Source organism: Aquimarina hainanensis (assembly GCF_042684685.1).
Taxonomy (GTDB): Bacteria; Bacteroidota; Bacteroidia; order Flavobacteriales; family Flavobacteriaceae; genus Aquimarina; species Aquimarina hainanensis.
On the sequence record NZ_JBHULX010000002.1, the window covers coordinates 1 to 230,686 of the forward strand.

Below are 230,686 nucleotides of genomic sequence, written 5' to 3' on the forward strand. Positions count from 1 at the left end.
GAATGCATTAGACTGTGATGAGGATGGAGTTACCAACGGACAAGAGATTACAGATGGTACTGACCCAACTGATGGATGTAGTTTAGTAGCAGCGAATCAGGATGTGACACCAAGTGCAGCCTGGAATGCATTAGACTGTGATGAGGATGGAGTTACCAACGGACAAGAGATTACAGATGGTACAGATCCGATAGACCCAGATACAGATGGTGATGGAGTAACAGATGGAGATGAAAAAACAGATGGAACCGATGGTCTGGATAATTGTGATTATAATGGAGCTAGTGTAACATTAGTGCCTGATGCGAATTGGGAGACATTGGATTGTGATGGAGATGGAGAAAATAATGGTGAGGAAGTGACGAACGGAACGGATCCTCAGGATGCATGTAGTGTTTCAAATCAGGTTATACCAGATATGTCTTCTTCAACTTACGATGTTTGGGCAATGTCAGATTGTGATGGAGATGGAGTTATCAATGGAGTAGAAGTAGATCCTGATGGAGATGGTGTAGCAGGACCAGAAAATACAAATCCATTTGATGGATGTGATTATAATGCCGATGATCAGGATATAAGTATTGTTAGTGATGAATGGAATGCTTTGGATTGTGATGAGGATGGAGTTACAAATGAAGATGAAGTGACTAATGGTACTGATGCAGTTAAAAAAGATACTGATGGAGATGGAGTCACTGATGGAGATGAAGTAAAAGACGGTACAGATGGTCTTAGTCCTTGTGACTATAATGGATCAAGTATAACATTACCTCAAACAGTAGATGTTAGTTCTTTAGGATGTGAAGGAGATGTTACAATTCATACAGGGATTAGCCCTAATGGAGATGGAGTGAATGATGAATTGCGAATAGAAGGATTGGAGAAATATCCCAATAATACATTACGTATTTATAACAGATGGGGAGTGATGGTATTTGAGGCCAGTGGATATGAACAATCCGGGACTGCATATTTTACAGGAACTTCGAATGGTAGAGTAACCATTCAGGGGAGTAAGAAACTACCGGTAGGAACTTACTATTATGTTTTGAACTATGTGGATTCTGACGGAGTGAATCAGTCTAAAACAGGCTACTTATATATAAACAGATAATATACTTAAAAAATGTACTCAACAGGTATTTCTAATTGACGAAATGCCTGTTGACTAAATCCCCATATACATTATGAAAAAAACAATTGTAACCAGAGTAAGTGCATGTATTGCATTCTTTGTTTTGACAAGTTTATATGCTCAGCAAGATGCTCAATACACCCAGTATATGTATAATACAATCAGTGTTAACCCGGCTTATGCTGGTAGTCGAGGTGTCTTTAGTATTAATGGACTTCATCGAAGCCAGTGGGTTGGTTTGGACGGAGCTCCCAGAACCCAAACCATATCCTTTAATACCCCTTTAGGAGATACGGATAGAGTTGGGTTAGGAGTTTCTATTGTTAACGATGAAATTGGTCCTACCAGAGAGACGTATTTTGATATTGATTTTTCATATACAATTCCTACTTCTGACATAGGTCGTTTAAGTTTTGGGTTAAAAGCAGGAGGACATTTGCTCGATGTAGATTTTCAACGATTGAGTAAGTTTGATGTCAATGATGCACTTTTTGAAAATAACATTGATAACAAGTTCAGTCCCAATGTAGGGATAGGGTTATATTACTATACTGATCGCTTTTATATGGGCTTAAGTGCTCCAAATCTCTTAGAAACAAAACATTTTGATGAAAGTGCTACTGTAAATAACAATAATTCAGAGGCTTTTATTGCTGAAGAGCGAATCAATTACTATCTTATTACCGGTCATACATTTGATATCAATGAATATATAAAGTTTAAACCTGCTTTATTAACTAAATTGGTTTTTGGAGCTCCTTTACAGGTAGATGTTTCAGCTAGTTTTTTATTATATGAAAAATTAACGTTAGGAGTAGGTTATAGATGGGATGCAGCCCTGAGTGGTATGGTAGGACTACAGGTTTCAGATGCGATGATGGTTGGTTTTGGATATGATAGAGAAACTACGGAATTAGGTAAAGCAGTATTCAATGATGGAAGTTATGAAGTTTTAGTGCGATTTGAACTATTTAAAAAATATGATAGAGTATTAACCCCTCGATTCTTTTAACATAAATAACAATAGTTATGGTAAAAAAAATAAGAATAAGTATCATTTTAATGGCAGTACTGTCCAGTGTGGTTTTCTCTCAAGAGAAACAATTAACAAAGGCGGATAATGATTTTGAGAGATTTGCTTTTGTTGATGCTCGCAAGGTGTATCTAAAAGTAGCAGAAAAAGGATTTAGTTCTGCGAGTTTGTATAAAAAGATAGGAGATTCCTATTATTTCAACGGAGAGTTGGATGAATCGGTTTCCTGGTATGAACGTCTGATCAGCGAGTATGGAGATGATATGGAGCCAGAGTATTTATTTCGGTATGCACAGGGGTTAAAAAGTAAACGCAGATATGAAGAAGCAGATAGAATCATGGAAGCATTTTATACCAGTGCAGGGAATGATCTTCGAGCATCTTCCTTTATGAGTACTCGAAATTATCTGGATTTTATAGACATGCAGTCAGGAAAATTCCAACTATTGAAATTAAGTGTTAACTCACCTCATTCGGACTACGCTCCTAGCTTTAACCACCAGGGGCAACTAATTTTTGCTTCTTCCAGAGAAGGTCAGAATATGACAAAGACCTTACACGAATGGAATGAAATGCCTTTTTTGGATTTGTATTCTTCTGATGTAATAGAAGGAAATGGGGACTTAAGTGCTCCCAAAAAACTAAAAGGGAAGATCAATACAAAGTTTCATGAATCTTCTACGACCTTTAGTAAAGATGGAAAGACAGTGTATTTTACAAGAAATAATTATAGCCATAGAAAGGTAGGAACAGATTCAAAAGGGACAATTTTATTAAAACTATACAAAGCTACCTTAGATGGTAATAAATGGAAAGATGTAGAAGAATTACCATTTAATAGTGAAGAATATTCAGTAGCGCATCCATCGTTAAGTGCAGATGGGAAACAATTGTATTTTGCCAGTGATATGCCTGGTAGTTATGGGTTATCCGATATTTATGTAGTAGACATTTTAGAAGATGGAGGGTATGGAACCCCTCGTAATCTGGGAGATCATATCAATACAGAAGGTCGAGAGACGTTTCCTTATATCAGTGATTCAGGAGTGTTGTATTTCTCTAGTGATGGTCATACCGGTTTAGGAGGATTGGATGTATATATCTCTATTCAGGATCATTTTAATTTTTCAGTTCCATATAATGTTGGACGTCCGATTAATGGTCCTAGAGATGATTTTTCCTTTGTACTGAATGAAGCCACAAAAATGGGGTATTTTGCGAGTAATCGAGATGGAGGTATTGGGAATGATGATATTTATAGTTTCCGTCAAAAGGAAGATTTAATAGCGAGTTGTAAACAAATGGTGTCAGGTAATGTGACAGATGAGCAAACATCTGCCACTATGGGAGAAGCTTTGGTTGTTTTGTTAAAAGACAATGGAGAAGAAATCACCCGAACCTTAACAGATGATGAAGGGAAATATTCCTTTGAGATAGATTGTAATACATCATACCTGATTCGTGCCTCACAGGTTGGTTATAGTCCATCCGAAGAGCTTCTTACAACCAATGCTAGTCTGGCAGAACAATACGAGGTTTCTTTTGTGCTTAAACAGGGTATTTTAGAGGAGAAAGAAGTTGAAGAAGGGGACGACTTAGCAAAATTACTTTCATTAGAAGAGATTTATTTTGATTTGGATAAGTCAAAGATCCGACCAGATGCCGAAGTGGAATTACAAAAGATTATTGTAGCGATGAAAGAGTATCCTCAATTACGTATAGATGTTCGTTCTCATACGGATAGTAGAGGAGATGATAGCTATAATCTACGTTTAAGTGATCGTCGAGCAAAGAGTACGATCAAATATATTATAGAGAAAGGAGAGATTGACCCGGGTAGAGTGACAGGAAAAGGATATGGAGAAACGGAATTGGTTAATAAATGTGAAGACGGAGTTCCATGTGCTACCAAAGAACATCAGGAAAACAGAAGAAGTGAATTTATTATTGTGAAATAATTACATATCCCGATAATTATAATTAAGTGATAAAGCCAATGCTTATTTTTTATAAGTACTGGCTTTTTTTTGTAAGTGATTTATTTTCAGAGTAACATAGAAAAGAAGAAAAAGGCATCACATGTTTTCTGCAAAATATAGCAGGAATACCCGTAAATCTTTTTTTTAATGATTCTATATTATAGGGATGGGTATTTTATAAAATTCAAAAAATGAAATAGTTATTTTTTTGAAAAATGTAAAAAACAAAGGCGAAAAGCTTATAGCTCACTAAAATGCTTTAAAATTTGTATTTTTGCAAGACTTTTTAATATATAAAAATATAAAGTATGGCATTTGATATTGATATGATTAAAAAGGTTTATAGTCAAGTAGCAGAACGTGTTACAGCAGCACGTGAGATTACAGGTAAACCTTTGACCTTAGCAGAGAAAATTTTATATAGCCACCTATGGGATGGAAAAGCAGATAAGGCTTTTTCAAGAGGAAAAGATTATGTGGACTTTGCTCCGGATCGTATCGCATGTCAGGATGCAACAGCACAGATGGCTTTGCTACAGTTCATGCAGGCAGGTAAAGTCAAAGTTGCAGTACCTACTACGGTACACTGTGACCACTTAATTCAGGCAAAAGTTGGAGCAGATAAAGATTTGCAAACCGCTTTAAATACAAGTAACGAAGTATTCAATTTCTTAGAATCAGTTTCTAATAAATACGGAATTGGATTCTGGAAACCAGGAGCCGGAATTATTCATCAGGTAGTTTTGGAAAACTATGCTTTCCCAGGAGGAATGATGATTGGAACAGACTCTCATACAGTTAATGCAGGAGGGTTAGGAATGGTTGCAATTGGAGTTGGAGGAGCAGATGCAGTGGATGTAATGGCTGGGATGCCATGGGAGTTAAAATTCCCTAAATTGATAGGAGTAAAGCTAACAGGAAAGCTTTCGGGGTGGACGGCTCCAAAAGATGTAATACTAAAAGTAGCTGGAATTCTTACAGTAAAAGGAGGAACCGGAGCGATAATAGAATACTTTGGTCCCGGAGCAGAAGCAATGTCCTGTACAGGAAAAGGAACGATCTGTAATATGGGAGCGGAAGTAGGAGCTACTACCTCTACTTTTGGATATGATGAATCAATGGAACGTTATTTACGTTCTACAGATCGAAGTGATATAGCAGATGCAGCTAATGAAGTAAAAGAACATTTAACTGGAGATCCAGAAGTATATGCAAACCCTGAACAGTATTTTGATCAAGTTATCGAGATTAATTTGTCAGAGTTGTTACCACACCTTAACGGACCTTTTACTCCTGATTTAGCAACCCCAGTAGGAGAAATGAATAAAAAGGCGACAGAAAATGATTGGCCTTTGAAAGTAGAATGGGGATTAATCGGTTCTTGTACCAACTCTTCTTATGAAGATTTATCAAGAGCGGCTTCGATAGCACAGCAAGCTATTGATAAAGGATTAAAAACAAAAGCAGAATTTGGGATTAATCCAGGATCAGAACAAGTACGATATACGGCAGAAAGAGACGGTTTATTAGATATTTTTGAAAAACTGGATGCAAAAATATTTACCAATGCATGCGGACCATGTATCGGACAATGGGCAAGAGAAGGAGCAGATAAGGCAGAGAAAAACTCAATTATACATTCTTTTAACCGTAACTTCGCGAAGCGTGCCGATGGAAATCCAAATACACATGCCTTTGTGGCATCTCCGGAGATGGTAGCAGCTGTAGCAATTTCAGGAAGGTTGGATTTTAACCCCTTAACAGATAAGTTGGTGAATGAGAATGGAGAAGAAGTTATGTTGGATGAACCAACAGGATGGGAGTTACCTCCAAGAGGATTTGATGTAGAAGATGCGGGATATTTAGCTCCTGAAGAAGATGGGTCGCATGTTAATGTAGTAGTAAATCCTGATTCAGAGCGATTAGAATTATTAACGCCATTTGCTGCCTGGGATGGAAAAAATATCACAGGAGCTAAATTGTTGATCAAAGCATTTGGAAAATGTACAACTGACCATATCTCAATGGCAGGACCTTGGTTGAGATACCGAGGACATCTGGATAATATTTCTAATAACTGTCTGATAGGTGCAGTAAATGCCTATAATAAGAAAACAAATTCTGTAAAGAGTCAGATTACTGGAGACTATGATGCTGTTCCGGCTACACAGCGAGCATACAAAGCAGCAGGGGTCCCAACAATAGTTGTAGGAGATCACAACTATGGAGAAGGATCTTCCCGAGAACATGCTGCAATGGAACCTCGTCACCTTGGAGTAAGAGCTGTAATTGTAAAATCATTTGCTCGTATTCACGAAACAAACCTGAAAAAACAAGGAATGTTAGGATTGACATTTGCTAATGAAAATGACTATGATTTAATTCAGGAAGATGATACCTTTAACTTCTTGGATCTGGATCAATTTGCTCCAGATAGACAATTAGCATTAGAAATAGTACATGCAGACGGAACAAAAGATACGATCCAATTGAATCATACATACAATGATTCACAAATAGAATGGTTTAAAGAAGGATCAGCACTTAATCTTATTAAAAAGCAAAATTCTTAATAGCATATAAACTCATTTTACGAGTTATTATCAATATTAAAAACTCCTCAGGAAAAGCCTGAGGAGTTTTCTTTTTTTACAAAAATTATAAATATGTAACTTTGCTTATATGGTGCATCAAAACATAAAAGTAGCAGTTGATGGCGTTGTTTTTGGGTATAAAGACAATATATTAAGCGTACTATTAATAAAAAGAGATATTCCACCCTTTCAGGAATATTGGGCATTACCCGGAGGATTGGTAAAAGAAGAAGAAAGCCTGGAAGCAGCAGTAGAGCGAGAATTAAAAGAAGAAACAAATGTAACTATTGATTACCTGGAACAATTGTACTCTTTTGGAGAGGTAGGACGTGACCCCAGAAACAGGGTCATTAGTATTACGTACTTTGGTCTGGTGAAACCAGAGCATTATACGATCAAAGCCGATACAGATGCGAATGATGTGCAATGGTTTGATATTCAGGAACTCCCGGCTCTTGCTTTTGATCATACAACTATTATTGAAGCTGCCAAAGAACGATTAAAAAACAAGTTGACGTACGAACCTATAGGATTTGATTTGCTAGCAACTAAATTTTTATTCTCGGATTTAGAAAAATTATATACCACTATTCTGGAAAAGAAAATAGACAGGCGAAATTTTAGAAAGAAAATTCTTGGTTTTGGAATTTTAGAAGAATTAGATGAAAAAGTTTCGGAAGGACGGGGGCGACCAGCTAACCTATTTAAATTTAATAAGAAACAATATTTTATGCTAAAAGAAAAAGGCTTCTTGTTTGATATAAAATAAGTACTGTTCTGAATGAAGTAAACTATCTTATAAAAGATTGGATAGGGAATAAATCAAGTGTTGAATCTATATTTTTTAATGGTAAAGAGAAATGAACTGCCTTGCGGAGCACTATAATGAGCGGATCATTATCTTATTTATAATATATTTTTGGGGCATACCTGTGAGATCTAAAAAAAGTTTTAATCCATTAGTATCTTCTGTGGAATAATTAAATAATGTATTTTTTACGCAAAATATTTTGTGATATCGTTTTTCTGAAGTATTTTTGCGTTAAAATAACGCAATTATGAATTATCTACATCTAGATCCTCTTTTTACACCTTTCGGACCATCTATTCATTTTGAAGCATTTGTTTTTAGTGGAGGAGAGCCACATATTAAAATTCAGGAGATACCCCTGGGGGAAGAAATTTGTATTACTCATAGAATACGATCATTCAATGATTTAGGCTTATTATTGATTGCAACTGATGCATTAAAGAGGATGGGAGTAGCCACCATAGATGTATTTATACCGTATTTTCCGGCAGCGAGACAAGACAGAGTTATGGTTGTAGGTGAGGCATTAAGTGTCAAAGTGTATACAGATATCATAAATGCGCAGGGATATCGTCAGGTAAAGGTATTTGATCCGCATTCAGAGGTAGTCCCAGCGTTACTAAATAATGTAACGGTGCTTCATAACTATGATTTTGTAAAAGAATCTTTAGAGCAAATAAAAGAGGAGGTCGTGTTGATTTCTCCTGATGGGGGAGCCTTAAAGAAAATTTATAAAGTTTCAGAATTTTTAGGAGGAATTCCGGTAGTAGAGTGTTCTAAGAAAAGAGATGTGAAAACCGGGCAGCTGTCCGGATTCAAAGTATACGAAGATACTTTAGAAGGAAAACATTGTGTTATAGTAGATGATATCTGTGATGGAGGAGGAACATTTTTAGGGCTGGCAACAGCATTGAGGGCAAAACAGGCAGCAAAATTAAGTTTAATTGTAAGTCACGGGATATTTAGTAAGGGTACAACAGCTTTGGAGGATTGTTTTGATACTGTTTTTACAACAAACTCATTTGCAGATGTAGAAGGAGAAAACATTACTCAGATAAAATTATAACAAGATGAATGCAGATCGTATTTGGGGAGGGATTTTTGGAGTAGCTGTTGGAGATGCTCTAGGGGTTCCGGTGGAATTTAAAACAAGAGAAAGTCTAAAAGAAAACCCTGTTTCAGAAATGAAGGGCTATATGTCATGGAATCAACCTCCAGGAACCTGGTCTGATGATAGCTCATTATTATTTTGCACAATAGCTGCTTTACTAGAAGAATATAACCTCGAAAGAATAGGAAACTACTTTGTGCGATGGTATAGAGAAGGCTTTTGGGGAGCACATCATGAGGTATTCGATATAGGAGGAAGTACAAAGCATGCTATTCAAAGAATTATGAAGGGAGAATCTGCAAAGTTTTCGGGGAATTTATTTGCAGAGGATAATGGGAATGGATCCCTCATGAGAATTTTACCATTGGTGTATTTTTTAGCTCCTGAAAAAGATATGACTAGGAGGTATCAAATCGTAAAAGAGGTCTCGTCAATTACACATGCTCATTTTAGATCAGTGTTTGCCTGTTTTATATATGTAGAATATGGATTGTTATTGTTGAAAGGCATAAATAAAAAAACAGCTTATCAAAAAGTAAAAGAAAGAGTATTGGATTTTGCCAAAAAAATGGAATTTAACCCTGAGGAAATAGCACTGTTTTCTAGGGTACTAGTACAGGATATAGAGAGTCAAAAAGAAGAAGCTATACATAGTTCTGGATATGTATTACATTCGTTGGAGGCTTCTTTATGGTGCTTTCTACAGGAAGATACCTATAAAAAAACCGTATTGAAAGCAGTTAATTTAGGAGGAGATACAGACACTACTGCTGCTATTGCTGGAGGGGTGGCAGGACTTTATTATGGGTATGATAATATACCTCAAATATGGAAAAACCAAATAGCAAGATATAAGGATATAGAAAAATTGATCGCAAGCTTTTGTAATCGGCTGATAGTAATATGATCAACTGTTTTATGTCAAAAAAAGAAGGAGGAGAATGAAAAACAATGATAAAAGAATAGGGAAGTTTTTAAGCTTGATTTTAAGGCATCAACCTGAAAAAATAGGAATACAACTCGATAAAAATGGCTGGGTAGAAGTCTCTAGTTTATTGGAGAAAATAAAGGTGTATTACCCTCAATTGGATCAGGAGTTATTAGAGCATTTGGTAAAGACAAATGATAAACAGCGCTACGCCTTTAATGATGATAAAACCAAAATCCGGGCCAATCAAGGACATTCCGTTTCAGTAGCATTAGCTTATGAAGCCGAAAAACCCCCAGAAGTGTTATACCATGGAACAATTGCTGCTTTTATGAAATCTATTTGCAAAGAAGGGTTGCTAAAAATGAATAGACATCATGTGCATCTGAGTCAGGATATAGAAACAGCTACAAAAGTTGGAGCCAGAAGAGGAAAACCTGTTATACTGTTTATCCAGTCAGGAAAAATGTACCGGGAAGGAATTTCTTTTTTTAAATCAAAAAATGGAGTTTGGTTAACAGAGTCAGTACCTTCACGGTATATAAATGTTACTGAATAATGAGAACATTAGTCATAGGAGATATTCATGGAGGGTTTAAAGCGCTATTACAATTGCTTAAAAGAGCAAAAGTAACAACAGAAGACAGACTTATTTTCTTAGGAGATTATGTGGATGGATGGAGTGAATCCGCAACTCTTATTGATTTTCTAATACAACTAGATAAAAAACAAACCTGTGTTTTTATCAAAGGAAACCACGATGTATGGTGGGGAGAATGGTTGGAGTATCAAAAAACAGATAATAAAATCTGGTATCAAAACGGAGGAAGAGAGACAATTACTTCATATAGAGGGGCATCTTATGACCTGGCTGCTCACTACACGTTTTATAAAAAACTAAAAAATTACCACATCGATGATCAGAATCGATTATTTATTCATGCAGGTTTCTCCTCTATGCATGGTCCCCAAAAAGAAGTGTATGAGTCCAATTATAGCTGGGATAGAACATTATGGGAAATGGCATTGACAATGGATACCAATATTGAGAAAACAGCTAGTGTATACCCCCAACGTCTGAAGTTGTTTTCTGAAATATATATAGGACATACTCCTACAATCAAATATAACCGTGATACTCCAATGAGGGGAGTGAATGTATGGAATATAGATACCGGAGCTGCTTTTACAGGAAAGTTAACAGCATTGGATATAGAAACTAAAGAGTATTGGCAAAGTGATGCATTGCCTTCGTTATACCCAATGGAGAGCGGCAGGAACTAAATAAGTCTTTGTGAAACAATCAATTGCAATAATGTTGCAATAATTGATGTGTTTACAAGTAGTTGCCCGTCAGTAAAATGATAGTGTTAAAGTTTTTGTTTTATCTAATTATTAACAAAATCAAATCGAGGTTTCTTCTTCTTTTTTCTACATTTGACCTCCACAATTGACAGCCAAAATCATTGAAAACAAATTTCCGAAAACATATTGCTTTCTTTTTTTTACTCCTGTTTATAGGAGGGCAATCCTTTCATATATTCCATGAATATTTTTGTGATCATGGAGTAGAAGAAACATTGGGAATTACGGTACAGAAAATAGAGGCTGAACAAATAAACAAGGCAGTCTCTTTTCAAGAGTATTGCGACTGTTCCTTATTTCATCAATACCAGTTGTTCGATACGATACAGCTTTCTGCTGCTGAATTAGCGCATATTGAAAACATACATGTTTCCAGAAAAATCAATTCGAACAGAAGGGAGTTTATCGCGAATTATACTTTAAAGGAAAGAACACTCAGAGGACCACCTAAGTCTATTATTTCATAATAAGCTATAAGTAGTTATAATGTGTATGGGATACATATACATTATATAGAATAGAATTGGATCTATTTCTATAGAAATGGAATCCATACGATCCATACCAGGTATTCAAAATCAATTACTATAAACTTCATTTATACATGAAGAAATTCTATATCGCAGGAATTGCGATGCTGTTACTATGCATATCTATGCATGGTCAGCAAGTATACACTATTGAAGGAAAAATCCTTAATAAGGAAACGAAGAAACCTATTGCAGATGTAACTGTAAAGCTTCATAATCAGTACCATGTATCTGATATCCATGGAAACTTTCGGTTTAAGGAAATAATAGAGGGGCAATACATTTTGGAATGCTCCCACGTGGGATACAAAACAGAAAAACAATCAATAGATATTTCAAAAAATACAGTATTGAAAATCGAGATGGAAACCATTTCAGAAATACTGGATAATGTGTTGATTACCGGTAAGACCGAGAAACGGAAAAGAAAAGAAATCCCAATGGTATCTACAGTTGTTGATGAAGAGTTTCTAAAATCCAATAGAGAAAATAGTTTGATGAAAACGTTAGAAAAAATTCCGGGAGTAAGTACCATTAGTATCGGAACAGGAATGTCGAAACCTGTTATTAGGGGACTGGGATTCAATAGAGTTGTGGTGGTACAGAACGGAATAAAACACGAAGCCCAGCAGTGGGGGAGTGATCATGGGTTAGAAATCGATCAATACGGAATTAATGCAGTAGAGGTTATTAAAGGACCTGCATCTTTATTGTATGGGTCGGATGCAATAGCAGGAGTGGTCAACATTTTGCCTCCTCCAATATTGAAAAAAAATGAACTACAGGGAGAAATAAGCCTATTGGCACAAACGAACACCAATTTGTTAGGAGGATCAATAGGACTTCAGAAACGATACGATCATTGGTATTATGGAGGTAGGTTCACCTATAGAGATTATGGAGATTATAAGGTGCCAACTGATAGAATATACTATGAGAATTACATTTTCGAGCTTCAGGATCAATATTTGAGAAATACTGCAGGAGTAGAAAAAAATGCCAGTTTTATAACAGGGTATGTTTCTGATCGTCTGACGTCTTCTCTGATGATTAGTAATGTAAATGCAAAGAATGGTTTTTTTGCAAACGCACATGGATTGGAAGTTAGGGCTTCTTCCATTGATTATGATCAAAGTAACAGAGATATTGATTTGCCATATCACAGTGTAAATCATTTAAAAATAACAAATAATACACTTTTTCATGGAGAACATATCGATATAGAAATAGAAGCAGGCTTTCAGCATAATGACAGAGAAGAGCATTCAGAACCGGTGCCTCATGGTTATATGCCAAAACCTCCAGCTACATTGGAAAGAAAGTTTATGAAAAATACCTATTCACTAAACGGGAGAGGGTATACGAAACACATTGATGTGCATAAGATCCATATCGGAACGAATCTGGAATACCAAAATAATAATATAGGAGGATGGGGGTTTCTGATCCCTGAATATGATCGTTTTTCTATAGGAGCATACGCGTATGATCAATATCAAATTCATAATAACCTGCATTTGCAGGCAGGTATAAGATATGACTATGGAACTCTAAAAACCAAAGAATATTTTGATTGGTATCAATCGCCAATAACAGATGAAACCGGAGTACAAACACAGGTTAATCTGCAAAGAGCTTTCAAAAAGAATAAGACGTTTGGAAATTTTAGTGGCTCTTTGGGGCTTAGTTATTTGCATAAAAAAATGACCTATAAAATTAATATAGGGAAAAGTTTTAGGATGCCATTAGCCAATGAATTAGCCTCAGATGGGGTTAATTATCACATGTATCGATATGAGAAAGGGAACATTGATTTATCAGCAGAAGAAGCCTATCAGTTAGATGTCAGTATTGAACGGGAACATAATAACTGTCAGCTGACGATAAGTCCTTTTGTCAACTATTTTAACAATTATATCTATTTAAACCCTACTTCCGAGTATTATGAAACCTTACAGATATACGAATATACACAGAGTGAGGTTTTTAGAATGGGAGGAGAAGTCTCAGTATCCGTAGAGCCATTACCTAATATCACTTTAGATATCTCTGGAGCATATGTGTTTTCCAGACAAATGAGCGGAGCAAAAAAAGATTTTACCCTACCATTTTCTCCCCCTTTATCAGGAATGTTAACTGCTTCCTACCAATTTAAAGATACGCGTTTGGTTAAGAAATCAGTATTGCAAACAGCGTTTAAAATTGCAGCATCACAAGATGAAATTGTTCCTCCCGAAGAAAAAACAGCTGGATATCAGCGTGTAGATCTTTCATGGAGCTCGTCTTTTCAGTTTTTTAGAAAATACGATCCCATATCCATTTCTCTAAAAATCAATAATGTGTTCAATACCAGGTATTTTGATCATACCAGTTTTTATAGGTTAATTGATGTTCCAGAGCCTGGAAGAAACGTATCAGTTTCAATTAACCTACCTATAAATAATACCAATAAATAACCTTTTATCAATTATATTTTAAATCTAGTAAACAATGAAAAGAAGTATTAAATTTTTATCAGTTCTGATTCTCAGTATTGTGTTTTGCACCTCTTGTAGTAATGACGATGATGGAGGAAATACATTTGACGAGAATCAAAATGCAGAGCGTTTTTCCGGTATAGAGATAGGAAATGCCGCTTATAAAGTACCTAGATCCAATGTTGATGTCCATATGGAATTCGATTATGAAGGAGCTAAAAAAGTAGATAAGATCTATTTGGATATCACTCCGGTTTCTACCCCAAACATGCAGGAAGGTGAAGTAGCCTGGGAAGTGAAAGACCACTTGATTCCTTTGAGTAGTGACTATCAGGGAAAATTAAATCCTCATATTCATTACCATGTATATTTTGATCCAGACAATAAGTATGAGCCAAAAATAAAAGTAGCACAAGGAACTTATAAGTTAAAAATCACAGTTATAGAAGAAGATAAGTCTAAAAGTGTAATCACCAAAGAGTTTGAGATTGTTCAGAAGTTTTTCGGTACAAAAGTAGCTGAACAGTCTATTTTAGCTGCGGGGAGTGTGTCACTACCTACAGAGTTTACATATGATTCTGGAGCAAATACTGTTGATGAAATAGCGTATGAATTATGGTTTGAAGAGTGGAGAGAAGGGCAAAATGTAGCACCAGGAAAATGGGATAAGATAAATGTAGTATTACCAGCGGATTTATACAAAGGCAAAGTAAGCCCGAAAGTAGTATATGAATTACCGATGAATGTAGAGTTTCCTGAAAATGGCTATTGGTTGAATATTTATGTTAAAGAGAGTAGCGAGAAAGAAAGAGTAAAACTTTCTGTTCCTTTTAAAATTGAAGCAAAATAACCACCCGAGTAATGAAGCATGTTCCGGACTTTAGTTGCCCCCTATTCCGGAATGTGTTTCTTTTTTTAAAGAAAAAAAGATGAAGAGAAGAATTGTTTCCCCTGTTTTTATAGTATTATTTTTTACTTTTTTACTGTCCTGTTCCAGTGATGATGAACAACGGGATGAAGAAAAACCAACCATTACATTACAATATGATAATGGGTTTCCTCAATCATGTACAGAACTAAAAAGAGGACAACGCTATACGATTAGAGTAAAGGTATCGGATAACAAAGAATTAGCTTCCTATGGGATTGATATTCATCATAATTTTGACCATCATACGCATGATGATCAGGGAGCACAATGTACACTGGGTCCTATAAAAAAACCTGTAAAACCAATGATTTATATGAAGAATAACACATTGGAAACAGGTAAGAAATCGTATGAAATTGTTCATGAAGTGCAGCTAGGGGAAGATATTGATGTAGGAGACTATCACTGTCAGATTTCAGTTACGGATATTACCGGATGGCAAGCGAGAACTTCGGTAGATATTAAAATAGTAAAGTAATAAGTGACTATTGTGTAATCGTTTTAAGAGTAGTACCATAGATAATAGTATCATTGGTTAGTAGCCCATTGGTGCGAAGGATAGTATATAACTCGCGAAAGGGAATATTTCTTTTTTGTCGGGTTATTTTGGCGATGTTATTGGTATAATGATTATAAGATATAGATAACTGTTGAGGGACTTTGTCTTTGTAGCTGAGAATAAAAGTATTGGTTTCTACTCCTGTTTTTTTGTTAAACGTTACCTTTTGTAAAAAAGGAGCCTGCCTTCTGTATTCTTTAAGAATGATAGAGTCGTTTTCAGAAGTACGGATCAAAGATGTTTTTTGTAAAGGAGCTGCCAGGTCAAAGAGTCCTTTCTGTGTTCTATTGTGGTATAAGGAATGAATTGTGGGGTGTTCTGCTGTATCCTTTATATGATCTTTATATATTTTCATAGATAAAAAGCCCGTAGATAAAATGAGTAAAAGGATACAATTGAACAGGTAGATTCCTTTTATTTTTTTTCTTTTGGTAATAAGCAGATAGCTGATACTTATTATGGCGATGGATTGGACAATATACGTAATCATACCGTTAGCTTTTAATACCCCATTTAGGGGTGTTTAGCATAGATGATTTGTTGAGGTAATGATTGCTATACGTACCAGTAGGGTAGATGTCATAATCGTAATTAGGGAATAAAAACACCAAATCCTGGGGAGAGAGCCCCATTCCTTTATACATGATAATCCAGGTAGCTCCTCCTACAATAGAAGAAACAGTACCAGCAGTAGCTATTACTGGATTTTTGGTTCGTACTCCCCATGCAGCAGCTACAGTACTTATAACGGTAGCAGCATCGGATACGGAAGCAACGGGTTGTAATAACTTTTTGTCAAAGGCTTCTGCGACAGATAATGCTTCGCCTTGATAACCAGTTGCTACAAAACTTGTTACTGCAGCTACATATTCTCTGTAATCCTCAGGGGTATTGCCTAAAGAAATACGTTGAGGTTTATTCGAACGCTTAAGTACTTTTTTTTCAATGAGTATAAGCTCTTCTTTTTCGAATACTTCCCAATCAGTAAGAGGAAATTTGATAGGAGTTCGTTTTACCTCATAAATGTGCTCAATAATTTCTGTAACTTCTTTTGTGGTCGTAGTTTTTCCATTATAAAGAACTCCTGTAGCAATAGTGGTTTCTTCTTTCCGGTAAATCACTTTGTGTTTTTGATCCTGTTTGTAGACAAAATATCGACTGTTATTCTGATGATGTAGAATTAATTGCTGGGTGCCTACCCGGGAAACAGCTCCATAAGAGGTTTTATCATACGAAAAAGTAATAAAAATCGAACGATTTCCCGTACTGGATATAAATTTTCTTTCCGGAGCAGATACAATTGGAGAAGGACAGGAAATCTGTGTGTCAGGATTTGATTTCAGGATAATAGTTGTTGCCATGATACTTAGTTTTCTAACGGATTAACTGCTTTTAGTTTTATTTTCATTGTATTGCTGTCAATAACAATGTTTTCTAATGTTTTTTGGGTTAATACACTTCCGTTGTATTCAAATGCCCCGGTAAGATCTCCCAATTCTATGTCTACAGTCTCTCCGATCATGTTCTTTGATTCGGCAATGAGAAAAACAGTCTCTCCAAGTGTGGGAGCAGATATTTTATTCCCGTTTTCATCTACATAATAAGAAGTAATAAACTCAGGAGAAGTATCAATAGCTTCTCGTGTAGTTATAGAAGTGTTATCAGTAGGATAGGTTTTTCTCCAGTATTCCGAATATTCGGTAGCTCCGTCAATGACTCCTCCAGAAGTAATTTCCAGATCAATAGTAATGGGATATGAATCTTTTTCTTTGTATTGTTCTTTATATCCCACACAATGCGCATCAATAAATTCAATGGTTCTGGTTTTTTTGCCAATAATGGCAGAGCTTATTTTTAGTTGTAATTGTTTGGTAAGTGAAGGAGTAATCATCCAGTCGAGAATCTCACTGTCTTGCGGGTATTCAACCTTTACATACAACCCTTTCAATTGTGGCTTGGTTGAAGGCTTACCACTATGATCAATTTCTTGTTTAAATGCTAATCGATACTCTATGACATTTAATTGCTTATCATCGTAATATAGTTTAGTAATAACGCTCATGTACACTAGGGTTTTAAGAGATGGTTAAAGGTAATTATTTGATAACGAAGTGTATATGTGGTTTAACCGCCTTTTTTTAAAGTCATAATGATAGTTTTATATAATTTATTGTTTTTTTAAACCTTGTTTTCTTTTTTACAACAAATTATGTATATAATTGTATATAAATATATGTTTTTTTCTCTTAAAAAGAGACGAGTGTATATACTTCAGAGATTAATAGCTAAATTATTTGTGTAATTTATGTAGGTATATTATATTTGCGTATAAATAACGCAAAACAAATAATTTTATGAACCCACTACTACTGACAGACGGTTATAAATTAGGACACAAAGATCAATATCCGGAAAAGACAACGTTAGTTTATTCCAACTGGACTCCAAGAAAAAGCAGGATAGAAGGAGTGGATACTGTTGTGTTTTTTGGGTTGCAATATTTCATCAAAGAATATTTACTAAAGCAATTTGATACGTACTTTTTTAATCAGGACAAAGGAAAAGTAGTCGGTGAGTATAAAAAGTACATTGATCATTATTTGGGAATTGATGCAGATGTATCTCACATAGCTTCATTACATGATTTAGGATATTTACCAATAGAAATAAAAGCGGTACCTGAAGGAACAGAAGTGCCGATTAGAGTTCCGATGTTTACACTTGTTAATACCGATCCTTCTTTTTTTTGGTTGACAAACTATTTGGAAACATTATTGTCTGGAATTATTTGGCAACCATGTACGTCCGCAACCATTGCAAAACAATACAGAAAAATATTGATAAAATATGCTCAGGAAACCGATAAGGATCAGATAGGGTTTGTAGATTGGCAGGGGCATGACTTTTCTATGAGAGGAATGTCCGGTTCAGAATCTGCAATCATAAGCGGTATGGGACACGCTTTGTCTTTTAGCGGTAGTGATACAGTACCGGTTGCGAAAGCTTTTGAGACCTATTATAATGCTGATGTGACTAAGGAATTAGTGATCGGTAGTGTGAATGCAACAGAACATAGTGTTATGTGTGCGGGGAGTAAAGATGATGAAATAGGAACTTTTCAAAGGCTACTAAAGACCTACCCAACAGGGATTTTATCAGTTGTTTCTGATACTTGGGATTTATGGAAGGTATTGACAGAGTACTTACCAGTCTTAAAAGAGCAAATTCTCAATAGAGAGGGGAAATTGGTAATTCGACCGGATTCAGGAGATCCTGTAGATATTATTTGTGGATGTGAGCATGATAATCCTGTTATAGCAAAAGGAGTTATAGAATTATTATGGGATGAATTCGGGGGGAGTATAAATGAACAGGGATATAAAGTTTTACATCCTAAAGTAGGCGCTATATACGGAGATAGTATCACTATAGAAAGAGCGACTCAAATATGCAAACGCCTTAAGCGAAAAGGATTTGCTTCAACGAATGTGGTATTAGGAATTGGAAGCTTTACATATCAATATAACACTCGTGATACGTTTGGTTTTGCAATGAAAGCCACTTATGTAGAGATTGATGGAGCAGGAAGAGAAATTTTTAAAGACCCGGTTACAGATGATGGAACTAAAAAATCAGCAAAGGGATTGATTCATCTATATGAAGAAAACGGAAGAATAAAATTAAAAGATCAGTGTAGTAAAGAAGAAGAAGGAAAAGGGATGCTGGAAACGGTGTTCAAAAATGGGAAGTTAACGCGTGAGTATTCATTAGAAGAAATAAGAGAAAGAGTTCAGTAATATAAGTGACTTTGCATAGAAAAAGGTATCTATATTCATATGGGTGCCTTTTTGTTTTTTAGCATGCAATAAAGAGAAAGTGTGTGGTTTTATTGTTATAGGGGTTAAAATTGTTAAGTATTCAAAAAATTATTGTTAAAAATGTTAAAATAATTAAATTTTAAGTGGTTTAATATACATTGTTATGAGGAATTTAACGTTTAGGGAATGTGTTAGCAAACAATTTATAAGGGATTTGTGTAAGATCATGATGCAATTCTCGACAATACAATAAAAATTAACCCCAAAAAAGATCATTATGAGTACTATTTGGTTTTTTGAAAGCACCAATCTTTTTAAAATATTTTGTCCTCATAAGTATAAAAACTTCAGGGAAAATCACAAGATAGATGCCTATCGGAAGAATGATTATATCTATTTTGAAGAAGATTCGGCAAGCAAAGTGTATCTTATTGAAGATGGCAAAGTGAAAATAGGCTATTATTCAGAAGATGGAGAAGAAGTGATAAAATGTATTTTGACGCGAGGAGAAGTATTTGGAGAAAAAGCAATTCTGGGAGAGAATAGAAGAACAGAGTTTGCACAATCCGTAGATAATACGACAGCTATATGTGCGATAAGTGTCAATACGATGCATGAACTAATGAGAAATAATAAGACCTTTAGTCTGAAGGTCTATAAATTTATTGGTATGCGTTTTAAAAGATTAGAAAGAAGGTTAGAGTTACTTCTTTTTAAAGATACAAAAACGAGACTTCTAGAGTTTTTTAATGAGTTAAAAGAAGACTATGGTCATTGCTGTCCTGATACAGGAGATATGGTCATAGAACACCCCTATACACAAAAAGATATTGCCAGTTTAATCGGAACTTCCAGACCTACACTTAACATTATTATGAATGAGTTAAAAGAATCACAGGTAATAGACTTTAATAGAAAAGAAATTAGGCTAAAAAATGTAGCATAGTGTTAGTTAGCTAACATTTGGTGAAGAGTAAGCTTCCTACTTTTACATTGTAATTTAAAAATAAAAAAGCAATGATAAAAAAAGTAATGATTGGAGCGATTGCTCTGGGAGTTATGCTTTCATCATGTAATAATGATGATGATAATTCCGGAACAGATTCAAATGTAGCAAATCTAAATATAGATCTTAAGGGATTAGAGGATTTGGGAGACGGATACCTGTATGAGGGGTGGATAATAGTGGATGGAGCACCTGTATCGACGGGAACATTTTCGGTAGATGGAGAAGGGGCATTGTCTCAAAAAGCTTTTGAAGTAACTAAAACATCCTTGGAGACAGCTACTGCGTTTGTATTGACGATAGAGCCTGATCCAGATTCAGATCCTGCACCAGCAGATACCAAATTATTACTGGCAGAATTCGGATCAGGGAATACTGCTTCAGTATCACTTGCACCTGTAGCAGAAGGAGATTTTGCTACTTCTTCCGGAGACTTTTTCCTTCGTTCTCCAACAGATGAAGCTTCGGGAACTGCCAATAATATGAACGATCAGTACGGAGTTTGGTTTGGACAACCGGCAATGCCTCCATTAGCAACTCTAAATTTACCTACCCTAAATGCAGGATGGAAATATGAGGGATGGGTAGTTACAGAAAATGGTCCCTTATCTACAGGAACTTTTACGGCGGTTAATGAAGCAGACGATAATGCAGGAAGCCCAGAAGGATTTAGTGGAACAGAATCTTTTGGTCCTCCAATCCCTGGAGAAGATTTCTTTAGAAATGCACCAGAAGGAGTCACTTTTCCTCTGGATGTAAGAGGAAAGACGGTTGTTATATCAGTAGAGCCGTTCCCAGACAATTCACCAGCACCTTTTCTCCTAAAACCTTTAGTAGGAACAGCAGGAACAGAAACTGCACCTACACATTATCCATTTGGTCTTAATGCAGCTTCTTTTCCTTCAGGAACTGTATCGAGATAATTTTCTTTATTTTTTGTTAGTATAAAGCGTAATCTTTGATTGCGCTTTATTAATTTGCAGTAGATTTGTCTGATTGCTATTTGGGAAAATCAAAGAGCTTATAAACAACAGCATATGAAAATAGATAAAAACAAAATTACCAATATAATTTTTGTAATAATTTTAGTATTGTTTTTTATTCCTTCTACCAGAGGAATGATTCAGATTGTTTTGACCAGAATTTTTTCTTTTAGTCCTTCAGTTGTTCAGGTAGATGAGCGAAAAAAAATTAATAGCTACGATTGGAAATTGCATGGAGTTAATACAGAATCAATCAATATGCAAACTGCAGAAGGAAAGGTTATTGTACTAAACTATTGGGCAACATGGTGCCCTCCCTGTATTGCAGAAATGCCTTCATTACAGAAACTGTATACTGATTATGGAGATAAAGTAGTGTTTTTGTTTGTGACCACAGATGATGATCCGGAGTTGCATAAGTTTATGAATGATAAGCATTATAATTACCCAATTTATAGATCGCTTTCCCAAACTCCTCACCCTTTTAATGGAGAAAAATTTCCGACGACCTATGTAGTTGATAAAAAGGGAAATATTGTTATAGATAAAGTAGGAGCAGCAGATTGGAATAGTAGTACCGTGAGAAAAGTCCTAGATGAGTTACTAGCAGAATAAATAACTTTTTTTAGTAAATCCCATACTTTTATACGTAGACATCCATGACGCAGACAGTTTGTTTACACACTAAAATATTTCTAATACAAGGCCTTAAATGTATAGATATGAGATTAATTTTTATGGGTAAGCATTAATTTATAGATGGTTATCTTCTTTTTTTGGTTGTTTATTCTACAAAATAAATGTTAATATTTTTAATGTTTCTAATAAATTTGTGTTAACGTTTGTTGTTTTGTCGGGTTTTGTGTGTAGATCGTCGAAAGATCCTTTTTTTGTTTCTGCTTTTTGATTTACATTCGCTATAAATTCATTTAAATCAGATAATTATTGAAACAATTTTACGCTCACTAAATAACAAATCAACCCATTTTTGTAAAATGTTCGATTCTTTTCTGTAGGATTGAAGCAAAATAGCTTCATGATGTAAATGGATAGTCACAGTTTTTTTTATTTATTAATTTAATACCCCACTAATTATGAAAAAAACTCTTTATTTCATCATGTTAAGTATAGGAATACTTTCATGTTCAAAAGACAATATTGAGGAGAGTAACAATGCACTTAGGAATGAAGATCAAAAGGACAAGAAAGAAGTATCGCTTGTTTTTAATGATAACGATCCCAAAGCCAAGTTTATTCTAAAGGTAGCCCCGGATTATATCGAATTTAGCAAAGATGCCGATATTGACTTTGAGAAGTTAGAATATATGGTTGCAGGGCAGATAGACAAGGCTCCCGAAGGATTTTTGAGAAAAATCAAAAGTGTACGTCAAACAAATTCCAAAACGATTGTCGAAACAGTATCAGCTGAGTTAAATGACTTAACTCCGAATACAGATTACAAAACAGTTTATAATTACAATAATTTTAAAAAAGATTATGTAACTAAAACAAGTAATGGAGATGTAGTTACCTACTCGTTGGTATCTGATGGAACTAAGAAAAATATTTCTTTAGGATCATTTAACATTAACCTCAATCGTGTGATTTATGATGCAGATGGAAATCATTCAACAACACATGATCAGATTAAAGCTAATGGATCTGTAAAAATTCAGCCTTCGCTGGATTTAAAATTAAGAGTGTTTTTTGGATCTCTGCAAGAGTTTAAAAGTGTTGTAACCTTTAAAAAAACCACAAACTTGGATCTGACCTGGAATGTAAGTCATAGCTTATTTAGTCATTCCATACCAGTTGCAAAAATTAATTTACCACCCACTACTTTTTGGGCAGGATGGATTCCCGTAGTTGTAACGCATACATTAGATGTTACAATAGATGCAAATGGAAGTGTTAGTGCTTCTATAACAGGGGGATTGCAAGGAACTATCACTGTCAAAAAAGGAATGCATTATCAAAACAATAACTGGAAATTTATTCACGATGTGAATTCATCAGGAATACGATTCAAGCCTGTTACAGCAAGCGCGAGATTTGATGCATCTTTAATACTATCGGCAGGATTCGAGTCATCTTTTTACGGATCACTGGGAGTTGGTATTAAAGGAGGAGCAGGGCTCTATGCAGAAGGAAGTGTCAGTGCTAATACTGACGGAGAAGCGTCTATTCGTTGGTTTGGAGGAATTAAAGCAAATATAGGCTTGTATGCAAAAGCAGGATTATTTGGGATTCCCGGACTCACCTTTAGGTACGACCATCCAATCTATGATTATAAGTATCCACTAACTGAAGGTACAATTCCACTAGGTAAGCAGTAGTAAATATGCGTGTTTATAGGAATTAACCCAATGTTATAGTCAATTACTTTTCGGTTTTCTCAGTGACGTTTATGTTAGGTATAAAGTATAAACTCTAGTTTATTCGATCAATACCTATACTAGTAACACTGTGACTATCCACGTAGTTTTCTCTTTTCACAAATCAGGAAATACATCATTTTATACAGAGGACTCCGGAGGGTAATTGGTCTATAACTTCAAAAAAAAGTTATATGATACAAAAACAAAAAATTAGCAGAAAAAGACTTTCTTCCCTATATACGATAAGTACCCTATTCATTATTATCTTTCTTTTATCAAGCTTTCATAAGGAAGACAGGGATGAAGTTAACGGAAGAAAACTGTTGCCAGGTATTGATAAAGTAGAAAAAAGGACGAATGCACATTGCGAACTAACCGTAGAAATAAATGGAGATAAGGGATTGTGTGAAGATGATACAGTCGTACTTACTGCTGCCGTTTCCGGAATGTCAAAATGTGACAGTTGTAGTGAATATAAAGTGATTAATACAAGTCCTTGCATAGGAAAGCGGGAGCCACTAGTGTTAGATATTAGTAAGACCAGAAACTTCTTTTTCTTTTCTATTACAGAGCGTAAAGTAATGAGGAACGAAAACCTGAAATTAATTGATCATGGAGATGGAACAGCTATACTAACAGGTTATGTAAGGAATTCAAAGCGCTATAAGGTAGAAGTAAAATTCACGCAGAAGAAAAAGTATTCATATAAAGAACCTTATAAGAATGCTTGTGGAGGCACCTTGCATACTAAGGACTGGATATATTTTTGGGATTTTACTGGCTATATTAAAGAAGTTGGAGGTGGATTTTATATGAACATTTCCAAAAAAGGAGGTCCTGCACAAATAGGGAAAGGAGCGAATACGAATGAACGAGTGCATAATAAATTAGGAAGCTCTTTTTGGATAAAAGGATCCAATGGCTGGTCTGGTGATTTTCATTTAAATCTGGATTGTGTAAAACAGCTCAACACTAACCTATCATATAGGTGGTCTACCGGAGAACGTACGGAGTCGATACGTGTTCATGAACCGGGAACTTATACCGTAACTGTATCAGATTGCAACAATTGTAAGGCATCAGATACTGTAGCAATAATGCATCAAGATACTGCGATAGATGCAGGTCAGGATCAGACAATATGTCTGGGAGATGAGGCAGTATTAACAGTAGAAGGAGAAGGAGATATCTTATGGTCTAATGGAGAAACAACCCGGACGATTATAGTTCAACCTTTCGAAACTACAACATATTCGGTAGTCTTGACTAATAACGGTTGCAAGGTGGAAGATGAAGTCGTTGTTACTATTGGGGATTGCGGAATTGCTAAAATGAAGGTGTATCCTACAAAAATTAACAGAAATCAATCCCTGATTATAGATGCTTTGATGAATGGATATGGAAAGATAACTACATCCTTATATGATTTGTCAGGAAGAAAAATCCATACGTTTAAGGAGCAGCCTTATCAGAAGGGAAATAATAAACTTACCGTCTATATGCATACAGTACCAGTAGTTCTTCCGGGAATTTATATACTAAAATTAGAAGGAGACAACTGGATAAGAACAAGACGAGTTATTATCGGCTTGTAAAACAATAATTGCCTTGTTTGTTGGAATTTTTTTCCACGTTCTTTAATAAAACCTTTGAAGAAATATTTCTTCAAAGGTTTTTCTCTGTGTGACTCCCAACCACATACCCAGAGATATTTTTTATACCTGATAGACTAAAAAAAAATCTGTATAGGGAGTTCAATATTTGTTTAGGTGATGTCTACAAGATCGGTTTTGTTCGTATAAACATATTAATAGTAATCAGGAATATAAGGTAAGATCCCTTTGTGAAGAGATCTTACCTTTTCGATTGATTACTGTTTGACAATCATTTTTCTAGTCAATATGCTCTCAGATGTAATTAATCGAATAAAATACATGTTTTTTGTAAGTTTTGAAGCATCATAAGCAATACGATATGTTCCTTCTGCCAGATTCTTATGCAATACGGTTGCTATTTTTGTACCAGAGAAATCTACAATTTCCAGTGTAACCATTTCTTGCTTAGCTAGCGAAAATTGAATATCTGTATATGTGCTAACAGGATTTGGATAGTTTTGATAAAGTTTCGTGTGTTGTTTAGCAGAAACATTGGTTTTCTCCTGATTGAATTCAGTTGTAATAGCATTTTTACTTGCATGAGATGTGAATTCGATATTATCGATCCAGGCAGCGTCTTCTCCGCTAGAGACAGAATAGTCCTTTTTATATACCCAGCTTATCGTATGGCTTCCTTTAGGGATAGAGAAAGAAATACGTTGCCAGTCAAAAATACCACTCCATTTTTTTTCTTCTTTTCCATCAACCATAAATATCAGATAGTCATAATCTTTTTCAGAAGATATTTTAATGTCAAAATGCATATCCGTATTGGTAGCAAAATCTTTTGATATGGAAATACTGGTTTCTTGATTATCAGTGATTGTATTTGATTTAGAGCTATAGCCAAATGGAGAATGCGTATCTACAAGTTCCCAGGTTCCGTGCTTAAAAGAAAATGCAGCCTGACTGTAGTCTTTTGTTTCAAAATCAATAACAGAAGTATCTGTACCCGGAGTACCAGGCTTTATATAACGGATAACGTCAATCCATGCACGATCGGCCCCTTTCTTTACAGAATCATCTTTTACATATGACCACATAATGGTATGGGTACCTTCGGGAATAAGGTAACTTACAGTATTCCACTGAACTTCTCCACTCCATTTAGAAATTTCTTTACCATCGATATAAAATTTTAGGTAATCGTATTTCTCTTCAGAAGACACTTTGAAGTCAAAACTTAAAACGGTTTCTTGCGCAAATGTCTCGGTCATGCTTAACGAAGTACTGGTTTTATCTCCAATTTCGGGAGATGAAGCATGAAAGCGGGCATTGTCTGTTGTAATGATCCACTTTTTATTTCCTCCAAATGAAAAATTAGCCTGGGAGAAATCTCCAGTGGTAAAATCGATGTTTACCTGTTCTACAGATGTCCCTTTTTTTAGTACTTGAAGGTAAAATGTCTGCGTAGTAGCAGTAGCGGCATCTTTAACTTTTAATACTACTTTATGAACGCCTGTTGCAGTTTCAGGAGGAGTCCCTTCGAGTATGTATTGAGCATTGTGTTGCTCGATTTGTAACCAGGAAGGTCCTTCTGTTATTTCTATAGAAACAGCATCATCATTTTCGTCAAACGTTTGAATAGGATATTGGTATATCTCTGTTGTTTTGAGAATTGTCGATGGAGAAGAAGTGATAACAGGAGGGATGTTTGCAGGCTTTAAATTGATAATCGCAGCATTGCTTTTTACCCAATTGTGATCTCCGTTATGAGTAATCAGCTTGTTGAGGTAAAAATATCCGTTGGTTCTTCCTCCCCAACCCCAGTTGATATGAAAATAATCTCCCTGTTCAGTAATCTGATATCCATCCAGAACGAACAGATGTCCGGCAGGTTTAGTCAGTGTACTTCTTCCAGAGTATAAGACAGGTCTTCTTTCTTCCAGTTCTTTTTTCATTAAATCACTCCATGCTTGCTGAGAGTAGTTGTACTTGTTTACAAGTCTCGCAGCTGTATCGTATTTAAAATACGTTTTTAAAGCACCAGGCACATCATGAGTGTATGCTCCCGAAGATTTTGCCCCGTAGTTCATGTTTACAGCGACCCCGCAGTGAAATAACAACTTTGCATTTTCCTGATCAGGACGACTTTTAGACATGTGCTGCCAATTATATGTGGTTGCTCCAAAATTGGCAGAAATAGCTCCGTATTTAGAGTGATTGTACGTTTCGGATCCACGACCTGTTTTAGGAAATTCCCAATATCGGATAACCTGTGCCATAGCTGTAGCCACACAACCTACAAGAGCATGACCGTCTCTACCTTCCCCATCTTCAGGGCATTGTTTGTTCCAACCTGCTCCCTGACTGTATAAGATATCATCCATGAATGGAAGAACTTCATTGGTTTTTCGTCTGGATACTGGGTTTTTTAATAATTCCCAACCCTTATCCTTGTTATTGGATTTAGAAGTTTTGGAATACTCGATACTTTGGTAAACATACTTTTTGTAGTTATCCAGCCATTGAGTGATAGCAGGGTTTTCTACAGAAATGTCCAGTATACTTTGGTTGGAATACCCCAAAATAGGTTTGGCTGTATCATCAGCTGATATAATAATAAACCCTCCATTGGTGTAGGTGATAATGTAATATACCAAGGTGTTTTTATACTGAACCTCCTGAATGGTTTGTACTTCTTTTTTTACTGCAGATTTGCTGTTAGGGGTTTGAGAACCAATCCACTGATTGGCAATTTTAATCGCCGTGTTTCTGTCTATGGAGTTCGCATGGACATCAAAATAAAGAAGCAATAATAAACTAAATGTAATAGATAAAATTCTTTTCATTTAAGTTGGTTTTAATGTTAGAATGAATGGTTATTAACACGAAATTAAGAAAGTGATTTTTGGATTTTAAGATTTTTTGATACCAGTTTTGACACAATATATAGTCGAAAATTCAAGGAGATGAATCATTTTGATTTTGTAGGAAAGGCACTATTAAAAAAGTTAATACAACAGTGACCTTTTTGGAAAAAAAAAGGACGAATTGAAAAGTTTTTTTGAGAAAAATGAAGCTTTTTTTCTTAAAAAAATAAGAGATTTGATAGAAGAAATAGAGAGGATGTAATTTTTAATACTTCAGATTTGTATTACTTTAACAATTGTAATGTAGCGGATGTCTGTTTTTTTGCCTTATTTCCTTTCTCAAAAAAACAATCTATGATTTTTCGAATCATACTGGTATATATATGGATAGGGGGTGTCGGGATATCACTATGGTCTCAGGATACAAATTCAGTGCAGCTGGAAAATTTGTCTAAAAAGGCGGAAACACTGAAGAAAAAAAAGGATCTGGTTAATTATAGGTTTGTTTTAAAACAAATCGCCATATTAGCAGAAAAGGAAAAAAAGGATACTGTATTATTAGAAGCTTATAAGAATACTGGAAAGTCTTTTGAGAAAAATAAAGATTCGGTATTGCACTATGATAAGGAAGGAAAACGCATTGCAGATCAACTAGGGAATAAAAAATACAGTACAGAATTCACCTATTTAATTGCACAAACAGAAGTAGAAAGAGGAAATTATAAAGTTGCCTATGAGTTATTCCTGAAAGCCGAACAAGAAGCTTCAGAAAAACAATACTCTTTCCTGCCGAATTTGCAAACTGCTTTTGCAGAGTTGCATTACAGAATGGAGGAATATGAAATGTCATTTGAGAAATTAAAAAAGGCAGGAATACTTTTTAAAAAATTACAAAACGATCTGGGAGAATCCTCCATTTATAATAATTTGGGAATACTGTATAAATCGCGAAAAATTTTTGATTCGTCTTTATATTACCATCAGAAGTCCATTGCAATAAGTTTAAAGAATAAAGATACCGTTGGTATTGCATATTCCTATAATAATATGGGAGTAACCTATATGAATATGGAAAAAGATACCCTGGCGATGACTTATTTTGAAAAAGCACTTCACATAAAACCAGATAACCCCACTCATAGTTTGATTTCTAACTACGGTACAGTGATGATAAAACTCAAAAAATATGAGGTAGCAGAACGTTTTTTAAAAGAGGTACTGAATACTACCTATGAGTTACAGTTAAAAGTGACTGTGTTGGGAGAGCTTCAGAAAATACAGAAAAAAAGAGGAGCCTATAAAAAAGCATTGTATTATGCTAATATGGAGAGTGTGTTAAAAGATCAATTGATGGATGATAAGAAGTTCCTGGAAATATCAAAACTGAAAGCCTCTTATGAATTAAAACACAAAAATGCCGAAATAGCTCATTTAAAAGAGAAAAACAAATACCAGGAATTAGCCAACAGGCAAAATAGAATATTGATTGTCGTGCTGGTTATCGGGATTTTTTTAGTAATTATCTCGGGTTTTTTATATACTCGTAGTATAAAATTCAGAGACTTATCCCGGCAGTTATCTTTACAGCAACGGTTGTTGCGCTCTCAGATGAATCCTCATTTTTTATTTAACAGTATGGCAGCAATTCAAACATTCATACTTAGAAATGAAAATAAAAAAGCAGCTAGCTATCTGGCTAAGTTTTCTAAGTTAATGCGGGTTATTTTAGAAAACTCGAGAGAAGATCAGGTGAATTTCAAAACAGAATTATATGCATTAGAAGCATATTTGAGTCTGCAAAAGCTACGGTTTCAGAATCGGCTACAATATGAAATTATAGTAGATGATGAATTGGAAGAAGAAGAGTATGTGATTCCTCCGATGTTGTTTCAGCCATTTGTAGAAAATGCGATAGAACATGGTTTTTCAGGTGACAAAGAAGGATTGCTTACCATAACATTTTCTTTACGAGAAAAAACAATTTTATGTACCGTTCGGGATAATGGAATCGGATATTCCAAAACGAAAAAAAACAAAGGAAGAAAATCATTATCAATGGCAATTACCAGAGAACGATTAGAGATTTTTTCCAAAAAGATTAAAAAACCGTTGCATTTGGTTGTGGAAGATAGGGGGACAGAAGAAGCAGCTAAAGGTACGATTGTTAAACTTGATATTCCCATTATAACAATATGAATGTAATACTAATTGATGATGAAACTTCTATTCGGGAAGGATTAAAAATTCTCTTATCTGAAGAAGATATGACCATTATTGGAGAAGCTGCAAGTATAAAAGAAGGTATTTCTTTGATTGATGAAAGAAAACCGGAGCTGGTATTTCTGGATATACAATTAGAAGACGGCAATAGCTTTTCTCTGTTGGAACAATTGACTTTTAGAGATTTTAAGCTGGTTTTTATTACAGCCTATAATCAATATGCAATAAAAGCGTTTAAATATAATGCATTGGATTATTTGTTAAAACCGATAGACCCCGAAGAACTGCATGAAACCCTCCTTAGAATAAAAAAACAGGAAGAAAAAAATGCCATGGAAGCTCAACTAAAACGCGTGCAGGAGAACAAACAATTACAAAATCTAACCATAAATACCACACAGCGAATGCATATCCTGCCTATAGAGGAGATTATGTATGGACAGGCAGATCAGGGATACTCCACTTTTTTTATGAAAAATGGAAAAAAAGTGGTCGCTACCAAACCATTAAAAGAGTATGCAGCACTATTGCCAGAAGAAGTGTTTATTCGGGTTCATCAGTCGTATTTAGTAAATCAGCGCTATATAAAAAGTTATGATAGAGAAGGGATTCTTTATTTGTCTAATGAAGAGAAAATTCCGGTATCTGTAAGAAAACGCGTAGCGGTAAAAAAACGCCTGAGTCAGCGATAAACGACTTCTATGTAAGTCTATTGGGGATTCATATACATAAAGGCATTTGATTTTTGGGTAAATCCCGAAACATTTATATTAAGAGTACCGGGGATCATACATTTAGTGTTCTGGTATCGAGGAAAACATTCCATTTCATAAAGGAGGTAACGAATAGTAACTGGGATACTTCGAATAGCAACTCATCATACCTTTCGCAGAAAAACATATGTACCTTAGTTTAGCAGGTAAGTAACAGGATGAATCAATACTATGGATGGAGTCTTCCGGAATACTGCACCGCATTTATTAGAAACATTTTAAGGAAATCATAGAAATTAAAAAGCGTAATTATGAAAAAAAAGTTGCTGATTTCAGCACTAATGGTTGTGAGTGTATTTGTTTTTTCTTGTAAAAAGGGAACAGGTCAAGATCAAAAAGCAGAAGTGATCGCAGAAGAGAGTCAGCCAGTCGCATGGTTAAATGGAACTTATGTAAACCAGCAAGAGGATGCATTGCTTAAAGAGATCGTATTATGTGACGAAGGAAAAGCTTCTGTAAGTTCAGTAAGCAGAACATATACGATAGCTATCGAAAAAGGAAAAACAAAAATAACCGTATCGTCTAATGGAAATTTTGCGTTTTATGTATCCGAAGATAAGACAACACTCACTCCAGCCGACGCTTTCACCAAAGAATGGGGAACCAATGCCGTTTTCCTTTTGGATAAAGAAAAAGAACAAAGCTGTAAGTAAGAAATTACAAAAGGGTGCTATACTTTTAGTGTTGACCAATATGTAAGGTATAGTGCCTTTTTTTAAACCCCAATACATGATTGATAAATACTTTTTTAAAAGATTAACTGAAAAAGGAAAAATAGCCTATTTTATTATCCAGATTATACTCGTAGCCATCTTTTTATATGTCCTTTTCGGACAATTGGGATATCGTCTTGGGAGCTATAATTCGGAAGCAAGAACAGAAACATATATGGTGTTAATCCCCGGAGTGATTATTATCTCTTTACTATCAGGAGGAATAAGCCTGTTCTTTTGGAAAAAAACAGAAGAAATAGAATAATTATGTTCTTATAAGGAGGCTATCATTATATAATACGGTTGCTTATTATCATTAGAGAGAGCTCCCCAACTCATTCCTCTGATGATTAGCTATTAAAACATCTCTTATGTAAAGTGTATTATTGAAAAAGACGAATTCACGACAGTCGATATGCCTCCTGTTCAGCGTATTCATTTCCTAAAAAAAAACAGACCTTTCTCTCGGGAAATATATTTAATTGGGCTACAAAGTGACTACAGATATTTTTAGAATAATTGATCAGGGAATCGTTCAGGAGCTGGCAGTACATAGTACTTGTTTGGAGCTTTGCATTCCTACTGGTGATTATGAAAAGAACGCACAATTACTAATTGATATACAAGCAGTCTTTAAGCATGACCATAACCATCTTGAGGTAAGGGAAGATAAGCGAACCCCTGTGAGAATTCATACGGGAAGCCTGGATATCCCCTTAAAAGATATTCCCAAAAGAGATATTAAATCATTGGAAAATATCGAGGTTGATTATGAAGAAAAGAGAGGAGGGGATAAATCAGAAAGACAGGCTGTCTCTCCCGGAGCATTATATATTTATTTTCACGAACTATTTATTGAGACACATATCCGTTTTGTGTATGTAAAGAAAGGGGTTTTTCTTGTGCATATGCATGGAGAAACAGAGTTTGGGAAAGTATTCGAAATTACACAAAACATTCCGCTACAAGTGACAATCAGTTCTTTTGACATAAAAAAGAAAAGTAAAAAAGAGATGCTGTTGCTATTTAAAACCTATTTTGATACAGGAGACTTTGAATTACAATGGAAAGAAGAAAATAACGATGTGTATCTGAATGCCATAGTACCGTAATTTTTTTCTGTCTTTTCAGTAAAATATATTTTTAAATAGTCAAAAGCCACCAACTGTTTGTTATTTTTGAGTTTCGACAAAATAGTTAGGAGGTTATTATGAATCACGAAATACAAAGGGAAACAGCGATATGGACTAAAGAGTTACATGAAGAACTCCCTTTACTGTCGAAAAAATTGCACCCTCTTTCTGAGGAGAATGGGATAGAAACCATAGAATTATTAACAGAATTATTGCGTTTTTTAAAATTGGTATCACTTGTTCGGCATCCGATTACTCCATCGTATTTGGTCGATATGGCATGGCATGAATTTATTCTGTTTACCAAAAAGTATACAGCTTTTTGCGAAGAGAAGCTAGGTAGGTACATTCACCATACCCCGGATGACGATACGAAAAAAAATAGCAATAGATTTCAGCAAACGATCCGTTATTATATTCTGTATTTTGGAGAACCTTCAGCGGATATTTGGGGAAAAGAAGCAAATAAAGAATGGATGCTTTCTAATTGTGGAAGCTGCAGTACTAATTAAAACCGATCGCGTTAGATGTATTTTGAAGGAACGATAAAAATAGACCCGTTACAACTCACTAAAATAGAAAAAGTAAAACCTACAAAAGCATTTCGGAAAATGCTCTATTTTATGACCTTAGGACAGGTCTCTGATAAACAGGAAAGGGAAACTTTTACAGCCATTTCTATATTACAGCAATTAAACAGAGCCCTGATAAAAGAAGAGGTCACGAATATCATTCGCCTATCGCATGATGATATTGATTTTTATTTAGATGAAGAAGGGAAGAAAAATGACTTAAAAGAAGCATTCGATACCTATGATATTCGAATTGATGAATCCATGGCCATGTTTTTTTCTACTTTGTCGATGGTACTGGAACATGAAGACAAGGAGTATAAATATTTAATAGAAGCTGATATATGCAGGATTCATCAGGTAGGAGCATATCCTATAACAATAAAAGTAACTGGATTGCTAAAAGAATTTAATGCAGTTGGTAAAAAAGAAGAAGCGGTCGGTAAGCTCGTAGAAGGGGTATTTTCTTCTCAGCAGAAATACAACGAATACAAAGTGTCGAAACAGGCTATATTTGAGCAGTTTTTAGAACGCCTTTCTCTGAGCATTAAAAAAAATATCAGGATAGAAGATACGATTATTGATATTAAATCAAAAATTGTAATTCCGCAAGAAAAGATAACTTCCAAAACAGCTATACCGCATAGAACTGATAATGGATATAGAGGGATGTATACCGGATATTATGGATTTTCAGACTATATGTTCTATAGTTATTTGTGGTCATCTATGTGTCATTCTCACGGGGTCACCCTGCACGATACTCATTACGAAACTGAAAAAGGAGAGTATTTGGGGTATAAAGAAGAGCTAGAAGGAACTTCGTCATATTTAGATGATACAATCAATTCTGAAGAAAGAGAAGATATTTTTGATGAGCCGGTAACGGCAGAAGGAGAAGAAAGTAGTAGCTGGTTTGATTTTGATTCCTGGGGCGATAATGATGATACTTCATTCTCTTCATGCAGCTCATGCAGTTCGTGTTCATCATGTTCCTCCTGTGCTTCTTGTGGAGGAGATTAAAAAAATAAACATCTTTTTTCAATAAGAAAGAAGTGCTGTCTTATTAAGGTAGATAAAAGGGGAATTTGCAGGGAATCAAAATAATTTATTTCTTGTGGTATAAGTTTGAGAATCATTAGTCACAAAGAATTACTTACACCATGGGGAGAAATAAGAAAACAGATCCGAACCTCTTAATTGCAATAGGAGTATTAATCGCCAGCTTTGCAGCTTTGTTTGTCTATATGAGGCAGGTGGCTATCATGAGTGAACAAACAGAGATATTGCTACAGCAAACCAAGGCAAATGCCTGACCATATGTCTTGATTAATACAGGGAGAAGTTTTCATGATGATAATGAGATTAGTGAGTATAGATATGAGGTTTCGAATAAAGGAACGGGTCCAGCAATTATAGAAGGGGTAAAAATCACGTATAAAGGGGAAATAGCAAGGAACTGGAAGGAATTATACACAGCTTTAGAAGTTCCTGATACGATTCGAAAAGGGCATACCAACGAAATGATTTCTAACCGTGTGATATCTTCCGGGGGAAGTATTTTATTAATAGACTTTTCTAATAATAAAAAAGTTATGAAGTGGGTGTTTGAAAAAGCAAAAGATATCCATATAACGATCTGCTATAAATCAGTATTTGGAGAATTTTGGGAAATAAAAAGAGAAGGGTTTTACACCAATCTGGAAGCGACTAAGCGAACATCTGTAGTAGAAAATACTATCAGAGAAGAAGAAAGGTTTATTGAATAATAAAAACAGATAATGGAATTATTAGAAACAAAGAGATTTCAATTACGGGTTATTGAGGATACAGATATAGCTAATATACATCGAGGGTTATCACACCCAGAAGTAATAAAGTATTACGGGGTTCGCTTTTTGACCTTAGAAGCAACCAAAGAACAAATGCAATGGTATGCTGATCTGCTAGAGAATAATACCGGAATATGGTGGGGTATATACACTAAAGATACTCGAGAATTTGTAGGGGCAGGAGGATTTAACGATGCAGATAGTACTCATAAAAAAGCAGAAATAGGCTTTTGGCTTTTACCAGACTATTGGGGGCAGGGAATAATGAAAGAAGTAATGCCTGCTATTTTTTCATACGGATTTGATGTGATGGGACTCAATAGAATAGAAGGGTTTGTAGATCACGAAAATGAAAAATGCAAGAAAGCACTACAGAAGATCAATTTTCAATATGAAGGGACAATGAGAGAGTCAGAAGTAGAAAATGGTCGTTTTATAGATGTGGATATTTTTGCCAGGCTTCGGAAGGATGCAGAGAGCTGAAAGCTTCAAAAAATAAGTAACAAAATTTTAGTTCATAATGATCTAAGGTGTTTTTAAAAAAACAGTTTTGCTATGGAGAATACCTGCTTTTGAGATTAACGATTACTTTGGAAAGTGATATAGTGAAAAGGAAATAGTAGGGGAAATCCTTTCATTACTCCGTTATTTTTATCGATGATTGTGTGTTTTTGTCGGATGAACAGTAAAAAATACGCGTTTTTACCATAACCAACTTATTATCAATATGTAGTACCTTAGTATTCGGATAAAGGGGTTTGTCCATTTTCTTGAAAACAACTTGAATGTTTTTTTTGAACTAAATGATTTCATGTCAAAATAGGTTGCTATAAACAGCAACCTATTTTTTTTAGAGTGTTATCTGGGAGGAAAATTGTTAAAATACAGACAGCTCTCATGTATTGAGAGCCATCAGCGTAAAAATTAAATTATCAATAGGTAATTAGTAAAATACGTATATTCGCATTATGAGTAATTTTAATACCTGGTGGATGAAAATTCACCCCCTTGTGCGAAGAATCATTCGAGTGGCAATTATAACCATGATTCTATTTTTTATATTTCGTTTTTTTGGTCTTATTAATTAGATAGAATTGTAATCTCTTTTTGAATTTCAGTTTCCATAAAATCCAACGTATCATTTCTTAGCTTCCATTCATTATATAATACATTCCCTTTTTTTTCTGGAGTTATAATGGCATTTTTTCGTTCCAGTTTTTTTAGAACCCAATTCACAATAGAAAATCGGGAAGTGTTTTTTTCAGGAGTAATCACATTACATTTTATGTTCTTTCGATGATTGAGTATTCTGGATTGTGTCTCCGGAGATAGAATAGCAGCATTGTACAGACATAAAAAATCATCCATGGATACAATATGCTCGAAATGCAATGACTGAGAAGGGTCAATATGATTTCCTGTGTATAGATTTAAATACTGAGTATTTATTTCTTTTTCCAGCGATTTTTTTACTTCATAAAAATCACGCTCGTAGATATCTGATATATAGGTTTTCATAAGAGGTCTTTTAATTATATATGACAAAGCTATGGGGAATCCTTTCGATAGATAACGTAAATAAAGTGAAGTATCTTTTTTGATTGCTGAGGTGTCTTTTTGTGTCAGCGAAGTACTTTTGTTAAGTTCTTGTTAAACAAAATAGTACTCATATGATAAGGGTAATCACATAAAATAATAATAAGAGTGATGTACTATCAGAGGGTACTACTATCTTTTGTAAAAGAAGATCAGGAGGAAAGTGTTGTGAAATTCTTAACTATTTTCACTGTTGATATTTAGTATATTGGCAAAATTTTTACCGATATTTTAATAAAAAGTAAGACAATCTGGATAGAAACCTGCTTTTTTTTAAAGGTAAAGTATAGTTATATAAGTCATCAATCGTTTAAAAAACAAAACAAAAGTGAAAAAATTATTAGCTTTTTTGACACTGTTGGTTATCAGTGTTGGACAATCGAAGGTGTTGGCACAAGAAACACCTCAATGGATGCGATATCCGGTTATCTCTCCGGATGGAAAAAAGATTGCATTTAGTTATAAAGGAGATATTTATGTGGTCAATAGTGCTGGAGGAAGAGCAGTACAGCTGACAACTAATATGGCACATGATTATAGACCTGTTTGGTCACATGATGCTCAAAAAATTGCATTTTCATCAGATAGACATGGGAATTTTGACGTGTATATTATGGACGCAGAAGGAGGGAATGTTCAGCGGTTAACACATCATTCAGCCAATGATTATGTCAGTGATTTTTCTGTCGATAATAAAAAAGTATATTACACTTCCACTCGGTTAGATACTCCTGTTTCTATTATGTTTCCTTCTCGTACACTATCAGAAATATATAGTGTCAGTGTTCAGGGAGGAAGAGAACAGCAATTTCTGGCAGTTCCTTCAGAACATATGAAGTGGAATGCCACTGGAGATCAGTTTTTATTCGAGAATATAAAAGGATATGAAGATCAATGGAGAAAACATCATACTTCTTCCATTACCAGAGATATTGTATTATATGATACCAATCAAAAAGCGTATAAAAAAATAGCAAATTGGGAAGGAGAAGAGCGCAATCCTGTATGGAATGGACAAACAGGAATATATTTCCTTAGTGAAAAAGGAGGTTCCTTTAATATTTGGAAAAAAGATATCAACTCGAATACCTATGGTACACAAATTACAGAACATACAACACACCCGGTACGATTCTTATCAGCTTCAAAATCTGGGGTATTATGTTATGGGTATGATGGAGAGATCTATACCTATCAGAACGGGAGTTCTAAAAAAGTAAATATTACGATTAAGTCAGATCAGCCTAACAATCTTTATGAGTTTATTAATGCTGGAAGAATTACCGATTTTGATGTTTCCCCTAATGGAAAAGAGGTGGCTTTTATCGCCAGAGGAGAAGTATTTGTAACATCAATAACCTATAAGACGACTAAGCAAATAACAAAAACCTCAGGAATGGAACGACGTGTTCAGTTTAGTCCTGATGGAAAATCGTTGGTATACGATAGCGAAAGAGATGGAAGTTGGAATATCTATAAAGCTACCATTGGCAGAAAAGAAGATACTTATTTTTACAATAGTCTGTTAATCAATGAAGAAGTCTTGGTAGCGACAGATCAGGAAACCTTTCAGCCATTATTTTCTCCCGACGGAAAAGAGGTCGCTTTTTTAGAAAATAGAACGACTCTGAAGGTAGTGAATTTGGCTTCAAAAGAAATAAGAACAGTACTGGATGGAACCTATAATTATTCGTATGTGGATGGAGATCAGTATTTTACTTGGTCTCCGGATAGTAAGTGGTTATTGGTTGAGTTTTTCGAATTCGAACGCTGGAATTCAGATATAGGTTTAGTAAAAGCTTCCGGAACCGAAAAACCAATTAATCTTACTAAGAGTGGGTACTCCAATACAAGAGCTAAATTTGCTATGGATGGAGCATTGGTATATTGGGAAACCGATAAACAAGGATTCCGATCTCATGGTAGTTGGGGGTCTCACGGAGATGTATATGGGATTTTTCTAACACAAAAAGCATATGATACTTTTTTGCAAAGCAAAGAAGAAACTGAATTAGAAAAAGAAGAAGATACCTCAGAAAAAGAAGAGGGTAAAGACAAAAAAGAAAATAAAAAGAAGAAAAAAGATAAAGAAGATAAAGAAGAAAAGGTACGTCCAATAGTAGTAGAAAAAGAAGGGCTCCATGATCGTAAACTTAGATTGACAATCCACTCTTCCTTTTTAGGAGATTATTTGCTAAATGAGAAAGCGGATCAACTTGTGTATCTATCTAATTTTGAAAAAGGTTTTGATCTTTGGACTACTAAATTTAAAGAAAAAGAAACAAAACTGTTAGCCAAGTTAAATGGATCAGGATCAAAGCTTCAATTTGATAAAAAACAAGAACATGTGTTTTTGATTAATAAGGGAAGTTTACAAAAAATAGCAGTAAAAGATGGAAGTAAGAAAAGCATAGGAGCAGATGCTACTATGTCTTTATCAAAAGCTAAAGAACGCGCCTATATGTTTGAACATGCCTGGAGGCAACTACGAGAGAAATTTTATGTTCAGGATTTACATGGAGTTGACTGGGATATGTATAAAAAGGAATACGAGAAATACCTGCCTTCAATTAATAATGGATACGATTTTGCAGAAATGTTAAGTGAATTACTGGGAGAGATCAATGCATCTCATACTGGTGCAGGATACAGAAGACGTGCCAAAAAAGCAGATAAAACAGCTTCATTAGGATGTTTTTATGATGAAACCTATACAGGAAACGGAGTTAAAATAGCCGAAATAATAACAGGAAGCCCATTACAACAAAAAGAAAGTAAGATAACTGCAGGGACCATTATAGAAAAAATAAATGGAGAGACTATTACTGCAAATACAAATTTCTATGCACTATTGAATAGAAAAGAAGGAAAAAGAACATTGCTTGCATGTTATAACCCCACCTCTAAAGAACGTTGGTCAGAAGTAGTAAAGCCAGTTAGTTTATACAAAGAAAGTCAGTTGGCATACAAGCGTTGGGTGAAGAGTAGAGCAGCTGCCGTAGAAAAATTATCCGGAGGAAGATTAGGATATGTGCACGTAAAAGGAATGAACTCTGCCAGCTTTAGAGAAGTATTTGAAAAAGCCTTAGGTGAGTTCCATACCAAAGAAGGATTGATTGTAGATACCCGATTTAACGGAGGAGGTTGGTTGCATGATGATTTGGTAACATTTTTAGGAGGAAAAGTATATATGACTTTCGAGCCTAGAGGACAGAAAAATATGGGAGGAGAACCAATTTGGAAATGGACAAAACCTTCCTGTGTTTTAATGAGTGAATCTAATTATTCTGATGCTCATATGTTCCCATATACCTATAAAGCATTAGGGGTTGGAAAATTAATTGGAATGCCGGTTCCTGGAACAGGAACAGCTGTATGGTGGGACACCATGGTGGACGGACAGACTACTTTTGGAATACCACAAGTAGGGATGCGAGGAATAATTGATAACAAGTTATTGGAGAATAATCAGTTAATGCCAGATATACAAGTGGACAATGTGTATGAAAAGGCTTTAAGTGGTGAAGATCAACAATTAGAAGCAGCGGTTAAAGAACTGCTTAAATAAAAATGATATTTATAATATAAGAGAAAAAGACCATTTACGATCAGGTAAATGGTCTTTTTTTATGATATTACTCCTACAGTATATAAATAAAAATACTGAGGGGGTTGGTTTATGTATAGTAGGGATATACCCGGATAATTTCTTTGTTGTTTCGGTTAGGAGTTTTGCAACCAAACCGGCTCAATGTTAATGATCTTCTTTACTGCTTTCGTCTTTTGTGTTTTCTTCTTTACTGTGTTCTTCCAGCATTTGCTTGTGATCCTTCATCATTTTTGTATGATCGTCTTCTAATTTTTTATGATCTGCTTTTAAGGTTTCATGCTCTGCTTTCATTTTTGCATGCTCAGTTTTTATTTCTTCCTCAGTTGACGAACGATCTTTATGTTTACTTTCTAAGGTTTTGTGATTTGAAATCAAAGCATCATGTTTTTCAATGATTGCTTGATGTTTTTTCAGGACTGAGTTGTGATCGTTTTCCATTAGCACATGTAATGAGTCATTTTCGCTCATCACTTTGTTGTGCTCTCCAACCATTTTCATATGCTCTTGTTCCATTTTTTTGTGAGCTTCTTTCATACTCGTATGCTCAGTTTCAAAAGTCGTATGTTCTTTTGCTAATTCCTTATGAAAATCATTATCCTTTTTGGTATCCTTACAAGCGACAAATGCCAGTAGTACCAGCATGCTAAAAATAGTTGATGTTAGTTTTCTCATGATGTTATCTTTTAGTATTTAAACTTTTCTAAGGTACAATTTTTTGTATCATTTTTGAATAACATTCAGCGAATAAATGAATATGTAGATTCTCTTACGTTAGTGGTTTTAGAACTTGTTTTTTTGATGTATTCCTTGAAGATGGTTAATAGATAATACACAGACGGTAACATCTTTTATAAAAAAATCATTTAGTTTTAAGAACTCATATAGAAAGGGCGCCTGTTGTGTGACGCCCTTTGTATATTAATTTCTGCTTAGTGCTGATTTAATTTCAGTGACCGTTTTTCCTCCAACAGCAATATTATCATCTTTTACCTCCTTTATAGAGACAAAAAACAATTCTTTTGGAATTCCGGTAACATTTACAGCTACTTCTGTTAGTTTTTCAATGAGTTCTTGCTTTGTTTTTTTATCAAGAGACCCTGTTTCAAATGATATATACGGCATATTATTTATGATTTAACATGAATTATTAGATAGAGTGCTCTGAACTTTTTTTTAAAAAAAATAATTGATCACTCCGTCATTAAAAGTAAATGTAATCTGAAAAGAATTGTCTTAATTAGTTGTAAAAGATCGTTAAGTTTTTCTAAACCGAATACATGTGTAAGGTGCTTATTGTTAAAGTTTTATGATTTTATTTTTCTAAAAAAATAATAGAGATAAAAACCACTTTTTTATCCGGATAGTTTTTAAAATAGTGTTATAATTTTCCGGAAACTTCCTCGTTCATAGTATCAATTTGTATGCTCTTCTAAAGCATATACACAATTTTTAATTACAAACAGATCTTAGCGATATAATAGGGAAGTCATTTCTCTTGTATAGAATAAGGTTTATCTTAACAAATATCTCAATGAATAATAAAGAAAAAGCAAAGGCTTATCATACAGCCGTTAGTGCATACGATGTATCGACAATAGAAAAAATGGTTGAAGAAAATTACATTCAACATAATCCAAAAGTTCCATCAGGAAGGGCAGCATTTGTCTCCATGATTCCTACATTAAAAATGCATGGTAGCAAAATAGAAAACATTCGGATGATGGAAGATAATGATCATATTATCATGCATCATAAGTGGGTCAATGCGGCTCCATTTGGTTTTGAAGCGTCAGTGGCTTTTCATATTATAAGGTTTGATAGCCAGGGTTTTATTGCAGAACACTGGAATGTGATGACAGGAATTGCACCCTTGAATGCTTCTAAAAGATCCTTATTTGACGGGGAGACAACAATTACGGATATAGAGAACACAGAAAGTAATAAGGCAATCATTGCAAAACTGATCAATCAGATGATACACGATGATGTTGAAGAGATTACCACTACTGTGATTCCTCGATATTTTCAGGAAGAATTCCACCAGCATAATGCAATGATATCTGATGGAATTCAAGGGCTAACGGATGCCATTCAACAAGGAGTATATGTCCCTCGTTATAAAAAACAGCAAGCTGTTTTCGGAGAGGGAAATTTTGTCCTTTCTATTAGTGAGGGAATACTTTCACAAAAAAATACAGCATTGTACGATCTATTTAGATTGGATAATGCAAAGATTGTAGAACATTGGAGTATCTATCAGGAAATCCCAACGACTGATTTGGCGAATACGAATACGATGTTTAATTTTCAACATAGGTTTCAACCAAGTTTTTGAGTAAGGATTCCGCTTCCCTGATAGGGGCAACAGCCTCGATATAAGCGTCTGGTCTTACAATAACAATCTGATTTTTATAGTAATCCTCTTTAGTCCAGTATTCGTGCTGTGTTTCATTAGGGCGAACCTGCAATATGGTTACGAAATCAGGAACCGTTATAGCGGGTACATAATCACCAAAACACAACAAGGTGAATTTTGTATACTCCAGAAGGGAGTATAATCGCATACTTTTCTTCTCTTTGTGTATTGTAAGGTCATACACTCTTGTACCGGCACATCCGGATTCACTATAACGGATTCCCATCCCGGTAATATTTCCTGCCCTTTTTTCTACAATTTTTACATAATCCTTGGCATGTGTTCCGTCATCGGAATATTTAGTAGACCGGACAAGTTCCCCGGAACTTTCGATAACACTTAGTGCGACAGGCTTTCTTTCATTTTCATAGGTACGCAGCAGGTTTTGGTTTGTTCCGTGGTTTTTTATCATGTTTAATTTCCAGATCAGATTAAAAGCATCTGCTAAACCGGTATTAAGCCCTTGTCCTCCATTTACGGAATGGATATGACAAGCGTCTCCGGCAAGAATAACACGATCTTGAAAAAGAAAATGTTCTGCAACTGATTCTTTTACCGAAAATTGAGAAAACCATACAAGTTTTTTAATCTTAACATAGTGTGGAGCCATAGCAAGATTGATTCTTTTCAGCGCATCCTCCATATCGAAATCTTTGCGATCCATTCTAATATAAAACCGGTCAATTTCCCCTTCTCTGGGAATCCAGGCAACATCTGATGTTTCAGACTGGAAGACGATTATCTCTGGTACTTTTGGGAAATCAGTTTCGAATACGGCATCAATTACAGCCCATATAATTTGGGGGCGTGTAATTTCAAAAGGAATCTTAAAGTGATTTCTGACAAAAGAACGAGAACCATCTGCTCCGATAAGGTATGTTGATTTAATAATATCACCATTGGTAAGTGTACTGGTACATCCATGAGCTGTAAGTTGGATGTCTTCTATAGTTGTTTTTCTTATTACAGCGGCATCAATTGCAGTAAGCTTTTTATCTAAGAGCTGTTCTACAAACGCTTGCCCAAGCATTAGAAAATGTTTGTGAAAGCACCCCTGGAGTTCATTCCACCAGGAAGACTGTCGGGATATAAACTTTCCTTTTTCCCAAACGGAACTTGTATTACATGGAAGCCCCAAAGGATAGAGATCCTGGAATAAATTAGCTACTTCGAGTAGTTGTAATGTTCTGGCATTAAGGGCGTCAGCTCTTCCTACTTCCAAAGGTCCTTCCGATTTATCAATAATAATAGTTTTTAGCCCTGAAATTTCTGCCAGATAAGCACATAATAAACCTACTGGACCAGCGCCTATAATAAAGATATCTGTTTCTCTTGTCTTCATTTCGTATAGATTAAATGCGGATTATCTAATGGAGTTTTTCCTAATAACTGCACACGTCTGATATGTCTGGGAGCTCCTTTAAGGAAGGGTTCTCTACCGTGTAACAATGTGTGATTATCAGAAAATACAATATCTCCTGTCTGCCATTGATGCGTATAAAGGTTCTCTGGTGCGTAGAGTGTTTTATTGAGGTCCTGAATGAAATCGTCTATTTCTTGGCTGGGAATTCCCTCTATGGCAAAACCAGGATGATTGATAAACGACGCATCTGTTGTATTCGGAGGTTCGCAATACCGGATTACAGAAAAATCCCTTTCAGGGTGTTTTGTCAGGATAGGGGCAATGGTTTTACTGTCATAAAATTCCATTTTTCGAGAGTAAATACAGGTAATTTTATTCCAGTATTCCAGGGTTTCTTTTTTAGTTTTTTCCAGAACTTGTTTTGTGTTGACAAATGTAGTTCCCCCACCATTATTGCTTCCGGGGGCACTTACACAATGGAACACCTGAGTTTCGGGAACCTGTTCTCGATACATTCCATCCCAGTGAAGAGGAATATAGCTATTATCAAAAATATGATCTTTAGGGTTATCATGTTCGATGAGTTCTAATACTTTGCCAAAAGGCCATACACTGATTTCTCCAAATGTTTCGCAGTAATTAGAAAAATCAGTTGCCGTATCAAAGCTATGAAAACCTCTCAAAGCGAGGAGGTGTTCATCAGATAATGCTTTTTTTAGCTCGTTAATATCGATATTTCTAATGTCCTCTTTCCCAGGGACTGGTTCTATTAAGAGACCGAACGGACGTAATTTTGTGATGTTAAAATTCATGATGCATTTTTTTATGTTGAGGTATTATAGCTCGTAAGTGAGCTGTTGGTTTTGGGAGATTAGTTTGTAGTGACTAGGACGCCCTTTTTCATCCTTAATTAATTGGGCATTTAATTCTTTGACCTCCCGATGTTTCATTAAAATAAAATTATTCCCTGTGTTTACCGCTACTCCATGCCAGGGAGTCATCCATGTTTCTATTCCGAGAAGTTGAATTCCGATTTTTCTGGAACCACAGCTCTGAGGGTGGATGGATAGGCGAATTGCCTCCGGGAATTTTTCTGCGATTAAATCTGTCCAGGCATTACTTCTTATAATTGCTAAGTACGCTTTTGATTTACACTCTTTTTGAATTGCACTTTTTGATTTTGTCTGCCCAGGAAAAAGTGAGTCTTCTACAAGAAAACGTGTTAAACCACAATACAGTCGATTTGCTTCCCTCTCTTCAGGAGTACTAGATCCGGTTACATCCCCTCCTCTTTTTACTTTTTCTTTTAGGCGTTCCAGATCTTGACCATATTTTCCTATAAGCTCTGAGCGAGCTTGTTCGAAATTGCAATCGTGGTATACATCATCAAGATTAAAAGTAGAAAGAGATGTAAGATTTGATTCTTTAATGATGCGATCGATTTCGATTTGATAACTTGTAATGTGCTTCTCAGCAATCCCTACAACATCACTAAAGACTCTACCATCAGAGCAAATAATAACTTCAGCACCAGGAGTATATATACTTTGAATGCGTTTACAGAGGTTGTTTAGGAATGTTAGTGCTTGCTTTTCTGCCATATCAGGAAGATGACCTAAGACTTTTGCCGGGTTGGGGGATTTGCCAGGAAATGCAGGAAGAACGAATCTGATCTTTTTTTCTTGCATGATGGCAGCAATAACTTTTTCAATATGAGGTTTATGGCAGTCTGAACACGTAGCAGAGTCACATTTTTTTTCGGTATCGATCATTCGTCGAAATTGCATAACTTCTGTTAGTATATTCGTAGCAATATCAGCTATTTGTTGATCAGAACTAGGTTTCCCTAATTCATTGGTTAAGATTTTCATAATAATTCTTAGGTTTTAAGGTGAATTTTCTAAATATAGATGAGACCAAGCTAGGGAAACACTTGTATGAAAAACCTTTACTTACGAGGATTAACGCAAGTTTAAAACCTATTAACACAGACTTGCAAGGAAGGATATTAGGAATTTTTATTAAAGTTACCTATTACTTTATAGTACAGTGATTGCTGAAGAAAAAAACAAAAATAATATATAAATATCTTATTAACAGATGATTATATGTGTGATTGTAAGATATCAGAAATGTAATTTGAAAAGTCTTAAAATGGGATAAATTGACATTTTATTATTAATGATAGAGGCTTGTTAAAATCTCCTAATTTTTATTCTGAGATTAAAAATTAACAAAATATATTAAATCAGTGTTAATGTGTTTTTGTTGTTTTTTTAGCCTTTGTGTAATGATGAGTTTTAAATATATTGCAATGTATTGTGTTGATATTGAGATTTTTGTTTTTGTGTTGTTTATGTTTGATATTTTATTTTTAAAATTTTTAAAAACGCATATTATCATTTTATTAGTGTTAAATAATAAGGGTGTTTTATGAAATTTTTAGCCTCTAATAAGAAGGCAAAACAAGTTTGCACAAGAAAAACATTTTTTTCTTATAGAAATTCACAGAGGGAATTTTTGTATGTTTTTTTATCAGGGGTAAAATAATTCTGTTATACTTATGCAAAATTTATTTTGATCAACTACTTTTAATTACTTTTCATCCGCTCCCTAAGGTTCGTAATTTTAGAGAGTGTTCTTTTTAATAAATTGAGTAAAGCTTCCTGGTTTTCTTCTGATGCAGGGCTACTATTGGTTGTAATTGTATTATTAATAGTAAGGGTAGGTTGTACAGGGTTGTTAAATACATTTTTTAAAGCTTCGGATTTTTGTAATATTTTATGAGCATAGTAGAGTAATAATTGCTGGTTGTTAGACCATTCAGGTAGTGGGATGAGCTCTACACTTCTTATAAAAGACAAATCAGCTTCTGCTACAATTTCGATCCACTCGGAATACCCGAATCTGGATAATTTTACTTTGGTATTAGAAGCATCTGTCGGCGCTTCGAACAGCGATTTATAGGTTCCGCTGAAGTCAACAGCTTCTTGTAATAAAACTTCCGGGGAGGGGACAAAATCCGTAACGGTAACAGTGGTATCTGTAAGATCGAGCAATTCAATGTATTTAAAAGTTCCGGTACTATCAATATACCCAAATTCTATGGCAGCTCCATTAGCGACACTAATGGTTCCTGTGGTTTCTATACTGGTAAATTTAGTTCCGAATCTCAGGGCATTACTTCGTATAGTGATGGTTTGATTTCCTTCATCCACGGCAAAAGCAGCAGGTGCATTTTGGTCAATAACCAGGTTCCAGTCTGCTGATAATACCAGGCGATCTCCATTAGTCGTAAAGAAGAAGTTTTCTATACCTAATGTTGTAATGTTATCAACCTTAAAACTTTTAGCACGATCATATAACTGATCCAGGGTATTGATTTCAGTATATCCATCGACAACAGTCTTGCTGATTTCTGAAATTGCAGTATCATCAAAAACTTTGGTAGATAAACTAGTTCCGTCAACTCCTTTTAATACAGCATCTGCTATGATTTGATATAAGTAATTATACGCCCATAAGTGGATGTCGAATACGTCGCTATCATCATTGTTTTTGCCACGATAATCCCAGGCATAGGTACCGCTATTTAACCCATTAGCTCCTCCTGTGTTAGCAACATTTGCAGCCAGTAATATTTGTTGTTGAGGGATTGTGCCATTGATATCTGTTTGAGTGATGTATTCATTATCCTGAGTATTATCTACAGTATGTCCTTCCCGATTATATGTTTCTCTCCCTCCATTGTTTGTATCCCGGATATACATAGTTACTCCGGCAACAGGGGCATTTGCCAAATCAGTGACAGTCAGGTCTAATTCCTGGTATACGAGTGCAACTCCATATCCGGCCCCATTTCCATCATTTTTATGATTTCCGGCAATGAGCTGAGAACCTGTTTTGGAATTAATAAGGATAGGGCGACACCCTTGCCAGAATTTTATGTCTTGTGTATTTCCTCGATCTCCTCCGGAGTATCCTCTAAAAGTTACATCGTAATTAGGAGTATTACCTGAAAAAGCAATGGCTCCTCCTGTAGTTTCCGGGCGGTAATTATTCATTTGTTGCGGACGTCTCAAAAAAGTAATATCTCCTCTTCCGTTTCCAATAAACGTAAGACCATTGACAAAGAAATTATCCGAGTTTTGTCGTACCTGTACCACATCAGATGTCGCATCTCTACGTACTAATAATACACCATTAGTGATCTGAACGGTAGAAGACGGTTCGGCAAACCAGGGCAGTTGTCCAACATCAATTGTAGCCCCTCTCCAATTCCAGGTAGCCCCATTACGGATAGCAATAGCAGCATTGTTCGCATTACAGCATCCTGCATCTGTAGAAGAAATAAAGATCCCTAATCCCAGTCGTTGTCTGGTAATTCCATTGACAACCACATCTTCTCCCAGGTTATAAGTGGCTCCGTTTTGTATATCTATGATGGGATTTCCCGGGTTATTGAATAACAATTGTTCCTGTTCGGGGTTATGTGTTAAAGTCCCTTGAATAACCAGTCGTAAATTCCCCAGGTTATAAGTAATAAACTGATTAGCTCCTGTACCATTAGAGATAACTGTAACTCCTGCAATACCTGTCAACCCGGATAAGTTAGTATCTACTCCGGTTTGTGTAATTACATTTCCTGCCAGTGTAAAATTAGCATACATAGTTTGTAGCAGAAAACAGTAGTAACAAATGAGAATTGTAGTTTTTCTAATCATAGGCTTTAATTATATGTTAGCCCTTGTACCTGTGCAAGTGTACTGGGTTGCGCTCCCGTACCAGTGGCACTTTCTTCTACATTAACATCTGTCTTGTCATATCGGATTACAAGATAATTACTCCCATCTTCAACCATGGATACATAACAGTAATCCTCATCTTCAAAAATCAATTCATCAGTCATATTTTTGAAACTGGTCGTAATAGTATATACATTATTGGTATTACTGATTGACAGGAAAGGATCAGAAGTAGTAATGTCTTCAATAGGAGTTAGTGTACGCCAGACAGTAGCATTCCTGAAAAATATAGTCTGGGTGGTCGTATTGTATAGTAAGGAGCCTTCATTCGGTGCCGTAATTGCATTCATCTCCGTCAGTGAGGCTGTTGGAAGTCCTAATAAGGAGCCAGCATCTATCTGTGCAATACATAGATATGATTGCAGTATAATAAGTAACAGGGGTATTTTTTTCATCAATAGTAATATAGATTTAGGGGAGTCTAATATACAATATATTAGCCTTTTATCAAAGAATATAGGCATGTTGTCACTGCTGGAAACAATTGTTAATGTATCTGAATACGAGTTCATTAGTGGTAGTGGAAGTACTATGATAAAAAAAGAGAAATGATACGTAATGCCAAATAGAAAGGAAAGTTGATTAATTACCTTTTAGTAAGATAAGCTACTTTTTTTTAAAAGATGAGTTGTTTTTAATACCAGTTGTTGTAATTCGGTATAAAAAGCTTTTTTTTTCTGTGTTTTAAAGGGGTTTGAGAAGAATTTTAGGGTGTAAGGTGTTAATTTTGTGTGATTTACTGTTTATGGTTAAAAAACAACGTTTAATGTAAAAGATCGTGTGTTTGGTTAAATTATGTTAACAACTAAGGTATAAATCTTATTAAATTAACAAAGATTTAACAAAATAACACAAACTTATGAAGAGAATTAATTTTTTAACAAGCATTGCAGTGATCTCAATGCTGTTAGTTTTTACGTCATGTGAAAAAGAATCGTTTGAAAATGAGAATGTAGCACTTTCAGAAGAAGTTTCAAAAGAGCTATTAAACAAGCTGATAGAGCTGAACTTTAATCCTAATGGAGTAGAGAAAATGAAAATTACAGAGGAAGATGGTACTTCTAAAATAGTGTATCTAATAGAAGGAGATATTATGATGACAGAAGAAGAAATCATGCGTATGAACATTTATGGAGGTGTTCAGGATAAGCAGTATCGCACTTGGAATTTAATAAACAGATCCAGTATAACAGTTGTGGGAGACTCCAGATTATTGAGTCAAACAGCCAGAAGAGCATTGGGGTATGCTGTCGATAACTATAACAGATTGAATCTGAGTTTTCGTATCAACCTTCGCTTTGATACACGAAGAGGAAATGGAGATATTTTTGTGACGATTAATGATAACCTGGGAAGTGGATCCAGAGGACAGGCAGGGTTTCCTAGTTTTGGACGACCTTATAACTTAGTATGGATTAATCAATTTGCAAATCACAGGCAGAGTGATCAGCAATTAGAACATTTATTAGCCCACGAAATAGGTCATTGTGTAGGTTTGAGACATACAGATTGGAATACCAGAAAATCATGTGGAGAGAATAGTAACGAAGGAACATTCGGAGTAGGAGTTGTTCATATTCCAGGAACACCTTATGCAGGAAGAGATAATGCTTCTATTATGAATGCATGTTACCCGAATGGAACTGATGGAGAGTGGAGTTATTATGATAGAGTAGCACTAAACTATTTATATTAATTAAAGAATAAGTAAACCTAACCATTTATTTATGCTAGTAAGATTGTAATACACCTATTTTAAATTTGTGGGGAAACTGATTTTCGAGAAGGAATTAAGTGATTATCAGATTGAGAATATCCCTCTTGGAGGATAATTAATTAATGATACGGTTTCCGGTAAAGTAAAATTTTATCAACTGACAGTATTACAATTTAATAACGGTACAAACCAGTTTGGAGATTTTATATCTTCTGACTGGTTTGTTTTTTTTATATGGATAAAATTAAATCTTCATTGTGTATTATAGTATTTTTATCCTATTTTGATGCGCACCATGGTCGAAAGAATTAACAATAAGGATATAATTCCGACAATGGTGGTGAATATTCCTGTTTTCCTGGATTTAACCCAGCCTGCTAATGATATAATTGTTAATAAGGATACCAACCCGATTATTAGACTAAGAACCCCGGTGATTCTGGGAATTACAAAATCATCCATAGCGACTTGATTTATGTACCCTCCGGGAGTGGTGATCATTGAGATCTGTGTCATAGCAAATACCGAAACAAGAAAACTTCCCGAGGCAATGGTTGCCAACCGTACAAGGAGATTTATCATTTTCCCTTTTTTATCAGAGACTAATAATCCCGCTACGATTGTCATAGAAAAACCACTGAGCAAGGAGCTGATTAATAGTGTCTGATTCGCTAATGTATTCCAGTATGCTAATGTTGTTTCCATAATAGTCCCTTGTATTTAGGGGGGTATATTGTACAATTGTTCCCGTATGTAGAGTTGATATTGTAACCCAAATATAGAGAAGTATTCCACATTATTTTCAGCAGATAAAGAAGAAAATAATATATCGGTTATAATTTTAATAAAAAAACGAAAGCACCAACATTAGGTTGATGCTTTACTGTGATCAAAAATACAGTATTGTTATTTCCAGGAAACAATATCACTTAGCTTTCTTCTTGATTTTGGACGGGCAGGTGCTTCTTTTCTATAACCAAATGCAACCATATAGGATAGACCATATTGGGTAGTATCTATATTGAATTTTTCCCGTAGTAGAGCTTCAGCTTTTTCCTGATGGAACCCTTCGATAGGACAGCTGTCAATACCAGATAATGCCGCAGCAGTCATCATATTTCCCAGAGCGATATAACTCTGTTTTGATGCCCAGTCGAATAGTTTCTTATCTGTGTCCAGATCAAAATCACGTTCCTGAAATTCCTTGTAGAATGTAGAATACATTTTAATGACATCCTCTGGTAGCTGTTTTACTTCTTTCATCATATGGGTAATATAGTCAGCGTCCCATTTTGTCAGAGGAGCTTTCATGCTCAACCCTAATACAAAATGACTGGCAGTATCTAGTTTTAGAGGTGCTCCCCAGGCAACAGGTTTCAGTAATTCTCGTAACTCAGGATCTTGAACGACAACAAAATGCCAGGGCTCAAAACCAAAAGAACTAGGGGATAAATTTGCTGTTTGAAGGATGAAATTGATATCAGTGTCTGACAATTTTCTGCTTGGGTCAAACTCTTTGGTTGCATGTCGGAATTGAAAAGCATTGATAATGTCTTTTTGTGCAATATTGGTGTATCCATAAGATTTAATTTTATACTATAAATTATATAGTTGCAAAACTAAGTATAGTAATCTATCTTTGCAATAACGGTCAAAAAGGATAGTTTATATATGCATACATTTAGAGGAAAAGAATACCCTTGTTGTACCAGTCTGACGATGGGAATTATCGGAGGAAAATGGAAAACAGTTATTTTGTATTATTTGATAGACGGAAGTTTACGATATAATGAACTGAGAAAAAAAATGCCATCAGTAACTGAACGTACTTTAAGTTTACAGTTAAAAACGCTGGAAGAAGATGGTATTATCAAAAGAGAGGTATTTACCTCAAAACCCCCGTTAAAAGTAGTATATTCTCTGACAGCATTAGGAAAAACACTGATTCCGTTGGTACAGTCTATAGCAGATTGGGGAAATTTTGCCGTAAAAGAATTTGCAGATCAATAATTGTGATTCTTTTTCGTATTAGTGTAGAAAATAACAACTTCATTACGCATCATTACAGATTTTTATGGATACGAAGAACGCTTATGTTTTTTGATATCTCGTTGAGGTAGTTACTCTTAATCGTCATTAAGCGAGGAGTTAATTTGTTTAGAAATTACGATCTGTTTCCTGTCATTTTTTTAGAAGAAATAAATTTAAAAAATTATCCCCTTCTATAAAAAGGGTAGAGCTTTATAGAAGGGGAGTGAAATTAAAAACCTTTTGAGATGTTTATTTTAGCTCATCATGATTATTAGAGCAACTACCACAAAAAAGAGGATCACTGCAAGCCCCTCCACATGGAGCATGTGGATTTTGATTTGTATAAGAGACTCTGGCTGGTCGACCTGTCCAGGCTCTGTAGTTATTTTCAGTAAATGCACTAGGATCTGTATTCCCAAAACCAACAGTATTATATTCTTCTCTAGGAATGTTTTCATTACCCAAAAAATAGTTGGTTCTATTGGCCGCATTAATTCTTCTGTTGACCTCATGAGAGATATACCCTTGCGCATCTCTTCTATCCGCGATATGAAGCGCATGAATAAGTTCATGAAATAAAGTAACATCGGTAGGTGATACACGCTGAGATGCTTCCCCTTCACGATTACGATCTATATTAATATAACGATTATCATTAATGTTCCAGTTTACAGTTATAGTATTCCCTTCTGCACGTGTTTGTGTAATTCCAGAGGTTAATACATTGATTTCTATTTGTCGGGGAGAATCAATTACATCTCTCAGAAATAGGGAACCTTCTGTTTCATCATTTCCAGTTGCCCAAACCGGGATCCCTCCTACAAAAAAAGCGAAAGCATTTGCAAGAACACTGGCAGTATGATCTCGATATTCCCACTCATCACTTTGATAAAGGGTTCCATCAGTATCTATTTTTACCCGGTATAAAGTACCTCTGTCTCTGGAGGTTTGTGCTAAGTTAATTTTCTTAATTACTTGTTTTACAACCTTCTTTTGCCTATCACTTAGAGAGGTCCAGTTTTTTATTTTTAAAGAGCTTGGACCTGTATAGTTCTGAGCTGGTTTTGTAGGCTCATCATTTTTCAATTGAGAGACGATTTGGTTTGTTTCAAGTGTTTGAGTAGATTCTTCTATAGCTACAGAATCATGGTCACAAGCAGTAAAAACTGTACCTGTTAAAATGAGAAGTAATAAAATTTTTTGTTTCATAATGAAGTGTGAATTTTGATTAATTTATGAACACCAAAAATATTTGTAATTAAAAGATCTAACTGTTGTGCTTTTACTAATTTTTGTTTTGAATGAGTTAACTATATGAGCTATCTAGCTGTCTTGTTTTTTTGAAAAATAAAGATGTATTACAAAATCGTTAGCGTTGATTATGTGGTGTATAACAGGGGTGATACCGTCTTTTAAAAGGAGAAAAGATCAGTTTGTAACTGTTAAAGAAATCTTTTTATACGTTCTTATGAGCAATGGTTGTATCAATATTATATACAGTTAGCATCTGTTGTTGCATCATCTTCTGAGGGGTATATTTTAGGATGAAATTGCGCAGGATTTCCAGAGGTCTGTTTGTGATTGCCATTCTGGATGTGTTCCAGGATTGTTTGACTAATCTTTCTACTTTAGGTTTTCTAAAGGTGTAAAATGTATCAAAAGCATCTTCTGTTTTTGGGATACCATGGATAAAATTAGAAAGGTAGAAAGCATCTTCAATGGCCTGAGCACCTCCTTGTCCCAAATCAGGAGTCATACTATGTGCAGCGTCTCCGATAAGGCAGATGTTTTGATAATGCCATCGTTCCAGTAAGTTCAGATCGAATAGGTCATTTCTCATTATTTTTTCTAAAGGCGTATTGTCGATTAGAGTGTTGACAATCGGATGGAATTCCGAAAATAACGTTGTCAATGTATTTTTCAGGGTATGAAGATTGTCTTTTTGTTGCATTTTACTGCGTCTGACGGCAAACCAATATACTTTTCCATTTTCTAGTTTAGACATCCCGAATTGTAGCTTTTTTCCCCATAAGGTACATCCAACGTTGGTAAGTGATGTATCCAGGTCATAATTAGCGATCCCTCTCCAACAGGTCTGTCCGGTATATCTCAAAGTACTGCCTGGGAATAGCTGTTTCCTGAGGGTAGAATTGATCCCGTCAGCCCCGATAAGGGAGCGAGTTTTTACAGTGGATTTATCTGTAAATGTTATGGTTATGTAGTCTCTGTACGATTCGTATTTTTTGAGGGTTTTATTTAGTACGATGTTTTCTTTGGTTGCATAGTCATAGAGGATTTTTTGTAGTTTTCCTCTGTGAATTGCCATGGTGGTATATCCGTATTTTTGTAAGGCAAACTGTTGATTACTATCTGAGATAGGGCGGAGATTATGGTTTGTTACTCGAATACTGTCGAATGCATTTCCGGAAGATTGTACCGCCTGTAGTAATTTGGGATCAATCCATTCGAGTACTTGCAAGGCATTTGGTGATAACCAAATGCCCGCTCCAACTTCTTTTAAAACTGCAGCTCTTTCATAAAGTACATAAGGGATGTTTAATTTTTCAAAACAAATAGCTGTTACGATTCCTCCTATTCCCCCTCCAATAATTGTTATAGAATTCATTGTTATTGAGTAAAGTATATTAATAAAGGTTATAAACTTCTTTTAGGAATCATCATATAGAGTGCATGTGGTAACATTATAAAGGTCATGCCAGAGTTAGGAATCATATAGATACCTACTAATATCAGTGCTAGATATGAAAACCGAACAGCTTTAGGGATTTTACCGGAGTTTTTTTCGATATGATAAACGGCAATTCCCAATGGAATCAGCAGAAGACCGAAGTAGAAAAACCAAAATGCGGCAAAGTTTTCATAATTCATTTGTCCGTTGTTAGCAGGAAACTCATCTAGTCCCTCACTGATTTTAAAAAAAAAGTGATCTGCAAATGTTGCAAATTGTTTCCCGAAAGCGGAAGGGGATAGCCCGAATAATGTATGTCCGATTCCTGTAAGGATGATGATCGTACCATTTAATGATTTCATAGGTTTGATTTTATAAGGTACTTCAAAATTAGGTCATTTAGGAGGACCTGTTTTTGATCTATGTCAAATGGCTTTAGACCCTCGGATCCTGCTCAGGGTTTCCTGGGTAATTCCCAAAAAAGATGCAATATCTCCCAAGGGAGCAGATAATTCGATTTTGGGATATTGTTCGATCAGACTGCGGTATCGCTGATATCCGGTTTTGAATTGAAGGGAGACAATCCGATGCCTGAACTGTACGATAACCCGAGATAACACTATCCGGAACAAATGCTCAAAGTCATGGTGCTTTTTGCAGAGCATTTCTACTTTGCTCTTATCGGTCTCCAGAAGGACACAATCTTCCATTGCCTGGATAATATGCAGGCTTGGTTCATCCGTAAAATAACTGGTGCTCGAGGTGATAAATTCATTTTCAAAGGCAAACCAGTCAATTATTTTTCGATCCTTATAATAGTAATAGGCTTTTAAGGACCCTTTGACCAGATAAAACAACTTATGTCGTTGTTGCCCTTCTTCTATAATAGTGGTTCCCTTTTTATAGGAAACCAGTTTGCTGTTGTTCTCCCAGTCAATATATGTTTTATGATCAAGAGAAGAGTACATATCGGTTATGCTAGCTTGTATAAAGTCCAATTTTTTTGTTTTAAAGAAAAATAATGGTTTCGTATAATAAGAGGGGAGAGGATGCGGTTTTATATGGATGCATTATGATCAGGGGGTGTTTAACTGTGCTATTTTGACTAACATTTTTGCTGCGTTTTTGTTTTCTGGATTTAAATCTAAGGATTTTTGATAGTTTCGTCTTGCCAGATCGTATTGTTTATTCATAAAATATGCTTCTCCATAACTGTCAAACGCATTGGCAGATTCAGGATAATCTTTTGTGTAAAGTTCAAAAATAGAAAGTGCCTTATCGATATCCTTATGGTAGAGGAAGTGATACCCTGTTTGATTCAATGCCCGTTCAAAACTGATTTCCGGATGCTCACTTTTCATTTGTTGATATTCTTGTACAGTCTGATGAAAAGGATTTAAGATAAACCGAAGGCGAATTTCTTCATTAAACCATCTGTCTTTTCTTAGTAAACGAGGGTCTGCTACTCCCGAAATATAATTGATGGCATTGCTTATAACTGGTCGTTGTTTAAAACCGTTAGATAACACAATAATGGTTAGGTCATGGTTAATAAACTTCATAAAGGCACTGACACCCCCTCCGGCAAAGCCATAATACCGTTTGTCTTCAGGACCGAATATTCCCCAGCTATAACCAAAAAGAGCATTTGGATCTTGATAATCAAATGGCTGCATCATTTGTTTTTTGGTTGCCGTTTTAAGGAGCTGATCGTTATCGAGTTTTGTATTCCAGCGGATTAGATTTTCCAAATTTATATTGAGACCATTTCCTGCCAGTGAACGTTCCCCGGCTGCAAATGAACTTATTTCGTAAGTACCGTGTTTTTGATTGAATTCATATTTAGGAACTCTGTTTGGAATCGCTAATAAGCTGTTAGAGGCATAGACAAGGTGTGTATTTTGGTGATTAAACTGATGTTCGAGAACAAACTCTTCCAGTTTCTGCTGACTTATTTTTTCGATGATCTGTTTCAAAAACCAAAAATTAGTCTGGTTATATGAAAAACGAGCTCCTGTTTCGAAGAGAAGCGGTTTTTGAGTGATTTCTGTATGTATTTGCTCATCTGATAGTAATGGTTGATTTTTGATGTCTTTGTATTCAGGGAGACCCGAAGAGTGTGATAAAAGGTGTTTTACTTTTATTTTTTTCCAGGGATCCGGGAGTTTTTCTATAAATAAGCCGATGGAGTCCTCAAGTGACAGTTGATTTCTTTCTATTAACTGGAATACTGCGACTGAAGTAATTAACTTAGAGGTCGAATAGATCCGGAATAAGGTACTGTCCGTTACAGGAACTTTATGAGCCAGATTAGCCAGACCGTAATTTTTCTGGTGTAGCATTTGTCCATTCTGGATAACGGCTATAGCCATTCCGGGAATTTCATCTGCCTGCATTAGGCGTTTGATATAGGTATCTATTTCCTGATGATAAGAAGGAGTTTCTTCGTTAGAGGAGCTTTTTGGAGCGCAGGAAAAGCTTAGAAGTATACCTAGTAAACTTCCTGTGAATAGGAGTGTTCTTAGTTGCATGATGTTTTCTTTTTTTGATTGATGATGAATTGTTAGCCAATAGGTCATAAAAAACACTGTTTTGTTACATAATGTGTATTCATTATCAGAGAGGTACCTGTTATTAGTGGTTTTTTCGAAATAAGGACTGATTTTCTATACAGTATCAATACACTTGTTCTGAAATTGAATTTTTTTTTCTAAGAAATGTCTTGTGGGCTTGCCACGAGGTAGTTTACTATTGAATGCAGAGTGATTAGATAAGAGAGTACCGTTGTTTTTAGTAGTTAAGGAGAATGTGATTCGATTTTAAATTTTAGTGATTTTAATAAACGAGTTTCAAAATCCGTAATAATACTTCCAGCCCAAAAGTTGGCATATCCATTCATTTTTGAGCTCAGCGTATATTGACAAGCGAGTTTTAACTCGGTGGTGGTAGGCGATTGTTTGGAAAGGGTGTAAGAGATGTTTTCAAAGGTAAAGGACTCGCTTTTTAATAAAAGATTATCGGTAGGAAGATCTCTTAATTCAGATTCATTGATATGGATTTTAAATTCCAGGTAGTTTAGAGTATCTACTGTAGCAAGTGTCTCATAGAGTTTTAATCGATTGGAAAAATACCCTATCCTGTAGGTTGTTCCATTGATGATTTCGAGTTTGGACTTTACAGGTCTGGGAACCCCGATATAATTAAAAAAACCTTTTTGATATTCACTGTCTTTAATTTCGGGAACTTCTATCAGATAAGACCAAACAGTTTGACGATCAGCTTCGATGAGTATTTTAGATGTTATAGTATAGGTTGTCAGGGAATTAGGGATAAAAGATTCCAGGGGACTAAGCAGAAAGGGCAATGCGACAATAGCGTATAGTTTTTTAGAATATCTTTTTTTGATAAGAGGAGCCAGTGCAGTACCGACAATTCCGGCAGTTATTAAAAAAGGAAGAGCGATGATTAGAATACAAAGCCAGTCTTCAAAACCGCTGGATAATGTAAAGATGAAAAAAAGTAACACACTCAAAAATGGAAAAACGAATTGTTTCCATTTTGATGTTAGAATTTCTTTTTTAGCAAATAGCATCGGAATGATGGAAATAACGAGGGGAAGTACCCAAAGAAAAGAAAGAGAATAGCTATTGTAGTAGTCATGAATAGCCGTATTGTGATTTCCTGAGCCTGAGATTCCTCTGACGAGCAAACCGTATAAGCCCCCCAGGATGATTCCGATGTATTGTTTGTATTTCACTTGTTTTTTCTGATAAATGCTAAGGGGTTTTGTTGCACAAAATCAGCCATGATTTTTGCCGTAGCCGAAAGATAGTGAATTGCAATAAATTCCGTTAAGGAGTTCAACTGCAATGAGCTATACACGATGTGATATACGTTCGGCTTTCGTTCTTATTCCACTTGTTTTTTACTAGTAATCCGCTGGAATCGATTTAGTTTATGGTTGGCTGTTTTATTTGGATATAAGAAAACCCCTTGTCGTTTTTTCCTAGCACACTAACCTTTATACGATCTGTATCTATTCTTTTGTATTGAATTTTTTTGGGAAAATCGTGATTGATATTTTCAAAGGATAGGTATTCATTGTTGTCAGGATTTAAAATAAACTCAATCGTTTTTCCGTCATTTTGATTGAGGACTGTCGCTCCATATACTAAGTGATCCCCAACATTTTTAATCGTTAATGTTTCAGAGATGATTTTTTTATGTTTCACAAGTTTATATGAATACCCAACAAGTCCGCCTTTTGGGTGCTTTTCCCAAAATTCGTACTGTTCTTTCCCTTCCTTTTTCCACGTTCCGACGAAAAAGTCCAATTTAGATGTTTTATTTTCGTTACAGGATGCCAAAAGGAATAGCAGACAAATGGCAGATAGTATTTTTATGTTTGATGATTTGTAAATTCCAATTTTCATAAGTGTTTTAATTATTGTTGCAAGTTACCTTTATTACTATGTTTTAAACTTGTTTTATGCCTAGAAATATATCGTATTTTTAGTTGGTACACAGAGGGTAGTGTATACGTTGTAGCTAGACAAGTATACCTGAATCTATCGATTTTTCTGCGCATTTTTATTCCCCAGTAAGACGGATAAAAAAATGAGTGCAGTACAGAGGAGAAATACCTTTTGATCTGGTACTAAACTATTCTGGTTTTGTATAAACTGTTGTAAGACCATTTAGTTTTTTAGAATAATCCCTTCCATTATTTCGGGATTATTTTTTTTGAATTCTTCAATTTCGTCATGCAATATTTTTTTTAATTCACGGCCTTTAATTATGATTTGATCTTCTAAGGAATAGTTTATTTTGTATGTCATAGTGTCAAATGAAGTGAGTGCTAAAAGTATTCCGTCGAAAGGGATGTCATCCGGCATAACCATTTCAGTTTCTAAGATTTTTTTCTGACTAGTGTATATTGGAAAAAAGGGGGTTCCGTTAGTATCTTTAAACATGTGTAAATGATGATGATAATCATTATTGCTTTTTCCTATAGAGCGCATCATATATATTTTTGAACCAAAAATATTCTTTATCTCATCTTCATTAACTTTTTTAAGGTTACTGCTTCCGCAATTAGATAAAAAGAGTACTGACACTATGAGGATAATATATTTTTTCATAATTATTAAGTTCAAGAAACGGGACGTTTCACTGTTTATTAAATGTCTGATTGGTTATATATCTTATTAGTTGTAGTTATTTCTTATTCATCTTCGTATTCCTCATACTCATTGTATACCTCCAGCCAGAATTCATTATTCAAGTCAAATTTCTCTTTGATTTTATCTTGGACATTTTTATCACTCAGTTCTATTTTTTTCAGGATTTCGAGTTGGTTGCCAAATTCTGAAATGGTTTTAGATACTTTTATCGGATGCCAACTTCCTGCTCCATGCCAGGCAAAATAAACTGGGAAATTTTCGTTTTTTTCGTTCATATCAATGAAAAAAGGATCATTTGAATATCCGGAACATATCACATACCAGCTTTCGCGAAAATCTCCCGCATTTTCTCCGGTTATTTTTTCTCCCGTATTTCCGTGAATTTTATACCCTATCTGAAAGTCATTTAAAGTATCTGGCTCAGGGTAGAAATGTGGTAAGCAAAAATTCTCCAGCGTAATTTTCTTTGCGATAAACTCTTTTATTTCATCAGGTATTTCCATTTTTCACGATTTCGTTCTTAGTTGTGGTCAGTTTCTTATTTCATCCATCCTTCTACGATGTAATTCCTTTCAGTTATTTTATAATCCTTTTCCCATTTGAAGATTTAAACTAAAATTCAATTCTAGCTCCATATTTATCACCCCAAGAACCTTCATAAACTGTAAATTCTCCAGGATATAATTTGGAATCAAGATTTTCTACTTTAACTCGTGACCTAACTTTCATTCTTTTTGCTAAAAAAGATGATCTTTAGAAGTCATTTCAAAAGTTTTTATATAAAAGTACCCTATTTCAGTTGGTCTGTAATTTGTGAAATAGCTATAAATACCGGGTTGAAATGATGAAGCCACAACCAAATTAAATTCTCCAAATTCTTTTTCAGTTGGTTGTGTTTCTATAGACTCATAAATTTCAATTTCTTAAGGAATTACTCTATTCATTCTATAATCATTTGGTGGTGAAAAGGTAAAAATAATTGATGCAAAAACAAATAGAAATCCTGAAATCAATATCTGAGGAATCAAGAAGTACCATTTCTTGATAAATATTTGAATGATTGCAGAAATTATATTACTTACAATATTGACAAAAAACAGTATTAAAGAAATACCAATTATTGAATCACTTTTTAAAACTTCTCCAAGTAGAAATATGATAAATGGAATCAAATATGACACAACTGGAATCCACCAAACTTCAAAATATTCAAATATGATAGTTTTGACTTTCTCTAAAATCATTTTGATTCTATAATCTTTTTTAAAAATTGGCTATAACATTTTTGTATAAGATTAGTTAAGTTGTTTAAGCAATTAATTTAGCAGAACCACACAAATAGAAAATCCTTTTGGGTTTTCTATTTGTGTGGATTAGTAATTAATTTTATTTGGTATTGGTAACCGTTATTTTTGTCGTATTATATTTAATAATTTCAATCCATTAGATCAAAATCTTGTAAAATAAGGATATTCCCAAACTGGCAAGATATGAGGACTAACGAAAGACTTAAAAACTCTTTCTCTTGAATTTGAGCTAAAATAAAATGGATTAGAATTTATGAATACATTTTGAAGATAATCTTGGTATGAACTGAATGAAGAATAGTTTTCAGCGATTGCCTGAACTGGCGTAAAATCAACGTTATTAAATACTTCATGAATATCTCCTTCAAACAAACCTGATGGTATTTTAGGTATTACAATTTTATCAACGGTACCGTCAAAAATAAACTCTAACATAATACTTGGGTTGTCAATAGAAATATGGACACCAGCTTTTGTTTCGTTTTCTATCCGAATTCTACCAACTTCATAGTTAGGGATTCCTTGAAAGTTTAATTGATTTCCTGCTAATGAAAAATCTATAGATAAATTAGGAACATTTATTGATTGAGGAGGCAAGCCAAGCCCTTCCATATAGTAATTATTGGCTTTTAAAGAATAAAAATAATCGCTAAAGATATCTGGGAAATTGTATTTGTACTCTAGAGAAGTTACATAGCGCATATCGGATTCATAGAGGTCATGGCCACTGAAAACATTCATTAATTCGGTGTTTTCAAAACCATAGATACGTAAAAATTGACTATTAACGGGGGAATTAAAATGGATTGAATTGGTAATTACATTATTGTTACTAAAATCAGAAGGTTGTAATGCAGAAACATTTTCTAGATGATCAATAAAAGCCCATTTATAATCATTTGCTACTGATTGGTAATTATACGCTTTAATTAGTGTTTTTGAAGATCCTAAATTATTCGTATAAGAGGTTGTTATCGTACCACTTAAAGTATCATTGATATTGACCATTGAATATCCTTGTCCTGAAGCTCTTATATTTCCTGATAAATTAAGATTGCTTGTACTTAATTCTATGAATGCATGAGAATTTGTTAGCGGTCTAGGTTCTAAAGTAATCTCGTTTCCAATTCTATTTTTTGATAAATTATTGTAACAAAATACATTATAAATACTATTGTCAAATACTTCAAAAAAAGTTAACATGTATTCTGTGTCAGGGGTAATAGTAGTATTACAAAATTCTAAAGTTTCTGGTTGATTATTATATACTTTACTGTCAATGTAGTTTCCTTCAGCATCAGAGAGCATAATAAGCAGTTTTTCTTCGGAAGCTCTAGTAAACTTGTTGGGCAAATTAATTTTAATAAGAGGCTTTCCTATTAAGATATTAATTGAATCAGATGACAGATTTCCAACCTCGTCTTCCATTAAAAATTTTAGTTTAGTTTGCCCTTCTGGATATAAATCTGAATCTATTTCAAATGTATGGTTAGAATTTTCTTGAACTTCAGAAACAAGTATGTCATTAACTAAAAACTGTACATTTTTGACATTTGTGACGGCATCTTCGATTGTAGGATTTAGTGTTATTTTATTACAAATAACCTGATCAGGGATAATTCCCATATTAGAAATGACTGGACCATTATTATCAATTCTAAATTTTACTGATTTATTTACTGAATTTTGATTTGGTTGGAAAACTTCTACATTAAATAGGTGTTCTCCATCAGAGTATTGCGACCCATTAAGATTGTATTCATATGGGGGTAGATATATGATTTTTTCTATATCACTATCTATCGAAATAATAATTGAATCTATTGTAGTCTCATTTGCAATTGTAATTGAAATGTTTTTCTGATGTAAAACATCAAGAGTATCAAAATTTAAAACAATGTTTGAAGACGCTAAAACAGGCTCATTAATTGGAGTGTCTTTACTACATGATACTACCAGAATTAATGCTAACAATAATTCAATAAAAGGATTTTTTCTCATTTCATCTTTTTTAATGATTGCTATAGGTTACTATATGTGGCATAGTAAAATAAAATGTTACCCTACTTTTTGATTTTTTTGCATAGTGATTGCAGACTTTAACTTTAGCAAGAATTACGCCTTATCAAAATATAAGAACTATTCGATTAATCAATTAGCGGTTATGATTGCAAATATGGAGTTATAACTAGTTAGATTATTTGATTTTAGGTAGTAAGAATTTTTCTAATCCAAGTTTTAAGATTAATTCACTTTTAGTTGATTTTAAAATTTTGAGCTCCTGTGGTCCGCCTTCTATACCAGAAATCGTTATCAAGTTAGAGTTTGAGTCAAAATTCTAAGTTCCGTTTATTTTTCATCCATCATAGAAGTATCGAATTTTTCGTCCGATTTAAAGTTAAGTTTTCATTTTCCAATTACTTCAGCCTATCAGGTGTGCTAAACCAGCTTTACCAACCTCTCTGTTAAGTATTTTTATAAAAACCCAGTTAGCAAACAATTACGTTGGGTTTTTGATCATTTAGGTTAATAGCTATACATATGAATGTTAATAATATTACTTTTCTATTTGTTTATTTAATTACTTATAACAGAGCCTGTTTATACCGTACCGTTGTATAGACGATATGGATGTTATGTATATTGTTAGCCACCGTTTTTTATTTTTTCTAAAAATTCGGCATTGTAACGAAACATATTTTAGTTCGTCTTCCGTAAAAACTAAATTATGAATTATCCATTAATTAGACCTAAATTCTACTTCTCTTTATTCAAGGATATTGTTAGTTTTATAAAAACTCCTCATAATAAACCCGATCTTAAAAAATCGTCTAAGCAAAAAGTCTATGAAACCATTGGTCTTTTTATCCTGAAATTGGTATTTCTAATTCCTGTTATTTTGTTTTTTGCTTTTGTTTATGATCCTAAAAACATACAAAGTGTTAATATGGCTGATCGGTTTTCTCCACTTGCTCTTTTATTGGTTGGAGGATTCATCTTACCACTTATTGAAGAAATCGCTTTCAGGCTTTCTTTAATTTTTAAACCCCTTTATCTCTCTTTGTCATCCAGCGCATTGTTGTATTATTTTCTTACCAAAGCTATTTTTCATACCAAAATAAGTATGGTGGACGAAAGTTTTGCTTTGAGAATTTCTTTGGCTCTTTCCTTTGGGGGACTTCTTTTTTTTATTCTTAATATTAAAAAGGTAAACGAATATGTAGCTGATTTTTGGACTGCTAAGTTTCGAATCATTTATTATTGTTCTTGCCTTATCTTCGCCTGGGTACACCTGTCTAAGTATGAGCTTATTTGGGTGAATATCCTTTTGCTTCCTATCATTACTTTACCTCAATTATGCAGCGCCATTATTTATGGGTATACCAGAGTATCATTTGGTTTAAGATATCCATTACTCTTACATATTACTATGAATACCATTGCGATAACCCTGTCTTTTTTATCTGCTTCAGATTTAATTTGATCTTTAGTTAGGGGAGCCTTATATTATTTTCTGAATAAACAGAACTGATTGATTTTTAAAGATAAAATATTTGTGGTTTTATTCAGGGGGGGCTTACTATCAAAAAAGATAGTTGTGCAACGATTACTGTTGTTGTTTATCGTTTTTTTATTTCATATTCAAATTTCAGAACTCTCAAGTTCCATAAAGTTAAAGTTTGTATAGCAGTAATTCTATTATTTGCACTACTTACTACTAGCTTGTCTTTAAATGATTTAATGAACTTAGTCCATAGTTGTCCTTTTGAGTCTTTTAGTAAAAAGTAAAATCCGCTATCTCCAATTTTTTGTCCCCCTGAATCCAAAATGAGTTCCCCGTTTTTTCCAATTTTAGGCGTTAAAATAACGGTTGCATTTCCATGTGGCAAAGGGAAAATTGCTTTGATACATGTCTTTCCTGATGGAATAATACAGGTTTCATAAACCCCTGAATAAACTACTTGACCTGACGATTTAAATGCCCGAAACCAAATTGTTCTTTTAACTTCATTTGTTTTAGAATCGAGCAGTTGAATTATTTCACTTGTCAATCCTGAAGCATCCTCTATGTTTTGAATCGGAACATTTAGTTGTTCTATTCTTTTACTGAAAATTAACCTTACTAAAAAACCAAAAACCTTGAAGAAAGGATTCCATTTTGATTTTAAATGAAGATCATAATTAGAGGTGTTTTCATAGAAGTCAATTACATCTCGAGATAAGGCGTTTATTTCATTTGAAGATAGATTTAATTGGTCGATTGATTCAATTAACCCCTTGTTTGTTTTTTGGTTATCAATAACCAAATGTTCTTTTCTCGCTAATTGCTTGATGAATTTCTGACCAATACCATTTGTGTCTCCGAATGGTCCCAAAAGCCACTCATTATTTGTTTTATCAATTTTCTTCCCAAAAAGGATTACCCACTGCTGAGTACCCCAATCTTGTATGCTTTGTTTTTTTCGTGCTATTCCCATTTTTATTTCAATCCTTAAATGTTGGGAATAAAGCCTGATTGCCCTTTCCACTCACCAAACTCGGCTAACGGTTTAAATCTTAATGTAGTGAACTCAAAATGAAAATCCTTTCTTTCTCTTTCTTTCATTGCTGCGGAATGTCTTTTTGGTTTTTCAACCGTACTATGACCATGAACCATATCGGTCATTTCTTTTTCAGATTTCCATATTGAAAAGGTCGATACTGTATTCGGAAACTTTACTGATGCCAATGAAAGGGTAGTTCCAGGGTGGTCTCTTACCAGTTTTTCTACAGGTCTTCCCCAATTGATAAATCTAGGTACAGCAAAAGGTTTCATTCTTGCAATTGTTACAGCAACTACAGGAGAGGTTGGACTTTCTAGCCTGTCTTTATAGTTGGGGATTTTGAATCCGCTGAATTTCCCCCATCTTCTGATAAAAGACAAACGCACATGCCAACCTTTAGCTAAAACTCTTCCAAAACTGTCTTGCTCTAAATAGTTTTCAAGTTTAATTTCATTTTCCCATTGCATAAAAACAGCTATCTGCCTTATTAAAACCCTAGAAGAAGAAAAGATTGGAGACCCTAATGTCATTGCAGTCATGTATTCAGAGTGAATCAGTCCCTTCGTCTTTTGGGAAATTGGATTCGAGAATATTCTTTTTACTGCAACAAAAAGGGGGAGTTCTACTAAATGATAAGAAAACATGCTCACTGCTATATTGATTGAATTTATAGTTCTATACGGTTCTTCTAATTAACGCCCTTGTATATGAAACGTAGCGTTTAGAAAAACATTAATTTTCCGAATTATAAATTACCCTAAATTTATAAAATTCATTTTGGCTAAGTAATCAATTCGCTATTTTTTATATACATCGTGGCTGTTGCACGACTCCAAATATATTTAGAGTCATCCTTATATTATTTTCTTAATAAATATAACTGATTGATTTTTATAGATAAAGTATTTGTGGTTTTATTCAGGGTTTTTGCTTACTATCAAAAAAAATAGTTGTGCAACAGTTACTATTGTTGTAGCCAGTTTTTTATGTATGTTGAATTATAAAGCACATAATTTTGCTGTCAGGTTCAAAGAAAATATACAAGTCTCCATCTCCCCAAAAATTCATATTTTCAAAATATTGCTTATACCATTCATCTTCTGGCTTTACGTTTGTTCGCTTTGTCTTTATATTATCAACCCCATTATAGGTTAATTGACAAAGTAGTTTCATTGTTTTATTTGATTTTGGACAGGCAGGAATGTCAGGGTTTTGAATCCAGCTTGGAACTCCTGTATGTCCAATGCCAACAAAGTCAGTTTCTTTTTCCGTTTTTAAATACACTTTTTCATAAACTATTTCCGAATCTGATTTTAAATCGTCATATGAATTGTCCGTTTGCTTTAATTCCTCAATGTCCAATACTTTAGGATTCAATGGGTCAGAGTAGTCTATAAATAACTTGTCAAAATTCAAGTAGACTGGTGCAGCAATGTGCAAATCAAATGGAAGCCAATTGAAAGCTTCATCTGTTTTTGAAAATTTCCCTAAGTATTGAAATGGTGCTGTAAACTCAAATGTAGGAATGTTGAATTCTTCTGGGGTTTCTCCACCTAAGTAGCTTTCAGATGATGATACTTGATTGAGGCTATAAATCTGATTAGGGACTAATTTCTGGAATTCAAAACCTATTTCGTTTTCGTTTAGTTTTCTTTCGGTTTTGTGTCCTTCATCACTATTGTAGGCTTTTATCAATTCCCCATCCTTAAAAACGAGTTCAATTGAACTCCAAATAGTACTAGCAGTTTCTTTATCTACAACTTGTGTTTCGAGAAATTTTTGACATTGTTCATCTCCATTGAATTCAGCTTCCCAACCAGCCAGATAAATATGTTCTTCTTTTTGTCCAAAACAAGAGGTAAATAATCCCAAAAAAGTCAATAGTATAATTCTGGTTAGTATTTTCATTTCTCAAATTGGCTACACACGTTTTGTGTATGAGTAGTAGCGTTTAAAAAGCCATAAACTTTCAAGTTTGCGCAGAGCCAAAACGTTGTATTTTGTTTTTATCTTCTCTATTTTAGAAGCCAAATTAAAAATTTGGCAGACTTTATAAATATACACAAACCTTTCGGTTAAGCACTTATTATCTGTGTTTTATACATCGTGTTGTGCGACGTATTTATATTTTCTGGTTCAATTTCTTAAAACAATATTGATAATCAAATATTTTATCCAAATCGCAAATCAGTTCTTTGGCTTGTTTTTTCTCAATAACAGGAACAAAACAACTCATAATTCCGAAATCTTTTGTTTTAAAAAATAATTCCAAATATAATTCCGTTTCAGTTGGTTTGAATATTTGGTCAGAACTTAAATCAGAATATTCATTTTCGATTTCCACATACAATTTGTCCAATAAATTATGGTTTTTTAATATTCTGATAATTTCTTCGTTTTTCTTTTCGTACGTTGCAATATCAATACAAGAATTCAACTCGGGATTCTCGATAATTACGTCTTTGGTAATTCTAATATAAAAGTCAGAATTTGGCAAAATCAGAGTTGTATTTAAAGATTTCGACGAGTTTTCTAATTCTGTCAGAATTTCTTTATAATCCAACGTCTTTTGAGAAAAGGATTGGTTAAAATACAGAAATAATATTGTGTAAATTAAAATTCTCATTCAGTTCTGATATGTTGCACAACGATAAATATAACTAACGTCGCTAATCCCAATATTAGCAATGTTTTGATATATAATGTTATAAATTCTTTATTTTTCAGATTCTAGTTTTTCAAGCCTTGACTGTAACTCGAGAAGTTTTTTGTTCAGTAATTTGATTTCCTGATTTTCTTTTTCAAGATTTTGAATTTTCTTTTCTTGTTTGATTGTGTAAAGAGTTAATTCTTCAATTTTTTGAAGTAATTTAGAGTTCATTTCTCCAAGTAAAATCCCATTTTCTTGTACTTCTTTGGCACTTGGGATATCTATTAAATATCCCTTTTCTTTTATATGATTTTCTACTTCGTTAAGAGTGGGGAGTTCATAACCCTGCTTAAAAACATAATCTGGCCAACTGGTTTGTAAAGCTACTTTGACCTCCTCTGCAACTGCTTTGCCCGCTATTGAAAGTTTATAACCTTTGGTGTCTATAGTTCCTATTGCTAAATTCCCTTCTTTAGAAATTCTCATTTTTTCTTGTCCGTTAGAGAAAAATCGTATTGGATTTATCCCGGATACACCTAGAATCATACCTGAATCAGTTCCTCCATAGTACTGAACAAAACCATTGTTAAGTTCACCTTCTCGGTTGAATGTGATCTTTGACCAGTCAGAGCTTAAAGAAGTTAAACACAAATCCCCCTCTTTTGCGATTCTCATTTTTTCTTGTCCGTTAGAGAAAAATCGTATTGGATTTACACCAGATACACCTATAATTATTCCTGAATCAGTTCCCCCATAGTATTGTAGAAAACCATTATTAGGTTCGCTATTTCTTTTAAAAATTAATTTTGACCATTCTGTATCCAAATTTGAGGTAAGTGTTAATTCTCCTGAAATATCTTGTTGTGCTTTAATGCTAAAATTAATTCCTACTAACAGAATTATTAATATGATCTTCTTCATTTCTTCTTGTTTGTTTTTTTGTTTTTTGGATATTGTTACCTTAATTTTCAAAAAGATTGTTTATAACGTTTATTATAAGTGGTGTAGCAAGGCAAAATGTTACCTCTGCGTTGAATTTTTCTGCGCATTGGTTACTAACTTTTTTTATTGCGAGTGTTGTGCCATTACAAACTGACGAGGTCATCCAATTAATCATATAGCTATGATGATCACATATACATCGTGGATGTTGCACGACTCCAAAATATTTAGAGTCATCCTTATATTATTTTCTTAATAAATATAACTGATTGATTTTTATAGATAAAGTATTTGTGGTTTTATTCAGGGTTTTTGCTTACTATCAAAAAAAAGTTGTGCAACAGTTACTTTTGCTAGGCAATGTTTAGTATTCGATTTTTCTTTTCACGTACTGATCAACATAACCATAATAATAAAATGTTTTTTCTATCCAATCTCCGTATTCATTGTATTTGTACTTGTATTCTTGTTGATTTTTACCATCTTTATTATTACTTATTATATTATCAAAGGTATCGTAAGTAGTAAATTCTTTACTAATAACAGTTTTGTTTGGTTCTGAAAATAATATATATTCAATTTTATTTTTTCGTTCATCATATTTATAGGTAGCTGACCTGATAAGATTATTATTTGAATCGAGTTCTTTCGTTCTAATTAAGTTATCAAACTCATCATATTTATATAGTGCTTTTGGATATCCTCCATATCTTTCGCTAATATAATCATGCTCTAAAACCTTTCTACCTTTCTCGTCATATTCGTAAGCAAAAGCTTTTTCCCATACTGAATTCTTTATAAATTCACTTAATATGAGATTACCATTTTTATCATAAGTATTTCTTTCGTTACTTATAGTATCTTTATTTCTGATTTGAATTTGACCGGTTACTAGTGATTTGTTTTTATTATTCCTTTCATAAATCTTTTGATCAGTTAGTCCTCCCTCACTATCATAAATTTCTTCTCTTAATAAATTTTGATCACCATCATATAAATATTTGACAACAATTTTTGACGAATAAGTTTTCTTGATTATGTTCCCATACATATCATATTGTCTCTCTTCAGATTTTTCAAATTTAAGATCTTCTATACGTTCAATTTTTGCATTTAATCCTGGTTTGGAATAATACTCATAAAATTCTTTTTTTATTCTTTTTTCAGAAATTTTATTTTTCTCTTGACTTTGACAAGATGAAAAAAGTAAAAAAAAACTGATAACTATTAAAAGATGTTTCATTCTTTGCTTTGTTGTTATATTGCTTAACGGTTAGTATAAACGATCGATTTAATGTCGTTTATACATTGTTGTGCGCAGTTTTTACCTTAATGGTATGATTATCTATTGTTTGAAAGATGATTTTATTGCTACGTTCCTGAAATACTACTCCACTTTCAATTAAGCGTCTTCTTAAAATGTTTAAATCTCCTGAAAAATTAATGATCTGTAATCCATTTTCAAGAGTTGAATTTAATAAAAAATTGTTGTCATGCTCACTATTCCAATATTGAATTTCAATAAACAAATGACTTTGTTGATACATCCACTCTCTGTTTTCGATAACATCAATGTCCGTATTTGGTGCTTGTAGGTTTTTATTGCCTAAAAAATATAAGGTGAATCCATCACCACGATTTACGTACATACGGACAAATAATTTTAGGTCTAAAATGTCCTCATAAAACTTGATGATTTTCACGGGATCTTTTGTTCTAATAGTTAGTAAACCAAGTGCAATTTGCTCATCGGTATTTAGAATTTCATTTTGTTTGAACGTTTTTTGGATGAATTCTATTTGGTGGTGCTCTGTGTCGGTAGTATGAGATAGATACCCAATATTCCCAAATTGAAAAGGAGCTCCAACTGGATGGTTTAGTTTGAGTAATTCTGTGTAAATTTTTTGTATATCATCAACAAATAGGCTGAATTTCCAATAATTATCAATACCGTCCTGATCATAGGGCTTAATTGTACTTGATCTGTCAAATTCTAGTTGAATTTTATGATTATTGTTTTTCAATACCAGGTTATAAAAAAACAGAATCATCAATAGTCAGTTCCTCTTCTAATTTGAATCCTAAAGCAATTGTGAAAAAGGGATTCGTTTTTTCAGGATCGAATATTTTTAACGTAAAGCTTTCTAAAATCATATATTGAGGTTTTAAATGTAAGGAATATAAAATAGAAGAATTCCAGACATCGTCCGGAATTCTTCTGTTATAATTTCATCACTGCTTGGCAGACATATGTTTCAGAATGTAACCAAATAATTCGTCTTTTTCCTGTATCATATTTTCAATAATTGTAAGGTGATCTCTGTTCTGAATAACGTACAAGTGACACTTTTGCTTTTCTTCCAGTAATTTGTCTTGATATTCTTTTGTTTGCCTAAAAAATTCAGCCGTATCAAATTCTGGTAAAATTAAATGGATAGGACACAATGCAGTTTTCGTATTATCCAGTAATTGAGGACTGACAGTCTTTGCCGATTCAAGTGACATCTTAATTTCATCATTAACATAACTGTCAAGTAGAAAACGAATATCAAATAATCCAGCAAGAGAAAAAATAGACTTTATTTTATTGCTTGCTTCGTCAGGCAAATTGTATTTACTCCAATCTGTTTTGTGCAACATAGTTACCAAATGTCCCCCTGCTGAATGACCAACAAGGTATACTGCCTGTGAATTTTTGTCGTAAGCTTCTTGTAGTATGGTTGCCACTGCTGCTTCCATTTGGCGTACAATAGATTCCATTGGTTTATCATTACTCCAATCTTGAGCCATACGATATCCTGGCATATATACAGCCATACCTTTTTTATTAAATGGCTCTGCCAAAAAAGAAAATTGCTCCTTTGAAAACCATTGCCACCAACCACCATGTATGTACACAACAATCGGTGCATTTTCTGAGACGTTCTCCGGGCGAAAAACATCCATTTCTCCTAAATATTCATCATTACCAAAAGGTATCGTCTGGAGATGATTCCCCATTTTTTTCCTGTACGCATTACTGTTTTTTGTTGTAATATCAATATGGTTAGGAAGCAAATCATCTGTTGGCAGCCGTCTCGTCCAAAGGGTTGGGTTGTATTGATGATCTGTCTGTTCTCTTGAAAAAAAGTTCCATAATTCTTTCATGACTCTTCTTATTTTAATCGTTTTTTTATAGTTAGGATTCGTATTTTCTAATATTGTTTTAGTACTTCAAATTCATCATACGTTAATAACCATGTGCCATCTACTTTCTCCCATTTTTCTTGATAAATTTTACCTTCTCCAATATTCATGCTCCATTGGGATGATAGAAAGACGCTGTTATCAGTTTTAATAGTAAATATTGGGTTGTGGTAGGTCAAGTTTGTAGCACCATCAGTGATTAACTTCCCCCAAAACGCCTCAATATTTCCTTTTCCGTTTTCAGTTGCAAATGGCACCGCGTTCATTGTGGCGTTATCAGAATACCCATTTCCGCAAACTTCCTTTTTTCCTGAATTAAAGCCCATTGTCCAGCTAATAGATGCCTTGATAACCTCTTCCAGGATAATATGGCTCGCTACAGGGTTCGTCGTATTTTCTTGAGGAGTTTCAAACTGATCTAACACTTCAGAGTTATCATAGGTCAATAACCATTTTCCCTCTATTTTTTTCCATTTTTCTTGATAGATGATTCCATGACCTACATTCATGCTGAAATTTGCAGATAAAAAAGCTGTAGTTTCATTGACAACCTCTATGCTAACGTTGGTATAAACTAAATTTGTGGCGCCAGATTGAATAAAAGGTGTCCAAAATTCAGAAATTTCCTCAGTTCCTATTTTCACCCCATGAGGTATTACATTCATTATAGCACTTGAGTCATAATCCTTTACATAGGCAGCAGCATTTCCTTTATTAAATGTTTCAATCCAATCTTCACTTGCTTTTAAAACTTCAAGAGCGATTTCATGATGTTTTGTTGGTGAATGCTCTTGATAAGATTGTGGTATAATTTCTTTTGTTTCTTCTTGTCCAAAAGAAGGTGTAAAAAATAGCCCTGTAAGAAGGGCAGTTGTAATCATTTTTATTCGTTTCATTTTTTATCCTTTAAATTTTCTTCAAAGGAACGGCGAATAAAATGTTGATACCTGTGACTTTTGTTACAAGCTTATTTTTTTCCTGATATTACGATCTGTTTTTGCCCAAGAGAGATCAAGTCGTTTTTTTCTAATGTCTTTAATAGGCGGGAGATAACTTCTCTTGTTGTACCTAATTCATGAGCCAGTTGTTGATGTGATTTTTTTACAATAGAATTGTCAGCCTTCGAAATCAGGTAGTTAAATAAGCGGTCTTTAAGAGGTTGAAATGCGAGTGTGGAATATTGATGGATAAGGTAGTTATAACTTTCCCTGAATGTTTTTGTGGTAAATGCATTCCATGATTTGTACTTAAAATTCCAATCTTTAACAAATCGAACAGGAATATTGAGAATAGTTGAATCTTCTTTGACTATTGCGTTTACCGTACTTTTACAATCTTCAAAACATGCTGATAATGAAAGGGTACAGGTTTCCATGTCATTTAAGTAGTAAATGAGAATTTCACGATCTTCATTGGCTTGATATACTCTTACTTTTCCCTGTAAGACAATCTTTAATACTTTAATGTATTCATTGTTTTTAATAAGAAGGTCCCCCTTTTTATGGGTGGTAATATTAGAACAGTGATGAAGTTCATTTATAAGTTCTTGATTGGTAATTTGAAGTTTCTTTATAAAATTGTTTAACATTTGAGCTTGTTTCAAATTGCACACAACGGTTTGGCTAAACTGCGTTTTAATGCAGTTTAGGTTTTGTTGGCAGTAGTTTATATTCGAGGAGCAGTAAAAGATTTCCATTCTCCATTTATCCTAAGCATCTCTCCGAATGAATATTTATGAATCCTACCATTAATTTTTAATTTAAAATAGAAATGAGTTGTCTCTATAGCGCCATTTCCTTTTGGTGAAATTATTCTTGAATACCCTCTGAAATCTTTTAAAAAGCCAGAATATTCTATGTTTATATCATCAGCCACTGTTAACAACTCTATTTCACTTTTAGGTTCAATTTTAGCTAAAAGCCTTAAAAAATATGAAGAATATGATTCTTTACTTTTTTCTAACATAATGTGTATTTCATCATTATTCTTTTTCTGAAAAGCCTCAGGAATACCTCTATAATAAAGTTTGTTACTTTCAAAATGTTGAACAGTGTTTATATCAGGACATAGTCTGTAAGCAAATTTTTTTAGAGAAATACTGTCTTTGGTTTTCAGGTAATTAGTTAAGTCGTTTAAAATTTTAATCAGTTCGTCTTTATGGTATTTTATTGTTTTTTTTGAAGGAGTTTTTAGTGTTTTAAAATTCCCTAAAGCTTTTTTTGGAAAAATTTTGGAGACTATTTCATCTATTTTTGGATTAAATATTTCTTTACCATTACAGTCCCAATGATTAATATAGTCGGCTGGATGTTCCTTTCGTTTTAACTTAATAATTTCATTTCCTTTTATTAATTCAATTGAGAGGTCATATGGAGTAGAAAAAACTTTTTGTTTATAATAGTTAACCTTTGATTCTTGTTTAGCTAAATCAAATAAGTCATTGAAACTACCAAAATCAATTTTACTTAGTAGTTTTATTCTTTTTTTATCACTTTTAGATATTAAAACTGTATCCGGTGTAGCTTTATGATTAGCGCTGTATTCAATAATTTCATTAGAGATTAAAGCTTTATCATTATTAATGAAAGATAATTCATATCTCAATGAATTGTCAATTATAGTGTCGGTTGCTTTTACACCTTTAATTATATCTGTTTCTCGAAATGATGAAGTAAAATTTATTGTTTGTCCTTGACAATAGTATAAGCCAAGTATTATAAATAATAATGTGTATTTCATTTTTTTTCTAATTATTGCCAACGTGTTTGTGTATGAAACGCCGCACATGTAAAAAGACACTAACTTTTCAGGTTAACACAGAGCCGGATTTTTATATTTTGTTTTTAATTTTTCAATTCTAAAAGCCAAATTTAAAAATTTGGCGGTCTTAGTAAATGAAACAGAATCTTTCGATTTAGTATTTATTAGCTATGTTTTATACACGTTGTTAGCGTGCGTTTTTTATTTCTATTCTTCTTTATAGCTTTTTTGGATAACCTAATATATTCGCAAAATCTTTATAAGTTTCGACAAAATCATTATTTATCATTGTTGAAAAACAACTACTTATCCAAATTATTTCTGAGTTAGAAAATATTAAATCAAATTTAGGCATACCTAAATAAATCTCAATTTCCTTTTCCCATCCAAAATCACCTCCACGAATAACAGCTTTTTTTGTTTCATAATTTCCAATAAAAAAGAATTGCTCTCCATGTTCATTTTCATAGTATCCTATGTATTTATTCTTTTTATCAATTTTAGGTATTTTTCCTGAACTATCAATATGATTGTTTTCTATGGTAAAAACATCATCTCTCATTTTTTCCATATATTCATCATAGTGCTTACTAACCAAATTAACAAGCATATTGATATCAATAATTGTTAAGTTTTTATTTTTGAAATATTCTTTAATTTTATCTTTTGCATTAACAGTAATAGTGCTATTTGTTAAAAGCCAAACTGTATCTAACGTAACTTGTTTTTGACCATTAAAAATAGTTTTAGGTAAACGAAAGGATTCGCCTATTTGACGTTCGATTTCGTCAACATTCGATTGTTGTATTTTTTTACTTTTAACAACAACGCCTACATAAGTTTCCTTAAGTAAAATTTCATCTTCCAGAATTAAAATAAAATCTGCTCCATATTCTCTATTTCCATGTGTATACTCAACGTGCTTAATTTTGGGGATTTTTCCAAGAAAATTTCTTAAAAACGGATGAAAGTCATTTACTTCATGTGTATAAGATTCTATTTTTTTCTTTATTTTTTCAAATACCATTTTTAATTTATTGTATAGAATATTTTAATGCTCGCTAACGGACTTGTGTATGAAACGTAGCGTGCAAAAAGATACTAACATTTCGGGTTAACACAGAGCCGAATTTTTATATTTTGTTTTTAATTTATCATTTTTTAAAAGCCAAATTAAAAATTTGGCGGACTTTCTAAATATACACAAACCTTTCGGTTTAGCCTTTATTAGCTATGTTTTATACACCGTGTTACCTGCTGGCTTTTCTTCACTATTTTTAGATTCTAATAATATCAAATCAGGTCTACCATAATGTGAATACATTAAAAACTCACTTTCAGTATCTTCAATAGTTATATTTAATTCATCTGATAACTTTATTCCTTCATTCATTAAATTGAGAAAAATTTCTTTTCTCTTTCCAAATTGATGTGTCTGTAACAAAAAATAACTAAGTCTTTCTTTTTCTTCATCAGTCATTTCTCGGTTCAACTTTATGTTTGTTTTTAAGTAAGCTTCGTGTAGTATTGAGCTTCTAATTATTTGAGATATAAAACTTAGCCAATTTGAATGAACTTGACGACTGAATTCTACATTTAACAAGTTTAATAGTCTCAAATAGTATACTGTTCCGCGTTGTATTGAAATCGGTAAGAAAGTACCTGTAACAGTTAATGCACCAGCTTGGAAGAAAGCATCTTGGATTTTGTGAATATATCCATAATTAGGATTAGTATTACAACAAGATAAAAATACAATTGGAGCAAAAATTTTATACTTTATAATATCGTCACCGTATAGTCGCTCACCATTGATAACCAAATAGCTTGTTTTTTTCTCTTCGTCAATATTTCCGTGGCAATCGAAAACTAGTATTTCAGGTTTGTATTTTTCTACTGCACTTGCAATTTCTGAAATAGTCCTACAATATTCATACTTAAAATTTAATCTTCGACTACTTTCTTTAACGGTTTCATAGGAAGCCCTAAATTCGTGGTCGTCATTTTTATCTGCATCAGCACTTAATATTACTAACGTGTTTTTTAATGTCTCTTCATTAACTGAATATTGAATTCTGTTGTTTGCAGAATAATTATTTAAGGTTCCTTGATAGTTTGATTCGTGTATTCTACAAACGTCGTGAGTAAATGAAATAGGTACTGAATCTAAGCATAGTAATTCGATAGGTAAGTCCGAAATTACAAGAATTTGTCCGTCTCGATTTGCTATATATTCTTTAGTTTCTTTTGCAATAGTTAATTCAGATAGCTTAGTTCCAAATTTAATGATTGATTGAAGTTTGTTTTTTCTCGATTTTGAGGTTGAAAAGAAGTTATTTTTAGGATTAAAGAAGCTAAGTTCTTTATAAATAGATTTTCCAATAATTGGAAATCTCATTGTTGGTGAAAAATTAAACGATGCTTGCAAAAAGGCAATTCCATCTAACAATTTTAATTTTGGGTTTAAGATTGTTCTTAATGCTATTTCAGCAAGAATTTTTTCTTCATCGCTATTAGCTTCAAAGTAATTTAAATAATCTGTTGATTGTTCTATATGTAATACCTTTGAGTAAATTTTTTCTTTTTTAGTCTTAGCATTGTCTTTAGTTAAACCGTAAATTGTTGGATTGTAGAAAGGAAAGCTTAGTACTAAAATAGGTAGTCTATGTGACGAATTTCTCTCTTTTATAAATTTTAAATGACGATTATCAATTTCAATTACAGAATCTAATAGAATTTTATTTCTAATATTCGTTTTTGGAGTATCAACTGATTTAGGGTATTTTAATTTCCAAAATTCATTATTAATTTGTGTCGAAGTAAAATAATTCGCAATAGTTGGATTGAAATTATATATTTTTCTGTCATTCTCTTCTTTATTTACCTTAAATTTAAATCCTTTTGAGCCTTCAGTTATTTGTGAAAGAACAGATTTTATTTTTTTAAAATTACTTCCGTAAGTTTCTATTAAGTCAATAGCATTGTCGAAATAATGACTTTTATTAAAAAATTCCGGTTGCTTGTCTGATTTTCCGCAAAATGTATAATTCCAGACTTTTTGCCCCGAATTTAAAATTGATTTTTTTACAACTTTTAAGTCCGCTTCTAAATCTATAAAATATACGACAGGTCTATTCTCTAAATTTAAAAGTTTGGTGTACGCATTAATAGGATTAATTGGCAATTTTAGTTGCTCATCTGTAAAAGTCAACAAATTTAATGCGGGATTTATGTCTTTAATAATAATTGACGTTTCAAAAAATAAATTTTGATTATGAAGTTGCATTAAATCACGAGGGAAATGTGATAATGAGTTAAAAAGATTGTTAGATGCATTTTGTGTAAAGTCAATTATTCCTTGAACTCCAAAGTCTTTCTGTATAAATATATATTGAATTGATGATGATGAAGTTGCTCGTATTTTCATTTTTTAGCTTGCTGGTAACGTTTTTGTGTATGAGTAGTAGTGGATTTCTACTCACTAACTTTTCGGTTTTGCTCTGACCCTTGTTTTATGTTTATATTTTCGTTTTTCACTTAAACCGCTATTACTTATACAACGTGTTACCTGTAGTTATTTTCTATTAAACGTTTTAAAATCAAATGTTTTTCCCCACCCGTCTTCTTCTGAAAATGGATGTTCAGTTGATATCTTTTCAAAATCGAATTCAAAATCCAAATTAGTAATTTTAAGGATTTCAATGAGATACTTTAATGTACTTTTACTATTTCCTTTACTCATTGCTCCATACATTTCTGCACGGCCTATACTTTCGCATAGTTCAACAACTTCTTTGATAGTCTTATTCTCTGAAACTTTATAAAAAGCTATTAGTTCGTCATAAAAGGATGCACTTAGTATTTCAAGTGATACACCATTATACCAATCTTTGTCTCTGGAACTGTTATATTCTTTGCAAAAGGTGTTAAACTTCTGTAAATCGGTAATGATTTCACTACTTGTAGCATTGTATGGTAAATATGCTTTCATTTCTTCTTCCCAAATATCTAACTTCTCTGCTCTAGTAAATTCGCCTAACTTCCTAATCAAAGTTCTAGAAAAGTCTGTATGATGTATATTTCGTTCTCTCAGTAGTAGTTTTATACAAGATAATCCAATAGCAAATCTTCCTCTTACAGATATATTTTTTAAGTGTTTTTCCAATTTCTTCTAATTACAGGTAACAATTGGATATGTGTACCGGTACACATATTTCCATTATATGTATCTCAAATCTAGTGGATTTCTAATTGATTTAAAATTATTTAGGGCAACTTGCGTAAATTTCGGTTGTTTTGGTGCTGCTATGCCCTAATAAAGTTTGTATCTATCTAATATCTGTTCGGTCTTCTAAAAGATGAGTGGCAAAAGAATGCTTTAACATTTGTGGGAGTGTTTTTCGTAAGATACCAGACGTAGCACTAGCCCTCCTAACAATTTTTGCCACCCGGGGCTCCTGCAAATTAATTAGGTAGCAAGATGATATGAAGCGCTGGATTGTGATGGTTTTAGGAGCTTTTTTTCTCCAATTGTACTCCCTGAAAACAAGCGTAAAATGCTCCAGAAAACAATGGCTTATAAAGTGTTTTTGACTTAAAAAGGAAGAAAAAAACGGTATTTTAGTAAGTTATTTCTTATTTTTTTGTTTGAAAAAAGAGACGTACAGCAATGAATCAAGTGTTGTACAACAATTTGACGTTTATTCTTAGAGAAAAACGGCTTTTTTGAGTAAAAAAAGCCCCAACATCTAAGTTTTTAATGTTGAGGTCAAGTGGATGTATCCTGTTTTTTTATAGGTTGGGATGATCCCTTTTTAGGGAATCAGGACCATAGAATTCCTGATTGCTCATAAAAGGTATATGCATGCTTTGATATGCAATGTGCCCTTCCAGGATCGGGCTACCACAATATTGAGACAGGGTTTCTATTGATATATGGTTATACATGATTACTACATTTTATAAAGGATATTACAAGAAGCATTCCGAAGTATATATGTTAAGTGTTAGTTATTTGTAAAACAGTGAATTGTATTGGTGTTGTTTGATGTCATCCCCTAATATAAAAGTCATTTCTATATCATTATCAGAAACGATTCGCTGTCGGGGTGTATGTTGTGTAGCCGGAACTGCCAAAATCTGGTAAGAACTGATTAAAGAGGGGAATCCGGATGTGGTTGAAATGTCTGATAGTCCGTGAGTGTTCTTTGGGATTAGATTACTTTAAACAAACTGCCTTCTCTGTGGTATCCTAAGGTTGTATAATAAGAGTCGGCATCCGACATCACGAAAACTTCCTGATCCGGGAAGGCAGTTCGTATGCTTTCCAGAAGTTTTTTTCCTATTGCGTTCCCTCGATATCTTTTAGTGACTAATAAATCCACTACCCAGACATAGAAACCAGTGTCGTCTAGCGCCCGTATATATCCGCAGAGTTGATTGTGAGTATAGGCTACATAGGTAATCGAATGTTCCAGTGCAAGCCGGTATTTAGGAAGGAGGTAAGTTTTCCATTCCTCTCCTTCGGATTTAATAAGAGTTCGCAAGGCATCGTAATCTCTGGAAGATGTATATTTTCTTAGTACTATATCCATGTGTGGGTTCGGTAGTTTTAAAATGACAACTTAGGTCGGCTATGGGTACTGATTCAGATATTTATGACAAAATCAGGTGTTTTTTATTTCCCTTGAAATATAGTTAAAAATAGAAAGGTTTCCTATGAGAATAAGAGATGGACGGTTCTTATGCAGACGCATGTACAGATGTTTTTAGCGATACTTAGTTATATAGTGAAACCGAAAACGATTACAATGTTTTTTGGGGGGCAGGAGTTTAGTACACGATCAGGTATAAAAACCATAACGCCGGCAGTTTGGTAGAACCGCCAGCGCTATGGATAAGTGAAATAAATCTAAAAAAAAGCTTACTTAAAAGGTAAAAACCCCTGGATGGCGTCTGTTCCCGTATAAGATAATCCTTTGGTAACGGTATTGGTCGCTGCATCGTAGATGTATATATTGTTTCCTTCTGTTTCGGTATTTCCCACAATCGCTACTTTTCCGTTGCCTATAGAGCGAACGGTTCTTCTAGGGTATTTGGATAGCGGAAGGTTTAATTTGGTCGTTTCTTTAGTGATTAAATCAATCGCATGGTATTCGATCACATAACTACCCTGGTAGTCTTTGTATTCTGTAATTAGATCACTTCTGAATACCTGAACAACGGCTTTGTTGTTTCCGGCATATGCCATTCCTGCTGTATGATTGCCCCCGAATTTTTCGCTTAGGTTAAAAAAATAGGTATCGTCAAAATCAGAAGCTCCTGCTTTAATCCTTACAATTCCTGATGGGATGGATTCGTTTGCTCCCCAGTAATCGGTATTGGTAGAGGTGAGGTATAAATCTCCGTTTTCTACAATAGCATGAGAAGATACTACACTAAACCCTACACCTGCGGCCTTGTCAGTAGTAATGACTTTTTCATAAGCCATTGTTTCTGCATTGTATATGGCGATAGAGGCTTGATTAAATGCCCCCCAATTAGCATCTGCATGATAGAACGGAACGTAGATTTTATTGTCCTTAAGGATATACAGGGAAGGAGCAGATTTATCCCCCTCATTAATGGGAAGCGTGATGGTACCTGCAGTTTCTTCTGTCATATCTGTAGTGTTGATTATCTGGTAATTAAATACGCCTCCATCGGCAGCCCGGGCTCCCGTAGAAACTAATAAACGATTGTCGGACAAAAATTCAGAAACAGGTCCCCCGCTGATTCCTGTATTAGGAACGGATCCGAGAGGAGTTAATATCCCATCTTCATTAACCTCGTACTTGGTTAGTTTTGTTTCAGAGTTTAGATAGATATATCCGTCCTTACCATTAATTACTACATTATAGGGTAAATTGGGGATCTCCTGTGCATCCAGAATATTGGCATTTCCTGTTTCTACATCATCAATGATATGAAATGGATACAAATCGGTAGCCGGCAGGGCTAATGCAAGTAGGAACTTATAGTCTTTTTTGGGGTCTTCTTCTACGGTGTTTGGCGTATCATCATCACTGCTGCATGAAAAAAGCGATAGTACGATTATAAATAGGACACCTAAACTGATTACTTTAGTATTCATTGTTTTTATTTATGGTTTTTAAAAAATTAATTATCCAGAAAGAACCGGTACTTTAGATAAAAGGCACTTCCTGGTTTTGATTGTCTAAAATTGTCATATGCCGAAGCGTCAAAAATATTTTGCACTTCGATGTTTACATTGTGTTTTCCGTTTGTTGAAGAGAATGTAATTCCTGCATTGTTTAGGAATTGGGTTGGGATTTCATTTTTATCCGTCAGGGTAGCTGCTTTCTTATAGGCGACATAGAACTTATCGACAAAATTTACTCCGTAATAAACCGAAGTATTCACCTTGCGTATCAGGTTTGGCAATTGATAGCTGATGTCTGCATTGGCAAAAAGAGAAGGAGTATTCGGTAGTTGCTGTTTTTCGAATACGCGTTCTTCTATGGATCCGGAGGGAAAATCCTGATTGTTGAGTACCTGCTGCCAGGTCAGATTCCCGCTGAATCTCAGTTTTTTGTACTGGTATATAAGATCCCATTCGACTCCCCGTATTAAAACATCTTCTTCATTTTGATAGGAGTTGACCAAGCCCGAGAACTGAAAACGGATAAAGTTTTTTACATCTCTGCGGAATAGATGTACCTCGTTTTTCAGGAATCCGTTATCGGTAGGGTAGGTATACCCGATTCCCAGATTTATATTTTTACTGATTTCGGGTTGCAAACCGGGAACTGCCAGAATGCTTAATCCATCTCCGAATATTTCTTTTGGTTGCGGGATTCTGTATCCTTTTTCATAAGAACCTTTTAGCAATAAGTCGGGGGTGATAAAATACCGGGTCGAAAATGAGTATCCCAGTCTGTCCTGTATCGTCGAAACATCCTCTATTCCAATAGAGGAATCGGTAAAAGTGATGGCTTGTTTTGCCAGGGTTTTGAAATAATAGTGTTTAAGAGCAAGGACGCTTTCTAATTTTTGATCAAAAAAGGTTGTGGTATAGGCGAAACCGCTAACTGCCTTTTTGATGGTATTTGGAGATTTGAAAGGTTGATTTTCTTCGGTATTAATTCTGTTTTCCCCCTCCCGGCTTATTTCAGAATAGATATGATTCAGACCGATAGTATGCCCTTCACTGATGTTGTAATTCGCATGAACACGGTACTGGAACTGCGACTGATTAAACTTAAACAGGGTTTTGGGCTGTAAAAACTCCCCGCGACCATCTTGTATTTCGTTTACTTTAAAACTTCCGTCCCAGCTATACCGGTTGGATGAGGTGTCAATACTGGTGCGCTTGATCGTGTTGTATAAAGCAAAAATATCTAAGCTCAACCGCTCGTCGAATATCCTGGATTTGGTATAGCGAAGACGTACCGTTTGGTTGTGTTCTTCTTCTGTAGCTTCTCCGATAGGTCTGTTATTCAATCCCTGAATTTCCCGGTCAATTCCGGCAGCGGCAAAATCAACGATAAGTGCATCTGCCCATTGTGTATTGGTAAAACCAAGCCCGATATTTCCCAGTACAGAGCGGTATTGATCGTGAAATCGCTCGACATCTCCGGTTACCTCTGTATCGATTTCTCTCTCGATACCGTTTTGAATTACGGTTTCCTTGACAAAGTAATTTACATCCCGCATAAGGTAATTGTTATCGCTGTAATTGTAGATACCGCTTACTTTGACCGTGAAACCGCTTTTCTCAGCCCGATATTGACTATTGAGATTGAAGCGATGTGTGTTAAATGAACCAACACTATGCGAGACGTCAAAAAAAGAAGCTTTCTTTTTATTGGTTATAATATTAATAGCACCCCCAAGGGCATCCGCCCCAAGTGATACAGGAACAACTCCTTTGTATACATCGATGCGTTCTATAAGATTGACAGAGATATTATTAAGACTGTATGCTTCTCCTAATTCATCAATGGGAATGTCATCGACAAATACCCTGATCTGCTTATCCGTCAGTCCGTTTAATGATAGTTTATAAGAAGATCCCAGCCCCCCGGTGGATCGGATTCTGATCCCGGAGGTCTTGTTTAGGATGACAGAGGCATCAGTCGTATTGTTCTTTAATTGTTTAGTACTGATAGAATTGACAGCGAAACTCTGTTCTTTGATCCTGGTAGTCTTACTTTTTCCAGTTACTGTGACTTCGTCAATAGCTGTTAAATCTGTTTCCAGAGTAATGTTCAGGGTGATTTTTTCTCCTTCACTCAGGGAAACAGTTTGCAGTTGTTTTTTGTATCCCAAACCGGAAACTTCCAGTACATACGCTCCCGGAGCAATATTGTATATGCTATAGGTTCCTTTTACATCCGTATATGCCCCGTGATTGGTATTCCTTAGTAAGGCAGTGATCCCCTCAATCCCATTGTTACGGGTATCTGTTACGGTTCCTGTGATCGTCGCTGGCTCCCCCTGCGCATACGAATAGGGAATCGTACAGCTAGTAAGTATGAAATAGACAACTATTTTTATATAGTTAAACATTATAATTTAGATTAAATAAGAATAATTCGCGAAAGTGTAAAATAAATGAGGGAGATAAAAGGATAAATCTGTCAACGACATTTTTAATATGGCGAACGTCACTTTTAAAAAATCAGCAGGTTAATTGTGAAATAATAGGCGTATTTGCTTAAAGATTATTCTATTTTTGAGGTCAATTTTGATGGTAATGAAGCAGCAATTACATGCATTTTTTACAAAAAACTATGCAGAGATTATATATCAGTTATTAGTTTCTGTAGCGTTGTTTTTTTTCTATTCTTTTATACAGGAAGAAGGGATTTATAATTCGGAAGCGATCCAAAAGTGGATTCCTTATAAAATTGCATTTTTTGGTAATTACATGGTGGCAGCCATGTTTATTAATTATGTCTTATTACCTAAGTTGTATTCTAGAAAACGCTTTGGATTGTTTTTTACCAGTGTTGCGTTATTGATCATCCTAGTCATTCTTACAGATGAATTTTTCCTGGAAAAAATATATTTTCCGGAGACTAGAGGAACGTATTTTCCGGGAGTGTTTTTTACTCTGGTGGAAACACTTCCTTTAATCATATTTTATATGGGGTTTAAGTTTGCCTGGGATTACAATAAAAAACAAAGCGAGATAGAAAAATTAAAAGTACTGGTTAAGGATAGTGAATTACAATTTTTAAAATCTCAGATTAACCCTCATTTTCTCTTTAATAACCTGAATAATTTGTACGCATACGCATTAGAAGAGTCTCCTAAGACACCTACCATCATCTTAGAATTGTCATCAGTGTTGCGCTATATGTTATACGATTGCAAAGAGGATTTTGTACCACTTCCTAAGGAGGTGGAACACCTGAAGAATTTTACAGAGTTATACAAGCTTCAGATAGAGCATAGGGGAGATATACAGTTTCATACCAATGTAGCAGCTTCAGAATATTCTATAGCCCCTCTGATTCTTATGGTATTTATAGAGAATGCGTTTAAACATAGTACGAATTCTCAGTCCGAAGGAATTGAGATTGAGATAGCTATTACGGTATCCCAAACAGGAGTTTTGAATTTTATTTGCAAAAACGGGTTTTCTCCATTGGATCAAAAAGGAAATACCTCCAGAGGAATAGGGATACTCAATGTCAGAAAGCGTTTAGAATTATTATACCCTAATGCGCATACATTGGAAATTACAAATACGGATACCGTCTTTAATGTAGCGTTAAAAATGCAGTTAAAACCGATAGGACAATGATTAGATGTGTTATAATAGAAGATCAGCCGCCAGCACAGCGAATACTGAAAAAATATATTTTAGGAGTAGATGATTTACTGCTGATGGAAACATTCTCTGATGTGATCAAAGCAAAAGAGTATATGCAGACAACTACTATCGATTTGCTATTTCTGGATGTTCATCTGCCGAAAATATCGGGGATTGATTTTTTAAAATCTTTTCCGAATCACCCCAAAGTAATTCTTACGACTGCTTTTTCTGAATACGCGCTGGAGAGTTATGCATTTAATGTGGTGGATTATTTATTAAAACCGATACCCTACGAACGGTTTTTGCAGGCGATTGCCAAATTGAGAACTAGTATTGTCTCTCAAGCAGAAAAAGCAGCAACGACCGTGATAATTAAATCAGGATATGAGCATATTAAGGTATATACCGACGCTATTATATATATTAAATCTGATTCTGATTATACAGAGGTTAATACAGTGGAGAAGAAATACCTGAGTAAAGATTCTTTAAAGCAATGGTTGGAAAAACTGAATGAAAATGATTTTTGCCAGGTGCATAAATCCTACCTGATTAACGTACAGTATCTGAGCAAAGTTGTAGGTAACACGATTTATTTAGCAGATAACAATATTCCGATAGGGAGGGCTTTTAAGAAGCATTTTGTTTCCCGTTATTTACAGTAGCCATGCAACCAGGATATGCTTAGAAAGGGGAGGAGTTGTCTTTTTGATAAAATGAGTTGTTGCATTCCCCTTAAAAAAATAAACCCCAGTAAATACTGAGGTTTTGAAGTGTTTTTGTGGAGTCGGAGGGATTCGAACCCTCGTCCAAACAAGTAACAAAACAGCTTTCTACACGCTTAGTTTTTGTTTAATTGTCGATGTAAGACCGATCAAAAACTACCTATCTTACACGTATTCTCTAAGAGTTTCGAGAGGATATTGAGACCCTACCTTCTCTAGGTTTATTTTTACGAAGTCTCAAAATCAATCGCCATAAACCAAGGCTATTGGGAGACTTCCTGCTTGTTCGCCTTGCGAACCGAGGCATTATCCTACTATAATTCAGATTATGCAGCTAGGGCGTAGTTATTCTCGCCGTTTAAAAAAGATGAAATATGATATTAGCGAGCTGTATTTCAGCGCTCGACGTGCTTACCATCGTATTAATCTCGCTGTCAAAACCAGTCGACCCCGATGGTGTTTCCATAAAAATTGATCATCAACAGAATCAGGAATCAAATGTTCATGCCTATTTTGATCAAAAATCAATGTGGGCGGCAAATATAATCATAAATATTATACCTTTAACCTCGCTTTTTGAATAATCAATATTTATACCAAATTATTATGACAAGATTCGGAATCATTAAAGAACGAAAAAACCCGCCAGATCGTCGTGTTGTCTTTTCTCCAAAGGGAGCCAAAAAGGCAGTAGATCAGTATCCGGATGCAACTTTTGTAGTAGAAGCCTCAGATGTTCGGGTCTTTAGTGATGAAGCGTATAAAGCCGAGGGGTTTGAGGTAACCACAGATATGTCGGATTGCGATGTACTATTAGGAGTAAAAGAAGTACCTGTAGATGCGTTACTTCCGAATAAAAAATACTTTTTCTTCTCGCATACAATCAAGAAGCAACCTTATAACCGAAAGTTGCTAAAAGCCGTATTAGATAAGAATATAGAGCTGTATGATCATGAAGTAATAGTGAATACGGCAGGTTTCAGGTTGATTGGGTTTGGTCGCTATGCCGGGATTGTAGGAACCTACAATGGGATAAGAGCCTGGGGAACCACTCAGGGAACATTTCAGATTCCCAAGGCTTCTGAATTGCCTGATCAGCGGGCACTGGAAGATACCCTGCGATCTATAGCCTTGCCCCCGATCAAAATTGTACTAACAGGTAATGGAAAAGTAGGAAGTGGTGCCAAAGAAATACTGGATGCGATGAACATCAGAGAGGTGTCTGTAGAAGAATATCTGACCCGGCAGTTTGAAGAGGCTGTATATGTACAGATTGATGTATTAGATTATAACAAAAGAAAAGATGGTCAACAGCTGCCCAAAGAAGACTTTTATACCAATCCTGCAGACTATAGAAGTGATTTTATGAAATATGCCGCTGTAAGTGACCTGTACATCGCCGGTCATTTTTATGGAGATGGCGCTCCTTATATTTTTACTCGGGAAGATGCAAAGTCTCCTGATTTTAAAATTCAGTTGGTAGCAGATATATCCTGTGATATAGACGGACCGGTAGCTTCTACATTGCGAGCATCTACTATAGCAGCTCCTATATATGGATACCATCCGCAAAAAGAGATAGAAGTAGATGCTATGGATAAAGAAGCGATTGTGGTTATGGCAGTTGATAATCTCCCATGCGAGCTACCAGCGGATGCCAGTGAAGGTTTTGGAGCGATGTTTTTAGAACATGTCATTCCGGCATTTTTCACAGATGATAAGGAAGGAATATTAGAAAGAGCGAGAATGACTCAAAATGGCGCATTGACCCAACGATATGCATATCTACAGGATTATGTAGATGGAAAAGAATAAAAAATAAAAAATGCGATCCCAGGTTTTGGTATCCTGGGATTTGCTTTAATATCTTTGCAGCGTTAAAGCAGAGAACGATGACAACTGAGCAACTTGTAGCCCAAATAAATAAAAAACAATCCTTTTTGTGTATAGGACTAGATGTAGACCTTACTAAAATACCCCCACAGCTGTTAGAGACAGAGGATCCTATTTTTGAATTCAATAAAGCGATTATAGATGCTACGCATCATTTGGCGGTGGCCTATAAACCCAATACGGCTTTTTATGAAGCGTATGGAATCAAAGGGTGGAAGTCTCTGGAAAAAACCATTCAGTATATCAATACCCATTATCCCGAAATGTATACCATAGCTGATGCAAAAAGGGGAGATATCGGAAATACAAGTGCGATGTATGCCAAAGCTTTTTTCGAAGATCTGGGGTTTGATTCCGTGACAGTAGCCCCCTATATGGGAAAAGATTCTGTAGAACCTTTTTTATCCTTCGAAGATAAACACACTATTATGTTGGCGCTGACATCCAATGAAGGAGCTTTTGATTTTCAAACAAAGGAAACCGAAGGAAAAGAATTGTATAAACAGGTATTAGAAACCTCTACTTCCTGGAACAATGCCTCCCAGCTTATGTATGTAGTGGGAGCAACAAAGGCGACGTACTTTACAGAGATTCGAAAGATTGTACCGGATAGTTTCTTATTAGTTCCTGGAGTAGGAGCGCAGGGAGGAAACTTACAGGATGTATGTAAGTACGGAATGAATAATCAGGTTGGTCTTTTGATTAATTCGTCCAGAGGGATTATCTATGCATCTAAAGGAACTGATTTTGCAGCTGCGGCGGCGGCAAGTGCCCTGACGTTGCAACAAGAGATGCAGCAGATTTTAGCGGGTAGAAAGTAGTTTTAGCAATGTGTTATCAAATAGATATGTGATGGAACATCAGGATCAGTTAGGTCGATCTGTACTTGTAGAGAGAACACCGGTACGGATTGTTTCTTTAGTGCCTTCCCTGACAGAGTTGCTCGTGTCTTTGGGGTTGGAAGATCGCATTGTCGGAGTAACCAAATTTTGTGTTCACCCATCGCATATCCGAAAGTCAAAAACAATCGTCGGAGGTACAAAAACGGTTCACTATGATCGGATAAAAGCCTTGACGCCTGATCTGATTATATGCAATAAAGAAGAGAATACTCAGGAGATTGTCGAGACCCTGGAACGCGATTTTCAGGTTCATGTGTCAGATATGTATACATTGGCAGATGTCTATGAGTTGATCGGTCAGTATGGGGCTCTTTTTGAAGTAACTGAAGCTGCTGCAACGATTAAGAATGCTATAGCTGAGGATCAGGAAGTATTTGTTAGAGAAAGGGCGGGTGTGCTACCCGTTCGAGTGGCGTACTTTATCTGGCGAAAGCCCTGGATGGTGGCAGGAGGGAATACGTTTATTAACTACCTGATGCAGCAGGGAGATTTTGTCAATGTATATGAAGAAACGACTCGCTACCCCGAGATAACACTCCAGTCACTGCTGGAGAAACAGGTACAGGTTGTATTTCTGTCTTCTGAACCATACCCTTTTGCAGATAAGCATATAGAAGAAATAAAGAAAGAAATAGGAGATCAGATTCCGATAATGTTAGTCGATGGGGAATATTTTTCCTGGTATGGTTCCAGGCTATTGGGCGCCTTTGAATATTTCAGGGAGTTACACCGAGAGTTACCTGTTTAGTGATGACTAGCTGTGCGTTTATTGTGTGATAGCACATTTTCCAATTTGTCGATTTCTACCAGAAGCTGTTTTGCCTCTTCGTGGAGTTGATCACATTTTTGTTTGTTTTTAGGAGCGACTGTATACGCGCACTTCATCAACTTCGAATAACGACACTTTAATTTTTCCAGTTGTGTTTTGTTTTTAAACCAGGCAAACATATTTTTCTTCTTCAAGATCTGTGGTCAAAATTACAGGATAGAAAAGAGAAAAGCTCTTAATGTCAAGTTAATGTTCCTAAAAAATAAAGAATCTAAATAATGAGGATAGCAACTAAATTTAGTTTCTATCCTGCAAGCTGAATACTCGTCTCAGTAAGTCCGTAGTTCGGGAGCTGAGTTTTGTTCTGATTTCTTTTTCTTCTATAGCAATCATTTTATAAACACCGTTTAGCGCCTGTCCGGTTACATAATCCGTCAGGTCTGGGTTTACTTTTTGTGTAAAAGGTACAGCATTGTATTTTTTGATAATGTTCGTCCATACACGATCAGCTCCAACACGAGATAATGAAGAGTTGATCACCGGAGAAAACTTACCATATAAACTAGTTTTGGTTTTTCCGATTAAGTATTTTGTGGCGGCATCCTGATTTCCTAACAAGATTTGCTTGGCATCGGTAAAGGTAATCTGGCGAACAGCATTGACAAAAATAGGGGTAGCTTCTTTTACAGCATCTTCTGCTGCTCTGTTTAAAACTTTTAACCCTTCATCAGCTAATTTGCCCAGACCGATGTCTCGTAATGTCTTATCTACTTTTTGTAATTCTTGTGGCAACATTATTTTGACCAGCTGATTTCGGTAAAAACCATCTGTCTGTGTTAGTTTAGAAACCTGCTTGTCAATTCCCTTGTCCAATGCTTGTCGCAGCCCATTTCCTATATCAGCATTACTAAGACCGATCCCTCCTGTATTTTGAGGTAGGTTTTCCATTACTTGTTGTAATTCAGCACAGCTGGATGCGATGACTAATAAAGCGAGCACAAGATACTTTTTCATAAAAAATGGTTTTTAAGATAAAGACAAGATACATGTTTCTTGTTTATCCGCCGTAAAAATAACATACTTTCTCGAAATAAACATAGAAAATAAGAGAAGGAATACAAAGGATGGAAGCGAGAATGAAAAAAATAATTAACTAAATTTTTAGTTTGAACTAATTTTTTAGTTATATTGCAATCAGAAATCACCATATGAACCTGTATCGGTTATTAAAGTGATGCGATTAAAAGAAAACATCCATGAAGCAATTAACGAAAGCAGAAGAAGATATCATGCAAATTTTATGGGAACTGGAAGAGGGGAATGTAGCCGCTATTATAGAAGAGTTTCCGGATCCAAAACCAGCGTATAATACGGTATCAACTATTGTAAGGATCTTAGAGACCAAGGGATTTGTAACTTATAAAAAGAAAGGACGGGGACATATTTATTATCCGGCAGTAAAGAAATCTGAATACAGTAATCAACGTATTCATAAGTTGATGGATGGTTACTTTCAGGGATCTTTCAAAAGCATGGTTTCTTTTTTTGTAAAGAAAAATGAAGTAAGCATGGAAGAAGTAGAGGAGATGATCAAAGAAATTAATAAAAAAGAGTAGATGATGGTGTATTACGTATTTCAGACATTGATTTTTCAATTATTGTTTTTAGCAGTTTATGAATTATTTTTAAGAAAGGAGACCTTTTTTAATGCCAATCGTGGCTATTTATTACTTACACCTATACTGAGTTTACTGATGCCATTTGTTCATATCGGTATGGTGAAACAGACAATACCTGATCAATACGTAATAGCATTACCAGAGATATTACTTACGGGAGATCCGGTGACTGAGCATTCGTATCCAGGGCTATTCGCATGGATTTTCTCCATAGAGGTATGGGGATATGTCTGGGGAGGAGGCGCATTGGTCTGTCTGCTTTTATTTGTGTGGAAACTCTATAAGATTCTAAAGATGAAACAAAATGGAGAAATAACCAGAACAGCAGACATACACTTGGTTTCTCTGCCAGATACCGCAATTGCATTTTCTTTTCTACACCTGATTTTTATGGGGAAGAAAATACCAGCTACTCAGCGCGAGCATATTTTATTACATGAAAAAGTACATGCAGATCAATACCATTCACTGGATTTGTTGTTTTTCGAGTTGCTACGGGTATTCTTTTGGTTTAATCCGTTATTGTATCTATACCAAAAGCGAATTACTGTACTCCATGAATATATTGCAGATGCCAAAGCAGTGAAACTGAAGGGGAAGAAAGAATACTATCAAACCATGTTATCGCAAGTTTTCCAAATAGAAAAAATTTCATTTATCAATACATTTTTTAATCATTCATTAATCAAAAAACGAATCATTATGTTACAAAAATCAAAATCCAGAAAAATTGTTCAGTTAAAGTACTTAATACTGGTTCCGCTAATTTTAGGAATGGTGGTCTACACTTCTTGTACACAGGAGACCATGGCGCAAGGAGGGGAGATGACCGGAGATCAACATAAGAAAGTGAGTACGATGATGCAGCGAATTGAAGACCTCAAAGAAGAAATGCAAAAACAGGGAAATATGACTGAGGAGGAAGAAAAGGCATTAAAGCTCTTGTTGTTGTATACAACGGAAGGAAGCTTAAAAAATCCCTTTTTCAACGATGTTCATGATCTGGTAGAAATTCCTTTTGGTGTGATCGATAAAGTTCCCGTATACCCGGGCTGTGAAGGAATGACAAAAGAAGAAACAAAAAAGTGTTTTTCTCAGAAATTGTCTGCTTTTGTCAGTTCAGAATTTGATACAGGTATTGCCGAAAGAAATAATCTTACCGGAGAACAGAAAGTAGCTGTACATTTTAAGATTGACAAAACGGGTAAAGTAGGAGGACTAAAAATAAAAACAGATAGTGAAGAATTGAGAAAAGAAGCAGTGCGTTTAATGAAAGCATTACCTGTAATGATTCCGGGAGAACAAGACGGAGTGAAAATAGGCGTAGCATATACACTACCTATTAAGTTTACGATCAAAAAATAAGCGCGATTGATCTGATATTTTTTGAAGAAATAACCTGAAGTTGGTGCATACCTGTCATCACCAAAATAGATAAGGACGAGAAGAAATTTTTCTCGTCCTTAGTTTTTTTAAGAAAAAATAACAGTCTTATTATTATACACCCATACTTTTCGCTGTAAGTGATATTGGATAGCTTTGGATAATACAATTTTTTCGAGATCACGCCCTTTAAGAATAAAGTCCTGTACATTATGAATGTGAGAAACACGTACAATTTCCTGTTCTATAATAGGACCTTCGTCCAGATCAGAAGTGACATAGTGACTGGTAGCTCCAATGATTTTTACACCTCTTTTATAAGCAGAGTGGTAAGGTTTGGCTCCTGGGAATGCCGGTAAAAAAGAATGATGGATGTTGATAATTTTATTTCGGTATTTATCGACAAAACCAGGGGAGATAATCTGCATATATCGGGCCAGAACAATAAAATCTATTTTGTATTCCTCTAAGAGTTTTAGCTGGGTAGCTTCACTGGCAGCTTTGGTTTCTTTGGTGACAGGAATATGTTTAAACGGAATATTAAACCGTTTTGCTACTGCTTCGAGATCCGGGTGATTACTAATAATCAAAGGAATCTTGACATGCAATTCTCCAGAGGCATGTCTGCTGAGAATATCGTATAAACAATGATCGTATTTGGATACAAAGATCGCCATTTTTGCTGCTTTCTTAGGATTGTACATCTCCCAGTTCATAGCATATGGAATAGCAATCTGCTCATTAAATGCTTTTTTAAAAAGAGCGAACTTTTCCTCATCATGGTCAAATTCACATGCTAACCTCATAAAAAACTCGCCGACTTCATGATCCACATGTTGTTCTATATAAGTGGTATTGCCCTTTTTTTCCAGAATAAAGTTTGTAACGGTTGCGATAATTCCTTTTTTATCAGGGCAGTTGATCAATAAAGTTGCTTTTTTCATCTGTATTAATTTTATTGTTTTTTGTCATCTCAATAGGAAACTTACCCAGGATCATTGAAGCAGAATCAATATCATTGATAGAGTGTATTTCATACTATGAGAAAATTGAATAAAGAGCACTTTGATAGGTTGATGATGTTGCTATCAAATCTCTTGTTAATTGTTATAATTGAATTTGGATTAATAAATACGTTTTGTTGTTTATGAGCGTTTTATAGAATAAACATAGTAATAATCCCGAAAGGAAATTTCAAAAAAAAACAGAAACAGTTCCTTTTTGCGAATCTCTCTTTTTTTAGGAGGATTTATTATTGATTTGATAAAAATGAATGTGAGAAAAAATATTAAGTGAGATTAAGGGCTGTTTTTTTGAGAAATTCTACAGAAAAAGCTCCTTGATACCGTAACATCCTCAAATAATATATCAGAAGAAAAGGAAAAATTAACAAGAATGTAAAATCTTTAAAATTTTAACGATCACTCAAAAAAAAGATAATTATCTTTTGTTAAAGTATATAATTATAAAAGAATCTTCATTTTTGATGTGTATTTCGTAAATTAGCAGCACTAAAAATACTTTTTATAGCCAATGGAACAGATTGCACCTTATAAACCCAAAAACAAAGTCAGAATTGTTACAGCAGCTTCTTTATTTGATGGTCATGATGCGGCGATCAATATTATGAGAAGAATTATTCAGTCTACAGGAGTAGAAGTAATTCACTTAGGTCATGATCGCAGTGTAGAAGAAGTGGTTAATTGTGCCATACAAGAAGATGCAAATGCAATTGCGATGACATCGTATCAAGGGGGACACACAGAATATTTTAAATATATGTTCGATTTGCTAAAAGAAAAAGGAGCAACACATATTAAGATATTCGGAGGTGGAGGAGGAGTAATCCTTCCGGAAGAGATCAAAGAATTAATGGACTATGGAATAACCAGAATTTATTCTCCGGATGACGGTCGTGAGATGGGGTTACAGGGGATGATTAATGATCTGGTAGCGAATGCAGATTTCCCCATAGGAGATTCCCTTAATGGAGAAGTAAACCATTTGGAGGAAAAAAATATTGGAGCAATAGCAAGAGTGATTTCTTCTGCAGAAAACTTTCCTGATATTGCCAGAGAGACCTTGGAGCAGATTCATGAAAAGAATAAGGATAGTACCATTCCTGTATTGGGAATTACAGGAACCGGAGGAGCAGGAAAATCTTCATTGGTAGATGAATTGGTGAGAAGGTTTCTGATTGATTTTCCTGATAAGACAATCGGTCTTATCTCAGTGGATCCATCTAAGAGAAAAACAGGAGGAGCCTTATTAGGAGATAGAATTCGAATGAATGCAATCAACTCTCCCAGAGTGTATATGCGTTCTCTGGCTACAAGACAGTCCAATTTGGCATTGTCTAAATATGTAGCAGAAGCAATAGAAGTATTAAAAGCAGCAAAGTTTGACCTTATTATTCTGGAAACATCCGGAATAGGACAGTCTGATACCGAGATATTAGAACACAGTGATACCTCTCTTTATGTAATGACACCAGAGTTTGGTGCAGCGACACAATTAGAGAAAATCGACATGTTAGACTTTGCAGATCTGGTAGCGATTAATAAATTTGATAAACGCGGCGCCCTGGATGCATTGAGAGATGTGAAAAAACAGTACATGCGCAATCATAATTTATGGCATGTAAATCAAGACGATTTACCTGTGTTTGGAACCATCGCTTCTCAGTTTAATGATCCGGGAATGAATACGCTGTATAAGTCGATTATGGATAAAATCGCAGAAAAAACAGCCTCAGGACTAGTGTCGAAATTTCATATCTCTAAGGAGATGTCCGAAAAGATTTTTGTAATACCTCCAAGTAGAACCCGATACTTATCAGAAATATCAGAGAATAACAGGTCTTATGATAAAAGAGTAAATACGCAGGTAGAGGTAGCTCAAAAATTATTCGGAATTTATAAAACCATGTGCAGTGTAGCAGAAACAGAGTTACTGTTGACCAAAAATGGGATTGAAGAAGAAGGATTGAAAGCAGCAGAGACTACTGAAAATGCAGATTTCTTAAAGTTATTGCTGGCTGAATTTGATCGGGTAAAACTCAATCTGGATCCTCATAACTGGGAAGTGATCACTGGTTGGAAGGACAAAGTAAAAAAATATAAAGACCCTATCTATACATTTAAAGTAAGAGATAAGGAGATAAAAATAGAAACACATACCAAATCACTATCACATTCTGATATTCCAAAAGTTGCTTTGCCAAAATACGAAGCCTGGGGAGATATTCTGAGATGGTGTTTGCAGGAAAATGTTCCTGGAGAGTTCCCATTTGCTTCTGGTTTATATCCGTTTAAAAGAACGGGAGAAGACCCTACCCGTATGTTTGCTGGAGAAGGAGGACCGGAACGTACCAACAGACGTTTTCACTATGTGAGTTTGGGAATGCCGGCAAAGCGTCTTTCCACAGCTTTTGATTCAGTAACTCTATACGGAAATGACCCGGGAGAGCGACCTGATATTTATGGAAAAATAGGAAATGCAGGAGTGTCTATCTGCTGTCTTGATGATGCCAAAAAATTATATTCTGGTTTTGATCTGACTCATGCTCTGACTTCGGTAAGTATGACAATTAACGGACCAGCTCCTATGTTGTTAGCTTTCTTTATGAATGCAGCCATTGATCAGAACTGTGAAAAATATATCAAAGAAAACGGGCTGGAAAAAGAAGTTACAGCAAAAATAGAGAAGATTTTTAAGGAGAAAGGAGTAGAACGCCCGAAATACCAGGGAGAACTGCCAGAAGGAAATGATGGTTTAGGACTGATGCTTCTCGGAGTAACCGGAGATGAGGTATTGCCTCAAGACATATATGATGAAATAAAACAAAATACGCTGAATACAGTAAGAGGAACGATACAAGCAGATATTCTAAAAGAAGATCAGGCTCAAAATACCTGTATCTTCTCTACAGAGTTTGCACTGCGACTAATGGGAGATGTTCAGGAGTATTTTATAAATAAACAAGTCCGTAATTTCTACTCAGTTTCAATTTCCGGATATCATATTGCCGAAGCAGGAGCAAATCCGATTACCCAATTAGCCTTGACATTGGCAAATGGATTTACTTATGTGGAGTATTACTTGAGTAGAGGAATGGATATTAATAAATTCGGACCGAATTTATCATTCTTCTTCTCTAATGGAATTGATCCAGAATATGCAGTGATCGGTCGGGTTGCCAGAAAAATCTGGGCAAAAGCCTTAAAGTATAAATACGGAGCAAACCCCAGAGCACAGATGTTGAAATATCATATTCAGACATCAGGACGTTCATTACATGCTCAGGAAATTGACTTTAATGATATCCGAACAACCTTACAGGCGCTATATGCGATTTATGATAATTGTAATTCATTACATACAAATGCATATGATGAAGCAATTACTACTCCTACAGAAGAATCTGTACGAAGAGCTATGGCAATACAGTTAATTATTAATAAGGAATTAGGACTTGCTAAAAATGAAAACCCAATTCAGGGATCCTTTATTATTGAAGAGTTAACAGATCTTGTAGAAGAAGCCGTACTTACAGAGTTTGATCGAATTACAGAAAGAGGAGGAGTACTGGGAGCAATGGAAACGATGTATCAACGCAGTAAAATACAAGAAGAGAGTTTGTATTATGAAACACTGAAGCATTCGGGAGAGTTTCCGATTATCGGGGTAAATACATTCTTGAGCTCTAAAGGTTCTCCAACCGTACGACCTGCGGAAGTAATCAGGGCAACCGAAGAAGAAAAAGAATATCAGATTACTGCGCTGACGAATTTACATAAGAAGAATACGGAAGCGGCAGGAGATTTATTAAAATCCTTGCAGGATGCCGCCATCAATAACAGAAATATTTTTGATGAGCTGATGGAAGTATGTAAAAAATGTTCACTGGGTCAGATTACCGCTTCTTTATTCGAAGTAGGAGGACAATATAGAAGAAATATGTAAGTATAATGAATCAATGAAATAATCTACCCTCGGCATCAGTCGGGGGTATTTTTTTATCAGTAAAACCACCTCAAAAAAACAGAAAGTGCTATCTAGTACTATTGTACTATTTTTGATTTTAAATTTACTCATAACCTAGATTCACAAGTAAATTATTTGAATTCTTTACAAAGAAAAGCCTTGCAAAATTTGCAAGGCGCTAAAACTTTCACCTATTTAAGTGTAATCCACAACTAATTAAATCATATCTTTCTTAGAACTTAAGGCTATTGAAAAAAGACAGTCAAATTAATGACTGCCTTTAAAAGGAACTTTTATTTACTACTAATTACCACATCCAAAAGTTAAATATTCGGTTTGTTGGTACTGTGTAATTTCATATTTGTCCCACTGATAGCTATGCTGACTATCTAGCAAATCATTAGGGTATGAATACATATATGATCCGCCTGAAATTGATGTTGGATTTGGCGATTGCATTTGTGGCGTCATGTCTACATGAAACCTATCTACTCCCCATCCATCTGTACCTTTTAATCCAATTGCTGTACCTGTTGATTGAATTGTTGCCCAACATATAGGATTACTTAAGTTCACTTTTAAAAGAAAATAATCTGTGTTACCTTCTTCGAAATCATTTATTCCAACTCGGTCTAAACGTTTCACAAAAGTTAACACGCCTCTATCGGTTTGAAACTTTACTCTGGCATGCACTATACCATCTGTTCCGTGATTATTTATATTACTAGTTTTTGTAATAACTCTATATTTTAATATACTTCTTGGAAACTTTCCATTTTGCTCTTCTTTTCTTATATAATCTTTAGTTGCTTGTTCAAATTGAGCTAATGCTTCTTCTTTTGATACATCTTTAGAAAAGGTTCTGTGTAATACGATCTCAACATTATCAGACTCTTCTTCAAAAGAATCTGCTTCAATAGCAATATTTTCGTTTTCAGAGTTTAATTTACTTCTTTCACAAGACAGAATTGCCAGTGATGCTAAGACTAATAACAATGTTTTTCTCATGTCGTTTTTTTGGTTATAGTTATTTTATCGATGTTATAATAAGACTTATGCCACAATTAACATATATAGTATTATGGTCTCAAAACTATAACTGAAGTATTAAAAAAATAAGGAGCAATTAACCAATTAAGTATTTGAATTGATTAATGTTACTTTTCAATTGATATGTATTAAAAAGATCGATTTTCTCTGTCTCGTTAATCGAAATCTAGCTGTATTGGAATTTTAATTATTACTGTGGTACCTATTTCATTGCCATTGTCGTCGGTTTTATCAATAAAACGAACCTGATTGTTTACAGACGTATTAAGGTTTTTTAATCTGTTACTAGTAACCTCAATTCCTCGGGATACTTTATGTTTTATTAAAGTTTTAAATGCTATAGAGGCTTTTCTGCCTATTCCATTATCATCTACCTCACAACATATGTAAGACTCCTCTTTTTTAAACGTAATGGTTAATTGTTTATCATCATCTTTCTTGTTTAACAACCCATGCAAGATGGCGTTTTCAACAAAAGGCTGGACAATTAACATAGGAACTTCTGTAGTATCTGGTTCTAACTCATCTTGTATATTAATCGTATAATTAAACGTATGATGAAACCGAAGCCGTTCTAATTCTATGTATTGTTTTAATAGCTTTATTTCTTCCGATAAAAATACTGTATCTTCAAATGAACTATCTAATACTTTTCGGGTTAATGAACTAAACTTGCTTAAGTATTGTATGGCTAAGTCTTTTTTATCAGACAAAATTAAATGCTGAATAGACACTAATGAATTAAAAATAAAATGAGGATTTATTTGAGACCTTAACGCTTTGTTATTATTTATAAAAGATTCTTTTTGAAAGTACAACTTGGCTTTATATTCTTGATGAACTTTGTAAGCTAAACCTATTGCAAAAATTGTAATCTCTAGAGTACCTCCTAGTATCATATACTCTACTTTTTTAAAAAACATTAGCGCTAAAGCTCCAATCATATATAAAAAAGACCCGCAAACTATAAAGTAGGTCAAATGATTCTTAGCATATTTAATTAAATAAATCATGCCCCCTATTCCAAATATCGTCATGATGATGCGTTGTATATTCATGACATATATGTTCATTTCAAAATGGTTAAACAGAAAAAATATAGAATCAAGACCTATTATAAACACCAATACATATGTAATTGTTTTAAGTATTTGATTAAGCTTAGGGTACGCTGTTTTAGTAGATAAATAATAAGACACAAAGATTACATAACACAGATTAATAAACACTTGTGATATTTCATTAACCCAATAAAAGGCTAGCCGATTGTCTCCAAAAATAAAATACTTTATCCTAAATACATCACCTGTTAAATACACAAACAACCAAAAAACATAAAGCGAATAAAACAAAAACTCTGTCCGTTTTGAAATTATAAAAAATGCAAACGTGAGGATAAATACAATTAAACAGACCCCGCTAAACATATGCCTAAGGGCAAACATTTTAAGTTGTTCCCAATCGTAATAGGCATCTTGTAATAGTATTGTACTTGGAGAGGTGTAATAAAATTTAATGCTTGAAATAGGTTTAAACTTTGTAATATACTTTATCTTAAGGTATATATACCTGTTATCGATTAGTTGTTTAGTAGTAAACGAAAAGTCACTATAGTGTAAAACAGGATTTGATATATTACTAATTTGAAACCTGCCGACCATTTTTTCGGATATATTGCCATTTGTATTATAATAAACCGATGCATAATCATATTTTTCCGGTACCAAATACCAAATACTATCTTTTATATGGTTACGCTGCTGTGTTAAGTCAATTTTAATCCAATATATTTTTTTAGGATGTGTTTTACGGTTATTATAATAATCTATAGATTTAAACCGACTATTACATTGCAATACTTCTTCTATGGTTAATGTGTCGGTAGAAGTTTCAAATAGCCTATAAGGCAATTCAGCTTGAAAATGAGTTGGTAAATCTTGCGTAGCAATACTGTTATAAATTAATATAAAGACACCAACTATAGCTGTTATATATGTAGACATTGTGTTTTAGAAAAGAGCTAAAGAATTCACTCTTACTATAAATAACTCATAGCATGTATAAATGTGTCTTTTTTAGCTTTTGAAATATTAATATGGTCATTATTACTCATCAAAATATACCCGCCATCTGATTTTACATACTTTTTTACTTCATTAAGGTTTATTAAATAACTATTATGAACCCTCATAAAGCTTTTATTTACCAGTAAGTTTTCATATTCTTTTAAATGTTTACTAACTAAAACCGAAGTTTTATTTTTTAAGAAAAATGAAGTGTAAGAACCATTGGCTTTACAATAAATAATATTTTCTATATCTATAAACTCGAAGTTATCTACAGTTGACAGGCAGAGCTTCTGAAGTTTTGGTTGCTCTTTTAAATTATGTATAAGTGTTTCTAATTTGTTTTTATATAATTCCTCACTTTTCTCTTTTTTGGCTTTTTTAATTGCGATTTCGAGCTCATCAACATCTATAGGTTTTAACAAATAGTCTAACGAACTAAATTTAATTGCTTTTAATGCGTAATGCTTAAAAGCAGTTATAAATATGATATTAAAGCGTATTGGATTTATTTTTATAAGAATATCAAAACCGGTTCCTGATTGTAATTCTATATCTAAAAATACGATATCTGGATTATTAATTGCAATTGCAGATACAGCATCGTCTACAGAGTCTACAGACGCCATTATAGTAATGTCACTAAATCTATTTTTAAGTATGTTGCTTAATACTTCCCTGCTATGACTTTCATCATCAACAATGATTGCTTTTAATCCCATGAACTACTAATACTATTTTAGTTTATCTTGGAGGTGATTCAAGCTTTTTAATTAATCATTTTTAAATATTATTTTTAAATATTATTTTTATTAAAATACTACTATTTTTCAACTATTTATTAGTTAGTTAAGTCAAAAGCTTGAATCACTTCCTTTTGTTATAAATTATAACGTAATAAATTTAAAATATTTTAATCTAATTCTTTAGTGTACGTAAATGAAGTGAACTAAATTTTTAGAAGAAATAAAATGATTTTTAGGTGATTACGATGTTATTACACGTAAATCTCTAAAAATAATTCGTTTGTACACAATGCTAGACAAAGATACAATTGAAATGAAAATAGCTCCCTGTATTCCGAATATGGGAAGAGGTCAGTCTTTAAACTGTCTAAGGATTGGAGGTATCATATTGAGCAGACCACAGCCAAAATAACTCTCTCACTTTGGAAAGTTCTTTTTTTAACAACCGAATCATATTTTTATCCGTTTTTTGGTGATGATCAAAATGCTCAATGCAATTTCTTAACGAAGAAATGGTTCGTTCGATTTTGGATAGATTCTCAAACGTCATAGATGGGTTTTTAGAAACCTCTGCTATATTGATAGATTCTACTAACTGTAGTGAATGCATGGTGATATAAGAAGAAAACCGATCAGATAATTGATTGGAACGCTTCATTTCCAAAACATTTTTATTGTTAGAAAAATGAGTCGCAACACTTCTGCTGATTTTAAAAAACTGAATGGCTTTTTTTGATAACCTCCTGCCTAAGGAAGCTTTATGAGAAGATGTACTCGAATATAGGGGCGACTTTGGCATGACGTATATAATAATGTGTTGTGTTTTAGTTATATCAAAATTAAGAACAAGATTTTTATTTATATCTTTAACTTTTAAAGCTAAAGTTTGTTTTTGGTTTAAAAATTATTGTATAAATACTTATTTGTTAAAATATGAAGGTTGACAAGTTAAGCTGGGATATTTTAGAAAGTTTACAGGAAAATGCCCGGTTGTCGAATGCAGAAATAGGGCGAAAAATAGGGTTGAGTTCCCCAGCAGTTGCAGAACGAATTAAAAAAATGGAGGACTGTGGAATCCTACAAGGATATAAAGCAGATGTTTCTCATATGAAATTAGATTATCAGCTTAAAGCATTTATTAGTCTCAAAGCCTTTATGGGAAGATTAAAACCGTTTTTAGCAAAGGTTTCTGACTTTACGGAAGTATTGAATTGTTATAGAATTACCGGAAATGAAAATATCATTATGGAGGTGGTCCTGCAGGATCAATTGCATTTACAGGAATTTATCGATAAGTTGATTACGTATGGAGAGGCAAAAACAAGTATTGTATTATCTCATATTGTAGAAAACAAACCGATAACCAAGTACTAACAAAAAGATATATTGATCTAGGGAATATTTATATATGAACTAGCTGTTAGTAGATCTATAGATATACTCCCGAAACGGGTTTTGTCGTATGTGTATTTCAGTAAACTCAAATGATAAATAGTATTATTTTTATTTTCTACAGAGGGAAAGATTGTAGCGCATGAATAAAAAAAACACCAGATAGAATGTTGCATTTTATACTAGAAAACTCAGTAACAGCAATTGCATGTTTGATAACTGCTTTTGTGATACAGCGAATTTATCACAAAGAGAAACAACGGAAAGACCCCATGAGAACAGTGGATGGAATTAAGTGGTTTGGATTAGCTATATGGGCATGGGGAATTGGAGCATTAGTAAATCTGGTGTTGATATATGGATTGAGGATGCAAATCACGGATAAAATTGTTATTTATTTCGGAGTTCTTTTCTCATTGGTCAATTCATTATTTATTCTACTGTCATTACCATCTATAGAGCATTATAAAAGAAGAAATATCATTGTTCGAATGGTAGAACGCTTTTCTGAGCGGGAGTTTTCTATATTTTTTGGAGGGATTCTCATGATGATTACTTTTGTTTTTATAATGGCTTCTTATAATAATCAGGCGATTAGTAATAGTTTTATTTGGGGAATAGACATTCCTATTTCTGTGGTGGTAGCTTTCTCATTGCTCAATGAGTTAAAAGAAGCATTTATCAATAGAAAAATGAAGTTTATGTACCTTCCATGTTTTGCATTGTTCTTATTGATTATTGTAGCAGTCACCCTTAGAATTATTCCTCAGAATCAGATTGATCAGATTGTATCCCCAGAATTTTGGGCATTAGTAAGAGTAACAACCGCATTATCTTATAAAATCCTTTTTATCTTATTGTTTTCTATTTTGTTATACAGCTGGAAATTTCTTTCAGAAAAAGAATTAAAAGAAAATACTATTGGGAAGCTGGAGGGAGAGAAAAAGAAACTGGTAAAAGAGATACGACAGTTGCGAATTGCGAATGAAAGCCACCTTTCTACTATTGACATGTTGCAGAAAAAGCGAAGAGAAGCGATAGAAAAGGTTAGGGATTTAGAAAAAGCAACGAGGATTGTATTGTCGGATCGCCAGAAAGAAGTTTTAGGTAATTTAGGAGTTTGTGGTAGTGATAAGTCGTATACGGAAATAGCAGAGGCAATGCGTATAAGTGTTGATGGATTCCAGGCACATATTTATCAAATCAAAAAAATACTAAATATTAGTGGAGCAGGAGGAAAAGAGCAACTCATTGCATTTGCGATAGAACACAATTTATTAGAACATGCCACCATATCATTAAAATCGGATGAGTAAGCATATACTTAAGTACTAGTGTTTATGAAAAAACAGTAGGGAGTAACCTTTTGAATATATCGAGGTAAGGGCATATTTGTGTCAAATTTTATAAGATGAAATTTGATATGACACGTTTTTTTACTGCTGTTGTTGCACTTTTTTTTGGGGGATCAGAAGGGTACGCAAAAGCTTATCAGGAGCCTACCATAGATGAGCAAATTAATGAGAGTTTTCAGGAAGCAACTTCGTGGTTTTCGGATGCAATTTTTGCCGAAATCCCTATTACATCTCAGGTAGGAATTCCTTGGACCTTGGTAGTACTACTATTGGGGGCTACGTATTTTACCATTTATTTTAGAGGGATTAATATTCGCAAATTTTGGACAGCAATTCAGGTGGTCCGGGGCGTATATGATGCTTCAGAACATCATGAGAAAGAAAAAGGAGAGGTAAGTCACTTTCAGGCATTGACAGCTGCTTTGTCTGCAACTGTAGGCTTAGGGAATATAGCAGGGGTGGCTATCGCATTGTCAATAGGAGGACCAGGAGCTACCTTGTGGATGATTCTTGTCGGTTTTCTTGGAATGGCTTCTAAATTTGTAGAATGTACATTGGGAGTGTCTTATAGAGAGATTAACTCAGCAGGGACTGTTTTTGGAGGTCCTATGTATTACCTGACAAAAGGCTTGGAAAAGAAAGGAATGAAAAAGTTAGGGCGGGTGTTAGCGATTGTCTTTGCTGTAATGTGTATAGGAGGCTCTTTTGGAGGAGGAAATATGTTTCAGATTAATCAGGCATTTATGCTCTTTGAACATGTAACCGGAGGAGAACATAGTATTGTTTATAACAGAGGGTGGTTCTTTGGATTGATTATGGCAGTTTTAGTAGGAATTGTAATTATTGGTGGGATTAAAAAAATAGCCAGTGTCACGGATAAAATCGTTCCGGCTATGGTCGTGATGTACGTATTGGCTGTCATTACTGTTATCGGAATTAACTATAGAGAAATACCAACAGCTATAGAAACAATTTTTTATGGAGCGTTTACAGCAAAAGGGGTTAGTGGAGGATTTATAGGAGTATTGATTCAGGGGTTGAGAAGAGGTGCTTTTTCTAATGAAGCAGGAGTAGGTTCAGCTTCTATAGCTCATGCTGCCGTAAAAACAACATTCCCTGCAAGTGAAGGACTGGTGGCATTGTTGGAACCATTTATAGATACTGTAGTTATATGTACCATGACAGCGTTGGCATTGGTTATTACAAATCAAATAACTGTAGGTAGTAGTATCTCGGACGCAGAAGGAGTATTATTAACAGCCAGAGCATTAGAAAGTGGAATTTCATGGTTCCCATATGTGTTGTCTTTTGCTGTGATTTTGTTTGCATTTTCTTCTATGATCTCCTGGTCTTATTATGGATATCAAGCCTGGTCATTTTTATTCGGAAGATCAAAAAAAATGGAATACCTGTACAAAAGTATTTTTTGTGTATTTGTCATTATTGGAGGAGCAGCAAGCCTTACCTCAGTAACCCATTTCTCGGATGCGATGATCTTTGCAATGTTAGTGCCTAATATGATTGGTCTTGTAATACTAGCCCCTAAAGTATTAGATGAGTTAAAACGATACGAAACCTATATTCGAATGAAACGAAATCGTAAACAATAAAAGAGTAATTGCCCTTTTTTTCGAGTAGAAACTACAGATCAGATATATGGAATATAAGCGAATAGAATCATTAGATGTCTTAAGGGGAGTTGCCATTCTGGGAATATTAATTATAAATATTCATTATTTCTCAACCCTGACGATAGAACGATATAAACCGATTATTCACGGAGACTTTTCAGGTGCAAATAAATGGCTGTGGATTATATCCTATACGTTCGTAAAACAGCGTTTTATGACCTTGTTTTCTATATTATTTGGTGCAGGGGTTTTTCTGATGTATACCGTTAATAAAAAGAAAGGTAGGGAAGCAACTAAACTACATTATGTGCGGATGTTCTGGTTACTTGTTTTTGGGTGTATACACGCATATCTGATTTGGTGGGGAGATATTTTAGTGAATTATGCACTTTGTGGATTGGTAGTATATGGGGTGAGAAACTTGTCTCCAAAAATAATATTCTGGATAGGAGGGAGTATATTAATAGGGCTACTACTTCCTGATATCTATAAATTTTACATTCAAAAAGCGACAGTAGACATTCCCGAAGAGTTCTGGAACCCTAGTAAAGAAAGTATTACAAATCAGCTGAAGGAGTTTTCCGGCTCATGGTGGGAAGAAACACCTAAAAGGATTAATAAAGCACTATATTATCAAACTACTTCCTTCTATACCTATAGTTTTTGGAGAGTTAGTGGATTAATGATGATCGGTATGGGGCTCGTAAAAACAGGGTTTATAACAGGAAAATTGTCTAAAAAAAGATATTATAATGATCTGATTATTAGCTCGGCTATTGGGTTGCCTATGAGCATGTTGAGTGTGTATTTATACCTGGATAGTAATTTTGATTATGCGATGTTTTCTACCTCTGTATATATCTTGTTTTATATAAGTTCAATGGTAATGGCATACACATATATATGTATACTTATTTTATGTATTCAATCGTCTTTGTTTAAAAAAGCAAGAAAAGGATTGAGTAATCTGGGAAGGATGGCTTTTACTAATTACATCTTGCAGAACGTAATTTGTTCCCTTCTGTTTTATGGGTATGGATTGGGGTATTATGGCAAAGTTGATCGGGTGTTTTTATTGTATACTGTATTGGTAATATGGGGAGTGCAATTATTGTACACTACAATATGGCTGCATTTTTTTAGGTACGGTCCTTTAGAATGGTTGTGGAAGTCCTTAACCTATGGAAAAAAATTACCATTCAAAAAAGGAAAGGAATGATTTTTCAGGATGTAATTTGGCATGAGATTTGTTTTATAAATAGTGATAAGTTTATATTTCTTGTGTGAGGACATTAGTATGGGAAAACTAAAGAGAGTACAAGATAAAAGATAAGCCACCTCAGATTCTGTGGGTGGCTTTTTTTTGAAAAAAATAAAAATAAATGCGTCTTTTTTGGTTTTTTTGAGTCTACTATATGAACTTTAAAAATACTTAAAATGAAAATAGATCAATGTACCTGTAACTGTGCATCTTGCCAGGAAGGAAATTGTGAAGGATGCAGCTGTGCCGATTGTAACTGTCATGCATGTAATTGTTAATTAAAAAAATCACACAGCTTTGTCAATAGGATAAAGCTGTGTTCTTACTATACTATGAGTACAACACAAATTTGGAATACATATAAAGATGAAATTTCCTCTTTTATAAGAAGAAAGGTAAATGATACTCATGTTGCCGAAGATTTAATTCAGGAGACATTTATAAAAGTACATTTGAAAATTGGAAAGGTAAAAGATAAGACAAAAATCAGAGCCTGGATATATGCGATTGCAAGAAATGGGATATATGATTTCTTTAAAAAACAAGCCCTGCCTGTACCTATAGATACTGTACAATTTGCAGAAGAAGTAACAATACATGAGCATACCGAAAAAGATTGTCTGCCCGGAATAATACGTACCTTACCAGAACGATATAAAAAAGTTGTATATCTGTCTGATATAAAAGGAATGAAAGCTAAAGAAATTGCTACAATACTAAACAGCCCTTTATCGACGATAAAATCAAAAATTCAAAGAGGTAGAGAATTGGTAAAAAAAGGATTTATTGATTGTTGTGATTATCAGGTCAATAAAGAAGGTAAATTAATAGGAGAGAGAAAGCATAAAAACGAATGCAAAGTCTGCATGGAATAATCATAATAGAAAAATTAAAATTGCATTTCATCGATAAAATATGTTTTTTATCGATGTTTTTTTGTGTTATTGGTTTGTGATTACGGAAAAACCGTATCTAACTATTTATATTTGAACCAGTTAATAATATACTGTAAAACTTTCTGTTAAGTCATTTTTTTGAACTTATGACGATAAGTGCGAAGATATTGATTTATATACGGTTTAGGGTAAATAATGTGTGAGGACATTAGAAGTGAAGTGCAACGCTATGGCATTTGGTCTAAAGAGAGTACGTTATTTATCCCAAAAAACCCAATCCATTTTTAGATTGGGTTTTTTAGTCATTTTTATAAGGTTTATAAGTGATTTTTGGCACTTAAACGATATAAAATAGCATTTTATCGACATTTTGTTAATAACTTATGTGGAATGCTTACAAAAATGAGAAAGCTTTGTTGTATATTTGTTTCATAGTCAACGTATAGCAAGATTAACATTGATACAGACGTATTTCATGAATCTTATGAATGTTAATTTTGGAATACAAAAAAGGGCTGAATAGCGTGTGAGGACATTAGAAGTGACATGCTGTGCTATGGCATAGAACCTAAAGAGAGTACGAAATTTGACCCCTAAGAAAAGCATTCCTAAGCCCTAGGAATGCTTTTTTCATTATGTTCTCTTTTACGTACAATTACTAATAGTACTGAACCTATTAAAGCAAGTACTCCCATAAATATCCAACCATTATCATATCCATATGATTCTATAAGCTGCATACCCGTATTATGTCCAAAGATATGTGCTAAAGAAAAAGACATACTATAGAGCCCCATATAAGCCCCCTGACGTCCTTTTTTAGAACGCTTTAGAGCAAAGGCATTCCCAAAAGGAAATGCAATCATTTCCCCCAAAGTCGCAATAACCATTCCTATGATAAGTATGCCAAACCATGGAGATACTAATAGTAGAATAAAGCTAATTCCTGTAAGAATAAAACCATTCATTACGCTTTGTACCTGTGTGAATTTTGTTTTCTCCAGGTAAGCAATTAGTGGCATCTCACACACAAAAATTAAAGCACCATTTAATGCGAGAATAAGCCCGATTGTCTTTTCTGATAGTAAGTGTACTTCTTTGTAATACAGAGGAATTGTCGAGAAATACTGGACAAAAATAAATCCAAACAATGCCAGTGCGATAAGGAAAATGATATAAGTAGTATCCTTATAAGGAGAGATAGGGTTCTCAATTACCTTTTCTTTATCTAATACTTTTGCGACCTTGGGGTGCAATGTTTTAATCATAATTAATCCCGCGATGATACAGGTAATCCCATCAACCCAGAAAAGCCCCTGATATCCGATAGTCGCAATAATAATTCCTCCCAGAGCCGGACCCATTGCGAATCCCAGATTTATGGCGAGACGGATAAAGGTTAAAGATCGGGTTTTGTTTTCAGGTTTACTATATGCACTTAAGGCAACAAAAAATGCCGGACGAGCAGTATCGGCAATCGCTATAAGTATAAAAAAGCTAATACAGATACTCCAAAAAGAAGTAAAGTACTGAATGATAATAAATGAAATTCCCGTCAGGAATAAAGATGTAAGGATAATTTTGTAATACCCGATTAAGTCACTTAGTTTTCCTCCTAACCAAGCTCCAAATAGAGATCCTAAACCGTAACTAGTCATGATCCACCCTACCTGTTCCAGGGAAAAACAAAGGCTGTCCGTAAGATATAATGATAAAAACGGAATCACCATAGCCCCGGTTCTGTTAATTAATGTAATCAATGCCAGCCACCATACTTCTTTTGATAGCCCGGAAAAAGAATCCATGTAGTTTTGTAGTAATTTTTTCAACACAAACGATTTTAGTCAATGAAGTTTTGAGATAAAAGACTACTTACATCGTTTATTAATAAGATGAATAAGGTAAAGGGGAGACTTATGGTTTTTTAGCTTTTCAAAGAATAAACAAAAGATGGTAAGAATTGCTTTTAGTACGTATAGAATGATAGAACGATAAAGTCAAAAACAATAATTCGAACATCCTATACTTTTTGCTAAAACATCACCTTGATTTTATTAATTGAACTAATTTATCCTGCAAAACTAGCATTAAAAAAATTAAAAAAACGCTAATTTTAGATAAAATTAACGTTCGCTTTTGGGAAACGTTTGTATTTTTGCAAAAAAAATAGAGGTGTACAGAATTTTTTACGGGCTTATTATTCTCTTTTTTAATGGAATAGCACAGCAATCAACTGTGGTTGAGGATGTGCTGAAATTTCAGTCAGCGTTGAATGAAAAATTTGCGTCAGAAGAAATGTCACCGTTGCCATCTGAAGATTTTGAAAATTTTAAGAATCTGGATTTTTTCAAAATTGATCCTTCCTTTTCTGTACAAGCCACATTTGTCCGAACTCCCTATGAAACTCCCTTTGTTATGAAGACCACCACCAATAGGGAACCGATTTATGTAAAATATGGAGAAGTGCATTTTCAATTAGAAGATAAAGAATACATATTAAATGTATATCAGAATCAAATGCTGGTTACTCAGGAAGCATATAAAGATTATTTATTTCTTCCATATACGGATATGACCAATGGAAAAACTACCTATGAAGGCGGACGTTTTATCGATTTGAAAATTCCAGAAGGAAATGAACTGATATTGGATTTTAATAAATCGTATAATCCATATTGTTGTTATAACGATAGGTATTCCTGTCCTGTTCCTCCCGTAGAAAACCATCTGGAGATAGAGATTCCAGTAGGAGTTAAGAAATATCTTCGCTCAGAAGAGCACTAAAAGAATTTGGCGATCAATATACCAGCAAATACTGCAGCCATTCCCAGGATGACAGATCCGAACGTATAGAGTGCGAAAGATGTAATATCCCCATTTTTTAAAAATACCTGATTCTCATAGGCAAAAGAAGAAAAAGTAGTAAAGCCACCACAAAAACCAGTAGCCAATAGTAAAGCGATGCTTTGAGAAGCAACAGGGTTGTTTTTTAATAAATACCCTAGAATACATCCGATAAAAAAACAGCCCAAAACATTTGCTGTCCATGTTCCATAGGGAATTGGTGATGAAGATGTATTTAAAAGTTTCCCTAATAAATATCGGGCAATACTACCACTTCCTCCTCCAATAAATACCAATAGTAATTGTTTCATGTTTTTCGCTTTTATATGTACTGCTTACTCGATAATCAAGATGTAAATATTGTAAGGATTGCCCTCATAATTACTATAACTATGTATGTCAGCATCGAAGCAGTTTTCTAAAAAAAAAACTATGCTGATCTGGTGTAAATTTACGACAATACTAACTATAATTATCGTTAGTTGGTAGGAGGCTATTAAAAAAATAAAGAGAGAGTACCTGAAAGGTGTAGTTCAGAAAGAATAACGTTTGTATAGAGAAAAGCAAAACTCCATGTTACTAACCAAAAGTAACACGGAGTCTGTATGGTATCGCATTCCTGATGAATACCAGGAAGCAGTTGAATATTGTTGATATACTAATTCCGGAAAACTCCGAAATACGATCATCTTACGGATCGATTTTACTTAACCGGGATATAGATCTCGGTAACCCATGCAGCAGGGTTTGGATTTAGATCCGGGTTAATTCGGTATACCTCAAAAGCAGGAGACTCTTCATTCATCTCGAGATTGTTTTCTGCCATGTAGGTAAGACCGGCTTCCCAGGCTTCTTTTAGGTTTTTATAATCTCCTGTCAAGGTTATTTTTGTTACCTTTTGCTGAGGTAAAGAATTGCATAGTACTGTACTTTCATTAGGAACAACTACCTGATCTCTTGTTGGTATTCCAACAGAAAATATAGCTGTTCCTTGTTCTTTATTATACTCATTGTAGAGGGTAAATGGCATTCCGGTTTGTGGAATTTCATTTTCTCGAATATAGGTTTTTACCGCTTGTGATAACTCCTGTATTTTAGGGACAATTCCGGTAATAGAAGAAGCTGTAGCACTATACATATAATACCCACCATTATGCTCTGTAACTCCATCTACATTAATGGTATATACATCCATTTGCTTTTGCATATAGGCCTCTAATTTTTCTAGCCCCCTTTTATACATAGGACGAATATTGGCAGATAGGGTACTATCCTGAGTTACCCAAAAAGCTTTTTCCATAAAGGATTGTTCTCCTTTAATACCCCATGATACCTTAGTTTTTTTAGGAGCAATTTTTTCGAATTTCCAATAAACATCACTTCCGGATTCTCCAAAAGGAGTAATAAAGGTTATTTTTTGATCGATACTGGAGAAAGGAGCTATCTTTACAGTTTTCATACTTCCGTCTCCCTGAGTTTCACTTTTCCAGCTATATGAAGCATTCTCTCCACTAGTTTGATTGGGGTAGCTCATGATCAGATCATCAGACATGTCCATCCAGGGTCCCCATTTTTCCCAGGTCTTATATTCATTAACCGTATTGAAGATTAATTCATCAGGAGCATCTATTATTCTACTTTCTTCTATTTGATATTCCCCGTCAATAGTAGCGATATATACAGAACCTCCTATAACTATAAGAAGTAGAAGAAAGAATAGATATTTAATAATTTTCATTTAGAGTTAGTTAAGTTAAAATTAATTACAGAGCTAATATAATCAATTTTGACATCCTATTAATTTGTTACATTTGCCAAAAATATAAAACAAACTAATATATGAAGCTTACCAAGATCTTATTTTCCGTAGCTATCGGTAGCGCGCTGATAGCTTGTAAGAATGATCCTAATACTAAAGCAACAGAGGCTGTCGCTGAACCAGAAGTAAAAAAAGAAGAAGTAGTTGAAGATAAATTTAACTACGTTGTAGAACAGGTTGCAGACCTGAAAATATTGAGATATCAAATTCCGGGATGGGATAAATTATCTCTTAAAGAGCAAAAATTAGTATACTATCTAACTCAGGCTGGTCTAAGTGGTAGAGATATTATGTGGGATCAGAATTATAGATATAATCTTTCTATTCGCAAGGCATTGGAAAATATCTATACAACTTATGCAGGAGATAAAAGTACTGAAGAGTGGAGTGCTTTTGAAACCTACCTGAAACGCGTTTGGTTTTCTAATGGAATCCATCATCATTATAGCAATGATAAGATAAAGCCAGAATTTACAAAAGAATACCTAACTGGATTATTGACAGAGACAAAGACGACCTTGGTAAAAGAGGCAGTTGATGTTATTTTTAACGATGCAGATAATAAAAAGGTAAATCAGGCAAAAGATGTAGATAATGTAGCGATTTCCGCGGTTAATTTTTATGGTCCGGGAGTAACTAATGATGATGTAGTTTCATTTTATAAGAAAATGAAATCTCCTAATCCAGATAAGCCATTGTCTTATGGGTTAAACTCAAAATTAGTGAAGGAAAACGGAACACTAAAAGAATTAGTGTATAAATCAGGAGGATTATATGGAACTGCAATAGATAAAATTATCTTCTGGTTAGAAAAAGCACAAGGAGTTGCAGAAAACAAAGCACAGGGGGATGCTCTGGGCTTGTTAATCAAGTATTATCAAACAGGAGATCTGCAAACATGGGATGATTATAATGTAGCTTGGACTGCGGCAACAGAAGGAAATATTGATTATATAAATAGTTTTATAGAGGTGTATAATGATCCATTAGGATATAGAGGTTCTTACGAGAGTATTATTCAGATCAAAGATTTTGATATGTCTGAGAAAATGGCAGTTTTATCAGATAATGCACAGTGGTTTGAAGATAATTCTCCTTTGATGGATGCGCATAAAAAAGAAAAAGTAGTAGGAGTATCATATAAGGTAGTAGCGGTAGCAGGAGAAGCAGGAGATGCATCTCCAAGTACTCCAATAGGAGTAAACCTACCGAATGCGAACTGGATTAGAGCGGCTGTAGGATCTAAGTCTGTATCGTTAGGGAATATCATCCATGCTTATAATAATGCAGGAGGATCCGGAAGATTAAAAGAGTTTGTTCATGACGAAGAAGAATACAAATTAGAAGAGGAGTATGGACAATTGGCAGATAAGTTGCATACGGCACTACATGAAGTAATAGGACATGCGTCAGGAAAACTAAACCCAGGAGTAGGAGAGACTAAAGAAACATTAAAGAATTATGCATCTACAATGGAAGAAGGTAGAGCAGATTTAGTAGGATTATACTATTTGATGGACCCAAAATTACAGGAATTATGTCTGGTTACTGATTGGGAAAAAGTAGGAAAAGCAGCATATGATGGATATATCCGTAATGGGTTAATGACACAATTAATTCGATTGAATCTTGGGGATGATGTGGAAGAAGCACATATGCGAAACAGGCAGTGGGTAAGTGCCTGGGCATTCGAACAAGGCAAAAAAGAAGGAGTTATCGAAAAAGTAACCAAAGATGGGAAGACATATTTCGATATCAAAGATTATCAAAAACTTCGCGAGATATTCGGAAGATTACTAAGAGAGACACAGCGAATCAAATCCGAAGGAGATTTCAAAGCAGCTCAGGAGTTAGTAGAAGGATATGGAGTAAAAGTTGATCAGAAAATTCATGCCGAGGTGTTAAAACGCAATGAGCAATTCACTTCTGCACCGTATAGTGGATTTGTAAACCCGGTATTGGTTCCTGAAAAGGATGAAAATGGAGAAATCGTAAAGATTAATGTGACACAACCTAAGGATTTTGTGACACAAATGCTGGAATATAGTAAACAATATAACTTCTTACCAGAAGTGAACTAATTATAGTATTGCTTATTTTTTTAAAGCATCCCTGGTATAGCCGGGGATGTTTTTTTTATATCAGGGGGTAATGAGTATTTTGACTTGGATAATAGCCTGCTTAGAGGAGGGTGGATTACTCAAAGTCGTATTTTTTCTCGATTGCATACCTGAGTAATTCCCCCTTGCCTTTCAGACCCAATTTCCGGATGATATTTTTGCGATGCGTTTCAATTGTAGAAACGGAATTAAATCGAATCGCTGCAATCTCTGAAGAAGATTTCCCTTGCCCTATCAGCGTTAGAATTTGACGCTCACTTTTAGAAAGTAATTGTTTTTTAGTTTTATGACCTGTTGTTGGCAGAATAGAAGAGATGTCAATAGCTTCATCATAATAGGTGTTTCCTTTGACAACCTCTTGTATGGCGATTAATACTTCTTCCAAAGGGGAGTTTTTTAGGAGGTAGCCAGAAGCACCAGCCTCAAACATTTGTCGTATGGCTTCTTCCTGATCAAACATAGAAAAAGCAATAACCTTTATATGAGGATATTCTTTTTTGATGATAGAAGTAGCAGCAATACCATCAATTTTTGGCATTCGAATATCGGTTAGGACAACCATAGGTTGTTTCCTTCTGATAATGTCTAATAATGCTTCTCCGTCATTAGCCATACCGATTACGCTAATCTCCTCTTCATATTTCAATAGAAGAGTAACGCCGTCGATAAGTGATTGGTGATCTTCTGCAATGGCAACTGTAATCATATGGGAATGTTTATAATAATATTAGTTCCTTTATGGGGGGTGCTATCTATTTCGAAAGTACCTTCCAGATACTCGACGCGTTTTTCTATATTTTTTAACCCCATTCCATCCTTGTTAGGAAGTATAGTGGCATCAAAACCTTTGCCATTATCTTCTACAATAATATTGAGTAATGCATCGTGATTCGTTAGAGAAATGTCTACCTCTGTAGCATCAGCATGCTTTATTGTGTTGGTAATCAATTCCTGAATGATTCTGAAAATAGAAATTTCCAACGTGTTATCTAGTCGTTCTTCTAAATTATAATCTTGTACTGTAATCTGAAGTTTATTAGCAGCTGAGATTTTTTTTGCCAGCTGTTTTATAGCGGGGAGTAACCCTTGATTAGCCATGACTCCGCTGTTTTTTTCATGAGCAATTGTTCGTACTTGTTGATAAGCTTCCTCTAAAAGGAGGTTTGTTTGTGTAAAGAGGGCTTCTTTATCTTTTATTTTTGGGTTTTGTATGTTCTTGTGTAAGTGCTGAAAATGAAGTTTTGCAGAAGCTAGAGTGCTCCCCAGATCATCATGTAGATCATTTGCGATACGTTGGCGTTCTTTTTCCTGTCCGAGGATCATAGCATCTATAGTTTGTAGCTCTTGTTCTTTCAGTATTTTATCAATTCGCTGGACTTCAATTTCTCGTTCTTGAGCTGCGATTTTTTGTTTCCGAAGCATGTTTTTATATAACAGAAAAATAATACAGAGTCCTAGTGATAGAAGTATTCCCGAAAGGAGTAATAAGTTTTTTTTGTCCTTTTTTAGCTGTAGGTTTTCGTGTTCTTTTTCTTTGGTTTTGTAGAATGTCTGAATGTCATTAATGGCAATTTTATGTTTGGTAAGATCCAGGCTGTCCTGAATTCTTTTTTCTATTTCCTGAGCTTGATATGCTTGCTTGTAATTGTGTAGCTGAAGGTGTGCGCTTTTTAGGTATTGAAATACACTTAATCGCTCTTGTAAGTTTTGATAAGGGAGTTTTTTTGCTCGGAGGCTATCTAACTTTGCGATCGTCTGTTTGTATTCTTTGTTTTCAAATAGTAAAATCGCCCGGTTAATTTCTAAACCGTATGATTTGATATTACAACTGAGGTTGGAACAATGAGCATATGAGTTACTGGCGAGCGTATAATAGTGGGTTGTACTGTCTTTGTTTTGATGAAATATCATATAATAACTCCCGGTAAGTTGCAAAGCTTCTCCGATCAGGATAGGATTAGCTGTTCTTTTGGCAAGATGAATAAGGGTGCTGAATTTGGTAGAAGGAGCACTTTTCCCCGTAGCATAGTTTTGTTGCATTTTTAGCCCCAGAGAATAATAATTGTATTTGTACTGTTCATAGGGATCATATAAGTAATGCTTGTACCTTGTAAGTGCCTCTTCTAAAGAAGAAATGTTTTTTTGGGTCTTAAAAAAATAATTACAAATCCGTCGGATTGCCTCAGCAGCTAAGATCTCTTTGTCATGTGCTTTTGCCATATGAAAAGCCGTTTCATATTGCTTGATAATGCTGGCATCAGAGAATTTTTCAGTACCCGATAGATAATCTCCATATGCAATGTGAAATAAAATTTGTTGATTCTGATCAGTAGGAGAAATAGATCGGAATTGATCAAAAGTAGTAGATTGAATTTTTTGAAAAGTTACAAATTGCAATTCGCAGTCAACAAAAGATTGCATGAAAGGGGAAGTAATGCGTTGCGATTGCTCTTCTACATTTTCAATGTTATTATTTTTTAAGTGGAAGAGTATTTTTTTAAGAAGGTTAATTTCATCATTATTCTGGGAGTACGATGTGGAAATCCCAACGCATAAGAGTATAATAATGAAATTAACCTTAGTCTTCATTTAGTATATAGTGTACTTACATCATAAGTTTTACGGAACAGATTACTCCATTACAGCATCGCTTATCTAGTTTGGTTATAAAATCTTTATCAATATACGAACTGTTTATTTTATCAGACAGCCCATCCAATGTTCTTTTTAATGCATTAGCAGAAAGCTTGATATCGATATGCTCTCCTTTTTTTACGGTTTGATTGTCAATATCCAGGGATACAGATCTGCTGGCATTAGGAGCATTTGTGGGGGTGTTTAGATCAATATCGGCATGAAGAAAATAATCATATCCTTTATTTTCTGGTGCAGGAACAAGCTTGGAAATGGAACTAATAGTGAAATAAGTAGCTGGATCTTCAAAAATAGAACGTACAGCTAAGTGAAGCTTGGTAATTTTGAAATGTTCAGTCCCTTCAGGGGTTCCGTCAATAGTACAGACCAACATAAAAGGTAGTTTTTCCGGGTCAGAGCTCAGATGTACAATTTGTGGTTTTTTGTGGGTTAAGTCCAGGTTAAAAACAATTTTGTCCTGTGTGACACTGTCTCTTTTTCTACTGATAGATAAATCACTGGCTAATCGACGAAAATTCGTTTGGAAACTAGTGTTTTCCTGACAATTCGCAAGCGCTTCTTTCAGGGCGAGAAGTTTTTTGTCTTTATTGTCATTGTCTTCGTTTTGAAAGATATTGCATCCGGTAACGGATAAAAAGGAAACAATACATACATAAAGTAAAAATTTTGATTTCATAGTATTGGAATTTAATGTGTTGTAAAAGGATAAAAATCCTTAAAATTTTGCACATATTCCATACCCAGTGATGGGGATTCTATAAAATAATAAGATAAACAGTACTAATGATCAGGGGATTTCAGCTAGTTTATGGATGTAGATACGTCTTTAAACCAAAGAGAAGTATGATAAAAACGATAAATCCAGCCAAAATAAATAAGGTACCCTTATAGTATTTTTTGTGTAGTTGGATATCTTTTCTATAACTGAAAATCATAAGCAAGATAAATGCAATGACAAAAAATCCGGCAAATACTAATTGACCTGTACTAAACATATTTTGCTAATTTTACCGCAAATATAACTCATAAAAAGATACGGATGAAGGATAAAATAAAGGCAGTTCAGGATTTTCATACAGCATTTAAGATCGGATATAAGAATGAACCCATGGCAGATTTGGGGTCTGCAAAAAACAAATTGCGTTTTGATTTGATGAGAGAAGAGAATGAAGAATATCTCGAAGCAGCAGAAGATGGAGATCTGGTAGAGGTTGCAGATGCGTTGGGTGATATGTTATATATCTTGTGCGGGACGATTATAGAACATGGTTTACAACATAAGATCGAAGAAGTATTTGATGAAATTCAACGCAGTAATATGAGTAAGTTAGGAGAAGATGGAGAACCAATATATCGGGAAGACGGTAAGGTATTAAAAGGCCCTAATTATTTCAAACCTGATATCAAAGCTATTTTAGATAAATAATTACGTTGATAAAAAATAACATTATACGCGAAATGGTATTGTACTCTTGAGAGAGAAGAGAACCTCGAAGCATATAAGTTTCGATAACCAAGAATTATAAAACCCCTCCTAGGAGGGGTTTTATAATTACAGTAATAACAAAAGTTATTGTTTATATTTTATGTCTCCAGTTGAATGGATCTTCTGCTTTATTGTATTGAATATTCATCAAAGCTGTTTTAAACAAGGAAGCAAAGGAGTTCTCTTGTTTTTCGAGTTCGTAGTGGTTTCCTTGGTATCCAAAAGCTTTGACAGGGCTGATAACAGCGGCTGTTCCAGCACCAAAAATTTCTTTGAGACTTCCATCCTTGGCAGCTGCCACAATTTCGCTAACTTTTACAGGTCTGACATCTACAGAAACCCCTTCTTTCTTAGCAATATCGATTAAACTTTTTCGTGTAATTCCATCCAATATTCGATCACTAGTTGGAGCTGTAAGCAGGGTGTCGTTTACTCTAAAAAAAACATTCATAGTTCCCGCTTCTTCCATATACTCATGCGTGTCAGCATCAGTCCAGATAACCTGCTGATACCCTTCTTTTTTTGCTAAATTCGTAGGGTAAAACTGAGCTGCATAATTCCCGGCAGCTTTAGCATATCCAATTCCTCCGTTAGCGGAACGGCTAAATTTTTCGGCCACCAATACACTGACATCTCCACTATAATATGCCTGAGCAGGAGAGCAGATAATCATGAACTTGTATTCATTTGCTTCAGAAGCAGAAACACCTGCCTGCGTAGCAATTACAAAAGGTCTGATGTATAATGAATTTCCAAAACCAGGTTTGATCCATTCATTATCTAATTTGAGTAACTCCGTTAATCCGTCAAAGAAATAATTCTCAGGGAATTCGGGCATTGCCAGACGTGCGGCAGATTTGTTTATTCTTTTGAAATTTTCATCTGGTCGGAATAAAAAGGTATCTCCATTGTCATCTTTATAAGCTTTCATTCCTTCGAAAACGGCTTGCCCGTAATGAAAAACACGAGCAGAAGGATCAAGAGTGAGCGGCGCATATGGAGTGATCTTTGGAGTTTGCCATTTTCCGTCAATAAAATCACAGACAAACATATGATCTGTAAAAATATTACCGAAAGTTAGGTTTTCAAAGTCTACTTGTCCGATTTTAGACTCATTTGCTTTGGTGATTTCAATTGCTTGTTGAGTTGAACTCTTCATCCGATTAACTATTTTTTAGGTTGTGAAAAGTGTAATAAACTCAATAAATGTTTATTACGATTTAATGATTAAAAAAGAAATAGCCAATTTTAATCTGACACAAAAATACCTTTTTCTACGTAATTAATAATTTTTTGAATTGCTTAATTTTACCAAATACGACAATAGACAAAAAATATGAGAAAATTTATAGTATTGGTATTCGGAGCAGTGACATTATATGCGTGTAAAAACACGAATACAAAAGGAAAAAACTTAATAGAAAACTTACCCCTGGAGCAATATCAAGCATATGGACAAAAAATAGAAAAAGGAACTGTTTTTTCACCGGGTGAATTGGCTGCCCAATATCATGAGATGAAAGAGGGAGATACTATTGCTATGATGTATAAAAGTACGGTTAATAGTGTGTGTAAGGTCAAAGGTTGCTGGATGAGAGTTGCTATTGATGATAAAGAAGAGAACATGGTAAAGTTTAAAGACTATGGTTTTTTTGTTCCTATGGATATCGAAAACAAAGAAGTAATCGTAAAAGGAAAAGCGTTTGTAACAGAGGTATCTGTAGAAGAACAACGCCATCTGGCAAGTGATGCAGGTAAAAGTGAAGATGAAATAGCAAAAATAACAACTCCTAAAAAGACATATTCTTTTGTAGCTGATGGAGTTTTGATAAAGAGTTAATGGAGCATAAAACTAAAAGAGAAATTATCATTACGGGAGATGGTTCGGTAACGATTCATCTTCCCGAAATTAATGAACAGTATCATTCCAAACACGGAGCTATCAATGAAGCAAAACACGTATTTATTAAAAGTGGACTTCAGTATATATGGGAAAAAGAAAAAAAGGAGGAAACAGCCATTCTGGAAATAGGTTTTGGAACAGGGCTTAACGCATTTATTACGTTTTTAGAAAGTAAAAAAAGCGGGAAAGCAATCCAGTATGTTGGAATTGAGGCGTATCCTGTACTAATGGATGAAATTGAGAAACTAAATTATGCTCAACAATTAGAAGCCCTTCATGAACAGGCTACTTTTATGAGCCTTCATGAATGTGAGTGGGAAAAAGAAAAAAAAGTATCAGATACTTTTTCTTTGACTAAAAAACAAATGTTGTTTGGCGATATAAAAGATGTAGCGTCGTATGATTTGATTTATTTTGATGCCTTTGGAGCGAGAGTACAACCAGAGTTGTGGACAGTTCAGATTTTCGAAATAATGTTTGCAGCCTTACGGGATGGAGGTGTTTTGGTCACCTATGCAGCCAAAGGAAGTGTAAGAAGAGCAATGGAAGAAGTAGGTTTTTCGGTAGAAAGACTGCCAGGACCTCCTGGTAAGAGAGAAATGTTACGGGCTGTAAAATAATATTTTTTACAGATAGCTTGTCTTCAGAAGAATTGTGTTAAACCTATAATAAAGAGGCGGCTTTTCATAAAAGGAAGTAGTATTTTTACTCAACTTTAACTTAACTTAATGAGGATTCTAATTACTGGAGCTACGGGGTTGGTCGGTCAGGAAATTGTGAGGTTATGCCATGATTCAGGGATGGATGTGAATTATCTTACCACGAGTAAAAATAAAATAAAGACTGGAAAAGAAAATTATCAGGGGTTTTATTGGAATCCCGATACTAAAGAAATTGATTCGTCCTGTTTTGAAGGAGTGACGACGATTATCCATTTGGCAGGAGCAACTATAGGAAAGCGCTGGACTACTTCTTATAAAAAGCGAATCGAATCCAGTAGAGTAGAAACGACAAATTTATTAATAAGCACATTGCAGCAACAAAAGCATCAGGTAAGACAAGTGATTGCTGCCAGTGCCATAGGGATTTATCCAAGTTCATCCCAAAACTACTATACGGAAGAAAGTACGGAGAGAGATTCAACTTTTCTTTCAGATGTAGTACAAAAATGGGAAAAAGCAGTAGAAGGCTTCAAAACATTGGGGGTGAGATTAGGCATTTTGAGGATCGGTTTGGTGTTATCTCACGAAGGAGGCGCTTTACCTCAAATGGCAAAACCAATAGAAAAAGGAGTAGGAGCCGTAATAGGGAAAGGAACACAATGGCAGAGTTGGATTCATTTAAAAGACGTAGCCAGAATGTTTCTGTTTGTTCACGAAAAGAAATTAGAAGGAGTCTATAATGCAGTAGCCTCTAATCCGATATCTAATAAAAAACTCACCTATGCAATAGCGAGTCAGCTGGGTAAAAAAATACTATTACCGAATGTTCCTGAGTTTGTATTACGGTTTTTACTGGGAGAGATGTACGTATTACTGGTAAGTAGTCAGCGGGTTTCTAATGCCAAAATAGAAAAGAACGGATTTCAGTTTTATTACGAAAATATTTATCAGGCGCTTGAAGAAATTGATGCGCATAAAAAAAACTGACACCAGATCAGAACAGATGTCAGTTTTTTAATGCTTTTGTAAAGCATCATCCTATTCGGATTATGCTTTTTTGGCTTTTAAGCTTACTTTGATCTCAATATCGTCGTTGATAAACTTATCTCCTAGGTTTTCGAATACAGATTTAGATCCGTAGTTTACTCCCCATTCTGTACGGTTAATTGTGAATACGTCACTAGTAATAGTAGTTTCAGAATCATTAGAAGAGATAGTTGCCGGGAAAGAGATATTTTTCTTGATACCTTTTAATGTTAGGTTTCCTTCGATCACAGTTTTTCCATCTTTTTCATTTACAGCAGTAATTTCGAAAGCACCATCTTTAAACTTGGCTACATTAAAGAAGTGATCTTCTTTACCTTCACCTTCACCTTTTAAGTGTGCTTCAAGACCTGCTTTTTCGTCACCTTCTAAGTCAGTAACAGTAATTGTAGTCATGTCTATAGCGAATGATCCTCCAAGTACTTTGTTCTCCTGAACTTTTAATGTACCATTCGATAGCGCGATAGTTCCCATATGTTTACCTGTAGGCTTAGATCCTGTCCATTCGATAGTACTAGCTGCAGGGTCTACAGTATACGTAACTGCCACAGCAGGAGCTTCTTTTACTTCTTCAGCCTCCTTAGCAGTAGTTTCATTTTTTTTCTCTCCTTTACAAGAAAAAGCAAGGATTGAAAGTGCCGTGACTGCAGCAAGTTGCATTAATTTAAATTTCATAATAAAGAATTAAAGGTTTAAAATTTGGTCAAAAATATTTCTTTCTGATGTCTTCTGTCTTAAATATATATTAAAATATTATTGTGACATTATGACATTTATTGAAAAATGGCAGTACTTTTGCACCTGCAATAAAGAAAAACTTATAAAAAAGATACGTTTTACATGAGTAAGAAAAATAAAAAAAACGATGATCTAAAAGATCAAGTAGAAGAAGTACTTGATGCGCCTGTTACAGAGAAAGAAAATGAAGAGGTTGATGTAGAAGCACAGCTAAAAGAAGAACTGGAGAAGGAAAAAGATAAGTTTTTGAGACTCTTTGCAGAGTTTGAAAATTATAAAAAAAGAACCTCAAAAGAACGTTTAGAGCTTTTTAAAACAGCAAGTCAAGATGTGATACAATCAATGCTACCCGTATTAGACGATTTTGATAGAGCGCAAAAAGAAATCGAAAAATCGGAAGATGAAAACCTGATCAAAGGGGTAGAATTGATTCATAATAAACTCAAAGAAACACTAAAGAGTAAAGGACTTTCAGAAGTAGAAGTTGCTGCTGGTGATACGTTTAATGCAGATGATCATGAAGCGATTACCCAGATTCCTGCACCTAGTGATGATTTGAAAGGGAAAATAGTTGATGTTATTGAAAAAGGATATAAGCTTGGCGATAAAGTCATCCGTTTTCCAAAGGTAGTAACCGGACAATAAGACATTTATGAAAGAAGATTTTTATGACATACTAGGTATTAGTAAGGGAGCTAGTCAGGCAGAAATCAAAAAAGCATATCGTAAAAAAGCAATTGAATATCACCCAGATAAAAATCCGGGAGATGCGACTGCAGAAGAGAAGTTCAAAAAAGCAGCAGAAGCATATGAGATATTAAGTGATCCTGATAAAAAAGCACGTTATGACCAATTTGGTCATCAGGCATTCGAAGGCGGAGGTGGCTTCGGAGGTGGTGGAATGAATATGGATGATATATTCAGTCAGTTTGGAGATATCTTTGGTGGTGGTTTTGGCGGCTTTGGCGGCTTCGGAGGAGGAAGACAACGAACGGCAAAAGGAAGTAATCTTCGTATTCGTGTGAAACTGTCTTTAGAAGATATCGCGAATGGAGTCGATAAAAAGATTAAGGTAAAAAGAAAAGTTAAGGCTCCTGGAACTACATATAAAACATGTAGTACCTGTAATGGTTCAGGACAAGTTACCAGAATTACCAACACGATTTTAGGAAGAATGCAAACGTCCTCTCCATGTAATGTGTGTGGAGGAACCGGACAAATGATCGATAAAAGACCAGCCGATGCAGACGCTCAGGGGTTGAAGATTGTCGAAGAAACCGTAAGTGTAAAAATCCCGCCAGGAGTAGAAGAAGGAATGCAGCTAAAAGTAGCAGGAAAAGGAAATGAAGCACCTGGGAATGGAATTGCAGGAGATCTGCTGGTTGCCATAGAAGAAAAACCTCATACAGAGTTACAACGAGAAGGAGATAACCTGCATTATGATTTGTATATCAGTTTCTCAGAAGCTGCTCTTGGAGCGTCCAAAGAAATTGATACAGTAAGTGGCAAAGTGAGAATTAAGATAGAAGAAGGAGTTCAGAGTGGAAAAATATTGAGACTTAGAGGAAAAGGAATTCCAAGTATTAATGGATACGGAAGAGGTGATCTATTAGTACATGTCAATGTTTGGACCCCAAGAACCCTGAGCAGAGAACAAAAAGAGTTTTTCGAAAAAATGGCAAAAGATGAACATTTTACGCCAAAACCCGAAAGTGGAGATAAATCCTTTTTTGAGAAAGTAAAAGATATGTTCTCATAAAAACGATATAAAGAAATAAGAGAGGTCGTAATGATTTGATTTCTTTAACATATGGTTAAGAAAAATTTGTATATTTGAGCATCACTAAAAATGTTTAGTGATAATTTTTCTTTTTCATAGCAATTTTTTTCCCATCCTTAGTATTCGTATTCAGGGTGGGTTTTGTTTTTGGTTTATAGGATATTGTACCGAAATAAAATAAGTAGGTAAATAAAAAGTTATGAAGACATTATAATTTTGTAATTATGCAACTGAAAACGCGTGGAACAGAATTTTATTCTTGAAAATTCATCCGTTTTTATTTACTTGAAAAAATAAATTACAACCATTATTTATGACCAATGTATTAGAGGTACAGCACGCAACAAAACGCTTTGGAACTTTTACTGCGCTTAATGACGTGTCCATTCAGGTACCTAAAGGAAGTGTATTCGGCTTATTAGGGCCCAATGGGGCTGGTAAAACTACATTGATACGAATCATTAATCAAATCACATACCCCGATCAGGGAAAGGTTTTTCTGGATGGTCAACCTCTGGAACCACAACATATAAAAGATATAGGGTACCTGCCAGAAGAAAGAGGACTTTATAAATCGATGAAAGTAGGAGAGCAAGCACTGTATTTAGCACAATTAAAAGGGTTGAGTAAAACAGAAGCAAGAGAACGATTAAAGTACTGGTTCGATAAGTTTGAAATTTCACATTGGTGGAATAAAAAAATACAAGAGTTGTCCAAAGGGATGGCGCAAAAAGTTCAGTTTATTGTTACAGTATTACATCGCCCAAAATTGTTGATTTTTGATGAGCCATTTAGTGGTTTTGACCCTATTAATGCTACGGTTATAAAAGATGAGATCTTACAACTCAGGGAAGAAGGTGCTACTATTATTTTTTCTACACATAGAATGGAAAGCGTAGAAGAATTGTGTGATCATATCGCCTTGATTAATAAATCAAAAAAGATATTAGATGGGAAATTGACAGATGTAAAAAGAGCTTATAAATCAAATACCTTTGAAGTGGGGTTGATGACAGATAATGCAGCGGGAATATTAGAGCAAATTAAAAGTAAGTTTAAGGTGTCTCCTGCCGATTTTAGAACAATTGATGAGCAACTAAAATTAAATATTACCCTTGGAAAGGAAGATTCTCCGAATGATTTATTAGGGTATTTATCTGGTCAAGCACAGATTTTGCGATTTAATGAAGTAATTCCGGGAGTAAACGAAATATTTATTAAAACAATTACAGAAGAGAATGCATAATTTAAAACTCATTATCAAAAGAGAGTTTATGGCGAGGGTTCGCAACAGGACATTTGTAGTAATGACCTTTTTAAGCCCCCTGATTTTTATTGGTATGATCTCATTGATTACTTGGTTGGCAACGATTAATAATGATGAGATACATAAAATAGCCTTCGTAGATGAAACAGAAATGTTCTCAGCTGATTTAAAAAATGAAGGGAACATAGAATATATTGATTATTCCCATCTGAACTGGAAAGTAGCAAAGGATTCGGTTAAGCAGCAAAAGTTATATGGACTACTGTATATTCCTAAAAAAGAAGGTACTGATCAGTTAGCAACATCTATCCAGTTTTATGCAGAAGAAGCCCCCAGTCCTTCTATATTAAGTAAAATAGAGCAGGTAATATCAGCAAAAATAACAGAACGTAATTATAGAGAAAAAGGACTAAACCTCGATGTTATCAAAAAATCAAAATCAGAAGTTTCTATTCTCGTTGAAGATTTTTCAGGAGAAAAGACTTCAAAAATGGCTAGTTACGTAAAAATGGTTTTTGGAGGCGTTGCCGGATATCTGTTGATGATGTTTATTATTATTTACGGAAATATGGTGATGCGATCTGTTATTGAAGAAAAAGCAAACAGGATTATAGAAATTATTATTTCTTCGGTAAAACCTTTTCATTTGATGTTGGGGAAAATACTAGGGACTTCTTTTGCAGGAGTTTTACAATTTATTATCTGGGTATTTTTAGGAATGATTTTAATGACTGTGGGAACCTTTGTTTTTGGAGTAGATGTAGAACCTGTTCAGTTACAGGAGGTCAATAAAATGATCGCTTCGAATGGAGGTATGATTGATGATATGACGAATATATTTGTGGAAATACAACGATTACCGTTAATAACACTTACGATTTCTTTCCTGATTTATTTTATTGGAGGTTATTTCCTGTATAGTGCTATTTATGCAGCTATTGGAGCAGCTGTAGATAGTGAAACTGACTCTCAGCAATTTATGCTGCCTGTCATATTGCCATTAATGCTGGGGATTTATGTGGGGTTCTTTTCTGTTATAGAAAATCCGCATGGAACGGTATCGACTATATTCTCCATGATTCCGCTGACATCTCCTATCGTAATGTTGATGCGTATACCTTTTGGGGTACCCTGGTGGGAAGTAGTGATATCGATTGTTTTATTATTCGGAAGTATTACCTTTATTACCTGGTTTGCAGCAAAAATATACAGAGTTGGGATTTTGATGTATGGAAAAAAAGCGAGCTATAAAGAACTCTTTAAATGGTTAAAGTATAAATAGGATGCAAGACGATATAACAGCACAAGTTAAAGAAGTGATTCATGAAGATGTTTGGCAAAGCTTACAAAGCTTTTTGAACTATGAAATTTTTCATTTCGGAACCGAAAAATCTCCCATAATATTGACAGTGGGACTGCTGTTATTTGTAATTGTAGTATTTGTCATTACTTCTTTTTGTCTGAAGCTGATCAGAAAACTGGTCACAAGAAAGTTACCCAATGAGAATAAAAAGAAGTTTATTTCTATTTTCTCCTTTACCCGATATTTTATCTATGTGATCGTAATTTTTATCGCATTAGACCTTATTGGGTTTAATATTACCGGAATTTTTGCAGCCTCAGCAGCCTTACTGGTTGGAGTGGGGTTAGCATTACAGACATTGATACAGGATATTATCTCCGGGATATTTATTTTTATAGATCAAAGTGTCAAAGTAGGAGATATTTTCGAAATGGAAGGTACTGTTGGTCGGGTAGAAGAAATTAAGTTGAGGACAACCCGAGCTGTAACGATTGATAACAAGGTGTTAATTATTCCTAATCACTTGTATTTGACTTCTATTCTGTATAATTGGACACAAAATAATGTATATACCAGAGAATCTGTTACTGTTGGAGTAGCATACGGTAGTGATGTCAATTTGGTAAAAGAAGTATTGATAAAAGCCGCATTAACGAGTGATAAAGTTTTAGCAACTCCAGAACCAAGTGTTTTGTTTACTGATTTTGGAGATAGCTCTCTAGAATTCCGACTTATTTTTACAATCAATAATTGTTTTGAAGCAACGATTATAAAAAGTGAAATAAGATTTGCTATTGATCGTTTATTCAAAGAACATAAGATTGATATACCATTCCCTCAAACAGAAGTCACTATTGTCAGGAAATGATGAAATACATAATATATGATCCGACTTTATAAGCTTTATCACTTAGTTGTTTTGCTGTACATATGGAGTAATTCGAATGTACAGGCACAAAGCTTAGAGTTGTTTAATGTAGACTATACCCATGCGCCTCAGCAGACAAATATGGAATATAACCGTATTAAGGTTTTGGGGAGAATACCTGTGAAATTAAAAAAAGAAAATACCTATTTCATACCAGGAGTACGCTATAATTATCATACGCTACAGCTGCAATCTGATGAGGTACTAATGGAGTCTCCACAGAAATTTCATACCATTGCTGTAAATGCATTGTATACAACACCAGTAAAAAACGGATGGGGGTTTACACTGGGAGGAGAAGCAATTGCATCTTCTGATTTTTCCAAAGGGGAAATTACCAATAAGGAGCTGTTTTATACCACCTATTTTTTATTCATTAAGAAAAAAACAGCTGCGAATGAACAACAAACAAGCAAATGGATTTTGGGATTGCATATGACAATTCCTTTTGATGTTTTTGCTCCATTACCTATCATTAGCTACTATAAAAAATTTCATCCTAATTGGTCATATACAGTAGGAACGCCCATTTCTAATCTCTCTTTTTATTGCAAAAAGAAATCTGTTTTGAAAATGTATCTGGGGCTAGATCGATTTTATGCTACCATGCAGCATGTTAATACATTACCAGTCGGAGCAGCTCAACAAGAAAGAATTAACAGTACATCCATGTTCATGGTACTTGGAGCTTTGAGCTATGAGTATTATATTACGGAACACTTATTGTTATATGCAGATGTAGGATATACAATTGATAATGAAATCCGATGGAGAAATACAGATCAGGAAAATCTGAAAATACTTTCTGATGAGAATACTGTATATCTAAAAACCGGACTAAAATTTAAGATATAATGGCAAAAATATTAGTAATAGAAGATGAGGCGGCAATCCGAAGAGTATTAGTAAAAATACTGTCGGAAGAAAGCGATAAATATATTGTTTCTGAAGCAGAAGATGGTCTTCTGGGGATTGAAAAGATTAAAGCAGAAGATTTTGACCTGATATTATGTGATATCAAAATGCCTAAAATGGATGGAGTAGAAGTTCTGGAGGCTGTAAAAAAAATAAAGCCCGAAATACCGATGATTATGATTTCGGGGCATGGAGATTTAGATACAGCAGTGAATACGATGAGATTAGGAGCCTTTGATTATATTTCCAAACCACCAGATTTAAACCGTTTGCTCAATACAGTGAGAAATGCAGTAGATAGAAAAGAACTGGTTGCAGAGAATAAAATGCTGAAGAAAAAAGTCTCTAAGAATTATGAGATGATAGGCGATTCCAAAGCAATTACCGATATCAAGAATATGATAGAAAAGGTAGCGGTTACTGATGCCAGAGTACTGATTACCGGACCTAATGGAACAGGGAAAGAACTGGTAGCACATTGGATACATCAAAAAAGTGACCGAAGCAAAGGACCTATGATAGAAGTAAACTGTGCTGCAATTCCAGGAGAACTGATAGAAAGTGAATTATTTGGTCATGTCAAAGGAGCTTTTACTTCTGCTAATAAAGATAGAGCAGGAAAATTCGAAGCAGCGAATGGAGGAACCATTTTCCTGGATGAAATAGGAGATATGAGCCTTTCTGCTCAGGCTAAAGTATTACGAGCCCTGCAGGAAAATAAAATACAGCGAGTAGGAAGTGATAAAGATATCAAGGTAGATGTTCGCATTGTTGCAGCAACCAATAAAGATCTTAAGAAAGAAATTGCAGAAAACAAATTCAGAGAAGATTTATACCACCGATTGGCCGTTATTTTGGTAAAAGTACCAGCCTTAAATGATAGAAGAGAAGATATTCCGCAATTGGTAAATCACTTTGCCAAGAAAATAGCAAAAGAGCAGGGGTCTTCAGTAAAGAAGTTTTCTGATAAAGCTATCAAGAAATTACAGCAATATGATTGGACAGGAAATATACGAGAATTGCGTAATGTGATCGAACGACTAATTATTTTAGGAGGAGCAGAAGTTAGCGAAGAAGATGTTTCTTTGTTTGCCGCAAAGTAGTAATGCTTGCCATTGTATTGCGACTAATAAGAAAATACATCACATAAGGATATAAAAGTTGATCTATACATCTATAGGTGAAATGGTAGTGATGAATGAAATGCCCCAATGAAAAAAGTAATCATTTTTATCTTTGTATTTGGTTTCGTAAGAGGTATCTATGGTCAGTATGATCCAGGAGCTGTTAATTACGGAATCACTGCGATAAAACCAGTAGCATCGCAACAAGGCATTGGAGCTGGAATTCGTGTAGAATATGCTCCGAATTGTTATACTACCTATATGGGAGAACTGGCGCAGGTATTTTCTTTGGATACCGAACAAGAACCTTCAGGTGGGTATCATGAGTTTGGTATAGGAGTAAACTTGATCTTATTTAACTGGTACCCGACAACCATTACGGGAGGAATTGGATATATAGGAAATAACTCATCATTTTTTCCGTCAGTAGAAGATGATGCTTTTTTGGCGTTCAGAACAGGAGATATTAATCATGGTGCACAAATAAAAATAAGAGCATTATACCATTTGAGTACTCCAATTCATGTCTTTGCAGAGTTTAACCTGAAGAGTTTGGGAAGGGAATACGATACCGTACTCCTGGGAATCAGTTATGATTTTAATACCCGATAAGACAAGTCAGCAGGATTGTGCCAAATAAATCATAAAAAAAGAAGCAGTCCTTTGTTATTTTTAGCTTTCTGTTTCCTTCGAGTAAAAACTTTAGTATCTTTCCAAAAGATTCTAATGGATATAGTATGAATAAAATTAATTATAAAGACTTTCAGGCAGTTGATCCTGTTTCTCTATCCGATGTTCCAACCACATATGATTTGGATGCCAGTGAAAAAAAAATAGAGAAAGAATTAGAAGATGTACGAGAAAAACTGGGAAAACTACAAGATACCTTATACGCACATGGTAAATATGCAGTACTGGTATGTCTGCAAGGAATGGATACCGCAGGAAAAGATAGCTTGATACGTGAAGTTTTTAAGGATTTTAATGCACGGGGAATCGTTGTTCATAGCTTTAAAGTACCTACCGAATTAGAATTGGATCACGACTATTTATGGAGACATTATATAGCATTACCAGCAAGGGGTAAGTTTGGGGTTTTTAACCGCACGCATTATGAAAATGTTTTGGTAACCCGGGTGCATCCTGAATATATATTGGGAGAGAATATTCCGGGAATAGATAAGGTCTCTGATATAGATGATGCATTTTGGGAACAAAGATTTGAGCAAATTAGAAATTTTGAAAAGCACATCGCTCAAAATGGAACCTTGATTTATAAGTTTTATTTGCATATTTCTAAAGATGAACAAAAAAACAGACTCTTAAGGAGATTAGAAAAAATGGAAAAGAACTGGAAGTTTTCTGCAGGAGATCTCAAAGAAAGAAAGCTGTGGGATCACTATCAGGAGTATTATCAGGATGCAATTAACAGAACTTCGGTCTCCCATGCGCCATGGTATATCATTCCTGGTGATGATAAACCAACCGCTCGATATATTGTTGCGAGAACCTTATATGATAGCTTAAAAACGTATAAAGATATTGACGAGCCAGAATTGGACCCAGAAACAAAAGCGAATCTGGATTTATATAAAAGACAATTAGAAAGCGAATAAGCAGTCAAAGAAATAATTGCTAATACATACACAATACGAATATGAGAATGATACCAATGCAGCAATCGTTCCTCTCATCTCCGATAAGAATACTACTATTTATCGGAGTATTTATGATTACAACCAAAGGGACAACGCAGAAGACTACTTCTGCGAAACAAGATTCTGTGATAGTAAAGAAAATATACAACGCTTCTCTTTTAGAAGGAAAAAGCTATGAATGGTTAGATTACTTATCCAATCAGATAGGAGGGCGTTTATCCGGTTCATTAAATGCGCAACGTGCGGTAGAATGGGCAGAAAAAGAGCTAAAGGAATTAGGCTTGGATAAAGTGTGGCTACAGTCTGTAATGGTACCAAAATGGACTAGAGGAGTTACTGAATTTGCCTATATAGAAACAGAATTAGGAAAAACGACTAATGTGCCTATTTGTGCATTAGGAGGATCAGTACCTACACCGATTGGAGGGTTAAAGGCTCCTGTAATAGAGGTAAAAGGAATAGAGGAATTAGCAGATTTGGGGACTGAAAAAATCAAAGGAAAAATTGTCTTTTATAACCGTCCTATGCAGGCAGAGCTGATTCAAACATTTCAAGCATATGGAGGATGTGTGGATCAACGATATGCCGGTGCAAAAGAAGCCGCCAAGTTTGGAGCTGTGGGAGTGATTGTACGTTCAATGAATTTAAGACAAGATGATTATCCACATACAGGAGCGATGAGTTATGGTGATTTATCCAATTCAGAAAAAATTCCGGCAGCAGCTATTAGTACAAATGGAGCCGACTTATTAAGTGCCATGCTGAAATTAAATCCGCAAATTAAGTTTAATTTTAATATGAATTGTCGTTTGTGGAAAGATGTAGAATCATTTAATGTGATTGGTGAAATAAAAGGAACAACATACCCGAATGAATATATGGTGGTAGGAGGTCATTTAGACTCATGGGATTTAGGAGATGGTTCTCATGATGATGGGGCAGGAATTGTTCAATCGATGGAGGTGTTACGACTGTTTAAGAAAATTGGGTATAAACCCAAACGATCAATACGGGTTGTATTATTTATGAATGAGGAAAATGGATTACGAGGAGGAAAAAAATATGCGAAAGAGGCAAAAGAAAAAGGAGAGAATCACGTCTTTGCCTTAGAAAGTGATGCAGGAGGTTTTACACCAAGAGGGTTTTCTTTTGATTGTGATGAAGCAAATTTACAACAGATACAATCCTGGAAACCGCTATTTGCACCGTATTTGATTCATTATTTCGAAAAAGGAGGAAGTGGAGCAGATATCGGTCCTCTCAAAAAAGAAAAAGGAATTGTATTGGCAGGATTACGACCAGATTCTCAGCGGTATTTTGACTACCACCATGCAGCAAATGACACATTTGATGCCGTAAATAAAAGAGAACTTGAACTAGGGGCAGCCACTATGACTAGTCTGATGTATCTAATGGATACCTATGGGATTAAGTAACTCCTGTTTTTAGTAACGATATCATAGAAGAGAATGCTTAAAAGTATTCTCTTTTTTGTTTTAGAAAAACAACATTAAATAAAAAAGTGAGATCGTTTATTGAATCTCACTTTTATGTAATAACCTGTAATTCCTTGCGGAATAGAATGCGATATGTTTCTTCCATGATCTATCTGTGAATCGCATAGCTACATGATGCAGGAAGTTCTTTTAAAAAATTAATAAAAGGTTTAAAATTAAATCTGAATACGTTGTTTAAAAATTTCATGTTTTCTTGTTTTTAGTATTATTACTTATTGTGATCATACTATAAACAATTGCTGTGCCAAAAAATAAAAATAAATACAAGTTGTTGATATATAGATGCTTGTTTTTTTTGTTTGACAATGTTCCTGAATTCAGAAAAGATATTGCTGGAGAAATTAAAAACAGCATTCCTAGCTATTCTTGAGATAGGAAATACCAAAAGCTATTATATACTGATAGAGGTAATGTGTAGATTATCAGATAGAGAGGAGATAATAAGAGTCTGTTTTTTTGTTAAAAAAGAGTACATTTAAGCATATCTAAAATATGTAAATATGCTTACGAAAGCTCGTTATTCAGTAAAAGATATGCTCCAGTGGACCCGATGGGAGCTTATCGGATTTATTATTTTTTCCTCGATCATAACCGTATTACATCAGCTGTTTGATTTTACTTTTTTTAAAATTCCATGGACGCCGGTTGCTGTTGTTGGTACAGCTGTAGCTTTTATCATCGGATTCCAAAATAACGCTGCCTATGGAAGAATCTGGGAAGCTAGAAAAATATGGGGAGGTATAGTAAATACCTCACGTAGCTGGGGAATGAAAACAAAAGACATGATCACTAATGAGTATACAGAAGAAAAGGTTCCTGAAGAACGGTTAATACAGGAAAGGAAAACAATGGTGTATCGTCATATAGCATGGCTTACAGCATTACGTCATGCTATGAGAAGTCCAAAAAAATGGGAAGTTTTTGAATATCATAGAACCAATAGAGAATGGTCAAAAATGATGCATATTCCTGAGCGCGATATTAGCCTGGAAGAAGCAATATCTCCATATCTGAGTAAAGAAGAACAAGCTTATATTTTACAAAAAAATAATAAAGCCGCAGCAATTTTGTATTTGCAATCAGGTCATTTAAGACAGTTAAAAGAACAAAAATTACTCTGGGAATTTTCATTTTTGGATTTAGAAAATGTATTGCAAGAGTTATTTACCCTTCAGGGAAAATCCGAGAGGATTAAAAATTTTCCATATCCGAGGCAATACGCGACTCTATCTCATTACTTTGTATTAATCTTTGTGATACTATTGCCTTTTGCGATTATTCCTGAATTCTCTGGGATAGGAGACAAAATAGCAACAAAATATCCAATAATAGGATTCAATTTTGTATGGCTCGCAGTTCCTTTTTATACGATTGTATCCTGGATTTTCCATACGATGCAACGAATAGGAACGGTAGGAGAAAATCCATTCGAAGGGTCTGCTAATGATGTCCCTATTTCTACAATTTCCCGGGGAATAGAAATTGATCTCAGACAGTTGTTAGATGAAGAAGTTGATCAAATCCCAAAGCAGTTTAAAGAACAATTTGATGTACAGATGTAATAATAGAAGTAAAAAGGCAAACACTAAGTTTGCCTTTTTACTTGATCATCGCGACCTGAATAGTTTCGAGGTGTATCTCAAAACGTAATCAATGCTCACGTATGTATTTTGATGATATTTATTGACCTACAGGCCTATTTTTTACATGTTCTTCCAACCACTGATCTTGCTCCCAGAGTAAGTGTAAGATACTTTCTTTAGCTCTGTATCCGTGACTTTCTTTAGGAAGCATAACAAGTCGCACTTTAGCACCTAGTCCTTTTAGAGCATTGAAATAACGTTCGCTTTGCATGGGGTAAGTCCCTGAGTTATTATCTTGTTCTCCATGAATTAATAATAGCGGATATTTCATTTTGTCAGCGTGCATAAAAGGAGACATTGTGTAGTAGACATTAGGAGCTTCCCAATAATTTCTTTCTTCACTTTGGAACCCAAAAGGAGTAAGTGTTCTGTTGTAAGCTCCACTTCTGGCAATTCCTGCAGCAAATAAATCTGAATGAGAAAGCAAATTAGCAACCATAAAAGCACCATAACTATGACCTCCTACAGCAACTCTTTTTCGATCAATATACCCTAACTTATCAACAGCATCAATAGCAGCTTTGGCATTTGCTACTAATTGTTTTCTAAAAGAATCATTAGGTTCCGTATCTCCTTCTCCAATAATAGGAAAAGAAGTTTCGTCTAAAACCACATATCCTCTGGTGACCCAATAAATCATAGACCCATAATGAGGGTATGTAAACTTATTAGGGTTTTTAGTGCTTTGACCGGCAGATGATTTATCCTTAAATTCTCTTGGATAAGCCCACATAATCATGGGTTTTTTCTCCTTTTTTTGAGTATCGTATCCAACCGGTAAGTATAAAGTACCGGATAATTCAACTCCGTCTTCTCTTTTGTATTTAATAACTTCTTTATGAATATTCTGAATACTTTTAAACGGATTTTCAAAATGAGTCAATTGCGATATCTGATCTTTATTGATGTGTTTGAAATAATAATTAGGATATTCATTAGGAGATTCAATACGTACCAAAAGCTCTTTTTTCTCAGGAGTATAATCCCTGATATCTTCTATTTTATTGACAAAAGAGGATTGATAAACCCGTTCCTTTTTATTTGTTTTTAAATCAATACGATCTAAAAAAGGAAATTGTCCTTTATCACTATACCCATCTCCAATTAAAAATGCTGCATTGTTATCTAATACCAGGCTTTCTGCTCCGAACTGGTTTCTTTTCATCAAAAACTTACCCGGGTCACTGTATTGATCCTGGTAATTTCTATCTTCAATTAAAACAGGTTTTGCACGATTGTCTCCTGGATTGAATATATATGACTTTATGTTTCTGGTATTCCACCAAAAATCATGAGCAACTGCAAATTGATCATTTCCCCATTCGATATAAGAGTAACGGTTTTTGGTTTTTAGTAAGGATACCGGATCTTTTGTGAAAGGAGCATCTAATTGAAAAACTTCATCCCGGTATGTCACGTTGTTTTTTGGGTCTCCTTGATCTAGTGCTTCTGCATAAATTAAGGAAGCAGGTTTGTCCTTTCTCCAGGAAAAACTTCTTTTTCCTTTTCTGGCAGCCATAAAACCTTGTGGTAAATCTTCGATCAGAGGTACAGAAACAACGGTTTTTACCTTTTTACCTTCTTTTGTGTAAACAGTAGTGGTAGAAGGAAAGCGTCTGTATGGGACTAAATAAGAAAAAGGTTTTTCTATAATATTTATCAATACATATTCTCCGTCAGGGGAGAACCGTATAGAGCGGTACATAGAGGTATCAAGCCATTTTTCTTTTTTCCCATCTAGCGAAACTTTGTACAAATCAGAAATTGCTAATTGCTCGAAATTGTGTTCGTCATTTTTGTTTTTTAACAAGTCTTGATACGTTCTGTTTTGCGCTTTTTTTCCATGATTTACTGAGATGGTTGGCCCCGAAGGAATTGCACTTTTGGGATCGATAAGTGCTTTTCTTTGTTCAGGAATCATTTTGACCAACATAGCCGTACCGTCTTTAAACCATTGAACAGGACTATATAAATTAGCATTTATAGTAGCAGGAGTTAATTTTTTGGCAGTGGCTGTAGCGACATCGAGAATCCATAATTCTACTCCGGTAGTAGAAGTGTGCGTAAAAGAAATTTTACTTTGATCTGGAGACCATGAAAAATTAGTAAGCCTAGGATGTTTAGGAAGCCCTTTAATTTCTTTAGCATCCTCTTTTTGTTTGATATTCTGAATCTGAATTTTGTTATAATAGCGTTGTCTGCTGCCGATATTTGTTTTGGGGTTTATTCGAAGCCCTCCTAGCCTTAGCTCAGTTTGTGATAATTCCTCTATTGATTTATATGCATTTCTGGATAATAGTATAAGTAGTTCTTTTTTATCATCAAGTAATACCCTGGGAGCTACTTGTACATCAACTAATTTCAGAATTTCATCAGGAGGTTTTTGATACGAAATGTTTTCTTGAGCTTTGACATAAAAAACCGATATTAACAGTAGTGTCAGACATACTATTTGTTTCATATATAAAATGTTTGTGTGAGATACATCAGCAGAATATAAATATCCGATCCGATATTCTTTTTTTTAATGATTTACTATACAGGAGCTACGTCTCCTAACTTTTCAGGAAATTAAAACAATTGAGAGTGTACAATCAGATAAAAATCTTTTGATAAGTAAGTATATAATTAGAAAAAGTAATAAGTGACATGATGTATCTTTTGGTTATTTGGTATTTGTTATATGATAATTCTACTAATATACTATTTATTTTATGAGTATGTATAAAACAAGTGGAGATTCTATACGATAAAATATCCTTAAAAGGATGAAACAGTATCTCAAAGAAATAAGTGTTTATCCTTCTCAAAAAAAGAAAAAACTTCTGATAATATTAATAACGTTAGGTTAACGATTTATCGTCTTTATCATAAAGATTAAATAATGATAAAGTTTTACTAATAATAAAAAATATAATCAATTTTGACTTGTTAATTTATTATTAGTAAAATATATACGTCGCGCATGAAAAGTTCACTAACAATCTTTTCCGTCTTATTTTACTTTTTTACCTCGATAGTCAGCAGTCAGGATTCAGGTATTAAAGGAATGGTTACAGACGGTCAAATTCCATTACCCGGAGCCACTATTACTCTTCAGGGAAAACAAGAAGGTGTCGTCACTGACTTTGATGGGAATTTTGAAATAACAGGATTAAAATCAGGTCAATATCAACTGGTTATTAGTTATATCGGTTTTGAAGAAAAAATGATTACAGTAGTTTTAAAAACGAATGAAATCAAAGAGCTGCAAGAGATCAAATTAGTTCCTTCTGAAGAAGCATTAGACGAAGTGGTTGTTACTGCTTTGGGAATTAAAAAAGAAAAAAAACGGATAGGGTATGCTGTACAGGAAGTAGAGGGGGATCAAATAGCAACCGCCAAAGAAGCAAACCTTACCAATGCATTAGCAGGTCGTGTTGCCGGAGTGCAAATTACAGGTGGAGGATCAGGAGTAGGGAGTACCTCTTTAATTACAATACGAGGAGAAGGATCTCTAATCCCAGGAAATAATTCTCCTTTGTTTGTTGTAGATGGAATTCCTGTTACGAATAGAACAGTAAGTAATAGAGCAGAAGGGAATCTAGAAACAGATTACGGGAATGGAGCTCAGGATATTAACTCAGATGATATTCAATCAATATCTGTACTAAAAGGACCCAGTGCTACCGCATTATATGGATCGAGAGGGTTAAATGGAGTGGTACTAATTACAACTAAGTCAGGTCAGAACAGTAAAGGACTGGGAGTTAGTTTTAGTCAGAATATCACTTTTGAATCTCCTATCAGAATTCCTAAATATCAAAATGAATATGGTCAGGGAGCCAATGGGGAGTTTTCCTTTTTAGATGGTTTTGGAGGAGGAGTGAATGATAATATTGATGAGAGTTGGGGACCAGTATTAAATGGACAGTTAATTGCACAGCACAATAGCCCTACGACAAGTGGGTTTAGAGCTGGAGATTTTGCAGCCAGACCCAAAAATCCAGATGGGAGTTTTGCAGATGAGGTTATTCCAACTCCCTGGCGAAAAAACAGGAATAATATTAAGGACTTTTTTAGAACAGGAGTCACCAGAACTACGAATGTTTCTTTGACAGGAGGAAACGAAAAAGGAACAATGAGAGTATCTGTTACTGATTTGGATAGTGAAGGAATTTTACCCAATACAGATTATAGAAGGAGAACATATGCTTTTAATGGAGGATATAACTTATCGAAATGGTTAAAAATATCCTCCTCCATAAACTACATTAATAGTGGTAGTGATAATCGTCCAAACAATTCATATGGAACCGAGAATATTATGTACCTATGGGTGTGGTTTGGTCGTCAGATAGATATGAATTCACTCAGAAATTACTGGCAACCGGGATTTGAAGGTATACAGCAGTTTAATTATAACTATAACTGGCATGATAATCCATATTTCACTTTATATGAAAATACCAATGGATTTGATAAACATCGCATATTTGGTAATGTCAGAGCAGATATACAGATAACACCAGAACTATCTTTAATGCTGCGTTCGGGAATAGATTATTTTGATGAACTGAGAACAAGCCGAAGAGCCTACAGTACGCAACGATTCGCAAAAGGACAATACAGAGAAGATGATATTTACTTTAAAGAACAAAACACAGACTTTCTTCTTAGGTATTCTAAAGTATTAACAGAAAATGTAGGATTGGAGCTATCAGCAGGAGGGAATATCAGAGAAGAAGAGAATCGTTATAAACGAATTAGTGCCAATTCATTATCAATTCCCGGAATTTATAATTTCGAAAATGCTGCAGAACCATTGGCTAAAACACAATTTAATGATCGTAGAAAGGTGAGCTCTCTCTATACGTTTGCCAATTTTTCATACAAAGATTTTTTGTTTTTAGACCTTACCGGAAGAAATGATTGGTCGAGTACACTTCCTGAGGGTAACAACTCTTATTTCTACCCCTCAGTAGGCGTCAGTGCGATTGTATCTGATATGATGGCATTACCTGAATTGTTCTCATTTGTAAAACTGAGAGGAGGATGGGCAATAGTAGGGAACGATACAGATCCGTATGCCCTGAGAAATACATTTTCGTTTAATGAACCTTTTGGGAACCATCAGCGGGTAAGTGCATCTACTGTTTTAAAAAATGAAAACCTAAAACCAGAAGAGGCAGCATCTATAGAAGTAGGAACTGATATCCGTTTTTTTCAAAATAGATTGGGAATAGATCTTACCTATTATAAAGCTACAGTCAAAAACCAGATATTAACACTTCCGGTTTCTAATACATCAGGGTTTAATTCCAGAATTATTAATGCTGGGGAAATAGAAAACTCAGGATTAGAAATTGTATTGAATGCAAAACCAGTAAAGATAAAGGGTGGATTAACATGGGATACCACCGTAAATTTTACCACAGCCAGAAGCGAAATAAAATCATTAATCGATGGATTAGATACCTATGAAATCTCATCTAATTATGTGAATGTATTAGCCAAAGTCGGAGGAAGAATGGGAGATATTTATGGAACGGGGCTGGTGACAGTAGATGACCCGAATAGTCCATATCACGGACAGGTGGTGCATAACGAAGATGGTTTCTCGCTAAGGGATCCGGAATTAAAAAAATTAGGGAATTATAATCCAGATTTCACTGTAGGGTGGCAAAATAACTTTAGTTATAAAGGATTTAATGTTGGTTTTCTATTTGATTGGAGACAGGGAGGGGTTGTAAATTCCCGTACAGTACTGATCGGAGGAACTTCTGGAATGATGGATTTTACGGCAGTAGGAAGAGAAACAGGAATTATATCAGAAGGAGTAATTCAAAATACAGATGGAAGTTACAGACCCAATGATGTGGTTCTTTCCGGAAGAGATTTTTATTGGTGGAAATATAATAGGGGAAATGAAGCAGTAGGAATGTTTGATGCTTCTTTCTTAAAACTTAGAGAAGTACGATTAGGGTATACATTTCCTAAAAAAATATTGAAGCGAACATTTGTCAGAAGTCTTTCCTTATCTCTGGTAGGAAGAAATTTAGCCTTGTGGACAGAGAATCCTCATTTTGATCCGGAAACAATTTCTTTTAATGGAGGAACCATTGTTCCGGGAGTAGAGGATATGGCACTTCCTAGCTCCAGAAGTTATGGTTTACATCTTAATGTCACGTTTTAAAAAAAAGAAAAAATGAGAAATAATATAGTTTGTACAGTTTTGATACTATTAACGATCGTATCCTGTACTCGTGATTTTGAAGAAATTAATACAAATCCCAATCAACCCGAAGCAGTTGGTGCCGATTTATTATTAGCTACAGTGATATCAACAGTAGCTAACGAAGCAGCAACATCTGGATGGGGAAGAGGAAATGTAGTAAGTCAGTTGACAGCCAAAATTAATTTTACAGGTTTTGATAGGTACGAATGGGGGGCAGAATCTGGATTATGGAATACCTATTATGGGATATTACCGGAAATAGATCTTATTTTGACGTCATCTCAACAAGAAGAAACCAAAAATACCAGTTATGAAGGGATTGCTTTGCTCTTGAGGTCTTATGTGTTTTCTATTCTTACCGATAATTGGGGAAATATTCCGTTTTCAGAAGCAATTCGGGGAACTGAGAATAATTTTACACCCAAATATGATACACAAGAAGCAATCTATACTGCATTATTAAAGGACTTAAAAAAAGCAGTAGCTTTATTGGAAGAAAAACAACCCATTTTAGGAGGAGATATGCTATATGATGGCGATATGGATAAGTGGGTGAGGTTTGGTAATTCATTGCGATTGCGATATTTGCTAAGAGTCTCTAATAAAAAAGATGTCGCAGCGGAAATACAAGCTATTTTTTCTTCTGGAAAATATATAAGCACGAATGCAGAAAATGCGGTCATGAATTATCCGGGAAGTACTCAGATTGATTCCTGGCCAATCAGTACTTCGAGAATCGGTAGTTTTGATGAATATAGATTGAGTAAGACCAGTGAGCAAGTTTTAAAACAATTTGAAGATGAACGATTATCAGCTTGGTTTCAACCTACAGATAATCCCACGGATGCACCTTCTTTATTGGTAGGTTTGCCTAATGGGTTGAGTGAGGATAATGCTTCTAATTATAATGGAGGAGCCAGTAATGTATCTCGTATAAATCAAGCGTATTTTTTTGATGCTCCTGATAAGGTGAAAGCAGCGATTATACAAGCTGCGGAGGTACAATTTATTTTGGCAGAGGCGGCACAGAAAGGGTGGATTACGGTAGATGCAAAAACGCTCTATGAAACCGGAGTAAGATTGTCTTTCGAGTATTGGGAAGTACCTCAGGATATAGATGCTTATTTAGCGCAGACAGGGGTTGCTTTTGATGATACACTGGAAATTATCCTAACTCAGAAATGGCTAGCCTCTTTTTTAGTCGGGTTTGAAGGTTGGTATGATTACAGAAGAACTGGTTTTCCTACTTTTATAACTCCCGGACCCGATAATGTTAATAGTGATGTTGTCCCTGTTCGCTTTTTATATCCCGATAGTGAACAAACATTGAATAAAGAGAATTATGATCAAGTAGTTTCTGATATAGGAGGAAATACGATCAATATAAAAGCTTGGTGGGAACAATAATAATCGATCAAGAATCAAAAATAACAATGAAATATAATTTGAAACATATACTACTGACAGGAGTTTTACTATGTGTGGGGCTTTCGGGAAGATCACAGGAGAAAAGTGAGCTAAAGATTGTACTAATTACACTAGACGGACTAAGGTGGCAGGAATTGTATAGCGGAGCAGACCCTAAATTGATTACCAATAAAGAATATGTAAACGATACTATCGGGTTAAAAAAGGAATTTTGGCGATCTGATGAGGTAGAAAGAAGAAAAGTATTGATGCCTTTTTTCTGGAATACAATTGAAGCTATAGGACAGCTGCATGGAAACAGAAAGGAAGGAAGTAAAGTAAACCTGACTAATTCAATGTGGTTTTCATACCCCGGGTATAATGAAATTTTAACTGGGGTAGCAGATGATGCCCGTATTCATAGTAATAATAAAATAGATAATCCAAACAGAACAGTTTTAGAGTTTATCAATAATTCCAGAAAATATAAAGGCAAGGTCGCTGCATTCGGGAGCTGGGACGTATTTCCTTTTATTATTAATGAAAAACGTTCAGGAATCCCTGTAAATGCTGGGTTTGAACCAGCTACAACTAATTTGACAAGCAGAGAAAAGTTTCTCAATGAACTTCAAGAGCAAATTCCCAGTCCTTGGAGTTCTGTACGATTGGATGCATTTACACATCATTATGCCTTGGAGTATATGAAAAAGAAACATCCTCAACTTACTTATATTGCATATGGAGAGACAGATGATTTTGCTCATGATGGGGATTATGAAGCCTATCTGAAAGCCGCTCACAATACAGATGAAATGATCAAACAATTATGGGAGTATACACAGGAAGACTCGTTTTATAAAGATCAGACTATTTTTATTATTACTACAGATCATGGAAGAGGGACTACTCCAATAAACACATGGCGCAGTCATGGTAAAAACATAGTAGGTGCAGGAGATGTCTGGTTAGTAGCTTTTGGAAAAGGAGTCGCACAATTAGGAGAAGTAACAGATGAAGAACAATTATATAGTAATCAGATAGCGAGTACTATTGCTGTCTTATTACAGGAGGTATACACAATAGAAAAAGCAGGGTCTCCTATCAATGTATTAAGTAATAAGTAGTAATTACACAATGAAAAATCCCTTGTTTGTGAATCCATTCAGGGGATTTTTTAATAAAACAAATTCAGAAAAAGAGAATGTTTATAGATAAAATGTATTAACTGTTTTTAAGGGGGGCTGTATGGAAAAATGTATAATATATTAGGCCGATTATTATTAGGAGTATCAATATTACGGCTCCTGCTAGAAGAGGTGTAAAACCAGAAGCTTCAATAGTAACAGGAGTACCGTAGAAGACAAAAGCTCCCCAATAATAGGGGGATTTTTGAGCATTGAGAATAACAGGATCCTGAAGATAATCAATTTTAGCGAAGTGTAATGCCTCTGTATAAACAGGCGATTGATTATACAGTTTATTATAAAACTTCTCCATAAAAAGCGATGCTGTTTTATCATGTACTTTCCATAAAGAAAAGATAATATTTTCGACACCCGCATATTGAAACCCTCTGGCAATACTGATGGGACCTTCTCCTTTGGAAATTTTTCCAATACCGGTTTCACAAGCACTTAATATGGCTATTTCTGCCTGTAATGACAAACCATATAATTGATTGACAAGTACATTTTCATCAGAAAAACGGATACTGGCAGGAACTTCTAATGTTCCGGAAGAAGCATGCGTTGATAAATGAAGAATATCGTGTTCTAAGGAGTTAGCTTTAAAATTTTTATAAGTAGCATGTTGTCGGGTGAGAAATTGTCCGGAAAAATACTGTTTAATACTATTGAGTTCTTTCTTGGAATAAGGCAAAGCAATAGCAGTGCCCTCAAAAATAGGAAACACACCTAGAACTGTTTTGTCTTTAGCTTTTTGTATGCGGGTAGCATGGACATATTTGACCGCTGAAATTTCATGGTGAATATGACTCTTTTTTATAAGAAAAGGCATCTCCTGAAATTGAATGCTTTTCGTGTCTGTAGTCAATAATGCCTCAAAAGGAATAAAATTGAGAAGCCCATCCGTAATAAGAACAATCTTGTTAGTGTTAAGAGGTAGATGAAGCATGGTATAGGTGTCATGTGCGGTATGTGTATAGGAAGAAATATCATCCGTGATTGTATTAGCGTGATGAAAAAAACGAATAAAGGAGATTGCTTTTTCTTTGATCTGAGTAGCACTGCCCAGTCGGTGCATGGAAATATGATCTTGTGTAACCTGAAATTGGAATACATCCTCTTCTCCAAAAAAATACGAGATAAGTGTTGTCTCCTGATTCGCCAGATGTTCCTGCAAATCAGAAATAGATAAGGGAGTCGAATGAGGAAGGAGCTGCTTATAGGTATTGGTAAGTGTTTGAGTAATGTTTCTGTATGTACTGCTGAGCTGCTCTAAATGAAGATTCCATTGCTGTATTTGAAAAATATCAGAAGTAGGTCCTTTTAGTTTTTCTTTAATTATTTGTGTACTAAATAGTGCAATTTCTTCCTGTAATTTTTGCTTTTGAACAACTAGTGTATCGTGTTGATATGTGTTCATGAATTTTTTGGAAAATAAAGAAGCGGTTAGAAAAGGAGATTTACTTTTATCAGCCATGATAAATGCTTTTTCGAGATATGACTGTTGCGAAGTATTTTGGTATAAATGATATAGTTGTTGCAGGTATTTTTCTACCCGTTTTCGATGTTGGTAATGCTGTATCAGTTTGGTTTCCTGTAAGGGATAAAAAAGCGTTAATTTCTCTTGGAGAGCAAATGCAACTTCATAGGTTTCGTTTGCTTTTTCAATAGCACCCATGCTTTGATATATATGGGCTTGTATGTCTAAAACAGCTAATAAAATGGGATCTGCGTTGTTGATTTTTTTTGAAGGCAATTCATTTTCGATAGCTATTCCGGGGAAGAGATGTGTATAACAGTAGGATATATGGGATAGTGCTTTTTTGTATAAAGATTTAGCAACTAACAGTTCTGTATAATGTAGTTCCCATTGTATTAGTGTTCTTCCTGTAGTATTGCTTTTTTGTGCGAGAAGGTTTCTTGCGTGTTTTAGGTGTTTTTCGGCAGCGTCATATGCCTTTTGTTCTATTGCGATAGCAGCAAGAATTGTATATGCTTGTGTTTCTTCCGGGGCGATTGATATGACTGATTGTGCATATCGGGTAGCAAGTTTCCAGTTTCCCTGATGTAGGTAGTTGGTTGCCATATTGATTTGCAGATTGATATTTTTCGAATCGAATAAGAGTCCTTTTTTTAATAATTGTATAGCTTTTTCATAGGTCCCGGAATTATTATAAGCTACAGAGAGATTCGTAATACCTGTGATCACTTTCTCTGTGTTTTTTTCCTTTTCGGATTGATAGATGTAATAGGTAATAATGCGTTCAGCTTTTTGCAAATCTCCGATTTTAATATACAGGTTTCCCAATGGCTGAAGACAGTATTCGATAATGTCATATTTAGAAACGGCATGAGAACGGTAAGTGTTCCACGCAATTTCATAATGAGTGATTGCTTTGGCTATATATCCGAATTGCTGATAATAGTATCCCAGGTTATTTTGTATCTCTAACCACATATAATAATCTTTTTCTGTAGTGATTAAAGCAGTTATTGGCTGGATGTTTTTGGATACGGTATGCAATCGTTCTATGGAAGGGGTCTGTTTGAGAAAAATAAGCTCTTTTAGTAATGTATCAGCAGGAGAAGATTGTGAGAAAATAGGAGAGAACATAAAAAAGAAACAACAACTACGTACTACTAAATATGCTGTTTGTTTAGAATTTCCAAATAGCATAGCATTGTATTTGAGGATTGTCATAATCAAAATAATGTACATAGCGTACTCCCAGGCTAGGACCAATTCGAACGGTGCCCAGGTTAGCTCCTATAAAAAAGCCAGTGTGCAGATTTGAAAAAGAATTAGAGATCTCCTGAGAAGTTCTGACATCTAATTCTGGATTTCGGATTTCTCTGAGTTCATTTTGTATTAGTTCTAATTGATAACCTTCTCCAGCAGCTGTAATCGTACTTTTACGAGAGGCATCCAGTGACAATTGGATTCCTGCTCCTACAGCAAAGAAATTAGAAAGGTTATATCTGTATGAAGCCGGAACGGCATACATACTAATGGCATTCGTAGTATTTTCTTCCTGAAAACGAACAATTTCTTCAATCCCAATTGCATTTGTCGATTGGGTGGCATAATTTCTAAGAGCATCAAAAGAAGCAGAAGAAACCATCAGTTCTGCCTGAAAATATCCTCTGTAGGATTTAAAGGGGGACAAAGTTACTCCTGCAAAATACTCTTTGTCATTGGTTCGTTCTGGATTAAAAATATATCCGGCTTTGGCTCCAATAGAAATTCCAGGGATAAAACGAGTGGTTGCATAATTGGTAATAATTGGATCATTTTTATCAAAGAAAATAGCGGTTTTGCTTTTTGTCTTTTTCTTGTGAAAATCTTTTTTGAACCGTATGGAATATTTAACAAAACCTTTGGTAGAATCAATTTCATATACATTTTTTTGCTGGCTTCCCGGTAGGTATATTTTTTTAAAAGTAAAGGTGATTTTATCTGGCTGAATTAGAGTGTCCAGACAACTATAATTGACCTCTTTCTCTTTTGGACAAATAGGGCACTCGGGATACATTCCTTTAATTTGTAAAGTTGATTTGTCGAACATATCAGGAGTATCTACCTCTAGTCGAATCGTGTTCGCCGGGCCCTCTCCATTATTCTGAAAACGTACCTTGAACTGTAATCTTTTAAACCGGGCAAAACGATAATTCATCAACCATCCATTAGAAGACATTTTGTTAGGGTCATGAGAGGTCACGATTTCCATTTCAGTTTCTTTTACCGTATGATCATCATAATTGATATCCGGAACATAAATACTTCGCAAAGTAACCACAGCGCTCGTATCTTTGATCATTTCCGGAGTTGTTTTTAATGTTCTGAAAAAAGAACGTTCTTCTCCGGGTTTTAAATCATAAAATTCAATTACCTGATAATCTCTGTATTGTTTTTTTGACTCCTCCAGAGTAAGTGGTAGATTTTTTCTTTTGGTAGAGTCTTGTACAATACGGTTAGAAATAAAGGAAGAAGTTAGTGTTGTCGCCAGAAAGGTATTGCTGTCATTTTCAGGAAGCTGAGAAGCAATAACATCCGTTGCACGTATTTTTTCTCCATAATGGGTTCTCGTATCCTGAAGTATAAAGTTGTTATTCTTGAAACGAACATCATTATAGAATAAGTATAACTTACCGGAAGAAGTGTAGTCTAACCGGTTTTTGTAAGAAGTAATAATAACTAGTTCCTGGTCTGGTAATGGCTCTCTATTTCTTTTAATCATTAAGTCTTCTTGTTCATTAAATGGAGAGTCTATGATAGTAGCCTGATCATATGATTTCATAATGTCAATGATTTTGGGAATACTGGTCGGAGGTTTCCCATTATCATAATTATTAGTAGCCCATAATCGTGCTGTATGAGCACCTTTTTTGTTGTATTGATGAGTAGGGTTTTTGGAAAAACTGTAATGTCCATCTCCAAATTCCCAGAAATAAGTATAAAATGCTTTTGGGGCTCCTGCCATTTGATTTAATGGAGGCATTTCTCCCCTGAAAGAAACATTGTTTCCTTGTATGTCGTATGAAATAGGAGCTACCCGAAGTGAATCAGAAAGAGGGGATTGAGTATACCCTAAAAGAGAAAAAAATGAAAAGAAAACAAATAGCAATAAATGAATATCCCGGAGGTTTTTATCCTTGTTTTTTGAAGATTTAATTTTAGCAAATAACCATTTCATTGTCAATAAAGATAATTAAAAAAATATTGTTTAACAGAGAGGTGATATAGAGAAAACACAGTACAAAAAAGAAGTTTTCTGATACTGTGTTTCCTAATTTACAACAGAATAAAGTAGGTTTGTCGTGGTAATGCTAATAATTATGGCAGCTCATTAATTACGGCTGTTAAATCCTCTTCTGTTCCTGTAGTCAGTGTTCCAATCGTCTCTATATGATTTTCTCCTATGGTTGCTGGCTGAACAGCATATACATATGCGTCTTCCTGCTTGGAAACAAAAATAAAATGTACTTCCATTCCAATAGGAATATGACCGTAATGTTCAGTGAACAAAGATGTTTCTTCATTATAGATATCTAATAAAGCTAATGCGGTAGGTTCATTATCAATTGTAATGTATACATTACAATTTGTATTATCATACCCTTCTGGGACAGCCACGGATACAGAAGTTTTAGGTCTGGGGTCAATAATCCATCGATCGAGGTTTGTCCATCCAAAATTATCCAGAAAACCAATATATCTGTTTACCCATGTTCCATCTTCTGCTCCATCTCCCTGTCCGGGTTCTAGCCCTTTCTCTGTATTCTCTTCCCATACGATATCACATTGAATTCCGTCACAGTCATTATCTTGTCCATCAAATATTCTCATTTCCGGATCAAATTCTTCTGTAGGAACATTTATCTGGAATGCTCCGGAAAGGAGTAACGATTCTTCCCCCTGATAAGCGTCTATATAAAACTCTCCAGCAGAAATCAATGTTTCAATATCGCCGTTTTCGCGTTTTCCGTTGGTTGGCATTTTGGTTAATACCATACTGGATCGGTCATATATTTCGATCAGACGGATCGTTACTTCTCCAGTAACAGGATCCCCATGTTGATCTGTTATAATATCAGGAGGGAAATATAAAACAGTTCCTTGTTCTCCAGTGATGCTTCCCCCGGTTTCTACAGTGAGAGAAAATTCTTGTATGGCTTTATTTCTATTTTCTGCAATAGCATCTTTTAGAGCAGTTCCATCAAAAGGTTCCTGGATATCAGGTTCTCCGATAATAATGGCAGGTGAATTATCATCACTGCTGCATCCTAAGCATAGTTGTATAATTAGTATAAGGATAGCAATATAGCTATGTTTAAAAAAAGATCCTGATTTCATTACATTCATTGTTTTCATTGTTTTCATTTTTTTGAAATCAGTAAGAAATAGTGATCTCTATATTCGAACAGTTTTTATGCAGTTCGAGATAGAAATATTCCTTACTGTATTTTTATTTCTACACTCTCAGATCAACTCCTTTTATTTTTTGTTACCCTGTTTTCCAAACTTTTTTTACTTTAGATCACTCAGCGTGTTTTATATGACAAAAAAGAAACCTCATTCGGATCAACGATATATACATGGATTATTGAATAATGATCATCGTGTAGTAGCAGAGATTTATGAAAAATTTGCTCCCAAAATACGGGGATATGTCCGTAAAAATAGTGGAGATGATGAGGCGGCAAATGATTTAATACAGGAAACCTTATTAACCATATATCACCAAGGGAAAGAAAAAGAATTCGTGTTGACATGCCCGTTTGATGCGTATTTCTTTTTATTGTGTAAGAGACGATGGCTTAATACATTGAAAAAAACAACCTCCAGAGAGGTAACAATGCCGGAGGATTTTGTATCTGTAGATGAAGAGAGCATACGATTAGCAGAGGAGACAGCTATGTATATGAATAGAAAGAAGTTGTATGATGAGATGTTCGAAAAATTAGGAGATAGCTGTAAAGAACTATTAAAACTCAGTTTTGCAATTAAGTCGATGGAAGAAGTAGCAAATAAATTAGGAAAATCTTATGGGTATGTCAGAAAACGAAAATCAATTTGTATAGGAAGACTAACAAAGATGATTCAGGAATCTCCAATGTATAAAAAGATAAAAGAAGGATTATGAATTCGGAAGAGAAATATTTACTTTTTGAACGCTATTGTGCAAATGAATTATCTTCTGTAGAATTGGAAGATTTTAAACGCTTATTAGAAAGTAATACAGCATTAGAAGAAGAGTTTGCCGTTTTTAAAGAATTTACCAGACATTTTGAAGCAGTACATCAGGAGAAAAAGGATGTAGAAGCGTTTAAGAAAACGCTGGATAACGCAGGGACTACCTATTTTGCAAAAGAAAAAGAAAAGAAAAAAGCAAAAGTGATCTCTTTTCCATTCTGGAAGTATGGAGTGGCTGCGAGTATTTTGGTCATATTGGGAGTGTTTACTTTTTTTAATAAAAATCACCCCCCGGAATATAAGGACTTTGTCAGTATTCCCGAATTAACAATTACAGAACGTCAATCAGAAAATAAGCTTATCAAAGCTACAGAAATGGCTTTTAATTCAAAAGCATATGCGGATGCAGAGAAGCTGCTTGAAGGACTTTTAGAAGAAACCGAAAATACAACCTACCAGTTTTATTATGGAATTTCTCTGTTGGAACAAAATAAACATCAAGAGGCAAGTACGGTTTTTTTGTCCTTGTATGAAGGCGCTTCTGTTTATAAGTATAAAGCTATATGGTTTGAAGCATTAAACCAGTTAAAACAGAAAAAATACTCGATTAGTAAATCATATTTAGAAAAAATACCTTCAACTGCGGAGGATTATAAAAAGGCTCGATCTCTGCTCGAAGCGTTAGAATGAGAAAAAGCCTCAGGAATTATTTCTGAGGCTTTTATATAGGTGTTAATATCCAGGGTTTTGTGTAATAACTCCTTGTCCTTGTATAATTTCATCCAGAGGAATAGGGAGTATGTATTGAGACGAATTTGTAATAGTGGGTTTAATAGTTGTTATGTCAATATCTTTTGCTATTTGGTACCGGATCAGATCAAACCAATCTTCTCCGTTTTCATAATAAAGTTCCATTGCCTTTTCCAGGCGAATCATTTCTAAAAATTCAGGAATTGATGTAGGAACTTTGGGATCTAAACCAACGCGCTTTCTCACTTTGTTTAATTGAGCTACCGCTATAGGTATATCAGTAATACTTCCTCCGTTTATCAGAGTTTTTCTGGCCTCTGCTTCTGCATAAATAAGAACAACTTCTGCTAATCTAAGGTGTAATAATGCGGGAGGGAACTCATATGAGAACTTCCATTTGAAACCTGTAATATCAAGAAGCTGAGGTGTAGTGGAGGTAATAGATTTTCTGATACTATCTTTTTCTATACTATGTATGCTCTCTAAGTATGCAGATCCAGGGGCAATACCTGTAGTAAACCCGCCTCCTTGACTGTTTGACCTGGAGTAATCAGTGGGTGAAGCAAATAGTACATCAGTAGCAGTATGTGCTTTTTTATAGATATCTATATAGGTTTCTCGCAAAGAAATATCAATAAACTCACTACTAATGTTTGCAGCTTGTTCATAGGAATTCATGTATAATAAAACTTTTGCTTTAAAGCCTTTTATACCTCTTTTTGATATTCTTGAAGCTTCTCTTGTTTCAGGAATATCGGTTTCTAAAGCGATATTGAGTAGCGATAGTATTTCATCGTATGTTTCTTTTACAGAACTTCTGGGTTTTAAAATAGGATGATTATTACTATCTAGTTTTGTAGGACCTAAGATGATACCATATTCAGCATTTATGTCGTAAAACTGACCATACATTCTTAGCAGGTAAAAATAGCTAAGTGCTTTTATAAAGGTAGCTTCTCCTATAATATTGTTTTTCTCTGTTTCAGACAGATCATATAAACTTGTTTTAGGAACTCTGTTGATGATCTCATCAGCATTAGCAATAGATCGATATAGCCCGGCATAAGTCTCCATAACAGTTCTGCTGTTAGGAGAGACAGCATTATTTAAAAAACTGTCTTCTCCATAGCTATGCACCGTTTTTTTTCCAGAGATTCCCATGGCAGATAAATATGAAACAATACCAATGTATTTTCGCATGGATGCATAGGATCCAATAACGGCAGCTTCTATGGTTTTTTTGTCAGTATAGGCTTGCTCTATTGGGATTTGCCCATTTGTTTCTACATCTTCAAGATGCCCATAGGGTTCGCAACTACAAATAAATAAAAAGGAAAAGATACAACAGATATATTTATATTGATGATTCATAAGTTTTGTTTTTATAATTAAATAGAGATAAGAATTCCCCAGTTAAAAGACCTGCTTAGGGGATATCCATTAAAATCCCGGGTTGTGTTGAAGGTGTTCATAAAGAGGTTGCTAGAGTTGACACCTTCAGGATCAATGCCCGGATAAGGAGAAATTGTAAATAGATTTGTAGCGCTTGTAAAGATATAAGCATTACTCAGGGATAGTTTTTTTAGGAAAGATACAGGGAGATGATAGGTAAAGGATATGTTCTTTAAACGGATAAACGAAGCATTTTCAACTATCGCAGAGGAAGCTGTATTTAACCCCCTGGGGCGATTAAATCGTAATTGAGGGTATTTTGTATCTCCTTTTCCTGGGCTCCATGAATTTTGATACATTTCTCTGGTAATATTTGTTTTGGTATCTAAGGAGCTAACAATGGTCTCAGAAGGAGCCCATTCTTTCATTGCTCCAAAACTGTATTGAAGATTTATTCCTAATTCGAAATTACCGAAACGAACTGTATTGTTCCAGCCACCAAAAAAAGAAGGAATATTATCACCGATAATCTGTAAATCTTCAAATGTTATCTGTCCATCATTATTCGTGTCTTGGAATTTTAAATCTCCAATTTGAGCTCCAGGTTGTAGTGCATGTTCATTTATTTCCTTTTGAGACTTAAAAATACCTTCTGATACGAACCCTGTTATAGCTCCCATAGATATTCCTTTATTAATTCTATAACTTAAACCAGCATATAAAGAACCATCTACATTTTCGATTGTGTTTTTTAAAGAACTAATATTAAAAGAAGAATTCCACTGAATAGCCTTAGAAGAAATTACATCCGCTGATATTGCTATTTCTAACCCTTTGTTACTAACGGTACTTTGGGAATTTTTTAGCTGATAAGGAAAGCCTGTAGAGGGAAGGATTTTTTGGTACATTATCATTCCTTCAGAGGTTTTATTAAAATAATCAGCAGTAAGTAAAATTCTATTTTGCAGCATAGAAACATCTACCCCGTAATTGATTTCATTGGTGTTTTCCCAACCAATATTCGTATTTGAGAGATTTGTGAGAGCAATTCCTGTGATATCATGAATGTTAGTAAAAATGTTACTTATTGTTGCGCTGTAAAATTGCTGGTTTATAAAATCCGGTAAATTGGCTTTTCCTGTACGTCCTATTGAGAATCGAAGTTTAATAGTATTGATCATATTATTTTTAGTAAAAAAAGCTTCATTAGTGGGAGTCCAGGCTAGCGCAACAGAAGGAAAGGATGCCCATTGTTTGTTTTTTCCAAATTTGGAATATCCGTCAATTCGATTTGTTGCAGATATGTAATATCTACTATCATAATTATACTGTAAGCGAGCAAAATAAGAGTGTAGCCGACTTTCTGTTATATGCTCAAAAGTGTGCGTAATGTTATCTGCCAGACTGATAACATTATAAAACGCAGGAGAAGGGAAACCACTATAGGTAGCACCATTTGCTTCAATTCTTCTAAAATCAAAAGTTGTCCCAAGTAATATGTCTGCCTGATGGAGAGAGAGCTTTTTATTAAAAGAAAGAGTGTTTTCCCAGGTCTGATTAAATACACGGCTGTTATCATCAGTTCTGTAGCTATAAGAGTTTTGTCCATAGTAATTACTTAACTGACTATCGGCAATGGTAGAAGAAAAGGTTGTTTTTAGTGTGAGGTTACGGAAAACGTTATAAGAAAGATACGTATTCGTAGAAAAGTTAAGTGCTTTTTGTATGTTGATAGTCTTATCAAGATTAGTTAATGGATTGCTCCAATCATCATTATTAATTAGGAACAAGGTTCCGTCTTCATTTCTTACAGGCATATCAGGTCTGGTTTGAAATGTGATGTCTAAAGATTGTAAGTTGTTGTTGTTTAGATCAGAAGTTTGATAACTAATTCCTCCACCAGTAGTCAGGTGCTTGGAAATGACTGCATCAAAATTAGTCCGAACTGAATATTTATCATATTCTTCTCCTAGGAAAATTCCTTTTTGAGACGTGTTTCCTAAAGAAAAATAATAGTTGGTTTTATTTCCTCCTCCACTTATATCCACAGTTGTGGTGTGTAGACTTGCATTTTTTCTGGATATTTCATTTTGCCAATTCGTATCTCCATTAAAGAAAAAATCGTTGTTGACCGTATTGTCTAAAGGATCTATAATTAGTGTAGCAATGGGGTCATTCGGATCAATTTTTAAAGAGGATTTTGCGGTAGTAATCATCATTTCTTTGTACTCCTTTGCAGTAAGTAATTGATGTTTGGCAATGGGTTGATTATTGGTAAAAGTATACCTGAAATTAATCATGGGTTTTTGTTTTTTCTTGCCCCTTTTAGTGGTGATTAACAGTACTCCATTTGCTGCTCTGGATCCGTATATTGAAGCAGCAGCAGCGTCTTTTAGAACTTCAATCGTAGCAATATCAGATGGAGCAATCAGTTCTAATGGATTTGTTTTTCGCAAAGCACCGAGTCCATTATTAAAAAACTCAGGAAAATTATCTTCCACTACAATAGGGATACCATCAATAATATATAGGGGTTGATTCATCCCTTTAAAAGAAGTACGTCCTCTGATATTAACAATAGCTCCTGCACCGGGACTTCCAGACATTTGTATTGCATATAGTCCGGGAATGTGTCCCCCTAATAAACGATCAATACTATTAGAGTTACTAGTAATTACCTCTTCTGCTTTGATAGAGCTAATGGCAGAGGCTATGTCTTTTGTTTTCTGTTTTCCATATCCGATTAAAGTCACTTCATCAAGTGAGGTGTTTTGCTGGTGTAAGGTGATATTAATTTGTTTGGAAATGGATACTTTTTGCTCTTGATTGTAATACCCCAAAAAGGAATAAACCAGTACATCTCCTATTGCAGCTTTGATACGATAACTTCCTTCCTGATCGGTAGAAACCCCTTTTGTGGTCCCTTTAATAGAAATAGTCGCTCCGTGAAGAGCTATTCCTTTGTCATTCCGAACGTTCCCTGTAATGGTTATTGATGATTGTTCTTGTGGTTGGACAATGATTTTTTTATTAGCAAAATGATAGGTAAGTGATAATTTTCTGAATAACCGCTCCAGAATGGTGTGTAAAGATGCTTTTTGAGCAGAGATGGTAAATGTCTTTTTTAAATCTAATTCGGAATTCTCAAAGAAAAAGGTAAAATCTGTTTTCTTTTCAATTAAGTCAAAAAACTGATGTAGGTTCATATGACCAGAATCAATATTGATTTGTAATAACAGAGTATTAGGTGATGCTCGTGCTATGGTTGTAATTAAAAAAATAATAAGTAAGAACTTTAGTTTATGCCAAAAGGATTTTCCCCTATATAAGGACATTACTTTCTTTTTCATAGGTTTTAAAAGTTTTAGTAATTGTTAATGATTATATGTGTTAGTTACTTTAATCTGACGTAGAGGAATTTTGTTACCCCCTAAGGAAAGAGAAGGGGAAAACAAAATGTTGTGTTATTTTAATGTGAAAATTTCTTAAAGAAATGTAGAGGGGGGTATAAGTTCTTGAGAGATTATAGAGGGAGTAAAGTTTAACTTCAAAACAAGTTTCAACCAGATAACTTCTATTGCAAGTAAAGTTGAGATAAAAAGGATAAAGCATCATTTATGACGCAGATAAATAACAAAAAGGGATAGTGTTTAAGTCTGTAGTTATAAGAGGAGGATAAGGAATGTTTTTTTAGAGAGACTATTATTTTACATATCTGGAGTGTACCCTCCTGGTGCGTAGAGATGTAAGGAGACGACATTTTTATCAGAGATATTGAATACCCGATGTTGTCCTACATTATCAGCTATGTATAAAACATCATTTTGGAAGTAAGTATTAGCTGTTATTTGTTGATTAGGAGTAGTAATTTCATCACTTAAATTCCCTTCCATAATTTTTACTAAACATCCTTGTTTAGGGTGTCCGTGAATTGGAGACTTTTGACCGGGTTTCCAACATAAGAGCAGTAAATCATAATAATGGGACTTTATTAAAGAAATTCTTTTATAAGATGCGTCTTCAAAAGTTACCTTATTTTGCCAATTATCCAGTGTTGTTTCTTGATACCAATGTTGTAAACTTTTTAATGATTCAAAGTTGGGGTTGGAAATAGTATTGTCCAGAAAGGCTTTGATTTCGGATAAAGATGCCATAAGCTAACTTATTTTTACTTGCTCATAATGAACTGTTGATATTGGCTAATATATTCAATTTTTAGAGGATTGTATAACAGAAGTAAACAAAAAGAGCAGATCTGTTGTTGATCTACTCTTTTGATTGCCCGCAATTTGATTAATAACTTACACGGTATTTTATATTGATTCGTTTTTATTCTCTGTAAAGAGTGAAATGTCCGGTAAATTCTCGATTGTCTTTATCATTGACAATAATCATATACCAGTAGTCACCTGATGGTAGCTCTTTTCCTTGATGGATTCCTTTCCAACCATCATCTCTATGGTCTCCCTTATAGTCAGCCAATAGCCTTCCATAACGATCAAACACTCTTACTTCTATATTTTCAAATAAGAAAGGAATATCTTCATCGGTTGTTGTTTGATCAGGATACCATGATTGTACTCCATTTTTATCAGGAGCGAAATAGTTTGGAATGATTAAGTTAATATAGGTGAGCTTAATGGTTGATGAAGTCTCACAACCAATACTGTCTACCACTCTAATTTTATACTCTCCGCTTTTTCTGATAAAGAATATATTATCAGGTAACTCGCTCTCGGTTTCACTTCCATCTATAAAGGTGATATAATAAGTATAGGGAGCTGTTCCTCCTTCTGCGAGAATTTCATATTCATTTACATCACTCGAGTTATTAGTTGTTTGAACAGAAGGAGTAGCAAGTGGGGTATATGTTTCTACAGTAATCGTTCCTATAGACTTTTCACATCCAGATGAATTCAGCATAAACCCTTCATATTCTCCCGGAGGTACGATGAATGTTCCTGATAAGTTTTGATTAGCAGGAGGGGTAGATGTCCCGTTAATTCCCTGGATACTATAAATAATATCGGTAGTGGTAGCATCGCTGCTTAATTCGAAATTAATTGTGTATGATGGAGGAGTGATCACTCTTCCGGTTTCCGGATCAATTACAGGACATTCGACAGTACTGGTTAGCTCTGCTTCCAGAACAGCACCAGGAGTAATATCTATATTATAGGCTAGTTGACATTCACTATTATTATTCTCATCTCTGATGAATACAGTAGTGATACCTCCAGGGAGATCTTGTAGGACTAGATTAGAAGGATCAGGTACAGTTACAAAACTAGTTTCTTCACCTGTTGTACTCCAATAATATACCGGTGTTGATGAGGTAGCTACTCCTCCAGAGATAGAGATAATAGCACTTCCGTCAGCATCTCCTGCACAGGATTCTGGAGTAGAAGAGAGTAATTGGGCACTGATTTCTAATGGTTCTTTTATTTCTATTGAATCAACAAATGTGCTACACCCGTTTTCATCGGATACTTCTATTCTGTATATATCTGCAGGAAGTTCATCAAATACATGAGATCCTAAAGTACCATCACTATCATCTTTTACAAAAGTGAATAAGGCCTCATCAGCACTGTTAAACAAAGAGTAAATATATCCAGGGGATCCGCCAGAGGCAGTAACTGAAATACTTCCGTCTATTTTACTATTACAAGAAATGTCCTGAGGGGTAGCTTCTGCAGTAAACGCTTCTGGCTGTTCAATAGTAAAGGATACTTCTTCTGGCCCACAGTCTTTACTCGTTACACTGTACGTATAATCTCCGGCGAGTAAATCACCAAAGAAACTATCATTTTGAGGTCCAATGTTTACAGCTTGATTTAGATAATCTGTTCCTGTCAGAGAATATGTATAATCTCCTAACCCTCCGGTTACAAAAGCATCTATAGAAGCAGCATTATCTCCAAAACATATAATAAAAGTATTGCCTTTATCTAGTGTTATAGAAAGATCTTCAATGTTTCTAATAGGAACTGTATTGGATACTTTAGAAATACAGTTGTTTATATCTTTGACATAGAATGAGTAGTCTCCTTCGGTCAAGTTATTAAATGTATGTGGGTTAGTACCGGAAACAAAGGTAGTCCCGTCTTTACTAAACTCATAAGGAGGAGTTCCTCCAACTCCAGTTACTTGTACAGAAGCAGTTGGATCTGCACAAGAAGGTGTCATGGTAGTTTCTACAGCAACAATAACTTCTGGCAGCGTATCAATAGTTACGTTTTGAGAAGCCTCACAATTTAGGTTATCAGTTACCTCAATCGTATATTCTCCAGCAGGAAGATTAGTAAATGTATGAGAGTCGGTTGAACCTATTATTGGAGCATCTTTTGTCCCGTCGGGGTGTGTAATTGTAAAGAAATAACTTCCACTTCCTTGTCCTCCGGCTGCAGTGATACTGATAGAACCATCTCTACTATCAACACAGGATAATGTGCTGCTGGTAACAGAAGCAATTGTAATTTCCTGAGGAGGAGAAACAATGATTGTTTGGGTGGCCTCACAACCATTGGCATCTTTTACTCGAACCTGATATGTGGTACCTGTTGCTACAGGATCTAGGTTTTCAAAAAGAGGGGTATCACTATAGGTATCATATGGAGCCAAAGGAGTACCTGTCTGGTCTTCTAATCGGTATTCAAAATCTCCGCTTCCTCCTTGAGCAAAAGCTTCTATAATTGTATTTTCACTGGAGTTACAGAATCCTGCACTAATTAGTTCTATCGATACATCAATTGTAGGAGCAGATGGAATGGTGTATATACTAGTCTCATCTGTACATCCCAAAGTAGGATCGGTAACTGTTACCTGAATATTACCAGGAGAAAGCCCTGCTATAGTAATTGGATTTTGAGCTGTCGTATTTCCAGCACCGTTGACAACAGCTCCTGTAGTAAGATTGTTTAATTGATAGGTATATGCTCCTGTATGACCACTAACAGTAAGCTCTATGGAACCATTAGGAGGGGTAGAGTTAAAACATGCAACACCATTTCCATCTGTAATTTCAGCTTCGATTGTATCATATGCCTCAATAGGGTATAAATCTGTCCGGATACTACATCCTGTAGCAGTATCGTGAATTTCAAAAATATAATTACCTACACCAGGTAGCTGGAAAGCATTACTGGTCGTAATTGTTCCTCCAGATGGAATATTATTTTGAGCAGCAACTGCACCATTAATTTCCGTAAAGTTAAATGGACCAGTACCTCCATTGATAGAAATCGTAACTTCTTCTGTGTTGGTATTACAGTCAATAGCAGTTACCTGTGCAACATCAGGTGATGTCATTTCCGGAATGGTTGGGATATTAATTACAGGGGTAATGGTATGTGTACAATTATTTTTATCCGTAACTGTGATTGTATAGTCTCCAGATTCATATGCATCAATAATGAACTGTGTTCCGGTAACCGACAAAGAAGTACCAGAAAGCGGTCCTGTATAAGATATTTTATAAGGAGCAGTCCCTCCGTTAATATCTACAGTTATTTGAGGGAATAGTTTGTCATTGTTAGCATTACAACTATAAGAACTCGTGCTAGGTGTAGCTGATAGTATTATAGGTTCGGTTATTTCTATGGGTTCTAATACAGCTGTACATCCAAAAACAGATGTTACTTCGACTCTATAATCATTCGTTGCAGCAGATAGGTTTTCAAATAATGGATTGTCTATTTGATCTGTACCAACTTGTGCGTTGGTTGCTCTGTCAAACAGACGATATGTAAATGGGTTGTCAAGTCCGGTTCCCGCTTGTAACTCAACCAAAATAAACCCGTCAGCACCACCATTACAAGATACATTTCCGCTATCCGCTAGTGTTAATACCGGATTGGTATAGACTCTGGCAACTTTTACCGATTTGGTACATCCTGTAGCATTTACTCCTGTATCTGTAACTGTTACAGTATAATCACCAGCTAATACGGAGGCAAATATATTATTAGCATTTTGAGTGGTATTAACAGTAGTACCGTTAATATCAGTACCTGTTAGTGTAAAGGTGAAATTGGCAGGAGATGAAGTGAAATCTGATCCTCCAGAAACATTTACAGTTATATTCTGACCTGTTGTACAGGTAGGTTCTGTATCAAAGTCCGCAGAAACAATCAGGTCCTCATGAATCTCTATAGATTGTGTTCCTGTACACCCGTTAGGGTCTCGTACTGTCACAGTATATGTTCCGGGAGAGGTAACTGTAAATGTGTGGGTTGCCCCATCATTTACAAAACTTATTCCGTCAATGCTATAGGAAAGTTGCCCCGTACCAGTAGCGTTTACAGTAAAGGTATATCCTGTGCCAAAATCACAACGATCATATGCTGTAATTGGTGTTATAGAAGGATTGGTAATGGTATTTAAAGTTTCTTGTATAGGGGTTACAGTACAGCCATTGCTGTCTTCTACCCGTATATGATAAGTTCCATCGGTAAGAGTATTGAATACTCCGGATGTACTGGTGGCAACATCACTGGTTCCATCATTTGCAATATATGTATAAGGAGCGGTTCCACCACTAGCGATCATTGATAACTCGGGTAATTTGGAACAGAATCCATCTTTTTTACTATTTCTTGCTAATTTTAGAACCTCAGGTTCTTCTATGGTAAATTGCATTGCAGCATTACATGGAGCGGCAACTCCTCCATCTGTTTCGAATATCCTTAGTTGATAGACTCCTGGAGAGAAACCGGTAACTTCTCCGGTAGCAGGACCGGTTCCCAGTCCTGTTTGAGCATTTCCGTTAGAGAAGGTAAAGGAAGAAGCAATATTAGTATTCAGGTCAACAACACTATATATTTCATATGTTAATTCATTTCCGTTATAATCGGTAATTTCATAGGCTATTTTTCCATTATCGGCTCCATTACAGGTAGATGAAGTCGGGGTTATGGAAATATCCATTGCAGATGGACTTGGTTGAGGAGCTATAGAACGAATATCTGTACATCCTGTTCCATTATCAATAACTTCATAGGTAAACGGAGTGTCGAAATCCAGATTGGTAAATTGAAAAGTTCTTGTAAATGGGGGAGAAGTTGGAACGGGGGCTGGATCCAAGTCCACTGGAGTTCCATTTGGGTATTCTCGAATAGAGAAAGGTCCAGTACCATCTTGCACATTAATGTCAACAGTTACTCCTCCGGTACAAGAAACGGTTGGAGCAGATTCTGTAACGGTAAAAATAGCTCTGGTAGCAATATTAAAATTAAAAGTACTATTACATCCATTGGAATCTGTAATTTTAAAAATGTAGTCTCCAAAAGAAAGATCGCTAAAACTAATATTTGTATTTGTAGTTCCTAAAGAAGGGTTCCCAGCGGTAGCTACTACAGAGTTGTCAAGTTTTAATAATGTATAATCATAAGTTCCTGTTCCTCCTGTTACCCCTGTAATAATAACAGAACCGTTGGTGAGTGTGGGATTATTAGGATCTGTAGTAGGTGTACAAGTAATATCAAACTTAATTAAATTTCCTATAGTAATCGGAGCAGGATCCGCTATTGTTACAGATAAAGGAGGCGTCGTAACACATTGTCTGGCATCTCTGATTACATAGGTATATGTTCCGGCAGCTAATCCTCCAAAAGTTGTATTTTCACTAAATCCACCAGAGTTAAAGTTAATTTCATATGGAGGGGTTCCAATTGTATTGTCTACTGTTAATTCTACTATTCCATCTGCAGCTCCCTGACAAGTAGGAGGAGTAATTGCAGTGGATGCAATTTCAGGATCAGGAGCTGTTGTAACTTTCACGGTATTGGAAATAGCTTCACAGCCGTTAGCGTCAATCACTTTGAATTGATAATCTCCTGCAACATTGGTAGAAAACGGAGAGCCTCCTGGGACTGCAGTAAAACTCGTTCCTCCATCATTACTAACTTGTAACATGATAGGAGCAGTGCCTCCTGAAGAGGTTACAGCAATAGATGCATTTGGAGTACCAGAACAATCAATATCTTTCGTTAAAGCAGCAGTTGTTGTTAATTGTTCTGAAATGGTCTGGTTTATGGTTGTTTCACATCCAAACTTATCTTTTATAATAATCTCATAATCATCTGGAGTTAAATTATTTATAGAAAATGTGTTTCCTGTTATATTGGTGGCACCACCTCCATTTATTGTAAAAGTAAAAGGAGAAGTCCCCCCATTTACTGTGATATTCATACTGGCCTCGTTAGTAGAGTCATAGCATAAATCAGAGGTGTTTTCGACAGTTGCTGTTAGGGTAGGAGGGGGCGTAATCGTAATTGTTTCATTAACAGTACACCCCTTGTTATCTTTAACTACAACAGTATAAGTAGCAGCAGTAGCTATAGAGAATACATTCGTTGTTTGAGGTCCTGCAACTGTAGTAGTATTGGTACTGTCTTTTAACTCATAGGTAGTTCCTCCATTCCCTCCTGATGCGGTAATCGTCACAATTGCATTATTAATACATGTTAAAGGAGCTATTTCAGTATTGTCAATTTTAATCTCCTGAGGATCTGTAATGACTATATTATTTGCTGTCGCAGTACATTTTGTCGTATTGTCAGTAACGGTTATAGCGTAGGTTCCTGCTCCTAATCCATTAATGGCAGTTGTAAGATCAGTGAGGTTATTTCCATTTTGATTTCCTGTAATTGTTCCTCCGGTTATTTCGTAATTGAAGGTAGTTTTTGTTAGATCAATCGTTGTAATATTAAAACTAATGATCGCATCTTCATCTCCTTGACAGGTCGGTTCCTGTGTTACTTTGGCGTTGATACCTATGAAATCAATGTTTTTTAAGGTTATGTCTTCAGAATAAATACAGCCATCTGTAGTTGTTCTGGCTTCAAATGTATATGTAGTTCCCGAAGCTCCTGTAGGTAAGTCATTAAAAACATTAGAGGTTTGCCAGTTTCTTTCTTGTCCTGTAGGTCCGGTAATTCTGTACTCAAAGGAGTTGGCTCCATTTGTAGCTGTCGGAGTAAGTGTTGCATTAGCAGTTAGGTCATCACATTCGACCTGCGAGAAATCAATTTTCAAATCAATTACCTGCTGTAATGGGGCAACAGTCAATTGACCTAATTCGACAGGACAGATAGCAGTATTTGTATCTCGAATGTATACAGTATAGACTCCATTTTTTAAGCCTGTAAATGATCCGGTTGTATTAGTGAAATCAACACCATCAATACTATACTCGTAATTTCCATTTCCATTTTTAGGGTTTGTAATACTAATTGTAGCCGTTTGTTCAGGAATTCCGGCAGCGGTACACTTATATTCTTGTGTAATCTTAAAATCAGCTTCAATAGCTTTTGTTTCAGGAAGGTTTACTGTGACAGTTTTGGAGTTACAACCAAATTGATCAACTACGATAACACTGTGGTTTCCTGGAGTTATGTTATTAAAAACATGTGTAGTGGTGTTGATCGCTTGTGTAAAAATATTACTGTCCAAAATATAGATGAAAGGACCTTCTCCAGCAGTGACTTCTACTTGCATAGCACCTTTGTTTCCTGGGCATTTTGCAGGAACTCCTGTCATAGTGATTTCTAGCTCTTCATAGGTAGTTACAGTCACGGTTCCTGCAGGAATAATACATCCTGTAGTTTCATCTTTTACATAAATATCTCTTGCTCCTGCCGAAGTAAACCTAAACTCATTCGTGGTATTAGGTTCTGGGGTTAATGCTGGAGTCATTGTATCACTGGTACTAAAGGTAAAAGGACCTTTACCCCCCGTTATATTAACAATGAACAGGGCAGTATGCTCATCGTCATCAAAGTTAGGTTGCGTAGCATCTGGTTGGTAATTTGTATTACAACTCAGGTCTTTTTGAAGAGATGCAGTTGCTATAAAATCATCTGATTTTTTTATGGTTTTTCGTTGGGTATCAATACAATCTCCATCATAAGATAAAACTTCGATATCATATGTGTCAGGGTTTAGCCCTTTAAAAGTATGGTTTGTTTCAGTTGTAGGTCCTTCTGATGCAGTAAAATTGTTTGTTGTGCTACTGATATTGTAGGTGTAGTTAGAAGCTCCATCTTCTACTTTTATTAACATCTCTCCGGTATCGTTCGGACATCCGGGATCAAAAGTGGTAATGGTTACTGTTGGGTCTTTTGTATCCATTAGTTTAGAAGCTTCAAATGTGCAGGCAGTTGGAAGACCATTGTTTTGACGGACTTTAACTGTATATTTCCCTTTGTCTGTCAATCCGGAAAATTCTGGAGAATCTTGAAACCCGTTAGCATCAGGATCAAGAGTTGGATCTCCTTGGGTTGGCATGGTAGCTCCAGAAGGAGTTTGTAATTGATATTCGTAATGGTTGGAAGAGTTTTGAACACGTAATACTCCTTTCACATCACAAATGATATCTTTTACCGCTACCAGATTGGGTTTAAAGTTATTTTTATAGACATTGAAATAGAATGAAATAGTACAGTTTCCGTCAAATACACTTTTGATTCGGTATTCTCCAGCTTCTGTTACTGTGAATTCTCTATTCGTTCCTAATGCAGTCCATTCAGGTTCACATTGACCATCAATAGTAGGACAATTTTCATTTCTGATAACAGAAGGACATGCAGCAGAGTCTAAACGCTCCCAGGTAATACTAGTGGCATCGACAAAACCGGAGTCAAGAGTAATTTCATCATCTTCACCACATAAAAACAGCTCAGGAAGTTTATCTCCTGTAACGGCACAGGTTCTTATATTTCCATTAACAGTAGTACGTTCTGCTATTTCTATGATAGGATTAACAATCTCATTAAAAGCTTTTACGGTCCAGATTTCAAATAAATCAGGACAATCTGTATTTCCGGTTTTATCTACTCGATATCGACCACTACTACTAACTGTTATAGTTTGTGTATTTCCAATAATAGCATTGGTGTCTAAATTGGTCCATCTATAAGCTGTAAATCCTCCTCCTGCTGTAATATCGGCAGTACCTGAACAAATAAAAAGATCAAAATTACCATCACAGTCATTCATATCGATTAAAAAAGTAGAAGCTCCTTCTATATCAAATAGACAAGCATCTTGATCCAGGATACTCTCTTCTTCATTTATAGTAACACCTGACATACTTCCTGTATATGTTGCCAAGGCAATGTTTTTTATTTCATTAGAACAAGCTTCTCTGAGATCGGCACAACTTTCTACAACATTAGTTTTAAATTTAATTTTTATCGCACTATCGAATCGTTCTACTACAGTATTATCAATTGTAATATTGATTTGTCTATTTGGAGAATCATAGGAGGCGTTAAGCCCGGTATCAGCATCAATAGACCCAGGAACAAAATTGACATTTGCAGGAATAATATCTTTTATACTGGCATTAGTGATGTTTTCATTTCCTTGATTTTCTATTTCTAATTCATAAAAGATTTCATCTCCCAGTTTTACGTTCCCTCCGGTGATGTCATTTCCATCTTTGTCCAATACTCTTTTTAATACTTTTAATACCGGATGACTGATCACAACCGGATCATCATATGAAGCAGCTGTAACTAAACCGTTTGCATTAATTCTATTAGAACCGTCATTGTTTGTTGCAGTATCAGCATCACCATATTCAAATCCATCATCGTTATCCGCTAAGGGATTGTTATAAGCGATATCAGCATCACTACAACCATCTTCGTCACTGTCCAGGTTGAGAAAATCGAATGAACCATTATTTCCAGTGTCAATTGGTATGGTTCCATTTCCGGCAGAACTAGGAATACCAAGAGTAATAGTATTATTAGCGTTATTATCATTGTCATCAGCTCTTCCATCATCATTGTCATCTGTACCACCAGCTTCTACGACATCATATATACCATCGTTATCGCTATCCAGATCTAAGCTATTGGCAATTCCATCCTCATCTGTGTCTTGACAATTCTCTAACATATCTATAGAAAAAAGCTGAACATTATCAATTAAGTTTCCAACACTACGACTGTTTCTATGAGTAGATACTGATTCTAATATAAATAAAGTAGTGTTTTGACCAGGGGGAACAGTGTAGACCCCTACATATTGTCTCCAATTGTTACGTCCTGTTCTCATGACAGTTTGAACAGGAGCACCTGCTAATGTAGCACCTATTCGTACAGATGCTTCGTCTGTTCCAGCCCTACCTTTATGAGAAACAGACCAAAATATACGATCACCAGGTTGTACATTTAATGTTTGAAATATAGCGGAAGGGCGGGTAGAGTTAAGTTCTATTATAACATCTCCCTGAGGAGCATTAACATTTAGGAAATTTCTCCCCCAATATTCGATGATTCCAATAGAGCTATTCCATCCGGTGACTCTATTATGATTAACAAGAGCCCATCTCCTTGGAGCAACCAGATTATCTAATTCAAAACTACCATTCACTAATAATTCCGGGAAATTACATTCAATAGTATCAGGGATTCCATCATTATCATCATCCAGATCGTATAAATCACATAAGTTATCATTATCAGCATCTCCTGTACCTATATTGTTTACAGTAAGGCATTGCGCCACAGAGTATTGGTGGAATAATAAAAAGGGGAGTATGAGAAGAGCACGTTTAGTAAGGGATATTTTTTTTTGCAGGGCTATTTTCATGATTCATTTTTTTGGTCTGTCATTGAGGTATTGAAATTTTCAAAAAAAATATAAAACCATAAATAAGACCAGCTAAAATGGTCTTAGAATGTCGTAAAAGGTTTATTAAATAGGTTTGAGATTGTCATTAATTTTTAACAACAACTACAAACAATTGTCACTTTTTAAAGTGGTAAAAAACGAAACTCGATTATGAGTTTGAATCAAACATTTTTTTTGAAAAAGATAGTAATATTGGGTTAGTTTATTAACGTACAGGCTATGGCTCAGTCGTTAGAGTAAAACTTTGTTTGTCAAACTCAAATAAGATGATTTTTCTTAATAATGATATGTTGGTAGCGGATACGTAGTTGTTTCTCATATTTGGTTGTTTAGGGGTTATTAAAAAGTAATACATAGATGAAAAAAGCAGTATTTTCAATGCTTTGTGGTTTTTTCATCGTTTAAAAACGTGTTTTTGTCGTTAAAAAACATCAATAAAATTACTGGATTTTAGTCATTTAAACAAAAAAATATGGGATTTATTAAGATAAATGATAAATTTTTAGTAAATATTTTACTTTTATTTTGTGTTTTTTGAGGTTTAATCGTGTTTTTTTTGTCAAAAACACATAATAAGATTGAAGAGATTATTAAATATGTATTTTTATTTTATGTAAGAAAATTACTTCTTTTGTTTAGAGCTTATGTTTATGCGTGAATAGCCAGTACATATTTTAAAAGGAGGGATGTTATTCTAAGATAGAACCAAAGAACGTTCTTTTGATTATTATACCCCTGTTTCTTTTTTCCATTTTCTGATTCTGCTTCTTGCATTTTTGTAGGGCGAAGAAGTGTTTAATTGAATCATCTTTCCCAACGACCATTTATCATACCAGGCAGTGTGATATAGTTCCTCATTAGAGTATGATGTTACCATGGAAAGAATAGCAACATGGTTTTTTTCTAGTAGAAAAAGAAGTTCTGCATAGGTTTTATGTTCGTAGTCATTATAAAACTTTTGAGCAAGCAAGCCTAATTGGTTCCATTTATATCCGGTTTCGGGAAAGTCAACGTGCTGTTGCTTTCTTTTTTTTGCTTCCCATGTCAATACCAGTGTTCCCCATCCAATAAGATACGAAATCAAGTTACAGACGCTCATTTCAGTGTTTTTGGCATGACCTGGTAACTCCTTATTATATGTAAGACTTTGTGGAATGGCTGTTAAATCATTTTTCAACTTATTGTAATCTGTTTGGATTGCTTTGAGTAGCTCTTCTTTGTTTTTAGGAACTGCCATTGTTTTTTGTTTTGGTAAAAATAAGGATCATGAAAGGGGTTTTAAGGAGGTGAAATTTAGTTTTTAGGTCTAAACCGTAAGTTTTTAACAGCAAAAATAGAGTCAATTGTGTATTTCATCTTGTTTTTGTGTTTTTCGTCGATTTTCTATGGTTTTTTTGGAAAAATATGATTATATTTATGTAAACAATTTAAAACCAACACATTATGATGAATTTTTACACTATTTTCAAACTAAGTTTTAATACATTTTTTTCTTTTCTTAGAGATCTTCCAGGAGCATCACGTTATGCTATGAGAAGATGATAAGAAGATCTATAAAAATGCTTTTTAAACCTAATAAACGAGAATGTTAAATATAATGTTCTCGTTTATTTTTTTTGCTTCTTTTTATCGGGTTAATAACGTAATGATTTGTGTGTGTTCTGGAAAGAGTGACTGTAGGTAATCACGCTTTGGGAGTTCGAAATCCTGAAAATCAAATCCTGGAGAAACGGTACACCCAACCAGAGAAAAAGTAGCTTCTTTTTGTAAGTTTGCTGCAAACCAATAGCCTCCTGGAACAGTAAATTGAGGAAGCTCTCCATTCGAAAAGTCTTTTCCAATACGAACCATAGAATAGTGTCCTTCAGGAGAGATCATATGCAGTTGGATAGGTGCACCATCGTAAAAGTGCCAGATTTCATCTTGTTTAATTCTGTGAAAAGCAGAAAAAGTGTCAGATGTTAGTAAGAAATATATAGCTGTAGTATAATTTCTGGAACTGCTGTACGTGTCAGGAAGGGCAGCTTTTGGAATCTCTTCTTTACTGCGATATGTTTCTCTAAAATATCCTCCTTCTGGATGTGGTTGTAAATCCAAATGTTTAATAATAGACTGTGCTGTATTCATGATGCTTAATTTCTATGGCTAGTATAAAAAAAATAAAGACTCAAAACTATTTTTTTTGAGTACGAAAAAACTGATAGTTTGAAAAGTTTTGAAGGAGAGGTTTGAAAAGTCGTTTTAATTAGTATATTAATCAGACTAATCTGAATGCTTATGAGATATCTAATCATAATATTGTTAGGATTTGTGCAATGGAATTATGCACAAGAGACTTTGGGAATAGAAAAAGGAGTATCTATTTCTAAAATAGAAGGAGAAATAGTACAGTTGGTACAGCTCAATCGACAACTTACCAGAAATATTTCTGGTTTGAGTCAGGTAGTTAATAAACAGTTGACTAGTATTGGGGAGCTGAAAACCGAAACAGTTAATCAGGAAAAAAAACTTACAAATTTATCGACTGATGTCAGTAACAGGATAGCAGCCTCTGAAAAAAATACTGATAGGAAGCTGATTTCGGTGCAAGAAAGTATTCAGACTAGAATGGATTTTTTACTCAAAGAAAATAGCATGTTAAAAGATCGATTAACGTTGTTTTTTTGGGTAACATTATTTATTGTGCTAGGAGGGCTTCTGTTAGGAGGGTATGGATATTATAAGTTAGCAACAAAATATAACCTTTTGCTATATCAGCTAGAAGAAAAAAAGGTGTCAGAAAAATCAGATAATGACCCTGTAAAAAAAGAGCTGTTTTATGCATTGCAGGCAATAGAAGAAAAAGTAAACCAAGTAAAAGAAGTCGTCATGATGGATAAGAGTAAAAAAGAAGAAAAGTCAAAAGTAAAAACAGAAGAAGTCGTCGAAAAAACGAAACAAGATGCCGAAGAAACTTTACTAGAAAATCAGGAGGAGGGGAAGCAAGAGATAGAAGAAACAGAAAAAGAAATCCCTGAAATAGCAGCAGAAAAAGAGGTCAAGAAAGAGAAGGCTAAGAAGGAGAAGGCTAAGAAGGAGAAGGCTAAGAAAGAGAAGGCTAAGAAAGAGAAGGCTAAGAAAGAGAAGGCTAAGAAAGAGAAGGCTAAGAAAGAGAAGGCTAAGAAAGAGAAGGCTAAGAAAGAGAAGGCTAAGAAGGAGAAAGCTAAGAAGGAGAAAGCTAAGAAGGAGAAAGCTAAGAAGGAGAAAGCTAAGAAGGAGAAAGCTAAGAAGGAGAAAGCTAAGAAGGAGAAAGCTAAGAAGAAAAAAGAATAGAATAAAGAACCGATATAAGACTATATCGGTTTTTTTGTAAAGAATACTTTTTGTTCTATGAATTAAAGTGAGGTAACAGATGTTTTACGATATGGAATATATGTATCTTTACCGATTCAAAAAAAGAAGGAATGCTCAACAACTACACCAGAGAATTCAGATATAATATGAGACTGGCTGCCCCTGTAATGTTAGGAATGCTAGGGCATACTTTTGTAGGCTTAGTAGATAATATTATGGTGGGCCAACTAGGGACAGCTGAATTAGCAGCCGTGTCTCTGGGGAATAGTTTTATGTTCATTGCGATCTCATTAGGGATTGGATTTTCTACAGCTTTGACTCCTTTGATAGCAGAAGCCGATGGAGAGGGGAATTTCCAGGCAGGAAAATCATCATTTAAGCATGGGTTGGTATTGTGTACTTCGTTAGGAATCTTTCTATTTGCAGCAATATGGATAGCCAAGCCATTAATGTATTTGATGAAGCAGCCGGTAGAAGTGGTAGAGTATGCCATCCCATATCTGGATTTGGTAGCCTTCTCTCTTATTCCGTTGATTGTATTTCAGGCATTTAAGCAGTTTTCAGATGGTCTGTCAATGACGAAATACCCAATGTATGCTACTTTGATAGCTAATATTGTCAATATACTACTGAATTATGTGTTGATTTTTGGGAAATTGGGTTTTCCGGAATTGGGAATTATTGGAGCTGCTATCGGAACATTGATATCCCGAATTGTTATGGTGATCTGTTTATGGTGGTTCCTGAAAAATGAAGAAAAGTCTAATGCGTTTATTAGTGGTATCAAGTTTTTTACCCTTGAAAAAGTAATGCTTAAAAAAATCATCGCTTTAGGATTTCCTTCAGCACTACAAATGTTATTTGAAGTCGGGATCTTTACTGCTGCTGTCTGGTTGTCTGGTATTTTGGGAAAAAATCCACAGGCAGCCAATCAAATAGCATTGAATTTATCTTCTATGACATTTATGGTGGCAACAGGGTTAAGTGTGGCTGCTATGGTAAGAGTAGGGAATCAGAAAGGCTTGAAACGGTATGATGAATTAAAAAGAATAGCGACCTCTTTTTTTATTCTTACCCTATTAATAGAAATTGTTTTTGCAGGATTGTTTGTATGCTTTAATGAGTTACTGCCTAAAATATATCTGGATATTGATGATGCAGAAAATTTAATAGATAATGCAGAGGTGTTAACAATTGCGGCCAAGTTGTTATTAATAGCGGCATTGTTTCAAATATCGGATGGAGTTCAGGTGGTGGTTTTGGGAGCTTTGCGAGGGCTTCAGGATGTGAAAATACCTACGCTTATTACTTTTTTTGCATATTGGGTGGTTGGTTTTCCTGTATCCTATTACTTGGGATTATATACATCTTATAAAAGTGAAGGGATCTGGTTAGGATTACTTGCAGGTTTAAGTACTTCAGCTGTTTTACTATTCGGAAGATTTTATTATTTAAGTAAAAAAATATCTGAGAATTCAGAGGAGAAAACAACGGTTAATTAAAATAACCTTTGTAGTTTTGACAATAATTTTTTTGAACATATGGAGTTTCCAAAATTCTTATTGGGGGACAATACAGATTACCCTAATGCCATTTTTGTAATACATACTGAGTTTCCCCGATTCATCATTAATTTAGAAAACGATGAAGTAGAATGGTTAGAAGAGTTTGATAAAAATGATCAAGAAGAGTTGCAAAATGAAGCAGAGCGGTTGTTCGAACAAGCAAATGAATTTTACGACAGAGAAATTTCCAGATACGAAGCGTAATAGTATACATAAAGCGCATAGGGGCAAGTCTATGAGGTGTTCAAAAGGAACTACTATGAGATTTTAAGCACAAGTGTTGACGCGTATAAGCCTCACTTAGAGTATAACTAACAAGGATATAAATTTGTTTTAATGGAAGAGTTGATACAATTAGATAAAGAGTTGTTTTTGTATTTGAACAATCTCGGAACAACAACATGGGATGGTTTCTGGTTATTTATGACAGAAAAGTTTTATCAGATTCCATTATACGCTGTCCTTTTGTATTTCTTCTATAAAATATTTGGACCCAAAGGATTACTGATAACTATCTTAGTCGTAGCGGCTTTAATAACAGCGACGGATCAATTGTCTAATTTGTTTAAAAATGTATTGTTCATGCGTCCTAGACCATGTAGAGCAGAAGGAGTTTCGGAATTGACTCGTTTTATTGCAGAAAGATGTGGTAGACATGGGTATTTTTCAGGTCATTCGGCGAGTTCTATGGCTTTGGCATTTTTTACAGGTTTAGCACTTAGAAAACGACTGAAATATATTTTTGTATTGATGATTGTTTGGTCATTTATTGTTAGTTACAGTAGAATTTATATCGGAGTGCATTACCCAGGAGATGTCCTGACAGGATGGGGTATTGGAGCTCTGTTGGGAATAGGAGCTTTTCGCCTTCATCAATGGCTTATTACAAAGTATATAAAAGCATAAACAAAATGTCATTTTATGACTGTATTTTAGGTTAGAGACTAGAGGTTCTTCTACGCAAAGAGAAGAAATCCTTTTCTAAAGATATACGTATCCCAAAAAACGTTCTTTCAGGAATGAGGAAATGACTATTGTCCTATAAAAAAAGGAAACATTGATTTTTTGATATTAAATTAAGGCAGGATACGCAGTATATTTCCTATGGTATAACAGTATATATTGGGTTTTGTGTTTTTTGAAATTGCTAAAAAATCATAAAAAAAAATTTTTTTTTTGAGGTTATAGATTGAAAGGTAAGAAGTTGGTGTTATTAAAATATTAAAACTTTCGAAAAGCATTTTTTTTTGGTAGAAGCATATGAAAGTTTTGTTATTTTTGAGTAGCATTACAATAGTAATTAGCGGAACATTATGATAAGTGTTTTTACGTTCGGTCTTCTGAAAGAGAAGAAGTTACTTTTAGAGCACGTTTATGGAATAGACCCCGGACATTTCACCGTCAACTTCAATTTTTGTACTCTCACCAAAGAAATACAGGTACCTCTTTATTTCATTTACATATTAATGAATAAAAAAGATCGCATATCAGTTTAGTTACTGTTGTATAACTAATATACCTAACTACATACTCTTTTAATTTATAATGAATACCAAATACATAAACTTAATTGACCAAACATTCTACTTCCCGCAAGAAGAATTTAACCTAAAAGGAGATCAGCTGACCTTTCATGATATAAATTTGATGCAGCTAATTGAAAAATATGGAGCTCCTTTAAAATTTACATATCTGCCCAAAATATCTGAGAATATAAATAAGGCCAAAAAGTGGTTTGCAGCAGCAATTGAAAAACATCAGTATCAGGGAAACTATAACTATTGTTACTGTACTAAGAGTTCTCATTTTGAATATGTACTCAATGAAGTAATGAAAAATGAGGTACACATCGAAACATCCTCTGCTTTTGATATCAACATCGTAGAAAACCTTAAAAAAAATGGAAAAATTACTAATGATACCTATGTGATTTGCAACGGTTTTAAACGAGAGGAATATATCCATAATATAGCGCGGTTAATCAATGAAGGGCATCAAAACTGCATTCCTATTATAGATAATTATGAAGAAGTAGACTTATTGTCCGAAGAGATTAATAAGAATTATGAGATTGGAATTCGCATTGCCTCAGAAGAAGAACCCAAATTCGAGTTTTATACTTCTAGGTTGGGAATAGGATATAAGGATATAGTTCCTTTTTATAATAGAGATATTAAGGATAATAAGAAAGTGACATTGAAGATGCTCCACTTTTTTATCAATACAGGGATAAGAGATACCGCATATTATTGGAATGAATTAGTAAAGTGTTTAAAAGTATATGTCAAACTGAAGAAAGTATGTCCCAGTCTGGATAGTTTGAATATAGGTGGAGGATTTCCTGTAAAAAACTCCCTGGCTTTTGAGTACGATTATCAATATATGGTAGATGAGATTATTAATCAAATAAATATTACCTGTGAAAAAGCAGGGGTTGAAGTTCCTAATGTTTTTACAGAATTTGGAAGTTTTACAGTAGGAGAGAGTGGAGGTGCTATCTATCAGATACTGCATCAAAAACAACAGAATGATCGTGAAAAATGGAACCTGATTAACTCTTCTTTTATTACTACGCTGCCAGATACCTGGGCAATTAGCAAACGTTTTGTGATGCTGGCAATAAACCGATGGAATGATGAGTATGAGCGAGTGCTGTTAGGAGGGCTTACTTGTGATAGTGATGATTATTATAATAGTGAACAACATATGAATGCTATTTATCTTCCCAAGTTTAAGAAGAATAAGCCACTTTATATAGGTTTTTTTAATACGGGAGCATATCAAGAGAGTATAGGAGGATATGGAGGATTGCAGCACTGTTTGATTCCCCAGCCAAAACATATTTTGATTGATAAAGATGAAGAAGGTAACATCGTTACCTCGCTATTTAGCAGACAGCAGAAAGGAGAAGATTTACTAAAAATACTAGGTTACAATGAGTAAAAATAATTATGCAGGCATACCAGATGAGTATGCTAGGTTAGATAATGCAAAAATCGTTTTGATTCCTGTACCGTATGATGGAACAAGTACATGGCAAAAAGGAGCAGATAAAGGACCAGATGCTTTTTTGGAAGCCTCTGAAAACATGGAATTATATGATATAGAAACAGATACGGAAGTGTATAAGCATGGGGTATATCTGGCAGAACCTGTAACCGAATCTAGTTCTCCGGAGCAGATGGTGGAAGAAGTGCATCGTATTACTAAAAAGTATATTAAGAAAAATAAATTTGTTACAGTGTTTGGAGGGGAGCATTCCATCTCTATCGGAACAATCAGAGCCTTTGATGAATGTTTTGAGAATATCTCCGTATTGCATATAGATGCGCATGCGGATCTGAGACCAGAATATGAAGGAACAGCTTGTAATCATGCTTGTGCAGTATATGAAGCTAGTCAAAAAACAAATTTGATCCAGGTTGGTATTCGGAGTATGGATAGCATTGAGAAGACAGTAATGAATACAGAAAAAACATATTTTGCTCATGAGATGGTCGCTGATGAGTATTGGATGGATAAGGTGGTGGATCAATTGACAGATAATGTGTTTATCACCTTTGATTTAGATGCTTTTGACCCTTCAATTATGCCATCCACAGGAACCCCGGAACCAGGAGGGTTATTCTGGTATGAGACAATGGAGTTTTTGCAAATGGTGTTTAAAGAAAAAAATGTAGTTGGGTTTGATATTGTAGAACTATGTCCTAACGAAAAAGAAAAGTCCTCTGATTTTTTAGCAGCTAAATTGTATTATAAAATGCTTAGCTATAAGTTCAAAGAAGAGGCAGTTAATCAGGAGTATGAAGGTGCTCAGAAATAAATAGTAAATAAAATTGACCAACAAATGAATACAAAAGGAGCAATATCCAATTTTATAGAGAAATATTATCTACACTTTAATGCAGCTACTGTCGTCGATGCAGCCAAGGCATATGAAGATCAGTTGAATAAAGGAAGTAAAATGCTGGTGTCCCTTGCAGGAGCTATGAGTACTGCTGAATTAGGAAAAATCTTTTCAGATATTATTAGAGAAGATAAAGTGCATATTATTTCCTGTACGGGAGCTAATCTCGAAGAAGATATCATGAATCTGGTGGCACACTCGCATTATAAAAGAGTACCTAATTACAGAGACCTTACCCCACAAGAAGAATGGGAGTTATTAGAGAAAGGACTGAATAGGGTAACAGATACTTGTATTCCTGAAGAAGAGGCATTTAGAAGGTTGCAAAAACATATATTCAAAATCTGGAAAGATGCCGAAGAGAAAGAAGAACGTTATTTTCCTCATGAATTTATGTATAAGCTGCTATTATCTGGAGTTCTGGAAGAATATTATGAAATAGATATAAAAGATTCCTGGATGTATGCAGCAGCAGAGAAGAACCTACCAATTGTAGTCCCCGGATGGGAAGATAGTACTATGGGGAATATTTTTGCGTCCTATGTGCTAAAAGGAGAGTTAAAAGCTAGTACGATGAAATCAGGAATAGAATATATGGCATTCCTGGCAGACTGGTATACGGAAAATTCTAAAGAAGGGATTGGTTTTTTTCAAATAGGAGGAGGAATTGCTGGGGATTTCCCTATTTGTGTGGTGCCAATGTTGTATCAGGATATGGAAAGAACGGATACCCCATTCTGGAGTTATTTTTGTCAGATTTCAGATTCTACAACTAGTTACGGGTCGTATTCAGGAGCGGTTCCCAATGAAAAAATCACCTGGGGTAAGCTCGATATTGATACGCCAAAGTTTATCATAGAAAGTGATGCGACTATTGTGGCTCCGTTAATATTTGCGTACCTTTTGGATATGTAACCAACAAATCAATATAGACATGAAAAGAGTAATTGTTGACTATAAAAAGCTTAATAAAGATATCCTTGCTTTGTTAGTAGAAAAATATCCGGATGGATATAATGATAGCGATATTGTTACTTTTAAAAATGGTCATAATGATGTTATAGAAGCAGTCGAAGTGAAAACAGAAGACACTGTTTATCTGGTGAAAATAAGTAAGCGTTTGGCTGATACTATGGCGAATTATGATTTAGAGGAGTAGGTTTTACAGGCTGATAGACCTATTGTGATACAGAAAAAGTTTAGTGCGGTACGCTTAAGCTTTTTCTGTATTGTTTTTATGAAGGGTAAGAAGTGCCTTGGCAGCAGCAAAGGGACTAATCTCATGTCTTTTTAGAGCATCAATTTTTTTTGGGAGTATTTCCTTGATGCCAGGATGATTAAAAAATGAGCTTTTTAATTGCTCTTCGATGGTTTGCAATAACCAATATTTATTTTGCTCGATTCTTTTATTTTCAAAAGAGCCATTTGTCTTTGTGATCTTTATGTAAGAACTAATCAGTTCCAGAATGTCTGTAATTCCTTCATTAGTTAGTGCACTACAGGTAAGTACCTGAGGAAGCCATCCGTTATGGGAGATAGGATAAAGGTGTAACGCTTTTTTAAATTGATTTTTCGCTTCCCGAGCTCTCTTTTTGTTATCACCATCGGCTTTGTTGATTACAATAGAGTCAGCCATTTCGATAATACCTCGTTTTATTCCTTGTAATTCGTCTCCTGCTCCAGCTAATTTGAGTAAAAGAAAAAAATCAACCATGCTGTGTACGGCAGTTTCACTCTGTCCTACACCAACTGTTTCTATGATAACGGTATCAAAACCAGCAGCTTCGCAAAGAATGATTGACTCTCTCGTTTTCTGTGCAACTCCTCCCAAAGAATTCCCACTGGGAGAAGGGCGTATAAATGCATCAGGAGAAGCGACTAATGTTTCCATTCGTGTTTTATCTCCAAGGATACTTCCTCCAGAAATACTGCTACTGGGATCTACAGCCAAAACAGCTACCTTTTTTTGATGGCTGATTAATATATTTCCCAGTGCTTCTATAAAAGTACTTTTGCCAACTCCTGGAACTCCTGTAATTCCAATCCGTATTGAATTATTAGAAAAAGGCAGGCATCTTTCGATTAATTGTTGCGCTTTTTCCTGGTGTAAGGGTTGGGAACTCTCGATTAAAGTAATTCCCTGACTAAGTGCAGTTCTGTCTTTTGTCCTGATTTTAGTAAATAATTCTTCGATATCTACCTTTTTTTGTTGCCTGGATTTGAAGCTCTTGATAGCTTTTGGATTCGTACTTCCAGGTGTTTTAGAAAAAGGAGTATTAGTGTTATATTTTGTGTTATCTTTAGACACGATATCGATTTATTGCAAATTTAAGCATTCATTTTTTGAGAAACATATACTTTGTTTACTAAGTGAAAAATTAGTACTCCGGACTTTGTCGTTACGGAGTTTATCATCATACATTAATCACTAAATATATACATATGAAAATTTTGTATACCGCAGAAGCAACAACGGAAAAGGGAAGATCTGGTCATGTTTCTACAGATACCAAAACTATTGATACACCATTAAGTGTTCCTAAAGAATTAGGAGGAGCAGGAGGAGATTATACAAACCCTGAAGAACTTTTCGCAGCAGGGTACTCTGCTTGTTATGGGAGCGCATTACAACATATAGCCGATCAGCGAAAAATCGATTTGGGGGATTTTACTGTCACAGCTGTGGTATCTATAGGAAAAACAGAAGAAGAAGAGTTTGAATTGGCAGTGGTATTAGATACTTATTTGCCGGGGATAGAAACAGCACTAGCAGAGGAATTGATTAACGAAGCTCATGAAGTATGCCCGTATTCCAGAGCGACTAGAGATAACATTGATGTAACCTTGAATTTGTTATTAGATGAATAATATAGTAATCAGGTCTTTCTTAGATGTAAAAGAAAGACCTGATGTGTCTATGTGATAATCGATGTCTAAATGTTCATGAGGTTCCCCTGAAGTAATGCTTCGTGTTTCTAGGTTTACTTTTTAACCTTTATAGGTACAGCAATCACTGTAGTGTCCCACGCGAGGTACATGATAGAAAAATCATTCGCTTCCTCAAAATAGATAGAAAATTGTTCTACTACATTAAGAAGGGGATTTACAGGAACCTCTATTGTTAGTACATCAAATTCAGGATTGTGTTTTACAGTTCCGTCCATATTAACTCCCCAGCTATATTGTTTGCTATTGAATAGTATTTTCCATGATTTTTTATTAGGAATAGTCCATAAAGTATATTTTCCTGCCGGTAATGTACTGCCATCAATAAGAAGATCTTTGGAAGTGTTAAAAGTAGTTGCTTCGTTAGCTCCGGTTCTCCAAACCTTGCCAAAAGGAACTAATTCACCAAAGATAATACGATCTTTTTTGTATGGGCGGTTATAAAATACGCTAAGAGAAGCTTCTTTGGTTTGATGTGTGACCGTCTCTTCGGGACTGTGTTTCTTAGTATTAGTTTTTAAGAAAGATAAACCGATATAGCTGATAATAGAAATTCCGATTAGAATAAAGATCAAACGTTTAATAAACTTGTTCATATAAGATATTTTTTGTGTAAGCTATGATTGGGGGTTAGACCTGTGTAAAATTAATAGAATGAAATTGTATAACCATCTCAAATGGTATAAATATTCATTATGATTGGATAAAGAAACAAAACAAAACCTATGTGGGCGATTGTTATCTGTTTGTAAATGTATTTTTTTTAGAAGAAAAAGCTTTTTTTCTGACTAATTTTGCAACATGCAGATTGGGAGAGCGTCATTATAGATGAATTGTAATCCGGGACTGTTTTTTAAACAACGTAAACACTAACTACTAAGTTGAAGAAAAATTTGTTACAAAGCGAAATAATAGAGCTATGTAGGGCGAATGATCGCCGTGCACAGATGAAGCTTTATAATAAGTATTGTGATGGGATGTATTATGTAGCACTTAGATTCCTCAAAGATCCGTATGAGGCAGAGGAAGCAATGCAGGAATCTTTTATCAAGGCTTTTACGAGATTACATCAATTTACAGGAGATGTCACTTTTGGAGCTTGGTTAAAGCGAATAGTGATTAATAAAAGTATTGACATGCTGAAGGCGAAAAAGATGAATATGGTAGCGATTAATGAACAGGTAATGTCGACAGTAGAGGAGCAGAATGATTGGTCTGTATCAGATTCGGTTACCGTAGAGGAAGTAAAAAAAGCAATAGAAAATTTACCCGAAAAATATAAATATGCTGTAATGCTATTTTTAATAGAAGGGTATGACCATAAAGAAATAAGCGAAATTTTAGATATTACCCCTGTAGCTTCCAGGACGCTGGTACACAGAGGGAAAAAACAGCTTCAGGATCAATTAAAACACTTACGAGATGGCACAGGATATTAGAGAGTTATTAAAACAAGATACCCACGTTTCTTCTGAGCGGATAAGAAAAGGGCATCAGGATCGTTTTTTGGCGAGACTCAATGAACAATTGCCAATAGAGAACCCAAAAAAGTCAACTAAGTATACTTGGTTAAAGGTTGCAGCAAGTGTTGCAGTTATAGTGTCTATATCACTGACAGCCTTTAATCAGTTCGGAAGCTCACAAAATACAAATGATGGTGTTGTAGGGCTTGATAAAGATAAAATAAAAGATGCGACGGTTTTGGTAGAAAAACAGTCTTCTGTTTTAGCAGATTATTCTCCTCAATATAAAGAGACAGAAAATGCATTTTTGACGAATGTAAAATACAGACTTTCTAAAATTGAAGTAACCGATGATAATAGAGAACTGGTAGAGAGTTTTATGGTTCGATTAAAGGATTTACACGAAGAATATCAGCGATTGAATAAAGAATTAATGGAAGAAGGTCCTTCTATGCAAAGCATTCAGGCAATGAAAGATAACCTGGAAATGAGAATTACGCTGTTAAATAGATTAGAAAACAAACTAAAAGAACAAGAAGATATTGAAAACGATAATTACAATGAAATACACGTTTAATATAGCTGTTTTAAGTGTCTTTTGTGGTGTAGGCTTATTTGCTCAGAATACAGAAAGCAAATTAAAAGAGTCTTTTTCAGTTGCTAAAGACGTAACAATTACATTAAATACCAATCACACAAATTTAGTTTTTGTTCCTTGGAATAAAAGCACAGTTACAGTTGAAGCATATTTGGATGGAGGAAATATAACAGAAGAAAACAAAGAGTATTTACTGGATAACTGGAAAGTCCATACCATGGCTAATCAGAATGCAGTAGTGATAACCTCTGCTTCTGCAAACTCAATCTCCAGAGAAGTTGCTGTTAAGAGAGGGTTACAGGAGCTGAGAATGATGGAACCAATGATCAATGATATGCTAGGTCCCATTATGGAGCGAATGGCTAATAACCCTATGCCAAGTACATTGCCTAAAAATAATAAGATAAATGCCAGTTTTGATTACGGAAAGTACAAAGAAGGAGAAGAAAAATATATAAAACAATGGGAGCACCAGATATCAGAGAAGTTTGGAGGTAATTTTGGAAACTCATTAAAAGATTGGAAACAACAATTTCAGAAAGGAGCAGAAGAAATTAGTGCCAAAATGGAAGTCCGCATGCAGGAAATAGGAGGAGAGAATTCTAAATACTGGGGAGAGCAGTTTGGAAGAGAGATGGAAGCATGGGCTAATCAGTTTGCTAGAGAATTTCAAACAAAACAAAATGTAGGAACAACTATACAAGTATATCGATATACGACCAGTAGTACGAATATAAATGCCAGTAAAATAATAAAGGTATACATGCCTAAAAATGCTAAATTGAGAATTAACTCCAGACACGGAGAAGTGAAACTTCCTGATTTTTCAGCAGATGTAAAAGCCTCTTTGTCACATACACTATTAACTGCGGGAACGATTGATGGTAGAGATACTTATATAGAAGCTTCATACTCTCCTGTATTTATTACCAACTGGAATGAGGGAGAATTGATACTTAATTATGTGAAAAGATGTGAAATTAAAAAGGCAAATACATTACATGCTAACGCGGATTCCAGTAGCATTATAGTTCATGAATTAAGTAAGAAAGGAGCTATTACAGGGAGTTTTGGAGCTGTTACGATTTTGAAGGTTGGAGCTGATTTTGAAAGTCTAAATCTGGCAGTAGCAAATAGTGATTTTAAACTAAAACTACCTGAAGAAGCATTTAATTTCGTGTATAATGGAGCGCAAAGTAGAATTTCGTTGCCTAAAACCATGGAGAAAACAGTAACAAGAAACTTTGGAAATATTTTTATCAACGGATTTAATGAAACCAGAAATACAGAAAAAATAATCACTATTAATGCTAAGTATAGTGAGCTAATATTACAATAATCGTTTTTACGATAATGTGTTAATTTTGTAGTAACTTGAAAATAGCTTGTCAAATATGTTTTGACAAGCTATTTTTTTATAGATTGTTTGTCTTAGAATTAAGACGCTGAATGTTAAGTTATTAAAAATTAATCTAAATAAATTTTATTTTTCTCTTAGACTGCTTTATTTTTGTGTGCAATAATTAATCAGTCTAAATAAGGATAAATGAATTTTTTCAAACAGGATAACGCTTTTTTATCGTTACCTCTACAATGTATGTACTATAAAAATAGGTGAAGCATTAATTAGGTACTTTTCTCGATGCCCTTAAGAATATATTGATTTTTAGAAGGGAGGCGTTCGAAAGTGACTAGGTAAGTTCTGACCCGTATTCATTAAGGGTAAAATCTATCTAAAAAAATAGTGTATACTAGTACTTCTACTGTTTCGAGTACCAATAACTAAAATATGGTTGAGTACTGCATCTGCTAATTAATACATACATTTTTTATACTGATACTAATTGTTTTTTGATTACAAGTTACGACTGTATTTAACAGTTTTAAAAAATGAATTAATAATTAATAATTAATAAAATCATGATTTCAATTACAGTTTTATTGATGTTATCTGGTTTCTTTTTTTTGTATAATACATCAAAAAGAGCCGTTTTGGAACTACCGGTAAAAGTAGAAACCTGGTTTCAGGGAAATGATGCAATTGCAAAATGTATAGGAATTACATTGTTACTAACTTCATTAATTGGTTTAACGGCTAATTTGGGAGTAGGAGCAGGAGTTTTTATCGCTTTTTTAATTTTTATGATGTTAGGTAGTTTGGTGATATTGCTAGCACCTCTTCATGTCATAACATATAAGCGGATAGCCATTTCATTTTGTGTTTTTTTATTATTAGAACTAATACTTTCATAAGATGCCGGCAAATCCAAAATATTTAACGACTTCGAATTGGCAACGTTTTGCAAAGATATCTTCAGGGATTTTAGGAGGGTATTTTGTAGCTGCTGCAATACATGTAGCGATCGCTTATTGGGTACCAGATTTTAAGGCTGTTCTGATCACGTCTATATATAGTATGTATTTGTTATGGGTAGCACTGATTATTGTACCGTTTTGGGCTAAGAATGGGTGGAAAGTATGGGGCGTGTATACGCTTGTGTTTTTTATATGTTCTATTGTGATTTATTTAGGGAAAATGTATTATCCAATAGTATAAATATAGCATGAGTAAGAGGGATTATAATGTGTTTTTTCATACACATACAGTAAGTGGAATAGTTATAAGTGTAGCACTATATGTGATTTTTTTTGCAGGAGCATTTGCACTTATAAAAGATGAAATTACAGCGTGGGAAAAAGGGAACCCTACAGCTGTAGAAAATAGAGCAGATGTAAACTACGATAAAGTGGTTGAAACTATCGAATGTGAAGGGTATAATCTATACGGAAGAGATATTCGATTAATGCCGAGTGATGTCAAGCAAGAAGTATTGGTAATTCTCCAGGGATCAAAAGATTCGTTAGCAACAAAAGAAGATAAAGGGAGAGCTTATTTTAAAATCAATACAGAAACTTATGAGACATCAGGATATTATGATTACTACAGCATGGGAGAGCTGTTGTTTCGGCTTCATTTTTTTAGCCAAATTCCTTATATAGGGATGTATTTGGCAGGATTAGTAGCGGTATTTTTCTTATTCGCTATTGTAACAGGGGTTGTAGTACATTGGAAAAAAATTATATCTAATTTTTATGTTTTCAGACCAGCAGCTAAGCTAAAAACGGTTTGGACAGATGCGCATACAGTATTAGGAATGATTGGCGTGCCGTTTCAGTTTGTGTATGCTGTAACCAGTTGCTTTCTGGGGTTGTCTATTCTGGCATTATTGCCAGCAAATTTTCTGTACAATGGAGATCAGGAAAAATTAATGGCAGATGTACTTCCTATGATGAAGACATACCCATTAGAAGAGAGGATTGAGGACGTGCCAAAAGTAAATCAGTTTATGCAGTTCACACTGGATAAATGGGAAGGTTTTACTGCAGAAGAAGTACATATAAAAAATTATGGTTCTTCCAATATGAAATTTCTGGTGGAAGGACTTATACGAGCAGAAGACGGCTTTCTGGGAAAAGGAAGGATTGTATACGAGGCCACTTCAGGAAAAATAACCTCTATTAAAGATCCTTATGAGAGCTCTTATATGGAGGGAGTTCGACTTGTGATATATCGTCTTCACTTTGGAGATTATGGAGGGCTTGCTTTAAAAATGGTCTACTTTATAATGGCTATTATTACCTGTTTCGTAATTATATCAGGTGTTTTGATTTGGTTAGAAGCGAGAAAGAAACGAAATATGCCAGAACGAAAAAGAAGATTCAATAGAAGAGTAGGGGTCATATACTTGGCATTATGCCTAAGTATGTACCCGATAACTGCAATTTCTTTTGTAGTCTCAAAATTAATTCCGGAAGAGCATAACCTCATGCGAATGGATATTCTGTATTGGACGTTTTTTGGTGGGTGGCTTTTAGCAACAGTATTCTTTATTCTCAAAAAAGACAATTTTTATACTAATAAGTATTGTTTGTTGTCAGGAAGCATTGTTGGTTTTTTTATTCCGATTAGTAATGGAATTTCTTCAGGCAATTGGATTTGGGTTACCTATATGAATCATCAACATGAGATTCTTTTTATTGATGTTTTTTGGATAGTGGTGTCTGTGATAACTTTTATAACAGCATTAAAAGTAAAGAGAAAAGAAGAACCCCAGAGAAAGATGAAAAAAGGGAAAATATCCATTGAGCTTGATAAGGAAAAAATGACCATAGCAGCAATGGAACCTGCCAAGTAGGTAAACTATCACGAAGCATTCCGTTAGAAACAATTTTTCAGTTTCAAGGCAAACTTTTGGGCATTAAACCGCCAATAAATATTTAAATCTAATAAAGCGTGCTGTACAGAAAATGTAAAATACGTAAGCACGTCAAAACAATAATTAAAACATGAAATTAAAAATATCACTTTTATGGTTATTTCTGGCAGTAGGTTTTATACTACACCACATCTATGGACTTTTTGGAGTATACTATCATGAGAGCCTGATGATGGAAGGAGCCACAGGCGAAGTACCTCTGATACATCATATATACCGAATCCTTTTCGAAGGAATAGCATTGATTTTCTGTTTATTGTCATTAGAGATTACAGCAAAGTTTTATAAGTGGATTGCATTTGTATGGGCAATCTTGCTAGGAGGGTATAATGTATATCATCTAGTAGCCTCATTTATGTATGAAGCATCAAACATATCCGAGATATTAATTTTAGGTTGGATGGTTGCCGTAAGTGCTTTATTAATATTGAATGGATATAAATGGATAAAAAATGGGCAAGAATAATGGTATTCTTTTAGTGTACGGTTCTGATACAGGTATGACAGAAGAGATAACACATGTAATTGTAGATGAATGTGATTTTAATGAAATAAATGTTGTCGAAGTAGCTAATGTTACTAAAGATGATTTTGCGGCGTATGATTATTTCATTCTAGGGCTTCCTACTTGGTATGATGGAGAACTACAGAGTGATTGGGAAGAATATTTCGAGGAGTTCAAAACTATTGATTTTACAGGAAAAACGGTAGCTGTTTTTGGTCTGGGAGATCAATATGGGTATCCGCAGTATTTCGTGGATGGAATAGGGATAATAGCAAAAGAGGTGCTAAGAAACGGAGGGGAAATTGTCGGGCATTGGTCTACTGAATTTTATGATTTTGATGAATCAAAAGCACTTTATAACGAAGAGTTATTTTATGGTCTGGCTCTTGATGAAGATAATCAAACTGATCTGTCTTCAGAACGTATTACTGACTGGTTAGAAATACTACGCAAGCATTTTAATTAAATAACAATAAGATGCTTAAAAGATTTTTTTTGTTTTTTGGTAGAACCTTCGGTCTAATTACGGGGAATGTCAAATAAGAAATAGATGCTGTTTTTGGATAACTCCAGGGTATTTATGTTCCGATTATCAAGTGAAAATTACAAGATATAATTCAAAGGTTTTTTCGAGAGGAAAAACCTTTTTCTTTTGTTTGTAAACGAAAAAAATAAAATAGTTAAAATATCTTAAATATATGTAAAAGTAATGTTGGTTACTGACTGGTTTTAAGCAATAAAAGTGCCAAGGATAACAAGAAATATACTTGTGTTTTTGTAGGTTTTTTTCTTTTTGTTAAAAGGTTTTTTTAGGAATTGATACATTGTTTTTATTGTGTATTTTGTTGATTTATACGATTTTAACATTAATAAACTTTTGATAACAAACAGTTAATTGAGTTGTTGGTCTGTAAATTATGTCTTTTGTCTATTAAAAAAACTTTTTAAAAACGTAATTAATTATAAATCAATTCATTAGTGTTTTAAAAGTGTGAAAAGTTCGTTTTTTGTGTTCTTTATCGAATATCAAAAACAGTTGATCTAAAAGTTAAGTTTTTTCTTTAGAGGGTCACAATTTAGTAATATTATTGTACGGTAATCACGTAACAATATTGACAGATAAGGGGACACAGTATGAGAACAACTTTACTTTTAATTACTTTATTTTTCGTAACTAACTTTTATGCATTTTCAGATAATAATCTTCAGGTAGAATTTGATGGATTGACTGTTGTAGTGGTAAACTTTGAAGAAGGAGATAAGATAAAATTATTTGAAGTAGAAACAGGGGATCATGTGTTGTCTAAAACTAGAGGACAAATCGATTTAAGTCAATTACCAATCGGGAAGTACTTATTAGAAAATAATGAAGGCCGGTCAATTGTTATTGAGCGAGGAGAAGATGAGATTTATCTAGAAGAAGAGGATGTGTTAGGGACTGATTATATGGTTGCGGAAGACAGTGAGAGAGCGACTGATCTTGGAGATATGAACACAGCAGAAGAATTGAACAATTTTTATGCTAGTACAGATTCAGACGAATTGGAGATTTCTAGAGAAGGAGATATCATAATAGTAGTTGATTTTGAAGAAGGTGATATGATTAAACTTTTCGAGATTAAAAATACAGTTCATGTATTATCTAAAACGACAAGAACAATTGATCTTAGTCAACTTCCTTTTGGAAGATATGTGCTGGAAAACAATAGAGGAAAAGCTATTGTAATTGAAAAAATTAAAGAAGAAATAATAGAGGGGCAAGGATACGCTATGTATTAATAAACCGAAAACTCACATACACAAAAGACCGAATCATTCACAAATTCGGTCTTTTTTTTATTATAACCTTTATTTGTCCAGGTTTTTTGTTATTGTGAAGGAAGTGTATAACCCAATACCAGCCATCAGGAATATGGTGCCTGGATAGGCAATATCTTCATCTACACCAATAGCCTTATCCAAAATACCGGCTATAAATATACCGATACCGATCCCCATGCATAATAGGGATAGGTTAAGGATAATGATTTTCCAAATTGGGGTAACTTTCCTATCCTTAGAATTAAAAAAGATAGAGGCGTCTGCTCCCTTATCAATTAAAGCCATTCGTTCTTTATTTCTGGCAGAGATATATACGTAGTATATACCAAAAATAACTCCTAATATAGCAGGTAAAATAATAACTTCTGCTCCCATAGATTTACATTTTTTGTGATTAATACTGTTCGTTTTCTTAGTAAGACGGGATTGTTTTGAAGTTGGTTACAGGTTTAATTAAAAAAAATAATTTATTTTTTTAGTAAGTAAAATGTAACCGTAAAGAAAGATTGTGCGTCATATAGATAATGACACACTATACTGATCAGGAAATTATCGATAGAACCTTAGAAGGGGATACAGCTATCTTTGCGGCTCTTGTGGAGCGGTATCAGTATATGGTGTATACGGTAGTGTATCGTATTGTACGTAATAAAGAGGAAGCGGAAGAAATAGCACAAGATAGTTTTGTAAAAGCATATCAGTCGTTGGGAACGTATAAAGGGAAGTCGAAATTTTCTTCATGGTTATATACTATTGCATACAGAAAAAGTTTGGATAGGGTTCGGAATCAATCTGTAACTTTTACAACTAGTGTAATAGATAACGTATCAGAAAAAGCTTTAAAACAAGTAGAGAATGCATTAGACTATATGGAGAGTAAAGAGCAGAATGAAATTGTTTTGGAGGCAATTATGAAGCTCCCAGAAAAGGAATCAGTTATTGTTACACTCTATTATTTAGAGGAAAATTCAGTAAAAGAGATAGCAGCTATTGTCGGGATTTCTCCTCAAAATGTAAAAATTAAACTTTACAGAGCGAGAAAAAAACTATATTCGCTACTAAAGGACTATGTTTCACCAGAAATAAAGGATAGATATGGAAGAGCGTTATGATGAAATAGAAGAATTGATAAAGAAGACAGGAGTAGATGTTCCTTCTGTAGGGTTTGTTGATACTGTGATGAAAAAGATTCATGCAGAGACAGTGCCTTGTAAAGAAGATTATAAGATGTCTCCTATTGTGTCAAAAAAAGCATGGGGTGTTATTGGAATTTTGATAACAATGTTTTTAGTGGGAACCTATCTTTTTGTGGATGTTTCACATTTTTTTAGCTATAAGTTCAAGTTCTCGTTTTTTAAATTCGGGTTTAATTTTTCAGGATATACAGCAAGTAAATCGTTTATTTATAGTGTATTGTTATTAATGGTGTTATTTGTAGTTCAAGTAGTTTTTTTGAAAAAACGAATAGAAAATAAAGTGTAGAATATGTTTTATTTGTATAAATAAAGTAATAAAAAAACCTCCAAATCGCGATTTGGAGGTTTTTTTATGTTGTTAAATTACTCTTCTATAAGAACCCATTCTCCTTTTTGAATTAAAGGAATGGCTTGTTTGTATTTTACGGTTTTGTTTTCTCCGCTCATTACATGCTTAATAGTCACCTTGTCATTACGTCCGATTTTAGGATGTTCTCTGGTGATAGTTTCTGTAACCTGCTGAGGCTGGCTTTGTGTTTGTCCGGCAGCACGATTCATGGCTGCACGCTCATCCATATTAGGGATCTCCTCTTTGGATGTTTCAAGATTTTCCCTCTTCTTTACCTGACGAGCCTCAGAGATATCCTCTGTATTTCCGGTTGGGAGCTCTCCTTTGAATAAGAAGGAGATTACATCTTTATTTACATTTTCGATCATGCTCTTGAAAAGCTCAAAAGCTTCGAATTTGTATATTAATAATGGGTCTTTTTGTTCATGAACAGCAAGCTGTACACTTTGCTTTAATTCATCCATTTTTCGAAGATGCGTTTTCCAGGCATCATCAATGATGGCTAAAGAGATATTTTTTTCAAAATCAGTAATCAGCTGTTTTCCTTCCGATTCGTATGCTTTTTCTAGATTAGTAGCAACATTTAAACTTTTTACACCGTCAGTAAATGGTACGAGGATTCTTTCGTAGTTGTTAGAAGGGTCTTCGTATACCTGTTTGATGACAGGAAATGCAGTTTCTGCATTGCGTTTCATTTTGTCTTGATAGTGTTGATAAGCATTTTTGTATACTTCTCCTGCAATTTTTTTCGAGTCCATTTTTTCGAACTCCTCAGCACTTACAGGGCTACTCATAGAGAAATAACGGATCAGTTCGAATTCAAAATTTTTGAAATCCTGAGCGCCTTTATTTGTTTCAGTGATTACCTCTGCGGTGTCATAAATCATATTAGCGATGTCTACTCGTAGTCGCTCTCCAAAAAGGGCGTGATATCTACGTTTGTAAACAACCTCTCTCTGAGCATTCATTACATCGTCATATTCCAGTAATCGTTTACGAACCCCAAAGTTGTTTTCTTCTACTTTCTTCTGTGCTCTTTCTATAGATTTAGAAATCATAGAATGCTGTATCATTTCTCCTTCTTTATGCCCCATTCGGTCCATCATTTTAGCAATTCTTTCCGATCCGAACAAGCGCATAAGGTTGTCTTCCAGTGAAACATAGAAAAGAGAACTTCCTGGGTCTCCCTGACGACCAGAACGACCTCTAAGCTGTCTGTCTACACGTCTGGAATCATGACGCTCTGTACCGATAATGGCTAGACCACCAGCTGCTTTTACTTCATCAGATAACTTGATATCTGTTCCCCTTCCTGCCATATTGGTTGCGATGGTTACAACTCCTGGGTTACCGGCTTCAGCAACGATATCCGCTTCTTTTTTGTGTAATTTTGCATTCAGTACATTATGCGGAACTTTTCTGATGGCAAGCATTCTGCTCAGAAGTTCTGATATTTCTACAGATGTAGTACCGATAAGCACAGGACGACCTGCTCTAGACAGGTTTGTAACTTCTTCTATAACGGCATTGTATTTTTCTCGTTTTGTTTTGTAGATAAGGTCTTCCTGATCTTTTCTGGCAATAGGTCGGTTCGTTGGAATTTCAACAACATCTAATTTGTAGATTTCCCACAGTTCTCCTGCTTCTGTTACAGCAGTACCAGTCATTCCTGATAACTTGTTGTACATACGGAAGTAGTTTTGCAAGGTAACTGTAGCAAATGTTTGAGTAGCATCTTCGATTTTTACATTTTCTTTTGCTTCAATTGCCTGGTGTAGTCCATCACTATAGCGACGACCATCCATGATACGTCCTGTTTGTTCATCTACAATTTTTACTTTGTTGTCCATTACAACATATTCCACATCTTTTTCGAATAATGAATATGCTTTAAGTAGTTGACGTAAAGTGTGAATACGTTCACTTTTTACACTGTAATCTCTAAATAGCTCTTCTTTTTTCTCGGCTTCTTCCTCTTTAGAGAGTTCCAGATTTTCGATTTTGGCAATTTCCATTCCTATCTGCGGTAGAACAAAGAAGTCAGGATCTTCTTTTCCGGATAAGAATTCAATACCTTTATCAGTAAGGTCTATTTGATTGTTTTTTTCTTCGATAACATAATATAGGTCTGCATCAATTTGGTGCATTTCCCTGTTGTTATCCTGCATGTAGAAATTCTCAGTTTTTTGAAGCAATTGCTTAATTCCTTCTTCACTTAAGAATTTAATTAATGCTTTATTTTTAGGAATACCCCTGTAGACTTGAAGTAACTTAAATCCTCCGTCTTTTGTGTTTCCTTCTTTGATTAATTTTTTAGCTTCGGCAAAGACCCCTGTAAGGAACTTCTGTTGAACAGAAACTATTTTTTCAATTTTTGGTTTTAATTCATCGAATTCATGTATGTCTCCCTTTGGAATAGGACCAGAAATGATAAGTGGTGTTCTGGCATCGTCAATCAATACAGAATCTACTTCATCTATAATCGCATAGTTATGAGGTCTCTGAACTAAGTCCTCTGGAGAGTGAGACATATTGTCTCTTAAGTAATCAAAACCAAATTCATTGTTTGTACCATATGTAATATCTGCATTGTAGGCAGCTCTTCGTTCAGGGGAATTAGGTCGGTGATTATCGATACAGTCAACGGTTAATCCGTGAAACTGAAACAACGGTGCCATCCACTCGCTATCACGACGCGCAAGATAATCATTAACAGTAACCAGGTGTACGCCATTTCCACTTAATGCGTTTAGGTAAACAGGAAGTGTTGCAACTAAAGTTTTTCCTTCTCCGGTTTGCATCTCTGCAATTTTTCCTTCATGCATGGCGATTCCTCCGATAAGCTGTACGTCATAATGAATCATATCCCAGGAAACTTCTTTTCCTGCGGCATTCCAGCTTGTTGCCCAAATCGCTTTTTCTCCGTCTAGTGTTACGTATTCTTTAGAGCCAGATAATTCACGATCATATGCAGATGCCTGTACAGTAATATTGTCATTTTTAGCGAAGCGCTTGGCAGTTTCTTTGACTAAGGCATAAGCTTCAGGAAGGATTTCAGAAAGTGTTTTTTCTACAATTTCGTAGGCTTCCTCTTTTAATTTATCGATTTCTGCATAGATATCTTCTTTCTTATCGATATCCTCTGTAGTGTTCGCTTCATTAGTAAGCGTTTCGATTTTATTTTTAACTTCGGACTGAGCCTCTTTTATTATGTTTTGAAAAGAAACAGTTTTTGCACGCAATTCATCATTAGATAAACCTTCCAGTGTCTTTTCGGCTTTTTTTATTAATTCAACTTTGGGTTGAATTTCTTTTATGTCTTTTTTGGATTTATCTCCAACAAATACTTTTAATACAGAATCTAAAATTCCCATAATTATGGTCGTGTGTTTTATCTAGTTCTTATACGTCTAACTAATAAAAATTATTGTGGCTACCCGAATTATTGTATAGTGCTATATAATAAGGGGGTAATCACCGTATAATTCCTAAGATTATCAAGTGTTATACAAAGCTTTGTATAAAACCGTGTCAAGGTCAGTATACAAGGCGTAATTTACGCAAAAAAAAAGCCTCTTTCGAGACTTTTAGCGCTATTTTCTATGTTTTAATATTCATCCTCGTTCCAAAGATAATCTTCGTCTGTAGGATAGTCGGGCCATATTTCTTCTATAGAATCATATGAGTCTCCTTCATCTTCTATTGATTGTAGGTTTTCTACAACTTCCAGAGGTGCTCCAGTACGAATTGCGTAATCTATCAATTCATCTTTTGTAGCCGGCCAAGGTGCATCACTTAAGTAAGATGCTAGTTCTAAAGTCCAATACATACGTTTACTGGTTTAATTTTTTGCAAAAATAAATTTTTAGTTCAAAAAGTCAAGTAAAAAATTAATTATTTAAACAATAATATCTAAGAACGTGATTTTTTGTTGTTTTTTAATACTCAGGTTTTTAGGCTTATGAATTCTTTGTAGGAATCCATTGTATTTCGTCAGCCTTTAAATCGTATGACAACTTTCGTGCCAGTACGAATAGGTAGTCAGATAGTCTGTTTAAGTACATCAAAGAAGCTTCTTCAAATGGTTCTAATTCATATAAGGCAGCTGCTAAACGCTCAGCCCGCCTGCATACACAGCGTGCAATATGACAGAATGACACAGTTTGATGTCCTCCGGGTAATACGAAATGTGTCATTGGTGGCAAGGCGGTATTCATTTCATCGATTTGTTCCTCAAGAAAGCTAATGTCTTCTGTAGAAATAGTAGGAATGTTTAGACGTTTTTCTCCGTTTTTTAATACTGCTTTTTCAGGATCAGTTGCTAATACAGCCCCAAGGGTGAAAAGATGATCTTGTATAGCGATCAAGTGCTTTTTTGTAGTCTCGTCAATGTCTTGATCCCGAATAAGACCAATATGAGAGTTTAGCTCATCGACAGTTCCATAGCTGTCAATACGAATGTGATGCTTAGGAACTCTGGTTCCACCGAATAAAGCGGTTGTCCCTTTGTCCCCGGTTTTTGTGTATATTTTCATTTCTGATTAAAAATTAGTGCTTTTGGTCTGTATAGATACTTATAAACTGTAAAATACTGTAAATAGTATATGGGGTAAAATAGAGAAAAAAACTAAAGTCTCTGATGTTTCTTCTTGGCGTAATTTTTTTTGAAATTCCGTTGTTCTCTGTGATAAAGTTTTTTTCGATTTCTTTTGGTGTTCCAAAGCACAATACCAAATAATATAGCGATTCCAATAATTGCCAGTACAAGTTGGGTCTCTTCGGATAAAGATGCTAGCATGTTTCTTTTAGTTTGAAGTAAAAATACTAAAATAGAATGAAATATATTATGGAGGTAGAGAATGGATAATTAAGCTTCTTTTTTATCAGGGAATAGTTCCAAAAACGTTAAATTTGCAGTGCTATGGAATTTTCTTCAAAACTGTTACAAAATGCCGTAAATGAAATGTCTCAATTACCTGGAATAGGGAAGAGAACTGCATTGCGATTGGTGTTGCATCTATTAAGACAACCGCCTACCCAAACAGAGTATTTGGTAAATGCCTTAAGGGAATTACGAACAGAAATAAAGTTTTGTAAAAAATGTCATAGTATAAGTGATATAGAAATATGTGAGATATGCAGTAATCCTAATAGAAAAAATACTGTTATCTGTGTTGTCGAAGATATTAGAGATGTAATGGCTATTGAAGCAACAAGTCAATACAGAGGGCTGTATCATGTATTGGGAGGTAAAATAAGCCCGCTAGATGGAATAGGACCTCAGGATTTAACGATTCAATCTTTATTGGATAAAGTGAAGTCTGGGGATGTTCAGGAGTTGATTTTTGCTTTGAGTGCTACGATGGAAGGAGATACAACCAATTTCTATATCTATAAGCAACTAGAAGGAACAGCGGTCAAAATATCAACAATAGCAAGAGGAATAGGAGTTAATGATGAATTAGAATATGCAGATGAAGTAACGCTGGGAAGAAGTATAATTAATAGAGTGCCGTTCGAAAATGCATTAAAAAATTCGTAAATTATAAAATAATATCTTCTGAAATTATCAATAGTTATAGTAAGCTTTAATGTTGAGTATTTCTTGCAGTTATGCCTGTTAAGTATTAAAGAAGCTATTCGCGGTCTGGAAGCGGAGATTATTGTGGTAGATAATAACTCTCAGGATGGTACTGTCACTATGATTCGACGATTGTTTCCAGAGGTTGTTTTGTTGATTAATACAGAAAATGTAGGGTTTGCACAAGCTAATAACCAGGGAGTAGCAGTGTCAAAAGGAGAGCAGATATGTTTTGTGAATCCGGATATAATGGTTCCCGGTGATATTTTTAAGAAATTATCTGAATTGGAAGAACGTTTGCCTGATGTAGGAGGAATAGGTCCTAGATTGATTGATGGAAGAGGGCTTTTTTTGCAAGAGAGTAAACGAAATATTCCAGCTCCTTTGATTGCTTTTCAGCGATTGTTTGGAATTCGGTCAGGAATCATAAAAAAATATTATGCGAGTCATATTTCTGAAAAATCATTAGGAGCTGTAGAGGTATTAACAGGTGCTTTTTTGTGGATAAAAAAAACTGTTTTTCAGGAGATAGGAGGTTTTGATACAGCATATTTTATTTATGGAGAGGATATTGACTTAGCATATAGATTAAAAAAAGCAGGGTATCAAAATTATTACTGTGGAAAAGTAACTGCGGTTCATTTTAAAGGAGAGAGTACGAAACTGACCAGTTTTTATAAAAAACAGTTTTATACTGCAATGACTATTTTTTATAAAAAACATTTTAAGACCAATTGGTTGTTAGATCGGATTGTTTGGGTTGGGGTGTCTTTTGTGTCTTCTGTTCAATTTTTGTTTGATAAGAAAAAAGATCTCCCCAAAAATAAAGAGCTTATGCTGGTGTCTCAAAATCAGAAGTTGGTCATAAAAATAGAAAAAGCAGTAAAAAAAGAAGTAGCGTTAGCAACATTGAATCAATTACCTGATTTGGGAACTAATAATATCGAAGTTATCTTTGACGGTGATTTTGTAAGATATGATGAGATGATTTCTGCAATGCAATCGAATAATACACATGCAATTACCTTTAGAATTCGTCCTCGGAATGAATGCTTTTTTTTAGGAAGTGATTGTAGTAGTAATCACGGCGAAGTTGTTTTGCTGGGATAAAATAATAGATAAAAAACAAAATAAAAGGAGAATTTTAATTAAATTCGCAAAAATAATAACCAATAAATACTTTTGATTAAGAATATGGCAAAATTTGAGCTGAAACTTCCGAAAATGGGTGAGAGTGTTGCAGAGGCAACGGTAACTACTTGGTTAAAAGAAGTAGGAGATACTATTGAAATGGATGAGGCAGTGGTAGAAATCGCTACAGATAAAGTGGATAGCGAAGTACCAAGTGAGGTAGAAGGTGTGTTGGTTGAGAAACTGTTTGATGTAGATGATGTAGTAAAAGTAGGAGAAACAATTGCTATTATTGAAATAGATGGAGAGGGCGTTGTAGCGGAAACTCCTGCCGCAAGCAAAGAAGTAGTAAGTGAGCAACCAGAAGAAGCAGTAGTACTGGAAGCAGGAATAGAAGAAGTTGCATCTTCAAAGCAAATAGATTTTAGTAGCTCTAATAAGTTTTATTCTCCGTTAGTTAAGAACATAGCAGCAACGGAAGGAGTGTCTATAGAAGAGTTAGAAAGTATTCATGGTACCGGAAAGGATAATAGAGTCACAAAAGACGATATTCTTTCGTATATAGAAAAAAGGAAAGCAGGAGTAGTAGCTAAAGAAGTACCTGTTGCTAATGTAGAAAAAGAAGCAGTTGTTAAACCAGCAAATGCCGTAGCGGTAAAAACAAAAACTCCTGATCCGGTGATTCCTGTTTCTGGAGAGGATGAGATTATCGAGATGTCCAGAATGGGGAAACTAATTGCGCATCATATGATTGATTCTGTACAAACTTCTGCTCATGTTCAGTCATTTATTGAAGCGGATGTTACCAATATCTGGAACTGGAGAAAGAAAGTGAAAAACGAATTCCAAAAAAGAGAAGGAGAGAATATAACATTTACTCCTATTTTTATGGAAGCAATAGCAAAGGCATTAAAAGATTTTCCAATGATGAACATCTCTGTTTCTGGAGATAAAATCATCAAAAAGAAAAATATAAATCTTGGAATGGCTGCTGCATTACCTGATGGTAATTTGATCGTTCCTGTTATTAAAAATGCAGACAGGTTGAATTTAGTAGGGATGACCAAAGCTGTAAATGATCTAGCTGGTAGGGCAAGAAATAATCAGTTAAAACCAGATGATATTCAGGATGGAACATATACAGTGACTAATGTAGGGACTTTTGGTAGTATTATGGGAACTCCGATTATTAATCAACCACAGGTAGGGATTTTGGCATTGGGAGCTATTAGAAAAGTACCAGCGGTTATAGAAACACCAGAAGGAGATTTTATAGGAATACGCTATAAAATGTTCTTATCACATTCTTATGATCACCGTGTGGTAAATGGAGCTTTAGGAGGACAATTTGTTCTAAGAGTAAAAGAATACTTAGAAGATTGGGATGTAAACAGAGAGTTCTAATCATCGAATCTAAAATATGAAGGAATCAGGATCGTTACGTAACTATCCTGATTTTTTTTTGAATTAAAATGTCTGGAATGTAGAAGTTTTTTATCCCCGAAACAGGAAAAAACGATCTTTCATGTGTTCTATTTCTGTGTTTTTTTCTTTAATAATGTAGTTGATCGCCTCTTTGGTAAATTTCTTTCCTTTAGGGGTAAGAGAGATGATATCATCAGAAATATGAATCATATTATTCTTTAGGGCGAGGTCTAGTACAGATTTAGAAGTAACTTTTTGCCAGTTGATATGCTCGTTCAGGTGGTCGATATGACATTCTTTAGGGTCATCGCTATGATTTCTGATATGCAATAAAAAAGTGAGGAGGGATACTTCGATACGTTGCTGTTTCTGACGGTAAAGTACAGTAAAAAGCCCTTTGTCAGGAGCAAAAAGATAAGCAGCTAAAAAGATGACTCCCAAAACGGTTGTCATAGCCCCAGAAATGGATGTGTCTAACAAATGTGCGATCCAGTAACCAGATAAGGCGGCGGATATGCCAAATATACATGCCAGACCAATCATTTTTTTTAGGTCATTTGTTAATAGATAGGCGGTGGCTGCAGGAGCAATCATAAGGGCAATTACTAAAATGGCTCCAACAGCATCAAATGCTCCGACAGTGGTAACAGATGAGATCGTCATTAATCCATAGTGAATAAGGACAGGAGAGAATCCTAAAGAAGCAGCGAGTCCTTTGTCAAAGGTGCTTATTTTTAATTCTTTGAAAAAAGTGAAAAGCAGTATGATGGTAACTAACAATATAATTCCAATGGTCCATAAAGATTTAGGACCAAGATCAGTATCGTTGATAAGTATCCTGTCAAAAGGGGCAAATGCTAATTCTCCTAGTAAAACAGCGTCGATATCCAGGTGTACATCATTGGCATTTTGAGCGATGAGGATCACTCCTATGCTGAAAAGTGCAGGGAAGACTAAGCCAATGGCGGTGTCCTCCTTAACGAGCCCTGTTTTTTGAATAAATTCTACAAGAACGACTGTTAGAACTCCGGTAGCCGCTGCGAGAATGATGAGAAGAGGAGATGATAAATCATGAGTGATAAAAAAACCGAGGACTATACCGGGAAGGATAGAATGGCTAATCGCATCAGTAATTAATGCCATTTTTCTGAGAACTAAAAAAGTTCCCGGAATAGCACAGGCAATAGCAACCAGACAAGCGATTAATTGTATTTCTATTTGGATATTACTCATTTTCCGGATCAGTTGTTAGTTGATTGTATAAGTTAGCAGCCGTTTCATATCCCAAAGTGGTTAATGACCACATATTTCCTGAGATGGTAATAAAATTTTTGTCTTCCAGTTTTTTTAAAGACTTTTTGGTGAATCCCTGAAAGTTGTTTAGGATTTTTATAGCATGAGGGTGAGATTTGTTTTCATGAGTACTGGCAATATTGTACATAAATGACAGTGTTTTGTGTAGTTGTAGGTCATGTCTGTTTTTTCTAAATCTGATTTCTCGAAAAAGTAACCCTCTTCCTGGGGAGAAAATAAAGGAGACCAGAACAAAAATGGCTGCAATTAAAACAATGACAGGTCCTGTCGATAAGTTGTTGCTCGAAGCACTGATAGCAGTTCCGATAACCCCGGAAGAAGCACCAAAGACAGCTGCGATAATGATCATGGTGGCTAAGTTATTTGTCCATTGTCGGGCAGCAGCAGCAGGAGCAAGAAGCATGGCGCTCATCAGGACTACTCCAACAGTCTGTAGCCCCAGTACGATTGCAATAACAATAAAGGTTGTTATTAAGATATCCAGAAAACGGGTGTTGAATCCAAGTGTTTTCGTATAATCTTCATCAAATAATAACAGTTTTAGTTCTTTCCAGAAAATTAGCAGGATAAACAAGCATATTCCTGTGATTATTGCCATGAGCCAAACATCACTCTCTAACAAGGTTGCAGCCTGACCAAATAAATAATTTTCTAAGCCTGCCTGATTGGCGTTAGGGAGTTTTTGGATATAGGTGAGCAAAAGCATCCCCAAACCAAAAAACAAGGATAGGATTAACCCAAGCGCAGTGTCAGATTTTAGATGTGTTTTTTTTATAATTCCGCGTATCCAGAACGAACCGATAAGACCACTTACTAATGCGCCTATCAATAAAATAGCATTGTTTTTTGTACCTATAATAAGAAAAGCAATTGCGATTCCGGGTAATGAAGCGTGTGAAATAGCGTCTCCTAAAAGACTTTGTTTTCTCAATACAGCAAAACTACCAAGCATTCCACAAATAGCCCCGAGAATCGCAGTTCCCAAAGTAATTGTTCTCAAGGTGTAATCAGTTACAAGTAATTCTATGTATTCTGTAATGTTCATGCTGTGGTTGTTTTTATCCTAGAATACTTACTTTGTAATTGATTCCATATGTTTTGGTTAGGTTGTCATCATTAAAAATATCTTTGACAGGACCAGTAGCTATTTTTTTTACATTAAGAAATGTAACCCAATCAAAATATTCAGGAACAGTTTGTAAATCATGATGGACAACGATCACTGTTTTTCCTGATTTTCTGAGTTCTTTGAGAATGTTGATAATTGCTTTTTCGGTAGTAGCATCTACTCCTTGAAAAGGCTCATCCATAAAATAGATTGCTGCATTTTGAACCAGCGCTCTTGCTAAAAAGATACGCTGTTGCTGTCCTCCTGATAATTGACTTATCTGACGACTTCTGAAACTGAGCATTCCTACTTTTTCCAGAGCTTCTAAGGCAGCCTTCTTTTCTTTTTTTCCGGGACGTTTGATCCATCCTAGACTTCCGTAAGTTCCCATCATTACCACATCTAAAGCTGTCGTAGGGAAATCCCAGTCTACACTCCCTTTTTGAGGGACATAAGCAACTAGATTTCGATTTTTGCGATACGGTTTTCCATAAATCTGTACACTGCCGGCAATAGGATCAATAATATCGAGGATTGATTTGATTAAAGTAGATTTTCCAGCACCATTAGGACCGACTATGGCCATTAAAACCCCTTCTGGAATAACTAAATCGATATCCCATAATACAGGCTTATAATTATAAGCAACCGTTAAATCATCTATTCTAACAGCAATAGTTTCTTTCATAATTATTGTAGTGAATTAACAATTGTATTGACGTTGTATAAAAACATGCCTGTATAGGTTCCTTCTTTAGTGTCTGGGTTACCTAATGCATCTGAATATAAGGTTCCTCCGATAGTTACTTTATGATTTTTAGAGGTTACAGCAGCCTGTAGTGCTTCAATAGTTCGTTTAGGAACAGAGCTTTCTACAAAAATAGCTTTTACCTTTTTTTCAATAATTAAGTTCGCCAATCGCTGTACGTCCTGTACGCCTGCTTCGGTCGCTGTAGAAATCCCTTGTAATCCGATTACTTCAAAATCGTACGCTTTTCCAAAATAACTAAAAGCGTCATGAGCAGTTACTAAAACTCTTTTTTCTTGAGGTAGCGTGTTAATGATTTGCTTGATCTCTGTGGCTAAAAGGGTTAGTTTTTTTAGATATATATCCTTGTTTTTTTCAAAAGCATCTGCATTTTTAGGATCTGCCTTTTTTAATTCCTGAGTTGCGTATTGTACTACCTCTTTCCAATTGTTAATATCGAACCAAACATGAGGGTCATAATTAGAAGCAAAATAATCAGAGTCAATCAGCGCTTCTTTTTGTAAAATATTCGCAAGTGCTACAGTTTTGATTTGCTGGTGCTTCATTTTTTCAAAAATTGCTACCAGTTTCCCTTCTAAATGTAATCCGTTATAGAAGATGATATCTGCATTGATTAATTTAGAAACATCTCCCTCTGTGGCTTTGTATAAATGAGGGTCAACTCCTGTTCCCATCAGGCCGTCTACCTGGATTAAGTCTCCTCCTATATTATATAAGATATCAGTAATCATAGATGTGGTAGTGACTACATGAAGTTTTTCCTTAGGTGTTTTTTTATTTGAATTACAAGAGAAAAGAGAAAGGGTTATAAGGAGTAGAAGGGTGATTTTTTTCATGTCTGATTAAATAATAGTGATTAAATACGCTTAGGGGATAGCTTTCTTATTAATAATATGATAACTGAAAGGAGAAGTAAATCGTATAAAGGGGAGGAGATAGGACTTCTCTTTTGTTTTTAAAATTTTTTTATAAATAGAGAAAAGACTTGTTAACTTTTTCGGAATAAATAAGGGGTGAGGGGATTTTTCTCGATAGAAAATAAAAGATATTCCGTACAAGTTGAAAAAAACGAACGAAACGATCTTAAGTAATTGCATTCGGTTTAGTAAATTTGCCTTTTAATGGTACAAAATTAAAAAAGTTAGCTATGACTAACAAAGGGAATTTGCATAAATTAACAAAAAGTGAGGAGGATTACCTAAAAGCCCTTTTTCAATTGCTTATTGATGAGGGGTTGGAGAAAGTAGGTAATAATCAATTGGCAGATCACCTCAATGTATCTCCTGCTTCGACCAATAATATGGTGAAGAAGCTAAAAGCGAAGGGGTATGTAGTGAGTGAAAAATATACAAAATTAGACCTTACAGAAGAAGGGAAGCGAATTGCTGTAAGGCTGATAAGAAAGCATAGGTTGTGGGAGACATTTTTATGTGATTATCTCAATTTTACTTGGGATGAGGTACATGAAGTGGCAGAGCAAATGGAGCATATTAATTCTCCGAAGTTAATTGATGAGTTAGATCGCTTTATGAATTACCCCAGAAGAGACCCACACGGGGAAATTATACCGGATGCAGACGGGAAGTACTCTATTCAACCAAAAGTAATGCTGTCTTCTCTGTCAGAAGGAGATGTCTGTCAGCTTGTATCTGTTAATGATGGTTCTGTGACTTTTCTTAGGTACGTGTCAGAGATAGGACTGGTGCTAAGCAGTAAAATCACCATATTAGAAATTAGAGACTTCGATAACTCTATCAGAATTCAGTTTGATGATAGGGTAGAAACAGTCACAAAAAAGTTTGCAGATAACGTATTTGTGAAAATTAGTAAATAGATATACTAATTAAGATAAATAACGTTTGAGAATGTAATGAATACCTTATATATTTGGGATACACAATCAATTTATGGAGCTTAATTTAAAAAAACCGATATGTTTTTTCGATCTTGAAACAACCGGGGTTAATATAACGAAAGATCGTATTGTCGAAATTTCAATTCTAAAAGTATTTCCGAATGGAAATAAAGAAAGTAAAACATGGCTGGTAAATCCTGAGATGCCAATTCCTCCTGCTACCACTGAGATTCATGGGATTTCGGATGAGAAAGTCGCTAATGAACCTACTTTTAAGCAACTGGCTTCAAAAGTACATGAGATGATCAAAGGCTGTGATTTAGGAGGGTTTAACTCGAATCGATTTGATATTCCATTATTAGCAGAAGAGTTGTTGAGAGCAGGATATGATTTTGATATGAAAAATACTGTAGGGGTCGATGTACAGACGATTTTTCATAAAATGGAAAAGAGAACCTTATCAGCAGCCTATAAGTTTTATTGCGATAAAGATTTGGAAGGAGCACATTCTGCAGAAGCCGATACGATGGCGACATATGAAGTGCTAAAAGCTCAGTTAGATCGCTATCCGGAACTAGAGAATGATACTAAATTTTTAGCAGATTTTAGTTCTAGAAATCAGTTTGCCGATTTTGCTGGTTTTATAGCTTTTAACAATAAAAAAGAAGAAGTGTTTTCTTTCGGAAAACACAAAGGAAAACTTGTAGCACAGGTACTCGAAGATGAGCCTGGGTATTTTGGATGGATTCAGAATGCAGATTTTCCATTGTATACAAAAAAAGTATTGACGGCTATTCGTTTGAGGAAATTGAATAATAGCTTTAAATAAAAAGAAGGAGAAAGTCCTTTTTTATGAAATAGTAAAAAAATAAATGAAGCTTATTTGTATTGGTCGTAATTATACGGATCATATAGAAGAATTAGAAAATGAAAAACCAAAAGATCCGGTAATTTTCTTGAAACCTGATACTTCTATCTTATTAAAGAAACAACCTTTTTTTATACCTGATTTTTCTGATGAAGTGCATCATGAAGTGGAGATTTTGGTAAAAATCAATCGGATTGGGAAATATATTGATAGAAAATTTGCTCATAAGTATTATGATGAAATTGGTTTGGGAATTGACTTTACGGCTAGAGATCTGCAGCGAGAATTAAAAGAAAAAGGATTGCCTTGGGAAAAGGCTAAATCATTTGATGGTGCTGCAGTAATAGGGAAGTGGGTTTCTAAAAATGAATTCGAAAATGTAGATGCAATTGACTTCTGTTTGAAAAAAAATGAAGAAGTCGTGCAGCAGGCAAATACAAGTCTTATGTTGTGGAAGATTGATGAATTAATAGAATATGTGTCAAAATATTTTACTTTAAAGATAGGAGATATTATATTTACAGGAACGCCTTCTGGAGTTGGAGCAGTAAAAGCAGAGGATAGATTAGAAGGATACATCAATAATCAGCAGTTTTTTTCAATACGAGTAAAATAATGGAAAAAGGATATAGTTTAGAAAAAGTGAATGAATTATCGGGAGGAGATACAGAATTTGTGTCTGTTTTAGTACAGACATTTTTAGAAGAAATTCCTCAGGATTTGGATAAGATGGTTCATGCAGTAAATTCGGATGATCCTCCTCAGGCATATCAGTATGCGCATAAAATGAAACCAAATCTTCAATTGTTTGATATCGATCTTCTATCGTATATAAAAGAAGTAGAAGCTTGGTCTAAAACCAATAAAACAAAAGAAGAGATTTCGATTGTTATAGAGCATATAGTTGCTACTATAAGTAAAGCAATTTCTGATCTCAAAGCAGATTTTGAATAATAATGCAAGCAGAAATTATAACGATAGGAGATGAAATTCTTATCGGTCAGATTGTTGATTCAAATTCTTCATTTATAGGGCGAAAGCTTGGCGAGATAGGAATTGATGTAGCTCAAATAACTTCCATTAGTGATCAACGAGAACATATTTTAACAGCTATGTCAGCAGCGGCGGCTCGTGTAGATGTAGTGCTCATAACCGGTGGTTTGGGACCTACAAAAGATGATGTTACCAAAGCGACTTTATGTGAGTTTTTTCAAGATTCATTGCAGGAAAATGAAGAAGTTCTGGCGCATATAGAAATGTTATTCACTACCTATTTGAAAAAACCAACTTCAGAATTAAATAGATTGCAGGCAATGGTGCCTAGTCAGGCTATAGTGCTAAAGAATGAATATGGAACTGCTCCTGGAATGTGGATGGAAAAAGACGGAACAGTATTTATAGCTATGCCGGGAGTGCCTTTTGAGATGGAAAACATCATGCTGTCAGGAGTATTGCCCCGGTTGCAAACAAAATTTGAACGTCCTTTTATTTTGCATACCACAATCCAGACCTATGGAATAGGAGAGAGTGATCTGGCAATGCAGTTAGAAGATTGGGAGGATAACTTACCACCCTTTATAAAATTAGCATACTTGCCTCAATTGGGTAGAGTGCGGTTGCGTTTATCAGCCAGAGGAACAGATCAAAAACGTATAGAAGAAGCAGTAGCTAAAGAGATTGCTTCTCTTCAGAAATTGATAGGTACTTCTATTGTTAGTATAGGAGAGGACCCTATAGAAAAGCGTATCGGAGCTCTTTTGAAAGAAAAAGGCTATACCCTTGCTGCGGCAGAAAGTTGTACAGGAGGTAAGGTAGCGCATACTATATCGGCAGTAGAAGGTGCTTCTGCTTATTTTGTGGGAGGGATTGTCTCATATGCAACCAGAAGTAAAACAGAAGTACTTGGAGTAGAAGCTTCCTTAATTGAACGTTATTCAGTAACTAGTATCGAAGTAGCCGAGCGTATGGCATTAAAAGCTAAAGAAAAGTTTGGAAGTGATTATGCGATAGCAACAACAGGTAATGCAGGACCTGATAAAGGCGATGGAGATGTTGAAGTAGGAACGATTTTTCTAGCTGTAGCAACACCGGATGGAGTGTCTTCTAAAGAAGTTCGTTTTGGGAAAAACAGAGCTCAGAATGTAGCAAGAGCTGTTAATAAATCCCTTGAGATGGTATTTAATCTATTAAAATAGGAAACGTGTTTCCGAACTCTCTTTTTAGAATAGAAACATGTTTTGAGTAGTTGTTTGCTGTGTTCTCCAGCTCCGTATGATGTATAGGGAACAATTATTAGTTTGCGGCTTATTTTGGGGTTGTTACATCTTGATTATTGTATAAAAAAGAACGAGTCATCAAAGATGACTCGTCCAAATGTACTACTTAATACCCCATATCAAGTATCTGTTAGCTTCTATCAGCTATGATAAACTAACAGGAGCAAAATTAAGCGCTTTATGGAGTTGTGCAAACAGGTGAAAATACCTGTTTTTGAAATTTAGTAGGTAATCAGAAAAAAAAGTAGGGATTAATATTAAAAAAGATAGAAGTATTATTGGTTGTTAGGTAAAAAATTTGTTAATTTGCACCCTGTTTTGAAATAACACCAAAATTTAGAAAGAGATGTCAAGAGTTTGCGAACTTACAGGTAAAAAAGCGATGGTAGGGAACAATGTTTCTCACGCGATGAATAAAACGAAACGTAAATTTAATGCTAACTTAATTAAAAAACGTTTTTATATTCCAGAAGAAGATCGTTGGGTAACACTTAAAGTTTCTGCAGCGGCATTAAAAAATATAAACAAGAACGGGATTTCTGCTGTATTAAAAGAAGCGAGAGCCAAAGGTTTCTTTAAATAATCAATCCTTTATTAAAGATATAGAATAATGGCAAAGAAAGGTAATAGAGTTCAGGTTATATTAGAATGTACAGAGCATAAAGCAACTGGTAAGCCAGGTACTTCTAGATATATTACTACAAAAAATAAGAAAAATACTCCTGATAGAATTGAGTTAAAGAAATTTAACCCTGTTCTTAAGAAGATGACTGTTCATAAAGAAATAAAATAAGAAAAGATGGCAAAGAAATCAGTAGCATCGTTACAGACTAAGTCGAACAGGTTAACTAAAGCCATAAAAATGGTTAAGTCACCTAAGACTGGCGCTTATACTTTTGTGGAATCAATCATGGCTCCGGAAGCAGTGAATGACTTCTTAAAGCAAAAATAAATTCGCACTTAAAATATTTCAAAAAGAAGCCGTTTCAATTTTATTGGAATGGCTCTTTCTTTTTATATTTATACGCAGATAAATAATGTCTGATAGAATTTTATAGAATACGTATATAGATGAGTTTTTTTAAAAGGATTTTCTCTTCGGAGAAGAAAGAAACACTTGACAAAGGATTAGAAAAATCAAAAACAAGTTTCTTTTCTAAACTTAGTAAAGCTGTTGCCGGGAAATCTAAGGTCGATGATGAGGTTTTGGATGATTTGGAAGAAGTTTTGGTCAGTAGTGATGTCGGTGTCAAGACTACTATTAAGGTTATTGAAAGAATTGAAGAAAGAGTAAGTAAGGATAAATATTTAGGGACTGCCGAATTAAATCAGATCCTGAGAGAGGAAATAGCCGGATTGCTTTCTGAGACAAATTCAGGAGAAGCAACAGATTATGACATTCCAAAAGACAAAAAACCATATGTATTAATGGTGGTAGGAGTGAATGGTGTAGGAAAAACTACGACTATAGGAAAGTTAGCTTATCAGTTTAAGAAAAAAGGACTAAATGTTGTTCTTGGAGCTGCAGATACATTTAGAGCAGCAGCAATTGATCAATTGCAGGTATGGGCGGATAGAGTAGATGTGCCTATTGTAAAACAGGCAATGGGTAGTGACCCTGCCTCTGTAGCGTATGATACTTTACAGTCAGGAGTTAGTCAGGATGCAGATGTAATAATAATTGATACAGCAGGAAGACTTCATAATAAGATCAACCTGATGAGTGAATTGACTAAGGTAAAAAGAGTGATGCAAAAGGTTGTAGGAGATGCGCCTCATGATGTATTATTGGTGTTGGATGGTTCTACGGGACAGAATGCCTTTGAGCAGGCAAAACAATTTACTGCTGCAACAGAAGTAACCTCTCTCGCAGTTACCAAACTAGATGGTACAGCAAAAGGAGGAGTGGTTATCGGAATTAGTGATCAGTTTAAAATTCCGGTTAAATATATTGGTGTAGGAGAAGGAATTGAAGACTTGCAGGTGTTTAATAAATATGAATTTGTCGATTCTTTCTTTAAATAAGAAAAAAGAAAAGTCAGCTATCCCTGAATAAACTCATGTAAGGTTCAAAGGAAGCTACCAGAATATATTTCAATACGAGGAACGAAGTGTTTAAAACCTACCAAGTGAATAAAGTATTTCAATGTAGAAACAAGAATCGTTTACTAGAAAATATGTGTTGATTTCTGAAGAAATCTAAGAATGTGACATCTCGATTATCGAGTAAAAAGAACGGTACATGCTTATATGTGCGGTTCTTTTTTTATTTTGTGTTCGTTTTAGAAATGGTACTGATAGTTTTTATGTTGTCAAATAAGACAATTGTATATAAGTAAGATATGAAAAGAATATTTTTTTTACTGTTGTTAGGGATGATAGTATCGTGTAAATCGGAGCCCAAACAAGAGAAAGTGCAAAAAGAAGAAGTTGTTCACCAGCGAGATAGTCTGGATAAAATAGCAACGAAACAATTCAGAGACTTCAAAGTGACGGATGCAAAAGTGATCCAAAATAAAACAATATGGGCTGCTTTTGAAGAAGATTTTAAAAAGTTTACAGAAGTAGAATATCAAAAACTACGTCCTGTACTTTTGGAGCGCGAGATTTCTGAAATCCATCGATTGCTTAACGATGGAACTTTGTCCTATGAAGAATTAGTTTTGTTTTATCTATACCGGATTCGTAAATATGATCGGGAGAATGATACATCTCTTAATTCGGTTATAGCGATAAATCCTGATGTGGTAAAGCAAGCAAGGTTATTAGATGAAAAAGAACATGAAATGGTTTCGGAAAATTCCATGTATGGGATTCCGGTTTTAGTAAAAGATAATGTGAATACTAGCAAGATGTCAACGACAGCAGGAGCTATTGCTATGATGAATAATAAAACCGAAGATGCTTTTGTGATAACCAAATTAAAGGAACGAGGAGCACTTATTTTAGGGAAAGCAAACCTGAGTGAATGGGCGTATTTCTTTTGTGGAGATTGCCCCAGTGGGTATTCGGCGGTAGGAGGACAAACCTTTAATCCATATGGGAGAAAAAAGTTTGATACGGGAGGTTCTAGTTCAGGAAGTGGAGTGGCTGTTGCAGCTAATTTCTGTGCGGTGGCTATTGGAACAGAGACTGCTGGCTCTATTTTGTCTCCTGCCAGTCAAAATGCTGTAGTAGGACTCAAGCCTACCATTGGATTGATAAGTAGAGGAGGAATTGTTCCTATTTCGAGTACACTCGATACGCCGGGACCTATGGGAAGAAAAGTAAAAGATGTAGCGATTATGTTGACGGCGATGGTAGGAGAAGATCAGGAAGATCCTGCAACTTTATTAGGAGGAAAAAGAAAACAAAAAACATATTATGAAGGGTTCGATACAGCATCTGTAAAAGGAAAACGTTTTGGAGTACTAAAATCATTGGTAGAAGATTCATTATATCAGAACGCAACAAAGGTAATTGAAGAATTAGGAGGCACTTTAGTTGTTGTAGAAGAGGAAAAAGTGGAGCTACCCGGCTTCCTGCGATTGCTTAATTTGGATATGAAAAAAGATCTTGAAGTGTATTTGTCTATCTATGGAGGAAAAGATGTAAAGATCAAAAATGTTGAAGATGTGATTTTGTTTAATGAAAAAGACACGCTTATTAGAGCTCCTTATGGACAAGCATTGTTAAAAGGTGTGGTTGCCGATTCAGCGAGTACAGAAGAGTTGTTATCGATAAAGGAAAAACTAAAAACAGAAGGAAGAAAATTTTTTGATGTTCTTATGGATGCGAATCAATTAGATGTTGTGTTATCTGTTAATAATTATCATGCAGGTTTTGCAGCTGTAGCGGAATATCCTGCATTGACAGTACCAATGGGGGTTACAGAAGAAGGGGAGCCAAAGGGGTTGACATTTATAGGTAAGCCATTTGCTGAAAAGAAATTATTGGAATGTGGGTATGTGTATGAGCAGCAATCAAAAAGTCGGAAACAACCAAAAGCATATCAGTAAGAGGTTACTTATTAGTGTATAATGTTTGAAGTATAAGGAATTTTATTAAAGGATTCTCTGTATCTTTGCAAACCTTTACCAAGAAGCTATGAGGACAAAGACGTTAAAGAAAAATAAAATCAATGTAGTAACCCTGGGATGCAGTAAGAATGTCTACGACAGTGAGGTGTTGATGGGACAACTAAAAGCCAATAATAAAGAAGTAGTGCATGAGGAGGAAGGAAATGTGGTTGTGATCAATACATGTGGTTTTATTAATAATGCGAAGGAGGAATCAGTGAATACTATACTAGAGTATTTACATAAAAAAGAAGAAGGAGTTGTAGATAAGGTTTTTGTTACAGGGTGCTTGTCGGAGCGATACAAACCGGATTTGCAAAAAGAGATTCCCGATGTGGATCAGTATTTTGGAACAACAGAATTGCCGGGGCTATTAAAGGCTTTAGGAGCAGATTATAAGCATGAACTGATTGGTGAGCGATTAACTACTACACCTAAGAATTACGCGTATCTCAAAATAGCAGAAGGGTGTGACAGACCTTGTTCTTTTTGTGCAATTCCGTTAATGAGAGGGAAACATGTGTCTACCCCCATAGAAGAATTGGTTGTAGAAGCGACAAAATTGGCAGCTAATGGAGTAAAAGAAATTATTCTGATCGCTCAGGATTTGACATATTATGGTCTGGATTTGTATAAAAGAAGGAAACTGGCAGACTTGTTAAAAGAACTGGTGAAAGTTGATGGTATTGAGTGGATACGTCTTCATTATGCATTTCCTACCGGATTTCCGATGGAGGTATTGGCGCTAATGAGAGAAGAACCAAAAATATGTAATTATATCGATATTCCATTACAGCATATTGCAGACCCTGTTTTAAAATCCATGCGCAGAGGAACTACGAAAGCAAAAACAACTAAGTTGCTAAATGAATTTAGGACTGCTGTCCCTGAAATGGCAATCCGTACTACTTTGATTGTTGGATACCCAGGAGAAACGCAGGAAGATTTTGAGACGCTTAGAGAATGGGTACGAGAAATGCGTTTTGAGCGTTTAGGTTGTTTTACATATTCTCATGAGGAAAATACCCATGCCTATTCTTTAGAAGACGATGTGCCTGAAGATGTGAAAATAGCAAGAGCTAATGAGATTATGGAAATCCAATCACAAATTTCCTGGGAACTCAATCAGGAAAAAATAGGAAAAGAGTTTAATGTGATTATTGATCGAAAAGAAGGGCAGTATTTTGTAGGTAGAACAGAGTCAGATTCTCCGGATGTGGATAATGAAGTGTTGATTGATGCTACCAAACAATATTTAAAAACAGGAGAGTTTACACGAGTAAAAATATATGAAGCAGAAGATTTTGATCTGTACGGAGAGTTAGTTTAGATAACGAATACTTCTTTTTTGTGTTTTTTTGAATACAAAGGAAATTTCTAAATAGATATCTTTAATAAAGAAAAAAGCTGAATTCATTTCTCTTTATGTTGTGAATTCAGCTTTTTTTTAAAGTAAATATAGATGAATACTACAGAGGCAATAGTACAAGAGCAATTAGATGCATATAATTCGAGAGATCTTGAGTTGTTTTTAAGTTTTTATTCGGATGACATTGTAATTTTGGATTTTCCGGGTGAAAAAGTTACCATTTCAGGAAAAGAAGCGTTAAGAAACGTGTATAAGGAGATGTTTGAGAACTCTCCAAAGCTTCATTGTGAGATTGTTAGTCGTATTGTTTTTGATGACAAGGTATTGGATCATGAACGAGTTAGTGGGCGATATGGAGTAGATTTGGTAGAGGTGGTAGCAATTTATAAACTGAGAGAAGGTTTGATTTCGAGTGTTCATTTTGTTAGAAAAAATACAAAATGAAAAAAGAAGTGCTGGTTGTGTTGGGAGGTCCCAATTCTGTATTAGGAGAGCTTAGTGCTATTTCTAAAAGTAGATTAAATCACTGTGTATTATTGTATAGAGAAGGAAAACAAGTTTTGTGTACAGGAGGATGGGGAGAAGGGTTTAATACTTCTGAGGCACCTCACGCTTTTTATGCAAAACAATACTTACTTCGGAAAGGAGTTAAAGAAGATGATTTTTTAGCATTTGCACTATCAAAACATACGGTAGATGATGCGGTAAAGGTAAAAGAAGTTCTTTATAACCGGGAAGATGTCTCTCTGAAAATTATTACTTCAGATTTTCATGTCAGGAGAGTAAAATTAATTTTTAATGAAATTTTAAGTGCATACGATATGGATTTTATCGGGGTATCTTGTCAGGAGCTATCAGGAGAAGCATTAGAAAAACGGTTAGCACATGAGAAAAAAGCAGTAGAAGAAATCCAGAAAAAGGGGTTGTATTACTAAACTGCTATTGTCGGAAGCGACATAAAATTAAAAAAGAGCTGTATGATTGCAGCTCTTTTTATTTTGTATATTGATACGGAAGGAATTTTTAGAAATCAACACCAACACTAAGTATAAACTGATTTGGTCTGGAATCCACGCGAAGTGGGGTTCCTAATTCATTTTCGATAGATTCAGCTTGGTTTTTGCTTAATCCGCGTTCATAACGAATGTCTGCGTTTAATCGCTTGATTTTTACTCCGATTCCGAATTGCATTCCTACAGTAAAATCATTTTTGATATCTCCTAGCTTTACATTTTTTAATTCATTATCTACAATGTACTGAAGTGATGGACCTCCAAAAATATGCAAGGGACCTATCAAAGATACACCAGCCAAAATCGGAAGGTCTATTTTTTTTACTTCATAATCAACTTCGGTTCCATTGACATCATAGGAACTTTTGTTTACAGTATATAATAATTCTGGCTTAATATAGAGGGTATTTAGGATACTGGCTCTTAGATATGCACCAAAATGATATCCGGTACGTTGATTTGCATCTTCAGATAAGATGTTCTCTCCGGCATTGGTTATGTCGACTAGTTCTATTTTTCCGTTATCTCCGTAGTTAACTCCGGCTTTAACACCAAATTTTAAAAGATTGCCCTGGGCAATAGTTAAAAAAGAACTTAATAGGGTAAAAAGAATTAATAAATTTCTCATGTAATGAATATTTATTTTTAGAGTTTATTTTAAACGTAATGGTTAGTAATGTATAAACGTTTTATACGAGTGATTATTCTGTAATAAGACCTAAAAAAACCTCCTGAATTAGTTGTGTCAGGAGGTTGATCGATACTATATCTGAAAGTAATCGTTATTTTCGTTTGATAACTTTTTGTGCTGCAGATACTATTGCAGCTGCATTTAGTCCGTATTTATCCATTAACTGGTCAGGAGTTCCGCTTTCTCCAAAGGTATCCTGAGTAGCGATGAATTCTTGAGGGGTTGGATGTTGTTGTCCTAATACTCTGGCAACACTCTCTCCTAATCCACCTAAGAAATTATGCTCTTCCGCAGTAACTATACACCCTGTCTTTTTTACAGAGTTGATAATTGCTTCATCATCCAGTGGTTTGATTGTGTGGATGTTAATTACTTCGGCACTGATTCCTTGTTTGTCCAAGGTTTCTGCGGCTAGTAAAGCTTCCCATACAAGGTGTCCGGTAGCAACTATCGTAACATCAGTTCCTTCCTGTAAATGAACAGCTTTTCCTATTTCGAATGTTTGATCATCTGGGGTGAAATTGGCTACTTTAGGTCTTCCGAAACGAAGATATACAGGTCCATGGTGTTCGGCAATTGCGATGGTGGCTGCTTTTGTCTGATTGTAATCACATGGATTAATTACAGTCATTCCGGGAAGCATTTTCATCAATCCTATATCTTCTAGAATTTGATGCGTAGCTCCATCTTCTCCCAGAGTTAATCCGGCATGAGAAGCACAGATTTTTACGTTCTTATCACTATAGGCAATAGATTGACGTATTTGATCATATACACGACCTGTAGAGAAGTTAGCAAAGGTTCCTGTAAAAGGGATTTTCCCTCCGATGGTTAGTCCTGCTGCTAGTCCCATCATGTTAGCTTCTGCAATACCTGCCTGAAAAAAACGATCGGGATGATTAGCTTTAAAAGCGTCCATTTTTAATGATCCGATTAAATCAGCACATAATGCTACTACATTTTCATTTGTTTTTCCCAGGATTTCTAATCCGGCTCCAAAACCTGAACGTGTATCTTTTTTTCCTGTATCTATATATTTTTTCATACTCTTAATCTGTTGGGTGTTTGCTCTTAATTAGTAATAAGGTAAACACGCTTGTTGTTTAATCGATTAAATTAATAATCTCCTAAGGTTTCAGGATTCTGTGCTAAACCTTTTGCTAATTGCTCATCATTAGGTGCTTTTCCATGCCATGCATGCGTATGCATCATGAAATCTACTCCATTCCCCATAACGGTGTGCATCAATACACAAACAGGTTTTCCTTTTCCTGTTCTGCTTTTAGCTTCAGTAAGCCCTTCGATGATAGCAGCAACATTGTTTCCTTCTTTAATATCGATAACATCCCATCCAAAAGCCTCAAATTTAGCTCTTAGGTCTCCCATAGGTAATACATCGTCAGTAGAACCGTCGATTTGCTGACCGTTCAGGTCTACAGTAGAAATTAAGTTATCTACTTTATTTCCGGCAGCATACATAGCGGCTTCCCATATTTGTCCTTCCTGTAACTCTCCATCTCCATGTAGACTATATACAATATGGTCATCATTGTTTAGTTTTTTAGCAAGGGCAGCACCAATGGCTACTGACATTCCCTGACCTAAAGAACCAGAAGCAATACGAATTCCGGGAAGTCCTTCATGCGTAGTCGGATGTCCTTGTAATCTGGTGTTGATGAGTCTGAATGTATTCAATTCCTCTACAGGGAAATATCCACTACGAGCTAATACACTGTAGTATACTGGAGAAATGTGACCGTTTGATAAGAAGAATAAATCTTCTCCAATTCCGTTCATTTCAAAACCGTCTTTTCTTTCCATGATCTCTTGATACAAAGCGACAAAAAATTCTGCGCAACCAAGAGATCCTCCCGGGTGTCCTGAGTTTACTTTGTGAACCTGACGTAGAATATCTCTACGTACTTGTGTTACAAAATCTTCTAAATGTTTAGTTTCTGGCATTACGATGCTAATTATCTTAATATTGAACGCTCAAAAATAACGGTTTTACCTGCGGTGACAAAATGTCGAAGCAGCTTTTAGTTAAAATACTATTGTTGATAACTTTGGTTTTTGAAATTTAAAGCGCTTCTAAGTAGTTTTAGTTAGTTATCTTTGCGATCCACGAAATAGAAATTATGCAATTTGAGCTTTTATCCAAAGACCCTGGAAGCAGTGCTAGAGCAGGGAAAATAACCACGGATCACGGTGTTATAGAAACACCAATTTTTATGCCCGTAGGAACAGTCGCAACTGTAAAAGGTGTACACCAAAGAGAGTTGAAAAATGATATCAATCCAGATATTATTTTAGGGAATACATATCATCTGTATTTAAGACCGCAAACACCTATTCTGGAAAAAGCAGGAGGACTTCATAAATTTATGAATTGGGATCGAAATATATTGACAGATAGTGGGGGATATCAAGTGTATTCATTATCAGCTAATAGAAAAATAAAAGAAGAAGGGGTAAAGTTTAAATCGCATATCGATGGGTCGTACCATTTCTTTACGCCAGAGAATGTAATGGAAATTCAGCGAACAATCGGAGCAGATATTATTATGGCGTTTGATGAGTGTACTCCATACCCTTGCGATTATCAATATGCTAAAAGAAGTATGCATATGACTCATCGCTGGTTAAACAGGTGTATGCAACATCTGGAAAAAACACCAGTTAAGTATGGGTATGATCAGACATTTTTTCCAATTGTTCAAGGAAGCACTTATAAAGATTTGAGAAGACAGTCTGCAGAATATATTGCGAATGCAGGGGCAGAAGGAAATGCAATAGGAGGATTGTCTGTAGGAGAACCGGCAGAAGAAATGTATGAAATGACGCAGGTAGTAACAGAGATTTTGCCAGAGGATAAACCCAGGTATTTGATGGGAGTAGGAACGCCTATTAATATCTTAGAGAATATAGCTTTAGGAGTAGATATGTTTGATTGTGTGATGCCAACGAGAAACGCGAGAAACGGAATGTTGTTTACTGCACATGGTACCATAAACATTAAAAATAAGAAATGGGAAGATGATTTCTCTCCGATTGATGAGATGGGAATTACCTATGTAGATACGGAATATTCCAAAGCATATTTAAGACATCTGTTTACAGTAAATGAATTGCTGGGAAAACAAATAGCAACCATTCATAATTTAGGATTCTATTTATGGTTGGTTAGAGAGGCTAGAAAACATATCTTAGCTGGAGATTTCTATACGTGGAAGAATATGATGGTTAAACAAATGGATAAAAGATTATAAATTTGAAAATACTTGACTGGTACATATTAAAGAGATATCTGGGGACTTTTTCTACCATGATATTATTATTTATTCCTATCGGGATTATTGTAGATCTTTCAGAAAAGATAGATAACATTCTGGAGCACGAAGTTCCCCTGGATGCGGTGTTGAAATACTACCTGGATTTTACTATTTATTTTGCAAATCTGCTGTTTCCTCTTTTTGTTTTTTTATCAGTAATATGGTTTACGTCTAAATTAGCTAATAAGACAGAGATTATTGCTTTTTTGAGTTCAGGAGTATCTTTTTGGAGGTTTTTAAGACCTTATATGATTGGTGCTGTGATTATCTGTGTGGGAGCGTTGGCTATGGGATTATTTCTGGCTCCTAAAGCAAGTTTGGGATTTAATGAATTTAGGTATTCCTATCTGAAGAAAAATAAAAAAGTTCAGGAAACTAAGAATGTATACAAAAGACTTAATGATACAGTGTACTTGTATGCGAGTGATTTCAAACCGGTAGATAAGTCTGCCTCTAATTTTACCTTGGAGTATTTCAAAGGGAATACCTTGGTAACTAAAATTTCAGCGAGAAAAATTACCTATAAAGATAGTCTTTATGAGTTGAGTAATTATGTGAGAAGAGATGTGACGGATAAGGGAGATATTATTGTTAAAGAACGTAAAAAAGATACCCTGCTACCTTTTAATATAGAAGAATTTACTCCCGTTACTTATGTAGCTGAGACACTCAATTATATGGAGCTTAACGAGTTTATAAACAAAGAGAGTAAAAGAGGGTCTTCCGATATAAACAGATATAAGGTCGTTGCTTATAAAAGATGGAGTATTCCTATATCTGCATTCATTCTTACAGTAATCGGAGTGGCTGTATCTTCTATGAAAAGAAGAGGAGGAATGGGAATCAATTTAGCCGTAGGAATTTCCTTGGCATTTATTTTTATCTTTTTGGATAAGGTTTTGGGAACTCTGGCTAAGCAATCAGATTTTTCACCCATTGTTGCAGTATGGTTTCCGAATGTGTCCTTTGGAATTTTAGCTATTTATTTATTGTATAATGCCAAACGCTAGACTTAAAAACTACTTCCACTTACATTTTATCGTTTTTATTTGGGGGTTTACAGCAATTTTAGGAGAGTTAATTTCTATTGATGCAATACCATTAGTTTGGTATCGGATGTTATTGGCTTCTGTTTTTATATGGGGGTATATAAAAATCAGAAAGATAGGACTGCAGGTGTCAAAAAAATTATTGTTGGCATTTTTAGTGGCAGGAATTGTAATAGCATTACATTGGATTACATTTTTTGCAGCTATAAAGGTTTCTAATGTTTCCATTACATTGGCTGTATTGTCCACAGGAGCCTTTTTTACATCTATTTTGGAACCTATTTTCTATAAACGTAAACTAATCTGGTATGAAGTGCTGTTTGGTCTTATGGTTATTGGTGGACTCTATTTGATATTTAATGTGGAGAAAAATTATTTTCTGGGAATTGTATTGGCATTAACATCTGCCTTTTTATCATCCGTATTTTCTTTGATCAACGGGAAGTTGGTACAAGGGTATGCACCTTCTGTAATATCTTTTTATGAACTGATAAGTGGAGTAGCTGTCGTTACTTTATACCTTATCGTTATGACATGTATAGGGGATGGAGCAGAAGGATTTTCCTGGAGCTTTTTCCAATTGTCTACCTCAGACTGGGTGTTTTTAATGATTTTAGCTTCTGTTTGTACAGCATATGCACTCATCGGATCGGTACAGGTAATGAAGTACTTAAGTCCTTATACCGTGATGCTTACTATTAATATGGAGCCTGTTTATGGAATTTTACTTGCTTTTTTGATTTTTGGAGATTCAGAAAAAATGAGTTCTCAATTTTATTACGGAGCCTTGATTATACTTGGGACCGTGGTGCTAAATGGTGTTTTTAAAAATATCAAAAAGCGAAAAAGAATGCCTACATGATATAAGATAACGACTAAAGTTTTTATATTTGTCCGCTAACCCTAGTAAAAATAAAATATATTCTTGATATGGAATATTTAGATTTTGAACTCCCTATAAAAGAGCTCGAAGAGCAGTACAACAAAGCATGTGCTATTGGAGAAGAGAGTGATGTAGATGTGACTGATACATGCAAACAGATTGAAAAAAAGCTGAACGAGACTAAAAAAGATATCTATAAAAACCTATCGGCATGGCAACGTGTCCAATTGTCTAGACATCCATCTAGACCTTATACCCTTGACTATATTCATGCAATCTGTGGGGATTCGTTTCTCGAATTACACGGAGATCGTACTGTAAAAGACGATAAGGCAATGATCGGAGGATTGGGAAAAATTGGAGATCAAAGCTATATGTTTATTGGGCAACAAAAAGGATACAATACAAAGACAAGACAATACCGAAATTTCGGAATGGCAAATCCTGAGGGATATAGAAAAGCGCTTCGATTAATGAAAAGTGCAGAGAAATTCGATATTCCTGTAGTTTGTTTTGTAGATACACCAGGAGCATATCCAGGTCTAGAAGCAGAAGAACGTGGACAAGGAGAAGCGATTGCCAGAAATATTTTGGAGATGACACGACTCAAAGTACCTGTTATAGTTATTATCATTGGTGAAGGAGCCAGTGGAGGAGCTTTAGGTATAGGCGTAGGAGATAAAGTTTTAATGTTAGAAAATGCATGGTACTCTGTGATCTCTCCAGAAAACTGTTCTTCTATCTTATGGAGAAGTTGGGATCATAAAGAGCGCGCAGCAGAAGCATTAAAATTGACAGCAAAAGACAGTGTAAAACTGAAAGTTGTTGATCAAATAGTAAAAGAACCTCTTGGAGGAGCACATAGTGACAGAGAAAAAATGTTTTTAACTGTCAGAGATCAAATTACAGCCTCTTTTGAAGAATTAAAAAACTTATCAAAAGAAGATTTGATAGAAAAGCGTATGGAAAAATATGCCAATATGGGAGACTTTAAAGGGTAACCCTTAAAAAATCACTTATTCCAAAATCTGAAGACTTGCACTTCAGATTTTTTTTATGTTTATTAACAAAAAAAAAGAGTTGTTAACAGGTAAAATGTTGAAGACCAGTGAACATTGATATGTAGTTATTCCGTTCATCTCTTTACATTTTTTTTACATTCGTAACTATGGAAAACGCACAAAGAAATCCATCGGCAAATTATGGTAAGGGAAACGTAATACCGTTGGAAAAAGGGAAAGTACCCCCTCAAGCTGTTGATTTAGAGGAAGTTGTGCTTGGGGCGATGATGATTGATAAAAAAGGGGTTGACGAAGTTATTGATATTCTCAATGCCGAAGTTTTTTATAAAGAATCGCACCAATACATCTTCGAGGCTATATTTAGATTGTTTGAAAACTCAGAACCCATTGACTTATTAACTGTTTCTAACCAGTTAAAAAAAGATGGGAAATTAGAACAAGCAGGAGGAGAATATTATTTGATACAACTGACGCAGAAAGTGGCTTCTTCTGCGCATATTGAGTTTCATGCACGTATTATTCTGCAAAAATTTATTCAGCGAAGTCTCATTAAAATATCTAACGAAATCATAGAAGAATCCTATGATGAGACTACAGATGTTTTTGACTTACTGGATATGGCAGAATCCAGATTGTATGAAGTAACTCAAGGAAACATTAAACGATCGAGTGAATCTGCTCAGAGTTTGGTAATACAGGCTAAAAAGAAGATAGAAGAAATCTCCAATAAGGAAGGAATGAGTGGAGTACCTTCCGGTTTTGATAAGTTAGATAAGCTAACCTCAGGATGGCAACCAAGTGACTTGATTATTGTAGCTGCTCGTCCGGGTATGGGAAAAACGGCATTAACGCTATCTATGGCTAGAAATATTGCTGTAGGACAGGGAATACCTGTTGCGTTTTTCTCTCTGGAGATGGCATCAGTACAGCTGATTACCCGTTTGATCTCTTCTGAAACAGGTTTGTCTTCAGAGAAATTACGTACCGGAAAATTAGAAAAACATGAATGGGAGCAATTAAATGTAAAGGTAAAAGACCTGGAAAAAGCTCCGTTATTTATTGATGATACTCCGTCATTATCAATTTTTGACCTTAGAGCAAAAGCCAGGCGATTAGCTTCTCAGCACGGAATCAAGATGATTATTATTGATTACCTGCAGTTGATGACAGCAGGAGGGTCAGGAAAAAACGGAAACCGTGAACAGGAAATCTCTACGATTTCTCGAAACTTAAAAGCATTGGCCAAAGAATTGTATATTCCGGTAATCGCCTTATCACAGTTATCCCGTGCCGTTGAATCCCGTGGAGGAAGCAAACGCCCTCTGTTGAGTGACCTTCGTGAATCTGGAGCGATTGAGCAGGATGCTGATATTGTATCCTTTATTTATCGTCCGGAATACTATAAAATAGATGAGTGGGATGATGAAGAAAGATCACCGACTCAAGGGCAAGGAGAGTTCATTGTAGCCAAGCACCGTAACGGTGGTTTAGAAAATATTAGGTTAAAGTTTATTGGACACTTAGGTAAATTTGATAACTTAGATGACTTTAGTACTCCTTTTGAGTATCATTCCAAAATGAATGAGGGTGAAGAAGAGAATCCATTTGATACCACTCACCTTCCAAGTGCGGATGAAGCTTTTGGGAGTAGTATAAATGATTCTAATGATGACGACGACGTTCCTTTTTAAACATATATTGACCGATCTGTTTGGTTGGATAAACAATATTACCAAGACTAAAAAAATAAAGACCGTAGTATTTCTGGTAGGAATATTATTTTCTTTGCAGACTTATGCTTCCTATATTTTGATACCAATGGACGCAGAAAGTCAACGCAATCATCTAAAAGCATATGGGATTACCTATTGGACACTAGGCAAAAACACAAAAGTAAAGTGGTTGCTTAATTACAGAGGAGGTTCTTTTTTGCTTCCGGATGCAGAAGAAATTAGAAAAGAATGTACTGTAAGAGGGGTTTCTTATGAGGTATTATCTCAGGTAGAAGCTGAGCAAATCCTATCAGAAATCAGTAGTCCATCTCAAAATATGGAGGCAGTTATCTTAGAAAAAGTGCCTAAGATAGCTGTGTATTCTCCAAAAAGTAAACAACCTTGGGATGATGCCGTAACTATGGTACTTACTTTTGCGGAAATTCCCTATGATATTGTTTATGATAAAGAGGTGTTAGAAGACAATCTTATTTTGTATGATTGGCTTCATTTGCATCACGAAGATTTTACAGGGCAATACGGGAAGTTTTACGGTACCTATAGAGCAACTCCCTGGTATATTAGAGAAAAGGCAAATGCAGAAAAATTAGCAAGTGAGTTAGGATATGATAAGGTATCAGAAGAAAAACTCGCAGTGGCTTTAAAAATAAGAGATTATGTGATTGGAGGAGGATTTATGTTTGCCATGTGTAGTGCTACAGATAGCTTCGAAATTGCATTGGCAGCAGAAGGAGTTGATATTTGCGAAGCGATGTTTGATGGAGATCCCAGTGAACCAGGATACCAATCCAAAATAGATTATAATAAAACATTTGCTTTTACCAATTTTACCTTGGAAAGAAGCCCGACAGTCTATGAGTTCTCCACCATTGATATGACGAGAAAAAGAAGGATTCCTGAAACTACGGATTATTTTACACTCATGGATTTTTCTGCAAAATGGGATCCGATCCCTACCATGTTATGTCAGAACCATACAGCTTTGGTTAAAGGTTTTTTGGGGCAAACTACTGCGTATGATCATCGAGAGATTAAATCAAATGTACTGATACTAGGAGAAAATAGAACAAATAATGAAGCTCGATATATTCATGGAATAAAAGGAAAAGGGTTCTTTACATTTTATGGGGGACATGATCCCGAAGATTATCGCCATAGAGTAGGTGATCCTAAAACAGAATTAGAATTACACCCCAATTCTCCTGGATATCGACTCATCCTCAATAATATTCTGTTTCCTGCCGCTAAAAAGAAAAAACAAAAGACCTGAGTTTCCTGTTTTTCACTGAAAACAGGGTGGTTTAATGCGCTATAAATTTTGAAATTTGTGAAAGGGGATAACGCTACTAATAAAAGTTAATCTTCTGTTTACATAAATCATTAATTTTTAATATCATTTTTATGGCTACCACAACAAGTGTAAGTGATGATAAGATGGTCATCGACATTCTTACTTTTTTCTACCCAGGCGAACCTATTTTAGAACACGATCTCAATAATGAATTGAGAGATTTGGCAGCAGAGATGTTTGCAGAAGCTTTAGATGCTTCTCATTTAATGGATCTGGTACCGAGACCAACGTACACTCCAAGTTTTAGCTGGTTGGTAAAGGAAGGAGTGAAGGCTGTTTGGAGATCAAAGAATGACGATATTTATGAAGCGGTGAGAGGAAGAGTTGCAATTAACTTCAAGTCTGAGTTTCACATGGCCAAAATGGGAATTTAGTAATGATATAAGGTTGATTTAAGAAATTTGATTCTTTTTTAAAGCATTTTTCTTACATCAGGTTTATATTAATTAATTGATAAAGACTGCTTTATAGCAGTCTTTGTTTTTATAAATAACATCTGGAGTATTGTAGGGAATTTAAAAGTCAGACTTTGGCATGTTCTTTGGTTTGGTGGAGATACCTTTTCTAAAAAAGGGGAAATTTTAATAAACCAATACTAATTTAAAACAGGAAAATGAAAAAAATTATTTTATCAATCGTACTGACCTTTGCCACTGCTTATGGAATGAAAGCACAAGACGCAACCCCGAAGTATGAAGTAAAAGTAATAACTAGTGTAGAGTCTATTGTAGGGAGTGGATTAGGACGTTCTAGGTTAATCTCTACAAATGAACAAAGGGATTATAAAAAGTTTACTTCTCATAGAACAGAAGAAAAAAATGAGAGAAATAAATCAGATAGAAAAGAAATCCGAGTTAAAGATTTTGAGGAAACAAAATTGCTAAACTTCTATAACTTAGGAGGAATTCGTTTTCAGAATATAGCAGCTAATGATGCTGTTGTTTCTTCTAAACTTACTGATATGATTTCTCAGGGATGGGATTTGGTTTTTGTAGCAAGTGCTGTAGAGAGTGATGCAGGATCAAAAGATGGGAAAGGAATTTTTATTACCCGCTATATTTTTAAACGACCAATATAAGAACTTAAAAAAAGTGGCTTGAGATCTCAAGCCACTTTTTTATAGTAAAAATATAACTCACTTATTAAATAATAGAGCTATATACTCTGTTTATTTTTCTTAGGATAATATTCATTTAATGCTTCTCCGGCATTAAAGTATGTACTATTATTCCGTATATTTCTTTTGATATCGTTTCCAAAGTTTTGTTTGATGACTTTCTAAGCTGATATCCCGACCTTGAATAAAAGCACTTTCTATTAAGTTGGTTCTCATATCCAGTGCATCTCCATTACTTATAAATAAAGTAGCATCTTTTCCAACAGTCAGCGTCCCCATAGAGTTATCAATTCCTAAAATTTTGGCATTGTTAGCAGTAATCAGTTGCAGTGCTTTTTCTTTGTCCAACCCATGAGCAGCTACAGTACCGGCCTGAAATGGAAGGTTTCGGGTATTGGCGCGTTCCATTCCTCCACTATTTTGTAATCCTACTAATATCCCTTGATCCATAAGGAGTTTTGCATTTTTATAAGGCAAATCATAATCATCATCTTCATTATCAGGAGTAGAGTGTGTTCTGTTTACTAAGACGGGAATTCCTGATTTTTTAATTTCAGAAGCAATTTTATATGCTTCTGTCCCTCCTACAATAACTACTTTTTTGATCTCATATTTTTTTGCAAATGAAATCATATCCAGTATTGCTTTTTCAGAGTTGATATGTATAAAAGCAGTTTTTGAACCATCAAAAAGCCCTTTTAAAGCATAATGAGGTAAATTATTGACAGGAGTATTTGCTTTGATCGAAGCTTTGGCATCCGAAAAATAGGTTCCTAATTCAGTAACCGCCTTGTTGTAGTTTTTATTAGGTTTTAATCCGGGTTCTTCTCCCATCCACCAACGACCTTGAGAAAAAACAGCAGGCCAGTTAATATGGATGCCATCATCAGTTTTTACAGCAGCATCTTCCCAGTTCCATGCATCTAGCTGTACAATTGATGAAGTTCCGGAAATGCGACCTCCCCTTGGAGTTGTTTGAGCAATAAGTACCCCATTAGGACGCATGGTTTCTACAATTTTACTTTCGGCATTATATGCGATAATACTGCGTACATGTGGATTGTAGTCTCCTAATTCACTATCGTCATCCGTAGCTCTGACAGCATCAATTTCTATAAGACCCAATGTGGTGTTTGGAGCGATAAATCCAGGGTATATATGTTTTCCTTTTGCTTTTATTACACGACCTTTTGGGGCAGTGGTTCCGGCTTTTTCGATAGTGGTGATTTTTCCATTTTCGAAAATAAGAATACTCTCATTGATAACTTCTCCATTACCAATATGAGCTTTGGCTCCTACAATGGTAATAGCTTCATGTTGTGGTTTTGCAGGAGTTTGTTGCGCAATTCCTTTTCCAATAAAAGCAGTTATCAAAGCGCAACTGTATATAAAATTTTTCATGTGATTCCTGTTTTTATTATTGGTGTATGGTTTCTATTGTCTCACATTCCATATGCTGATGCTCTTTTTTCTTGGCAGGTTGCGTTTTCATACCTTTATTTTTTGCCTGTAACAACAGACGAGCTAGTTTGTTTTTCTCATCTGCAATAGTATTCCTCATCGCTTTGTCTTTTTCTATATCAAAATAAATAGCTCCTTCGATAAGGGTTTTTTCGGCTTTGGCATAGATAGATAAAGGATTGTTATTCCATAGTACAAGATCTGCATCTTTCCCTACTTTAATACTTCCTACTTTATCGTCGATATGCAATAGTTTTGCCGGATTTAAGGTGACTAACTTCCAGGCGCTCACTTCATCAAGCCCTCCATACTTCACAGCTTTTGCAGCTTCCTGATTTAATCTCCGGGACATTTCTGCATCATCACTATTAATAGCGACAGTAATTCCCTGGTTGTGCATGATTGCAGCATTGTATGGGATCGCATCATTCACTTCGTATTTATAAGCCCACCAATCCGAAAAAGTAGACCCACCAACCCCGTGTTTAGCCATTTTATCAGCAACTTTATATCCTTCTAGAATATGTGTAAAAGTATTTACGTTGAAATTAAATTTTTCGGCAACTTTCATCAACATATTGATCTCACTTTGTACGTACGAATGGCAACTGATAAATCGTTCTTTGTTTAGAATTTCTGCCAGTGTTTCTAATTCGATGTCTTTTCGATACGGTTTCCCGCTTTTCTTTAACGCATCATAGGCTTTTGCTCTGGAGAAATAATCGATATATACTTGTTCTACACCCATTCTTGTTTGTGGAAAGCGACTTCTGCTATTCCAGTTACTTTGTTTGACGTTTTCTCCTAATGCGAATTTTATAAATTTAGGAGCATTCGGGTATAATAAGTTATTGGCACTTTCTCCCCATTTAAGTTTTATAATAGCAGATCTTCCCCCAATAGGATTGGCAGAACCGTGTAGGATCTGAATGGTAGTAACACCCCCTGCAAGGTTTCTGTAGATATTAATATCATCTGATAAGACAACATCTTCTATACTTACTTCTGCCGAAGAGTTGTGACCGGCCTCATTTATAGATGCTGCTGCAATATGAGAATGTTCATCGATTATTCCTGAAGTAAGATGTTTTCCGGTAGCATCTATAACGTTTGCCCCTCCTGCTCGTAGGTTTTTTCCAATTGCTTCAATTTTACCATTTTTGACCAAGACATCAGTCTCATAGAGAATCCCATCTTGTTCATTAGTCCAGACGGTAGCATTTTTAAACAAAATGGTAGCGGCGGTTGGAATTTTTGAATTTCCATAAGCGATATTCGGATAGGTTACAGGGAGTACTTCTGGTTTTGTATTGACTTCTTTTGTATCCTTTTTATCTGATTTTTTATCTGATTTTTTCTTAGCTGTAAATGTGGTAGTTGTTCCATCGGTTGTAATCGCTTTTCCTCTCCAGTTAGCAGTGTCAGTTTCTATTTTTCCTACGATTCGATTGTATGTTTTTTTAGTAACATCAGGAGAAGTAAAAGTAATAGTTACCCAGTTATCTTTGTACTCGATTTTGCTACCCAGTGTATGCGCTCCTGATGATACCGTAATGCTGGGTTTGGAGGGGGATCCTGAAATCACCGCAGTATAGTTTTTAGCCCCTATAGTAAGATCATAAGTTCCGGTGATATCAATAATATTCATATCATTGATTATGGTTTTATTCCCTTGTACCCAGTTTTCATAAAGTATCGTATCATCCCCAAATAAAGCTTTGTTGGTGATTAAGAAATTGGCATAGGCGCCCGGTTGTAATGTGCCAATAAGGTTACTTTTTCCTAATATTTTAGCGGGGATAGTGGTCAAGGCTTCTAAAGCAGTGGTTTTATCCAGTCCGTGCTTAATTGCTGTTTTTATCCGGGTTTTTAAATCAGCTACCTTTTTTAGTTTATAGGTAGTAAGAGAGAAAGGGACGTTGTTTTTTTTGAGTACCATTGGGTTGGTGGGAGCCTGATTCCAGTGTTTCATATCTCCAAGACTTATTGCATTTTGCATATAAGGATCTGATACATCATAAGCATCTGGAAAATCGAGCGGGATGATGTAAGTAGCATTTGTAGCTTTTACATCCTGTATGCGGGCATATTCATCACCTCCTCCTACCAGCGTATACTGAATATTAAATTGATCTCCAACCTTATCAGCTCTCAAACTGTTTTCTCTACTTTCTGCAGCAAAGATTTGAGGAATATTTTTATTTCTTAATAATGCTTCCAGTGACAGATCTTTATTTTCTATATTTCCTTGTGCATACCATGCAGCATCTATGTACATTTGCCGGAGTAATGCCATCGACCCCATAAGAGAGGTAGGGTAGGATTGCTTACTTTTTTTACTTTTCTTAAAAGAAAAATAATGAGCAGAACGATCTTCTATAAGTCGATCTCCATCATTTCCCTCATTATTTAGTGCAACCAATAAACCAGTACCTCGGGCAATTCCATCAGCTACATGTGTGTTGAGAACTCCAAAACCTTCTTTGATATATTCTGAAGCTTTTTTCTTGTCATACACAAACTCTTGGAGTGCGTTGGTTTCAGGGCGTATATGATCATTCCAGTAATACCCCTCTCTGGACGGGTGGAATTGAGGGTTGCTGTATGGATTCCCTCCTTTTCCTTCTGGCTTTTTTATTCCAAATGAGGTAAAAGGGTCAATAAAAGAAGGATAGATGTGCTTCCCTTTGAGATCAATAACTGTACTGTTTACCGGAATATTAACAGATTTTCCTACCTGAATAATTTTTCCTTTCCGAATTAATAAGGTACCGTTTTTTATAACTGTAGTGGGGGTGGTGTGAATTGTTGCATTCTGAAGTGCGGTGTAATTGGTGTCCGATGTTTTAACACCGTCATTTTTAGGGAAATATTCTTGTGAATGACCACTAAAAAAACCGAACATCAAAGCAAATAGCAGTAATGTTTTTTTCATTGTTAATGATATTGTTTGTGTTTACTGGGGATGATATATAGATATCCCCCATCAATCTTTGCGATATAGGCATTGCTCCTCAAGCAAAGAAGTGTCTATGATACTAAATATTAAATGTTATATGGGTTTTAAAGATAAATCTTAGGAGAGAAAGACTTAAGGAATTAGTAAATTTTTAACAGCTGAAGTTGAAATTTATTACTTTTTGAAGCTTTTATCTTTGAAATAGTTAACAATTAAAGCCGAAACATAGCTGTATGTTTCAATTCCATCCGGTTGATTATTAGCTTTTAAATAGCTGTCATAAGTACTTTTGAAAAGTGGCTCAATAGGATTTTGATATTGATCCCAGAAATCTCGCACTTCCTGATAATTTTTACGGATTCCCGGACGTAATTTTTCGAGTAAACAAATTGCTTTTTGCTCATCTCTCAGGTATAAATCATTTATGCAGTATCTGAGTGCAAAGGTAGTTCCGCTATAATTAAAATATCGGTCCTTTGAAGCCAGTGTTGCTAATACAGCAATAAAATTAGCTTCATTTTCTTTAGCAAACCCTAATTGATGTGCTTCTTCATGGCAACTTGTTGTAGGGAATTTAAAAGGTAAGATTAAGGCGTTTACCTGTGCTTCATTCGTAACAGGGTTTAGGTACCCACTAAATCCCATATATGTCAAAGGTAGACTTAATAAAGATTTTTTTATACTTCCAGGTTGGTATCGAAAATTGGGATATGTATTCCCCAATTCCTGATAGGCAGGAACTGTTTTTTGAAAAATATCATCTTTAGAATATGGAATTCGTACGGAAACTGAATCATTTTGTTCTAGTTCTGAATGAAGTGCATTAGCTTGCTCTATTAAATGTTCAGTCACTTTGATAAGGGCTTCTTCATCGTATTGATCTTCGATTTGAAGAATGGAATGAAGCGGCATTCTATAGTAGTTTAATCCCCATAATATATGAAAACAAGCATATACA

Annotated in this window: 196 protein-coding genes, 1 other RNA gene and 1 pseudogene (1 of these 198 cut by a window edge); 113 read left to right on the forward strand and 85 right to left on the reverse strand. The window is 34.9% G+C overall.

Annotated elements, in window-relative coordinates; genetic code table 11:
* From ACFSTE_RS02765 to ACFSTE_RS02825, 13 genes are all read left to right on the forward strand, one after another.
* Nucleotides 1-1,114: gliding motility-associated C-terminal domain-containing protein (locus tag ACFSTE_RS02765; RefSeq protein ID WP_378297949.1), on the forward strand; the 1,114-nt coding region annotated here is incomplete at its 5' end.
* Between the two features lie 73 nt (nt 1,115-1,187).
* Nucleotides 1,188-2,147, forward strand: a complete 960-nt coding sequence (locus tag ACFSTE_RS02770; RefSeq protein WP_176029287.1) for a PorP/SprF family type IX secretion system membrane protein — start codon at nt 1,188-1,190, stop codon at nt 2,145-2,147.
* A 17-nt stretch (nt 2,148-2,164) separates the two neighbouring features.
* A complete protein-coding gene (locus tag ACFSTE_RS02775; protein ID WP_378256376.1) occupies nt 2,165-4,126 on the forward strand; it encodes an OmpA family protein in 1,962 nt (653 codons plus the stop codon).
* Nucleotides 4,127-4,455: 329 nt separating this feature from the next.
* A complete protein-coding gene (locus ACFSTE_RS02780; protein WP_378256374.1) occupies nt 4,456-6,720 on the forward strand; it encodes an aconitate hydratase in 2,265 nt (754 codons plus the stop codon).
* A 109-nt stretch (nt 6,721-6,829) separates the two neighbouring features.
* The gene (locus ACFSTE_RS02785; RefSeq protein ID WP_176029290.1) at nt 6,830-7,510 is read left to right on the forward strand and encodes an NUDIX hydrolase; all 681 of its coding nucleotides are present in this window, start codon (nt 6,830-6,832) and stop codon (nt 7,508-7,510) included.
* Nucleotides 7,511-7,799: 289 nt separating this feature from the next.
* Complete coding sequence (gene prs, locus ACFSTE_RS02790; protein WP_378256372.1) at nt 7,800-8,618, forward strand: ribose-phosphate diphosphokinase; 819 nt, start codon at nt 7,800-7,802, stop codon at nt 8,616-8,618.
* A 4-nt stretch (nt 8,619-8,622) separates the two neighbouring features.
* Entirely contained in the window at nt 8,623-9,570 is a 948-nt protein-coding gene (locus ACFSTE_RS02795; RefSeq protein WP_378256370.1) for an ADP-ribosylglycohydrolase family protein, read from the forward strand.
* Between the two features lie 34 nt (nt 9,571-9,604).
* Nucleotides 9,605-10,150 carry an RNA 2'-phosphotransferase gene (locus tag ACFSTE_RS02800; RefSeq protein ID WP_378256368.1) on the forward strand — a complete coding sequence of 182 codons (546 nt, stop codon included), beginning with the start codon at nt 9,605-9,607 and terminating at the stop codon, nt 10,148-10,150.
* Entirely contained in the window at nt 10,147-10,875 is a 729-nt protein-coding gene (locus tag ACFSTE_RS02805; RefSeq protein ID WP_176031113.1) for a metallophosphoesterase family protein, read from the forward strand. The genes ACFSTE_RS02800 and ACFSTE_RS02805 overlap by 4 nt, the downstream gene beginning before the upstream one ends.
* Nucleotides 10,876-11,057: 182 nt before the next feature.
* A complete protein-coding gene (locus ACFSTE_RS02810; protein ID WP_176029294.1) occupies nt 11,058-11,423 on the forward strand; it encodes a hypothetical protein in 366 nt (121 codons plus the stop codon).
* A gap of 137 nt (nt 11,424-11,560) precedes the next feature.
* Entirely contained in the window at nt 11,561-13,942 is a 2,382-nt protein-coding gene (locus ACFSTE_RS02815) for a TonB-dependent receptor (RefSeq protein WP_378256366.1), read from the forward strand.
* 34 nt (nt 13,943-13,976) lie between these two features.
* Nucleotides 13,977-14,813, forward strand: coding sequence for a hypothetical protein (locus tag ACFSTE_RS02820; protein ID WP_378256364.1), 837 nt, complete (start codon nt 13,977-13,979; stop codon nt 14,811-14,813).
* 79 nt (nt 14,814-14,892) lie between these two features.
* Nucleotides 14,893-15,372: a DUF4625 domain-containing protein gene (locus tag ACFSTE_RS02825; protein ID WP_176029296.1), complete on the forward strand. Its 480-nt coding sequence runs from the start codon at nt 14,893-14,895 to the stop codon at nt 15,370-15,372.
* Nucleotides 15,373-15,379: 7 nt separating this feature from the next.
* Here ACFSTE_RS02825 and ACFSTE_RS02830 read toward each other — a convergent pair whose 3' ends face one another.
* From ACFSTE_RS02830 to tssD, 3 genes are read right to left on the reverse strand one after another with little or no spacing between them, the layout of a single operon-like run.
* Nucleotides 15,380-15,943 (reverse strand): hypothetical protein, encoded by a 564-nt coding sequence (locus ACFSTE_RS02830; RefSeq protein WP_378256362.1) that lies wholly within the window; start codon nt 15,941-15,943, stop codon nt 15,380-15,382.
* 4 nt (nt 15,944-15,947) lie between these two features.
* Nucleotides 15,948-16,814 carry a hypothetical protein gene (locus ACFSTE_RS02835; protein WP_176029298.1) on the reverse strand — a complete coding sequence of 289 codons (867 nt, stop codon included), beginning with the start codon at nt 16,812-16,814 and terminating at the stop codon, nt 15,948-15,950.
* A gap of 5 nt (nt 16,815-16,819) precedes the next feature.
* Nucleotides 16,820-17,515, reverse strand: coding sequence for a type VI secretion system tube protein TssD (tssD, locus tag ACFSTE_RS02840; protein WP_176029299.1), 696 nt, complete (start codon nt 17,513-17,515; stop codon nt 16,820-16,822).
* A gap of 292 nt (nt 17,516-17,807) precedes the next feature.
* On the opposite strand from tssD, the gene ACFSTE_RS02845 reads away from it, so the two are divergent.
* From ACFSTE_RS02845 to ACFSTE_RS02870, 6 genes are all read left to right on the forward strand, one after another.
* Entirely contained in the window at nt 17,808-19,250 is a 1,443-nt protein-coding gene (locus ACFSTE_RS02845; RefSeq protein ID WP_176029300.1) for a nicotinate phosphoribosyltransferase, read from the forward strand.
* 298 nt (nt 19,251-19,548) lie between these two features.
* A complete protein-coding gene (locus ACFSTE_RS02850; RefSeq protein WP_176029301.1) occupies nt 19,549-20,217 on the forward strand; it encodes a Crp/Fnr family transcriptional regulator in 669 nt (222 codons plus the stop codon).
* 71 nt (nt 20,218-20,288) lie between these two features.
* Nucleotides 20,289-21,200 (forward strand): anti-sigma factor, encoded by a 912-nt coding sequence (locus ACFSTE_RS02855; protein WP_176029302.1) that lies wholly within the window; start codon nt 20,289-20,291, stop codon nt 21,198-21,200.
* Between the two features lie 114 nt (nt 21,201-21,314).
* A complete protein-coding gene (locus tag ACFSTE_RS02860) occupies nt 21,315-21,875 on the forward strand; it encodes a TlpA family protein disulfide reductase (protein ID WP_176029303.1) in 561 nt (186 codons plus the stop codon).
* A 479-nt stretch (nt 21,876-22,354) separates the two neighbouring features.
* A complete protein-coding gene (locus tag ACFSTE_RS02865; protein WP_378256358.1) occupies nt 22,355-23,596 on the forward strand; it encodes a hypothetical protein in 1,242 nt (413 codons plus the stop codon).
* Between the two features lie 233 nt (nt 23,597-23,829).
* On the forward strand, nt 23,830-25,233 hold the full coding sequence (locus ACFSTE_RS02870) for a T9SS type A sorting domain-containing protein (protein WP_378256357.1): 1,404 nt from the start codon (nt 23,830-23,832) through the stop codon (nt 25,231-25,233).
* A gap of 275 nt (nt 25,234-25,508) precedes the next feature.
* Here the strand turns inward: ACFSTE_RS02870 and ACFSTE_RS02875 are convergent, their stop codons facing one another.
* Nucleotides 25,509-28,085: a C10 family peptidase gene (locus ACFSTE_RS02875; RefSeq protein WP_378256355.1), complete on the reverse strand. Its 2,577-nt coding sequence runs from the start codon at nt 28,083-28,085 to the stop codon at nt 25,509-25,511.
* Between the two features lie 375 nt (nt 28,086-28,460).
* Between ACFSTE_RS02875 and ACFSTE_RS02880 the strand changes: the two genes are divergently transcribed.
* The 10 genes from ACFSTE_RS02880 to ACFSTE_RS02925 all read left to right on the forward strand — a co-directional run bounded on the left by ACFSTE_RS02880 (nt 28,461) and on the right by ACFSTE_RS02925 (nt 35,832).
* On the forward strand, nt 28,461-30,302 hold the full coding sequence (locus tag ACFSTE_RS02880; RefSeq protein ID WP_378256353.1) for a tetratricopeptide repeat-containing sensor histidine kinase: 1,842 nt from the start codon (nt 28,461-28,463) through the stop codon (nt 30,300-30,302).
* Nucleotides 30,299-31,018 carry a LytR/AlgR family response regulator transcription factor gene (locus ACFSTE_RS02885; protein WP_378256351.1) on the forward strand — a complete coding sequence of 240 codons (720 nt, stop codon included), beginning with the start codon at nt 30,299-30,301 and terminating at the stop codon, nt 31,016-31,018. Before ACFSTE_RS02880 ends, ACFSTE_RS02885 begins: the two co-directional genes overlap by 4 nt.
* A gap of 332 nt (nt 31,019-31,350) precedes the next feature.
* Nucleotides 31,351-31,752 (forward strand): hypothetical protein, encoded by a 402-nt coding sequence (locus ACFSTE_RS02890; protein WP_378256349.1) that lies wholly within the window; start codon nt 31,351-31,353, stop codon nt 31,750-31,752.
* A 76-nt stretch (nt 31,753-31,828) separates the two neighbouring features.
* Nucleotides 31,829-32,077: a hypothetical protein gene (locus ACFSTE_RS02895; RefSeq protein WP_378256347.1), complete on the forward strand. Its 249-nt coding sequence runs from the start codon at nt 31,829-31,831 to the stop codon at nt 32,075-32,077.
* A gap of 229 nt (nt 32,078-32,306) precedes the next feature.
* Nucleotides 32,307-32,924 carry a hypothetical protein gene (locus tag ACFSTE_RS02900; RefSeq protein ID WP_378256345.1) on the forward strand — a complete coding sequence of 206 codons (618 nt, stop codon included), beginning with the start codon at nt 32,307-32,309 and terminating at the stop codon, nt 32,922-32,924.
* A 98-nt stretch (nt 32,925-33,022) separates the two neighbouring features.
* Nucleotides 33,023-33,457 (forward strand): glycine-rich domain-containing protein, encoded by a 435-nt coding sequence (locus ACFSTE_RS02905; protein ID WP_176029312.1) that lies wholly within the window; start codon nt 33,023-33,025, stop codon nt 33,455-33,457.
* A gap of 15 nt (nt 33,458-33,472) precedes the next feature.
* Nucleotides 33,473-34,540 carry a hypothetical protein gene (locus ACFSTE_RS02910; RefSeq protein WP_378256343.1) on the forward strand — a complete coding sequence of 356 codons (1,068 nt, stop codon included), beginning with the start codon at nt 33,473-33,475 and terminating at the stop codon, nt 34,538-34,540.
* A gap of 140 nt (nt 34,541-34,680) precedes the next feature.
* Entirely contained in the window at nt 34,681-34,833 is a 153-nt protein-coding gene (locus tag ACFSTE_RS02915; RefSeq protein ID WP_378256341.1) for a hypothetical protein, read from the forward strand.
* 9 nt (nt 34,834-34,842) lie between these two features.
* Nucleotides 34,843-35,286, forward strand: coding sequence for a hypothetical protein (locus ACFSTE_RS02920; RefSeq protein ID WP_378256339.1), 444 nt, complete (start codon nt 34,843-34,845; stop codon nt 35,284-35,286).
* 12 nt (nt 35,287-35,298) lie between these two features.
* Entirely contained in the window at nt 35,299-35,832 is a 534-nt protein-coding gene (locus tag ACFSTE_RS02925; RefSeq protein ID WP_378256337.1) for a GNAT family N-acetyltransferase, read from the forward strand.
* A gap of 597 nt (nt 35,833-36,429) precedes the next feature.
* Here ACFSTE_RS02925 and ACFSTE_RS02930 read toward each other — a convergent pair.
* Nucleotides 36,430-36,867: a hypothetical protein gene (locus ACFSTE_RS02930; RefSeq protein WP_176029315.1), complete on the reverse strand. Its 438-nt coding sequence runs from the start codon at nt 36,865-36,867 to the stop codon at nt 36,430-36,432.
* A gap of 406 nt (nt 36,868-37,273) precedes the next feature.
* Between ACFSTE_RS02930 and ACFSTE_RS02935 the strand changes: the two genes are divergently transcribed.
* Entirely contained in the window at nt 37,274-40,513 is a 3,240-nt protein-coding gene (locus ACFSTE_RS02935) for a S41 family peptidase (RefSeq protein WP_378256335.1), read from the forward strand.
* A gap of 186 nt (nt 40,514-40,699) precedes the next feature.
* On the opposite strand, the gene ACFSTE_RS02940 is transcribed toward ACFSTE_RS02935, so the two are convergent.
* On the reverse strand, nt 40,700-41,227 hold the full coding sequence (locus tag ACFSTE_RS02940) for a hypothetical protein (protein ID WP_176029317.1): 528 nt from the start codon (nt 41,225-41,227) through the stop codon (nt 40,700-40,702).
* A 246-nt stretch (nt 41,228-41,473) separates the two neighbouring features.
* Entirely contained in the window at nt 41,474-41,677 is a 204-nt protein-coding gene (dmpI, locus tag ACFSTE_RS02945) for a 4-oxalocrotonate tautomerase DmpI (protein ID WP_176029318.1), read from the reverse strand.
* A gap of 409 nt (nt 41,678-42,086) precedes the next feature.
* Between dmpI and ACFSTE_RS02950 the strand changes: the two genes are divergently transcribed.
* Nucleotides 42,087-42,890, forward strand: a complete 804-nt coding sequence (locus ACFSTE_RS02950; RefSeq protein ID WP_176029319.1) for a nuclear transport factor 2 family protein — start codon at nt 42,087-42,089, stop codon at nt 42,888-42,890.
* On the opposite strand, the gene ACFSTE_RS02955 is transcribed toward ACFSTE_RS02950, so the two are convergent.
* From ACFSTE_RS02955 to ACFSTE_RS02975, 5 genes are all read right to left on the reverse strand, one after another.
* On the reverse strand, nt 42,856-44,313 hold the full coding sequence (locus tag ACFSTE_RS02955; protein ID WP_378256332.1) for an FAD-binding protein: 1,458 nt from the start codon (nt 44,311-44,313) through the stop codon (nt 42,856-42,858). The two genes, ACFSTE_RS02950 and ACFSTE_RS02955, sit on opposite strands and share 35 nt — an antisense overlap.
* Nucleotides 44,310-45,146 (reverse strand): TauD/TfdA dioxygenase family protein, encoded by an 837-nt coding sequence (locus ACFSTE_RS02960; RefSeq protein WP_176029321.1) that lies wholly within the window; start codon nt 45,144-45,146, stop codon nt 44,310-44,312. The genes ACFSTE_RS02955 and ACFSTE_RS02960 overlap by 4 nt, the downstream gene beginning before the upstream one ends.
* 24 nt (nt 45,147-45,170) lie before the next feature.
* Nucleotides 45,171-46,205, reverse strand: coding sequence for an L-tyrosine/L-tryptophan isonitrile synthase family protein (locus ACFSTE_RS02965; RefSeq protein WP_378256330.1), 1,035 nt, complete (start codon nt 46,203-46,205; stop codon nt 45,171-45,173).
* 720 nt (nt 46,206-46,925) lie between these two features.
* Entirely contained in the window at nt 46,926-49,058 is a 2,133-nt protein-coding gene (locus tag ACFSTE_RS02970) for a hypothetical protein (RefSeq protein ID WP_378256326.1), read from the reverse strand.
* A gap of 5 nt (nt 49,059-49,063) precedes the next feature.
* The gene (locus ACFSTE_RS02975) at nt 49,064-49,534 is read right to left on the reverse strand and encodes a hypothetical protein (RefSeq protein WP_176029323.1); all 471 of its coding nucleotides are present in this window, start codon (nt 49,532-49,534) and stop codon (nt 49,064-49,066) included.
* Nucleotides 49,535-49,998: 464 nt separating this feature from the next.
* Between ACFSTE_RS02975 and ACFSTE_RS02980 the strand changes: the two genes are divergently transcribed.
* Entirely contained in the window at nt 49,999-50,835 is an 837-nt protein-coding gene (locus tag ACFSTE_RS02980) for a M57 family metalloprotease (protein WP_176029324.1), read from the forward strand.
* Between the two features lie 294 nt (nt 50,836-51,129).
* Here the strand turns inward: ACFSTE_RS02980 and ACFSTE_RS02985 are convergent, their stop codons facing one another.
* Complete coding sequence (locus ACFSTE_RS02985; protein ID WP_176029325.1) at nt 51,130-51,561, reverse strand: hypothetical protein; 432 nt, start codon at nt 51,559-51,561, stop codon at nt 51,130-51,132.
* Between the two features lie 201 nt (nt 51,562-51,762).
* Entirely contained in the window at nt 51,763-52,446 is a 684-nt protein-coding gene (locus ACFSTE_RS02990) for an NAD(P)H-dependent oxidoreductase (RefSeq protein ID WP_378258927.1), read from the reverse strand.
* An 81-nt stretch (nt 52,447-52,527) separates the two neighbouring features.
* Between ACFSTE_RS02990 and ACFSTE_RS02995 the strand changes: the two genes are divergently transcribed.
* Nucleotides 52,528-52,866: a winged helix-turn-helix transcriptional regulator gene (locus ACFSTE_RS02995; protein WP_176029327.1), complete on the forward strand. Its 339-nt coding sequence runs from the start codon at nt 52,528-52,530 to the stop codon at nt 52,864-52,866.
* 270 nt (nt 52,867-53,136) lie between these two features.
* Here ACFSTE_RS02995 and ACFSTE_RS03000 read toward each other — a convergent pair whose 3' ends face one another.
* The 10 genes from ACFSTE_RS03000 to ACFSTE_RS03045 all read right to left on the reverse strand — a co-directional run bounded on the left by ACFSTE_RS03000 (nt 53,137) and on the right by ACFSTE_RS03045 (nt 64,067).
* Entirely contained in the window at nt 53,137-54,096 is a 960-nt protein-coding gene (locus ACFSTE_RS03000; RefSeq protein WP_378256323.1) for a M91 family zinc metallopeptidase, read from the reverse strand.
* 247 nt (nt 54,097-54,343) lie between these two features.
* Complete coding sequence (locus ACFSTE_RS03005) at nt 54,344-55,513, reverse strand: FAD-dependent monooxygenase (RefSeq protein WP_378256321.1); 1,170 nt, start codon at nt 55,511-55,513, stop codon at nt 54,344-54,346.
* Nucleotides 55,514-55,542: 29 nt separating this feature from the next.
* Nucleotides 55,543-55,938, reverse strand: coding sequence for a DUF6463 family protein (locus tag ACFSTE_RS03010; RefSeq protein ID WP_378256319.1), 396 nt, complete (start codon nt 55,936-55,938; stop codon nt 55,543-55,545).
* Between the two features lie 63 nt (nt 55,939-56,001).
* Entirely contained in the window at nt 56,002-56,574 is a 573-nt protein-coding gene (locus ACFSTE_RS03015; RefSeq protein ID WP_176029331.1) for a Crp/Fnr family transcriptional regulator, read from the reverse strand.
* Between the two features lie 78 nt (nt 56,575-56,652).
* Nucleotides 56,653-58,155 carry a serine hydrolase gene (locus tag ACFSTE_RS03020; RefSeq protein WP_176029332.1) on the reverse strand — a complete coding sequence of 501 codons (1,503 nt, stop codon included), beginning with the start codon at nt 58,153-58,155 and terminating at the stop codon, nt 56,653-56,655.
* Nucleotides 58,156-58,373: 218 nt separating this feature from the next.
* Complete coding sequence (locus ACFSTE_RS03025) at nt 58,374-59,333, reverse strand: hypothetical protein (protein WP_378256316.1); 960 nt, start codon at nt 59,331-59,333, stop codon at nt 58,374-58,376.
* A 193-nt stretch (nt 59,334-59,526) separates the two neighbouring features.
* Entirely contained in the window at nt 59,527-60,009 is a 483-nt protein-coding gene (locus tag ACFSTE_RS03030) for a DUF6265 family protein (RefSeq protein ID WP_176029334.1), read from the reverse strand.
* A 264-nt stretch (nt 60,010-60,273) separates the two neighbouring features.
* The gene (locus tag ACFSTE_RS03035; protein ID WP_378256314.1) at nt 60,274-60,717 is read right to left on the reverse strand and encodes a hypothetical protein; all 444 of its coding nucleotides are present in this window, start codon (nt 60,715-60,717) and stop codon (nt 60,274-60,276) included.
* A gap of 83 nt (nt 60,718-60,800) precedes the next feature.
* Nucleotides 60,801-61,262, reverse strand: coding sequence for an SMI1/KNR4 family protein (locus tag ACFSTE_RS03040; protein WP_378256312.1), 462 nt, complete (start codon nt 61,260-61,262; stop codon nt 60,801-60,803).
* A 945-nt stretch (nt 61,263-62,207) separates the two neighbouring features.
* Complete coding sequence (locus ACFSTE_RS03045; RefSeq protein WP_378256308.1) at nt 62,208-64,067, reverse strand: hypothetical protein; 1,860 nt, start codon at nt 64,065-64,067, stop codon at nt 62,208-62,210.
* Between the two features lie 727 nt (nt 64,068-64,794).
* On the opposite strand from ACFSTE_RS03045, the gene ACFSTE_RS03050 reads away from it, so the two are divergent.
* Nucleotides 64,795-65,550, forward strand: a complete 756-nt coding sequence (locus tag ACFSTE_RS03050) for a hypothetical protein (RefSeq protein WP_378256306.1) — start codon at nt 64,795-64,797, stop codon at nt 65,548-65,550.
* A gap of 136 nt (nt 65,551-65,686) precedes the next feature.
* On the opposite strand, the gene ACFSTE_RS03055 is transcribed toward ACFSTE_RS03050, so the two are convergent.
* The 19 genes from ACFSTE_RS03055 to ACFSTE_RS03145 form a co-directional block, all read right to left on the reverse strand.
* The gene (locus tag ACFSTE_RS03055; protein ID WP_176029339.1) at nt 65,687-66,544 is read right to left on the reverse strand and encodes a hypothetical protein; all 858 of its coding nucleotides are present in this window, start codon (nt 66,542-66,544) and stop codon (nt 65,687-65,689) included.
* A 14-nt stretch (nt 66,545-66,558) separates the two neighbouring features.
* Nucleotides 66,559-67,260, reverse strand: a complete 702-nt coding sequence (locus tag ACFSTE_RS03060; protein ID WP_378256304.1) for a hypothetical protein — start codon at nt 67,258-67,260, stop codon at nt 66,559-66,561.
* Between the two features lie 334 nt (nt 67,261-67,594).
* Nucleotides 67,595-68,518, reverse strand: a complete 924-nt coding sequence (locus tag ACFSTE_RS03065; protein ID WP_378256302.1) for a hypothetical protein — start codon at nt 68,516-68,518, stop codon at nt 67,595-67,597.
* A 214-nt stretch (nt 68,519-68,732) separates the two neighbouring features.
* The gene (locus tag ACFSTE_RS03070; protein ID WP_176029342.1) at nt 68,733-69,173 is read right to left on the reverse strand and encodes a hypothetical protein; all 441 of its coding nucleotides are present in this window, start codon (nt 69,171-69,173) and stop codon (nt 68,733-68,735) included.
* A gap of 153 nt (nt 69,174-69,326) precedes the next feature.
* On the reverse strand, nt 69,327-70,181 hold the full coding sequence (locus ACFSTE_RS03075; RefSeq protein WP_378297952.1) for a hypothetical protein: 855 nt from the start codon (nt 70,179-70,181) through the stop codon (nt 69,327-69,329).
* Nucleotides 70,182-70,566: 385 nt separating this feature from the next.
* Complete coding sequence (locus ACFSTE_RS03080) at nt 70,567-71,445, reverse strand: hypothetical protein (protein WP_378256294.1); 879 nt, start codon at nt 71,443-71,445, stop codon at nt 70,567-70,569.
* Nucleotides 71,446-71,503: 58 nt separating this feature from the next.
* Complete coding sequence (locus ACFSTE_RS03085) at nt 71,504-72,253, reverse strand: hypothetical protein (RefSeq protein ID WP_378256292.1); 750 nt, start codon at nt 72,251-72,253, stop codon at nt 71,504-71,506.
* A complete protein-coding gene (locus ACFSTE_RS03090; protein ID WP_378256290.1) occupies nt 72,234-72,356 on the reverse strand; it encodes a hypothetical protein in 123 nt (40 codons plus the stop codon). The genes ACFSTE_RS03085 and ACFSTE_RS03090 overlap by 20 nt, the downstream gene beginning before the upstream one ends.
* Before the next feature lie 78 nt (nt 72,357-72,434).
* On the reverse strand, nt 72,435-73,349 hold the full coding sequence (locus ACFSTE_RS03095; protein WP_378256288.1) for an alpha/beta hydrolase: 915 nt from the start codon (nt 73,347-73,349) through the stop codon (nt 72,435-72,437).
* A 47-nt stretch (nt 73,350-73,396) separates the two neighbouring features.
* The gene (locus ACFSTE_RS03100) at nt 73,397-74,284 is read right to left on the reverse strand and encodes a YybH family protein (protein WP_378256286.1); all 888 of its coding nucleotides are present in this window, start codon (nt 74,282-74,284) and stop codon (nt 73,397-73,399) included.
* Between the two features lie 71 nt (nt 74,285-74,355).
* On the reverse strand, nt 74,356-74,976 hold the full coding sequence (locus ACFSTE_RS03105) for a Crp/Fnr family transcriptional regulator (RefSeq protein ID WP_378256284.1): 621 nt from the start codon (nt 74,974-74,976) through the stop codon (nt 74,356-74,358).
* A 77-nt stretch (nt 74,977-75,053) separates the two neighbouring features.
* Nucleotides 75,054-76,127: a hypothetical protein gene (locus tag ACFSTE_RS03110; protein ID WP_378256282.1), complete on the reverse strand. Its 1,074-nt coding sequence runs from the start codon at nt 76,125-76,127 to the stop codon at nt 75,054-75,056.
* Nucleotides 76,128-76,365: 238 nt separating this feature from the next.
* The gene (locus ACFSTE_RS03115; protein ID WP_378256280.1) at nt 76,366-77,175 is read right to left on the reverse strand and encodes a hypothetical protein; all 810 of its coding nucleotides are present in this window, start codon (nt 77,173-77,175) and stop codon (nt 76,366-76,368) included.
* Between the two features lie 204 nt (nt 77,176-77,379).
* Nucleotides 77,380-79,575 carry a hypothetical protein gene (locus ACFSTE_RS03120; protein WP_378256278.1) on the reverse strand — a complete coding sequence of 732 codons (2,196 nt, stop codon included), beginning with the start codon at nt 79,573-79,575 and terminating at the stop codon, nt 77,380-77,382.
* 147 nt (nt 79,576-79,722) lie between these two features.
* Nucleotides 79,723-80,313: a hypothetical protein gene (locus tag ACFSTE_RS03125; protein WP_378297954.1), complete on the reverse strand. Its 591-nt coding sequence runs from the start codon at nt 80,311-80,313 to the stop codon at nt 79,723-79,725.
* Nucleotides 80,314-80,939: 626 nt separating this feature from the next.
* Entirely contained in the window at nt 80,940-81,095 is a 156-nt protein-coding gene (locus ACFSTE_RS03130; RefSeq protein ID WP_176029354.1) for a hypothetical protein, read from the reverse strand.
* 266 nt (nt 81,096-81,361) lie between these two features.
* Nucleotides 81,362-81,742: a GNAT family N-acetyltransferase gene (locus ACFSTE_RS03135; RefSeq protein ID WP_176029355.1), complete on the reverse strand. Its 381-nt coding sequence runs from the start codon at nt 81,740-81,742 to the stop codon at nt 81,362-81,364.
* 329 nt (nt 81,743-82,071) lie between these two features.
* Nucleotides 82,072-83,280, reverse strand: a complete 1,209-nt coding sequence (locus ACFSTE_RS03140; RefSeq protein ID WP_176029356.1) for a DUF4374 domain-containing protein — start codon at nt 83,278-83,280, stop codon at nt 82,072-82,074.
* 26 nt (nt 83,281-83,306) lie between these two features.
* Nucleotides 83,307-85,718: a TonB-dependent receptor gene (locus tag ACFSTE_RS03145; protein ID WP_378297956.1), complete on the reverse strand. Its 2,412-nt coding sequence runs from the start codon at nt 85,716-85,718 to the stop codon at nt 83,307-83,309.
* Nucleotides 85,719-85,905: 187 nt separating this feature from the next.
* Between ACFSTE_RS03145 and ACFSTE_RS03150 the strand changes: the two genes are divergently transcribed.
* Entirely contained in the window at nt 85,906-86,961 is a 1,056-nt protein-coding gene (locus ACFSTE_RS03150) for a sensor histidine kinase (protein ID WP_378297958.1), read from the forward strand.
* Entirely contained in the window at nt 86,958-87,638 is a 681-nt protein-coding gene (locus ACFSTE_RS03155; RefSeq protein WP_378256265.1) for a LytR/AlgR family response regulator transcription factor, read from the forward strand. The genes ACFSTE_RS03150 and ACFSTE_RS03155 overlap by 4 nt, the downstream gene beginning before the upstream one ends.
* A 114-nt stretch (nt 87,639-87,752) precedes the next feature.
* On the opposite strand, the gene ssrA is transcribed toward ACFSTE_RS03155, so the two are convergent.
* Nucleotides 87,753-88,150, reverse strand: a transfer-messenger RNA (tmRNA) gene (ssrA, locus tag ACFSTE_RS03160).
* A gap of 154 nt (nt 88,151-88,304) precedes the next feature.
* Here ssrA and ACFSTE_RS03165 point away from each other — a divergent pair.
* From ACFSTE_RS03165 to ACFSTE_RS03175, 3 genes are all read left to right on the forward strand, one after another.
* Nucleotides 88,305-89,513 carry an NAD(P)-dependent oxidoreductase gene (locus ACFSTE_RS03165; protein ID WP_378258925.1) on the forward strand — a complete coding sequence of 403 codons (1,209 nt, stop codon included), beginning with the start codon at nt 88,305-88,307 and terminating at the stop codon, nt 89,511-89,513.
* Nucleotides 89,514-89,590: 77 nt separating this feature from the next.
* On the forward strand, nt 89,591-90,412 hold the full coding sequence (gene pyrF, locus ACFSTE_RS03170; RefSeq protein ID WP_378256261.1) for an orotidine-5'-phosphate decarboxylase: 822 nt from the start codon (nt 89,591-89,593) through the stop codon (nt 90,410-90,412).
* Between the two features lie 31 nt (nt 90,413-90,443).
* Nucleotides 90,444-91,241, forward strand: coding sequence for an ABC transporter substrate-binding protein (locus ACFSTE_RS03175; RefSeq protein ID WP_176029362.1), 798 nt, complete (start codon nt 90,444-90,446; stop codon nt 91,239-91,241).
* Here ACFSTE_RS03175 and ACFSTE_RS03180 read toward each other — a convergent pair.
* Both ACFSTE_RS03180 and ACFSTE_RS03185 read right to left on the reverse strand, forming a co-directional pair.
* On the reverse strand, nt 91,238-91,456 hold the full coding sequence (locus ACFSTE_RS03180) for a Lacal_2735 family protein (RefSeq protein WP_176029363.1): 219 nt from the start codon (nt 91,454-91,456) through the stop codon (nt 91,238-91,240). The two genes, ACFSTE_RS03175 and ACFSTE_RS03180, sit on opposite strands and share 4 nt — an antisense overlap.
* A 103-nt stretch (nt 91,457-91,559) precedes the next feature.
* Entirely contained in the window at nt 91,560-92,276 is a 717-nt protein-coding gene (locus tag ACFSTE_RS03185) for a DUF4197 domain-containing protein (RefSeq protein WP_176029364.1), read from the reverse strand.
* Between the two features lie 242 nt (nt 92,277-92,518).
* Between ACFSTE_RS03185 and ACFSTE_RS03190 the strand changes: the two genes are divergently transcribed.
* Nucleotides 92,519-92,878 (forward strand): BlaI/MecI/CopY family transcriptional regulator, encoded by a 360-nt coding sequence (locus ACFSTE_RS03190; RefSeq protein WP_176029365.1) that lies wholly within the window; start codon nt 92,519-92,521, stop codon nt 92,876-92,878.
* Nucleotides 92,879-94,306 (forward strand): M56 family metallopeptidase, encoded by a 1,428-nt coding sequence (locus ACFSTE_RS03195; protein ID WP_378256258.1) that lies wholly within the window; start codon nt 92,879-92,881, stop codon nt 94,304-94,306. It begins immediately after the preceding gene.
* A 107-nt stretch (nt 94,307-94,413) separates the two neighbouring features.
* On the opposite strand, the gene purU is transcribed toward ACFSTE_RS03195, so the two are convergent.
* Entirely contained in the window at nt 94,414-95,268 is an 855-nt protein-coding gene (gene purU / locus ACFSTE_RS03200) for a formyltetrahydrofolate deformylase (RefSeq protein WP_176029367.1), read from the reverse strand.
* A gap of 589 nt (nt 95,269-95,857) precedes the next feature.
* Here purU and ACFSTE_RS03205 point away from each other — a divergent pair.
* The gene (locus ACFSTE_RS03205) at nt 95,858-99,289 is read left to right on the forward strand and encodes a methylmalonyl-CoA mutase family protein (protein WP_378256255.1); all 3,432 of its coding nucleotides are present in this window, start codon (nt 95,858-95,860) and stop codon (nt 99,287-99,289) included.
* Nucleotides 99,290-99,613: 324 nt separating this feature from the next.
* Here ACFSTE_RS03205 and ACFSTE_RS03210 read toward each other — a convergent pair whose 3' ends face one another.
* The 4 genes from ACFSTE_RS03210 to ACFSTE_RS03225 form a co-directional block, all read right to left on the reverse strand.
* Nucleotides 99,614-100,318, reverse strand: a complete 705-nt coding sequence (locus ACFSTE_RS03210; RefSeq protein WP_378256253.1) for a hypothetical protein — start codon at nt 100,316-100,318, stop codon at nt 99,614-99,616.
* A gap of 197 nt (nt 100,319-100,515) precedes the next feature.
* The gene (locus ACFSTE_RS03215; protein ID WP_378297960.1) at nt 100,516-102,363 is read right to left on the reverse strand and encodes a histidine kinase; all 1,848 of its coding nucleotides are present in this window, start codon (nt 102,361-102,363) and stop codon (nt 100,516-100,518) included.
* Between the two features lie 35 nt (nt 102,364-102,398).
* Nucleotides 102,399-103,148: a LytR/AlgR family response regulator transcription factor gene (locus ACFSTE_RS03220; protein ID WP_176029371.1), complete on the reverse strand. Its 750-nt coding sequence runs from the start codon at nt 103,146-103,148 to the stop codon at nt 102,399-102,401.
* Nucleotides 103,149-103,539: 391 nt separating this feature from the next.
* A complete protein-coding gene (locus tag ACFSTE_RS03225) occupies nt 103,540-103,971 on the reverse strand; it encodes a hypothetical protein (protein WP_176029372.1) in 432 nt (143 codons plus the stop codon).
* 134 nt (nt 103,972-104,105) lie between these two features.
* Between ACFSTE_RS03225 and ACFSTE_RS03230 the strand changes: the two genes are divergently transcribed.
* The 5 genes from ACFSTE_RS03230 (at nt 104,106) to ACFSTE_RS03250 (ending at nt 109,686) form a co-directional block, all read left to right on the forward strand.
* Nucleotides 104,106-104,546, forward strand: a complete 441-nt coding sequence (locus ACFSTE_RS03230) for an Lrp/AsnC family transcriptional regulator (RefSeq protein WP_176029373.1) — start codon at nt 104,106-104,108, stop codon at nt 104,544-104,546.
* Nucleotides 104,547-104,731: 185 nt separating this feature from the next.
* A complete protein-coding gene (locus ACFSTE_RS03235) occupies nt 104,732-105,880 on the forward strand; it encodes a hypothetical protein (RefSeq protein ID WP_378256248.1) in 1,149 nt (382 codons plus the stop codon).
* Between the two features lie 95 nt (nt 105,881-105,975).
* Nucleotides 105,976-107,529 (forward strand): alanine/glycine:cation symporter family protein, encoded by a 1,554-nt coding sequence (locus ACFSTE_RS03240; RefSeq protein WP_378256246.1) that lies wholly within the window; start codon nt 105,976-105,978, stop codon nt 107,527-107,529.
* A 46-nt stretch (nt 107,530-107,575) separates the two neighbouring features.
* Complete coding sequence (locus tag ACFSTE_RS03245; RefSeq protein ID WP_378256244.1) at nt 107,576-108,769, forward strand: DUF418 domain-containing protein; 1,194 nt, start codon at nt 107,576-107,578, stop codon at nt 108,767-108,769.
* A gap of 374 nt (nt 108,770-109,143) precedes the next feature.
* Nucleotides 109,144-109,686 carry a sigma-70 family RNA polymerase sigma factor gene (locus ACFSTE_RS03250; protein ID WP_378256242.1) on the forward strand — a complete coding sequence of 181 codons (543 nt, stop codon included), beginning with the start codon at nt 109,144-109,146 and terminating at the stop codon, nt 109,684-109,686.
* 629 nt (nt 109,687-110,315) lie between these two features.
* On the opposite strand, the gene ACFSTE_RS03255 is transcribed toward ACFSTE_RS03250, so the two are convergent.
* Entirely contained in the window at nt 110,316-111,536 is a 1,221-nt protein-coding gene (locus ACFSTE_RS03255; protein WP_176029376.1) for an MDR family MFS transporter, read from the reverse strand.
* A gap of 343 nt (nt 111,537-111,879) precedes the next feature.
* On the opposite strand from ACFSTE_RS03255, the gene ACFSTE_RS03260 reads away from it, so the two are divergent.
* Nucleotides 111,880-112,491 (forward strand): DUF1684 domain-containing protein, encoded by a 612-nt coding sequence (locus ACFSTE_RS03260; RefSeq protein ID WP_254884006.1) that lies wholly within the window; start codon nt 111,880-111,882, stop codon nt 112,489-112,491.
* On the opposite strand, the gene crcB is transcribed toward ACFSTE_RS03260, so the two are convergent.
* Nucleotides 112,488-112,862, reverse strand: coding sequence for a fluoride efflux transporter CrcB (crcB, locus tag ACFSTE_RS03265; protein WP_176029377.1), 375 nt, complete (start codon nt 112,860-112,862; stop codon nt 112,488-112,490). The genes ACFSTE_RS03260 and crcB overlap by 4 nt on opposite strands.
* A 392-nt stretch (nt 112,863-113,254) precedes the next feature.
* Nucleotides 113,255-114,289 (reverse strand): SRPBCC family protein, encoded by a 1,035-nt coding sequence (locus ACFSTE_RS03270; RefSeq protein WP_176029378.1) that lies wholly within the window; start codon nt 114,287-114,289, stop codon nt 113,255-113,257.
* Between the two features lie 101 nt (nt 114,290-114,390).
* Between ACFSTE_RS03270 and ACFSTE_RS03275 the strand changes: the two genes are divergently transcribed.
* The gene (locus ACFSTE_RS03275) at nt 114,391-116,451 is read left to right on the forward strand and encodes a dipeptidyl-peptidase 3 family protein (RefSeq protein WP_378256236.1); all 2,061 of its coding nucleotides are present in this window, start codon (nt 114,391-114,393) and stop codon (nt 116,449-116,451) included.
* Nucleotides 116,452-116,566: 115 nt separating this feature from the next.
* Here ACFSTE_RS03275 and ACFSTE_RS03280 read toward each other — a convergent pair whose 3' ends face one another.
* From ACFSTE_RS03280 to ACFSTE_RS03290, 3 genes are read right to left on the reverse strand one after another with little or no spacing between them, the layout of a single operon-like run.
* Entirely contained in the window at nt 116,567-117,196 is a 630-nt protein-coding gene (locus ACFSTE_RS03280) for a response regulator (protein ID WP_176029380.1), read from the reverse strand.
* Complete coding sequence (locus ACFSTE_RS03285; protein ID WP_176029381.1) at nt 117,193-119,079, reverse strand: sensor histidine kinase; 1,887 nt, start codon at nt 119,077-119,079, stop codon at nt 117,193-117,195. The genes ACFSTE_RS03280 and ACFSTE_RS03285 overlap by 4 nt, the downstream gene beginning before the upstream one ends.
* Nucleotides 119,080-119,095: 16 nt before the next feature.
* On the reverse strand, nt 119,096-119,821 hold the full coding sequence (locus tag ACFSTE_RS03290; protein ID WP_378256234.1) for a hypothetical protein: 726 nt from the start codon (nt 119,819-119,821) through the stop codon (nt 119,096-119,098).
* A gap of 363 nt (nt 119,822-120,184) precedes the next feature.
* Here ACFSTE_RS03290 and ACFSTE_RS03295 point away from each other — a divergent pair, with 363 nt between their 5' ends.
* On the forward strand, nt 120,185-120,571 hold the full coding sequence (locus tag ACFSTE_RS03295; RefSeq protein ID WP_176029383.1) for a pyrophosphohydrolase domain-containing protein: 387 nt from the start codon (nt 120,185-120,187) through the stop codon (nt 120,569-120,571).
* 151 nt (nt 120,572-120,722) lie between these two features.
* Here ACFSTE_RS03295 and ACFSTE_RS03300 read toward each other — a convergent pair whose 3' ends face one another.
* On the reverse strand, nt 120,723-121,790 hold the full coding sequence (locus ACFSTE_RS03300) for a branched-chain amino acid aminotransferase (protein ID WP_378256232.1): 1,068 nt from the start codon (nt 121,788-121,790) through the stop codon (nt 120,723-120,725).
* Nucleotides 121,791-121,967: 177 nt separating this feature from the next.
* On the opposite strand from ACFSTE_RS03300, the gene ACFSTE_RS03305 reads away from it, so the two are divergent.
* The 3 genes from ACFSTE_RS03305 to ACFSTE_RS03315 all read left to right on the forward strand — a co-directional run bounded on the left by ACFSTE_RS03305 (nt 121,968) and on the right by ACFSTE_RS03315 (nt 124,183).
* Entirely contained in the window at nt 121,968-122,471 is a 504-nt protein-coding gene (locus ACFSTE_RS03305; protein WP_378256230.1) for a DUF4920 domain-containing protein, read from the forward strand.
* Nucleotides 122,471-123,154, forward strand: coding sequence for a tRNA (5-methylaminomethyl-2-thiouridine)(34)-methyltransferase MnmD (gene mnmD / locus ACFSTE_RS03310; protein WP_176029386.1), 684 nt, complete (start codon nt 122,471-122,473; stop codon nt 123,152-123,154). Before ACFSTE_RS03305 ends, mnmD begins: the two co-directional genes overlap by 1 nt.
* 108 nt (nt 123,155-123,262) lie before the next feature.
* Nucleotides 123,263-124,183, forward strand: coding sequence for a TIGR01777 family oxidoreductase (locus ACFSTE_RS03315; RefSeq protein WP_378256228.1), 921 nt, complete (start codon nt 123,263-123,265; stop codon nt 124,181-124,183).
* Between the two features lie 60 nt (nt 124,184-124,243).
* Here the strand turns inward: ACFSTE_RS03315 and ACFSTE_RS03320 are convergent, their stop codons facing one another.
* On the reverse strand, nt 124,244-124,915 hold the full coding sequence (locus ACFSTE_RS03320) for a YceI family protein (protein WP_378256226.1): 672 nt from the start codon (nt 124,913-124,915) through the stop codon (nt 124,244-124,246).
* 165 nt (nt 124,916-125,080) lie between these two features.
* Here ACFSTE_RS03320 and ACFSTE_RS03325 point away from each other — a divergent pair, with 165 nt between their 5' ends.
* From ACFSTE_RS03325 to ACFSTE_RS03375, 11 genes are all read left to right on the forward strand, one after another.
* Nucleotides 125,081-125,623 carry a nucleotide exchange factor GrpE gene (locus tag ACFSTE_RS03325; RefSeq protein WP_176029389.1) on the forward strand — a complete coding sequence of 181 codons (543 nt, stop codon included), beginning with the start codon at nt 125,081-125,083 and terminating at the stop codon, nt 125,621-125,623.
* 7 nt (nt 125,624-125,630) lie between these two features.
* A complete protein-coding gene (gene dnaJ, locus ACFSTE_RS03330) occupies nt 125,631-126,737 on the forward strand; it encodes a molecular chaperone DnaJ (protein WP_378256223.1) in 1,107 nt (368 codons plus the stop codon).
* Nucleotides 126,738-127,071: 334 nt separating this feature from the next.
* A complete protein-coding gene (locus ACFSTE_RS03335) occupies nt 127,072-128,004 on the forward strand; it encodes an ABC transporter ATP-binding protein (protein WP_176029391.1) in 933 nt (310 codons plus the stop codon).
* A complete protein-coding gene (locus ACFSTE_RS03340) occupies nt 127,997-129,307 on the forward strand; it encodes an ABC transporter permease (protein ID WP_176029392.1) in 1,311 nt (436 codons plus the stop codon). Before ACFSTE_RS03335 ends, ACFSTE_RS03340 begins: the two co-directional genes overlap by 8 nt.
* A 1-nt stretch (nt 129,308) precedes the next feature.
* Nucleotides 129,309-130,196: a mechanosensitive ion channel family protein gene (locus ACFSTE_RS03345; RefSeq protein WP_176029393.1), complete on the forward strand. Its 888-nt coding sequence runs from the start codon at nt 129,309-129,311 to the stop codon at nt 130,194-130,196.
* A gap of 15 nt (nt 130,197-130,211) precedes the next feature.
* Entirely contained in the window at nt 130,212-131,111 is a 900-nt protein-coding gene (locus tag ACFSTE_RS03350) for a hypothetical protein (RefSeq protein ID WP_378256220.1), read from the forward strand.
* Entirely contained in the window at nt 131,111-132,274 is a 1,164-nt protein-coding gene (locus ACFSTE_RS03355) for a sigma-54-dependent transcriptional regulator (protein WP_378256218.1), read from the forward strand. Before ACFSTE_RS03350 ends, ACFSTE_RS03355 begins: the two co-directional genes overlap by 1 nt.
* Nucleotides 132,275-132,382: 108 nt before the next feature.
* Entirely contained in the window at nt 132,383-132,907 is a 525-nt protein-coding gene (locus ACFSTE_RS03360; RefSeq protein WP_176029396.1) for a hypothetical protein, read from the forward strand.
* Nucleotides 132,908-133,032: 125 nt separating this feature from the next.
* Entirely contained in the window at nt 133,033-133,911 is an 879-nt protein-coding gene (locus ACFSTE_RS03365; protein ID WP_378256216.1) for a PPK2 family polyphosphate kinase, read from the forward strand.
* A 41-nt stretch (nt 133,912-133,952) separates the two neighbouring features.
* The gene (locus ACFSTE_RS03370; RefSeq protein ID WP_378256214.1) at nt 133,953-135,389 is read left to right on the forward strand and encodes a M20/M25/M40 family metallo-hydrolase; all 1,437 of its coding nucleotides are present in this window, start codon (nt 133,953-133,955) and stop codon (nt 135,387-135,389) included.
* Nucleotides 135,390-135,970: 581 nt separating this feature from the next.
* Complete coding sequence (locus tag ACFSTE_RS03375; protein ID WP_176029398.1) at nt 135,971-137,032, forward strand: bestrophin family protein; 1,062 nt, start codon at nt 135,971-135,973, stop codon at nt 137,030-137,032.
* Between the two features lie 118 nt (nt 137,033-137,150).
* Here the strand turns inward: ACFSTE_RS03375 and ACFSTE_RS03380 are convergent, their stop codons facing one another.
* Nucleotides 137,151-139,574 (reverse strand): S9 family peptidase, encoded by a 2,424-nt coding sequence (locus ACFSTE_RS03380; protein WP_378256210.1) that lies wholly within the window; start codon nt 139,572-139,574, stop codon nt 137,151-137,153.
* A gap of 504 nt (nt 139,575-140,078) precedes the next feature.
* On the opposite strand from ACFSTE_RS03380, the gene ACFSTE_RS03385 reads away from it, so the two are divergent.
* Genes ACFSTE_RS03385 through ACFSTE_RS03395 form a run of 3 tightly spaced genes read left to right on the forward strand, consistent with a single transcriptional unit; the run spans nt 140,079 to nt 145,861 of the window.
* Nucleotides 140,079-143,288, forward strand: coding sequence for a SusC/RagA family TonB-linked outer membrane protein (locus ACFSTE_RS03385; protein WP_378256208.1), 3,210 nt, complete (start codon nt 140,079-140,081; stop codon nt 143,286-143,288).
* A gap of 12 nt (nt 143,289-143,300) precedes the next feature.
* On the forward strand, nt 143,301-144,737 hold the full coding sequence (locus tag ACFSTE_RS03390; RefSeq protein ID WP_378256206.1) for a SusD/RagB family nutrient-binding outer membrane lipoprotein: 1,437 nt from the start codon (nt 143,301-143,303) through the stop codon (nt 144,735-144,737).
* Nucleotides 144,738-144,763: 26 nt separating this feature from the next.
* Complete coding sequence (locus ACFSTE_RS03395) at nt 144,764-145,861, forward strand: alkaline phosphatase family protein (protein WP_378256204.1); 1,098 nt, start codon at nt 144,764-144,766, stop codon at nt 145,859-145,861.
* 97 nt (nt 145,862-145,958) lie between these two features.
* Here the strand turns inward: ACFSTE_RS03395 and ACFSTE_RS03400 are convergent, their stop codons facing one another.
* The 3 genes from ACFSTE_RS03400 to ACFSTE_RS03410 form a co-directional block, all read right to left on the reverse strand.
* Entirely contained in the window at nt 145,959-148,598 is a 2,640-nt protein-coding gene (locus tag ACFSTE_RS03400) for a CHAT domain-containing protein (protein WP_378297962.1), read from the reverse strand.
* Entirely contained in the window at nt 148,579-150,615 is a 2,037-nt protein-coding gene (locus ACFSTE_RS03405; protein WP_378256200.1) for a PKD domain-containing protein, read from the reverse strand. The genes ACFSTE_RS03400 and ACFSTE_RS03405 overlap by 20 nt, the downstream gene beginning before the upstream one ends.
* Nucleotides 150,616-150,755: 140 nt before the next feature.
* Nucleotides 150,756-151,793 carry a hypothetical protein gene (locus ACFSTE_RS03410; protein ID WP_378256198.1) on the reverse strand — a complete coding sequence of 346 codons (1,038 nt, stop codon included), beginning with the start codon at nt 151,791-151,793 and terminating at the stop codon, nt 150,756-150,758.
* Nucleotides 151,794-151,977: 184 nt separating this feature from the next.
* On the opposite strand from ACFSTE_RS03410, the gene ACFSTE_RS03415 reads away from it, so the two are divergent.
* Both ACFSTE_RS03415 and ACFSTE_RS03420 read left to right on the forward strand, forming a co-directional pair.
* Nucleotides 151,978-152,565, forward strand: coding sequence for an RNA polymerase sigma factor (locus ACFSTE_RS03415; protein ID WP_378256196.1), 588 nt, complete (start codon nt 151,978-151,980; stop codon nt 152,563-152,565).
* Nucleotides 152,562-153,305: a hypothetical protein gene (locus tag ACFSTE_RS03420; protein ID WP_378256194.1), complete on the forward strand. Its 744-nt coding sequence runs from the start codon at nt 152,562-152,564 to the stop codon at nt 153,303-153,305. Before ACFSTE_RS03415 ends, ACFSTE_RS03420 begins: the two co-directional genes overlap by 4 nt.
* Before the next feature lie 42 nt (nt 153,306-153,347).
* Here ACFSTE_RS03420 and ACFSTE_RS03425 read toward each other — a convergent pair whose 3' ends face one another.
* The 6 genes from ACFSTE_RS03425 to ACFSTE_RS03450 all read right to left on the reverse strand — a co-directional run bounded on the left by ACFSTE_RS03425 (nt 153,348) and on the right by ACFSTE_RS03450 (nt 171,530).
* On the reverse strand, nt 153,348-154,736 hold the full coding sequence (locus ACFSTE_RS03425) for a RagB/SusD family nutrient uptake outer membrane protein (RefSeq protein WP_176029408.1): 1,389 nt from the start codon (nt 154,734-154,736) through the stop codon (nt 153,348-153,350).
* A gap of 17 nt (nt 154,737-154,753) precedes the next feature.
* A complete protein-coding gene (locus tag ACFSTE_RS03430) occupies nt 154,754-158,107 on the reverse strand; it encodes a SusC/RagA family TonB-linked outer membrane protein (RefSeq protein WP_378256192.1) in 3,354 nt (1,117 codons plus the stop codon).
* A gap of 357 nt (nt 158,108-158,464) precedes the next feature.
* The gene (locus ACFSTE_RS03435) at nt 158,465-158,911 is read right to left on the reverse strand and encodes a cysteine dioxygenase (protein ID WP_176029410.1); all 447 of its coding nucleotides are present in this window, start codon (nt 158,909-158,911) and stop codon (nt 158,465-158,467) included.
* Between the two features lie 175 nt (nt 158,912-159,086).
* Nucleotides 159,087-169,361 (reverse strand): T9SS type B sorting domain-containing protein, encoded by a 10,275-nt coding sequence (locus tag ACFSTE_RS03440; protein WP_378256189.1) that lies wholly within the window; start codon nt 169,359-169,361, stop codon nt 159,087-159,089.
* Between the two features lie 769 nt (nt 169,362-170,130).
* Nucleotides 170,131-170,640: a ClbS/DfsB family four-helix bundle protein gene (locus ACFSTE_RS03445; RefSeq protein ID WP_176029412.1), complete on the reverse strand. Its 510-nt coding sequence runs from the start codon at nt 170,638-170,640 to the stop codon at nt 170,131-170,133.
* A gap of 389 nt (nt 170,641-171,029) precedes the next feature.
* Nucleotides 171,030-171,530 (reverse strand): cupin domain-containing protein, encoded by a 501-nt coding sequence (locus ACFSTE_RS03450; RefSeq protein WP_176029413.1) that lies wholly within the window; start codon nt 171,528-171,530, stop codon nt 171,030-171,032.
* Between the two features lie 150 nt (nt 171,531-171,680).
* On the opposite strand from ACFSTE_RS03450, the gene ACFSTE_RS03455 reads away from it, so the two are divergent.
* The 8 genes and pseudogenes from ACFSTE_RS03455 to ACFSTE_RS03490 all read left to right on the forward strand — a co-directional run.
* On the forward strand, nt 171,681-172,715 hold the full coding sequence (locus tag ACFSTE_RS03455; protein WP_378297964.1) for a hypothetical protein: 1,035 nt from the start codon (nt 171,681-171,683) through the stop codon (nt 172,713-172,715).
* A 131-nt stretch (nt 172,716-172,846) separates the two neighbouring features.
* On the forward strand, nt 172,847-174,238 hold the full coding sequence (locus tag ACFSTE_RS03460; RefSeq protein WP_378256185.1) for an MATE family efflux transporter: 1,392 nt from the start codon (nt 172,847-172,849) through the stop codon (nt 174,236-174,238).
* A 39-nt stretch (nt 174,239-174,277) separates the two neighbouring features.
* Complete coding sequence (locus ACFSTE_RS03465; protein WP_176029416.1) at nt 174,278-174,505, forward strand: hypothetical protein; 228 nt, start codon at nt 174,278-174,280, stop codon at nt 174,503-174,505.
* Nucleotides 174,506-174,637: 132 nt separating this feature from the next.
* The gene (locus ACFSTE_RS03470) at nt 174,638-175,207 is read left to right on the forward strand and encodes a phosphatase PAP2 family protein (protein ID WP_176029417.1); all 570 of its coding nucleotides are present in this window, start codon (nt 174,638-174,640) and stop codon (nt 175,205-175,207) included.
* Nucleotides 175,208-175,846: 639 nt separating this feature from the next.
* Nucleotides 175,847-177,244, forward strand: coding sequence for an arginine decarboxylase (locus ACFSTE_RS03475; RefSeq protein ID WP_378256182.1), 1,398 nt, complete (start codon nt 175,847-175,849; stop codon nt 177,242-177,244).
* Nucleotides 177,237-178,124, forward strand: coding sequence for an agmatinase (gene speB, locus ACFSTE_RS03480; RefSeq protein ID WP_176029419.1), 888 nt, complete (start codon nt 177,237-177,239; stop codon nt 178,122-178,124). The genes ACFSTE_RS03475 and speB overlap by 8 nt, the downstream gene beginning before the upstream one ends.
* Nucleotides 178,125-178,148: 24 nt before the next feature.
* The gene (locus tag ACFSTE_RS03485) at nt 178,149-179,123 is read left to right on the forward strand and encodes a deoxyhypusine synthase family protein (RefSeq protein ID WP_176029420.1); all 975 of its coding nucleotides are present in this window, start codon (nt 178,149-178,151) and stop codon (nt 179,121-179,123) included.
* Between the two features lie 19 nt (nt 179,124-179,142).
* Nucleotides 179,143-179,364: pseudogene (locus tag ACFSTE_RS03490) on the forward strand (hypothetical protein); the annotation flags it as partial.
* Nucleotides 179,365-179,421: 57 nt separating this feature from the next.
* Here ACFSTE_RS03490 and meaB read toward each other — a convergent pair.
* Nucleotides 179,422-180,516 (reverse strand): methylmalonyl Co-A mutase-associated GTPase MeaB, encoded by a 1,095-nt coding sequence (gene meaB / locus ACFSTE_RS03495; RefSeq protein WP_176029422.1) that lies wholly within the window; start codon nt 180,514-180,516, stop codon nt 179,422-179,424.
* Nucleotides 180,517-180,650: 134 nt separating this feature from the next.
* Between meaB and ACFSTE_RS03500 the strand changes: the two genes are divergently transcribed.
* A complete protein-coding gene (locus tag ACFSTE_RS03500) occupies nt 180,651-181,076 on the forward strand; it encodes an organic hydroperoxide resistance protein (RefSeq protein ID WP_176029423.1) in 426 nt (141 codons plus the stop codon).
* A 113-nt stretch (nt 181,077-181,189) separates the two neighbouring features.
* Here the strand turns inward: ACFSTE_RS03500 and ACFSTE_RS03505 are convergent, their stop codons facing one another.
* Nucleotides 181,190-181,750 (reverse strand): DUF2911 domain-containing protein, encoded by a 561-nt coding sequence (locus ACFSTE_RS03505; protein WP_176029424.1) that lies wholly within the window; start codon nt 181,748-181,750, stop codon nt 181,190-181,192.
* Between the two features lie 351 nt (nt 181,751-182,101).
* Between ACFSTE_RS03505 and ACFSTE_RS03510 the strand changes: the two genes are divergently transcribed.
* From ACFSTE_RS03510 to ACFSTE_RS03550, 9 genes are all read left to right on the forward strand, one after another.
* Nucleotides 182,102-182,593, forward strand: a complete 492-nt coding sequence (locus tag ACFSTE_RS03510; RefSeq protein ID WP_176031120.1) for an RNA polymerase sigma factor — start codon at nt 182,102-182,104, stop codon at nt 182,591-182,593.
* Nucleotides 182,577-183,194 (forward strand): hypothetical protein, encoded by a 618-nt coding sequence (locus ACFSTE_RS03515; protein ID WP_378256179.1) that lies wholly within the window; start codon nt 182,577-182,579, stop codon nt 183,192-183,194. The genes ACFSTE_RS03510 and ACFSTE_RS03515 overlap by 17 nt, the downstream gene beginning before the upstream one ends.
* A complete protein-coding gene (locus ACFSTE_RS03520) occupies nt 183,178-184,554 on the forward strand; it encodes a hypothetical protein (RefSeq protein ID WP_176029426.1) in 1,377 nt (458 codons plus the stop codon). Before ACFSTE_RS03515 ends, ACFSTE_RS03520 begins: the two co-directional genes overlap by 17 nt.
* A 581-nt stretch (nt 184,555-185,135) precedes the next feature.
* A complete protein-coding gene (locus tag ACFSTE_RS03525) occupies nt 185,136-185,468 on the forward strand; it encodes a hypothetical protein (RefSeq protein ID WP_378256177.1) in 333 nt (110 codons plus the stop codon).
* Between the two features lies 1 nt (nt 185,469).
* The gene (locus tag ACFSTE_RS03530) at nt 185,470-185,772 is read left to right on the forward strand and encodes a hypothetical protein (RefSeq protein WP_378256175.1); all 303 of its coding nucleotides are present in this window, start codon (nt 185,470-185,472) and stop codon (nt 185,770-185,772) included.
* 7 nt (nt 185,773-185,779) lie between these two features.
* The gene (locus ACFSTE_RS03535; protein WP_378256173.1) at nt 185,780-187,411 is read left to right on the forward strand and encodes a PepSY-associated TM helix domain-containing protein; all 1,632 of its coding nucleotides are present in this window, start codon (nt 185,780-185,782) and stop codon (nt 187,409-187,411) included.
* A gap of 151 nt (nt 187,412-187,562) precedes the next feature.
* A complete protein-coding gene (locus ACFSTE_RS03540; protein ID WP_378256171.1) occupies nt 187,563-187,958 on the forward strand; it encodes a hypothetical protein in 396 nt (131 codons plus the stop codon).
* On the forward strand, nt 187,945-188,463 hold the full coding sequence (locus tag ACFSTE_RS03545; RefSeq protein ID WP_176029431.1) for a flavodoxin: 519 nt from the start codon (nt 187,945-187,947) through the stop codon (nt 188,461-188,463). Before ACFSTE_RS03540 ends, ACFSTE_RS03545 begins: the two co-directional genes overlap by 14 nt.
* 668 nt (nt 188,464-189,131) lie before the next feature.
* Nucleotides 189,132-189,776 carry a hypothetical protein gene (locus ACFSTE_RS03550; protein WP_378256167.1) on the forward strand — a complete coding sequence of 215 codons (645 nt, stop codon included), beginning with the start codon at nt 189,132-189,134 and terminating at the stop codon, nt 189,774-189,776.
* 69 nt (nt 189,777-189,845) lie between these two features.
* Here the strand turns inward: ACFSTE_RS03550 and ACFSTE_RS03555 are convergent, their stop codons facing one another.
* Nucleotides 189,846-190,193 (reverse strand): DUF6249 domain-containing protein, encoded by a 348-nt coding sequence (locus ACFSTE_RS03555; RefSeq protein WP_176029433.1) that lies wholly within the window; start codon nt 190,191-190,193, stop codon nt 189,846-189,848.
* A gap of 149 nt (nt 190,194-190,342) precedes the next feature.
* On the opposite strand from ACFSTE_RS03555, the gene ACFSTE_RS03560 reads away from it, so the two are divergent.
* Both ACFSTE_RS03560 and ACFSTE_RS03565 read left to right on the forward strand, forming a co-directional pair.
* Nucleotides 190,343-190,930, forward strand: coding sequence for an RNA polymerase sigma factor (locus tag ACFSTE_RS03560; RefSeq protein WP_378256165.1), 588 nt, complete (start codon nt 190,343-190,345; stop codon nt 190,928-190,930).
* Nucleotides 190,914-191,300 carry a hypothetical protein gene (locus ACFSTE_RS03565; protein ID WP_378256163.1) on the forward strand — a complete coding sequence of 129 codons (387 nt, stop codon included), beginning with the start codon at nt 190,914-190,916 and terminating at the stop codon, nt 191,298-191,300. Before ACFSTE_RS03560 ends, ACFSTE_RS03565 begins: the two co-directional genes overlap by 17 nt.
* 77 nt (nt 191,301-191,377) lie before the next feature.
* Here ACFSTE_RS03565 and secA read toward each other — a convergent pair whose 3' ends face one another.
* The 3 genes from secA to ACFSTE_RS03580 all read right to left on the reverse strand — a co-directional run bounded on the left by secA (nt 191,378) and on the right by ACFSTE_RS03580 (nt 195,898).
* Nucleotides 191,378-194,737, reverse strand: coding sequence for a preprotein translocase subunit SecA (gene secA / locus ACFSTE_RS03570; protein WP_378256162.1), 3,360 nt, complete (start codon nt 194,735-194,737; stop codon nt 191,378-191,380).
* A gap of 233 nt (nt 194,738-194,970) precedes the next feature.
* Nucleotides 194,971-195,192, reverse strand: a complete 222-nt coding sequence (locus ACFSTE_RS03575) for a DUF2795 domain-containing protein (RefSeq protein ID WP_006989959.1) — start codon at nt 195,190-195,192, stop codon at nt 194,971-194,973.
* 130 nt (nt 195,193-195,322) lie between these two features.
* The gene (locus ACFSTE_RS03580; protein WP_378256161.1) at nt 195,323-195,898 is read right to left on the reverse strand and encodes a cob(I)yrinic acid a,c-diamide adenosyltransferase; all 576 of its coding nucleotides are present in this window, start codon (nt 195,896-195,898) and stop codon (nt 195,323-195,325) included.
* A gap of 386 nt (nt 195,899-196,284) precedes the next feature.
* On the opposite strand from ACFSTE_RS03580, the gene recR reads away from it, so the two are divergent.
* From recR to ACFSTE_RS03595, 3 genes are all read left to right on the forward strand, one after another.
* The gene (gene recR / locus ACFSTE_RS03585; RefSeq protein WP_176029439.1) at nt 196,285-196,905 is read left to right on the forward strand and encodes a recombination mediator RecR; all 621 of its coding nucleotides are present in this window, start codon (nt 196,285-196,287) and stop codon (nt 196,903-196,905) included.
* A gap of 36 nt (nt 196,906-196,941) precedes the next feature.
* Nucleotides 196,942-198,054 (forward strand): glycosyltransferase family 2 protein, encoded by a 1,113-nt coding sequence (locus ACFSTE_RS03590; RefSeq protein ID WP_378297973.1) that lies wholly within the window; start codon nt 196,942-196,944, stop codon nt 198,052-198,054.
* Between the two features lie 84 nt (nt 198,055-198,138).
* Nucleotides 198,139-199,479 (forward strand): dihydrolipoamide acetyltransferase family protein, encoded by a 1,341-nt coding sequence (locus ACFSTE_RS03595; protein ID WP_176029441.1) that lies wholly within the window; start codon nt 198,139-198,141, stop codon nt 199,477-199,479.
* Nucleotides 199,480-199,569: 90 nt separating this feature from the next.
* Here the strand turns inward: ACFSTE_RS03595 and ACFSTE_RS03600 are convergent, their stop codons facing one another.
* The 4 genes from ACFSTE_RS03600 to ACFSTE_RS03615 are packed head-to-tail and all read right to left on the reverse strand — an operon-like array spanning nt 199,570 to nt 203,527.
* A complete protein-coding gene (locus ACFSTE_RS03600) occupies nt 199,570-200,733 on the reverse strand; it encodes a metal ABC transporter permease (protein ID WP_176029442.1) in 1,164 nt (387 codons plus the stop codon).
* Entirely contained in the window at nt 200,726-201,859 is a 1,134-nt protein-coding gene (locus ACFSTE_RS03605) for a metal ABC transporter permease (protein WP_176029443.1), read from the reverse strand. The genes ACFSTE_RS03600 and ACFSTE_RS03605 overlap by 8 nt, the downstream gene beginning before the upstream one ends.
* A gap of 13 nt (nt 201,860-201,872) precedes the next feature.
* Complete coding sequence (locus tag ACFSTE_RS03610) at nt 201,873-202,610, reverse strand: metal ABC transporter ATP-binding protein (RefSeq protein ID WP_176029444.1); 738 nt, start codon at nt 202,608-202,610, stop codon at nt 201,873-201,875.
* A 2-nt stretch (nt 202,611-202,612) separates the two neighbouring features.
* On the reverse strand, nt 202,613-203,527 hold the full coding sequence (locus ACFSTE_RS03615; RefSeq protein WP_378256157.1) for a metal ABC transporter solute-binding protein, Zn/Mn family: 915 nt from the start codon (nt 203,525-203,527) through the stop codon (nt 202,613-202,615).
* A gap of 311 nt (nt 203,528-203,838) precedes the next feature.
* Here ACFSTE_RS03615 and ACFSTE_RS03620 point away from each other — a divergent pair, with 311 nt between their 5' ends.
* The 13 genes from ACFSTE_RS03620 to ACFSTE_RS03680 all read left to right on the forward strand — a co-directional run bounded on the left by ACFSTE_RS03620 (nt 203,839) and on the right by ACFSTE_RS03680 (nt 214,052).
* The gene (locus ACFSTE_RS03620; protein WP_176029446.1) at nt 203,839-204,525 is read left to right on the forward strand and encodes a metal-dependent transcriptional regulator; all 687 of its coding nucleotides are present in this window, start codon (nt 203,839-203,841) and stop codon (nt 204,523-204,525) included.
* A 73-nt stretch (nt 204,526-204,598) separates the two neighbouring features.
* Nucleotides 204,599-205,375, forward strand: coding sequence for a 3'-5' exonuclease (locus ACFSTE_RS03625; protein WP_176029447.1), 777 nt, complete (start codon nt 204,599-204,601; stop codon nt 205,373-205,375).
* Between the two features lie 43 nt (nt 205,376-205,418).
* Entirely contained in the window at nt 205,419-206,030 is a 612-nt protein-coding gene (locus tag ACFSTE_RS03630) for a fumarylacetoacetate hydrolase family protein (protein WP_176029448.1), read from the forward strand.
* Nucleotides 206,030-206,368 carry an Hpt domain-containing protein gene (locus tag ACFSTE_RS03635; RefSeq protein WP_176029449.1) on the forward strand — a complete coding sequence of 113 codons (339 nt, stop codon included), beginning with the start codon at nt 206,030-206,032 and terminating at the stop codon, nt 206,366-206,368. Before ACFSTE_RS03630 ends, ACFSTE_RS03635 begins: the two co-directional genes overlap by 1 nt.
* Nucleotides 206,369-206,370: 2 nt before the next feature.
* Nucleotides 206,371-207,609: a CinA family nicotinamide mononucleotide deamidase-related protein gene (locus tag ACFSTE_RS03640; protein WP_378256154.1), complete on the forward strand. Its 1,239-nt coding sequence runs from the start codon at nt 206,371-206,373 to the stop codon at nt 207,607-207,609.
* Between the two features lie 427 nt (nt 207,610-208,036).
* On the forward strand, nt 208,037-208,273 hold the full coding sequence (gene rpmB, locus ACFSTE_RS03645; protein ID WP_176029451.1) for a 50S ribosomal protein L28: 237 nt from the start codon (nt 208,037-208,039) through the stop codon (nt 208,271-208,273).
* Between the two features lie 27 nt (nt 208,274-208,300).
* On the forward strand, nt 208,301-208,483 hold the full coding sequence (gene rpmG / locus ACFSTE_RS03650; protein WP_109437157.1) for a 50S ribosomal protein L33: 183 nt from the start codon (nt 208,301-208,303) through the stop codon (nt 208,481-208,483).
* Between the two features lie 6 nt (nt 208,484-208,489).
* Nucleotides 208,490-208,642 (forward strand): DUF4295 domain-containing protein, encoded by a 153-nt coding sequence (locus tag ACFSTE_RS03655; protein ID WP_176029452.1) that lies wholly within the window; start codon nt 208,490-208,492, stop codon nt 208,640-208,642.
* Between the two features lie 119 nt (nt 208,643-208,761).
* Nucleotides 208,762-209,715 carry a signal recognition particle-docking protein FtsY gene (ftsY, locus tag ACFSTE_RS03660; protein ID WP_176029453.1) on the forward strand — a complete coding sequence of 318 codons (954 nt, stop codon included), beginning with the start codon at nt 208,762-208,764 and terminating at the stop codon, nt 209,713-209,715.
* Nucleotides 209,716-210,032: 317 nt separating this feature from the next.
* Nucleotides 210,033-211,688, forward strand: coding sequence for an amidase family protein (locus ACFSTE_RS03665; protein WP_378256150.1), 1,656 nt, complete (start codon nt 210,033-210,035; stop codon nt 211,686-211,688).
* 88 nt (nt 211,689-211,776) lie between these two features.
* Nucleotides 211,777-213,078 (forward strand): 30S ribosomal protein S12 methylthiotransferase RimO, encoded by a 1,302-nt coding sequence (rimO, locus tag ACFSTE_RS03670; RefSeq protein ID WP_378256148.1) that lies wholly within the window; start codon nt 211,777-211,779, stop codon nt 213,076-213,078.
* Nucleotides 213,079-213,210: 132 nt separating this feature from the next.
* The gene (locus tag ACFSTE_RS03675) at nt 213,211-213,561 is read left to right on the forward strand and encodes a nuclear transport factor 2 family protein (RefSeq protein ID WP_176029456.1); all 351 of its coding nucleotides are present in this window, start codon (nt 213,211-213,213) and stop codon (nt 213,559-213,561) included.
* Nucleotides 213,558-214,052: a YdcF family protein gene (locus tag ACFSTE_RS03680; RefSeq protein ID WP_378256145.1), complete on the forward strand. Its 495-nt coding sequence runs from the start codon at nt 213,558-213,560 to the stop codon at nt 214,050-214,052. The genes ACFSTE_RS03675 and ACFSTE_RS03680 overlap by 4 nt, the downstream gene beginning before the upstream one ends.
* An 88-nt stretch (nt 214,053-214,140) precedes the next feature.
* Here the strand turns inward: ACFSTE_RS03680 and ACFSTE_RS03685 are convergent, their stop codons facing one another.
* From ACFSTE_RS03685 to ACFSTE_RS03695, 3 genes are all read right to left on the reverse strand, one after another.
* Entirely contained in the window at nt 214,141-214,758 is a 618-nt protein-coding gene (locus tag ACFSTE_RS03685; protein ID WP_176029458.1) for a porin family protein, read from the reverse strand.
* 154 nt (nt 214,759-214,912) lie between these two features.
* Nucleotides 214,913-215,866, reverse strand: a complete 954-nt coding sequence (locus tag ACFSTE_RS03690) for a transketolase family protein (RefSeq protein WP_176029459.1) — start codon at nt 215,864-215,866, stop codon at nt 214,913-214,915.
* Nucleotides 215,867-215,937: 71 nt separating this feature from the next.
* Nucleotides 215,938-216,783, reverse strand: coding sequence for a transketolase (locus ACFSTE_RS03695; protein ID WP_378256143.1), 846 nt, complete (start codon nt 216,781-216,783; stop codon nt 215,938-215,940).
* A 176-nt stretch (nt 216,784-216,959) separates the two neighbouring features.
* Between ACFSTE_RS03695 and tgt the strand changes: the two genes are divergently transcribed.
* From tgt to ACFSTE_RS03735, 8 genes are all read left to right on the forward strand, one after another.
* On the forward strand, nt 216,960-218,090 hold the full coding sequence (gene tgt / locus ACFSTE_RS03700) for a tRNA guanosine(34) transglycosylase Tgt (RefSeq protein ID WP_176029461.1): 1,131 nt from the start codon (nt 216,960-216,962) through the stop codon (nt 218,088-218,090).
* Between the two features lie 2 nt (nt 218,091-218,092).
* A complete protein-coding gene (locus ACFSTE_RS03705) occupies nt 218,093-219,163 on the forward strand; it encodes an LptF/LptG family permease (RefSeq protein ID WP_176029462.1) in 1,071 nt (356 codons plus the stop codon).
* Entirely contained in the window at nt 219,150-220,064 is a 915-nt protein-coding gene (locus ACFSTE_RS03710; RefSeq protein WP_378256137.1) for a DMT family transporter, read from the forward strand. The genes ACFSTE_RS03705 and ACFSTE_RS03710 overlap by 14 nt, the downstream gene beginning before the upstream one ends.
* 68 nt (nt 220,065-220,132) lie before the next feature.
* Nucleotides 220,133-221,086 carry an acetyl-CoA carboxylase carboxyltransferase subunit alpha gene (locus ACFSTE_RS03715; RefSeq protein WP_176029464.1) on the forward strand — a complete coding sequence of 318 codons (954 nt, stop codon included), beginning with the start codon at nt 220,133-220,135 and terminating at the stop codon, nt 221,084-221,086.
* A 167-nt stretch (nt 221,087-221,253) separates the two neighbouring features.
* On the forward strand, nt 221,254-222,798 hold the full coding sequence (dnaB, locus tag ACFSTE_RS03720) for a replicative DNA helicase (protein ID WP_378256135.1): 1,545 nt from the start codon (nt 221,254-221,256) through the stop codon (nt 222,796-222,798).
* A 127-nt stretch (nt 222,799-222,925) separates the two neighbouring features.
* On the forward strand, nt 222,926-224,110 hold the full coding sequence (locus tag ACFSTE_RS03725; RefSeq protein ID WP_378258921.1) for an asparagine synthetase B: 1,185 nt from the start codon (nt 222,926-222,928) through the stop codon (nt 224,108-224,110).
* A 131-nt stretch (nt 224,111-224,241) separates the two neighbouring features.
* Nucleotides 224,242-224,565 carry a hypothetical protein gene (locus ACFSTE_RS03730; RefSeq protein WP_176029466.1) on the forward strand — a complete coding sequence of 108 codons (324 nt, stop codon included), beginning with the start codon at nt 224,242-224,244 and terminating at the stop codon, nt 224,563-224,565.
* A 290-nt stretch (nt 224,566-224,855) separates the two neighbouring features.
* On the forward strand, nt 224,856-225,269 hold the full coding sequence (locus ACFSTE_RS03735) for a hypothetical protein (RefSeq protein ID WP_176031122.1): 414 nt from the start codon (nt 224,856-224,858) through the stop codon (nt 225,267-225,269).
* 147 nt (nt 225,270-225,416) lie between these two features.
* On the opposite strand, the gene ACFSTE_RS03740 is transcribed toward ACFSTE_RS03735, so the two are convergent.
* The 3 genes from ACFSTE_RS03740 to ACFSTE_RS03750 form a co-directional block, all read right to left on the reverse strand.
* A complete protein-coding gene (locus ACFSTE_RS03740) occupies nt 225,417-226,709 on the reverse strand; it encodes an amidohydrolase family protein (RefSeq protein ID WP_378256133.1) in 1,293 nt (430 codons plus the stop codon).
* Nucleotides 226,710-226,725: 16 nt separating this feature from the next.
* Nucleotides 226,726-229,704: an amidohydrolase family protein gene (locus ACFSTE_RS03745; protein ID WP_176029468.1), complete on the reverse strand. Its 2,979-nt coding sequence runs from the start codon at nt 229,702-229,704 to the stop codon at nt 226,726-226,728.
* A gap of 198 nt (nt 229,705-229,902) precedes the next feature.
* A protein-coding gene (locus ACFSTE_RS03750; RefSeq protein WP_378256131.1) for a DUF3810 domain-containing protein crosses the window boundary here: on the reverse strand, nt 229,903-230,686 show its 3' portion. Its footprint extends 290 nt past the window's final position; the window shows 784 of its 1,074 coding nt (coding positions 291-1,074); the start codon falls outside the window, past its right edge; it ends in the stop codon at nt 229,903-229,905.

Coding starts and splice junctions, on each gene's coding strand:
- ftsY (WP_176029453.1), top strand. CDS start 208,762: ATGAGTTTTTTTAAAAGGATTTTCTCTTCGGAGAAGAAAGAAACACTT.
- ACFSTE_RS02880 (WP_378256353.1), top strand. CDS start 28,461: ATGATTTTTCGAATCATACTGGTATATATATGGATAGGGGGTGTCGGG.
- speB (WP_176029419.1), top strand. CDS start 177,237: ATGAGTAAAAATAATTATGCAGGCATACCAGATGAGTATGCTAGGTTA.
- ACFSTE_RS03135 (WP_176029355.1), bottom strand. CDS start 81,742: ATGGATATAGTACTAAGAAAATATACATCTTCCAGAGATTACGATGCC.
- ACFSTE_RS03350 (WP_378256220.1), top strand. CDS start 130,212: ATGATCCGACTTTATAAGCTTTATCACTTAGTTGTTTTGCTGTACATA.
- ACFSTE_RS03150 (WP_378297958.1), top strand. CDS start 85,906: ATGAAGCAGCAATTACATGCATTTTTTACAAAAAACTATGCAGAGATT.
- prs (WP_378256372.1), top strand. CDS start 7,800: ATGAATTATCTACATCTAGATCCTCTTTTTACACCTTTCGGACCATCT.
- ACFSTE_RS03275 (WP_378256236.1), top strand. CDS start 114,391: ATGAAGCTTACCAAGATCTTATTTTCCGTAGCTATCGGTAGCGCGCTG.
- ACFSTE_RS03420 (WP_378256194.1), top strand. CDS start 152,562: ATGAATTCGGAAGAGAAATATTTACTTTTTGAACGCTATTGTGCAAAT.
- ACFSTE_RS03285 (WP_176029381.1), bottom strand. CDS start 119,079: ATGAAGACTAAGGTTAATTTCATTATTATACTCTTATGCGTTGGGATT.
- crcB (WP_176029377.1), bottom strand. CDS start 112,862: ATGAAACAATTACTATTGGTATTTATTGGAGGAGGAAGTGGTAGTATT.
- ACFSTE_RS02985 (WP_176029325.1), bottom strand. CDS start 51,561: ATGGAAACAACATTAGCATACTGGAATACATTAGCGAATCAGACACTA.
- ACFSTE_RS02940 (WP_176029317.1), bottom strand. CDS start 41,227: ATGAGAAAACTAACATCAACTATTTTTAGCATGCTGGTACTACTGGCA.
- ACFSTE_RS02820 (WP_378256364.1), top strand. CDS start 13,977: ATGAAAAGAAGTATTAAATTTTTATCAGTTCTGATTCTCAGTATTGTG.
- ACFSTE_RS03005 (WP_378256321.1), bottom strand. CDS start 55,513: ATGAATTCTATAACAATTATTGGAGGGGGAATAGGAGGAATCGTAACA.
- ACFSTE_RS03715 (WP_176029464.1), top strand. CDS start 220,133: ATGGAATATTTAGATTTTGAACTCCCTATAAAAGAGCTCGAAGAGCAG.
- ACFSTE_RS02890 (WP_378256349.1), top strand. CDS start 31,351: ATGAAAAAAAAGTTGCTGATTTCAGCACTAATGGTTGTGAGTGTATTT.
- ACFSTE_RS03140 (WP_176029356.1), bottom strand. CDS start 83,280: ATGAATACTAAAGTAATCAGTTTAGGTGTCCTATTTATAATCGTACTA.
- ACFSTE_RS03695 (WP_378256143.1), bottom strand. CDS start 216,783: ATGCCAGAAACTAAACATTTAGAAGATTTTGTAACACAAGTACGTAGA.
- ACFSTE_RS02870 (WP_378256357.1), top strand. CDS start 23,830: ATGATACAAAAACAAAAAATTAGCAGAAAAAGACTTTCTTCCCTATAT.
- ACFSTE_RS02970 (WP_378256326.1), bottom strand. CDS start 49,058: ATGATTAGAAAAACTACAATTCTCATTTGTTACTACTGTTTTCTGCTA.
- ACFSTE_RS02815 (WP_378256366.1), top strand. CDS start 11,561: ATGAAGAAATTCTATATCGCAGGAATTGCGATGCTGTTACTATGCATA.
- ACFSTE_RS03685 (WP_176029458.1), bottom strand. CDS start 214,758: ATGAGAAATTTATTAATTCTTTTTACCCTATTAAGTTCTTTTTTAACT.
- ACFSTE_RS02830 (WP_378256362.1), bottom strand. CDS start 15,943: ATGATTACGTATATTGTCCAATCCATCGCCATAATAAGTATCAGCTAT.
- ACFSTE_RS03610 (WP_176029444.1), bottom strand. CDS start 202,610: ATGAAAGAAACTATTGCTGTTAGAATAGATGATTTAACGGTTGCTTAT.
- ACFSTE_RS03050 (WP_378256306.1), top strand. CDS start 64,795: ATGAATTATCCATTAATTAGACCTAAATTCTACTTCTCTTTATTCAAG.
- dmpI (WP_176029318.1), bottom strand. CDS start 41,677: ATGCCGTATATATCATTTGAAACAGGGTCTCTTGATAAAAAAACAAAG.
- ACFSTE_RS03075 (WP_378297952.1), bottom strand. CDS start 70,181: ATGAAGAAGATCATATTAATAATTCTGTTAGTAGGAATTAATTTTAGC.
- ACFSTE_RS02905 (WP_176029312.1), top strand. CDS start 33,023: ATGAATCACGAAATACAAAGGGAAACAGCGATATGGACTAAAGAGTTA.
- ACFSTE_RS03105 (WP_378256284.1), bottom strand. CDS start 74,976: ATGTTAAACAATTTTATAAAGAAACTTCAAATTACCAATCAAGAACTT.
- ACFSTE_RS03185 (WP_176029364.1), bottom strand. CDS start 92,276: ATGAAAAAGTATCTTGTGCTCGCTTTATTAGTCATCGCATCCAGCTGT.
- ACFSTE_RS03225 (WP_176029372.1), bottom strand. CDS start 103,971: ATGCCAAAGTCGCCCCTATATTCGAGTACATCTTCTCATAAAGCTTCC.
- ACFSTE_RS03655 (WP_176029452.1), top strand. CDS start 208,490: ATGGCAAAGAAATCAGTAGCATCGTTACAGACTAAGTCGAACAGGTTA.
- ACFSTE_RS02775 (WP_378256376.1), top strand. CDS start 2,165: ATGGTAAAAAAAATAAGAATAAGTATCATTTTAATGGCAGTACTGTCC.
- ACFSTE_RS03205 (WP_378256255.1), top strand. CDS start 95,858: ATGGAACAGATTGCACCTTATAAACCCAAAAACAAAGTCAGAATTGTT.
- ACFSTE_RS03545 (WP_176029431.1), top strand. CDS start 187,945: ATGGGCAAGAATAATGGTATTCTTTTAGTGTACGGTTCTGATACAGGT.
- ACFSTE_RS03300 (WP_378256232.1), bottom strand. CDS start 121,790: ATGAAGAGTTCAACTCAACAAGCAATTGAAATCACCAAAGCAAATGAG.
- purU (WP_176029367.1), bottom strand. CDS start 95,268: ATGAAAAAAGCAACTTTATTGATCAACTGCCCTGATAAAAAAGGAATT.
- ACFSTE_RS03465 (WP_176029416.1), top strand. CDS start 174,278: ATGGAGTTTCCAAAATTCTTATTGGGGGACAATACAGATTACCCTAAT.
- ACFSTE_RS03220 (WP_176029371.1), bottom strand. CDS start 103,148: ATGGGATTAAAAGCAATCATTGTTGATGATGAAAGTCATAGCAGGGAA.
- ACFSTE_RS03520 (WP_176029426.1), top strand. CDS start 183,178: ATGAAATACACGTTTAATATAGCTGTTTTAAGTGTCTTTTGTGGTGTA.
- ACFSTE_RS03045 (WP_378256308.1), bottom strand. CDS start 64,067: ATGAGAAAAAATCCTTTTATTGAATTATTGTTAGCATTAATTCTGGTA.
- ACFSTE_RS03410 (WP_378256198.1), bottom strand. CDS start 151,793: ATGAAAACAATGAATGTAATGAAATCAGGATCTTTTTTTAAACATAGC.
- ACFSTE_RS02845 (WP_176029300.1), top strand. CDS start 17,808: ATGAACCCACTACTACTGACAGACGGTTATAAATTAGGACACAAAGAT.
- ACFSTE_RS02915 (WP_378256341.1), top strand. CDS start 34,681: ATGGGGAGAAATAAGAAAACAGATCCGAACCTCTTAATTGCAATAGGA.
- ACFSTE_RS02975 (WP_176029323.1), bottom strand. CDS start 49,534: ATGAAAAAAATACCCCTGTTACTTATTATACTGCAATCATATCTATGT.
- ACFSTE_RS03250 (WP_378256242.1), top strand. CDS start 109,144: ATGAGTACAACACAAATTTGGAATACATATAAAGATGAAATTTCCTCT.
- ACFSTE_RS02850 (WP_176029301.1), top strand. CDS start 19,549: ATGAGTACTATTTGGTTTTTTGAAAGCACCAATCTTTTTAAAATATTT.
- ACFSTE_RS03130 (WP_176029354.1), bottom strand. CDS start 81,095: ATGTATAACCATATATCAATAGAAACCCTGTCTCAATATTGTGGTAGC.
- ACFSTE_RS03280 (WP_176029380.1), bottom strand. CDS start 117,196: ATGATTACAGTTGCCATTGCAGAAGATCACCAATCACTTATCGACGGC.
- ACFSTE_RS02860 (WP_176029303.1), top strand. CDS start 21,315: ATGAAAATAGATAAAAACAAAATTACCAATATAATTTTTGTAATAATT.
- ACFSTE_RS02825 (WP_176029296.1), top strand. CDS start 14,893: ATGAAGAGAAGAATTGTTTCCCCTGTTTTTATAGTATTATTTTTTACT.
- ACFSTE_RS03640 (WP_378256154.1), top strand. CDS start 206,371: ATGCAAGCAGAAATTATAACGATAGGAGATGAAATTCTTATCGGTCAG.
- ACFSTE_RS03730 (WP_176029466.1), top strand. CDS start 224,242: ATGGCTACCACAACAAGTGTAAGTGATGATAAGATGGTCATCGACATT.
- ACFSTE_RS03065 (WP_378256302.1), bottom strand. CDS start 68,518: ATGAAAATACTAACCAGAATTATACTATTGACTTTTTTGGGATTATTT.
- ACFSTE_RS03230 (WP_176029373.1), top strand. CDS start 104,106: ATGAAGGTTGACAAGTTAAGCTGGGATATTTTAGAAAGTTTACAGGAA.
- ACFSTE_RS03690 (WP_176029459.1), bottom strand. CDS start 215,866: ATGAAAAAATATATAGATACAGGAAAAAAAGATACACGTTCAGGTTTT.
- ACFSTE_RS02875 (WP_378256355.1), bottom strand. CDS start 28,085: ATGAAAAGAATTTTATCTATTACATTTAGTTTATTATTGCTTCTTTAT.
- ACFSTE_RS03190 (WP_176029365.1), top strand. CDS start 92,519: ATGAAGCAATTAACGAAAGCAGAAGAAGATATCATGCAAATTTTATGG.
- ACFSTE_RS03620 (WP_176029446.1), top strand. CDS start 203,839: ATGACTAACAAAGGGAATTTGCATAAATTAACAAAAAGTGAGGAGGAT.
- ACFSTE_RS02965 (WP_378256330.1), bottom strand. CDS start 46,205: ATGAAAATCTTAACCAATGAATTAGGGAAACCTAGTTCTGATCAACAA.
- ACFSTE_RS03080 (WP_378256294.1), bottom strand. CDS start 71,445: ATGAAACATCTTTTAATAGTTATCAGTTTTTTTTTACTTTTTTCATCT.
- ACFSTE_RS03375 (WP_176029398.1), top strand. CDS start 135,971: ATGCTTACGAAAGCTCGTTATTCAGTAAAAGATATGCTCCAGTGGACC.
- ACFSTE_RS03415 (WP_378256196.1), top strand. CDS start 151,978: ATGACAAAAAAGAAACCTCATTCGGATCAACGATATATACATGGATTA.
- ACFSTE_RS03515 (WP_378256179.1), top strand. CDS start 182,577: ATGGCACAGGATATTAGAGAGTTATTAAAACAAGATACCCACGTTTCT.
- ACFSTE_RS03120 (WP_378256278.1), bottom strand. CDS start 79,575: ATGAAAATACGAGCAACTTCATCATCATCAATTCAATATATATTTATA.
- ACFSTE_RS03325 (WP_176029389.1), top strand. CDS start 125,081: ATGAGTAAGAAAAATAAAAAAAACGATGATCTAAAAGATCAAGTAGAA.
- ACFSTE_RS03565 (WP_378256163.1), top strand. CDS start 190,914: ATGGAAGAGCGTTATGATGAAATAGAAGAATTGATAAAGAAGACAGGA.
- ACFSTE_RS03355 (WP_378256218.1), top strand. CDS start 131,111: ATGGCAAAAATATTAGTAATAGAAGATGAGGCGGCAATCCGAAGAGTA.
- ACFSTE_RS03100 (WP_378256286.1), bottom strand. CDS start 74,284: ATGAAACGAATAAAAATGATTACAACTGCCCTTCTTACAGGGCTATTT.
- ACFSTE_RS03500 (WP_176029423.1), top strand. CDS start 180,651: ATGAAAATTTTGTATACCGCAGAAGCAACAACGGAAAAGGGAAGATCT.
- ACFSTE_RS03270 (WP_176029378.1), bottom strand. CDS start 114,289: ATGAAAATTATTAAATATCTATTCTTTCTTCTACTTCTTATAGTTATA.
- ACFSTE_RS03290 (WP_378256234.1), bottom strand. CDS start 119,821: ATGAAATCAAAATTTTTACTTTATGTATGTATTGTTTCCTTTTTATCC.
- ACFSTE_RS02960 (WP_176029321.1), bottom strand. CDS start 45,146: ATGAATTTTAACATCACAAAATTACGTCCGTTCGGTCTCTTAATAGAA.
- ACFSTE_RS03320 (WP_378256226.1), bottom strand. CDS start 124,915: ATGAAATTTAAATTAATGCAACTTGCTGCAGTCACGGCACTTTCAATC.
- ACFSTE_RS03215 (WP_378297960.1), bottom strand. CDS start 102,363: ATGTCTACATATATAACAGCTATAGTTGGTGTCTTTATATTAATTTAT.
- ACFSTE_RS03010 (WP_378256319.1), bottom strand. CDS start 55,938: ATGAAATCATTAAATGGTACGATCATCATCCTTACAGGAATCGGACAT.
- ACFSTE_RS03155 (WP_378256265.1), top strand. CDS start 86,958: ATGATTAGATGTGTTATAATAGAAGATCAGCCGCCAGCACAGCGAATA.
- ACFSTE_RS03485 (WP_176029420.1), top strand. CDS start 178,149: ATGAATACAAAAGGAGCAATATCCAATTTTATAGAGAAATATTATCTA.
- dnaJ (WP_378256223.1), top strand. CDS start 125,631: ATGAAAGAAGATTTTTATGACATACTAGGTATTAGTAAGGGAGCTAGT.
- ACFSTE_RS03095 (WP_378256288.1), bottom strand. CDS start 73,349: ATGAAAGAATTATGGAACTTTTTTTCAAGAGAACAGACAGATCATCAA.
- ACFSTE_RS03680 (WP_378256145.1), top strand. CDS start 213,558: ATGAAAAAAGAAGTGCTGGTTGTGTTGGGAGGTCCCAATTCTGTATTA.
- ACFSTE_RS03365 (WP_378256216.1), top strand. CDS start 133,033: ATGAATAAAATTAATTATAAAGACTTTCAGGCAGTTGATCCTGTTTCT.
- ACFSTE_RS03615 (WP_378256157.1), bottom strand. CDS start 203,527: ATGAAAAAAATCACCCTTCTACTCCTTATAACCCTTTCTCTTTTCTCT.
- ACFSTE_RS03550 (WP_378256167.1), top strand. CDS start 189,132: ATGAGAACAACTTTACTTTTAATTACTTTATTTTTCGTAACTAACTTT.
- rimO (WP_378256148.1), top strand. CDS start 211,777: ATGAGGACAAAGACGTTAAAGAAAAATAAAATCAATGTAGTAACCCTG.
- ACFSTE_RS03385 (WP_378256208.1), top strand. CDS start 140,079: ATGAAAAGTTCACTAACAATCTTTTCCGTCTTATTTTACTTTTTTACC.
- ACFSTE_RS03635 (WP_176029449.1), top strand. CDS start 206,030: ATGGAAAAAGGATATAGTTTAGAAAAAGTGAATGAATTATCGGGAGGA.
- ACFSTE_RS03315 (WP_378256228.1), top strand. CDS start 123,263: ATGAGGATTCTAATTACTGGAGCTACGGGGTTGGTCGGTCAGGAAATT.
- ACFSTE_RS03405 (WP_378256200.1), bottom strand. CDS start 150,615: ATGAAATGGTTATTTGCTAAAATTAAATCTTCAAAAAACAAGGATAAA.
- ACFSTE_RS02780 (WP_378256374.1), top strand. CDS start 4,456: ATGGCATTTGATATTGATATGATTAAAAAGGTTTATAGTCAAGTAGCA.
- ACFSTE_RS03055 (WP_176029339.1), bottom strand. CDS start 66,544: ATGGGAATAGCACGAAAAAAACAAAGCATACAAGATTGGGGTACTCAG.
- ACFSTE_RS02865 (WP_378256358.1), top strand. CDS start 22,355: ATGAAAAAAACTCTTTATTTCATCATGTTAAGTATAGGAATACTTTCA.
- ACFSTE_RS03560 (WP_378256165.1), top strand. CDS start 190,343: ATGACACACTATACTGATCAGGAAATTATCGATAGAACCTTAGAAGGG.
- ACFSTE_RS02835 (WP_176029298.1), bottom strand. CDS start 16,814: ATGGCAACAACTATTATCCTGAAATCAAATCCTGACACACAGATTTCC.
- ACFSTE_RS02895 (WP_378256347.1), top strand. CDS start 31,829: ATGATTGATAAATACTTTTTTAAAAGATTAACTGAAAAAGGAAAAATA.
- ACFSTE_RS03020 (WP_176029332.1), bottom strand. CDS start 58,155: ATGACCTATTGGCTAACAATTCATCATCAATCAAAAAAAGAAAACATC.
- ACFSTE_RS02955 (WP_378256332.1), bottom strand. CDS start 44,313: ATGAAGACAAGAGAAACAGATATCTTTATTATAGGCGCTGGTCCAGTA.
- ACFSTE_RS03235 (WP_378256248.1), top strand. CDS start 104,732: ATGTTGCATTTTATACTAGAAAACTCAGTAACAGCAATTGCATGTTTG.
- ACFSTE_RS02995 (WP_176029327.1), top strand. CDS start 52,528: ATGCATACATTTAGAGGAAAAGAATACCCTTGTTGTACCAGTCTGACG.
- ACFSTE_RS03110 (WP_378256282.1), bottom strand. CDS start 76,127: ATGAAATACACATTATTATTTATAATACTTGGCTTATACTATTGTCAA.
- ACFSTE_RS03030 (WP_176029334.1), bottom strand. CDS start 60,009: ATGAAAATTGGAATTTACAAATCATCAAACATAAAAATACTATCTGCC.
- ACFSTE_RS03090 (WP_378256290.1), bottom strand. CDS start 72,356: ATGATTTTAGAAAGCTTTACGTTAAAAATATTCGATCCTGAAAAAACG.
- ACFSTE_RS02910 (WP_378256343.1), top strand. CDS start 33,473: ATGTATTTTGAAGGAACGATAAAAATAGACCCGTTACAACTCACTAAA.
- mnmD (WP_176029386.1), top strand. CDS start 122,471: ATGGAGCATAAAACTAAAAGAGAAATTATCATTACGGGAGATGGTTCG.
- ACFSTE_RS03575 (WP_006989959.1), bottom strand. CDS start 195,192: ATGTATTGGACTTTAGAACTAGCATCTTACTTAAGTGATGCACCTTGG.
- ACFSTE_RS03540 (WP_378256171.1), top strand. CDS start 187,563: ATGAAATTAAAAATATCACTTTTATGGTTATTTCTGGCAGTAGGTTTT.
- ACFSTE_RS03580 (WP_378256161.1), bottom strand. CDS start 195,898: ATGAAAATATACACAAAAACCGGGGACAAAGGGACAACCGCTTTATTC.
- ACFSTE_RS02855 (WP_176029302.1), top strand. CDS start 20,289: ATGATAAAAAAAGTAATGATTGGAGCGATTGCTCTGGGAGTTATGCTT.
- ACFSTE_RS03525 (WP_378256177.1), top strand. CDS start 185,136: ATGATTTCAATTACAGTTTTATTGATGTTATCTGGTTTCTTTTTTTTG.
- ACFSTE_RS03035 (WP_378256314.1), bottom strand. CDS start 60,717: ATGAAAAAATATATTATCCTCATAGTGTCAGTACTCTTTTTATCTAAT.
- ACFSTE_RS02930 (WP_176029315.1), bottom strand. CDS start 36,867: ATGAAAACCTATATATCAGATATCTACGAGCGTGATTTTTATGAAGTA.
- ACFSTE_RS03195 (WP_378256258.1), top strand. CDS start 92,879: ATGATGGTGTATTACGTATTTCAGACATTGATTTTTCAATTATTGTTT.
- ACFSTE_RS03745 (WP_176029468.1), bottom strand. CDS start 229,704: ATGAAAAAAACATTACTGCTATTTGCTTTGATGTTCGGTTTTTTTAGT.
- ACFSTE_RS03605 (WP_176029443.1), bottom strand. CDS start 201,859: ATGAACATTACAGAATACATAGAATTACTTGTAACTGATTACACCTTG.
- ACFSTE_RS03115 (WP_378256280.1), bottom strand. CDS start 77,175: ATGGTATTTGAAAAAATAAAGAAAAAAATAGAATCTTATACACATGAA.
- ACFSTE_RS03740 (WP_378256133.1), bottom strand. CDS start 226,709: ATGAAAAATTTTATATACAGTTGCGCTTTGATAACTGCTTTTATTGGA.
- ACFSTE_RS03675 (WP_176029456.1), top strand. CDS start 213,211: ATGAATACTACAGAGGCAATAGTACAAGAGCAATTAGATGCATATAAT.
- ACFSTE_RS03240 (WP_378256246.1), top strand. CDS start 105,976: ATGAAATTTGATATGACACGTTTTTTTACTGCTGTTGTTGCACTTTTT.
- ACFSTE_RS03600 (WP_176029442.1), bottom strand. CDS start 200,733: ATGAGTAATATCCAAATAGAAATACAATTAATCGCTTGTCTGGTTGCT.
- ACFSTE_RS03380 (WP_378256210.1), bottom strand. CDS start 139,574: ATGAAACAAATAGTATGTCTGACACTACTGTTAATATCGGTTTTTTAT.
- ACFSTE_RS03470 (WP_176029417.1), top strand. CDS start 174,638: ATGGAAGAGTTGATACAATTAGATAAAGAGTTGTTTTTGTATTTGAAC.
- ACFSTE_RS03305 (WP_378256230.1), top strand. CDS start 121,968: ATGAGAAAATTTATAGTATTGGTATTCGGAGCAGTGACATTATATGCG.
- ACFSTE_RS02980 (WP_176029324.1), top strand. CDS start 49,999: ATGAAGAGAATTAATTTTTTAACAAGCATTGCAGTGATCTCAATGCTG.
- ACFSTE_RS03475 (WP_378256182.1), top strand. CDS start 175,847: ATGAATACCAAATACATAAACTTAATTGACCAAACATTCTACTTCCCG.
- ACFSTE_RS03505 (WP_176029424.1), bottom strand. CDS start 181,750: ATGAACAAGTTTATTAAACGTTTGATCTTTATTCTAATCGGAATTTCT.
- ACFSTE_RS03335 (WP_176029391.1), top strand. CDS start 127,072: ATGACCAATGTATTAGAGGTACAGCACGCAACAAAACGCTTTGGAACT.
- recR (WP_176029439.1), top strand. CDS start 196,285: ATGGAATTTTCTTCAAAACTGTTACAAAATGCCGTAAATGAAATGTCT.
- ACFSTE_RS03435 (WP_176029410.1), bottom strand. CDS start 158,911: ATGGCATCTTTATCCGAAATCAAAGCCTTTCTGGACAATACTATTTCC.
- ACFSTE_RS03665 (WP_378256150.1), top strand. CDS start 210,033: ATGAAAAGAATATTTTTTTTACTGTTGTTAGGGATGATAGTATCGTGT.
- ACFSTE_RS03340 (WP_176029392.1), top strand. CDS start 127,997: ATGCATAATTTAAAACTCATTATCAAAAGAGAGTTTATGGCGAGGGTT.
- ACFSTE_RS03400 (WP_378297962.1), bottom strand. CDS start 148,598: ATGCTATTTGGAAATTCTAAACAAACAGCATATTTAGTAGTACGTAGT.
- ACFSTE_RS03595 (WP_176029441.1), top strand. CDS start 198,139: ATGGCAAAATTTGAGCTGAAACTTCCGAAAATGGGTGAGAGTGTTGCA.
- ACFSTE_RS03430 (WP_378256192.1), bottom strand. CDS start 158,107: ATGAAAAAGAAAGTAATGTCCTTATATAGGGGAAAATCCTTTTGGCAT.
- ACFSTE_RS03390 (WP_378256206.1), top strand. CDS start 143,301: ATGAGAAATAATATAGTTTGTACAGTTTTGATACTATTAACGATCGTA.
- tssD (WP_176029299.1), bottom strand. CDS start 17,515: ATGAGCGTTATTACTAAACTATATTACGATGATAAGCAATTAAATGTC.
- ACFSTE_RS03725 (WP_378258921.1), top strand. CDS start 222,926: ATGGACGCAGAAAGTCAACGCAATCATCTAAAAGCATATGGGATTACC.
- ACFSTE_RS03360 (WP_176029396.1), top strand. CDS start 132,383: ATGAAAAAAGTAATCATTTTTATCTTTGTATTTGGTTTCGTAAGAGGT.
- ACFSTE_RS03085 (WP_378256292.1), bottom strand. CDS start 72,253: ATGATTCTGTTTTTTTATAACCTGGTATTGAAAAACAATAATCATAAA.
- ACFSTE_RS03530 (WP_378256175.1), top strand. CDS start 185,470: ATGCCGGCAAATCCAAAATATTTAACGACTTCGAATTGGCAACGTTTT.
- ACFSTE_RS03395 (WP_378256204.1), top strand. CDS start 144,764: ATGAAATATAATTTGAAACATATACTACTGACAGGAGTTTTACTATGT.
- ACFSTE_RS03735 (WP_176031122.1), top strand. CDS start 224,856: ATGAAAGCACAAGACGCAACCCCGAAGTATGAAGTAAAAGTAATAACT.
- ACFSTE_RS02770 (WP_176029287.1), top strand. CDS start 1,188: ATGAAAAAAACAATTGTAACCAGAGTAAGTGCATGTATTGCATTCTTT.
- ACFSTE_RS03175 (WP_176029362.1), top strand. CDS start 90,444: ATGGAACATCAGGATCAGTTAGGTCGATCTGTACTTGTAGAGAGAACA.
- ACFSTE_RS03455 (WP_378297964.1), top strand. CDS start 171,681: ATGAGATATCTAATCATAATATTGTTAGGATTTGTGCAATGGAATTAT.
- ACFSTE_RS03450 (WP_176029413.1), bottom strand. CDS start 171,530: ATGAATACAGCACAGTCTATTATTAAACATTTGGATTTACAACCACAT.
- ACFSTE_RS03040 (WP_378256312.1), bottom strand. CDS start 61,262: ATGGAAATACCTGATGAAATAAAAGAGTTTATCGCAAAGAAAATTACG.
- ACFSTE_RS03710 (WP_378256137.1), top strand. CDS start 219,150: ATGCCAAACGCTAGACTTAAAAACTACTTCCACTTACATTTTATCGTT.
- ACFSTE_RS03245 (WP_378256244.1), top strand. CDS start 107,576: ATGGAATATAAGCGAATAGAATCATTAGATGTCTTAAGGGGAGTTGCC.
- ACFSTE_RS02950 (WP_176029319.1), top strand. CDS start 42,087: ATGAATAATAAAGAAAAAGCAAAGGCTTATCATACAGCCGTTAGTGCA.
- ACFSTE_RS02785 (WP_176029290.1), top strand. CDS start 6,830: ATGGTGCATCAAAACATAAAAGTAGCAGTTGATGGCGTTGTTTTTGGG.
- rpmB (WP_176029451.1), top strand. CDS start 208,037: ATGTCAAGAGTTTGCGAACTTACAGGTAAAAAAGCGATGGTAGGGAAC.
- ACFSTE_RS03000 (WP_378256323.1), bottom strand. CDS start 54,096: ATGAAACAAAAAATTTTATTACTTCTCATTTTAACAGGTACAGTTTTT.
- ACFSTE_RS03145 (WP_378297956.1), bottom strand. CDS start 85,718: ATGTTTAACTATATAAAAATAGTTGTCTATTTCATACTTACTAGCTGT.
- ACFSTE_RS03625 (WP_176029447.1), top strand. CDS start 204,599: ATGGAGCTTAATTTAAAAAAACCGATATGTTTTTTCGATCTTGAAACA.
- ACFSTE_RS03510 (WP_176031120.1), top strand. CDS start 182,102: ATGAAGCTTTATAATAAGTATTGTGATGGGATGTATTATGTAGCACTT.
- ACFSTE_RS03445 (WP_176029412.1), bottom strand. CDS start 170,640: ATGGCAGTTCCTAAAAACAAAGAAGAGCTACTCAAAGCAATCCAAACA.
- ACFSTE_RS02800 (WP_378256368.1), top strand. CDS start 9,605: ATGAAAAACAATGATAAAAGAATAGGGAAGTTTTTAAGCTTGATTTTA.
- pyrF (WP_378256261.1), top strand. CDS start 89,591: ATGACAACTGAGCAACTTGTAGCCCAAATAAATAAAAAACAATCCTTT.
- ACFSTE_RS03535 (WP_378256173.1), top strand. CDS start 185,780: ATGAGTAAGAGGGATTATAATGTGTTTTTTCATACACATACAGTAAGT.
- ACFSTE_RS03210 (WP_378256253.1), bottom strand. CDS start 100,318: ATGAGAAAAACATTGTTATTAGTCTTAGCATCACTGGCAATTCTGTCT.
- ACFSTE_RS03460 (WP_378256185.1), top strand. CDS start 172,847: ATGCTCAACAACTACACCAGAGAATTCAGATATAATATGAGACTGGCT.
- ACFSTE_RS03345 (WP_176029393.1), top strand. CDS start 129,309: ATGCAAGACGATATAACAGCACAAGTTAAAGAAGTGATTCATGAAGAT.
- ACFSTE_RS03440 (WP_378256189.1), bottom strand. CDS start 169,361: ATGAAAATAGCCCTGCAAAAAAAAATATCCCTTACTAAACGTGCTCTT.
- dnaB (WP_378256135.1), top strand. CDS start 221,254: ATGGAAAACGCACAAAGAAATCCATCGGCAAATTATGGTAAGGGAAAC.
- ACFSTE_RS03555 (WP_176029433.1), bottom strand. CDS start 190,193: ATGGGAGCAGAAGTTATTATTTTACCTGCTATATTAGGAGTTATTTTT.
- ACFSTE_RS02885 (WP_378256351.1), top strand. CDS start 30,299: ATGAATGTAATACTAATTGATGATGAAACTTCTATTCGGGAAGGATTA.
- rpmG (WP_109437157.1), top strand. CDS start 208,301: ATGGCAAAGAAAGGTAATAGAGTTCAGGTTATATTAGAATGTACAGAG.
- ACFSTE_RS02795 (WP_378256370.1), top strand. CDS start 8,623: ATGAATGCAGATCGTATTTGGGGAGGGATTTTTGGAGTAGCTGTTGGA.
- tgt (WP_176029461.1), top strand. CDS start 216,960: ATGCAATTTGAGCTTTTATCCAAAGACCCTGGAAGCAGTGCTAGAGCA.
- ACFSTE_RS03425 (WP_176029408.1), bottom strand. CDS start 154,736: ATGAATCATCAATATAAATATATCTGTTGTATCTTTTCCTTTTTATTT.
- ACFSTE_RS02925 (WP_378256337.1), top strand. CDS start 35,299: ATGGAATTATTAGAAACAAAGAGATTTCAATTACGGGTTATTGAGGAT.
- secA (WP_378256162.1), bottom strand. CDS start 194,737: ATGGGAATTTTAGATTCTGTATTAAAAGTATTTGTTGGAGATAAATCC.
- ACFSTE_RS03630 (WP_176029448.1), top strand. CDS start 205,419: ATGAAGCTTATTTGTATTGGTCGTAATTATACGGATCATATAGAAGAA.
- ACFSTE_RS03165 (WP_378258925.1), top strand. CDS start 88,305: ATGACAAGATTCGGAATCATTAAAGAACGAAAAAACCCGCCAGATCGT.
- ACFSTE_RS03370 (WP_378256214.1), top strand. CDS start 133,953: ATGAGAATGATACCAATGCAGCAATCGTTCCTCTCATCTCCGATAAGA.
- ACFSTE_RS03295 (WP_176029383.1), top strand. CDS start 120,185: ATGAAGGATAAAATAAAGGCAGTTCAGGATTTTCATACAGCATTTAAG.